206 protein-coding genes, 5 tRNA genes, 2 pseudogenes and 1 riboswitch (2 of these 214 running past the window's edge) are annotated in these 230,686 nt (G+C 65.8%); of the genes and pseudogenes, 145 read left to right on the top strand and 68 right to left on the bottom strand.

The genetic code is table 11. From position 1 onward, the window contains the following. The 9 genes from AC1DIP_RS07580 to AC1DIP_RS07540 form a co-directional block, all read left to right on the top strand. Window positions 1–378: the 3' portion of a F0F1 ATP synthase subunit B gene (locus AC1DIP_RS07580; protein WP_141160057.1), read on the top strand. The gene continues 174 nt to the left of window position 1, outside the view; only the last 378 of its 552 coding nucleotides appear in the window; the start codon falls outside the window, past its left edge; the stop codon is at window positions 376–378. After that, on the top strand, window positions 378–1,205 hold the full coding sequence (locus AC1DIP_RS07575; RefSeq protein WP_476211651.1) for a F0F1 ATP synthase subunit delta: 828 nt from the start codon (window positions 378–380) through the stop codon (window positions 1,203–1,205). Before AC1DIP_RS07580 ends, AC1DIP_RS07575 begins: the two co-directional genes overlap by 1 nt. A 78-nt stretch (window positions 1,206–1,283) precedes the next feature. Then, window positions 1,284–2,921 carry a F0F1 ATP synthase subunit alpha gene (gene atpA, locus AC1DIP_RS07570; protein WP_476211650.1) on the top strand — a complete coding sequence of 546 codons (1,638 nt, stop codon included), beginning with the start codon at window positions 1,284–1,286 and terminating at the stop codon, window positions 2,919–2,921. Between the two features lie 72 nt (window positions 2,922–2,993). After that, window positions 2,994–3,884: a F0F1 ATP synthase subunit gamma gene (locus AC1DIP_RS07565; RefSeq protein ID WP_477733375.1), complete on the top strand. Its 891-nt coding sequence runs from the start codon at window positions 2,994–2,996 to the stop codon at window positions 3,882–3,884. Between the two features lie 82 nt (window positions 3,885–3,966). Next, a complete protein-coding gene (atpD, locus tag AC1DIP_RS07560) occupies window positions 3,967–5,421 on the top strand; it encodes a F0F1 ATP synthase subunit beta (protein WP_476211649.1) in 1,455 nt (484 codons plus the stop codon). A gap of 1 nt (window position 5,422) precedes the next feature. After that, on the top strand, window positions 5,423–5,707 hold the full coding sequence (locus AC1DIP_RS07555) for a F0F1 ATP synthase subunit epsilon (protein ID WP_018760117.1): 285 nt from the start codon (window positions 5,423–5,425) through the stop codon (window positions 5,705–5,707). 10 nt (window positions 5,708–5,717) lie between these two features. Beyond that, window positions 5,718–6,149 carry a DUF2550 domain-containing protein gene (locus AC1DIP_RS07550; RefSeq protein WP_141160061.1) on the top strand — a complete coding sequence of 144 codons (432 nt, stop codon included), beginning with the start codon at window positions 5,718–5,720 and terminating at the stop codon, window positions 6,147–6,149. Window positions 6,150–6,154: 5 nt separating this feature from the next. Continuing rightward, window positions 6,155–7,483: an alpha/beta hydrolase-fold protein gene (locus AC1DIP_RS07545; RefSeq protein WP_476211648.1), complete on the top strand. Its 1,329-nt coding sequence runs from the start codon at window positions 6,155–6,157 to the stop codon at window positions 7,481–7,483. Between the two features lie 23 nt (window positions 7,484–7,506). Beyond that, window positions 7,507–10,080 carry a bifunctional lysylphosphatidylglycerol flippase/synthetase MprF gene (locus AC1DIP_RS07540; protein WP_477733388.1) on the top strand — a complete coding sequence of 858 codons (2,574 nt, stop codon included), beginning with the start codon at window positions 7,507–7,509 and terminating at the stop codon, window positions 10,078–10,080. Window positions 10,081–10,228: 148 nt separating this feature from the next. Here the strand turns inward: AC1DIP_RS07540 and AC1DIP_RS07535 are convergent, their stop codons facing one another. Together AC1DIP_RS07535 and nucS are read right to left on the bottom strand one after the other, a co-directional pair. Beyond that, the gene (locus AC1DIP_RS07535) at window positions 10,229–10,432 is read right to left on the bottom strand and encodes a cold-shock protein (RefSeq protein WP_011692441.1); all 204 of its coding nucleotides are present in this window, start codon (window positions 10,430–10,432) and stop codon (window positions 10,229–10,231) included. A gap of 241 nt (window positions 10,433–10,673) precedes the next feature. Continuing rightward, window positions 10,674–11,369: an endonuclease NucS gene (nucS, locus tag AC1DIP_RS07530; protein WP_477733374.1), complete on the bottom strand. Its 696-nt coding sequence runs from the start codon at window positions 11,367–11,369 to the stop codon at window positions 10,674–10,676. Between the two features lie 118 nt (window positions 11,370–11,487). Between nucS and AC1DIP_RS07525 the strand changes: the two genes are divergently transcribed. Beyond that, window positions 11,488–11,841 (top strand): ATP/GTP-binding protein, encoded by a 354-nt coding sequence (locus AC1DIP_RS07525; protein ID WP_477733373.1) that lies wholly within the window; start codon window positions 11,488–11,490, stop codon window positions 11,839–11,841. Between the two features lie 45 nt (window positions 11,842–11,886). Next, on the top strand, window positions 11,887–12,684 hold the full coding sequence (locus AC1DIP_RS07520; protein WP_477733372.1) for an alpha/beta hydrolase: 798 nt from the start codon (window positions 11,887–11,889) through the stop codon (window positions 12,682–12,684). A 10-nt stretch (window positions 12,685–12,694) separates the two neighbouring features. On the opposite strand, the gene AC1DIP_RS07515 is transcribed toward AC1DIP_RS07520, so the two are convergent. Continuing rightward, window positions 12,695–14,008: an AI-2E family transporter gene (locus AC1DIP_RS07515; protein ID WP_476211645.1), complete on the bottom strand. Its 1,314-nt coding sequence runs from the start codon at window positions 14,006–14,008 to the stop codon at window positions 12,695–12,697. Window positions 14,009–14,242: 234 nt separating this feature from the next. On the opposite strand from AC1DIP_RS07515, the gene AC1DIP_RS07510 reads away from it, so the two are divergent. From AC1DIP_RS07510 to AC1DIP_RS07495, 4 genes are read left to right on the top strand one after another with little or no spacing between them, the layout of a single operon-like run. Next, entirely contained in the window at window positions 14,243–15,913 is a 1,671-nt protein-coding gene (locus tag AC1DIP_RS07510; protein ID WP_476211905.1) for a DUF8094 domain-containing protein, read from the top strand. A gap of 51 nt (window positions 15,914–15,964) precedes the next feature. Then, window positions 15,965–16,969, top strand: a complete 1,005-nt coding sequence (locus tag AC1DIP_RS07505; protein WP_477733371.1) for a co-chaperone YbbN — start codon at window positions 15,965–15,967, stop codon at window positions 16,967–16,969. After that, window positions 16,969–18,066, top strand: coding sequence for an NADH:flavin oxidoreductase/NADH oxidase (locus AC1DIP_RS07500; RefSeq protein WP_477733370.1), 1,098 nt, complete (start codon window positions 16,969–16,971; stop codon window positions 18,064–18,066). The genes AC1DIP_RS07505 and AC1DIP_RS07500 overlap by 1 nt, the downstream gene beginning before the upstream one ends. Before the next feature lie 29 nt (window positions 18,067–18,095). Further along, a complete protein-coding gene (locus AC1DIP_RS07495) occupies window positions 18,096–18,374 on the top strand; it encodes a DUF3253 domain-containing protein (RefSeq protein ID WP_477733369.1) in 279 nt (92 codons plus the stop codon). Window positions 18,375–18,384: 10 nt separating this feature from the next. Here the strand turns inward: AC1DIP_RS07495 and AC1DIP_RS07490 are convergent, their stop codons facing one another. Next, window positions 18,385–20,262: a Na+/H+ antiporter gene (locus tag AC1DIP_RS07490; protein WP_477733368.1), complete on the bottom strand. Its 1,878-nt coding sequence runs from the start codon at window positions 20,260–20,262 to the stop codon at window positions 18,385–18,387. A gap of 51 nt (window positions 20,263–20,313) precedes the next feature. Here AC1DIP_RS07490 and AC1DIP_RS07485 point away from each other — a divergent pair, with 51 nt between their 5' ends. The 5 genes from AC1DIP_RS07485 (at window position 20,314) to AC1DIP_RS07465 (ending at window position 25,690) form a co-directional block, all read left to right on the top strand. Further along, on the top strand, window positions 20,314–21,108 hold the full coding sequence (locus AC1DIP_RS07485; RefSeq protein ID WP_477733367.1) for an ABC transporter ATP-binding protein: 795 nt from the start codon (window positions 20,314–20,316) through the stop codon (window positions 21,106–21,108). Further along, a complete protein-coding gene (locus AC1DIP_RS07480; protein ID WP_477733366.1) occupies window positions 21,090–22,661 on the top strand; it encodes a transporter in 1,572 nt (523 codons plus the stop codon). Before AC1DIP_RS07485 ends, AC1DIP_RS07480 begins: the two co-directional genes overlap by 19 nt. Before the next feature lie 21 nt (window positions 22,662–22,682). After that, entirely contained in the window at window positions 22,683–23,462 is a 780-nt protein-coding gene (gene nagB / locus AC1DIP_RS07475) for a glucosamine-6-phosphate deaminase (protein ID WP_477733365.1), read from the top strand. Between the two features lie 108 nt (window positions 23,463–23,570). Next, window positions 23,571–23,909: a DUF3039 domain-containing protein gene (locus AC1DIP_RS07470; RefSeq protein ID WP_477733364.1), complete on the top strand. Its 339-nt coding sequence runs from the start codon at window positions 23,571–23,573 to the stop codon at window positions 23,907–23,909. Next, a complete protein-coding gene (locus AC1DIP_RS07465) occupies window positions 23,909–25,690 on the top strand; it encodes a DEAD/DEAH box helicase (RefSeq protein WP_477733363.1) in 1,782 nt (593 codons plus the stop codon). Before AC1DIP_RS07470 ends, AC1DIP_RS07465 begins: the two co-directional genes overlap by 1 nt. A gap of 4 nt (window positions 25,691–25,694) precedes the next feature. Here the strand turns inward: AC1DIP_RS07465 and AC1DIP_RS07460 are convergent, their stop codons facing one another. Together AC1DIP_RS07460 and AC1DIP_RS07455 are read right to left on the bottom strand one after the other, a co-directional pair. After that, complete coding sequence (locus AC1DIP_RS07460; protein WP_477733362.1) at window positions 25,695–26,327, bottom strand: isochorismatase family protein; 633 nt, start codon at window positions 26,325–26,327, stop codon at window positions 25,695–25,697. Beyond that, window positions 26,327–27,655, bottom strand: coding sequence for a nicotinate phosphoribosyltransferase (locus AC1DIP_RS07455; RefSeq protein ID WP_477733361.1), 1,329 nt, complete (start codon window positions 27,653–27,655; stop codon window positions 26,327–26,329). The genes AC1DIP_RS07460 and AC1DIP_RS07455 overlap by 1 nt, the downstream gene beginning before the upstream one ends. 38 nt (window positions 27,656–27,693) lie before the next feature. Between AC1DIP_RS07455 and clpS the strand changes: the two genes are divergently transcribed. The 6 genes from clpS to rdgB all read left to right on the top strand — a co-directional run bounded on the left by clpS (window position 27,694) and on the right by rdgB (window position 32,035). Further along, window positions 27,694–28,077, top strand: a complete 384-nt coding sequence (clpS, locus tag AC1DIP_RS07450) for an ATP-dependent Clp protease adapter ClpS (protein ID WP_476211633.1) — start codon at window positions 27,694–27,696, stop codon at window positions 28,075–28,077. Beyond that, complete coding sequence (locus tag AC1DIP_RS07445; protein WP_476211632.1) at window positions 28,070–28,636, top strand: DUF2017 family protein; 567 nt, start codon at window positions 28,070–28,072, stop codon at window positions 28,634–28,636. Before clpS ends, AC1DIP_RS07445 begins: the two co-directional genes overlap by 8 nt. Window positions 28,637–28,740: 104 nt before the next feature. Then, a complete protein-coding gene (gene murI / locus AC1DIP_RS07440; RefSeq protein WP_477733360.1) occupies window positions 28,741–29,769 on the top strand; it encodes a glutamate racemase in 1,029 nt (342 codons plus the stop codon). Continuing rightward, window positions 29,766–30,563, top strand: coding sequence for an MBL fold metallo-hydrolase (locus AC1DIP_RS07435; RefSeq protein WP_477733359.1), 798 nt, complete (start codon window positions 29,766–29,768; stop codon window positions 30,561–30,563). The genes murI and AC1DIP_RS07435 overlap by 4 nt, the downstream gene beginning before the upstream one ends. A gap of 69 nt (window positions 30,564–30,632) precedes the next feature. Further along, window positions 30,633–31,391 carry a ribonuclease PH gene (gene rph / locus AC1DIP_RS07430; RefSeq protein WP_141181812.1) on the top strand — a complete coding sequence of 253 codons (759 nt, stop codon included), beginning with the start codon at window positions 30,633–30,635 and terminating at the stop codon, window positions 31,389–31,391. Then, on the top strand, window positions 31,388–32,035 hold the full coding sequence (rdgB, locus tag AC1DIP_RS07425; protein ID WP_476211629.1) for an RdgB/HAM1 family non-canonical purine NTP pyrophosphatase: 648 nt from the start codon (window positions 31,388–31,390) through the stop codon (window positions 32,033–32,035). Before rph ends, rdgB begins: the two co-directional genes overlap by 4 nt. Window positions 32,036–32,118: 83 nt before the next feature. Here rdgB and AC1DIP_RS07420 read toward each other — a convergent pair whose 3' ends face one another. After that, on the bottom strand, window positions 32,119–32,913 hold the full coding sequence (locus tag AC1DIP_RS07420) for a VTT domain-containing protein (RefSeq protein ID WP_477733358.1): 795 nt from the start codon (window positions 32,911–32,913) through the stop codon (window positions 32,119–32,121). A gap of 82 nt (window positions 32,914–32,995) precedes the next feature. Between AC1DIP_RS07420 and AC1DIP_RS07415 the strand changes: the two genes are divergently transcribed. Both AC1DIP_RS07415 and AC1DIP_RS07410 read left to right on the top strand, forming a co-directional pair. Beyond that, the gene (locus AC1DIP_RS07415; protein ID WP_477733357.1) at window positions 32,996–34,045 is read left to right on the top strand and encodes a 3'-5' exonuclease; all 1,050 of its coding nucleotides are present in this window, start codon (window positions 32,996–32,998) and stop codon (window positions 34,043–34,045) included. Window positions 34,046–34,124: 79 nt separating this feature from the next. Next, on the top strand, window positions 34,125–34,604 hold the full coding sequence (locus tag AC1DIP_RS07410; RefSeq protein ID WP_476211626.1) for a DUF4395 family protein: 480 nt from the start codon (window positions 34,125–34,127) through the stop codon (window positions 34,602–34,604). Here AC1DIP_RS07410 and AC1DIP_RS07405 read toward each other — a convergent pair. After that, window positions 34,585–35,670 (bottom strand): ADP-ribosylglycohydrolase family protein, encoded by a 1,086-nt coding sequence (locus AC1DIP_RS07405; protein WP_477733356.1) that lies wholly within the window; start codon window positions 35,668–35,670, stop codon window positions 34,585–34,587. The genes AC1DIP_RS07410 and AC1DIP_RS07405 overlap by 20 nt on opposite strands. A 201-nt stretch (window positions 35,671–35,871) precedes the next feature. Between AC1DIP_RS07405 and AC1DIP_RS07400 the strand changes: the two genes are divergently transcribed. The 4 genes from AC1DIP_RS07400 to AC1DIP_RS07385 all read left to right on the top strand — a co-directional run bounded on the left by AC1DIP_RS07400 (window position 35,872) and on the right by AC1DIP_RS07385 (window position 42,533). After that, a complete protein-coding gene (locus AC1DIP_RS07400) occupies window positions 35,872–36,795 on the top strand; it encodes an aquaporin (RefSeq protein WP_476211624.1) in 924 nt (307 codons plus the stop codon). A gap of 56 nt (window positions 36,796–36,851) precedes the next feature. Next, window positions 36,852–38,030 (top strand): exonuclease SbcCD subunit D C-terminal domain-containing protein, encoded by a 1,179-nt coding sequence (locus AC1DIP_RS07395; RefSeq protein ID WP_476211623.1) that lies wholly within the window; start codon window positions 36,852–36,854, stop codon window positions 38,028–38,030. Next, window positions 38,027–41,113: an AAA family ATPase gene (locus AC1DIP_RS07390; protein WP_477733355.1), complete on the top strand. Its 3,087-nt coding sequence runs from the start codon at window positions 38,027–38,029 to the stop codon at window positions 41,111–41,113. Before AC1DIP_RS07395 ends, AC1DIP_RS07390 begins: the two co-directional genes overlap by 4 nt. Before the next feature lie 94 nt (window positions 41,114–41,207). Beyond that, window positions 41,208–42,533: an MFS transporter gene (locus AC1DIP_RS07385; RefSeq protein WP_477733354.1), complete on the top strand. Its 1,326-nt coding sequence runs from the start codon at window positions 41,208–41,210 to the stop codon at window positions 42,531–42,533. Window positions 42,534–42,561: 28 nt separating this feature from the next. Here AC1DIP_RS07385 and AC1DIP_RS07380 read toward each other — a convergent pair whose 3' ends face one another. Beyond that, the gene (locus AC1DIP_RS07380) at window positions 42,562–43,296 is read right to left on the bottom strand and encodes a helix-turn-helix domain-containing protein (RefSeq protein ID WP_476211620.1); all 735 of its coding nucleotides are present in this window, start codon (window positions 43,294–43,296) and stop codon (window positions 42,562–42,564) included. A 221-nt stretch (window positions 43,297–43,517) separates the two neighbouring features. On the opposite strand from AC1DIP_RS07380, the gene AC1DIP_RS07375 reads away from it, so the two are divergent. Together AC1DIP_RS07375 and AC1DIP_RS07370 are read left to right on the top strand one after the other, a co-directional pair. After that, window positions 43,518–44,852: an MFS transporter gene (locus AC1DIP_RS07375; protein ID WP_476211619.1), complete on the top strand. Its 1,335-nt coding sequence runs from the start codon at window positions 43,518–43,520 to the stop codon at window positions 44,850–44,852. Between the two features lie 343 nt (window positions 44,853–45,195). Next, the gene (locus AC1DIP_RS07370; protein ID WP_477733353.1) at window positions 45,196–45,669 is read left to right on the top strand and encodes a hypothetical protein; all 474 of its coding nucleotides are present in this window, start codon (window positions 45,196–45,198) and stop codon (window positions 45,667–45,669) included. Between the two features lie 38 nt (window positions 45,670–45,707). Here the strand turns inward: AC1DIP_RS07370 and AC1DIP_RS07365 are convergent, their stop codons facing one another. Both AC1DIP_RS07365 and AC1DIP_RS07360 read right to left on the bottom strand, forming a co-directional pair. Further along, window positions 45,708–46,535 carry an alpha/beta fold hydrolase gene (locus tag AC1DIP_RS07365; protein ID WP_476211617.1) on the bottom strand — a complete coding sequence of 276 codons (828 nt, stop codon included), beginning with the start codon at window positions 46,533–46,535 and terminating at the stop codon, window positions 45,708–45,710. Window positions 46,536–46,616: 81 nt separating this feature from the next. Further along, window positions 46,617–48,014, bottom strand: a complete 1,398-nt coding sequence (locus tag AC1DIP_RS07360; RefSeq protein ID WP_477733352.1) for an amino acid permease — start codon at window positions 48,012–48,014, stop codon at window positions 46,617–46,619. 297 nt (window positions 48,015–48,311) lie between these two features. On the opposite strand from AC1DIP_RS07360, the gene AC1DIP_RS07355 reads away from it, so the two are divergent. From AC1DIP_RS07355 to AC1DIP_RS07335, 5 genes are read left to right on the top strand one after another with little or no spacing between them, the layout of a single operon-like run. Next, the gene (locus AC1DIP_RS07355; protein WP_477733351.1) at window positions 48,312–49,022 is read left to right on the top strand and encodes an NUDIX hydrolase; all 711 of its coding nucleotides are present in this window, start codon (window positions 48,312–48,314) and stop codon (window positions 49,020–49,022) included. Then, window positions 49,019–50,323: a quinolinate synthase NadA gene (nadA, locus tag AC1DIP_RS07350; protein WP_476211614.1), complete on the top strand. Its 1,305-nt coding sequence runs from the start codon at window positions 49,019–49,021 to the stop codon at window positions 50,321–50,323. The genes AC1DIP_RS07355 and nadA overlap by 4 nt, the downstream gene beginning before the upstream one ends. Beyond that, a complete protein-coding gene (locus AC1DIP_RS07345) occupies window positions 50,323–52,044 on the top strand; it encodes an L-aspartate oxidase (RefSeq protein WP_477733350.1) in 1,722 nt (573 codons plus the stop codon). The genes nadA and AC1DIP_RS07345 overlap by 1 nt, the downstream gene beginning before the upstream one ends. Beyond that, entirely contained in the window at window positions 52,037–52,954 is a 918-nt protein-coding gene (gene nadC / locus AC1DIP_RS07340; RefSeq protein WP_477733349.1) for a carboxylating nicotinate-nucleotide diphosphorylase, read from the top strand. The genes AC1DIP_RS07345 and nadC overlap by 8 nt, the downstream gene beginning before the upstream one ends. Window positions 52,955–52,961: 7 nt before the next feature. After that, on the top strand, window positions 52,962–54,128 hold the full coding sequence (locus AC1DIP_RS07335; RefSeq protein ID WP_477733348.1) for a cysteine desulfurase family protein: 1,167 nt from the start codon (window positions 52,962–52,964) through the stop codon (window positions 54,126–54,128). Between the two features lie 35 nt (window positions 54,129–54,163). On the opposite strand, the gene AC1DIP_RS07330 is transcribed toward AC1DIP_RS07335, so the two are convergent. Together AC1DIP_RS07330 and AC1DIP_RS07325 are read right to left on the bottom strand one after the other, a co-directional pair. Next, on the bottom strand, window positions 54,164–54,652 hold the full coding sequence (locus AC1DIP_RS07330) for a GtrA family protein (RefSeq protein WP_477733347.1): 489 nt from the start codon (window positions 54,650–54,652) through the stop codon (window positions 54,164–54,166). Between the two features lie 25 nt (window positions 54,653–54,677). Next, window positions 54,678–55,340 carry a DUF1684 domain-containing protein gene (locus AC1DIP_RS07325; RefSeq protein WP_476211609.1) on the bottom strand — a complete coding sequence of 221 codons (663 nt, stop codon included), beginning with the start codon at window positions 55,338–55,340 and terminating at the stop codon, window positions 54,678–54,680. Window positions 55,341–55,511: 171 nt separating this feature from the next. On the opposite strand from AC1DIP_RS07325, the gene AC1DIP_RS07320 reads away from it, so the two are divergent. Both AC1DIP_RS07320 and AC1DIP_RS07315 read left to right on the top strand, forming a co-directional pair. After that, the gene (locus AC1DIP_RS07320; RefSeq protein WP_477733346.1) at window positions 55,512–56,318 is read left to right on the top strand and encodes a hypothetical protein; all 807 of its coding nucleotides are present in this window, start codon (window positions 55,512–55,514) and stop codon (window positions 56,316–56,318) included. A gap of 70 nt (window positions 56,319–56,388) precedes the next feature. Further along, the gene (locus tag AC1DIP_RS07315) at window positions 56,389–57,195 is read left to right on the top strand and encodes a transglutaminase-like domain-containing protein (protein WP_477733345.1); all 807 of its coding nucleotides are present in this window, start codon (window positions 56,389–56,391) and stop codon (window positions 57,193–57,195) included. Here the strand turns inward: AC1DIP_RS07315 and AC1DIP_RS07310 are convergent. From AC1DIP_RS07310 to bcp, 8 genes are all read right to left on the bottom strand, one after another. Further along, on the bottom strand, window positions 57,192–57,653 hold the full coding sequence (locus tag AC1DIP_RS07310) for a MarR family transcriptional regulator (protein WP_476211606.1): 462 nt from the start codon (window positions 57,651–57,653) through the stop codon (window positions 57,192–57,194). The two genes, AC1DIP_RS07315 and AC1DIP_RS07310, sit on opposite strands and share 4 nt — an antisense overlap. Then, entirely contained in the window at window positions 57,653–58,762 is a 1,110-nt protein-coding gene (locus tag AC1DIP_RS07305; RefSeq protein WP_476211605.1) for a CE1758 family FMN-dependent luciferase-like monooxygenase, read from the bottom strand. Before AC1DIP_RS07305 ends, AC1DIP_RS07310 begins: the two co-directional genes overlap by 1 nt. 181 nt (window positions 58,763–58,943) lie before the next feature. After that, entirely contained in the window at window positions 58,944–62,177 is a 3,234-nt protein-coding gene (locus tag AC1DIP_RS07300; protein WP_477733344.1) for an efflux RND transporter permease subunit, read from the bottom strand. A gap of 69 nt (window positions 62,178–62,246) precedes the next feature. Beyond that, window positions 62,247–63,749 (bottom strand): malate:quinone oxidoreductase, encoded by a 1,503-nt coding sequence (locus tag AC1DIP_RS07295; protein WP_477733343.1) that lies wholly within the window; start codon window positions 63,747–63,749, stop codon window positions 62,247–62,249. Between the two features lie 79 nt (window positions 63,750–63,828). Continuing rightward, the gene (locus tag AC1DIP_RS07290) at window positions 63,829–65,496 is read right to left on the bottom strand and encodes an ABC transporter substrate-binding protein (RefSeq protein ID WP_477733342.1); all 1,668 of its coding nucleotides are present in this window, start codon (window positions 65,494–65,496) and stop codon (window positions 63,829–63,831) included. A gap of 163 nt (window positions 65,497–65,659) precedes the next feature. Further along, entirely contained in the window at window positions 65,660–66,364 is a 705-nt protein-coding gene (locus AC1DIP_RS07285; RefSeq protein WP_477733341.1) for a fasciclin domain-containing protein, read from the bottom strand. 233 nt (window positions 66,365–66,597) lie between these two features. Further along, window positions 66,598–66,679: transfer RNA gene (locus AC1DIP_RS07280), tRNA-Leu, on the bottom strand. Window positions 66,680–66,776: 97 nt separating this feature from the next. Further along, window positions 66,777–67,250, bottom strand: a complete 474-nt coding sequence (gene bcp, locus AC1DIP_RS07275; RefSeq protein ID WP_477733340.1) for a thioredoxin-dependent thiol peroxidase — start codon at window positions 67,248–67,250, stop codon at window positions 66,777–66,779. 96 nt (window positions 67,251–67,346) lie between these two features. On the opposite strand from bcp, the gene AC1DIP_RS07270 reads away from it, so the two are divergent. Next, window positions 67,347–67,805 (top strand): MarR family winged helix-turn-helix transcriptional regulator, encoded by a 459-nt coding sequence (locus AC1DIP_RS07270; RefSeq protein WP_477733387.1) that lies wholly within the window; start codon window positions 67,347–67,349, stop codon window positions 67,803–67,805. A 217-nt stretch (window positions 67,806–68,022) separates the two neighbouring features. On the opposite strand, the gene AC1DIP_RS07265 is transcribed toward AC1DIP_RS07270, so the two are convergent. From AC1DIP_RS07265 to AC1DIP_RS07255, 3 genes are all read right to left on the bottom strand, one after another. After that, window positions 68,023–68,098: transfer RNA gene (locus AC1DIP_RS07265), tRNA-Lys, on the bottom strand. A 114-nt stretch (window positions 68,099–68,212) separates the two neighbouring features. Further along, window positions 68,213–69,163 (bottom strand): PQQ-dependent sugar dehydrogenase, encoded by a 951-nt coding sequence (locus tag AC1DIP_RS07260; protein ID WP_477733339.1) that lies wholly within the window; start codon window positions 69,161–69,163, stop codon window positions 68,213–68,215. A gap of 202 nt (window positions 69,164–69,365) precedes the next feature. Next, a complete protein-coding gene (locus AC1DIP_RS07255) occupies window positions 69,366–70,475 on the bottom strand; it encodes a sunset domain-containing protein (protein WP_477733338.1) in 1,110 nt (369 codons plus the stop codon). 260 nt (window positions 70,476–70,735) lie between these two features. Here AC1DIP_RS07255 and ilvD point away from each other — a divergent pair, with 260 nt between their 5' ends. The 10 genes from ilvD to AC1DIP_RS07205 all read left to right on the top strand — a co-directional run bounded on the left by ilvD (window position 70,736) and on the right by AC1DIP_RS07205 (window position 85,798). Continuing rightward, entirely contained in the window at window positions 70,736–72,457 is a 1,722-nt protein-coding gene (gene ilvD, locus AC1DIP_RS07250) for a dihydroxy-acid dehydratase (protein ID WP_477733337.1), read from the top strand. A 373-nt stretch (window positions 72,458–72,830) separates the two neighbouring features. After that, window positions 72,831–74,738, top strand: coding sequence for an acetolactate synthase large subunit (locus AC1DIP_RS07245; RefSeq protein WP_477733336.1), 1,908 nt, complete (start codon window positions 72,831–72,833; stop codon window positions 74,736–74,738). Window positions 74,739–74,740: 2 nt separating this feature from the next. Then, window positions 74,741–75,253 (top strand): acetolactate synthase small subunit, encoded by a 513-nt coding sequence (ilvN, locus tag AC1DIP_RS07240; protein ID WP_141160110.1) that lies wholly within the window; start codon window positions 74,741–74,743, stop codon window positions 75,251–75,253. A gap of 84 nt (window positions 75,254–75,337) precedes the next feature. Continuing rightward, window positions 75,338–76,363, top strand: coding sequence for a ketol-acid reductoisomerase (gene ilvC, locus AC1DIP_RS07235; protein WP_477733335.1), 1,026 nt, complete (start codon window positions 75,338–75,340; stop codon window positions 76,361–76,363). A 124-nt stretch (window positions 76,364–76,487) separates the two neighbouring features. Further along, complete coding sequence (gene serA / locus AC1DIP_RS07230; protein WP_141181795.1) at window positions 76,488–78,077, top strand: phosphoglycerate dehydrogenase; 1,590 nt, start codon at window positions 76,488–76,490, stop codon at window positions 78,075–78,077. A gap of 216 nt (window positions 78,078–78,293) precedes the next feature. Next, complete coding sequence (locus tag AC1DIP_RS07225) at window positions 78,294–81,092, top strand: ABC transporter permease (RefSeq protein WP_477733334.1); 2,799 nt, start codon at window positions 78,294–78,296, stop codon at window positions 81,090–81,092. Then, window positions 81,089–81,844: an ABC transporter ATP-binding protein gene (locus AC1DIP_RS07220; RefSeq protein ID WP_141160114.1), complete on the top strand. Its 756-nt coding sequence runs from the start codon at window positions 81,089–81,091 to the stop codon at window positions 81,842–81,844. Before AC1DIP_RS07225 ends, AC1DIP_RS07220 begins: the two co-directional genes overlap by 4 nt. Before the next feature lie 36 nt (window positions 81,845–81,880). Beyond that, complete coding sequence (gene metG, locus AC1DIP_RS07215; protein ID WP_477733333.1) at window positions 81,881–83,437, top strand: methionine--tRNA ligase; 1,557 nt, start codon at window positions 81,881–81,883, stop codon at window positions 83,435–83,437. Window positions 83,438–83,529: 92 nt separating this feature from the next. After that, complete coding sequence (locus tag AC1DIP_RS07210) at window positions 83,530–84,582, top strand: 3-isopropylmalate dehydrogenase (protein WP_477733332.1); 1,053 nt, start codon at window positions 83,530–83,532, stop codon at window positions 84,580–84,582. 103 nt (window positions 84,583–84,685) lie between these two features. After that, the gene (locus tag AC1DIP_RS07205; RefSeq protein ID WP_477733331.1) at window positions 84,686–85,798 is read left to right on the top strand and encodes a branched-chain amino acid aminotransferase; all 1,113 of its coding nucleotides are present in this window, start codon (window positions 84,686–84,688) and stop codon (window positions 85,796–85,798) included. A 60-nt stretch (window positions 85,799–85,858) separates the two neighbouring features. Here the strand turns inward: AC1DIP_RS07205 and AC1DIP_RS07200 are convergent, their stop codons facing one another. Beyond that, the gene (locus AC1DIP_RS07200) at window positions 85,859–86,452 is read right to left on the bottom strand and encodes a hypothetical protein (protein ID WP_477733330.1); all 594 of its coding nucleotides are present in this window, start codon (window positions 86,450–86,452) and stop codon (window positions 85,859–85,861) included. 135 nt (window positions 86,453–86,587) lie between these two features. Between AC1DIP_RS07200 and AC1DIP_RS07195 the strand changes: the two genes are divergently transcribed. The 4 genes from AC1DIP_RS07195 to AC1DIP_RS07180 are packed head-to-tail and all read left to right on the top strand — an operon-like array spanning window position 86,588 to window position 90,507. Next, window positions 86,588–87,415, top strand: coding sequence for an MBL fold metallo-hydrolase (locus AC1DIP_RS07195; protein WP_477733329.1), 828 nt, complete (start codon window positions 86,588–86,590; stop codon window positions 87,413–87,415). 5 nt (window positions 87,416–87,420) lie between these two features. Beyond that, entirely contained in the window at window positions 87,421–88,197 is a 777-nt protein-coding gene (locus tag AC1DIP_RS07190) for a fumarylacetoacetate hydrolase family protein (protein ID WP_056335278.1), read from the top strand. A gap of 58 nt (window positions 88,198–88,255) precedes the next feature. Continuing rightward, the gene (gene gltX / locus AC1DIP_RS07185) at window positions 88,256–89,770 is read left to right on the top strand and encodes a glutamate--tRNA ligase (RefSeq protein ID WP_477733328.1); all 1,515 of its coding nucleotides are present in this window, start codon (window positions 88,256–88,258) and stop codon (window positions 89,768–89,770) included. Further along, window positions 89,770–90,507, top strand: a complete 738-nt coding sequence (locus AC1DIP_RS07180) for an HAD family hydrolase (protein WP_477733327.1) — start codon at window positions 89,770–89,772, stop codon at window positions 90,505–90,507. The genes gltX and AC1DIP_RS07180 overlap by 1 nt, the downstream gene beginning before the upstream one ends. Window positions 90,508–90,574: 67 nt before the next feature. Here the strand turns inward: AC1DIP_RS07180 and AC1DIP_RS07175 are convergent, their stop codons facing one another. Continuing rightward, entirely contained in the window at window positions 90,575–92,140 is a 1,566-nt protein-coding gene (locus tag AC1DIP_RS07175) for a hypothetical protein (RefSeq protein WP_477733326.1), read from the bottom strand. 302 nt (window positions 92,141–92,442) lie between these two features. Here AC1DIP_RS07175 and AC1DIP_RS07170 point away from each other — a divergent pair. The 4 genes from AC1DIP_RS07170 to AC1DIP_RS07155 all read left to right on the top strand — a co-directional run bounded on the left by AC1DIP_RS07170 (window position 92,443) and on the right by AC1DIP_RS07155 (window position 96,354). Beyond that, window positions 92,443–92,514: transfer RNA gene (locus tag AC1DIP_RS07170), tRNA-Gln, on the top strand. Window positions 92,515–92,642: 128 nt separating this feature from the next. Further along, window positions 92,643–92,718: transfer RNA gene (locus AC1DIP_RS07165), tRNA-Glu, on the top strand. Between the two features lie 253 nt (window positions 92,719–92,971). Then, entirely contained in the window at window positions 92,972–94,741 is a 1,770-nt protein-coding gene (locus AC1DIP_RS07160) for a dynamin family protein (RefSeq protein WP_477733325.1), read from the top strand. Continuing rightward, on the top strand, window positions 94,738–96,354 hold the full coding sequence (locus tag AC1DIP_RS07155; RefSeq protein ID WP_477733324.1) for a GTPase: 1,617 nt from the start codon (window positions 94,738–94,740) through the stop codon (window positions 96,352–96,354). The genes AC1DIP_RS07160 and AC1DIP_RS07155 overlap by 4 nt, the downstream gene beginning before the upstream one ends. A gap of 15 nt (window positions 96,355–96,369) precedes the next feature. Here AC1DIP_RS07155 and AC1DIP_RS07150 read toward each other — a convergent pair whose 3' ends face one another. Beyond that, the gene (locus AC1DIP_RS07150) at window positions 96,370–96,915 is read right to left on the bottom strand and encodes a DUF1697 domain-containing protein (protein ID WP_477733323.1); all 546 of its coding nucleotides are present in this window, start codon (window positions 96,913–96,915) and stop codon (window positions 96,370–96,372) included. Between the two features lie 43 nt (window positions 96,916–96,958). Further along, complete coding sequence (locus AC1DIP_RS07145; protein ID WP_009356552.1) at window positions 96,959–97,678, bottom strand: IclR family transcriptional regulator; 720 nt, start codon at window positions 97,676–97,678, stop codon at window positions 96,959–96,961. A 113-nt stretch (window positions 97,679–97,791) separates the two neighbouring features. Here AC1DIP_RS07145 and leuC point away from each other — a divergent pair, with 113 nt between their 5' ends. From leuC to AC1DIP_RS07115, 6 genes are all read left to right on the top strand, one after another. Continuing rightward, on the top strand, window positions 97,792–99,246 hold the full coding sequence (leuC, locus tag AC1DIP_RS07140) for a 3-isopropylmalate dehydratase large subunit (protein ID WP_477733322.1): 1,455 nt from the start codon (window positions 97,792–97,794) through the stop codon (window positions 99,244–99,246). Window positions 99,247–99,255: 9 nt separating this feature from the next. Beyond that, window positions 99,256–99,858 (top strand): 3-isopropylmalate dehydratase small subunit, encoded by a 603-nt coding sequence (leuD, locus tag AC1DIP_RS07135; protein ID WP_387556543.1) that lies wholly within the window; start codon window positions 99,256–99,258, stop codon window positions 99,856–99,858. Between the two features lie 147 nt (window positions 99,859–100,005). Next, the gene (gene murA, locus AC1DIP_RS07130; RefSeq protein ID WP_026265620.1) at window positions 100,006–101,331 is read left to right on the top strand and encodes a UDP-N-acetylglucosamine 1-carboxyvinyltransferase; all 1,326 of its coding nucleotides are present in this window, start codon (window positions 100,006–100,008) and stop codon (window positions 101,329–101,331) included. 9 nt (window positions 101,332–101,340) lie between these two features. Further along, window positions 101,341–102,111 (top strand): lysophospholipid acyltransferase family protein, encoded by a 771-nt coding sequence (locus tag AC1DIP_RS07125; protein WP_477733321.1) that lies wholly within the window; start codon window positions 101,341–101,343, stop codon window positions 102,109–102,111. Beyond that, the gene (locus tag AC1DIP_RS07120) at window positions 102,108–103,157 is read left to right on the top strand and encodes an NAD(P)H-dependent glycerol-3-phosphate dehydrogenase (protein WP_477733320.1); all 1,050 of its coding nucleotides are present in this window, start codon (window positions 102,108–102,110) and stop codon (window positions 103,155–103,157) included. Before AC1DIP_RS07125 ends, AC1DIP_RS07120 begins: the two co-directional genes overlap by 4 nt. A 2-nt stretch (window positions 103,158–103,159) precedes the next feature. Then, on the top strand, window positions 103,160–104,305 hold the full coding sequence (locus AC1DIP_RS07115; protein ID WP_477733319.1) for a D-alanine--D-alanine ligase family protein: 1,146 nt from the start codon (window positions 103,160–103,162) through the stop codon (window positions 104,303–104,305). Between the two features lie 235 nt (window positions 104,306–104,540). Here AC1DIP_RS07115 and AC1DIP_RS07110 read toward each other — a convergent pair whose 3' ends face one another. Then, window positions 104,541–105,044 (bottom strand): DUF3515 domain-containing protein, encoded by a 504-nt coding sequence (locus AC1DIP_RS07110; protein ID WP_477733318.1) that lies wholly within the window; start codon window positions 105,042–105,044, stop codon window positions 104,541–104,543. 69 nt (window positions 105,045–105,113) lie between these two features. Here AC1DIP_RS07110 and thiL point away from each other — a divergent pair, with 69 nt between their 5' ends. The 4 genes from thiL to rsmD are packed head-to-tail and all read left to right on the top strand — an operon-like array spanning window position 105,114 to window position 110,113. Further along, the gene (gene thiL, locus AC1DIP_RS07105) at window positions 105,114–106,160 is read left to right on the top strand and encodes a thiamine-phosphate kinase (protein WP_477733317.1); all 1,047 of its coding nucleotides are present in this window, start codon (window positions 105,114–105,116) and stop codon (window positions 106,158–106,160) included. Between the two features lie 22 nt (window positions 106,161–106,182). Continuing rightward, complete coding sequence (locus AC1DIP_RS07100) at window positions 106,183–107,169, top strand: DAK2 domain-containing protein (protein ID WP_141183379.1); 987 nt, start codon at window positions 106,183–106,185, stop codon at window positions 107,167–107,169. Continuing rightward, complete coding sequence (locus AC1DIP_RS07095; protein WP_477733316.1) at window positions 107,159–109,429, top strand: ATP-dependent DNA helicase RecG; 2,271 nt, start codon at window positions 107,159–107,161, stop codon at window positions 109,427–109,429. The genes AC1DIP_RS07100 and AC1DIP_RS07095 overlap by 11 nt, the downstream gene beginning before the upstream one ends. Window positions 109,430–109,468: 39 nt before the next feature. Next, the gene (gene rsmD, locus AC1DIP_RS07090) at window positions 109,469–110,113 is read left to right on the top strand and encodes a 16S rRNA (guanine(966)-N(2))-methyltransferase RsmD (RefSeq protein WP_476211578.1); all 645 of its coding nucleotides are present in this window, start codon (window positions 109,469–109,471) and stop codon (window positions 110,111–110,113) included. Here the strand turns inward: rsmD and AC1DIP_RS07085 are convergent. After that, window positions 110,110–110,904 (bottom strand): spermidine synthase, encoded by a 795-nt coding sequence (locus tag AC1DIP_RS07085; protein WP_477733315.1) that lies wholly within the window; start codon window positions 110,902–110,904, stop codon window positions 110,110–110,112. The two genes, rsmD and AC1DIP_RS07085, sit on opposite strands and share 4 nt — an antisense overlap. Further along, on the bottom strand, window positions 110,904–112,133 hold the full coding sequence (locus tag AC1DIP_RS07080) for an aminotransferase class I/II-fold pyridoxal phosphate-dependent enzyme (RefSeq protein WP_476211576.1): 1,230 nt from the start codon (window positions 112,131–112,133) through the stop codon (window positions 110,904–110,906). The genes AC1DIP_RS07085 and AC1DIP_RS07080 overlap by 1 nt, the downstream gene beginning before the upstream one ends. Before the next feature lie 43 nt (window positions 112,134–112,176). On the opposite strand from AC1DIP_RS07080, the gene coaD reads away from it, so the two are divergent. The 5 genes from coaD (at window position 112,177) to mutM (ending at window position 115,285) form a co-directional block, all read left to right on the top strand. Continuing rightward, window positions 112,177–112,677 (top strand): pantetheine-phosphate adenylyltransferase, encoded by a 501-nt coding sequence (gene coaD, locus AC1DIP_RS07075; RefSeq protein WP_476211575.1) that lies wholly within the window; start codon window positions 112,177–112,179, stop codon window positions 112,675–112,677. Between the two features lie 122 nt (window positions 112,678–112,799). After that, window positions 112,800–113,324: a YceD family protein gene (locus AC1DIP_RS07070; RefSeq protein ID WP_476211901.1), complete on the top strand. Its 525-nt coding sequence runs from the start codon at window positions 112,800–112,802 to the stop codon at window positions 113,322–113,324. Between the two features lie 36 nt (window positions 113,325–113,360). Further along, a complete protein-coding gene (rpmF, locus tag AC1DIP_RS07065; protein ID WP_009356569.1) occupies window positions 113,361–113,564 on the top strand; it encodes a 50S ribosomal protein L32 in 204 nt (67 codons plus the stop codon). Window positions 113,565–113,584: 20 nt separating this feature from the next. Continuing rightward, complete coding sequence (gene rnc, locus AC1DIP_RS07060; RefSeq protein WP_476211574.1) at window positions 113,585–114,313, top strand: ribonuclease III; 729 nt, start codon at window positions 113,585–113,587, stop codon at window positions 114,311–114,313. A gap of 6 nt (window positions 114,314–114,319) precedes the next feature. Then, window positions 114,320–115,285 (top strand): bifunctional DNA-formamidopyrimidine glycosylase/DNA-(apurinic or apyrimidinic site) lyase, encoded by a 966-nt coding sequence (gene mutM, locus AC1DIP_RS07055; RefSeq protein WP_476211573.1) that lies wholly within the window; start codon window positions 114,320–114,322, stop codon window positions 115,283–115,285. A gap of 33 nt (window positions 115,286–115,318) precedes the next feature. Here mutM and AC1DIP_RS07050 read toward each other — a convergent pair whose 3' ends face one another. The 3 genes from AC1DIP_RS07050 to AC1DIP_RS07040 are packed head-to-tail and all read right to left on the bottom strand — an operon-like array spanning window position 115,319 to window position 119,999. Further along, on the bottom strand, window positions 115,319–116,290 hold the full coding sequence (locus AC1DIP_RS07050; RefSeq protein ID WP_476211572.1) for an NAD-dependent epimerase/dehydratase family protein: 972 nt from the start codon (window positions 116,288–116,290) through the stop codon (window positions 115,319–115,321). After that, entirely contained in the window at window positions 116,287–118,953 is a 2,667-nt protein-coding gene (locus AC1DIP_RS07045) for an alpha/beta fold hydrolase (protein WP_477733314.1), read from the bottom strand. The genes AC1DIP_RS07050 and AC1DIP_RS07045 overlap by 4 nt, the downstream gene beginning before the upstream one ends. Further along, on the bottom strand, window positions 118,947–119,999 hold the full coding sequence (locus AC1DIP_RS07040) for a 3-oxoacyl-ACP synthase III (protein WP_476211900.1): 1,053 nt from the start codon (window positions 119,997–119,999) through the stop codon (window positions 118,947–118,949). The genes AC1DIP_RS07045 and AC1DIP_RS07040 overlap by 7 nt, the downstream gene beginning before the upstream one ends. 199 nt (window positions 120,000–120,198) lie before the next feature. On the opposite strand from AC1DIP_RS07040, the gene smc reads away from it, so the two are divergent. Next, complete coding sequence (gene smc, locus AC1DIP_RS07035) at window positions 120,199–123,786, top strand: chromosome segregation protein SMC (RefSeq protein WP_477733313.1); 3,588 nt, start codon at window positions 120,199–120,201, stop codon at window positions 123,784–123,786. Between the two features lie 62 nt (window positions 123,787–123,848). Next, window positions 123,849–125,054 (top strand): signal recognition particle-docking protein FtsY, encoded by a 1,206-nt coding sequence (ftsY, locus tag AC1DIP_RS07030; RefSeq protein ID WP_477733312.1) that lies wholly within the window; start codon window positions 123,849–123,851, stop codon window positions 125,052–125,054. 9 nt (window positions 125,055–125,063) lie between these two features. Here ftsY and AC1DIP_RS07025 read toward each other — a convergent pair whose 3' ends face one another. Beyond that, on the bottom strand, window positions 125,064–126,305 hold the full coding sequence (locus tag AC1DIP_RS07025; protein ID WP_477733311.1) for an MFS transporter: 1,242 nt from the start codon (window positions 126,303–126,305) through the stop codon (window positions 125,064–125,066). Window positions 126,306–126,531: 226 nt separating this feature from the next. On the opposite strand from AC1DIP_RS07025, the gene AC1DIP_RS07020 reads away from it, so the two are divergent. Beyond that, window positions 126,532–127,884 (top strand): ammonium transporter, encoded by a 1,353-nt coding sequence (locus tag AC1DIP_RS07020; protein ID WP_477733310.1) that lies wholly within the window; start codon window positions 126,532–126,534, stop codon window positions 127,882–127,884. Next, window positions 127,881–128,219 carry a P-II family nitrogen regulator gene (locus tag AC1DIP_RS07015; RefSeq protein WP_159631736.1) on the top strand — a complete coding sequence of 113 codons (339 nt, stop codon included), beginning with the start codon at window positions 127,881–127,883 and terminating at the stop codon, window positions 128,217–128,219. The genes AC1DIP_RS07020 and AC1DIP_RS07015 overlap by 4 nt, the downstream gene beginning before the upstream one ends. 94 nt (window positions 128,220–128,313) lie before the next feature. Here AC1DIP_RS07015 and AC1DIP_RS07010 read toward each other — a convergent pair whose 3' ends face one another. Next, a complete protein-coding gene (locus tag AC1DIP_RS07010; protein ID WP_476211566.1) occupies window positions 128,314–129,714 on the bottom strand; it encodes a glucose-6-phosphate dehydrogenase in 1,401 nt (466 codons plus the stop codon). A gap of 84 nt (window positions 129,715–129,798) precedes the next feature. On the opposite strand from AC1DIP_RS07010, the gene ffh reads away from it, so the two are divergent. Beyond that, a complete protein-coding gene (gene ffh, locus AC1DIP_RS07005; RefSeq protein ID WP_476211565.1) occupies window positions 129,799–131,382 on the top strand; it encodes a signal recognition particle protein in 1,584 nt (527 codons plus the stop codon). 103 nt (window positions 131,383–131,485) lie between these two features. Then, window positions 131,486–132,220: an alpha/beta fold hydrolase gene (locus tag AC1DIP_RS07000; RefSeq protein WP_477733309.1), complete on the top strand. Its 735-nt coding sequence runs from the start codon at window positions 131,486–131,488 to the stop codon at window positions 132,218–132,220. Here the strand turns inward: AC1DIP_RS07000 and thiC are convergent. Then, entirely contained in the window at window positions 132,217–134,043 is a 1,827-nt protein-coding gene (thiC, locus tag AC1DIP_RS06995; RefSeq protein WP_477733308.1) for a phosphomethylpyrimidine synthase ThiC, read from the bottom strand. The genes AC1DIP_RS07000 and thiC overlap by 4 nt on opposite strands. Continuing rightward, window positions 134,039–134,146, bottom strand: a riboswitch (TPP riboswitch). (Overlaps the previous gene by 5 nt.) A gap of 77 nt (window positions 134,147–134,223) precedes the next feature. Here thiC and AC1DIP_RS06990 point away from each other — a divergent pair. From AC1DIP_RS06990 to AC1DIP_RS06925, 14 genes and pseudogenes are all read left to right on the top strand, one after another. Further along, entirely contained in the window at window positions 134,224–135,306 is a 1,083-nt protein-coding gene (locus tag AC1DIP_RS06990; RefSeq protein WP_477733307.1) for an amidohydrolase family protein, read from the top strand. 98 nt (window positions 135,307–135,404) lie between these two features. Further along, a complete protein-coding gene (locus AC1DIP_RS06985; protein ID WP_141160153.1) occupies window positions 135,405–136,280 on the top strand; it encodes a VOC family protein in 876 nt (291 codons plus the stop codon). Between the two features lie 141 nt (window positions 136,281–136,421). Beyond that, a complete protein-coding gene (locus tag AC1DIP_RS06980; protein ID WP_476211560.1) occupies window positions 136,422–136,868 on the top strand; it encodes a hypothetical protein in 447 nt (148 codons plus the stop codon). A gap of 218 nt (window positions 136,869–137,086) precedes the next feature. After that, window positions 137,087–137,509, top strand: coding sequence for a 30S ribosomal protein S16 (rpsP, locus tag AC1DIP_RS06975; RefSeq protein WP_018768286.1), 423 nt, complete (start codon window positions 137,087–137,089; stop codon window positions 137,507–137,509). Between the two features lies 1 nt (window position 137,510). Beyond that, window positions 137,511–137,753, top strand: coding sequence for an RNA-binding protein (locus AC1DIP_RS06970; protein ID WP_013601399.1), 243 nt, complete (start codon window positions 137,511–137,513; stop codon window positions 137,751–137,753). Between the two features lie 115 nt (window positions 137,754–137,868). After that, on the top strand, window positions 137,869–138,414 hold the full coding sequence (gene rimM / locus AC1DIP_RS06965; protein ID WP_476211559.1) for a ribosome maturation factor RimM: 546 nt from the start codon (window positions 137,869–137,871) through the stop codon (window positions 138,412–138,414). Then, complete coding sequence (gene trmD, locus AC1DIP_RS06960) at window positions 138,415–139,227, top strand: tRNA (guanosine(37)-N1)-methyltransferase TrmD (RefSeq protein WP_476211558.1); 813 nt, start codon at window positions 138,415–138,417, stop codon at window positions 139,225–139,227. A 234-nt stretch (window positions 139,228–139,461) separates the two neighbouring features. Further along, window positions 139,462–139,821: a 50S ribosomal protein L19 gene (gene rplS / locus AC1DIP_RS06955; protein WP_476211557.1), complete on the top strand. Its 360-nt coding sequence runs from the start codon at window positions 139,462–139,464 to the stop codon at window positions 139,819–139,821. Between the two features lie 82 nt (window positions 139,822–139,903). Further along, the gene (gene lepB / locus AC1DIP_RS06950) at window positions 139,904–140,581 is read left to right on the top strand and encodes a signal peptidase I (RefSeq protein WP_476211556.1); all 678 of its coding nucleotides are present in this window, start codon (window positions 139,904–139,906) and stop codon (window positions 140,579–140,581) included. Then, window positions 140,582–141,412, top strand: coding sequence for a signal peptidase I (lepB, locus tag AC1DIP_RS06945; RefSeq protein WP_476211555.1), 831 nt, complete (start codon window positions 140,582–140,584; stop codon window positions 141,410–141,412). A 2-nt stretch (window positions 141,413–141,414) separates the two neighbouring features. Continuing rightward, window positions 141,415–142,200 (top strand): ribonuclease HII, encoded by a 786-nt coding sequence (locus AC1DIP_RS06940; protein ID WP_477733306.1) that lies wholly within the window; start codon window positions 141,415–141,417, stop codon window positions 142,198–142,200. A 47-nt stretch (window positions 142,201–142,247) separates the two neighbouring features. Continuing rightward, complete coding sequence (locus AC1DIP_RS06935; RefSeq protein WP_056335405.1) at window positions 142,248–142,574, top strand: DUF2469 domain-containing protein; 327 nt, start codon at window positions 142,248–142,250, stop codon at window positions 142,572–142,574. A gap of 108 nt (window positions 142,575–142,682) precedes the next feature. After that, the gene (locus AC1DIP_RS06930; RefSeq protein WP_477733305.1) at window positions 142,683–143,039 is read left to right on the top strand and encodes a YraN family protein; all 357 of its coding nucleotides are present in this window, start codon (window positions 142,683–142,685) and stop codon (window positions 143,037–143,039) included. After that, a pseudogene (locus AC1DIP_RS06925) lies at window positions 143,039–143,722 on the top strand (magnesium chelatase domain-containing protein); the annotation flags it as partial. The gene AC1DIP_RS06930 and the pseudogene AC1DIP_RS06925, both read left to right, overlap by 1 nt. A 733-nt stretch (window positions 143,723–144,455) precedes the next feature. Here the strand turns inward: AC1DIP_RS06925 and istB are convergent. The 7 genes from istB to AC1DIP_RS06890 all read right to left on the bottom strand — a co-directional run bounded on the left by istB (window position 144,456) and on the right by AC1DIP_RS06890 (window position 154,612). After that, complete coding sequence (gene istB / locus AC1DIP_RS06920) at window positions 144,456–145,244, bottom strand: IS21-like element helper ATPase IstB (RefSeq protein WP_223917527.1); 789 nt, start codon at window positions 145,242–145,244, stop codon at window positions 144,456–144,458. Beyond that, window positions 145,241–146,773: an IS21 family transposase gene (gene istA, locus AC1DIP_RS06915; protein ID WP_477733304.1), complete on the bottom strand. Its 1,533-nt coding sequence runs from the start codon at window positions 146,771–146,773 to the stop codon at window positions 145,241–145,243. The genes istB and istA overlap by 4 nt, the downstream gene beginning before the upstream one ends. Window positions 146,774–147,054: 281 nt before the next feature. Next, window positions 147,055–148,347 (bottom strand): M20 metallopeptidase family protein, encoded by a 1,293-nt coding sequence (locus AC1DIP_RS06910; RefSeq protein ID WP_477733303.1) that lies wholly within the window; start codon window positions 148,345–148,347, stop codon window positions 147,055–147,057. Between the two features lie 133 nt (window positions 148,348–148,480). Next, window positions 148,481–149,971, bottom strand: coding sequence for an aldehyde dehydrogenase family protein (locus AC1DIP_RS06905; protein ID WP_207604505.1), 1,491 nt, complete (start codon window positions 149,969–149,971; stop codon window positions 148,481–148,483). A gap of 203 nt (window positions 149,972–150,174) precedes the next feature. Continuing rightward, on the bottom strand, window positions 150,175–151,290 hold the full coding sequence (locus AC1DIP_RS06900; protein ID WP_166651676.1) for a Zn-dependent alcohol dehydrogenase: 1,116 nt from the start codon (window positions 151,288–151,290) through the stop codon (window positions 150,175–150,177). 155 nt (window positions 151,291–151,445) lie between these two features. Then, window positions 151,446–152,780 (bottom strand): aminotransferase family protein, encoded by a 1,335-nt coding sequence (locus AC1DIP_RS06895; protein WP_285247761.1) that lies wholly within the window; start codon window positions 152,778–152,780, stop codon window positions 151,446–151,448. A 308-nt stretch (window positions 152,781–153,088) separates the two neighbouring features. Beyond that, window positions 153,089–154,612, bottom strand: coding sequence for an APC family permease (locus AC1DIP_RS06890; protein ID WP_133830838.1), 1,524 nt, complete (start codon window positions 154,610–154,612; stop codon window positions 153,089–153,091). A 379-nt stretch (window positions 154,613–154,991) separates the two neighbouring features. Between AC1DIP_RS06890 and AC1DIP_RS06885 the strand changes: the two genes are divergently transcribed. The 11 genes and pseudogenes from AC1DIP_RS06885 (at window position 154,992) to AC1DIP_RS06835 (ending at window position 168,277) form a co-directional block, all read left to right on the top strand. After that, the gene (locus AC1DIP_RS06885) at window positions 154,992–156,365 is read left to right on the top strand and encodes an aldehyde dehydrogenase family protein (protein ID WP_133830837.1); all 1,374 of its coding nucleotides are present in this window, start codon (window positions 154,992–154,994) and stop codon (window positions 156,363–156,365) included. After that, the gene (locus AC1DIP_RS06880; protein WP_133830836.1) at window positions 156,355–158,061 is read left to right on the top strand and encodes a diflavin oxidoreductase; all 1,707 of its coding nucleotides are present in this window, start codon (window positions 156,355–156,357) and stop codon (window positions 158,059–158,061) included. Before AC1DIP_RS06885 ends, AC1DIP_RS06880 begins: the two co-directional genes overlap by 11 nt. Window positions 158,062–158,281: 220 nt before the next feature. Beyond that, window positions 158,282–159,727, top strand: coding sequence for a glutamine synthetase family protein (locus tag AC1DIP_RS06875; RefSeq protein WP_243835349.1), 1,446 nt, complete (start codon window positions 158,282–158,284; stop codon window positions 159,725–159,727). Between the two features lie 66 nt (window positions 159,728–159,793). Continuing rightward, a complete protein-coding gene (locus AC1DIP_RS06870) occupies window positions 159,794–160,567 on the top strand; it encodes an SDR family NAD(P)-dependent oxidoreductase (RefSeq protein WP_133830835.1) in 774 nt (257 codons plus the stop codon). Window position 160,568: 1 nt separating this feature from the next. Then, on the top strand, window positions 160,569–161,309 hold the full coding sequence (locus AC1DIP_RS06865; protein WP_133830834.1) for a gamma-glutamyl-gamma-aminobutyrate hydrolase family protein: 741 nt from the start codon (window positions 160,569–160,571) through the stop codon (window positions 161,307–161,309). Next, a complete protein-coding gene (locus AC1DIP_RS06860; protein WP_133830833.1) occupies window positions 161,306–162,499 on the top strand; it encodes a cytochrome P450 in 1,194 nt (397 codons plus the stop codon). The genes AC1DIP_RS06865 and AC1DIP_RS06860 overlap by 4 nt, the downstream gene beginning before the upstream one ends. A gap of 5 nt (window positions 162,500–162,504) precedes the next feature. Then, a complete protein-coding gene (locus AC1DIP_RS06855; protein WP_133830832.1) occupies window positions 162,505–162,741 on the top strand; it encodes a ferredoxin in 237 nt (78 codons plus the stop codon). Continuing rightward, entirely contained in the window at window positions 162,738–163,898 is a 1,161-nt protein-coding gene (locus AC1DIP_RS06850) for an NAD(P)/FAD-dependent oxidoreductase (RefSeq protein WP_242703047.1), read from the top strand. The genes AC1DIP_RS06855 and AC1DIP_RS06850 overlap by 4 nt, the downstream gene beginning before the upstream one ends. A 4-nt stretch (window positions 163,899–163,902) precedes the next feature. Next, complete coding sequence (locus AC1DIP_RS06845; protein WP_133830831.1) at window positions 163,903–165,687, top strand: helix-turn-helix domain-containing protein; 1,785 nt, start codon at window positions 163,903–163,905, stop codon at window positions 165,685–165,687. A gap of 207 nt (window positions 165,688–165,894) precedes the next feature. Next, complete coding sequence (locus AC1DIP_RS06840; protein ID WP_133830830.1) at window positions 165,895–166,659, top strand: type 1 glutamine amidotransferase; 765 nt, start codon at window positions 165,895–165,897, stop codon at window positions 166,657–166,659. 293 nt (window positions 166,660–166,952) lie between these two features. Next, window positions 166,953–168,277, top strand: a pseudogene (locus AC1DIP_RS06835) (ISL3 family transposase). Between the two features lie 132 nt (window positions 168,278–168,409). Here AC1DIP_RS06835 and AC1DIP_RS06830 read toward each other — a convergent pair. The 3 genes from AC1DIP_RS06830 to ald form a co-directional block, all read right to left on the bottom strand. Further along, entirely contained in the window at window positions 168,410–168,904 is a 495-nt protein-coding gene (locus AC1DIP_RS06830; RefSeq protein ID WP_242703048.1) for an HtaA domain-containing protein, read from the bottom strand. A 488-nt stretch (window positions 168,905–169,392) separates the two neighbouring features. Further along, window positions 169,393–169,650, bottom strand: a complete 258-nt coding sequence (locus AC1DIP_RS06825) for a hypothetical protein (protein WP_133830829.1) — start codon at window positions 169,648–169,650, stop codon at window positions 169,393–169,395. 66 nt (window positions 169,651–169,716) lie between these two features. Then, window positions 169,717–170,832, bottom strand: a complete 1,116-nt coding sequence (gene ald / locus AC1DIP_RS06820) for an alanine dehydrogenase (protein ID WP_166183130.1) — start codon at window positions 170,830–170,832, stop codon at window positions 169,717–169,719. Window positions 170,833–170,969: 137 nt separating this feature from the next. Between ald and AC1DIP_RS06815 the strand changes: the two genes are divergently transcribed. The 5 genes from AC1DIP_RS06815 to AC1DIP_RS06795 all read left to right on the top strand — a co-directional run bounded on the left by AC1DIP_RS06815 (window position 170,970) and on the right by AC1DIP_RS06795 (window position 176,200). Further along, window positions 170,970–171,452 (top strand): Lrp/AsnC family transcriptional regulator, encoded by a 483-nt coding sequence (locus AC1DIP_RS06815; protein WP_056387789.1) that lies wholly within the window; start codon window positions 170,970–170,972, stop codon window positions 171,450–171,452. Between the two features lie 202 nt (window positions 171,453–171,654). After that, entirely contained in the window at window positions 171,655–172,077 is a 423-nt protein-coding gene (locus AC1DIP_RS06810) for a PAS domain S-box protein (protein ID WP_205679365.1), read from the top strand. Window positions 172,078–172,114: 37 nt separating this feature from the next. Next, window positions 172,115–172,894, top strand: a complete 780-nt coding sequence (locus tag AC1DIP_RS06805; protein ID WP_133830826.1) for an MBL fold metallo-hydrolase — start codon at window positions 172,115–172,117, stop codon at window positions 172,892–172,894. 191 nt (window positions 172,895–173,085) lie between these two features. After that, window positions 173,086–173,811: a winged helix-turn-helix transcriptional regulator gene (locus AC1DIP_RS06800; protein WP_133830825.1), complete on the top strand. Its 726-nt coding sequence runs from the start codon at window positions 173,086–173,088 to the stop codon at window positions 173,809–173,811. Between the two features lie 232 nt (window positions 173,812–174,043). Continuing rightward, the gene (locus AC1DIP_RS06795) at window positions 174,044–176,200 is read left to right on the top strand and encodes an amylo-alpha-1,6-glucosidase (RefSeq protein WP_133830824.1); all 2,157 of its coding nucleotides are present in this window, start codon (window positions 174,044–174,046) and stop codon (window positions 176,198–176,200) included. 198 nt (window positions 176,201–176,398) lie between these two features. Here AC1DIP_RS06795 and AC1DIP_RS06790 read toward each other — a convergent pair whose 3' ends face one another. Next, window positions 176,399–176,794 (bottom strand): cupin domain-containing protein, encoded by a 396-nt coding sequence (locus tag AC1DIP_RS06790; RefSeq protein WP_133830823.1) that lies wholly within the window; start codon window positions 176,792–176,794, stop codon window positions 176,399–176,401. 285 nt (window positions 176,795–177,079) lie between these two features. Here AC1DIP_RS06790 and AC1DIP_RS06785 point away from each other — a divergent pair, with 285 nt between their 5' ends. The 9 genes from AC1DIP_RS06785 to AC1DIP_RS06745 all read left to right on the top strand — a co-directional run bounded on the left by AC1DIP_RS06785 (window position 177,080) and on the right by AC1DIP_RS06745 (window position 188,239). Continuing rightward, on the top strand, window positions 177,080–177,379 hold the full coding sequence (locus AC1DIP_RS06785; RefSeq protein WP_133830822.1) for a heavy-metal-associated domain-containing protein: 300 nt from the start codon (window positions 177,080–177,082) through the stop codon (window positions 177,377–177,379). A gap of 224 nt (window positions 177,380–177,603) precedes the next feature. Then, the gene (locus AC1DIP_RS06780) at window positions 177,604–179,037 is read left to right on the top strand and encodes an MFS transporter (protein WP_166183129.1); all 1,434 of its coding nucleotides are present in this window, start codon (window positions 177,604–177,606) and stop codon (window positions 179,035–179,037) included. A 656-nt stretch (window positions 179,038–179,693) separates the two neighbouring features. After that, a complete protein-coding gene (locus tag AC1DIP_RS06775) occupies window positions 179,694–180,011 on the top strand; it encodes a hypothetical protein (RefSeq protein WP_133830821.1) in 318 nt (105 codons plus the stop codon). 547 nt (window positions 180,012–180,558) lie between these two features. Continuing rightward, window positions 180,559–181,467, top strand: coding sequence for a TIGR02391 family protein (locus AC1DIP_RS06770; protein WP_477733302.1), 909 nt, complete (start codon window positions 180,559–180,561; stop codon window positions 181,465–181,467). A 6-nt stretch (window positions 181,468–181,473) separates the two neighbouring features. Continuing rightward, window positions 181,474–182,745: a hypothetical protein gene (locus AC1DIP_RS06765; protein WP_477733301.1), complete on the top strand. Its 1,272-nt coding sequence runs from the start codon at window positions 181,474–181,476 to the stop codon at window positions 182,743–182,745. Between the two features lie 31 nt (window positions 182,746–182,776). Next, complete coding sequence (locus AC1DIP_RS06760) at window positions 182,777–184,585, top strand: SIR2 family protein (RefSeq protein ID WP_477733300.1); 1,809 nt, start codon at window positions 182,777–182,779, stop codon at window positions 184,583–184,585. 461 nt (window positions 184,586–185,046) lie between these two features. After that, on the top strand, window positions 185,047–185,979 hold the full coding sequence (locus AC1DIP_RS06755) for a hypothetical protein (RefSeq protein WP_477733299.1): 933 nt from the start codon (window positions 185,047–185,049) through the stop codon (window positions 185,977–185,979). Between the two features lie 166 nt (window positions 185,980–186,145). Then, complete coding sequence (locus tag AC1DIP_RS06750; protein WP_477733298.1) at window positions 186,146–186,547, top strand: SHOCT domain-containing protein; 402 nt, start codon at window positions 186,146–186,148, stop codon at window positions 186,545–186,547. An 873-nt stretch (window positions 186,548–187,420) separates the two neighbouring features. Continuing rightward, complete coding sequence (locus AC1DIP_RS06745; protein ID WP_477733297.1) at window positions 187,421–188,239, top strand: nuclease-related domain-containing protein; 819 nt, start codon at window positions 187,421–187,423, stop codon at window positions 188,237–188,239. Window positions 188,240–188,672: 433 nt separating this feature from the next. Here AC1DIP_RS06745 and AC1DIP_RS06740 read toward each other — a convergent pair whose 3' ends face one another. Next, on the bottom strand, window positions 188,673–189,020 hold the full coding sequence (locus AC1DIP_RS06740) for a hypothetical protein (RefSeq protein WP_477733296.1): 348 nt from the start codon (window positions 189,018–189,020) through the stop codon (window positions 188,673–188,675). A 263-nt stretch (window positions 189,021–189,283) separates the two neighbouring features. Here AC1DIP_RS06740 and AC1DIP_RS06735 point away from each other — a divergent pair, with 263 nt between their 5' ends. Both AC1DIP_RS06735 and AC1DIP_RS06730 read left to right on the top strand, forming a co-directional pair. Beyond that, a complete protein-coding gene (locus AC1DIP_RS06735; protein ID WP_477733295.1) occupies window positions 189,284–192,352 on the top strand; it encodes a hypothetical protein in 3,069 nt (1,022 codons plus the stop codon). Between the two features lie 58 nt (window positions 192,353–192,410). Continuing rightward, complete coding sequence (locus AC1DIP_RS06730; RefSeq protein WP_477733294.1) at window positions 192,411–193,067, top strand: uracil-DNA glycosylase; 657 nt, start codon at window positions 192,411–192,413, stop codon at window positions 193,065–193,067. A 75-nt stretch (window positions 193,068–193,142) separates the two neighbouring features. On the opposite strand, the gene AC1DIP_RS06725 is transcribed toward AC1DIP_RS06730, so the two are convergent. Both AC1DIP_RS06725 and AC1DIP_RS06720 read right to left on the bottom strand, forming a co-directional pair. Beyond that, window positions 193,143–193,559 (bottom strand): hypothetical protein, encoded by a 417-nt coding sequence (locus AC1DIP_RS06725; protein WP_477733293.1) that lies wholly within the window; start codon window positions 193,557–193,559, stop codon window positions 193,143–193,145. After that, window positions 193,531–193,830 (bottom strand): DUF4193 domain-containing protein, encoded by a 300-nt coding sequence (locus AC1DIP_RS06720; protein ID WP_354258907.1) that lies wholly within the window; start codon window positions 193,828–193,830, stop codon window positions 193,531–193,533. The genes AC1DIP_RS06725 and AC1DIP_RS06720 overlap by 29 nt, the downstream gene beginning before the upstream one ends. Before the next feature lie 257 nt (window positions 193,831–194,087). Between AC1DIP_RS06720 and AC1DIP_RS06715 the strand changes: the two genes are divergently transcribed. After that, window positions 194,088–194,882 carry a DUF6994 family protein gene (locus tag AC1DIP_RS06715; protein WP_477733292.1) on the top strand — a complete coding sequence of 265 codons (795 nt, stop codon included), beginning with the start codon at window positions 194,088–194,090 and terminating at the stop codon, window positions 194,880–194,882. Between the two features lie 44 nt (window positions 194,883–194,926). Beyond that, the gene (locus tag AC1DIP_RS06710) at window positions 194,927–195,646 is read left to right on the top strand and encodes a DUF6308 family protein (protein WP_477733291.1); all 720 of its coding nucleotides are present in this window, start codon (window positions 194,927–194,929) and stop codon (window positions 195,644–195,646) included. 90 nt (window positions 195,647–195,736) lie between these two features. Here the strand turns inward: AC1DIP_RS06710 and AC1DIP_RS06705 are convergent, their stop codons facing one another. Then, window positions 195,737–196,948: a hypothetical protein gene (locus AC1DIP_RS06705; RefSeq protein WP_477733290.1), complete on the bottom strand. Its 1,212-nt coding sequence runs from the start codon at window positions 196,946–196,948 to the stop codon at window positions 195,737–195,739. A gap of 444 nt (window positions 196,949–197,392) precedes the next feature. On the opposite strand from AC1DIP_RS06705, the gene AC1DIP_RS06700 reads away from it, so the two are divergent. Then, window positions 197,393–200,056 carry a UvrD-helicase domain-containing protein gene (locus AC1DIP_RS06700; protein WP_477733289.1) on the top strand — a complete coding sequence of 888 codons (2,664 nt, stop codon included), beginning with the start codon at window positions 197,393–197,395 and terminating at the stop codon, window positions 200,054–200,056. 186 nt (window positions 200,057–200,242) lie between these two features. Beyond that, a complete protein-coding gene (locus AC1DIP_RS06695; protein WP_477733288.1) occupies window positions 200,243–202,012 on the top strand; it encodes a recombinase family protein in 1,770 nt (589 codons plus the stop codon). 10 nt (window positions 202,013–202,022) lie between these two features. Here the strand turns inward: AC1DIP_RS06695 and AC1DIP_RS06690 are convergent, their stop codons facing one another. The 3 genes from AC1DIP_RS06690 to AC1DIP_RS06680 all read right to left on the bottom strand — a co-directional run bounded on the left by AC1DIP_RS06690 (window position 202,023) and on the right by AC1DIP_RS06680 (window position 203,033). Further along, window positions 202,023–202,253: a hypothetical protein gene (locus AC1DIP_RS06690; RefSeq protein WP_142938820.1), complete on the bottom strand. Its 231-nt coding sequence runs from the start codon at window positions 202,251–202,253 to the stop codon at window positions 202,023–202,025. A gap of 137 nt (window positions 202,254–202,390) precedes the next feature. Then, a complete protein-coding gene (locus AC1DIP_RS06685; RefSeq protein ID WP_056387699.1) occupies window positions 202,391–202,678 on the bottom strand; it encodes a hypothetical protein in 288 nt (95 codons plus the stop codon). Window positions 202,679–202,697: 19 nt separating this feature from the next. Further along, the gene (locus AC1DIP_RS06680) at window positions 202,698–203,033 is read right to left on the bottom strand and encodes a hypothetical protein (protein ID WP_477733287.1); all 336 of its coding nucleotides are present in this window, start codon (window positions 203,031–203,033) and stop codon (window positions 202,698–202,700) included. A gap of 593 nt (window positions 203,034–203,626) precedes the next feature. Here AC1DIP_RS06680 and AC1DIP_RS06675 point away from each other — a divergent pair. Both AC1DIP_RS06675 and AC1DIP_RS06670 read left to right on the top strand, forming a co-directional pair. Beyond that, entirely contained in the window at window positions 203,627–204,208 is a 582-nt protein-coding gene (locus AC1DIP_RS06675) for a hypothetical protein (RefSeq protein ID WP_071416348.1), read from the top strand. 129 nt (window positions 204,209–204,337) lie between these two features. Further along, window positions 204,338–204,802, top strand: coding sequence for a hypothetical protein (locus AC1DIP_RS06670; RefSeq protein ID WP_477733286.1), 465 nt, complete (start codon window positions 204,338–204,340; stop codon window positions 204,800–204,802). Window positions 204,803–204,909: 107 nt separating this feature from the next. On the opposite strand, the gene AC1DIP_RS06665 is transcribed toward AC1DIP_RS06670, so the two are convergent. The 5 genes from AC1DIP_RS06665 to AC1DIP_RS06645 all read right to left on the bottom strand — a co-directional run bounded on the left by AC1DIP_RS06665 (window position 204,910) and on the right by AC1DIP_RS06645 (window position 214,974). Beyond that, window positions 204,910–205,422 carry a hypothetical protein gene (locus tag AC1DIP_RS06665; RefSeq protein WP_477733285.1) on the bottom strand — a complete coding sequence of 171 codons (513 nt, stop codon included), beginning with the start codon at window positions 205,420–205,422 and terminating at the stop codon, window positions 204,910–204,912. 77 nt (window positions 205,423–205,499) lie between these two features. Next, the gene (locus AC1DIP_RS06660) at window positions 205,500–209,078 is read right to left on the bottom strand and encodes a hypothetical protein (protein ID WP_477733284.1); all 3,579 of its coding nucleotides are present in this window, start codon (window positions 209,076–209,078) and stop codon (window positions 205,500–205,502) included. After that, complete coding sequence (locus AC1DIP_RS06655; RefSeq protein WP_477733283.1) at window positions 209,075–211,351, bottom strand: hypothetical protein; 2,277 nt, start codon at window positions 211,349–211,351, stop codon at window positions 209,075–209,077. Before AC1DIP_RS06655 ends, AC1DIP_RS06660 begins: the two co-directional genes overlap by 4 nt. A gap of 50 nt (window positions 211,352–211,401) precedes the next feature. Next, window positions 211,402–212,301, bottom strand: coding sequence for a hypothetical protein (locus tag AC1DIP_RS06650; RefSeq protein WP_190610340.1), 900 nt, complete (start codon window positions 212,299–212,301; stop codon window positions 211,402–211,404). Between the two features lie 252 nt (window positions 212,302–212,553). Next, window positions 212,554–214,974 carry a DNA topoisomerase gene (locus tag AC1DIP_RS06645; RefSeq protein ID WP_477733282.1) on the bottom strand — a complete coding sequence of 807 codons (2,421 nt, stop codon included), beginning with the start codon at window positions 214,972–214,974 and terminating at the stop codon, window positions 212,554–212,556. 237 nt (window positions 214,975–215,211) lie between these two features. On the opposite strand from AC1DIP_RS06645, the gene AC1DIP_RS06640 reads away from it, so the two are divergent. Continuing rightward, complete coding sequence (locus tag AC1DIP_RS06640) at window positions 215,212–215,703, top strand: hypothetical protein (protein ID WP_056387674.1); 492 nt, start codon at window positions 215,212–215,214, stop codon at window positions 215,701–215,703. A 7-nt stretch (window positions 215,704–215,710) separates the two neighbouring features. Here the strand turns inward: AC1DIP_RS06640 and AC1DIP_RS06635 are convergent, their stop codons facing one another. From AC1DIP_RS06635 to AC1DIP_RS06615, 5 genes are all read right to left on the bottom strand, one after another. After that, a complete protein-coding gene (locus AC1DIP_RS06635; RefSeq protein WP_056387671.1) occupies window positions 215,711–216,691 on the bottom strand; it encodes an Abi family protein in 981 nt (326 codons plus the stop codon). A 115-nt stretch (window positions 216,692–216,806) separates the two neighbouring features. After that, window positions 216,807–217,235, bottom strand: coding sequence for a helix-turn-helix domain-containing protein (locus tag AC1DIP_RS06630; protein ID WP_477733281.1), 429 nt, complete (start codon window positions 217,233–217,235; stop codon window positions 216,807–216,809). A gap of 109 nt (window positions 217,236–217,344) precedes the next feature. Then, on the bottom strand, window positions 217,345–217,992 hold the full coding sequence (locus tag AC1DIP_RS06625; protein ID WP_477733280.1) for a hypothetical protein: 648 nt from the start codon (window positions 217,990–217,992) through the stop codon (window positions 217,345–217,347). Further along, entirely contained in the window at window positions 217,989–219,026 is a 1,038-nt protein-coding gene (locus tag AC1DIP_RS06620) for a hypothetical protein (protein ID WP_477733279.1), read from the bottom strand. The genes AC1DIP_RS06625 and AC1DIP_RS06620 overlap by 4 nt, the downstream gene beginning before the upstream one ends. Then, window positions 219,023–219,433 carry a hypothetical protein gene (locus AC1DIP_RS06615; RefSeq protein WP_208294365.1) on the bottom strand — a complete coding sequence of 137 codons (411 nt, stop codon included), beginning with the start codon at window positions 219,431–219,433 and terminating at the stop codon, window positions 219,023–219,025. The genes AC1DIP_RS06620 and AC1DIP_RS06615 overlap by 4 nt, the downstream gene beginning before the upstream one ends. Window positions 219,434–219,664: 231 nt before the next feature. Between AC1DIP_RS06615 and AC1DIP_RS06610 the strand changes: the two genes are divergently transcribed. Both AC1DIP_RS06610 and AC1DIP_RS06605 read left to right on the top strand, forming a co-directional pair. Continuing rightward, entirely contained in the window at window positions 219,665–220,291 is a 627-nt protein-coding gene (locus tag AC1DIP_RS06610) for a LexA family protein (RefSeq protein WP_477733278.1), read from the top strand. A gap of 15 nt (window positions 220,292–220,306) precedes the next feature. Next, the gene (locus AC1DIP_RS06605) at window positions 220,307–221,611 is read left to right on the top strand and encodes a Y-family DNA polymerase (RefSeq protein WP_082581623.1); all 1,305 of its coding nucleotides are present in this window, start codon (window positions 220,307–220,309) and stop codon (window positions 221,609–221,611) included. A 70-nt stretch (window positions 221,612–221,681) separates the two neighbouring features. Here the strand turns inward: AC1DIP_RS06605 and AC1DIP_RS06600 are convergent, their stop codons facing one another. Continuing rightward, the gene (locus AC1DIP_RS06600; RefSeq protein WP_139126767.1) at window positions 221,682–221,966 is read right to left on the bottom strand and encodes a hypothetical protein; all 285 of its coding nucleotides are present in this window, start codon (window positions 221,964–221,966) and stop codon (window positions 221,682–221,684) included. Between the two features lie 109 nt (window positions 221,967–222,075). After that, a complete protein-coding gene (locus AC1DIP_RS06595; protein WP_477733277.1) occupies window positions 222,076–222,549 on the bottom strand; it encodes a hypothetical protein in 474 nt (157 codons plus the stop codon). Window positions 222,550–222,700: 151 nt separating this feature from the next. Here AC1DIP_RS06595 and AC1DIP_RS06590 point away from each other — a divergent pair, with 151 nt between their 5' ends. Then, on the top strand, window positions 222,701–222,844 hold the full coding sequence (locus tag AC1DIP_RS06590; protein ID WP_156400145.1) for a hypothetical protein: 144 nt from the start codon (window positions 222,701–222,703) through the stop codon (window positions 222,842–222,844). A gap of 1,038 nt (window positions 222,845–223,882) precedes the next feature. Next, the gene (locus tag AC1DIP_RS06585) at window positions 223,883–224,320 is read left to right on the top strand and encodes a hypothetical protein (RefSeq protein WP_056388145.1); all 438 of its coding nucleotides are present in this window, start codon (window positions 223,883–223,885) and stop codon (window positions 224,318–224,320) included. A gap of 186 nt (window positions 224,321–224,506) precedes the next feature. Here AC1DIP_RS06585 and AC1DIP_RS06580 read toward each other — a convergent pair whose 3' ends face one another. Then, window positions 224,507–225,340, bottom strand: coding sequence for a hypothetical protein (locus AC1DIP_RS06580; protein WP_477733276.1), 834 nt, complete (start codon window positions 225,338–225,340; stop codon window positions 224,507–224,509). A gap of 324 nt (window positions 225,341–225,664) precedes the next feature. On the opposite strand from AC1DIP_RS06580, the gene AC1DIP_RS06575 reads away from it, so the two are divergent. The 12 genes from AC1DIP_RS06575 to AC1DIP_RS06520 all read left to right on the top strand — a co-directional run. Beyond that, window positions 225,665–226,315, top strand: a complete 651-nt coding sequence (locus AC1DIP_RS06575) for a homing endonuclease associated repeat-containing protein (RefSeq protein ID WP_477733275.1) — start codon at window positions 225,665–225,667, stop codon at window positions 226,313–226,315. A 73-nt stretch (window positions 226,316–226,388) separates the two neighbouring features. Continuing rightward, entirely contained in the window at window positions 226,389–226,700 is a 312-nt protein-coding gene (locus tag AC1DIP_RS06570; protein ID WP_477733274.1) for a hypothetical protein, read from the top strand. A 531-nt stretch (window positions 226,701–227,231) separates the two neighbouring features. Next, the gene (locus AC1DIP_RS06565; RefSeq protein WP_142133551.1) at window positions 227,232–227,579 is read left to right on the top strand and encodes a hypothetical protein; all 348 of its coding nucleotides are present in this window, start codon (window positions 227,232–227,234) and stop codon (window positions 227,577–227,579) included. After that, the gene (locus tag AC1DIP_RS06560; protein ID WP_056387635.1) at window positions 227,579–227,818 is read left to right on the top strand and encodes a hypothetical protein; all 240 of its coding nucleotides are present in this window, start codon (window positions 227,579–227,581) and stop codon (window positions 227,816–227,818) included. The genes AC1DIP_RS06565 and AC1DIP_RS06560 overlap by 1 nt, the downstream gene beginning before the upstream one ends. 19 nt (window positions 227,819–227,837) lie before the next feature. After that, window positions 227,838–228,101, top strand: a complete 264-nt coding sequence (locus tag AC1DIP_RS06555; protein ID WP_354258985.1) for a hypothetical protein — start codon at window positions 227,838–227,840, stop codon at window positions 228,099–228,101. A gap of 232 nt (window positions 228,102–228,333) precedes the next feature. Next, the gene (locus AC1DIP_RS06550; RefSeq protein ID WP_056387630.1) at window positions 228,334–228,825 is read left to right on the top strand and encodes a single-stranded DNA-binding protein; all 492 of its coding nucleotides are present in this window, start codon (window positions 228,334–228,336) and stop codon (window positions 228,823–228,825) included. A 175-nt stretch (window positions 228,826–229,000) separates the two neighbouring features. Then, on the top strand, window positions 229,001–229,264 hold the full coding sequence (locus AC1DIP_RS06545) for a hypothetical protein (RefSeq protein ID WP_133830782.1): 264 nt from the start codon (window positions 229,001–229,003) through the stop codon (window positions 229,262–229,264). Continuing rightward, window positions 229,261–229,491, top strand: coding sequence for a hypothetical protein (locus tag AC1DIP_RS06540; protein ID WP_056387625.1), 231 nt, complete (start codon window positions 229,261–229,263; stop codon window positions 229,489–229,491). Before AC1DIP_RS06545 ends, AC1DIP_RS06540 begins: the two co-directional genes overlap by 4 nt. Window positions 229,492–229,709: 218 nt before the next feature. Beyond that, window positions 229,710–229,847, top strand: coding sequence for a hypothetical protein (locus AC1DIP_RS06535; RefSeq protein ID WP_156783993.1), 138 nt, complete (start codon window positions 229,710–229,712; stop codon window positions 229,845–229,847). Between the two features lie 27 nt (window positions 229,848–229,874). Next, window positions 229,875–230,288 (top strand): hypothetical protein, encoded by a 414-nt coding sequence (locus AC1DIP_RS06530; RefSeq protein WP_056387620.1) that lies wholly within the window; start codon window positions 229,875–229,877, stop codon window positions 230,286–230,288. Window positions 230,289–230,354: 66 nt separating this feature from the next. Then, window positions 230,355–230,500, top strand: a tRNA-OTHER gene (locus AC1DIP_RS06525). Between the two features lie 62 nt (window positions 230,501–230,562). After that, window positions 230,563–230,686, top strand: partial view of a hypothetical protein gene (locus tag AC1DIP_RS06520; protein WP_071416397.1) — the 5' portion only. Its footprint extends 185 nt past the window's final position; 124 of the gene's 309 nt are visible here — the first part of the coding sequence; it begins with the start codon at window positions 230,563–230,565; its stop codon lies beyond the right edge, outside the window.

Genomic DNA, 230,686 nt, shown 5'->3' with positions numbered 1-230,686 from the left:
GGCGGTATCGCCAAGGCTGAAAAGGCCCAGGCTGAGGCGTCTGCTGCACTCGAAGAGTACAAGCAGCAGCTGACCGACGCCCGCACCGAAGCCAACCGCATCCGTGAGGAAGCCCGCGCCGAAGGTGCCCAGATCCTCGCGGATCTCAAGGAGAAGGCAGCAGCAGAGTCTGCCCGCATCACCGCGCAGGCCCACGCACAGATCGAATCCGAGCGCCAGGCGGCCGTTGTGTCACTGCGCTCCGAGGTAGGCACCCTGGCCACCACCCTTGCCGGCCGCATCGTGGGCGAGTCCCTCGACGACGACGCACGCGCAGCACGGGTCGTGGACCGCTTCCTGGCAGATCTGGAGTCCCAGAACGCAGGTGCAGCTAAGTAATGGCAGGCGTATCGAGCGAATCGCTGGCAACAGCCCTTGCCGCGTTGGAAGCGAAGCTTCCCACGGCGTCGCTGCAGCTGGCAAAGGAACTCTTCGGAATTCTGGGAATGGTGGACAGCTCGGCTGGCTTGCGCCGTGCCCTGACTGACCCCTCCCGCAGCGGTGACGAAAAGTCGGCGCTGGTTCGGCAGTTGGTTGGCGGAAAAGTCTCCGCTGATGCTGCTGAGATCGCGGGCGGGCTGGCCAGTTCACGCTGGGCATCGGCGCGTGACATCGGCGATGCACTCGAGACTCTTGCCGCAACGGTGGTCATTTCCGTTGCTGAAAACAAGTCGGCCGTTTCTGCCTCCGGAATCACTGGCCTGGAAGAGTTGGAAAACGACCTGTTTTCCTTCAACCAGGCTGTTGCCTCCAACCACGAGGTACAACGTGCTCTGTCCGAACCGCAGGCATCGCGCGCAGCCAAGGCTGGCCTTGCCGAGAAGCTGGTACCAGGCGTCAGTGAGGAAGCCAAAGTCCTCATCACGCAGGCTGTCAGCGAGCCACGCGGGATCAAGCCGACCCGGCTTGTGGAACGGTTCGCCGAACTGGCGGCCAAGCGGCAGCAGCGCTGGATTGCAACGGTCAGCGTAACCCGGCCCTTGTCGCAGACGCAGCTGGCACGCCTCCAGGCGGGCCTGAATGCGCTGTACGGGCGGGAACTGAAGGTCAACATCAACGTTGACCCCTCGCTTATTGGCGGAATCCGCGTCCAGGTGGGTGACGAAGTGCTTGATGCTTCGGTTCTCTCCCGGCTGGGCGAACTGCAACGCCAGCTGGCCGGCTAACCGGACAAGCACAACCAAACTGATAGAAACCCCGGTCACCGTTTGCGGTGATCACAAACAGGAGAGCAGGGACTGCAGATGGCCGAATTGACCATCAACGCCGACGACGTCCGTAATGCGTTGAACGAGTTCGCGGCGTCCTACGAACCCGGAAACGCAGAGCGCGTAGAGGTTGGCCGTGTAACGACCGCAGGTGACGGCATCGCCCGTGTTGAGGGCCTTCCCTCGGTCATGGCGAACGAGCTTCTTCGCTTCGAAGACGGCACGCTGGGCCTGGCCCAGAACCTTGACGTCCGCGAGATCGGTGTCATTATCCTCGGTGACTTCCAGGGCATCGAGGAAGGCCAGGAAGTGCACCGCACCGGGCAGGTTTTGTCCGTTCCGGTTGGCGACGCCTTCCTCGGCCGCGTGGTTGACCCCTTGGGCCAGCCCATGGACGACCTGGGCGAGATCAAGGCTGAGACCACCCGTGCCCTGGAACTCCAGGCGCCCGGCGTGACCCAGCGCAAGTCGGTCCACGAACCGATGCAGACCGGCCTGAAGGCCATCGACGCGATGATCCCGATCGGCCGCGGCCAGCGCCAGCTGATCATCGGCGACCGCCAGACCGGCAAGTCCGCCATCGCGATCGACACCATCATCAACCAGAAGGCCAACTGGGCTTCGGGCGATGTCAGCAAGCAGGTCCGCTGCATCTACGTCGCCATTGGGCAGAAGGCGTCCACCATTGCCGCCATCCGCCAGACCCTCGAGGACAACGGCGCGCTGGAGTACACCACCATCGTGGCCTCTCCCGCGTCCGACCCCGCAGGCTTCAAGTACCTCGCACCGTACGCGGGCTCGGCCATCGGCCAGCACTGGATGTACGGCGGCAAGCACGTCCTGATCGTGTTTGATGACCTGTCCAAGCAGGCCGAGGCATACCGCGCCGTGTCGCTGCTGCTCCGCCGCCCGCCGGGACGCGAAGCCTACCCGGGCGACGTTTTCTACCTGCACTCCCGCCTGCTGGAGCGTTGTGCCAAGCTCTCCGACGAGCTCGGTGCCGGCTCCATGACGGGCCTGCCGCTGATCGAGACCAAGGCGAACGACGTGTCCGCCTACATCCCGACCAACGTCATCTCCATCACCGACGGCCAGATCTTCCTGCAGTCGGACCTCTTCAACGCCAACCAGCGCCCCGCAGTTGACGTGGGTGTCTCGGTGTCCCGCGTTGGCGGTGCCGCCCAGGTGAAGTCCATGAAGAAGGTCTCCGGTACCTTGAAGCTGGACCTCGCCCAGTACCGCGACATGCAGGCGTTCGCGATGTTCGCATCCGACCTGGACGCAGCATCCCGCCAGCAGCTGACCCGTGGCGCCCGCCTGATGGAACTGCTCAAGCAGGGCCAGTACTCGCCGTTCCCGGTCGAGGACCAGGTTGTCTCCATCTGGGCCGGTACCAATGGCTACCTGGATGACGTTCCCGTCGAGGACATCAGCCGCTTTGAGGCCGAGTTCCTGGAGCACCTGCGCCACAAGTCCTCGATCCTGACCACGCTGGCCCAGACCAACGTGCTGGACGATGACACCGTTGCCGCTCTGAAGTCCTCGATTGTGGACTTCAAGAAGGGCTTCTTCGGCGAGGGTGACAACCACCTGGTAGGCGCCGGCCACGAGGAGCATGACGCTATCTCCGAGGGCGAAGTCGACCAGGAAAAGATCGTCAAGCAGAAGCGCTAGTTCCGCATCGCCGGGTGTGCCGGGCCCCAGGGTCCGGCACACCCGGCTACGGAATGTTAGGAAAGGATAAGTATGGGAGCCCAGATCCGGGTCTACCGCCAGAAGATCAGCTCGACCACGTCGATGCGCAAGATCTTCAAGGCGATGGAACTGATCGCTACCTCGCGCATCGGGAAGGCCCGTGCGCGCGTAGCAGCTTCACTGCCTTACGCGAACGCGATTACGCGCGCCGTTTCTGCTGTCGCCAGCCAAAGCGAAATCGACCACCCGCTGACCACTGAGCCGGAGCAGATCCGCCGTGCCGCCGTCCTGGTAATCACCTCGGACCGCGGCCTGGCCGGATCCTACTCGGCCAGCGTGCTCAAGCAGGCGGAAGGTCTCTTCGAGCTGCTCCACGACGAAGGCAAGGAAGTCAAGACCTACCTCGTGGGCCGCAAGGCCCAGGCGTACTTCGAATTCCGGAACCGCGAGTACACGCGGGTCTGGACCGGAGGAACCGACGCTCCAGAGTTCGGCACCGCCCGTGAAATCGGCGAAGCGCTGCTGGCAGATTTCGCCACTGACTTCGAAGAGGGCGGCGTGGACGAAATCCACGTTGTCTACACCCGCTTCAAGTCCATGGTTACCCAGGAGCCGACGGTCATCCGCCTGCTCCCGCTGGAAGTAGTGGAAGAACAGGCTGCTTCCGAGTCGGAGCTCCTGCCGCTGTACGAGTTCGAGCCGGAAACCGAGCATGTCCTTGACGCCCTGCTGCCGCGCTACATCGAATCGCGGATCTTCGCAGCCATGCTTCAGGCAGCAGCTTCCGAGCTTGCGGCCCGCCAGCGGGCGATGAAGTCCGCAGGCGACAACGCAACGGACCTGATCAAGAAGTACACGCGCCTGCGCAACACGGCCCGCCAGGCCGAAATCACGCAGGAGCTCTCCGAGATTGTCGCAGGTGCCGACGCTCTCGCGTCGTAGCCTCCCGACCCTCGGTTCCGCGGAACCAGCACCACCACAGATAGACTTAACCCCACGCCATCTACTGAATGAAGTGAGAGAGATGACTGCCACTGCTACCGAACACGTAGCCGCAACGTCCGGTGCAACCGGCCGTATTGCGCGCGTAATCGGCCCGGTTGTCGACGTCGAATTCCCGGCTGACGCAATCCCGTCGATCTATAACGCCCTCACCACCGAGATCACTCTCAACGGTGAGACCAAGACCATCACCTTCGAAGTTGCGCTGCACCTCGGCGACAACCTCATCCGCGCCATCTCGCTGCAGGCAACTGACGGCCTGGTCCGCGGCACTGGCGTCGTTGACACCGGTGCCCCGATCTCCGTCCCCGTTGGCGACGGCGTCAAGGGCCACATCTTCAACGTGCTGGGCCAGCCCCTGGACGTTGCTGAGTCGGAACTGGAAGTCAGCGAACGCTGGCCCATCCACCGCAAGGCCCCCAGCTTCGCTTCGCTCGAAGGCTCCACCGAGATGCTCGAGACCGGCATCAAGGTCATCGACCTCCTCACCCCCTACATCAAGGGTGGAAAGATCGGCCTCTTCGGCGGCGCCGGCGTGGGCAAGACCGTTCTGATCCAGGAAATGATCACCCGTGTTGCCCGCAACTTCGGTGGTACTTCCGTGTTCGCCGGTGTTGGCGAGCGTACCCGTGAGGGCAACGACCTCTGGGTGGAAATGGAAGAGGCAGGCGTCCTGAAGGACACCGCCCTTGTCTTCGGCCAGATGGATGAGCCGCCGGGAACGCGCCTCCGCGTGGCCCTGTCCGCGCTGACCATGGCGGAGTACTTCCGCGATGTGCAGAACCAGGACGTGCTGCTCTTCATCGACAACATCTTCCGCTTCACCCAGGCGGGTTCCGAGGTTTCGACCCTGCTGGGCCGCATGCCTTCGGCCGTGGGCTACCAGCCCAACCTGGCCGACGAGATGGGCCTCCTGCAGGAGCGCATCACCTCCACCAAGGGCCACTCCATCACCTCGATGCAGGCCATCTACGTTCCCGCAGATGACTACACCGACCCGGCCCCGGCCACCACGTTCGCGCACCTGGATGCGACCACGGAACTTTCCCGTGAAATCGCCTCCCGTGGCCTGTACCCGGCCGTGGACCCGCTGACGTCCACGTCCCGCATCCTGGATCCCCAGTACATCGGCAAGGACCACTACAACACGGCTGTCCGTGTGAAGCAGATCCTGCAGAAGAACAAGGAACTCCAGGACATCATCGCCATCCTCGGTGTCGATGAACTCTCCGAAGAGGACAAGATCGTCGTGTCGCGTGCACGCCGCATCCAGCAGTTCCTGTCGCAGAACACCTACACCGCCAAGCAGTTCACCGGTGTCGAGGGCTCCACCGTTTCCATCAAGGACACCGTCGAAGGCTTCGCAGCCATCTGCGACGGCGAGCTGGACCACATCGCGGAGCAGGCGTTCTTCAACGTCGGCGGCCTCGATGACGTTGAGCGCCAGTGGGCCAAGATCCAGGAACAGACCAAGTAATATGGCTGAGCTTGAGGTTGAGATTGTCGCAGCGGACCACTTCGTGTGGTCCGGAGCGGCCAAGATGGTCAAGGCCCGCACCAGCGATGGTGAAATCGGAATCCTGCCCGGCCACTCGCCCCTGCTGGCGATCCTGGCCGAAGGTGAACTGGCAATCCAGCCGGTATCCGGAGACCGTATCGCCGTGGATGTGGACGGTGGATTCTTCTCCGTCGACAACAACCGTGTGGTGATCGTTGCTGACAACGCCCAGCTGGGCGGCTCGGCTACCGCTGGGATCCGCTAGCACGACCTTGATGGACGCACCGGGTATTTCGTTCATCGCACTGGCGATCGTTTTCGGATTGCTGATATTTGCACTGTGCCTTTCGGGGGTGCGCCGCTTCAACCTGCGGCGTGCCCTCGGCACGGTGGACGCCTCCATTTGCGTAGCTGGGAACAGCTGGCAGATGGGGGTTTGTCGTTATCAGGACAATGACCTTGAGTGGTTCAGGCTCATCTCCCTGAGCGTCCGGCCCAAATACACGTTCAAGCGCAGTTCCCTTGAGCTGCTGGGACGCCGGAAACCGACCGAAGCCGAGGCCGTCAAAGTCCAGCCGGACGTGGTGATCGTCGAACTCCGCTACGAGGGGCAGGACCTGCACTTCGCCATGAAGTTCGATGCCTACACGGGTCTCTCATCCTGGCTGGAAGCAGGCCCGGTCATCGGCGTGGGGACCTGGCGCTAGCCAACGTGGACTGGTTTTCAGACATCCGGCTTACGGACGGTCCACTCTATGGAACCGTCCTGGTATTGGGAGTTGGCGGCGCAGCCTACCTCCTGGTGCCGCCCTGGCGCGCCTCCGAAGACGCCGCCCTGCGCTTCAGGGCCTGGGCGATCCGTGTCTTTAGCGCAGTAGCCGCAGCGTTCGTGCTGGTGGCGACCATCCACTGGGTCATGATCAATGTGCTCACGGTCTTCCCGGAGGACATCCCTGACCCCGTCCTCCTTTGGTTCGTGCCAGGTGTTTCCGCTCTCATCCTGGGCATCCTGAGAGTGCCGCGGACCAGCTGGGTCCATTACGGAACCGGTTTCCTGGCTGCAATCCTGGTGGTGCTGCTCTCAACAATCCAGATCAACGCCTATTTTGGCCTGAACAGGACGGTCAGTGACCTGATGGGTACGGCACTGGCCCGCATCCCGGTACTTGAGCAGGATTTGATGCGGCACGCCGGGGAACCAGACGGCGCCCCGCTTCAAGGCTGGAAGCCGGAGGGGGAGTTGCCGGCCGGCGGTGAGCTGCGGAAGACCGCAATCCCCGGTCCGGCCTCCGGGATGACAACGCGCGATGCTTTTATCTACCTTCCGCCGGCATACTTTGCCGCCAACCGGCCGGCGCTTCCGGTACTGGTCCTGGTGGCCGGGCAGCCCGGCGGCCCGGCCGACTGGCTTACGGGCGGTGCAATCCGCGGCCACATGGATTCCTTCGCAGCCGCACACGGGGGAGTGGCCCCGGTGGTGGTCATCCCGGACCCCAACGGATCGCAGTCCGCCAACACCATGTGCATGGACAGCCGGATCGCCAACGCGGACACGTACCTGTCACAGGACGTCCCACGCTGGATCAGTTCCACCCTCGCAGTGGACACCAACCACCGCCACTGGGCCGTGGGCGGGTTCTCCTTCGGCGGCACGTGCGCCGTGCAGATGGGGACGCGGCATCCTGATATCTACGCCGACGTGCTGGCCTTTTCCAGTGAAGCCGAACCCGCCATCGCCAAGGAACGGCAGAAGACCATCGACGCAGCCTTCCCCGGAAACCCTGACGAATTCATCAAGCAGACTCCGCTGGAGATCATGAAACACCAACGCTTCGAGTCCAGCGGCATGTACCTCACTGCAGGCCAAAACGATCCGGAGTTCGTGGGGAACCTCCACACCCTGGCCGCAGCGGCCGAGAACGCAGGCTTCACCGTGCAGGCCCACGAAGTGGAACATACCGGCCACTCCTGGGACACCTCGTCCAAGCGCTTCGCTGACGCACTGCAGTTCCTCGGCAGCCAGTGGGGCCTGCAGTGGTGAGCACCCGGAAACCGGACCGCACGATGGTGCTGATGTGGGCCGCCGTCGGCCGTCCGGCAGCCCGGCAGGTTCTTGGCACGCTGAAAGCCATGCCCTTCACGCTGGGCGTGGTGGTGGCCTTCCTGGCAGCCGCCGCCTTGACCGGGAGCTTCCTGGACGGGCCGCCGGAGCGGCTGCTGGGGCTCGCCTCAGTCAGCGGGCCCGGCCTGCGCGACGGCAAATGGTGGTCACTGTTCACCAGCCTCTTCTTCGCCACGAATCCGCTGGCCTACCTCAGCGCGTCACTGATGATCGTGCTGCTGCTCGGACTCGCCGAGCGCAAGCTGGGCCGCCGCGCCGCCGTCGGACTCTTCTTTGGCGGCCAGTTTGTCGCCGTGACCATGTTCCTCCTGGTGACGCAGCTGGCCGTGTACGTTGGCGACGGCTGGCTGGACAAGATGGTGAATGACAGCCTGATCGGACCCTACGCCCCGGTGCTGACGGCGGGCCTGGCCGCCAGTGCCCGGATCACGCTGCTGTGGCAGCGCCGGCTCCGCACCGCGGTGCTGTCCATCTCGATCCTGCTGGTCCTCTACGTCGGGCACGCCGAAACGGTGATAGGCCTTATTGGTGCCCTCCTGGGCCTCCTGGCGGGCTGGTGGATCCAGGGTGACCAGGGCCGGCTGCACCGCCACCGGTCCACTGGCCGCGAGACCAGGAACCTGCTGGCCCTCACGGTTGCGGTCTTCGCCGTGGGCCCCATCCTGACAGGAATCACGCGCGCGCCCACCGGACCATTGGCCCTGCTGCGGGATGTTGTGCTCAGTCCGATGCCCACGCTCAGCCAACTGGTCTTCAACTGCGGTGCCACCGTTGACGCCTCGTGCCTGGAGACGGGAAGGGCAGGGTTTGCCGGGCCGTTCGGACTCGCCCTGGCCGTGGTGCCGGTGATCCTGTTGTTGATCTGCGCGGACGGCATGCGCAGGGGCCGGCGGCTGGCGCTCAGCATAGCCCTGGCCATCCAGCTGGCGGTCACGGCCCTGGCGGCCGTCTACCTTGCCCTGTTCGCCCTCGTCCCCTCACGGCTCCAGGGGACGCATGCGACCCCGCTGGCTTCGGCCTTTGCCCATGTGCTTCCCCTGGTGATTGTGCCCTTGCTGCTGGCCGTGGTCCTGTGGCTGAACCGCCGCCAGTTCCGCGTGCAGACGCGCCCGGGCGCCCGGCGCGCCCTCGGGGCCGTGGTCTGTGGAACGTGGCTCGTCCTGGCGGGCTCCTACACCGTGGCCTGGTTCTGGTCCGGCGGCCTGGCCCGCGACGGCGGCCTGCTGGGCCTCTTCGCAGAGCTGGCCCGGCAATACGTCCCGGTGCCCATCCCGCAGCACTTCCGCAGGGCGTTTCCGGAGCGGGACAGCGCCGAAGCCATCCTGTTTGCCTACTCGGGTCCCGTGTTCTGGCTGGTGGCGCTGGTGGCAGTGTGGTGGGTGCTCGTGGGCCGGCACCACGGGCTGAACTTCGGCCGGCAGGACAAGGACCGTGCCCGCCAACTGCTGCACAAGGGCGGCGGACCCCTGTCCTGGATGGCGTTGTGGGAGCCAAACACGTACTGGTTCAGCCCGGACGGTGCCGGGGCCGTTGCCTTCCAGCAGCACGGGACGGTGGCCCTGACCCTGGGCGGCGCGTTTGGTGAACGCAAGGCGGAGCAGAGGGTCACGGAGGGGTTCCTGGATTACTGCCGCAGCCAGGCTCTGATCCCGGCCCTGTATTCCTGCGATGACACGCTGTGGCCGGCACTCAAGGAACGGGGCTTCTCCCGCGTGGCGGTGGCCCAGGAGACCCGGCTGGCGCTGAACGAACTGGAGTTCAAGGGCAAGGAGTGGCAGAACGTCAGGACGGCCCTGAACCGTGCCACCAAACTGGGGGTGCACGCGGTGTGGGGCTCCTACCATTCCCTGCCCGCGGCACTGAGGTCGCGGCTGAACGAAGTGTCGGAAGAATGGGCGGCCGGCAAGTCCGTACCGGAAATGGGGTTCACCCTCGGGGGAGTGGACGAGCTCGATGACGAGGAAGTGCTCTGCTGCCTGGCTGTGGACGGCAACGGTGCGGTCCACGGGGTGACCAGTTGGCTTCCGGTGTACGACGGCGGCCGGCTGGTCAGCAGGACGCTGGACGTCATGCGCCGGGGCAGCGAAGGCTTCCCTGGAGTGATGGAATTCCTGATCGCCTCCGCAGTCCTGGAGCTGCGCGATTCCGTGGACATGATTTCGCTGTCCGGCTCGCCCCTGGCCAGCCGTCCGGAGGCACAGCCCGACCGGGGCGAGGAGCCGGAGCCCGGGGGGACCGGGGATGACGCCGGAGCGGAGGACGGGACCGCCACCGACGAAGGCGCGCAGAACCTGGTACGGATCCTGGACCTCGTGGGCCACGCGCTGGAGCCGGTCTACGGCTTCCGTTCCCTGGCAGCGTTCAAGTCCAGGTTCAAGCCGGAGTACCGGGCACTGTACCTGTACTACCAGGACCCGCTGCACCTGCCGGCGATTGGGCGGGCTCTGACCCGTGCCTACCTGCCGGGGCTTTCCCTGGCGCAGGGCGCCCGGCTGGTCCGGAAGCTGGTTACCTGAACGGTCCCGCCCCAGCGAATTTCCTGATGGCGCACAGCGATTAATTTGCATTACCTGTGCAAATTAATGATTAAACAAATGATCCCCGGCCAAATTTGCCGGGGATCATTTGTTGAAGCTGTCAGCCGCAATGTGCGGCCGGCTGCTGCTAGACCAGCGTCACGCCGGTTGCCTGGGGACCCTTGGCGCCCTGGCCGATTTCGAACTGAACGCGCTGGTTCTCGTCGAGGGTCTTGAAGCCGCCGGTCTGGATCTCGGAGTAGTGAACGAAGACATCGCCATCGGAGTCGTCCGGGGTGATGAAGCCGAAGCCCTTTTCAGCGTTGAACCACTTGACGGTTCCCTGTGCCATTTATTTCTCCTCATTGTGGAACTTTTTAAGACCGGCACACCGCGTGCCGGCCTTGGTCACTCCGCGAGAAGAATCCTGGTTTGCCTGTTCCGGTAAGGGCCGGCGCTGCAGGAGCTTCGCGCTCGCAACATGTCTTGCGAGCATGAAAAACACCTACACAAAGACTGAGACAAGAATTTCATGCCCGTTCCCGCAGGTCAACGGCCCGGCCAGTAAAAAGGAGAAAATTTGGGTAGAATTCCTAGAAGAGCCTGGAATCGCTGTCGTCCACCCCGCGCATGGCGTCATAGTCCAGGGTCACGCAGTCGATCCCGCGGTCGTTGGCCAGGACCTTTGCCTGCGGCTTGATCTGCTGCGCGGCAAAGATTCCGCGGACAGGTGCCAGCAGGGGGTCGCGGTTGAGCAGTTCCAGGTACCGGGTCAGCTGCTCCACGCCGTCGATGTCGCCGCGGCGCTTGAGCTCGATCGCCACCGTGGCGCCATCCGCGTCCCGGGCCAGGATGTCCACGGGGCCGATCGCCGTGAAGTATTCGCGCCTGATCAGGGAATAGCCCTGGCCCAGCGTTTCAATCTGGTCGGCCAGCAGCCGCTGCAGGTCCGCTTCCACGCCGTCCTTGATGAGCCCCGGGTCCACGCCGAGGTCGTGCGAGGACTCGCTGACCTTCTCGTGGATGTTGATGATGAGCAGGTCATCGGTCTTGGCCGACTGCACGGTCCACTGCTCCACCACGCCCAGTTCGAGGTCCACCTCGTCCGGGGACGAGACGCGCAGCGTTGCCGGCGGGCTCATCCAGTTCAGCGGCTTGTAGGAGCCGCCGTCGGAATGCACCAGCACGGAACCGTCCGCCTTCACCAGCAGGAGCCGGGTGGCCAGGGGGAGATGGGCCTTAAGCCGGCCAACGTAATCAACGGAGCAATGGGCTATGACGAGTCGCACGCCGTACAGACTATCGCGTGGACCACGCAGGCGGCGCCCGGAGGCGCACGGCCGGGCGGGGCGGCGGGGCACCTGCGGCGCGGCGTGGGCGGGGGATCCGCTGGGGCAGAATGGATACATGCCGCGTTCCAACCGTCCCCGCCGTCCCGCTTCCGGCAAGGGCCCCGTTTCCGGCCGCGGTGCAGGGCGGAAGGGGAATGCGGACGTTCCCGAGCTGGACCTTGAACGCGCACGCGCGGGCGTCGCCCGCCGGGAAAGCGCCCCCGACGGCGAGTGGATGGTCCGGACCATGACCGCCAAGAATGCCGAGAAGACCTACATTTGCCCGGAATGCTCCACTGCCGTCCTGCCCGGTGTTGCACACCTGGTGGTATGGAAGGACGACCACCTCTTTGGGGCGGCTGCGGGCCTGGCGGAGCGGCGGCACTGGCACACCAACTGCTGGATGACGCGAAGCTACCGCTACCGCTGACCCGCGCGCGGCGGGACGGCCTCCGCTGTCGCTAAGCTGGCAGGCATGACTTTTGATCCGGCGTCGTACCAGTTCACCCAAACCCAGGGGCCCGCACCCATTCGCGCCACCACCGTCCTGCCTGCCCGGCGCGAGAACATCGAGCTGCAGACCGAGGATGGCCACACCCTTGTGGGGGAGCTGGCGCTGCCGGAATCGGGCCCGGTCAAGGCCACGCTGATCACGCTCCACCCCTTGCCCACCCACGGCGGCTTCATGGATTCCCACGTGTACCGCAAGGCCTCCTACCGGCTGCCGGCGCTGGCGGGCATCGCTGTGCTGCGCTTCAACACCAGGGGCACCGCGTCGCCCCGCGGCACCAGCACCGGCACCTTCGAGGAAGGGGTGGGGGAGCGCTACGACGTGGAGGCCGCCGTCCGCTTCGCGGTCGAACGGGGCCTGCCCAACCGCTGGCTGGTGGGTTGGTCCTTCGGCACTGAACTGGCCCTGATGTACGGAGCAGTGGAGCCGGTAGCCGGACAGATCGAAGGCGCCGTCCTGCTCTCGCCCCCGCTGCACCGCGCCACGGACAAGCACCTGCAGCTCTGGGCGGAGTCCGGCAAGCCCCTCACCGTGCTGGTCCCCGAGCATGACGACTTCCTCCAGCCGGAGGAAGCCGCCGAACGCTTCCGCCTGGTGCCGCAGGCACGCGTGGAGGGTGTGGCCGGGGCCAAGCACCTTTGGGTGGGGGAGAAGTACGCGGCCCGGGTCCTGAACGACATCGTGGCCCAGGTGGTGCCGGGCCAGGCCGGATCAGGACTGCCCCACGAATGGGACGGACCGGTGGCGACCGCCGGCGCGTGAGGCCGCGGGCCTAGTGCTGGTCCTGCCGGACGATGTAGATCTCGCGGACCAGCAGCAGCACGGCGGCCGCGGTGGGGATGGCGATCAGGGCGCCGAGCACGCCCAGCAGGCTGCCGCCGGCAATCACGGAAATGACCGCCACGGCACCGGGGACCGCCACAGCCTTCTGCATGATGCGCGGTGAGATGAAGTACGCCTCGAACTGCAGGTAGGCGAAGTAGCAGACAGCGTAAATGGCCGCCACCTGCCAGCCCTCGGTGAGGGACACGAGGGTCACCACGATGCCCGCGATCATCCCGCCCACCAGGGGGATGAAAGCCAGCAGGACCACCACGAAAGCCAGGAGCAGGGCGAACGGAATGCCCACGATGGACATCACCACGAAGGCGAAGGTGGCATTGAGCAGGGCAACGCAGGCCTGGCCGATCACGTAGTTTCCCACCGACCGGGTGATCTCCTCGGACAGGGCGGCCACCCGCTTCCGCCGGGAGCGCGGGGCCAGGCGGTAGCCCCACTTCTTCATGGCCGGCAGCGCTGCCAGGAAGTAAAGGCTCAGTACCAGGACGATCAGGGCGCCGAAGAGGCTGTTGGCGACGGTGGATCCAAAGCCCAGCACCCCGCCGAAAATGCCACCCATCGCTGCGGGGTCGTTGACGAACTTGTTCAGTTCCTCGGTGATGCGGTCGCGCACGCCGAACTGGTCATCAAGGCTGCGGAAGAGGTCGGAATCCATGAAGTTGCGCACCCAGTCCGGCGCCTGCCGCACAATCTCGGAGACCTGTTCCACGATGGTGGGGATGAGGGTGGCGAAGAAACCGACGACGGCGCCCATCAGGACCGCCACGGAGACCAGGATTCCGGCAGGCCGGGGGATTTTCCGGCCTTCGAGCCAGCCCACCACCGGCTCCAGTCCCAGTGCTATGAACAGCGCAGCCACGATCCACAGCAGCAACTGCGTCGTGTGGGAACCGATCCAGTAAACCAACAGCGCCAGCCCCACGCCCACGGTGCCCATGAACCCCATGTACAGCGGGTGCTGCGGTGACATCCGGGGTCCGGGATGGCCGAACTGCGGCTCGTCCTCGCCGTCGTGGTCCGCCTCCGGAACCTGTCCGGTATATTCCGGCGGCATTTCGAAGCGGAGCCGGGGCTGGGCGCCGGGCAGCGGCTGCCGGAGCCGGCGGACCACTTGGCCAAGGGCTGCAGCGGCTGAGCCCCCACGGCGTGCGGCCATGCCCAGCGGAGGAACGGCGGCAGGGACAGGGCCCCTGGGATCCCCTGGATTTCCGGCTGCAGCCGAGGACGGGTCCGTCTTGTCAGTCAATGGTTTTGGGGGCCTGTTCCGTGCGTGGCACCGCCTGCGCGGGCCGGTGTGATGATCATCGCAAACACTATCAGCAGGCTTGCCACCGCGAGCCGAAGGCGCCTCCCGGGCGCCGGCGGTGCCGGGCGGACGAACGCTTAAAAGGGCTCCCTGGTAACAAAAAGGTTACTATTGAAGGTAAACCCCCGCTGATGATAGGTGTTTCCCTTGCGTTTAAAGACTGCAGCCGCACTTGTGCTGCTCGGCCTCCTGACACTTTTGGCCGGTATCGGCCAGAGAACCATCTGGGCTCCCTCCGAGACGTTTACGGCTTCCGCGCCGGCCGGCGCCACCGCGGCGCCGCTGACAGTGATCGACCAGAAGCTGCGCACCCTGCACGGCGGCACGGTCAAGATCAACATCCAGGGCGATGGAAACTTCCTGCTGGCCTCCGGCCGGCCGGACGACGTCAACGCCTGGGTGGGCAAGACAGCCCACAACACCATTAACGGGGTATCCGAGGACGAGAAGTCCCTCTCGGTTGAGCACGCCGACGGCGAGGGCACTGCCCCCAACCCCGCGGGCTCGGACCTTTGGGTATCGAGCGAGAACGCCAGCGGCGAGCTTGAGTACACCTGGACACCGCCCGCGGACGGCGACTGGAGCCTCCTCCTGGCCGCCGACGGCACCAAACCCGCGCCGGCCAACATCTCCATGACCTTCCCCAATGACACCTCCACCCCGTGGGCTGTTCCGCTGATGGTCATCGGCAGCATCCTGATCCTGGGCGGAATCGTCCTGGCGCTCCTGTCTGCCCGCCGGAAGGATGGCGAAGGCGGCGGCGACTCCGCTTTCGCCCGCCGTGCCCGGGCCCGGAAGGCGCAGGGCCAGGCCCCGTCGTCGTCCTCTTCCTCCAAGGTCACCATGGTGGCCGCCGGTGTGGCGGCAGCCGTGCTGGCAGGATCCGGCACCGCCGCCCAGGCGGCCAGCCCCAGCCCGCAGCCTTCGGGCAGTGCCTCATCGCCGGCCAAGGAGGCAGCCGGCTCGCCGGTCCTGCTGGACGCCCAGTTCCGCCGGATCCTGGAGCAGGTCTCCAGCGCCACCGACGCCGGTGACGCCGCCAAGGACGCCGCCAAGCTCACGGACCGGGTTGCCGGCCCCGAACTGGAAATCCGCACCCAGAACTACAAGATCCGCTCCCAGGTGGGTTCCTATGAGCCCCGCATGCCCGTCCGGTCCACCAAGCTTCTGACCACGGTGGTCACCAGCGGCCGTGACTGGCCGCGTTCGGTGTTGGCAGTGACCCAGGGCGACGGCAATGTTGTGCCGCAGATCCTGACGCTGGTCCAGCAGTCTCCGCGCGAGAACTACAAGCTCATGGAAACCACGCCCCTTCAGCCGGGCACCACGTTCCCCAGCATCAGCCGCGGGGGCACCGAAACCCTGGCCGCCTCGGACAAGTCCGGACTGCTTTACAGCGGCGAGGAAGCCATGTCGGGCCTCGCCGACAGGCTCACGTCGGCGGACTCGCCGTTCAAGGACAAGCTCACCGAGGGCGAATCCTCCCCGTACATCGCTGACACGCTGTCCTACCAGGCGGAGGTGGTCAAGGCCGGCGAGAACGGCAACTTCTCCTTCACCCACAAGGTGGTCCCCGAGAGCACCGTGGTCTTCCGGACGTCCGACGGCGGGGCCCTGGTCCTGGGCCGGATCAACTTCGGCTTCGAAGGCACCCCGAAGGCTGCCGGCGACAAACTCAGCATCGGTGACGACGCCGCAGCCCTGGCCGGCGGCAAGGAAACCACTACCGGCATGGTGTTGAACTTTGCCGAATCGATGGCCGTGTACGTTCCCCCGGCGGGATCGACCGACCCGATGAAGCTCGTTGCCGCCACCCGCGGCCTGGTCGGCGCCAGCTTCAAGTAGCGCCCGGCTGCAGTACCCCCGGCAGCGGCCGGAGTGGCTAGAGTGGGAAACATGAGTTCGCCAGCTTCCCGCCCAGTCCCTCCTGCCGCTGCCAACCTGCTTAACCTGCGCGGCGCCGTCGACCTTTCCGCGCTGAAGCGCCCCGCTGCCCCTGCCGGCCCTCCTGCCCAGGGAAACGCCCCGTCAGTGCCTGCCGCCCCGGCCCAAGGCGGCCAGCCGGGCGAACCGGCAGGCGGACCCGACCTCAAGGTCGACGTCACTGAAGCCAATTTCCAGCAGCTGGTGGAACTTTCCGCGCAGGTTCCGGTGGTCTTCGCCCTGTGGGCTCCCTACTCGCCGGAGTCCAGCAGGATGGTGGACACCCTCGACCGCGTCGTGGCCAGCTACGGCGGCAGCCTGGTCCTGGGTGCGGCCGATATCGAAGCCTTCCCGCAGCTTGCCCAGGCCTTCCAGGTGCAGGCCGTCCCCACCGCCGTCGCCGTCCTCAAAGGGCAGCCCGTGCCGCTTTTCCAGGGCGCAGCGGAGGAGCAGCAGGTGCGCAGCCTCTTTGACGAACTCCTCAAGGTGGCTGCCGCCAACGGGGTCACCGGCAGCCTCGACGCCGGCGGACCCGGCGAACAGGAACCTGCACCCCTGCCGCCGCTGCACCAGGCCGCCTACGACGCCATCGAGGCCGGCAACTATGCCGCCGCCGCCGAAGCCTACCGCCAGGCGCTCAAGGAAATGCCCTCCGACCACGAAGCCAAGGCCGGCCTGGCCCAGGTGGAGCTGATGGACCGGCTGCAGTCCGTGTCGGCCCAGGACAGTGAAGCGCTGCGTACGCTGGCTGCGGACGAGCCGGACAATCTGGAAGCCCAGCTTGGCGTGGCAGACCTGGACGTGGCCGGCGGCCATGTGGAGGACGCGCTGAACCGGCTGGTGGCCTTCATCGGCCGGAACTTTGGCCCGGAGCGTGAAACTGCACGCGTCCGGCTGCTGGAACTGTTCGAGGTGGTGGGCGCCGGCGACGGACGCGTCGCCAAGGCACGCCAGGCGCTGGCCCGGGTACTGTTCTAGTGCCGGCCCTGTTCCAGCCACTGGCGCTGAGGTCCCTGGAGCTGCAGCACCGGGGCTGGGTGTCGCCCATGTGCCAATACAGCTGCGATCCCGACGACGCCCCGGGGGTCCCCAACGACTGGCACCTGGTGCACCTGGGCGGCTTCGCCGTGGGCGGCGCCGCGATGATCCTCACGGAGGCCGCGGCGGTGAACGCCGAGGGCCGGATCAGCCCCCGGGACGCGGGCCTGTACAACGATGAGCAGGCGGCTGCCTGGCAGCGGATCATCTCCTTCGTCCACCGGAACGGTACCGCCGGTACCAAGATCGGTGTCCAGTTGGCGCACGCCGGCCGGAAGGCGTCCACGTACTGGCCGTTTTCCGGCAAACACGGCAGCGTCCCGGCCTCCGATGGCGGGTGGGACACGGTAGGCCCGTCCACCACATCCTTCGAGGGGTACGCTGCTCCCGCCGCCATGACCGTGGAGCAGATCCACGGCGTCATCGCCGATTTTGCCGCCGCCGCGGAACGGGCCGTGGCCGCCGGCTTTGACACCATGGAGATCCACGGGGCGCACGGGTACCTCCTGCACCAGTTCCAGAGCCCCCTGATCAACCAGCGCGACGATGAATGGGGCGGGGACGAGGCCGGCCGCAACCGTTTGATGCTGGCCGTTGTTGACGCTGTCCGCGCCGCGATTCCCGATTCCATGCCGCTGCTGCTCCGGATCTCGGCCACCGACTGGGCGCCGGGCGGGGTGGACCAGGAAGCCTCCGTCAGGCTGGCCCGCGAGGCGGCCTCGCACGGGGTGGACCTGGTGGATGTTTCCAGCGGCGGGGCGGTTGCCCACCAACAGATCAAGCCGGGCCTGGGCTACCAGACCGGATTCTCCGCCGCCATCCGCGGGGAGGCAGGAATCGCCACCGGCACCGTTGGCCTGGTGACCACTCCCGGACAGGCGGAGCATGCCGTTGCCACCGGGCAGGCCGATGGCGTCTTCATTGCCCGGGCCGCGCTGCGCGACCCCCACTGGTGGCTCCGGGCCGCGTTCGAACTGGGGCACGACTTGGCCTGGCCGCCCCAGTACGAGCGTGCCATCCCGCGGCGCACCTTCTGAGCCGCATCTTCTGATAACGGAGCCCATGCATGGCGCACGCCGGCGGGAACGACCCGCACAAACCGGTTGACCGGCAGTTGGAAGCGAAGATCCTGGAACTGCTGGCCGCCCGGGCGGCCACGTCCACCATCTGCCCGTCCGATGCTGCCAGGGCCGTGGGCGGCGAGGACTGGCGGCAGCTCATGGAACCGGCCAGGGACGCTGCGCGGCGCCTGGTCGACGCCGGCCAGGTCCACATCACCCAGGGCGGGTCCGTGGTGGATCCTGCCACCGCGAAGGGGCCGATCCGGATCCGCAAGGCGCCGTGAAGCCGGGCTGTCAGCCCAGCAGGTCATCGACGTAGCACCAGCGCCATTCTTCCCCGGGTTCGATGCTGCGCATGACGGGGTGGCCGGTTTCCTTGAAGTGGCGGCTGGCGTGCCGGCCCGCGGAGGAATCGCAGCAGCCGACGTGGCCGCAGGCAAGGCACATCCGCAGGTGCACCGGTGTGGTGCGCTCCCGTTCGCAGCCTGCACAGGCCGGGTTGTCGGGCAGCGGTGCGGGCATGGCCGCCGTCAGGTGGTCGCAGACGCCGCCCGGCTGGGACAGCCCCTCGCCGCCCCCGCCGGCGGCGGCTGAGTCCAGTTCATTGAGGGAAGCATCGAGCATGGACTCCTCAACGTCCAGCCGTTCCAGGACTTCGCTGAGGACTTCGTGGGCAAAGTCCCCGCCGCGCCGGAGTTCCAGGACCTTGTCCCGTTCCGCTTCCAGCATGGCCATCCGCAGCTGGGCGTAGCGCTGGCTGGGGGTCGCCGCCTCTGCCGCCGGCCGGCCCAGGCGCTCCCAGGCGGCCAGTCCCCGCTCCTGGGTCCGCCGCCGCAGCATGTCCATCACTTCGGGCGGATCGGTGTCGCGCCGGAGCTGCTCCAGCCGCTCCATTCCCGCAGCGGTGGCCAGCTGCATGAGGGACGCCTGGTTAAGCGCATCCTCGCGCCTGTCCGGCCCCGGCACGCCCAGGGCCCGCACCAGGGGCGGCAGCGTAAAGCCCTGGAGCACCAGGGTGCCGCCGACGACCACCATGGCGGCCAGCACCAGCACATTCCGGTGCTCCAGGTCACCGGGCAGCGTCAGGACGGCGGCAAGGGTAACCACCCCGCGCATGCCGGCCCAGGACACGATGGCCGGAAACTGCCAGGGCGGCGCGGGGTCCTTGCGCTGCACCGACGGAATCAGGCGCGGGAGGTACGTCGAGGGAAAGACCCAGAGCGGGCGCAGCACCAGCACGGCCAGCAGGATCACCGCGCAGCCAAGCCACACCCGGCCCGCCCCCAGCGAGTCGTCCTGGACGCTCTCGATGATGGTCCGCACCTGCAGCCCGATCAACAGGAATACGGCGTTCTCGAGCAGGAACTGGACGGTGTCCCAGTTGCTGCGGGCGCTTTGCCGCGCCGCGCCGTTGGGCATGGACGGCGCCTTGGTGCCCATCACCAGGCCGGTGACGACGACGGCGAGCACGCCCGATGCGTGGATGGCCTCGGCGGGGAGGAAGGCAACGAAGGGGGCCATCAGCGATGTTGAGGTGTTGATGGCCACGTTGCTGATCCGTTTCCGGATTTCGGTCAGGATGTAGGCGGCAGCAAGGCCCACCACCAGCCCGCCGCCGGCCGCCAGCACGAAGCCGCCGGCCACGTCCAGCGCGGACACGGAACCTGCGATGGCCGCCACGGCAGCCCGCAGGCACACCAGCGCCGTTGCGTCGTTGACCAGCGATTCGCCCTCGAGGATGTTGACGATCCTGCGGGGCATGCCGACCCGCCGCGCGATCGCGGTGGCTGCCACGGCGTCCGGGGGAGCCACCACCGCACCCAGCGCGATGGCGGCGGGCAGCGGGATTTCCGGGAACAGCCACCACACCACCGCCCCGACCCCCAGGGTGCCGAAGATGACGTAGCCCACGGACAGGAGCCCGATGGAGCGCCGGTTCGACGTGAAGTCAAAGAGCGATGTCCGGAACGCGGCGGCATAGAGCAGCGGGGGGAGCAGGCCCACCAGCACCAGTTCGGGGTTGAGCTCAACCGGCGGAATGAACGGCAGGAACGAACCTGCCACTCCGGCCAGGACCAAAAGCAGGGGAACGGGGAGATTGAGCTTCCGTCCCACCGCGCTCCCGGCACACACCACCGCAACGATCACCAGCAGGCCCAACGCGATGTCCATGACGCTAGTCTCCCACCCCCGCAGTGTCGGTCCGCGGACTAGGCTGGCACCATGACTGCTCCGATCCCTGAACAGCCGCCGGCTTCCGGCCCCGTACCGGCCCTTTCCATCCGCGGGCTGGCCAAGCGGTTTGGCGGGAAGATCGCGGTGGACGGGATCAGCCTGGACGTCCCGGCCGGTTCGTTCTTCGGCATCGTAGGCCCCAACGGTGCTGGCAAGACGACCACGCTGTCCATGGCCACCGGCCTGCTGCGGCCGGACTTCGGCACTGCAGTGGTACACGGCGTCGACGTCTGGCAGCACCCCCTCGAAGCGAAGCGGCTCATGGGAATCCTGCCCGACGGCGTCCGGCTCTTCGACCGGCTTACCGGCGAGCAGCTGATTACGTATGCCGGCCTGCTGCGCGGCATGGACAAGGCTGTGGTGGCAGCGCGGGTGGGGGAGCTGCTGGCCGCCATGGACCTCAGCCAGGACGCGGGCACGCTGGTGGTGGACTACTCGGCCGGTATGACCAAGAAAATTGCCCTGGCCTCCGCACTGATCCACGCCCCGCGGCTGCTGGTCCTGGACGAGCCCTTCGAAGCGGTCGACCCCGTGTCTGCGGCGAACATCCGTTCCATCCTGGACCGGTACGTGGACTCCGGCGGGACGGTCATCGTGTCCAGCCACGTGATGGACCTGGTCCAGCGGATGTGCGACCACGTCGCGGTGGTGGCCAAAGGCCGGCTGCTGGCAGCGGGCACCGTGGATGAGGTGCGTGCCGGCGCCTCGCTTGAGGACCGCTTCGTACAGCTGGTCGGCGGCCACAGCCACACGGAAGGGCTGGAATGGTTGCGCACCTTCTAAGGCTTAAGCTCACGCTGCTCCGGAACGGACTGCGCCGCAGCCCCTGGCAGCTGGTGGGCATGGCCATTGCCGGGCTCTATGCACTGGGGGTGGTGGCGACGCTGGTCATGGCCCTGGTCTTGCTGCGCACCGCGGGGCCGGTGACCGCACACACCGCGGTGGTCCTGGGCGGCTCCGCGGCAGTCCTGGGCTGGGCAGTAGTCCCGGTGGTGGCATCGGCCACGGACATGACCCTCGATCCGGCCCGCTTCACGACCTTTGCCATCCCCATGAAGCAGATGCTCGCCGGGCTGGCCCTCGGCGGCCTGATTGGCATCCCCGGCCTGGCCACCACGCTGGTGTCACTGGCCACCGTGGTGACCTGGTCCCGCGGCGCGCTTCCGGCGCTCGCAGCCCTCGCCGGCGCTTGCCTGGGCGTCATGACGTGCGTCGTGCTTGCCAAGGTGGTCACCACGGCAACAGCGAGCCTGGCCGCATCCAGGCGCTTCAAGGACATCAGCGCGCTCGCGTTCATGGTGCCGCTGGTCCTGTTGGGTCCCATCGTGGCGGGGGTTGGCCGCGGCATCTCCGGGTCCACCGGGTTCCTGCCGGACTTCGCCCGGGCCCTGTCCTGGACGCCGCTCGGGGCACCATGGTCGCTGGCCGGAGATATCGCGTCGGGCCGGGCCGCCGAGGCCGCGGTGAAGCTGGTGATGGCGGTGGCTGTCCTCGGTGCGCTGGCCTGGTGCTGGAAGCTGCTGCTTGAGCGGGCACTGGTCACCCCGCCCTACGCCGGCGCCGGGAAGCGGCGGGGCGGCAGGCTGGGGCTGTTCGGCGTGCTGCCGGCCACCCCTGCCGGCGCCGTCATGGCAAGGTCGCTGACCTACTGGTTCCGGGACCCCCGGTACTCGGGCTCGCTGGTGGTCATCCCACTTCTTCCGGTGGTGCTGGCATTCCAGGGGGCACAGACCGGCAGCTACGGCAGCCTGTCGTTCCTTGCCCCGGTGTCCGCCTTCATCCTGGCCTGGTCCATCTCCGCAGATGTCTCCTATGACAACACCGCCTTCGCGCTGCACCTGGCCACCGGCGTCCGGGGGGTGGCGGACCGGCTGGGCCGGGCACTGGCGTGCATGACCTTCGCGCTGCCCGTGGTGCTGGTGTTCTCGGTGGGGTATGCCGCCTTTGCCCGCAACTGGACGGGGCTGCCCGGCCAGCTGGGGTTCAGCCTGGGGATCCTCTTTACCGGCCTGGGGCTGTCCTCGGTGGTGTCGGCCCGGTACACGGTCACCGTTCCGTTGCCCGGGGACAGCCCTTTCAAGAAGCCCCCGGGCAATGTCGGGCAGACTTTGGCCGTGCAGTTCGTGGGGATGCTGGTCCTGATGGTCCTCGTCCTGCCGGAGGCGGCGCTGCTGGTGGCACAGGCGGCCACGGGCAATGTCCTGTTCGGCTGGCTCAACCTGGCGGTGGGAACCGTGGTGGGCCTGCTCCTTTTCCTGTCCGGCGTCCGGCTTGGCGGCAGGTGGCTCGATGCCCGCGGGCCCGAGCTCCTGGCGCAGGTCACTGTAAACCGCTGACAGTTCCAGGAAGGGAACAGCATGGAAGTCGTGATCCTCGGCGGCAGCCGGCACCTTGGAAGGCTCGCAGCCGACGCCGTTGAACAGCTGGTCCGCCGCAAGCCGGACGCGGTCCTTGGCCTGGCCACAGGTTCCTCGCCGCTGCCGGTGTACGAAGAACTGGCGGCCCGGCACCGGCTGGGCCTGGATCTCAGCCGGGCCTCGGCGTTCGCGCTGGATGAATATGTCGGCCTCCCCGCCGGCCATCCGGCGTCCTACAGCGAGGTGGTCCGCCGGGAGTTCACCAGCCGCGTGAACATCGCCCCGGAGAACGTCCACGTGCCGGACGGGACTGCCGCAGACATCCCTGCTGCCTGCAGCGCCTACGAAGAGGCCATCGCGGCTGCCGGGGGCATTGACCTGCAGTTGCTGGGCGTGGGCACCGACGGCCATATCGGGTTCAACGAACCGTGCTCGTCCTTCGCATCACGGACCCGGATCAAGAGCCTGATCGAACAGACACGCCGGGACAACGCCAGGTTCTTCGACAACCTCGGTGGTGTGCCGCACCACGTCATCACCCAGGGACTGGGCACCATCATGGCGGCGCGCCACGTGATCCTCCTCGCCACGGGCGCGCAGAAGGCCCAGGCCGTCCGCGATCTGGTGGAGGGGCCGGTGGCCGCCATCTGTCCCGCCTCGGTGCTGCAATTCCACCCGCACGCCACCATCCTGCTGGACGAGGCGGCCGCCTCGGCCCTGAAACTCGCAGATTTCTACCGCCATACGTATGAGAACAAGCCGGCCTGGCAGGGGCTGTAGCGCGGCCTGGGGTACACCGGCAGGCTGCAAAAAAGTACGACGACGGCCGGTTCCGGACCCCGGCGCGGGCGTGCCGCCGTCGAACGCCCGGCCGGCGGAAAGGCTAAGATGGATGGCATGACTAGCATGACGGACCCTCTCGAAAACGACCCGATGCGCGAGCTTTCCGGGGCTGGAACGTCCACGGCCACCATTGAGCGCGAGGAACTGCGCCAGGAAGTGGAGCCGGGCGACCGGGAGCGCTTTGCCCACTACGTGCGCAAGGAAAAGATCATGGAGTCCGCGATGACCGGGGAACCCGTCATCGCCCTGTGCGGGAAGGTCTGGACGCCGGGCCGGGACCCGCAGAAGTTCCCGGTCTGCCCGGAGTGCAAGGAAGTCTATGAGGGCCTCCGGCCGGGCAACGACGGCGGGAAGGGTCCGGGGGACTCGGGCAACAACAAGTAGTGACGGAGACGCTCTTTGGCGGCCCCACCCTGCCTCCGGCTTATCCGGAACGTGCAGCCTGGGGAACCGCCCCGAAACTCCGTGCCTGGCAGCAGGAAGCGCTTGACCTCTACCTGAAGAGCAGCCCCCGAGACTTCCTCGCCGTGGCGACCCCGGGTGCAGGCAAGACCACATTCGCGCTGCGGATCGCCTCCACCCTGATCGATTCCGGTGCCGTCAACCGGGTGACCATCGTTGCCCCCACGGACCACCTGAAGCGCCAGTGGGCGGATGCGGCAGCCAAGGTGGGGATCGCCATCGATCCCAACTTCAAGAATTCCGACGGACAGCACGGCCGCGGCTTCATCGGCGTTGCCGTCACTTATGCACAGGTGGCCAGCAAACCCCTGCTGCACCGCGCCAAGACCGAGGCTGCCCGGACCCTGGTGATCCTGGATGAGATCCACCACGGCGGCGAGGCGCTGTCCTGGGGCGATGGGCTGCGCGAGGCGTTCGACCCTGCGGTGCGCCGGCTGTCCCTGACCGGTACGCCGTTCCGCTCTGACACCTCGCCCATCCCGTTCGTGGAATACGCCGAGGACCGTGACGGCATCCGGCGCTCCAAGGCCGACTACACCTACGGCTACGGCAACGCCCTCCGGGACCACGTGGTGCGGCCCGTGATGTTCATGGCCTACTCCGGCCAGATGCGCTGGCGCACCAGTGCCGGCGAGGAAATGGCGGCCTCCCTGGGTGAGGCCGCCGTGACCAAGGACATCACCAGCCACGCGTGGCGGACCGCTTTGAACCCGGCGGGGGAGTGGATTCCCGCTGTCCTGGCCGGTGCGGACAAGCGGCTCAGCGAAGTCCGGCGTACCGTGCCGGACGCAGGTGGCCTGGTCATCGCCACGGACCACGAGGACGCCCGGGCCTACGCCGGGCAACTGAAGAGGATCACCGGCGAATCGCCCACCGTCATCCTGTCCGACGACGCCAAGGCGTCCAGCAAGATCGAGGACTTCTCGGCCGGCGACAAGCGCTGGATGGTGGCGGTCCGCATGGTGTCCGAAGGCGTTGACGTGCCCCGGCTGTCCGTGGGCGTCTATGCCACCTCAACATCCACACCGCTGTTCTTCGCCCAGGCCGTGGGGCGCTTCGTGCGTGCCCGCAAGAGGGGCGAAACGGCATCGGTCTTCCTGCCGTCCGTCCCGCAGCTGATGGCGCTGGCGAACTCCATGGAGATGGAACGGGACCACGCGCTGGACCGGCCCGAGAAGGAAGACGGCGACGGCCTCTTCAACCCTGAAGACTCGATGATGGACGAGGCCAACCGCGAGGAAAAGGCCTCTGACAGCCTCACCAAGGGCAAGTTCGAGGCCCTGGACTCCCAAGCGTCCTTCGACCGCGTGTTGTTCGACGGCGGCGAGTTCGGCACCGGCGGTGAAGTGGGGTCCGACGACGAGCTGGACTTCCTGGGCATCCCGGGCCTCCTGGACGCCGAGCAGGTGGGGACGCTGCTGCGCCAGCGCCAGCATGAGCAGTTGAACCGGAAGAACCGGAAGGGGCCGGCGGCAGCGGAAACCGTAATCCCCGCAGTACCGGACCACCGGATGCTGATGGACCTGCGCAACGAACTGGCCAAGAATGTGGCCGCCTGGTCTGCCAGGACCGGGACCCCGCACGGGGTGGTGCACACCAAGCTCCGCACCGTCTGCGGCGGACCTCCGGTGGCCCAGGCCAACGAGGAGCAGCTAAAGTCCCGGCTGCGCAAGCTCCAGGACTGGTTCGTGGGCCGCAAGTAGCGGCCTAGGCGACGTCCGCCCCGCCGAGTTCCATTTCTGCGACGGCGTCTTCCAGGTCCTCGGCGATGCCGGCGGTTAGCGACCGCACCACAGTGACGCCGTAACCGGCCTGGACGGCGTCGAGCGCTGTGGCCTTCACGCAGTAGTCGGTGGCGATGCCCACCACCACGACGTCCTCCACGTCGTGGCTTTGCAGCCAGTCGTCGAGGCCGATGGCGTCGTCGTCAGTTTCCAGCGCTGCCGCGGCGCCGGGCAGGCCGCCTGCCTGGCGTTCGCCGGTAGGAACGGCGTCTTCCGGAGCCAGCAGGCCCTCGAAGCCCGAGTAGGCAGCGGCGAACTGGCCTTTCCGGAAATAGGCGTCCACGTATTCGGTGTCCAGGTCCGGGTGGAGGTCGGCGCCGCGGGTGCCTGCCACGCAGTGCCGGGGCCAGCTGTCCCGGTAGTCGGGCGTATCGGAAAAGTGGCTGCCCGGATCGATGTGCCAGTCCTGGGTGGCCACCACATGGTCGAATTCGGTGTGATGGGCGTCCAGGTACTCGCTGATCGCACCGGCAACCGCGGCACCGCCGGGGACGGCGAGTGAGCCGCCCTCGCAGAAATCGTTCTGGACATCCACGATGATCAGCGCGCGGGACATCAGTGCTCCTCGTAAATGGTGGGAATCGCGGCCTCGCCGCGCTGCAGGCGGTTGACCACCGGGGGCAGCTCCGCCATGGTGTCTGCGTGCCGCTGCCGTGCGCGCAGGACGCCTTCGTGGCCGGTCCAGCCCGGGAGCAGTTCGCCGTTCTTCATGAACTGCTGCAGGAGCGGACGGTCGTTGCCGTCATCCTCCGGCCGGTGGCCCACGCCAACCACCTCGGCGGTGGCACGGCCACGTTCGTCCAGTTTCCGGAGGGCATATTTGCGGCCGCCCACGCTGGCCTTGTTCTTGGCCGCTTTGGCCACGGAGACAAAGTTGCCCTCGTCGTCGGCGCGGCTGACCAGCTTGTAGACCATGCTGGCGGTGGGGGCGCCGGAGCCGGTGACCAACGAGGTGCCCACGCCGTAGGAGTCCACGGGAGCCGACTGCAGGGCTGCGATGGCGTATTCGTCCAGGTCCGAGGTCACCACGATCTTGGTGTGCTCGTTGCCGAGGTCGTCCAGGAGCCGGCGCACCCACTGGGCCTGGGCCACCAGGTCGCCTGAGTCCAGCCGGACGCCGCCAAGGCCGGGCCCTGCCAGCTCGACGGCCGTGCGGACTGCCTTCTCGACGTCGTACGTATCCACCAGGAGGGACGTGCCGGCACCCAATGAGGCCAGCTGGGCTTCGAACGCCTCCCGTTCGGTATCGTGCAGCAGCGTGAAGGAATGTGCGGCGGTGCCCACCGTCTTCACGCCGTAGCGGATTCCCGCCTCCAGGTTCGAGGTGCTGTCAAAGCCGGCAATGATCGCCGCGCGCGCTGAGGCGGTGGCCGCTTCCTCATGCGTGCGCCGGGAGCCCATCTCGATGCAGGGCCGGCCGCCCGCGGCGGTGACCATCCGGGAGGCGGCGGAGGCGATGGCGGTGTCGTGATTGAGCACTGACAGCAGGTAGGTCTCCAGCATGCAGGCCTCGGCGAACGAGGCCTCCACCACGAGGATGGGGGAGTTGGGGAAGTACGCGTCGCCCTCGGCGTAGCCCCAGATGTCGCCGGCAAACCTGTAGTTGGCCAGGTACTCCAGGGTCTCCCGGTTGACCACCTTGGTCCGTTCCAGGAACTCCAGCTCCGCCTCGCCGAAACGGAAATTCGCGATGCCTTCAAGCAGGCGTCCGGTGCCGGCCACGATGCCGTAGCGCCGGCCGTCTGGCAGGCGCCGCGCGAACGCCTCGAACACGGACCTGCGGTGGGCCGCCCCGGAATGGAGCGACGCCTGCAGCATGGTCAGCTCGTAGTGGTCGGTATAGAAGGACGTGCGGGGATGGTCCCAGCCGGCTGAGGTGCTCACAAAAATCACTCTAGTGGCCAGCCACATAGAATGGACAGATGACCATAAGCGTTGCGCCCGGCCCTGATACACAGGAGGGCATCCGGACCGGCACAGCAGAGTCCACCGACTCCCTGACCGCGCCGGACATCCCCTGGAACCTGGTGATCTGGAACGATCCCGTCAATCTGATGAGCTACGTCAGCTACGTCTTCCAAAGCTACTTTGGCTATTCGGAAAGCAAATCCAACAAGCTCATGATGGAGGTCCACAAGAAGGGCCGGTCCATCGTTGCCTCCGGCAGCAAGGAACAGGTGGAGCGCCACGCCGTGGCCATGCACGGGTTTGGGCTTTGGGCAACGGTGGAAAAAGCCAGCGGCGGAACCGGTGGCAAGTCCGGCAGGTCCGGCGGTCCGGGCCAGGGTAAGGGGAAACGTGGCTAAGGCATTCAAATACGGGCTCAAGGGCATCACGGGGTTCCTGGAACCTGCCGAACGGGACCTGCTGCGCAGCCTCATCGATGACGTCATCTCCATGCTCCAGCCGGAGGACCGTTCCGGGCAGGACCCGCTGGCAGCCCTCATTGGCCTGGACATGGACGTTGCCGAGCCCACCGACCGCGCCGTCAGGCGGCTGCTGCCGAACGTGGCGAAGGACGACGGCGCCGCGTCCCTCGAGTTCCGCCAGCTCACCGAGCGTTCACTGCGGGAAACAAAGATCGGTGCGCTGCGCGCGGCGGCGCTGGACCTGGACAAAGACGAGATCGTGCTGACGCCCGAAGGGGCAAGGCACTGGTCCATGGCGTTGAACGACGTCCGCCTCGTGCTGGCGGAGCGGCTGGACATCAGGGATGAGGCCGACGCCGAGCACGTCCACCGCATGCAGGACTGGTCCCAGGCCGAGGACGTGGAGAGCTACCTGGCACTGGTCTACAACTTCACCACCTGGCTGCAGGAATCCCTGGTCCAGGCCATGCTGCAGTCCATGGAATCCCACCGGTGAGCCACGGCGGCCAGGGGGAGGCCGTCCCTGTGACACAGCAGACACGAGTCGCTGGACACAAGATGATGACTGACGCTTCCGGGACCACCTATCCTCGAATAACCATGACAACAGCCTCGAGCGCGGAACCGTCGGCGGAAATACAGCCCGCGGCCGCAAGCGACGTGCCGGCCGCCGCCCCGGAAGCCCGGCCCATCGGTGTCTTCGACTCCGGTGTTGGCGGACTCACCGTGGCCCGCTCCATCATCGACCAGCTTCCCAACGAATCAATCCTCTACGTGGGCGACACCGCCCACGGACCCTATGGGCCCCTGCCCATCGCCGAGGTGCGCGCTAACGCCCTGGGCGTGATGGACGAACTCGTGGACTCGGGAGTCAAGCTGCTCACCATCGCCTGCAACTCGGCGTCGGCCGCTGTCCTGCGGGACGCCCGTGAACGGTACACGGCCAGGTACGGCATCCCGGTCATCGAGGTGATCCAGCCCGCGGTCCGCCGCGCCGTCGCCGCCACCCGCACGGGAAAGGTGGGCGTGATCGGCACGTCCGCAACCATCGGGTCACGCGCCTACGAGGACACCTTCGCGGCAGCGCCCGACCTGGACATCACGTCCGTGGCGTGCCCGGAGTTCGTCAGCTACGTGGAAGCCGGCATCACCACCGGCCCGGCCCTGCTCGCCGTTGCCGAAGAATACCTGGCGCCGCTGAAGTCCGCCGGGGTGGACACCGTGGTGCTGGGCTGCACCCACTACCCGCTGCTGACGGGCGTCATCTCCTACGTTATGGGCGCCGACGTCACCCTGGTCTCCAGCGCCGAGGAGACCGCCAAGGACGTCTACCGTGCCCTTGCTACCCACAACCTGCAGCGCACCTCGGAGGCGCCGCCCGAGCACCACTTCGTAGCCACCGGTGACGCCGGACAGTTCGAGGCGCTCGCCCGCCGGTTCCTGGGCCCGGAAGTCCTCTCGGTCCGGCACGTGGACCACGTGGCCGCGCAGTACCCCACGGGGAGCCTGGCGCGCATTACTCCCGAGATGATCGCCGCCGCGCAGGGCGCACGCAACCGCCCCAGGATCTCCAACTTCGTGGGCGGCGGGTTCGCCGGGGCGCGCCGCGGTGGAGGGTCCGCCCAGTGAAGCTGACCATCGTGGGATGCACGGGATCATTCCCCGGACCCGGCTCCCCGGCGTCGTGCTACCTCCTGACCGCCACCGACGGCGAGCGGACCTGGAAGGTGGTGATGGACCTCGGCAGCGGAGCCCTGGGAGCCATCCAGCGCTACACCGATCTGGAGGACATCGACGCGATCTTCCTCACCCACCTCCACCCTGACCACTGCATGGACCTGTGCGGGCTGCATGTTGCCATCCGCTGGAAGCCCGGTGGCTGGGGCCGCGGCCGGATCCCCGTCTGGGGCCCCGCCGCCACGGCAGACCGGATGGCCACCGCCTACGGCCTGCCCCTGGATCCCGGCATGCACGAAGAGTTCGCCTTCACCAACTGGACGGAACGCGAACCCGTGACCGTGGGGCCGTTCACCATCACCCCCTTCGCCGTGAACCACCCCATCGAAGAGGCCTACGCCCTCCGCGTGGAAGTGGTGGAGCCCGGCAAGGACGGCGCTCCGGTGTCCCGCGTCCTGACCTATTCCGGGGATACCGATTCCTGTGCCGGACTCGAGGAAGCTGCCAAGGACGCCGACCTGTTCCTGTGCGAGGCGGCCTTCGAAGAGGGCCGCGACGACGGCATCAACGACGTCCACCTCACGGGCAAGCGTGCCGGCGAGGCGGCGGCGGCCGCCGGTGCGCGGCGCCTCCTGCTGACCCACATCCCGGTGTGGACGTCACAGACCACCGTGATGGCCGAAGCCCGCCCGGTGTTTCCCGGCGATGTTGCGGTTGCGGTGGCGGGCGTCCACTACACCATCTAGCGGCGCCCGATCCCAGGCCCTTGTTCCGCGGCGCCTGCCTGCCGCGCGGGCACTCGATAAGCTAAAGGCATGACATCTGAAGCAACAGCAGTGCCCGTAGTGCGCGCCGACGGCCGTGCCCCCGACCAGCTCCGGCCCATCAGCATCACCCGCGGATGGTCCAACCAGGCTGAGGGATCGGCGCTGATCGAATTCGGCAACACCAGGGTGCTGTGCACGGCATCGCTGACAGCCGGTGTGCCGCGCTGGCTCAAGGGGGAGGGCCGCGGCTGGGTCACGGCCGAATACGCCATGCTGCCGCGCGCCACCAACACCCGTTCGGACCGGGAATCCGTGAAGGGAAAGATTGGCGGCCGCACGCACGAGATCTCACGCCTGATCGGGCGGTCCCTGCGCTCCATCATCGACACCAAGGCCTTGGGCGAGAACACCATCGTCCTGGACTGTGACGTCCTCCAGGCCGACGGCGGCACCCGTACTGCAGCCATCACCGGCGCCTACGTAGCGCTTGCCGACGCCATCCGGTTCGCCCGCGACACCAAGCTCATCGCCAAGAACGCCCAGCCGCTCATCGACACGATTGCAGCAGTATCCGTGGGCATCATCGACGGCGTTCCCATGCTGGACCTGCCCTACGTGGAGGACGTCCGGGCCGAGACCGACATGAACGTGGTGGTCACCGGCTCGGGCAAGTTCGTTGAAGTGCAGGGAACGGCTGAGGGTGCCCCGTTCGACCGGGACGAGCTGAACCAGCTCCTGGACCTGGCCCTCCTGGGCACGGCCCAGCTGGCGGCCATCCAGCGCGAAACCCTGGCGGACACCCTGTGACCGGTGCGGCTCCCCGGCTGGTGCTGGCAACGCACAACAAAGGCAAACTTCGCGAACTCCGTGAACTGCTGCGCGGACAGGTACCGGGGCTCGACGTCGACACCCAGGTGGTGGACGCCGCCGCGGCGGGTGCCCCGGACGTCGTCGAGACCGGCGTGACGTTCGCCGAGAACTCCCTGCTGAAGGCGCGCGCGGTGGCCGGCGCCACCGGACTCGTGGCCATCGCCGACGACTCCGGGCTGGCCGTGGACGTCATGGGCGGGGCCCCCGGCATCTTCTCCGCACGCTGGGCAGGACGCCACGGTGACGACGCCGCCAACCTCGAACTGCTGCTGAAGCAGCTGTCCGACGTTCCCGACGAACACCGCGGTGCCGCGTTCGTGTGCGCCGCCGCCCTGGCCATGCCCGCGGACACGGAGGGCCCCGGGCGCGAGGTGGTGGAATACGGACAACTGGAGGGCATCCTGCTCCGTGAACCGCGGGGCGCCGGCGGCTTTGGCTACGACCCCGTCCTGCAGCCGGCGGGCCATGACCGCAGCTGCGCCGAGCTGTCCGCCGAGGAGAAGAACGCCATCAGCCACCGCGGCAAGGCCTTCCGGGCGCTGCTGCCGTCCATTGTGGCCGCACTCGAAGCGGCCGGCTAAAAGCCTGGGGCCGGACGGTTCCGCAAAAAGGTGCGCACCCTTCCGGGTGCGCACCTTTTTGCAGTGGTGGAAGTGGAGGGCCGCTACTCCGGCCGCTGGCCGTGGATGTTGCGGGGCGTCTTCTGCTCCGCTTCCGGCTCGTGTTCCTCGATGTACTCGTCGACGGTGTCGGTGCCGTAAGCCGCCGCCTGGCGGCGCGCGGACAGCCCGCGGAGGAGCTCGATGCCGATGGGAATCACCGAGACCAGCACGATGGCGATGAAGATAATGTCAAGGTTGTCGCGGACCCACGGCACCGTATCGCCCAGCAGGTAGCCGAGGAGCGTGACGCCAGCGCCCCACAGCGCCGCGCCGATGACGTTGTAAATGAAGAACTTTCGCTTGCTCATTTGCGCCACGCCGACGATCACGGGCACGAAGGTGCGGATGATGGGCACGAAACGGGCCAGGATCAGGGCCTTGCCGCCGTGCTTTTCGAAGAATGCGTGGGCGCTCTCGACATTTTCGCGCTTGAACAGCTTGGAGTTGGGCCTGTTGAAGATGGCGGGGCCGGCCTTGGATCCGATCAGGTAGCCGGCCTGGTTGCCAATGATCGCGGACACCACGATCAACGCGGCGAACGCGAAGATGTTGAACTTGATGGTGCCCGTGGCCACCAGCAGGCCCGCCGTGAACAGCATGGAATCGCCCGGCAGGAAGAAGCCCACCAGCAGGCCGGTCTCGGCGAAGATGATGCCGCACACCAGCAGGACCACCCAGGGGGCCAGCGCGGGATCGGCCAGGAAGACCTGGGGGTTCAGCCAATCGGGCAGGAAGGACGCCATTTTCGGCTGGACCGGTCCCGCACCGCCCAGCATGGACACAGCGAGCTCATTCATCACAGGGAAGTTCACCTTTCAAGGGTACTTGAAGGGCATGGGCTCCCCGGGGCTGGAGGCCCGCAGCGGTAAGGTAGGGGCCGTGGGTTTGGACTTTACGGCGATCGACTTCGAAACGGCCAACGGCTTCCGGGGCTCCCCGTGCTCCGTGGGACTGACGAAGGTGAGGGGCGGCAGGATCGTCGGGGAAGCCTCCTGGCTGATGCGCCCGCCTGCGGGATACGACACCTTCGACCACCACAACGTCAGGATCCACGGCATCACCCCGGCTGATGTCGCCGGTTCGCCGCGCTTTGGCGAGCTGTTTCCCGAAATAGGGGTGTTCATCGGCGACGACGTTCTCGTCGCGCACAACGCTGCCTTCGACCTCGGCGTGATCCGCTCGGCGCTGGAAGTCTCCGGCCTGCCGGGCCCGGCCTACGACTACGTCTGCACCGTCATGCTGTCCCGGCGCTGCTACTCGCTCGTGTCCAACTCCCTCCCGTTTGCCGCCGAGGAAGCGGGTGTTCCGCTGGTCAACCACCACGACGCCGCGGAAGATGCCCGTGCCTGCGCCGGGATCCTCATCGACATCGCCGCCCGCAACGGTGCCAACAGCATCGCCGAACTCTACCTGTCCCTGGGGCTGGCCATGCCGCGGCAGGAGGCCTTCGACCCCGCCACCGGTGACATCTCAAAGGCCAGCCTCACGGCGCTGGCAGGCAACTCCGGCAACGGTGCTGCCCTGGTCCGCCGGTTCCAGTCCGGCTGGCCGGAAGAAGGACTAAACCCCGAGCCCAACCTGGACGCCGAGCCCGGGCATCCGCTGTACGCCCAGACGGTGGTGTTCACCGGGCGGCTCTCCATCAACCGTCCGGACGCTAAACTTCGCTCGGCCAGGTGCGGCGCGCTGACCGAGAGCCGGGTCACCGCGCGGACCACTGTCCTGGTGGTGGGTGACGGGTTCGTGGCCTCGGACCTGCGCTCGGGCCGGCTCACGGGAAAGGCCCGCCGTGTCCTGGAGCTCCACGAGCGCGGGCAGGCCATCGAAGTGCTGTCCGAAGGCGAGTTCCTGCAGATGGTGGGCGGTGCCGAGGACGCCCAGGAAGTCCCTGTTGGCGCCTGGGCCGGCGCGCAGGCCGCCGGCGCCTGACCCATCCTGCGGCGGGGCCCGCGGTCATGCGGCGCAACAAAGCTTGGCTGCTCCGGCGGCTGCCTCCTACCCTTGCCGGATGGCCTCCTTGTTCGAATTCCCCAACCCCGTCAATGAGTACGCCGCCCGCACCACGGCAGCGCTCGTGGTGCTGCTCGCCGTCGTCACCGCTGTGGCGAATTCAGGCTGGGGGCTGGCAGCGATCGCCGCCGGATTCTGGCTGCGGCTGCTTTTTGGCCCGAGGATTTCACCCCTGGCGCTGCTTTCGGTCAAGGTGATCACGCCCCGGCTGGGAAAGGTGAAGCTGGTTTCCGGGCCGCCCAAGCGTTTCGCCCAGGGAATCGGCGCGGCAGTGTCCACCGGTGCCCTGCTCCTCTTCGCTGCCGGCGCGGCGCCGGCAGCCTGGACGCTCCTGGGCATCCTGGTGATAGCTGCCTCGCTGGAAGCCTTCGCGGGGTTCTGCCTGGGGTGCACCATTTTCGGGTTCCTGCAGCGCCGCGGCGTGATCCCGGAGGACGTTTGCGAGGCCTGCAACAACATCAGCCTTCGGCGGTCGTAACCTTCACCAACCGATCGGCCATTCCGCGGATGACCTCCGCCGCTTCCAGGGCTTCAAGCCAGGGGTCGGGCAGGCAGGCCTCCCCGTAAAGGGCTCCCAGGATGTTTCCGGCAAGCGCCCCCGTGGTGTCGCTGGCGCCGCTGTGGTTTACGGCCACCAGCATGGCGTCGCGGAAGTGCGCGGCGGGCTGCGCCTCCGCATCACCGGCCGGCGCGGTGGCGATGACGGCATAAAGCGCGACGGCGAGGGATTCTTCCGCTGTCCGGCCGCCGCCGAGCTCCTGTTGCAGTTCCTCGGGGCCGGCAACCGCTTTTTCCGCGAGCCGGAGGGCGGCCCCCAGGCGTTCCGGCAGCTCCGGGACCACGTCCGGGAGGGCGGCCGCGTGCGTGGTGATCCCGGCAGCGGCGTCCTGCAGTGCTTCCCCGGATACCAACCGGTGGATCAGGAGACTGAAGATGCCGGCACTCTGCCGTGCCGCTGGGTGTCCGTGCGTCAGGGCCGCGGCGTCGGCACTGAGCTTATAGACGGCGTCGGGCGTGATGTGCGGTACCAGCCCGAACGGTGCCGACCGCATCACGGTGCCGGTGCCTTTGGCGTTGGGGTTCACCGGACGCATGGCGGTTCCCATCTCACCAGTGGCCAGACCGCTGAGGCAATCCTTGTCGGGACGCCTGCGCTGCCTGAGCACCTCGTTGCTGTCGATCCAGCGCGGCTGGGGTGCCGGTGCGGACGGTCCTGCATCCCCGCCCTGGGCGGCAAGCCAGCGCAGGTAGGCAAGCCACAGGCACGCGTTCACGTCTGCGCCGACGCCCGAGTTGGCCCACTCGAGCGCCTCCACCAGCCCATCCACTGTGTACAGGGTCAGCTGCGTGTCATCAGAGAAATGGCCGGGCCCCGCCAGGTCCTCGAACCCGGTGAGGCCCTGCGCCCCGAACCGCTCCCGGATCCCGGCAATGGAATCGGACTGCACGGCGTAGCCCAGGGCATCGCCCAGGCCCCCGCCCAGCAGGGAACCGTGGATGCGGGACGGAAGGGCAGGGGCGGGCATACCGTGGTCAAAGCTCATGGGGTAAATTTACCGTCCCGGCCACGTGGTCCGGCGTTCCATGCGGGGCCGCTGCCCACCGCGGACAGCTGCTGTCCAGCAAACGCACAGCCTCGGCTGGGATACTGCTCGGGTTGCCCGGTGCCGGCACGGATGGCCGGCAGCAGCACCGGCCCCACAAAACAGCCGGAATTCCCGCCCCCCACAAGCAAAGGTCCCACCATGAGCACCCCCGTCCCAGCCCGCGACGCACTGCAGCCCGGCGGCACGGCTGCCGGACCGGCCGGCCTGCTGCCCCGCCTGGCGGCCGAGGCGTTTGGCAGCCTCTTCCTGGCGGTGGCCGGCCTGGGCGTGCCCCTGTTCAGCATTCCGCAGTCCAGCCCGGTCCCGTCCGCCCTGGCAGCCGGTCTTGCCATCACCGCGGCCATGCTGGCCTTCGGGCATATCTCCGGCGGCCACTTCAACCCCGCGATCACCCTGGGGCACCTCGTGGCCGGACGGATCCGCGCCGGGGCAGCCGCCGCCTACGCGGCCGCCCAGCTCGTCGGGGCGCTGGTGGGCGCCCTGGCCCTCTTCGGGATCCTGCGCACGCTGCCCAGCATCCCGGACAGCCGCACTGCATTCGATACCGTGGCCGCGGGCTTCGGTGAGCACTCCATCATCCAGGCGCCCCTCGCCGCCGTCGTCCTCCTCGAGCTGCTGGGTGCCGCCATCATCGTGGCTGTCTTCCTGGGAGCCACCGGCCGTGAAGGAGGCGCCCGCTCGGTGGCGCCCGTCGCCGTCGGCCTGTCGTTTGCCGCCCTGCTGCAGGTGGGCCAGTCGGTGGGCAACCTGCCGTTCAACCCCGCACGTGCCGTTGCTTCCGCCGTCTTCAGCTCCGGCTGGGCAGTGGAGCAGCTGTGGGTCTTCCTGGTGGCGCCGCTGGCCGGCGCTGCCATCGCGGGGCTGGTGTTCCGGATCGGCGCAGTGGCCCAGTCCCCGGCTCCCGCTGAGGAGGCAGGGGCTCCCGGCAACGACGACGACGTGGATGCCGACGCCGACGCCGAGGCTGCCCCTGTGAATGAGGGACTACCCGCCGAGGCGGCCCGCCACGGAAAGCCCGGCGTCAGCGAGGCCCAGGAGTTCTTCGACGGAAAAAGGTCCTGAGCCTCCTTTGCCGCGGCGTTTTCTTCACTGTCAGTGGCTGCCGATAACTTAGGATCATGCGGTTACTTCACACCTCGGACTGGCACCTGGGCCGTTCCTTCCACGGCGTTGGCATGCTCGACGCCCAGCGCTCCTTCGTGGACCAGTTGGTGGCGGCGGTGCAGCGGGAAAGCGTGGACATCGTCCTGATCGCAGGCGACGTCTACGACCGCGCACTTCCCGGCGTGGACGTTGTGCACCTCCTCGATGACGCACTGGTCCGGCTCACCGCCGCAGGCGCACAGGCAGTCCTCACCAGCGGCAACCACGATTCCGCCATCCGCCTGGGGTTCGCGTCCCGCTTGCTGGAACGCGGGGGAGTGCACCTTCGCACCAGGGTGGAGGACCTCGACCAGCCCCTGCTGATCCCGCTGGGAACGGACGCTGCGGGAAAAGACGCCACTTTGGCGCTGTACGGCATCCCATGGCTCGAACCCAGGATGGTCGCCGACCAGCTGGGCGTGGACACGGCAAGCCACTTCGAGGTTACCCGCGCCGCAACAGGCCTGGTCCGGGCGGACATTGCCCGGCGCGCCGCGTCCGCCACCGTCCATTCGGTGGTCCTGGCGCATACCTTCGCCAGCGGCGGCATCAGTTCGGACAGCGAGCGTGACCTCAGCATCGGCGGCGTGGGAGCGGTTCCCCTGGACCTCTTCGACGGTTTCAGCTACACCGCGCTGGGCCATCTGCACGGCCGGCAGAAGCTGTCCGAATCCGTCAGGTACTCCGGATCGCCACTGGCTTATTCCTTCTCCGAGGCCGCGCACCAAAAGGGTGCCTGGCTGGTGGATGTTGGTCCGGAAGGCGTGGAGTCGGTGGCGGAAGTCCTCTGGGAGGCGCCGCGTCCACTCGCCGTACTCCGCGGACCGCTGGAGGAGCTGCTGGCGGATCCGGGCCATGCGTGGGCGGAAGCCGCCTACTGCCAGGTCACCCTGACCGATGCCCAGCGTCCCGCCCGCGCCATGGAAAGGCTGCGCGCCAGGTTCCCGGAGACCCTGGTCCTGGCCTTCGACCCGCAGGGCGCCGCTGCCCCTGCCGAGGCAAGCTACAGCAGCAGGCTCGCCGGCGCACCGGATGACCTGGCTGTCTGCTGCGGGTTCCTGGACCACGTGCGGGGACGGGGCGCCGACCCCGCCGAAACGGCTGCGCTCGCGGCCGCGCTGGAAAACGTCAGGCTTTCGGAGGTATCGCGGTGAGGATCCACAAGCTGCGGATTTCCGCGTTCGGGCCCTTCGCCGGGACCGAGGACATCGACTTTGACCGCCTGAGCGCGCACGGACTGTTCCTGCTGAACGGTCCCACCGGTGCCGGCAAGACCAGCGTGCTGGATGCCATCTGCTTTGCGCTGTACGGCTCCGTCCCCGGTGCCCGGCAGGACGGGAAGCGGTTGCGCAGCGACCACGCGGAGCCGGGACAGGAACCCGCCGTCACGTGTGAGTTTTCCGCGCAGGGCCGCCGCTTCGAGGTGACCCGGTCCCCGGCGTGGGAGAAGCCGAGCGCCCGCGGGAAGAACGGCTTCACGGTCCAGCAGGCCAAGACGCTGCTTCGGGAGCGGGTGGGCTGTGCCTGGGTGGAGAAGTCCGCCCGCAACGATGAGGCGGGCGCGGAAATCATGGCCCTGCTGGGCATGGACCGTGAACAGTTCACCCGGGTGGTGATGCTGCCGCAGGGTGATTTCGCTGCCTTCCTGCGTTCAAAGGCTGCTGACCGGCTGGACCTGCTGCAGAAGCTCTTCGGCACGCAGAGGTTTGAAGCCCTGGAACAGGAACTGTCCCGGCAGGCTGCCGCCGCCAGGGAGGACGTGGCGGTCCTGTCCGGGCAACTCGACGTCCTTGCCTCGCGCGCCGAAACCGAGGCCGCCCCGCTGCACCTTCCCGAAGAGGGAGCGCCGCCAACCGACGAGATTCCCCGCCGCCTTGCCTGGCTGCAGGCCGCCGCCGCCCTGCGCCACGACGAGCTCGCGGGACAGGCCGCCGCCGCTGAGGAAGCCAGCCAGGGCCGCCGCGCGGAAGCTGAAACGGAGGCTGCCCGCCACGAACGGCACCGGAAACTCGCCGCAGCTGCCGCCCGGAAGAAGGCCCTCGAGGAGGGGGCAACATTGCAGGAGGAGCGTTCTTCCCGGCTGGCCAGGCACCGGCAGGCAGAGGTTCTCCAGGGGCAGCTGCAGGCGGTCGACGCTGCTGCCGGGAAGGTCCGTGGCGCCGCCGCGGCCGCCGAATCGGCCGTGACGCTGCTGCGCCTCGCCGCCGGGGACGGCGGTGAGTTGGCCCAGCTCGACGCCGGAACATCAGGGGGTCCGCAGTCCAATCCGGGTTCCCCGCAGGATGGCCCGGACAGCTTGCCCGGGGCGGTGGAGGAACTGGGCCGCCTGCGTTCGCTGCTGGCCGTCGTCGAGGCACGGTTGCCTGACGAAGAAAGGCTCAAGGAGCTGCGGGAGCGGCGCCACGGCTTAACGGGCCGACTGGATGGCCTGGAGCTCGCCGCGGAGACGCTGGGCCAGCGCACCGCGCAGCTGGTGGCGGAACGGGAACAGCTCTTGGCGGGCCTGGACCAGCTGGAGGCGCGCGCTGCGGAGGCTTCGTTGCGGCGCAAGGAGGCGGCCGCTGCGGCGGAGCTGCTGGACGTGGTCAGGCGGTACGGGGACGCAGCCAAGCGCAGGGATCTCGCCAAGAGCCGCCATAATGATTCCCGGGAGAACCTCCTGGAGGCGAAGCGCCGCTGGCTGGACCTGCGGGAAGAGCGGCTGGCGAACGCGGCATCCGAACTGGCTGCCGGGCTGGTTGCCGGGGAACCGTGCCCTGTCTGCGGAAGTGGAGAACATCCCGGCCCGGCAGATGAGGGAACCGGAGGGCCGTCCTTGGCCCAGGACGAGGAACAGGCCCACGGCGTGTACGAGGCCGCGGAGGCTTCACATGCCGGGGTTGCTGTTGATCTGGCCGAGAGCGAGCAGGCAGTGGCTGTCCTCGCGGGACAGGGCGGGACCACGCCGGTGGACGATGCGCGCTCGGGTGCAGCTGATGCACTCGCGGCGGCAGTGGATGCCGAGCAGGCGGCGGAGCAGCTGCAGGACAGGCGGCAGCGGCTGGAGGCTCTGGATGAGAGCCTCAGCCAGGCCCGGGCCACACTGTCCGAAACGGAAGCCGGGATGTCCCAGGCCACCGCGGGCCTTGCTGATCTGGCGGAACAGGTTGCAGCGCTGGACGCTGCGCTTTCAGGCCTGCGGGGGAGCCACCGCAGCCTGGCCAGCCGGTTGAGGGAACTTGAGGATGCGGTGGCGGTCCTGGACAAGGCGGTCGAAGCGCAGGTGCGCCTGGATAATGCGCGGCTGCACGCCGCCGAAGCGCAGGACGCCCTGGAACAGGCGCTGCCCGGTTCCGGATTTGCCACTGCTGACGAGGTCCGCAGCCAGCTCCTTGGTGCCGCTGACCTCGCCGGCCTTGAAGCCGCCATCCGTGCCGCCCAGGATGAAGCTGCCCGCGTAGCCGGGCTGTTCGAGTCAGACGACATCATGCTCGCACAGGAGGAAGCGGCAGGCGGCTTTATCGCGGACGAGGAACGGCTGGCCTCGCTGCGCAGGGACGCTTCGGCTGCCCAAAACCAGGCTCGGGAGGCCGATCTCGCTGCCGGCCTGGCCGGCCGCTGCGTGGAATCGTTGAAGGCGATCGCCGCGGACTATGAAGCGCTGGCCGGGTCCTCACGCGAGCCGGCGGAGCGGGCCCGGATGCTTGCCGGGTTGGCCGACGCCGCAGCCGGCCGGGGCGAGAACACGTACCGCATGAGCCTGAACAGTTACGTCCTGGCCGCGCGGCTGGAGCAGGTGGCCCTCGCCGCATCCGAACGCCTGGTGGCCATGAGCGACGGCCGGTACCTGCTCCAGCACACAGATGCCAAGGCCGCCCGCGGGGCAAAGTCGGGGCTGGGCCTGGAAGTGGTGGACCAGTGGACGGGCTTCCGCCGGGACACCTCCACGCTGTCCGGAGGCGAGTCCTTCATGGCCTCGCTCTCGCTGGCCCTGGGCCTTGCAGACGTGGTCCAGCAGGAATCCGGAGGCGTGGAAATCGAAACCCTGTTCGTGGACGAGGGCTTCGGCAGCCTGGACGACCAATCGCTGGAGCAGGTGATGGATGCGCTTGAAGGACTTCGCGACGGCGGGAGGGTGGTGGGACTGGTCAGCCATGTTGCCGAGATGAAGCAACGGATCAGCACCCAGCTTCAGGTGGTCAAGAACCGGAATGGCTCCACGCTGCGGATCTCCGAAAGCCTGGACGCAGTTCTCTGACCGTCCCCTGACCGGGGCCGATATACTTGTCGGTGTTACCGGGTTGCGCGCATCGGGAGGAGGGACGATGCGCACGTACTGAACGAGCCCAGAAGTGACACCACACGCCAACCCTTCACCCGCCGGTACCGTCCCTGTCCAGGCCTCCCCATGCCAGGAAAGCCCGGAAGCCCCGGAGACGCCAAAGCGCGGACGCTTTTCGCGCCTCCCGCACCTCGCCGGCGCAGGTTTCCTGCCCCTCGGCCTCTTTGCCCGGCTCCCTCTGGCCATGCTGGCCATGGGTACCCTCACCCTGGTCACTTCCTTCAGCGGCTCCTTTGCGGCCGGGGGCACGGCTGCAGGCGCCGTGGGCATCGGCTCCGCCCTGGGGGCACCGCTCTTGGGATCCCTTGCCGACCGGAAGGGACAGCGGCCGGTCCTTTTGCTGGCGGCAGTGCTCAATACAGTGGCCGTGCTTGCCCTGGTCCTTGCCGCCGGTACCGCTGCGGTCCTGGACGGGTTCGAGCCACAAGTGCTCGCAGCCGCCTTCGCGGCCGGTGCCACCTGCCCCCAGGTGGGACCCCTGGCCCGGGTCCGCTGGATGGCGCTCACTGCCACTGCGGGAGGTCCAACAGCACCGCCGCATGCTGCCGCCCGCGACCTCGACACGGCGCTGTCCTACGAGAGCACCGCGGACGAGGTGACTTTTGTCCTTGGACCGGCGCTGGTGGGAATCCTGGCCAGCTTCGTGGCGCCCTGGCTTCCGCTGGTCCTGGCGGCGGCCATGACCATCACGCTGGTGCCCGCCTTCGCCGTGCATCCCACGCACCGGTCCGTGCCGGCCCGCCGGGGCCCGGCAGGCGGCAAGCACGTGCCTGCCGGGAAGCTGCCGTGGGCTGTGGCCCTGCCCGTCCTCGCCATGGCCTGCATGGGCACCTTCTTCGGTTCCACCCAGGCCGCATTGAGCGCCTTCTCCGCCGGTCTTGCCGGACCGGAAATCGCGGGCCTGCTGTACGCCGTCATGGGCCTCAGTTCCGCGGCGGCCGCCCTGTCGGTTGCCTACTGGCCGCACCGGGCAGGCCTGGGGCTGCGCTGGGTGTCCTGCGCCGTCCTGATGGCGGGACTGGCGGTCCTGCTGCTGGTACCGTCGTCGCTGCCCATGATGGCGGTGGTCCTGTTGGTCCTTGGCCTCCCGGTGGGACCGGTCATGGTCACCGTCTTTGCCGTGGGCGGGAAGGTGGCGCCGGCCGGCAGGCTTGGCACGGTCATGACCGCCCTGGCCAGCGGCATCGTTGCCGGGACCGCCGTTGGCTCCTCCATAGGGGGACAACTGGCCCAACTCCACGGGGCTGCCGGCGCATTCCTTGTCCCGCTGTGCGCGGCGGTGGCGCTGGCGCTGCTTGGCGCGGGAACCGCCGTCGTGCTTCGCCGACGGACCTGACCCGTTGCCCCCGGCGCCTTCCGCGGCCTTACGCCAGCTGGCGCTCGATCCTGGCCGCACTCTCCGCGATGGCTGCGCCCACGGTTTCGGGATCGTGCGCGGACCGGATATAGACCACCGCCAGTGCGGCCGGACGACCCCCGGGCACGCGGATGGGTGCTGCCAGCGATGAGACGCCGGCGATCACTTCGTCATGGCTGGCCGAGTAGCCCTTCCGCCGTGCTGCCGCCGCTTCCGGACGGTAGGGCGTACCTGTCGCAAGCCTGTCCCACTCATCCTCCGAAAGGGCGGACTGGATGGCAATGCCGGGCGCGCCGGCGTTGATGGGGTGGCGGGTGCCAGGGTGCTGGGCGACGGTTGCCCCAGAGTGCCTGGGCTCGACCGTGACGAGGGTGATGCAGTCGTGGTGGTCCCAGACCGCAATGAACGCTGTCATGTCCAGTGAGTTTGCCAGCTGGGTGAGCTCCGGCAAGGCGGCGCTCTGCAGGTTGCGTGAGACTCCCCGGGCCAGGACGGCCAGGCCGGGCCCGGGCTGGACCCGCCCGGCGTCGTCGCGCACCAGCAGCGAATGGTCTTCAAGGGTCCGAAGGATCCGGTACGCCACCGAACGGTGCACGCCCATGGCGTCGGCCAGTTCCGCGATGGTCATCGGGCCGGGCGCGGCCGCCAGGATCTCAAGGGCGCGAATGCCGCGCGACAGAGTCTGGGAGGGCGAAGCCTGGGTGGCCGGCCCTGCCGGGGCTGCGGCTGCGGCGGGAGTCATGGAGTCCATCCTAGGTGCGTGGACAGGTCTGTTGTGTCCTTTATGGGAACTTCCAGTTCAAATATAGAACTCAATGGACAATTTGCCGTTCACCGCAAAAATCGACCACACCGTGTCGCGTATCACAGTTTCCGTAGTACCCTACTAACTAACTGACCGTTCTGTCGGTAATTCTGAAGGCGTACGGGCAGCCCCGCTGCCCGATAAACAATGGAGTTTCAATGACCACACCTTCCAAGGTGGATACATTCGCCGGTCCCAGCACACGGCGTGAGGAACGCAAGGTCCTCGCCGGAACCCTCGTCGGCACCACCATCGAATGGTACGACTTCTTCATCTTTGCCCAGCTGACCGCAACGCTGCTGTCACCGCTGTTCCTGGCACCGCTGAACGAGTCCAACCCGGGCCTGGCGCAGATCCTCTCCTTTGCCCTCATCGGCATCAGCTTCCTGTTCCGCCCCCTCGGCGCAGTGATTGCTGGACACCTCGGCGACCGCCTGGGGCGGAAGGCGATGCTGGTCTTCACCCTGGTAATGATGGGCGCGGCCACCGCACTCATCGGCATGCTGCCCACCTACGCGCAAATCGGAGCCTGGGCCCCGGTGCTGCTGATCCTGCTGCGGGTCATCCAGGGCTTCTCGGCCGGCGGTGAATGGGGCGGCGCTGCCCTGATGGCCGTCGAGCACGCACCGGTCAACCGGCGCGGACTCTTCGGCGCCTACCCGCAGATCGGCGTGCCCGTGGGCATGATCCTTGCCACCGGCCTCCTGTTCTTCCTCAACACCGGCATGTCCAAGGAAGACTTCGCGGCCTGGGGCTGGCGTGTGCCGTTCCTGCTGTCCATCGTCCTGATCGTGGTGGGGTACCTCATCCGCCGCGCCGTTGCCGAAAGCCCGGTCTTCCAGGAGATGGCCCAGCGGAAGGAGGAGAGCAAGGCACCCCTGGGTGAGCTGGTCAGGAACCACAAGCTCCCGGTCCTGTACTCCACGCTGATCTTTATCGGCAACAACGCGGCAGGTTACCTGCTGATTGCGTTCTTCATCTCCTACGCCACCAAGACCCTGAAGATGCCCACGCCGCAGATCCTCCTGGCCACCACGCTGGCGTCCTTTGGCTGGCTGATCTTCACCCTGGTGGGCGGCTGGCTGTCCGACCGCATTGGCCGCGTCAAGACGTTCCTGATCGGCTACGCCATAGTCTTCGCCTGGATGATCCCGATGTTTGCCCTGATCGATACCAAGGACATCATGCTCTACGGCGTCGCCCTGTTCGTCCTCACGATCGGCCTGGGCCTGTCCTACGGCCCCATGTCCGCCATGTACGCAGAGATGTTCCCTGCGCATGTCCGGTACTCCGGCATCTCCATCGGGTACGCCTTCGGCGCCATCCTGGGCGGTGCCTTCGCGGCGACCATCGCAGAATCCCTGCTCCAGTCCACTAAGTGGACCGGTTCGATCGGCATCTACATCATGGTCCTTTGCGTGATTTCCGCCGTCGGCGTGGTGCTGGCCAAGGAGACGAAGGGCCGCCCGCTCGGCGTCAGCAGCCACCACTGATCCCACCGGCACCCGCCAGGGTCAGAAAAGCTGGGGCAGGTCCCACCCGCCCCACCGTGGCCTCCACCAGTCGCGGAACCGCACCACCAGCAGCCCGGACCGCTCGGTCCGGGCTGCTGGTGCGTGCGGGGCAGTTCTGCCCATCGCCGTGATTGGCCGGTCCCCGGTAGCGTTGCCCCGGGGGCCGAACGCTGCGTGCCACACCGTGGGGCAGGATCAAACATGTGGGGGCAAGGTGGCGGGAGAAGCCAGCGGTTCAAAAACGCGGCGTGGACGCCGTCCATCCCGTTGGCGGCGTGCATGCACCCTCATGCCCGCCACGCTCGCCCGTAAGGTGGCGCCCGTGGTTGCGACCAGCCTTCTGGCGGCACTGGCGGCATGTGCGCCCGTGGACTCCCCGGCTGCGGGCCTGGATCTTGCTTCCGCGAAACAGTCCCTACTCAGTCAGCAGGACGAGCTGAAGTCGGTAGTGCCGCCGGACGAAGTGTCCACGTCTACGCGGACCGAAAAGTCCCGTGCGTTGTTTGAATGCGGGAACGGTGGCTACTACTGGCCGGGAACGATGGATGTGGTCCTTACCCCGGATGCCGACACCGCGTCCCTGCTGCCGAAGATTGAAGCCGAGTGGTCCGCGAAGCCTGGTTGGACGGTCCAGTCCGGGACGGGCATCAACGGAATCCCCGAACTGATAGTTTTCAGCGGGGAAGGGTACCGGCATTCAATCCAGTACGACCCGCAGCGGAACTCACTTTATGTGCTGTCCTCGTCCGCGTGCTTTCGGATGGAGGGAAGACCAGAACCGGGGGTTGACTACTGACGGACGGGAATGGAATCGATCCGCGCTGCCCAGGCGGCTCAGACGGCCAGGAACGAAATGGCGGCCTGTTTGAAGGCCCGGCTGGTAATGGCATTGGTGTGGTTCCGGCCGGGCAGCACCAGCTGCTCCGCCATGGACCCGGCGCTGCGGGCCAGTTCGGCAAGCCTGGGCAGGGTGTGGGCCCGCTCGTCCTTGTCGCCCACCACCAGCAGCATCGGAACGTGGGGGACCGCTTCGGCGGGGTCGTACGGTTCAGCCTTGATGGCCTCCACCAGCGACAGCAGCGCGAAGATGTTGTTGCTCGGCAGGAGCAGGGCCATCTTGAGCAGTTGGGCGGTGGATTCGTCACTGATGGGCGTACCGTCCGCCAGGTAGTCCTGGGCGGCCCGGAGGTCGAACGCGGCGAGCGGATCCGAATCGTTGGGTCCACCGAGCACCAGCCGGTGCACCAGCTCAGGCTGCGTGGCGGCAAACTCCCAGGCGAGCCGGGAGCCCAGCGAATAACCCACCACGTCGAGCCCGCTGGAAGGATCACCGTCGTGCAGGGGCCGCGCACCGGCGTCGAAAACTGCCTGGAGCAGGTCCGCCCTGATTTTGCTGGGGGAGTAGGAATCGCGGTCCTCCGGCGCGCCGCTGCGGCCGTGGCCCGGCAAATCGACGGTGATGATCCTCCGGCCGGCGTCAAGCAGGGCCGACACCCAGCCGGTGTCCTCCCAGTTGAGCTTGGAAGATGAGGAAAAGCCGTGGAGCAGCAGGACCGGCCGCAGTCCGGCGTCGGAGGCGGGTTCATGGACCGCGACGTACAGCTGCGGGTCGGTCCCTTCGACGGTATGCCCCTGCTGCTGTCCGGTGTGCCTGCCGCTCATGGTGTCAGTTCCCCAATCAGGTAGTGCGCCTGGGCGGGCCCGGCGCGTCGGTGCGTCTTCCTTTGAAAGGTACCCGCCCCTCTACCTGTTGGCCAACCGGTTACGGCCGGCCACGCGGGCCCCGGCGGCGCACGCCAGCGCAATGCCGGCGATCAGGGCGAAAGTGCTGAAGAGCTGGACGCGGCTGCCCTCGGCGCTGAAGCCGACCGCGAAAATGAGGCCCAGCAGGACCAGGCCCAGGATGGTCAGTCCGGGGAAGCCCTTCATCCGCAGGGGCAGGGGGGAGCCGTCCCGGTCTGCCCGCCGGCGCAGGATCAGCTGGGAGATCAGCGCGCTGCCCCACACCACCAGGCACGTGGATCCCACCAGCTGGAAGAGGGCAGGCAGGATCCGTTCCGGGAACAGCAGCTCCAGGACCGTGGCGATGAAGCCGAACGCCACGGAAACCGCTACGGCGAGCAGCGGCACGCCGGCACCGTTGAGCCGCGTGAGGACCCGGGGCGCCTCTCCCCGCTGCGAGAGCGAATACACCATGCGGGATGCGCCGTAGAGGTTCGCGTTCAGCGCCGAGAGGAGTGCGACGACGGCCACGAGGGTAATGGCGGTGGAGGCGCCCGGGATCCTGGCAGCGTCCAACACACCGGCGAAGGGCGAGGCGAGGCCCTTGGACGTGGCCGGCAGGACGGCGGCAATGACGAAGACGGAGCCGATGTAGAACACCAGGATGCGCCACACCACGGTCCGGATGGCTTTGCCGACGCTGCGCTCGGGGTCTTCGGTTTCGGCTGCGGCGACCGAGACGATTTCCGTGCCGCCGAAGGCGAAGATGACCACAAACAGGGCTGCGGCGACACCGCCCAGGCCTTGCGGGGCAAAATTTCCCGTGAGGTTTGCCGCGCCGGGGGAGTCGACGCCGGGCAGCAGGCCCAGGAGCAGGGCGGCGCCGATGGCGAGGAACAGGACAATGACGGCCACCTTGAGGATGGCGAACCAGAACTCGAACTCACCGAAATTCCTGACGCCGGCCAGGTTGATGCCGGTAAAGACCACCATGAAGAGCAGAGCCAGCGCCCAGACCGGCACCACGGGCCAGACGGAGAACAGCAGTCCGGCGGCGCCCAGGGCCTCGGCGGCGATAACCACCACCAGCTGCAGCCACCAGAGCCATCCGATGGTGGCACCGGCCGTCCGGCCGAGCGCCTTTTCCGCGTATACCGAGAAAGCTCCGCTGGTCGGGTTGGCAGCGGCCATCTCGCCCAGCGCCCACATCACCAGGATGATCAGTGTGCCGGCTACGAGGTAGGAGAGCAGCACCGCAGGTCCAGCTGCCTGGACGCCGGCGCCTGACCCCAGGAACAGCCCCGCGCCGATGGCGCTGCCCAGCCCCATCATGGTGAGCTGGCGCGGCTTCATGCTGTGGCCGGCTGTGGCGTTGGTGGGGATGGCGGCGGACGTGGTCCGGCCAGACTTCGTCGTCATGGGGGCAATGCACCTTCTGGGGCTGGTGGGTGGGGCGGCCCGCTGGGGGTCCGGGTCCTCGTGGGACCTTTTGAATTTACCGCCTCCGGAACGTGCCCGGAAACGCGGCAGGAAGGAGGGGAACGGATCGCAGGCAAAACCGCTTCATGGCCTGCCGCCCGCGGTGCCGGGCGTAGGCGGCAGAAATATTTCCATTTCGGGTGTGCCCGGCCGTAGAATTAGTTTTGGTCAAGATGACCATAACTAAGGATCGACCGCCCGAAGGTTGTCGAACGGGGACGGAAGGCGGTGAAGCGGGTGTACTACAGTTCGGCAAACGTTTCCGAGCGCCAGGCCGCCCCGCCGTCGCTGGCCATCTCCACGGTGATCTTCGCACTCCGGCCCAGCGAGTCCTCAGGCCGGCCCACGTTGTGGCTTCCCCTGGTGCGCCGCATCCGGGAGCCCTTCAAGGGACTGTGGGCCCTGCCGGGCGGACCCCTCAGCCACGACGAGTCCCTCCAAAGCGCCGCGGCCAGGAACCTGCAGGAGACCACCGGCCTCGCGCCCCGCTACCTGGAACAGCTGTATGCCTTCGGCGGCCTGCACCGCTCACCCACCCAGCGGGTGGTGTCCATTGTCTACTGGGCGCTGGTCCAGCCCACGGAAGCTGCGCTCGCCGATGAATCCGAAAATGTGAGGTGGTTCCGGGCCGACCGCCTGGGCGGGCTCGCCTTCGACCACAACGCCATTGTGGACTACGCCCTGGGACGGCTCCGGAACAAGCTGGCCTACGGCTCGGTGGCCTACCACCTGCTGGGCGAGTACTTCACGCTCGCCCAGGTCCGCGAAGTCTACGAAGCCGTCCTGGACCGCCAACTGGACCCGGCCAACTTCCGCCGGCAGCTCAAATCGACCCCGGAAATCGAAGAGACCGGGGAACACCTCCAGGGCGGCAAGCACCGCCCGCCACGCCTCTACCGCTACACCGGCCGGCCCGGCCTTGACCCAGACAACAGGAGCACACCATGAGCAGCGTCAACACGGCAATCCAGCTGATCACGCGCGAACAGGCCGAGAAGGGCGCCGCCGCCAAAGGCAGCACCTGCAGCCCGGCTCTGGCCAAGGGCCCGTGGGACTACGACCTGGCCGAGGCACTGGCCGGCGTTCCCGCCTACGGCCCGGGCGCCTCCAGTGCGGACCCGGCCCCTGCCGGCACCCCGCGCCAGGGCCAGTTGCCCGACGAGTACAAGCAGGCCAGTGACGCCGAACTCGGCGAACGGATCAGGGCAGCCAAGGCCACACTGGGGGAGCGTGCCGTCATCCTCGGCCACTTCTACCAGCGCGATGAGGTCATCCAGTACGCCGACTTCGTGGGTGACTCCTTCCAGCTCGCCAACGCCGCGCTGACGCGGCCGGACGCAGAGGCCATCATCTTCTGCGGCGTCCACTTCATGGCGGAGACGGCAGACATCCTCTCCACGCCGGAACAGGCAGTCATCCTGCCCAACCTGGCCGCCGGCTGCTCCATGGCCGACATGGCGGACGCGGATTCCGTGGAGGAGTGCTGGGAACAGCTCGAGGAGATCTTCGGCACCGAGCCCGACGCCGAGGGCCGGGTCCCGGTCATACCCGTCACCTACATGAACTCCTCCGCAGCACTGAAGGCGTTCTGCGGTGAACACGGCGGCATCGTCTGCACCTCCTCGAATGCAAAGACGGTCCTGGAGTGGGCATTCCAGCGGGGCCAGCGGGTCCTGTTCTTCCCCGACCAGCACCTGGGACGCAACACGGCCAAGGCCCTGGGTGTTCCCCTGGACCAGATGCCCATGTGGAACCCGCGCAAGGACCTGGGCGGCAACGACGAACAGGCGCTCCTGGACTCCCGCGTGATCCTCTGGCACGGGTTCTGCTCCGTCCACAAGCGCTTCAGCGTCGCCCAGATTGAAAAGGCCCGGGCGGACTTCCCCGGCGTGCAGGTCATCGTGCACCCCGAATGCCCCATGGAGGTGGTGGACGCCGCGGATTCCGCCGGCTCCACGGACTTCATCAAGAAGGCCATCGCCGCCGCCACCGAGCCCACCACATTCGCCATCGGCACCGAAATCAACATGGTCAACCGGCTTGCCGCCGAGTACCCGCAGCACACCATCTTCTGCCTGGACCCGGTGATTTGTCCTTGCTCCACCATGTACCGGATCCACCCCGGCTACCTCGCCTGGGTACTGGAGGAACTGGTGGCCGGCCGCGTGGTCAACCGCATCACGGTGGACCACAACGTGCAGGCCAACGCCAGGACGGCGCTCGAGCGCATGCTCGCCGCGAGGCCGTGATGACGCGCCGCCTGGCCGTCGTCGGAAGCGGTATCGCAGGGCTCTACGCCGCACTGCTTGCCACCGATGCCGGTGCGGACGTGGTGCTGCTGACCAAGGGCGCGCTGGACCAGAGCAACACCTGGTACGCGCAGGGCGGGATCTCCGCCGTCCTCACCGAACCTGCCCCGGGAGACACCGTCGACGCGCACATCGCCGACACCCTGCGCGCCGGGGGCGGGCACTGCAACGAGGCCGCAGTCCGGCTGATGTGCACTGAGGCGCGGCGGGATATCACCGGCCTGCAGCGCTACGGTGTCGCCTTCGATGCGGGCCACGCCGGGGCGGGAACGGCAGGGACCACGCACGACGTCGGCCCGGCCCTTGGGCTCGAAGCAGCCCACAGTGCCCCGCGGATCCTGCATGCAGGAGGAGACGCCACAGGTGCCCGCGTGGCCGGAGCGCTGATCCAGGCCGTCCTCTCCCGCAGGGACGGGGGACAGCTCACCATCATCACGCACGCCCTGGCCACCGCTTTGGTGACCCGGGACGGGAAGGTGACAGGCGTCGGATACCTTAAGGACGGCCGGCCAGCGCAGCTGGACGCGGATGCCGTCCTGCTCGCCACCGGGGGAGCAGGCCAGCTGTTTTCGCAAACCACCAACCCCGCCGTTGCCACCGCCGACGGACTGGCGCTCGCCGTCCGCGCCGGAGCGGCAGTGGCAGACCTTGAGTTCTTCCAGTTCCACCCCACCTGCCTGGTCAGCTCCGCCGCGGCCCACCCGGACCGGCTGGACGGGCCACTGCTGATCTCCGAAGCCGTCCGCGGCGAAGGGGCCATCCTGCTGGACTCCGGCGGACGCCGCTTCATGCGGGCCTACCACCCCGACGCCGAACTGGCGCCCCGCGACGTCGTCTCCCGCAGCATCGCCCTCCACCTGGCCAAGCTGGGCGATCCCACCGGCCACGTCTACCTTGACGCCCGCGGTATCGAGCAGGCCAAGGGCGCGGGCTTCCTCGGGCAAAGGTTCCCCACCCTCACCCGCAAAACCCTTGACGCCGGCATCGACTGGACCCGCGAACTGGTACCCGTCGCCCCCGCTGCGCACTACTGGATGGGTGGGGTACGCACCGACCTCTCCGCACGCACCACCGTTCCGGGCCTCTACGCCGCCGGCGAAGTTGCCTGCACGGGTGTCCAAGGGGCAAACCGGCTGGCCAGCAACTCCCTCCTCGAGGGACTCGTTTTCGGCCGCCGCGCTGTTGAAAGCTTCCTCTCCGGTGACCGGGGCTGGGACGCGTCCCGCGTCAGCGATGCTCCGCGTGCTGCCTCGGCCGCGGGCGGCCTCGGCTTGACGCACGCTTCCGCACCCCTGCCGCGAAACGCGAGTGCGCACGTCGCCGTCCCTGCTGGTTTTGAAGGGGCCGGCGAGCCGTTTTCCCGGGAGGCTCTACGCCGCCTCATGACCTCGCACGCCGGGGTGCTGCGCTCCGGGAAATTGTTGGCTGAGGCCGGCCGGACGCTCGAGTCCTGGGCCGCCGTCGTCCGTCCTGATGCCGTTGAGTCCGTTGCTGACCCTGTTGCCTGCGAGGACCGGAACCTCCTGTTGGCCGCACAGCTGTTGGTCAGCGCCGCCCTCCAGCGCGGTGAATCGCTGGGGGCGCATTACCGCAGCGATGAACCTGTCGAAACTGCCAACCTGACTTCACTCCGCCCGAAAGCGAGCCTGCTCCATGACTGAACCCGCTGTGATCGACCAGGCAGTGTCCCCGCGCCCCCTGCTGGACCTGACCCTCCCGCCCGCCCCCGTCAGGGACATCCTGGCGCGGGCCTTCGCCGAGGACGCCCCCTCCGGCGACATCACCTCGCAGCTGCTCATTCCCGCCGGCGCCCGCGCCACCGCCGTCCTGAACGCCCGCGTGCCGGGCGTCCTCAGCGGAGCCACCGTCTTCCGCGACGCCATGGAGCTGGTGGACCCTGCCACGCAGGTGGAGCTGCTGGTGGCGGACGGGGAAACGTTCGACGCCGGCACGCACCTCGCACGGGTCACCGGCTCCGCCCGCTCGGTGCTGCTGGCAGAACGCGTGGCGCTCAACCTGGTCCAGCGGATGTCCGCCATCGCCACGAAGACCGCCGAATTCGTGCGGCTCGCCGAAGGTACCCGGGCCCGCATCACGGATACGCGCAAGACCACCCCCGGCCTGCGCATCCTGGAACGGTTCGCGGTCCGTTGCGGCGGCGGTGCAAACCACCGGTACAGCCTCTCCGACGCCGTGCTGGCCAAGGACAACCACCTTGCCGTGATGACCGGCGGGGACCCGGCCAAGCTCACGGCCCTCCTCCTGGCCGCCAAGGCACAGCTGGGACACACCACCCACTTCGAAGTCGAAGTGGACCGCATGGACCAAATCGAACCCGTGCTGGCAGCGGGCGTGGACACCATCATGCTGGACAACTTCAGCATCGACGAGCTCAAGGCAGGGGTGGCCCTCGTGGCCGGCCGGGCCCGGGTGGAAGCCAGCGGAAACGTCAATACCGGCACGGTCGCGGCCATCGCGGCCACCGGGGTGGACGTCATCTCCGTGGGCGCCCTCACCCACTCCGTGGCCGCGCTGGATCTGGGCCTCGACGTCGAACTGGCCGCCGGGTGACCCTGCCATGATCTTCCTTGACGCCGCCGCCACCACCCCCGTCCGCCGTGAAGTACTGGACGCCATGTGGCCCTACCTCACCGGCGGCTTCGGTAACCCCTCCAGCCACCACACCCTCGGGGAAGCGGCGGCCGCGGCACTCGCGGGGGCGCGGAGGGCGGTGGCGGATGTCCTCGGCTGCCGGGCCGGCGACGTGGTGTTCACCTCCGGCGGCACCGAAGCGGACAACCTCGCCGTCAAAGGCATCGCCCTGGCCCGGCAGGCCGCAAACCCGCTGCTGGACCGGGTGGTGATCAGCGCCGTCGAACATCCCGCGGTGGAGGAATCCGCCCGGTACCTGGAACGCTTCCATGGCTTCGCTGTCGACGTGGTGCCTGTTGATTCAACCGGCCGCGTCACGCCCGACGCGCTTGCCGGGGCGCTTCGCCCGGAAACCGCGCTGGTGAGCATCATGTACGCCAACAACGAGGTGGGCACCAGCCAGCCCATCGCCGCGCTGGCGGACCTTGCCCACGCCCAGGGCATTCCGTTCCACACCGACGCCGTCCAGGCCGCCGGCTGGCTGCCGCTGGACACCCGCACGCTGGGCGTGGATGCGATGAGCATCTCGGGGCACAAGCTGGGCGCACCCAACGGCTGCGGACTGCTGTTTGTCCGGAGCCGTACGCGCCTTGAACCGGTCATCCACGGCGGCGGCCAGGAGCGGGGGCGCCGGTCCGGAACGGAAAACGTTGCGGGCGCGGTGGGGCTGGCCACGGCCCTCACGCTTGCCCGGGACCGCCAGGCGGGGGAACAGGCGAGGGTAGGCGGGCTGCGTGACCGTTTCATTGCCGCAGTTTTGGCAGGCGTGCCGGACGCCGTCCTCACCGGACACGCGTCGGAACGGCTGCCGTCAGTGGCGTCGTTTTGCTTCCCCGGTACCAGCGGCGAGTCGGTGCTCCTGGAGCTGGAACGGCGCGGTGTGGTCTGTTCCAGCGGCTCAGCGTGCGCTGCCGGCTCAGACGCGCCGTCGGCCGTGCTCACCGCCATGGGTATTCCGGCAGAGGTGGCCCAAACGGCGGTCCGTTTCAGTTTCGACGCGGCGGTGACGCAGGAGGACCTCGACGCCGCCGCGGCTGCCGTTCAGGCGGCTGTCGCCGGCGTCAGGAACCTGGGGGCGGGCCAGGGCCGGTAGCCGAACCTCCATCCGGAGCCACCTGGTCCGGTGCCCTAGCGGTGGCGCGCCCGGCGGAAGATCCAGTGCCGCAGCATGCTGAACCGCACCGCGGTGGCCAGGAAGCCGGAGAGCGTGGTGGCCACCAGTTCGTCACCGACGGTGGCGTCGGGATTAAGCCAGTGCAGCACTCCGAGGCTGCTGCCGGTGATCACCAAGGCCACGGCGATCACCACCAGGCCGTTCAGGTGGTCACGGTAACGGCGCTGCCCGCCGGCGATCTTGAACGTCAGCCGGCGGTTCAGGGCCGTGTTCAGCAGCGACGTGAGGACCAGCGCCACGGCGTTGGCCAGCTGGGCGCCGAGCCACGGCCGCATCAGCGCGTAGAGCCCCAGGGACGCCGCGGTGCAAATGACCCCGACGCCGGAAAAGCGCAGCAGCTGCCGGATGACCGGAAAGCGAAGCACGCCGCGGTAGTGTTTGGTGGCGGGAAAGCGCCGGGGCGCTGTTTCCGTGACGGCGGGTGCGGACAGGCCTTCGCTCACGCGGTATTACCGGTAACGGTCCGCATCAGTACAGCTCGCCGACGGGGATGTCCACTGCGAGCCGGTTGGATGGCCCGGGCAGCGGGCAGGCCCACGCCTCGTTGTAGGCGCAGGAGGGGTTGTAGGCGAAATTGAAGTCCAGGACGAACATGGCATCCGGCCCGGACCCCTGGACCCCGTGGTAGGCACCCTTGATGGTGTCCAGCAGGTAGCGTCCGGCGCCATAGCTGCCTCCCGGCTGGCCCGCCGTGGCATCGCGGAACGGAACGAAGATACCGCCGCCGTATCCGTGGATCTTCCACACCCCCAGCTGGCCCATTTCGGGAAGGTCGAAGGTGCCAAGCCGCACGAAGTTCACCACCCCGTCGGTTCCCGTGTCAACGCTCAGCTCCCGGCCCGCGCCTTCCTTGGTGAGCGGGACATGGAACCGGTAGATGGGGTCGTAGTCTGCGGTCTTCAGACCGGAAAAGCGGGCCTTGTCCGCTGCCGTCAGCGCCGAAGCCGGATGCGTGGCGAACATCAGGTCCCGCTGGTGGCGCCAGTAAGAGTGGGCCTCGGACGGGCTCTCGGCGGATATCCGGCGGACGTTGTCGTAGAGCGCAAAGGTCCGCAGCCGCCAGTCGGCGATGTCCAGGGCCGAAATGTCCGCGGGGTTCTCTTCGGCTGCGCCGTGCTGCTCTTGCGACATAGCCTCCAGCCTAGTCCCAGCCCGGGGTGGTAAATGTCCGACGGCGACACGGCCGGCCCGTGCCTCGGCCGGCGGCGGGCGGGCGGACCGGCCGGGGGATGGCGCCGGGGAGGCAGGAAACACCGCCACGGCAGGCGGGAGAGGGGGACGGACCCCGTTAGGCTGGGCCCCATGACAGGCGCGCCACTGAAGGCTGTTCTTTCCGGTATCTCCCTCATGGCTGCCGCGGTTCTGCTGGCAGCGTGTTCCGGGCCGCAGGCAGCAAGCCCGGGATGGACGGCCCAGCCGGGCCCTTCGGCGCCGGCAGCATCCGGAACAGCCACGGCCGGAACGGCACCGCCGGCTGCCGGCGCCACGGCAGCGGCCCCGGCAACCTCCGGCGAGCCGCAGGCGGTGCCCACCGCAACGTCATGGAAGACCTTCTCCGACCCCGCGAAAACCGTCAGCTTCGACCTCCCGGCGGACTGGATCGCCCAGTCCGTGGCAACGGAGGAGGGCATCCTTCCGGGCGGACTGAAGGTCGACGTGAAGAAGCCCGACGGGACCTTCATGGCTTCGCTCCGGACGGGACTGCCGCCGTCGTCCGTTGACTGCCCGGACAGCGGGCAGCATCCGTACACGGTGATCAGCAGCGTGCCCTTCGACCTGGCCACGCCGGGCGGGGAGGGAACCATCCCGCCGCGCATGGTTTACCGGGTGATCCAGGGCTACCGCTATTTCGGTTCCTACGGCATCACCAATGTGGTGGGTGGAACCGACGGGAAGGCGTGCGAGCTGCGCAACGTGGTGCGTGGGCCGGCCGGGAAGGGCGACTACTCATTTGGGGACCTCGTCGCCCTCAAAGCCTTCGCCCCGGACGAGAAGGTGGCCCCGGCAAAGGCGTTCGACACCCTGGGCCAGGCGGCCCAATACGTCAACGAGAGCCCTGACTTCGCCAACGTGCAGCGGATGCTAATGTCGCTGAAGGTCAAAAACTAGTCCCGCTGCCCGCGCCCACCAGTGCCGGGGCGCCCGACTTGCCTTCCACCCCCAACACCCCCGGAGATTCATGGAACGCTCTGTTTCCGCACGCCTGGCCTTCAGGACCATCGCCAACACCAAGGTGGCCATGGCCGTCGCCGTGGCCAGGAACAGCGGTTACTCATCCTTTGTGGAATCCCTGTCCGTGACGGCCGGGGGAGCGGAGGTACCGCTCACGGAAATTTCGGACCACCACGGGGGCCGGTTCCACTACATGGAGTTCGCCGAACCCGCCGAAGTCACGGTGGAATATTCGGCGACGGTGGCCGGCCGCGCCGTGCCCGAAGAGGCCGACCTGGCCGACCGCATCCGCTATGTTCGTCCCAGCCGCTATGCCGAGTCCGACCGGCTGCTGCCGACGGCGTACGCGGAATTCGGCGGAGTCCACGGGGCCGACCTGGTGCATGCGGTCCGCGACTGGGTCAACGGCGAACTGCGGTACATCAGCGGCTCCTCCCGTGGCACGGATGGCGCGGTGGAGACGCTCCTGAGCAGGCGGGGCGTCTGCCGGGACTTCGCACACCTGGCCATCGCCCTGCTGCGGTCCAAGGACATCCCGGCCCGCCTCGCGGCTGTCTACGCCCCCGGGCTGAATCCCATGGACTTCCACGCCGTGGCGGAAGCCTATGTGGAGGGCGCCTGGCACGTCATCGACCCCACGGGGCTTGCCCCGCGGGAGTCGATGCTGCGCATCACTTCCGGCCGTGACTCGTCGGACACGGCTTTCCTTTCCACGGTGGGCGGAAGCCTGGTCCTGAACCAGCTGCGCGTGACCGCGGTGGTGGAAGGGGACCTGCCGGCAGAGGACCCCGCCCGGCTCGTGCAGCTGGGCTAGCGCTTCCCCAGGGAACTGCGCAGCTTGTCGGTAAGCCGCCTGAGTTCCTTCTGCTCGGCCGCCGTCAGTGCCGGTCCCACCAGGGCCGAGATGTCGCGGACATGCTCGCGGCCGATTTCCTTCTGCAGTTCGCGGCCCTCGTCCGTCAGCTTGAGCAGCACGCCGCGGCCGTCCTCCGGCGCCGGCATCCGGGCCACGAGGCCGCGCTTCTCAAGCCGCTCCACCAGCCGGCTCAGGCTGGACTGGCTCAACAGGACGTTGTCGTTGAGCTCGTTGAGCCGAAGCCAGCCGGACGGGCAGCGGGAAAGCGTGAACAGGACGTCGTACTCGTTCACCGCAAGCTTCCGGAACGCGGGCCCGGACTGCAGCTTCCGCATCACGGCTACCTGCGCCCGGAACAGCGATTCCCAGGTCTCTGCCGCCAGCCGCACCGGAGATTCCGATCCTCCCGTGGCCATTACGCCACCGGGGTGGCGTTGCCGGCATCCTGCGACGCCAGCAGCGCGGCCACGCGGCCTGCGTGCGTGGGCGGTTCCGGAACGTGCGCGGGCTTCAGTGCTGCGTACTCCTTCCGCAGGACCGGCAGCACTTCCTCGCCGAACAGGTCCAGCTGCTCCAGGACGGTCTTCAGCGGCAGTCCCGCGTGGTCGATCAGGAACAGCTGCCGCTGGTAGTCACCGAAGTACTCGCGGAAAGTCAGGGTCTTCTCGATGACTTCCTGCGGGCTGCCCACGGTCAGCGGGGTCTGCGAGGTGAAGTCCTCCAGCGACGGGCCGTGGCCGTAGACCGGGGCGTTGTCGAAGTAGGGGCGGAATTCCTTCACCGCGTCCTGGGAGTTCCTGCGCATGAAGAACTGCCCGCCGAGTCCCACAATCGCCTGGTCGGCCTTGCCGTGGCCGTAGTGCTCGTACCGCTCCCGGTAGAGGCCGATCAGCTGCTGGTAGTGCTCCTTGGGCCAGAAGATGTTGTTGGCGAAGAAACCATCACCAAAGTAGGCGGCCACTTCGGCGATCTGCGGCGTGCGGATGGAACCGTGCCACACGAAGGGAGCCACGCCGTCCAGCGGGCGGGGGGTGGAGGTGAAGTTCTGCAGCGGCGTGCGGAACTTGCCGGACCAGTTCACGGTGTCCTCGTCCCACAGCTTGCGCAGGAGGCTGTAGTTCTCGATGGCCAGCTCCACGCCGTCCTGGATGTTCTTGCCAAACCACGGGTAGACCGGCGCGGTGTTGCCGCGGCCCAGGACCAGGTCGACGCGTCCGTCGGCCAGGTGCTGGAGCATGGCGAAGTCCTCGGCGATCTTCACCGGGTCATTGGTGGTGATCAGCGTGGTGGCCGTGGAGAGGATGATGCGTTCGGTCTGCGCGGCGATGTAGGCCAGCGTGGTGGTGGGGGAGGAGGAAAAGAAAGGCCGGTTGTGGTGCTCGCCGATGGCGTAGACATCCATGCCGATTTCCTCGACTTTTTTGGCGATCGCCACCGAGGCCTTGATGCGCTCGTGTTCGGAGGGGGTACGGCCTGTGGTGGGGTCCGTGGTGATGTCGCTGACGCTGAAAACACCGATCTGCATGACGTGCCTTTCCGTTCCTGGACTTGCTGGGCTTGGTTCCAGTGTAGACCAATTTAGATGCATTTGCATCTATCGCCTTCTGCAACACCGCGCCGCGCCGATTATTCCCCGGCAGGTTACACGCCCCGGACACAGCGATGCCCGCACCACAGGGTGGTGCGGGCATCGCGGGAACCGGGCTTTACTCGGCGCCGCCGGGGGCAGCCCGGCGGCCGCTGACCTTGGGGACCTGGCCTGTGGTCCAGTCCCTGAACTCGGCGTCGATGTCCGAACCGGGTCCGGCCTCCGGGCGGGCCTGCAGGTCGCGCAGCAGCGCCTTCTTCTCGCGCCGGCCTTCCACCAGCCGGTAGAGCACCGGGACCAGGACCAGCGTCAGGGCCGTGGAGGACACCAGGCCGCCAATCACCACCACCGCCAACGGCTGGGAAATGAACCCGCCGCCGCCCGTGAGGCCCAGCGCCATGGGGGTCAGGGCGAAGACCGTGGCAAGTGCCGTCATGAGGATGGGCCGGAGCCGCTGCCTGGCGCCGTTGGTGATCGCATCCGCCACAGTCATGCCGGGCCGGCCGTCACGGGGCTGCCGGTACTGGTTGATCAGGTCTATCAGCACGATCGCGTTGGTCACCACGATGCCCACCAGCATCAGCATGCCGATCAACGAGGGCAGTCCCAGCGGAACTCCGGTGAGCAGCAGCAGGGCCACGGCGCCGGTGGCGGCGAACGGAACCGAGACCAGCAGGATCAACGGCTGCACGAGGGACTTGAAGGTGGCCACCATGATCACGTACACGATGGCGATGGCCGCCAGCAGGGCCAGGCCAAGTTGCCGGAAGGATTCGGCCTGCTGGGTGGTGGCGCCCCCGATGGTGGCAGTGACCCCCGGCGGAAGCTGGACGTCAGCCAGGCGTTTTTGGACTTCGGTGTTCACTGCGCCGAGGTTGGAGCCCGACGGCGTGATGGACACCTTGGCGGTACGCTCGCCGTTGCTGGCGGTGATGGAGACGGGGACGTCCACCTGCTCCACGGCTGCGATGGTTCCCAGTGTGACCGGCCGTCCGGCCGCCGGAAGCGGGATGTTCCGGACGGCATCGATGCTGGTGAACTTGGTGCCCTGGCCAATGCGGACGGGGAAGTCATTGGTGTCGATCCGGACCGTGCCGGCCGGGATGGGGCTGATCGTGGAGGCCAGCACACCGGCCACCTGCTCCTCGTTCAGGCCGGCTGCCGCGGCCTTGGCCCGGTCCACCTTGACCTGCACCACGGGGTTGCTGGCGGCAAGGTTGCTGGCCACTTCGCTCGTTCCGGGCACCCCCGTCATAGCAGCAACCATGGTGTCGCTGGCCGACTGCAGGTCGGCGCTGGTGGCAGCCTTCAGCGTGATGTCAACGGTGGACGAGGTGCCGAAGCCACCCTGCTGGGTTCCCACGGAGATCTTTCCGGCGTCGGGGACCTTCGCCAGCTCCGAGCGAACGGTGTCCTGGAGCCGTTCCTGGTCGGCCTTTTCGTCAGTCACCACGGTGAATGTCGAGTTGGACGATCCGGTGGAGGTCAGTGCCGCGAAGCCTGCCTGGGCGTTGCCGGATGTCACCTGGACGTCTTTGATGCCGTCGATGCCGCGCAGCACCCCTTCGAGGCGGATGGCCGCCGCGCTGGTGTCGGCCAGGCTGGTCCCCGCCGGCAGCACCTGGCGCACGGTCAGGCTGTTTTGCCCCGAGTTCCCCAGGAGGTTGGTGGCAAGCAGCGGCGTCATGGCAGCGGTGGCACCGAGCACCAGGACAGCTGCCACCAGGGTGATGACCGGGTGTTTCTGCGTGGACCGGAGGATGGGAAGGTAGCCGCGCTGCAGCCTGCTGCGCTGTTCTGCGTCGTGGGCCCTCGCCTTGGCCTCGTCGGCGATGCGCCGCGCCTCCGGGGTGCCCGGAGCTGCGCCTCCGGCAACGCCCTTGGGATTCCGGAGGAACCAGTAAGCCAGCACCGGGACGATGGTGAGGGAGACCAGCAAGGACGCCAGCAGCGCCATGGTGACCGTCAGGGCGAAGGGCCGGAAAAGTTCGCCGGCCAGTTCGCCGACAAAAGCGATGGGCAGGAACACCGCCACCGTGGTCAGGGTCGAGGCGGTGATGGCCCCGGCAACTTCCTTGATGGCGGTGAGGATCGCCGTCGACTTTTCCTCGCCGTAACTGAGGTGCCGTTTGATGTTCTCAATGACCACGATCGAGTCGTCCACCACCCGCCCGATCGCGATGGTGAGGGCGCCCAGCGTCAGGATGTTCAGCGAGTAGCCGGTGGCTGACAGGCCGATGAAGGTGATGAGGAGGGACAACGGGATGGAAATGGCCGTGACCAGCGTGGACCGTGCCGACATCAGGAAGAGCAGGATGATGGCGACGGCGAACCCCAGTCCCAGGAGGCCTTCGGTGGTGAGGTCCTTGATGGACTTTTCGATGAACGGGGCCTGGTCGAACACGGGCGTGAACTTTGCGTTCGACCCCAGCTCGGCCTCCAGGTCGTTCAGCGAGTCCCGCACGGCGTGCGAGATCCCTACGGTGTCGCCCTCAGGTTTCTTGGTCACGGACACGGCGAGAGTCTCGGCGCCGTTGGTACGGGTGATGGAGGTTCGCTCGTCGTCCTTGAGGGAAACATCGGCAACGGAACCGATAGTCGCCCCGTTTTTGGCTCCGGCCAGCGGCAGGGCCTTGATGGCGTCGAGGGAATCCACTGGGCTGCCGATCTGCAGCGAGAGGGTCTTGCCCTGGTCCTGGAGTGTTCCGGCCGGAACCAGCGCGCCGTTGTTGGACAGGGCGTCGCGGATGGCGGTGACGCCTGCCCCCGCCGTCGCCATGGCGTCGGTGCGCGGGAGGATCTCGATGTGCTGGGAGGCGCCGCCCGTGACGTCGGCACTGCGGACGCCGTCGATCTTCTGCAGCCTGGGCACGCTGAGGCGCTGCAGGTCCGCGTTCAGTTCACTGAGCGGCTTGTCCGACGAGACGGCCAGGAAAACAATGGGAAAGTCGCTGATGCTGCCGGCGATGGCCTGCGGCTGGACGTCGCTGGGCAGCGTCCGTTTGGCGTTGGAGATGGCCCGGTCGATCTGGTTGCGCGCCCGGTCCAGGTTCGAACCGTAGGTGAACACCAGGGTGATCTGGGAGACGCCGGTCCGCGATGTGGAGGAGGTGGATTCCAGCCCCTCCACGCCGTTCAGCGCCTTCTCCAGCGGGCCGCTGACCTGCTTGTCCACCACTTCGGGGGACGCCCCCGGCATGGAGCTGAGCACCGTGATCTGCGGAAACTCAATCGAAGGGATGAGCTCCTGCTTCAGCGACGACATGGTGATCACGCCGAACACCGAGGCGAAGACGGTGATCAGCGCGATCAGGGCCCGGTTCGCCAGGGAAAGGTGCGCCAACCGGAACATGGGTGGTCTCCTGGGGGTCTAAGTGACTGGTACAAGCCCTGGGGGTGCCAGCCGCTGGCCCCGGCAGGGTCAGCGGCTGGCGGAAACGCTCTCCAGCTGGAGGGACTTGGCCGTTGCCCGTTCCAGCTCCGCGGCGAGGTCCGGACTCTCATCCAGCTTCACCCCGTAGCCGGGCATCATGTCCTTGAGCTTGGACTGCCAGCCCTTGAAGTTCTTGGGGAACGTCTTCTGGAGCAGCTCGATCATGATGGGGACAGCGGTGGACGCCCCCGGCGAAGCGCCCAGGAGCGCACCGATGGAGCCGTCGCGGCCGGCAATCACTTCAGTGCCGAACTGGAGGATGCCGCCCTTTTGCGGGTCTTTCTTGATGATCTGTACACGCTGGCCGGCGGTGATGAGTTCCCAGTCGCCGCCCTTTGCCTCCGGGTAGTACTCCCGCAGTGCCTCCACCTTCTGGTCGTGGCGCTTGACCACTTCCTTGACCAGGTACGCGGTGAGGTCCATGTTGTCCTTGGCGACGGCGAGCATCGGAATGATGTTGCCGGGGCGGATGGACAGGGGCAGGTCCAGGTACGAGCCGTTCTTCAGGAAGTTGGTGGAGAAGCCGGCGTACGGGCCGAACAGGAGCGAACGCTTGCCGTTGACGTAGCGTGTGTCCAGGTGCGGGACCGACATGGGAGGTGCGCCCACGGAGGCCTGGCCGTAGACCTTGGCGCTGTGCTGGGCGGCGATGGTTTCGTCCGTGCAGCGGAAGAACTGGCCGGAAACCGGGAATCCGCCATAGCCCTTGCTTTCCGGGATGCCGGAGGCCTGGAGCAGGTGCAGGGCACCGCCGCCGGCGCCCACGAAGACGAACTTGGCGTGGATCTTGCCATGTTCCCCTGACCGGGGGTGCTTCAGCGTCAGGTCCCAGCCGCCGTCGGATGCGCGGGAGATCCCCGTGACGTCGTGGCCGTAGTTGATCTCGACGCCGTTGTTCCCCAGGTAGGAGGTCAGCTCGCGGGTCAAGGCGCCAAAGTCGACGTCGGTGCCCTCGGCGGCGCGGGTGGCAGCAATGCGCTGCTTGGGGTCCCGGCCCTTGACGATCAGCGGAGCCCACTTGGCGATCTGGGCGTGGTCTTCGGAGTATTCCATGCTGCGGAACAGGGTGTGCGGCTTCAGTGCCTCATACCGGGTCTTCAGGAACCGTGCGTGATCCTCTCCGATCACGAAGCTCATGTGCGGCACGGTGTTGATGAAGCCCTTGGGGGACCCAATGAGGTTGTTGTCCACCAGGTGGGACCAGAACTGGCGGGACAGCTGGAACTGTTCGTTGATGAGCAGTGCCTTGTTCGGACTGACGGAGCCGTCCTTGGCTGCGGGGGAGTAGTTCAGTTCGCAGAGGGCGGCGTGGCCCGTTCCTGCGTTGTTCCACGGGTCCGAGCTTTCCAGGCCAGGCTGGTCCAGCCGCTCGAACAGAGAGATGGTCCAGTTCGGCTCCAACTGCTTGAGGAATGCCCCCAGCGTGGCGCTCATGATGCCGCCGCCTATCAGGACAACGTCGGCGTGTGGGGTCTTGGAAATGAAGGTCACGATCAGTCTCCGATTGCAGCGGCTCTGGCTCCCACAGAATATCCCCGCCCGGCCCTCATACTGAAATTGGCCCGGGCCGTCAAGGCTTTAGCTGCACCTTCGTGAAAACTTCATTTAAGACAGGCGACGCCGGGTAGCTGAGCACGCGGTCCGAGAGGGCAAGTGCGGAGATGGGGAAGGCGATGGGAACAGCCGGCACCGTCGCGGCAATCTGGGTGTTGATGGTGTGATAAAGGTCATCCCGCTCCTTCCCGTCAGGAAGCCCGCGTGCCCGGTTGATCTTCGAGAAGACCTGCGGATCCTGGTACCCGAACTCGCCGTTCTTCTCCCCGAAGAGTGGCCCGACGAAGTTGTCCGCGTCCGAATAGGAGCCGTTCCAGCCAAGGATGTGGAGGGCATGGTCGCCCGCAGACTGGACCTTCTGGAGGTAGCCGTCGGACCAGTCAACGGGAACTGGCCGGATGTTGAAGCCGACGGCGGTGAGCTGCCGGCTGAGTTCGGCGTATACCTTTTCGGGGGTGGGCAGGTACGGGCGGGTGACGTTGAGGGGGTAATAGAACTTGAGTTCCTCGCCGGCGTAGCCGGCCTCCTTCAGGTAATCCTTTGCCTTGGCAGGATCGTGCCCGAGTTCCGGCGCGTCGTTGTTGAATCCGCTGATCTTGGGCGGAACAAACTGTGTGGCCTTGGCGGTGTTGTCGATGAAGAACTTCCGGATCAACGTCTCCTTGTCGATCGCCAGCTCCACCGCCTGCCGGACCTTCTGGTTCTGGAGGATCGGGACGTCCTGGTTCATCCCCACGTACATCACCGAGAACGGGTCGCGCTGCACAATCTGCTTGCCGCGCTTGACCAGCTGGTCGAAGTTACCGACGGTCACGGCGTCGTAGCCATCAATCTTGCCGTCCAGCAGTGCCTGGAGGCGGGTCTGGGGGTGGTTGTAGGCCAGGAAGTTGATGGTGGCGATCTGGCCGCGGTCACCCCAGTAGGCCGGGTTGCTGGCCAGGGTGACGTTGTCGGTGCCCCAGGCAGCAAGGGTGAAGGGGCCCGTGCCCACGGGATTCGTGGCGAAGGCGGACATCGCCTGGCCACCCCGGTTCTGGTCCAGGACGTCCGCCTTGCCGGAGGCGAGGGCTGCGGGGGATGCGATGGCGAAGGCGGGCAGCGTCAGCGCCTGCAGGAACGCGGTGAAGCGCTGGGTGAGGTCGATCTGGACCGTGTCGGGGGCCAGCGCGGTGCAGCTCTTAAAGATCGACAGCCCGGGCTCGTCGGAGTGTGCCTTGAAAACGCCCTTGAAGGAACTGCCCGGTGCCTGCTTCCGCAGCTCGGCAGGGAAAGCAAACCAACGGTTGAAGTTGCTGCAGACCGCGTCGGCGTTGAAGGGGGTGCCGTCCTGGAATTTGACTCCGGTGCGGAGCTTGAAGGTGTAGGTGCGGCCCTCGTTGGATTCGTTCCATTCCGTTGCCAGCAGCGGAGTGGGCTTGCCGGTGGTCTGGTCAACCCCCACCAGGCCTTCGAGGATCTGCCGGGTGATGCGCTGGGACTCCACATCGTTGGACAGTGCCGGGTCCAGCCCCAGGGGCTGGGCCGCCGTGCCGAAATTGAAGGTGGCCTGGGGCTCCGCCGGCGGGGAACTGGGCGTGCCTGAGGAGGGGGAGGGGGACGGCAGCCCGGTGCACGACGTTACGCCCAGCGCCATGAGGACGGCGCCGGCCTTGATGACCGTCCGCCGCGATGTACTGCTGGGCACTCGTTTATCACCTCTGGATGCTGCCGGCTCCGCCGCATGCGGGCCGGAATCCAGTCTAGGGGACGGTGCTCGTGGCCGGCCCCAGGCAGGCCTGTGACGCGCCAGGGCCGGGCCCGCCGGTTGAGTGGCGGGCCCGGCCCTGTGTTGGGGGGCCTGGAGGGGCTCACTTGGGCATGAGGACCGAGTCGACCAGGTAGACGGTTGCATTCTTGGTCTTGACGCCGCCGCAGATCACGTTGGCGTTGTCCACCTTGAGGTTGTCGCCGCTGCCGGTGACCGTGACGGAGCCGCCCTCGACCGTGGCGTGCGTGCCGGCGATCTTATCAGGGGTGATCTGGCCGGGAACCACGTGGTAGGTGAGGATCTTGCTCAGCAGGGCATCGTCAGTCTTCAGGGTTTCAATGGTGGCCGGGTCGATCTTCTTGAAGGCGTCGTCCACCGGGGCGAAGACGGTGAATTCGCCGCCGTTGAGCGTGTCGACCAGGTTCACCTTGGGGTTCAGCTTCCCGGACACCGCGGCGGTGAGCGTGGTGAGGATGGGGTTGTTGGAAGCGGCGACGGCCACCGGATCCAGCGCCATTCCTTCCACCGAGCCTGCGCCGGTGGGTACCTGCTTGGCGTAGGCGGCGCAGCCGGGGCCAACCAGGTTTGCGGCCGGGTCCATGGCGCCCATCGAGGAGCCTGCGGACGGGGAAGCCATGCTGGAGCTGGACGGGGACGCCATGCTGGAGCTGGGGGCGGATGACATCGGCGCCGAGGACGCCGAAGACCCGGAGGTGCTGCCGGATCCGCCGCAGGCGGTGAGGCTGAGCAGAGCGGCCGCTGCAATGCCTGCGACGGTGAAAGTGGTGCGCTTGAAGGTCTGCATTGGGGTTCTCCTTGGATCGTTGGCCTGCCGCCATCGGACGGCGTGTCCGTGGCCTGCAGCCTGCTTCGGGGTGGGCACCTGCCCTTGGCTGGTGTCTCAATGGCTATTCGCCGGGTGGGCCGCGGCGGATGGGTGGATCCTTGGATTTTTTCTATTCGTGGCAGGAAAGGGAGGCAGCCAACGTCCGTTCTTAACGCAGGAATCCCCCGGCCGGAGCCGGGGGATTCCCAGTGTGCGCAAGGGGGGACTTGAACCCCCACGCCCGAAGGCACAGGAACCTAAATCCTGCGTGTCTGCCAATTTCACCACTCGCGCGCGGCTTTCCGGCCTGAACGCCAAGCGTTCGACGGCGGATGCCAGAGTCCATTGTAGCGTTGCGCCGGGCAGGTCCCCCCGGCAGGCCGCGGCCGGGTCAGCCGTCCAGGCTTAGGTCCCTCCTGAGCTTTGCCACGTGGCCGGTGGCCCGGACGTTGTATTGGGCCAGCGCCACGTTGCCGTCCGGGTCCACCACAACGGTGGAGCGGATGAGGCCTTCGTAGGTCTTGCCGTAGTTCTTCTTTTCGCCCCAGGCGCCGTAGGCCTCAGCCACGGCGTGGTCGGCGTCGGAGAGCAGCGGGAAGGTCAACGACTCATTAGCGGCGAACTTTGCCAGTTTTTCGACGGGGTCGGGGGAGACGCCCAGGACGTCGTAGCCGGCGGCCTGCAGGGAAGACAGGCTGTCCCGGAAATCGCAGGCCTCCTTGGTGCAGCCCGGGGTGGAGGCCGCCGGGTAGAAATAGACGATGGTGGAGCGGCCGGGGCGGGGAGCCAGGCTGACGTCCTGGCCGGTGGAATCCTGCAGGGTGAAAGCGGGGGCCTTGTCGCCGGTAACGAGTCTTTCAGCCATTGTTTTTCTCCTTGTTGCGGGCGGGACACAACAGCCTAGTAAGCAGGTGGAGCGAGTGCTAATCGGCATTTGGCTATACTTGCTGCTATGCCTGATATGGATCACTGGCCCACAGGGCGCCTTCTGTCCACTGCTGCGCGACTCGTTGAGCACTCCTGGAACGAAAAACTCGGCGCCATCGGCCTCACCCATGCCGGTGTTATCGCCATCGAGGTCCTTGCCGCGCAAGGGCCCATGACCCAGGCCCAGCTTGCCCAGTACGTCCGCGTACAGGCCCAGACCATGGGCAAGACCCTCAGCCGGCTTGAGTCCCACGGCCACATCGCCCGGGTGCGGAGCACCTCGGACCGCAGGAGCCACGTGGTATCGCTGACCGAGCAGGGCAAGGAGGCCGTTGCCCAGGCTGTGGAGATGGAACGCTCCGTCCTTGCGTCCGCCTCGATTGACCCTGAGTTGCTACGCCAGGAACTCAAGGCAGTAGTCCGGGAACTGGCCAGCCAGTTCTCTACCACTCCCAGCAACGCCGCCGCCCTGGTGGACAACGCCGCCAAGTAGTCGTGCGGCAGCCCGCGTAAGAAAAGCGCGGCACCGGCTTCCCGAAAGCCGGTGCCGCGCTTTTTTGTGCCCCCGCGCGCGCCGCCGTGACCATCGATTGCTCCGTAGTTGTCCTTTTGAGCCCTGAAAACGGCGGGTACGGAGCAATCGATGATGGGGGCGTAAAACAAAACAGCCCCCGGTCTGTGTTTCCACAAACCGGAGGCTATTTTCCCAGTGGTGCACCCCCCGGGACTTGAACCCGGAACCCATTGATTAAGAGTCAATTGCTCTGCCAATTGAGCTAGAGGTGCATCTTTTTTGCTTCCATCCCCGGGCTTTTTCTTTCCCGTTGATCTCCGCAACGACATGAAACTCTACACGAACTTTCGGTGCAAGTGAAATCGGCCCTCCCGAAGGTTCCTGGCTTACCGCGGGGGCCGCAAAACCAGCGCAAAATCAGGGTTTTCGCCGTTCGTGAGCAGCCACAAGCTCCCGCCGGGCGCCAGGATGACGTCCCGGATCCTGCCGTACTCTCCTGTGAAATAGGCCACAGGATTGCCGGCTTCAGTTCCCTTGAGTGGCACGGTCCAGAGTCGTTCGCCCCGGAGCGCACCCAAGTAGGCAATACCGCCGGCTATCTCCAGGCCGCTGGGCGAGGAATCGCGCGTGGAAGGCCAGACGACTTTCGCGTCCTGGAACCCGGCGCGGTGCGGGGCTCCGGTGACTTCCGGCCAACCGTAGTTGGCCCCCGGAAGGATCAGGTTGAGCTCGTCGTCCACGTCCGGGCCGAACTCGCTGGCCCACAACCTGCCCGCTTCGTCCCACGTGAGGCCCTGGACGTTCCGGTGGCCCAGGCTGTAAACCGCGTTTCCGAACGGGTTGCCGGGCGCAGGGCTGCCGTCCGCGCGGAGCCGGAGGATCTTGCCGCCAAGGGCCATGGGGTCCTGGGCCTGCTCGCGTCGCTGGGCATCTCCGGTGCCCACGTAGAGGAAACCGTCCGGGCCGAACCGGATCCTTCCCCCGTTGTGGGTGCCGGCCTTTGGAATCCCGGAAAACACGGTTTGGGGTTGCCCCAGTGACAGGGAACCGCCGGCGGCGGCGTCGACGGTGAGCCGGACCACCCGGTTGTCATCCTGCGTTGTCAGGTAGGCATAGAGGTAGTGGTCGGCGTCGAACTGCGGCGACAGCGCAAGCCCCAGCAGTCCTCCCTCGCTTGCCGGCGCCACGCCAGGCACCTTCCCGAGGGTCGTGGCCCGGCCATCGCGGACAGCCTTCAGGAGGGCGGTCCCGCGCTCGGAAATGACGGCGGTGCCGTCCGGAAGGAACACCGCCGCCCAGGGCGTATCCAACTGCAGTTCCAGCCGTTCCTGGACCATGGGTGCAGCGGGGGCAGGAGTTGTTGCGGCGGATTGCGTGGACGGGGGAGCAGGGCCGGCGACGGCGGCTCCCGGGGTACTCGCGGCGGTCTCAGGCCCCGTGCCCGGTGCGGACGGCCCCGGCGCGCCCGTGCAGCCGGCCAGCACCAGGCACGCGGACAGACAGGAAAGGCCCGCCGCTGTGCGGCAGGCCTTCACCCTGTCAGAGCCGTCTGCGCCGTGGAGCGCGGAAGCCAGCGGCCTCCGCGTGCGCGGCGGATTCGAACCAGACTTCCGCCCGGGTCTGCTCATAGTCCGGATGTCCTTCTTCGTAATACACCATTGCCGCGGCGTCGCCCTTGACCGTGTAGTCCGCAGGCCCACTTCCGTCGGGGCCAGGTGCGGCTGACCCTTCTCCGTATGGCTCATCGGCCGCCAGGTGCCCGGCCGGCTCGGCGGCTGCTGTGCCCTGTTCCTGGGCGAAGTCCTGTGCCGGCCCGGATGGCTGGTGGTGGTCCGCTCCGGTTTCCACCAGCGCAGAGGACTGGGCCCGTTCCAGGGTTTCGGCCTCGCCGGCATTCCCGGGGCCGCCGGCAGGTGCCTGCGCCGCCTGCTCGTGCCGGGTTCCCCGGGCAAGGTCGTCCGCCTCATGGTGGGGCGCCTGGCCGCCCAAGGCCGTGCCGGCGTCGTCCACGGCCTCCACGGCCGCCGTTTCTGCGCCGGGAAGCGTGGGGGCGTGTGCGGCCGTGTACTCGTCATGGTGGACGGGGCGGGCACCTTCCGCTGCCTGTCCGGACACCGCTTCGGTGCCGGCGCCCGCCGTCGACGGTTCTACCTGGTCAGCGGCCGCTGCACCGGAAAGTGACGTTCCGGACCGGGATGCGCCGGGGCCGGCTTCGGACCACTGGGTTTCCCATTCAGCCTGGTCTGCGGGCTGGTCCCCCTCCCGGCGGTCAGCAGGTGCACCGGTGCCGGCCGAGGCGTCTGCGTGGGCATCGCCGGAAGCCTCCGACGCGCCGGACGACACGTCCTGCCTGGGGGCGGCAACCGGAGCCGCGGCTGCGGAGGATTCCGCGGGTTCTTCCGCCGTAACGGGTGTTGCCGGTTCTGCGGCTCTCCCGAACCCGGCCGCTGTCGGGATGCCGGTAGTCCCCGCAGCAGCGGCCGAGGCTGCGGCGCTGCCCCCTTCCAGGGCTCCGTCGGCACGGGTACCGTCAGTCCTTGCGCCGGCTGCCGAACCTCCTGGAGCGCTGGAGGATTTGTTGCGTCTAAGCAGCCACCAGACGACGGCGACGATGACGACAATCAGGATGATCCAGAAAACAATGTCCATGGCAGGCCCTTCGATGCAGGTGGATGGGTGTCCTTTCCCCGACGCTACGTGGGGTGGTCACCGCTGTCCAGAGATGCCCCGGCGTGTGGGGGAGGGCCCGTTGTAAACGGGACGGGGGAGGCTTCCGCGCGCCATGGGACAGCTGTAAACCCCTTGCTGGGGATGCCTGTCCAGTATTTGGCGGTAATTTCAGGAGTTTTGCGAATCCCGGGGCGCCGGAGGGTCGTTCCAGCCACCAGTCGGGTCCTAGACTTTCCCCTATGACTGACGCCCAGACCACAGCCGGGAACAAACCGGACATCAAGCCCCGCAGCCGCGTCGTCACCGATGGCATCCACGCGGCCCCCGCCCGCGGCATGTTCCGGGCCGTCGGGATGGGTGATGACGACTTCGTGAAACCGCAGGTGGGAGTGGCCAGTTCCTGGAACGAAATCACCCCCTGCAACCTCTCCCTGAACCGGTTGGCCCAGGGTGCCAAGGAGGGTGTCCATGCGGGCGGCGGCTTCCCGATGCAGTTCGGCACCATTTCGGTGTCTGACGGGATCTCCATGGGCCACGAGGGCATGCACTTCTCCCTGGTCTCCCGCGAAGTCATCGCCGACTCCGTCGAGACCGTCATGCAGGCCGAGCGGATCGACGGCTCCGTCCTGCTGGCCGGCTGCGACAAGTCCCTGCCCGGCATGCTCATGGCAGCAGCCCGGCTGGACCTTGCCAGTGTGTTCCTCTACGCCGGGTCCATCATGCCCGGCTGGGTCAAGCTGGAGGACGGCTCGGAAAAGGAAGTCACCCTCATTGACGCTTTCGAGGCGGTGGGTGCCTGCGCCGCCGGCAAGATGAGCATGGAGGACCTCACCCGCATCGAAAAGGCCATCTGCCCCGGCGAAGGCGCCTGCGGCGGAATGTACACCGCCAACACCATGGCCTGCATCGGGGAGGCCCTGGGCATGTCCCTCCCCGGCTCCGCTGCACCGCCCTCGGCAGACCGCCGTCGTGACGAGTTCGCCCGCAAGTCCGGCGAAGCGGTGGTCAACCTGCTGCGGCTGGGCATCACGGCCCGGGACATCATGACCCGGGAGGCCTTCGAGAACGCCATCGCCGTCACCATGGCCTTTGGCGGCTCCACCAACGCCGTCCTGCACCTGCTGGCCATTGCCCGTGAGGCAGAGGTGGAACTGACCCTGGACGACTTCAACCGCATCGGCGACAGGATCCCGCACCTGGGCGACCTCAAGCCCTTCGGCCGCTACGTCATGACCGACGTCGACCGGATCGGCGGCGTGCCGGTGATCATGAAAGCACTGCTCGACGCCGGCCTGCTGCACGGGGACTGCCTCACCGTCACGGGCAAGACCGTGGCGGAGAACCTTGCGGCGATCAACCCGCCCGACGTCGACGGCAAGATCCTGCGCGCCCTGGACAACCCGATCCACAAGACCGGCGGCATCACCATCCTGCACGGCTCGATGGCTCCGGAAGGAGCCGTCGTGAAAAGTGCCGGCTTCGACGCCGACGTCTTCGAGGGCACCGCCAGAGTCTTCGAGCGCGAGCAGGGCGCTTTGGACGCCCTGGACAAGGGGGAGATCAAGGCCGGCGACGTCGTCGTCATCCGCTACGAAGGTCCCAAGGGTGGCCCCGGCATGCGCGAAATGCTCGCCATCACCGGCGCCATCAAGGGCGCGGGACTCGGCAAGGACGTCCTGCTCCTCACCGACGGGCGGTTCTCCGGGGGCACCACCGGCCTGTGCATTGGCCACGTGGCACCGGAAGCGGTCGACGGCGGCCCCATCGCGTTCGTGCAGGACGGCGACAGGATCCGGGTGGACATCGCCGCGCGCACCTTTGACCTGCTGGTTGACGACGCCGAACTCGAGGCCCGCAAGGTGGGCTGGGAGCCGCTGCCCGCCCGGTACACCAAGGGCGTGCTCGCCAAGTACGCCAAGCTTGTGCACAGCGCCAGCCAAGGCGCCTGGACCGGCGTGTGATCCCTTCCCCACGGATGCGGCGCGGCCGCCGCATCCGTGGGGCCCTCGGGATCCCGCTTATTAGGCCCTATCGTCGAGGCAGCGCAGGCTTTAGGGCTTGGTGGACTGGGATAGGATCAAAGGGTGGACAATGAAGTCCACATGGTGAGATAGGGTTGTTGCTCGTTGACACCCATCTGGCCAAGAGGGAAAACTAAACGCATGACTTTCGTTACCGGCATTGTCGTCGTCCTTACCAAGCGCGTGGCACATTAGCCCCTGGTAACGAACAGTCACGCGCAAACCCCTCACAAAGCCGCCAGGCCGAGGGGTTTTTTTATTCCCACCGTTCCAAAGCAATTCCAGAACCAGAAGATCCACAAGGAAGAGTCCGATGAGCAAAGGATCGCCCATCAGCCCCTCGCTGATGGCCACCAAGTCCGCTGGAGCCCCCAAGGCTCCGGAACGCGCCGACCGGACGGCTGACCATGCCGCCGTCGTCGCCGACCTTGCTGCCGTCTCTCCTGTCCTTGGGCCGAACAACGTCGTACCCCCGACGGTGATGACCGGCTCGCAAGCAATCGTCCGCTCGCTCGAAGAACTCGGCGTCGACGACATTTTCGGTTTGCCTGGTGGCGCGATCCTGCCCACCTACGACCCCCTGATGGCCTCCACCATGAACCACGTGCTGGTCCGTCACGAACAGGGAGCCGGCCACGCCGCGCAAGGCTACGCCATGGTCACCGGGCGGGTGGGCGTCTGCATCGCCACCTCGGGCCCCGGGGCCACCAACCTCGTTACCGCCATCATGGATGCCCACATGGACTCCGTGCCCCTGGTGGCCATCACCGGCCAGGTTTCCAGCGGCGTGATCGGCACCGACGCCTTCCAGGAAGCCGACATCGTGGGTATCACGATGCCCATCACCAAGCACTCCTTCCTGGTGACGGACCCCAACGACATCCCGCACGTCATGGCCGAGGCCTTCCACCTGGCCTCCACCGGCCGTCCCGGCCCCGTGCTGGTGGACGTCGCCAAGGATGCCCAGGTGGGCCAGATGACCTTCTCCTGGCCGCCGAAAATCGACCTGCCGGGCTACCGGCCGGTGACCCGCGGGCACAACAAGCAGGTCCGCGAAGCGGCCAAACTCATTGCCGCGTCCACCAAGCCTGTCCTGTACGTGGGCGGCGGCGTGGTCAAGGCGCACGCCTCGGCCGAGCTGCTCGCCCTCGCCGAAGCCACCGGCGCGCCGGTGGTGACCACCCTCATGGCCAAGGGCGCGTTCCCGGACTCCCACCCGCAGCACGTCGGCATGCCCGGCATGCACGGCACCGTCTCCGCTGTCACTGCCCTGCAGCAGTCCGACCTGCTGATCACGCTCGGTGCCCGCTTCGATGACCGCGTCACCGGCGTGCTGAAGACCTTCGCGCCCAACGCCAAGGTCATCCACGCCGATATCGATCCTGCGGAGATTTCCAAGAACCGCGCCGCCGACGTTCCCATCGTTGGCTCCGTCAAGGAGATCATCCCGGAGCTGACCGAGGCCGTGCGCGGCCAGTTCGATGCTTCCGGAACCCCGGACCTCACCACCTGGTGGGCCTTCCTGAACAACCTCAAGGAAACCTACCCGCTGGGCTGGACGGAACCGGACGACGGACTGATCGCTCCGCAGAAGGTCATCAAGCGGATCGGTGAGCTGACCGGCCCCGACGGCGTGTATGTGGCAGGCGTGGGCCAGCACCAGATGTGGGCCGCCCAGTTCATCAAGTACGAGCGCCCCCACGCTTGGCTGAACTCCGGCGGCGCCGGCACCATGGGATACGCCGTCCCGGCAGCCATGGGCGCCAAGGTAGGCAACCCGGACCGCGTCGTCTGGGCGATCGATGGCGACGGCTGCTTCCAGATGACCAACCAGGAACTGGCCACCTGCGCCATCAACAAGATCCCCATCAAGGTGGCTGTCATCAACAACTCCTCGCTGGGCATGGTGCGGCAGTGGCAAACCCTCTTCTACGAGGGCCGCTACTCGAACACCGACCTCAATACCGGCCACGACACGGTCCGCATCCCGGACTTCGTCAAGCTGGGGGAGGCCTATGGCTGCGCGTCGTTCCGTGTTGAACGCGAAGAAGACATCGATGCCACCATCCAGAAGGCCCTCGAAATCAACGACCGCTCCGTGGTCATCGACTTCGTGGTGAGCCCCAACTCCATGGTGTGGCCAATGGTGCCCGCCGGCGTGAGCAACGACCAGATCCAGGTTGCCCGCAACATGACCCCGGAATGGGAAGAGGAAGACTGAGCATGACCCGCCACACACTTTCCGTCCTGGTTGAGGACAAGCCCGGCGTCCTGACCCGCGTGGCCAGCCTCTTTGCCCGCCGCGCCTTCAACATCAACTCCCTGGCCGTTGGCCCCACCGAAGTGCCGGGCGTATCCCGCATGACGGTGGTGGTCGACGCCGACGGCGACCTCATCGAACAGGTCACCAAGCAGCTCAACAAGCTGGTGAACGTCATCAAGATCGTTGAGCTCACCCCCGAATCTTCCGTACAGCGCGACCACATCCTGGTCAAGGTACGTGCGGATGCCGCAACACGCCTGCAGGTAACCCAGGCCGCAGACCTGTTCCGTGCCTCAGTGGTCGACGTGTCCACCGACTCCGTCGTCATCGAGGCCACCGGCCACCCCGAAAAGCTCACAGCCCTGCTCTCAGTGCTGGAGCCCTTCGGCATCCGCGAAATTGTGCAGTCCGGCACCCTGGCCGTTGGACGGGGATCCCGCTCCATGAGTGACCGGGCGCTCCGCTCCGCCTAGGCATCGCCTCCAGGCGGCACCACGCGCCCGTAACCGCAGCACCGCAAGACCACTATCTACAACCACTCAAGAGGAGTTACGCAAGTGACTGAAATGTTCTACGACGATGACGCCGACCTGTCGATCATCCAGGGCCGCAAAGTTGCCATCGTTGGCTACGGTTCCCAGGGCCACGCCCACGCGCTCAACCTGCGCGATTCCGGCGTCGAGGTTGTCATCGCGCTGAAGGACGGCTCCAAGTCGACCGCCAAGGCCGAGGACGCAGGCTTCACGGTCAAGAACGTTGCCGACGCTGCCGAATGGGCCGACGTCATCATGATCCTGGCACCGGACCAGCACCAGCGCGCCATCTACAACGACTCCATCAAGGACAAGCTGAGCCCCGGCAAGGCCCTCGCCTTCGCCCACGGCTTCAACATCCGCTTCGGCTACATCCAGGCTCCGGAGGGCGTCGACGTCATCCTGATCGCCCCGAAGGCTCCCGGCCACACCGTGCGCCGCGAGTTCGAAGCCGGCCGTGGCATCCCGGACATCATCGCCGTGGAACAGGACGCGTCCGGCAACGCCTGGGAGCTGGCCAAGTCCTACGCCAAGGCCATCGGCGGCACCCGCGCCGGCGTCATCAAGACCACCTTCACCGAAGAGACCGAAACGGACCTGTTCGGCGAGCAGGCCGTTCTGTGCGGCGGTGTTTCCCAGCTGGTCCAGTACGGCTTCGAAACCCTCACCGAAGCCGGCTACCAGCCGCAGATCGCCTACTTCGAGGTGCTGCACGAGCTCAAGCTCATCGTCGACCTCATGTGGGAAGGCGGCATCGCCAAGCAGCGCTGGAGCGTCTCCGACACCGCAGAATACGGCGACTACGTCTCCGGCCCGCGCGTCATCACCCCCGAGGTGAAGGAAAACATGAAGGCCGTCCTGGCCGACATCCAGTCCGGTGCGTTTGCAAAGCGCTTCATCGAGGACCAGGACAACGGCGCCGTCGAGTTCAAGGAACTGCGCGCCAAGGCCGAGCAGCACCCCATCGAGGCCGTTGGCCGCGAGCTGCGCTCCCTGTTCTCCTGGCAGCAGCAGGACGTGGACTACGTGGAAGGCTCCGCGGCCCGCTAAGGCTGCCGCGCCACCGTTTTTACCCCAATGGTGAGGCCGGGTTCACACTTAACAATGTGAGCCCGGCCTTTCCGTCCGCCTAGACTTGTTTCCATCCCCAGGACTGCAACGCAGAGGATCAGCCGTGTCAAAACCCGTAGTACTGCTCGCCGAAGAACTTTCCCCCGCCACCGTCGAGGCCCTTGGCCCGGACTTTGAAATCCGCCAGACCGACGGCGCAGACCGTTCCCAGCTGCTCTCGGCGATCAGCGACGTAGACGCCATCCTGGTCCGCTCCGCCACCCAGGTGGACGCCGAAGCGATCGCCGCGGCAAAGAACCTGAAGGTCATCGCCCGCGCCGGCGTCGGCCTGGACAACGTGGACATCAAGGCCGCCACCCAGGCAGGCGTGATGGTGGTCAACGCCCCCACGTCCAACATCGTGTCCGCCGCCGAACTCACCGTGGGCCATATCCTCAGCCTGGCCCGCCACATCCCGCAGGCCAGCGCCGCCCTTAAGGACGGCGAGTGGAAGCGCTCCAAGTACACCGGCATCGAGCTGTTCGAAAAGAAGATCGGCATCATCGGCCTGGGCCGCATCGGCGCCCTCGTGGCAGCCCGCCTCAAGGGCTTCGACACCAAGATCCTTGCCTACGATCCCTACATCACCTCCGCCCGCGCCGCACAGCTCGGCGTGCAGCTGGTTACCCTGGACGAACTCCTCGCGCAGTCCGACTTCATCACCATCCACATGCCCAAGACCCCCGAGACCGTGGGCATGCTGGGCGCAGACGCGTTCAAGAAGATGAAGCCGACCGCCTACGTGGTCAACGTGGCCCGTGGCGGCCTCGTTGACGAGGAAGCGCTCTTTACGGCCCTGCAGGACGGCGAAATCGCCGGCGCCGGCGTGGACGTCTTCGCCAAGGAACCAAGCACGGACCTGCCGTTCTTCAAGCTCGACAACGTCGTGGTCACCCCCCACCTGGGCGCCTCCACGGACGAAGCGCAGGAAAAAGCCGGCGTCTCCGTTGCCAAGTCCGTCCGCCTGGCCCTCGCGGGCGAGCTTGTGCCGGACGCCGTCAACGTCGCCGGTGGCGTCATCGCCCCCGACGTCCGCCCGGGCATCCCGCTGATCGAGAAGCTGGGCCGCATCTTCACCGCCCTGACCCACGCCTCCCTGACCCAGTTCGACGTCGAAGTGGCCGGCGAAATCTCCTCGCTCGACGTCAAGGTGCTTGAACTCGCCGCGCTGAAGGGCATCTTCGCCGACGTCGTGACCGAGCAGGTCTCGTACGTCAACGCGCCCGTCATCGCCGAGCAGCGCGGCATCAACGTCCGCCTCATCACCACCCCCGACACCGAGTCCTACCGCAACGTCCTGACCCTGCGCGGCGCCCTCAGCGACGGCAGCCAGATCTCCGTGGCCGGCACCCTGACCGGCCCCAAGCAGATCGAGAAGCTGGTGGGCATCAACGGGTTCGAGGTGGAAATCCCCATCAGCGAGCACCTCGTGGTGGTTGCCTACACCGACCGCCCCGGCGTGATCGGAACCATCGGCCACATCCTGGGCATGAACAACATCAACATCGCCGGCATGCAGGTTGCGCGCTCCGATGAGGGCGGCAAGGTCCTCGCCCTGCTGACCATCGACAGCTCCGTTCCGCAGCAGGTACTGGACGCCATCAAGGCCGGCATCGGCGCCGAGATGGTCCGGGAAGTGGACCTGGAAGACTAACGCGACACACCGGCCGAAACGCCGTAGCCGCTCCTCCGACGGGGTACCTCCCGGCGGATCCACGTATGATTGGCCGGTCTGCTTACAATGGCTGGGTCCTTATTCAGGACCGTAGCCGGCAGGCCGGCCAATACCTTTTGCACATCCGTCCGTCATTGCCCACGCCTGCCCGGGGGACGGAAGTGCGCGCACGCAATCCAGGTTTCAGGGAGTTCCATGAACGCCGTCCAGAGGTTCATCAGAAGCAGGGTGCTGCTGTTGACCGCGGCCATCTTGATCGCAGCCATGTGCTTGTCGGTCGTCGTCCAAAGCCAGTCACAGGCTGCGCTCAACCGGACGGTCGATGAAAACTCGAGGGGGCTCTACGACATCCTGGTCCAGGCCAAGGCTCCCTCCGGCGCCCTTCTGCAGCCCGAAATCGCCAACGGCGCGGGCGGCATCGGCTTCGACCAGCTGGACTCCATCCGGAAGCTGTCCGGCACGTCCGTGGCCGCCCCCATCAGCCTGGTCTCGCGCGTCACCCAGAACCTGGAGACGCCCCGCCTCGACGCCATGGATTACCTGGGCTACAACGCCGGACTGGCCGGCACCGCCACGGCGGACCAGGCTGCCGGCGCCACCGCCCCGGACAAGTGGCCGGCCGCGGAATCCGTCCTGACCGATGCTGCCAAGAAGTACCGCCTCACCGCCAGCGCCGTGAGCTCCGACGGGAACTCCGAACAAACCCTGTTCAAGACCACGGCCGAGGGCACCCTGGGCAAGGCGAAGCTCGTGGAGGAGAAGGCTGCCGGCGGCAGCAGCATCCGCATCGCCGCGCCGGCAGGGGAGACGGGCATTAAGTTCCCCGCGCCCGCCGGCGGCTCCGAACACAACCTCTTCAACCTCTCCGTGGCACTCCCGATGGCCCCCGAGGTCACCGAATCCGTCGTGGCAGTCGACCCTGCCGCCGAACGGGCACTCCTCGGCTCCGCCGGTGACTTCCTGGCCCCGCTCGAGAAGGCGCCGCCGGCTGATGCCCGCGACGCCGGCGCCGTGGGCCGCTACCTCGAAGGTCTCTTCACCAGCGGCATCAGCATGGACCAGCTCAAGGAAGGACCCGACTTCCTGGGCGTCAAGCTCAAGTACTGGGCGCCCCTGATGACCCAGTACCAGCAGGCCAAGCGCAACGGCCAGCTGACCACCGGTTCGCAGGCGGTACCGCTGATCGTGCGCTCCGGCACGTCGCTGGATCTGAAGTACAACGTCAAGATCGAAGAAATCGACGACGCCGGCAAGGTCGTCAAGGACGTCGGAACCGTCTCGAAATCCCTGGGCAAGGATTACCTGCCGTTCGTTTCCAAGGACCCCTTCGTGTTGTCCTGGCCGGGTTCGACGGACCACTCCTCACTGCTGGGCGCTACCGGCAACTTCAACCCGGGCCTGTACACCCCGGCCAAGTGGAGCACCAATTTCGCAGGCGCACCCAAGTACACGGACGGCGACACCGCCTCCAATGGTGCCGTGGACAAGACGGCCGTGCCCGGGGATTGGGTCACCGTCAACCGGCTTCCCGACAAGGCGTCCAACGGCGCGCCGGTCGACCAGACCCAGCGTGACCCGGTTGACGAACGGTCCTACCGCGACAACCTGCCTACCGGCCAGCAGCAGTCTGCGCAGCCGCTGCCCATGGTCTACGGTACGTTCGACCCCGCCGCCGTGGAGGCAGCCTCCGGCGACGTCAACAAGCTGCCGCTGGGTGGGTACGACCCCACGCCGTTCACCCTGGCCAAGGACGCTTCCGGCAAGGACGTTCCGGCCGCGGAGCTGAAGCCGTCGCTCAGCGCCACGGGACTGGCCAGCCAGTCCGCCGGTGCCATCACGGACTTCTACGGACTCGCCGCCGCGCGGGGCTACAAGCAAAACGCCGCCGTCATCGACGCCGTCCGCGTCCGCGCCAAGGCGCCGGGCAGCTGGAAGGACGCCCAGCCCGAGGTGGAGAAGCTCGCCGCCGAGATCCGGGACATGGGCCTGGACGCCACCGTGGTGGCGGGTTCCGCCCGTGAGGACACCAGCATCTTCGTTCCCGGCTACTCCAAGGACGGCGCCGGAAAGGAATCAGCACTCGGCACCGTCAAGCAGTCCTGGGTCCGCCAGAACGCCGCAGAGGCCGTGGCAGGAGCGCTTTCCGGAACCAACATCACACTCCTTTTCCTGACGCTGTGCGGGGCGGCCCTCCTCACCGGTGCCTCGACAGTGAGCTACATCCGCAAACGCCGCAGCGAGGCCGGAACCCTGCGGGCCATGGGCTGGACCCAGCGCCGGATCCGAAGCTGGGTGCTCGAGGAATTCGGCGTCGGGGCCGTGCTGCTCGCTGCTGCTGGCATCGTGCTGAGCCTGCTGAGCTGGAGCCTGGCCACCGCACTGGTGTGCGCGGCCGTCCTGGTGCTCTACTGCGCTGCAGCGCTGTTCGCCGCCCGGCAGCTGCGCCACCGCGACGTGATCGACCAGGAACCGCAGCACGACGAACGCCTCATCCCCGTCGATTCACCGCTCACCTTCGCCAACCGGCAGCTGAGCACCAACAAGTTCAACACCTTGTCGCTCGCCGTTGCCGTTGGTGTCTTCGGCGCGGCAGTCGGCGGCCTGATTGCCCTGTTGATCGACATTCCCCGCGCCGCCGGTGCAAGCGCATTGAGCGGCCTGGCCGCCGCCAGCGTGACGCTCCCCAGCATCCTGCTGGCACTTGCCGGCGTCGCCGTGGGGCTGGTCCTGACCCTGGTGACCGGCCGGTTCGAGCTCAACGCCAAGCGCCAATACCTGGGCATCCTCCAGGCCATGGGCTGGAACCCGGACATGCTGCGCCAGGTGCGGTTGTTCGAGAACGCGCTGGTGGGAACCGTGGCCCTGCCGCTGGGCGTGCTGGGCGCCCTGGGCATCGGCCTGCTGCTGGCCCCCTACGCAGCCATCTGGGCTGCCGCAGCCGGGCTGGTGGCTGTAATTTGCTGGATACCGATTGCAACGAAAGTGGTCCAATGACAAACCCGACGAACGTCCAGCGCAGCCGCAGGAGCGGCTCCAACGAGGTCCCCCTGCAGACCCGGGCCAACACCATCGTCAAGTCGGCTGACCACGCCACCCCGCTGGAGATGCGCGACATCACCATCCGCTACGGCGGCGGCAAGGGCGGCGCCGAGGCCGTCAGCGTGGTGGAAGGTTTCGACCTGACCCTGCACGCCGGCGAGATGCACTGCGTTGCCGGCCGAAGCGGCTCCGGCAAGACCAGCATCCTGACCGTCGGCGCGGGCCTTACCCTGCCGACGTCTGGCCGCGTCTTCTGGGAAGGCGATTCCCTCGAAAGCATGGGCGACGATGAAATCGCCGACCGTCGTCGTGCCCTGATCGGTTACGTCGACCAGGGCGGTGCCCTGATCGATGGCATGAGCGCACTGGAAAACGTCCTCCTGCCCGCCGTTCCCGACGGCGAGGTGGACCAGCGCCGCGACATGGCCAAGGACCTGCTGGACCTGGTGGGCCTGGGCCGCCGCATGCGGCACCGTCCCGCCCAGCTCTCCGGCGGTGAACGGCAGCGCGTGGCCATTGCCCGTGCCCTGATCCTCGGCACCAGGGTCCTGGTGGTGGACGAGCCCACCGCCTCCCTGGACCGTGCCTCCGCCAACCGCATCATCAGCATCCTGAAGGACACCACCTCCGACGGCATCGCCGTCCTGGTGGCCTCGCACGACCATGAACTGGTCCGCCTGAGCGATACCCTGACAGAACTGATCTAGTCCGCCCACCCCGCACCGAAGGTAACCGTCCGCACCGTGACTGCTCCAGAGAAAACGCCGTTCTACATCACCACGGCCATCACCTACCCCAACGGCGTACCGCACATCGGGCACGCCTACGAGTACATTGCCACCGACGCCATGGCGCGCTTCAAGCGGCTGGACGGCTATGACGTGATGTTCCTGACCGGCACGGACGAGCACGGCATGAAGATTGCCCAAACCGCGGAGAAGGAAGGCATCACGCCCAAGGAACTGGTGGACCGGAACGCAGAGGTCTACAAGGCTGCGCACTCCGCCCTGGGCATCAGCTACGACCGCTTCATCCGCACCACCGACGAGGACCACTACGCGGCCTCGCAGGCCATCTGGAAGAAGATGGAAGCCAACGGCGACATCTACCTCGACAAGTACGAGGGCTGGTACTCCGTCCGGGACGAGGCCTTCTACGCCGAGGATGAGACGGTGCTGAAGGACGACGGCGTGCGCTACTCGAAAGAGACGGACACCGAAGTGACGTGGACGGCGGAGGAGAGCTACTTCTTCCGGCTCTCCGCCTACCAGGACAAGCTGCTGGCCCTCTATGAGTCCCACCCCGAGTTCGGTGCCCCGCAGTACCGGTTCAACGAGGTCATCAGCTTCGTCAAGCGCGGCCTGGAGGACCTGTCCATCAGCCGGACCACCTTCGACTGGGGCGTACCCGTCCCGGGCAACGACAAGCACGTCATGTACGTCTGGGTGGACGCACTGACCAACTACCTCACCGGCGTCGGCTACCCGGACGTGGACTCGGAGAAGTTCCGGAAGTACTGGCCCGCCGACGTCCACATCATCGGCAAGGACATCTCCCGGTTCCACGCCATCTACTGGCCCGCCTTCCTGATGAGCGCCGGGCTGGATCTGCCCAAGCGCGTGATGATCCACGGCTTCCTGCACAACAACGGGGTCAAGATGTCCAAGTCCCTGGGCAACGTGGTGGCGCCGGCGGACTTCGTGGCCCGCTACGGCCTGGACCAGGTGCGGTTCTTCTTCCTGCGCGAAGTTCCCTTCGGCGCGGACGGCAGCTACAACCACGAGGCCATCGTGGGCCGGATGAACGCGGACCTCGCGAACAACTTCGGCAACCTGGCCCAGCGCTCCCTGTCCATGGTGGCGAAGAACTGTGACGCCGCGGTACCCACCCCCGGGGCCTTCACGGCCGAAGACAACGCGATCCTCGCCCAGGCGAACGGTTTGCTGGAGACCGCCCGCGCCGCCTTCGAAAAGCAGGAGTTCAGCCGCGCCCTCGAGGCCATCTGGGGCGTGCTGCACCACACCAACGCCTACTTCGCCGAGCAGGCGCCCTGGGTGCTGCGGAAGACCGACGTCGAACGCATGAACACCGTGCTCTACGTGACGCTCGAGGTCCTGCGGATCGTGGCCATCCTGGCCCAGCCTGTCATGCCCGGCGCATCGGCCAAGCTCCTGGACGCGCTCGGCCAGCCCGAGGGCGACGCCCGGCAGTTCGCCGCGACCGCGACGCCGATCGTGCCGGCCACCGCACTGCCCGCTCCCACTCCTGTTTTCCCCAAGTTCGAGGAACCGGCGGAGTAGCGCCGCCGCCCGCCCTTGATGCGCGGATGCGCTTGTGTCCAAAAGCTGAGACGTTTTGACCACCATATGGATATCTTGGCTACCCTGAAAACATGAGCGCATCCTCCATCAACCTCGCAGTAATCCCCGGTGACGGCATTGGCCCCGAAGTCATTGCCGAGGCAGTCAAAGTCCTGGAAAAGGCTGTGGCGGCAGAGGGCGTGGAGCTCAACCAGACCCATTACAAGCTCGGTGCCGAGCACTGGCTTGCCACGGGCGAGACCCTGCCGGACGAGGTCCTCGCAGACCTGCGGACACGTGATGCCATCCTGTTCGGCGCTGTGGGCGCCGCCCCCGGCGACACCCGCATCCCGTCCGGCATCATCGAACGTGAGATGCTCCTTAAGCTCCGCTTCAGCCTGGACCACTACGTCAACCTGCGGCCCTCCCGGCTCTACGGAACCGTCGGCAGCCCGCTGGCCAACCCCGGCACCATCGACTTCGTCGTGGTCCGCGAAGGAACCGAAGGCCCGTACGTGGGCAACGGCGGCACGCTGCGGGCGGGAACCCCGCATGAGGTCGCCACCGAAGTGTCACTGAACACCGCCCACGGCGTGGAGCGCGTGGTCCGGGACGCGTTCCGCCGCGCCAGCCTGCGGGAGCGCAAGCACGTGACGCTGGTCCACAAGCACAACGTCCTGGTCTATGCCGGGCACCTGTGGAAGCGCACCGTCGAAGCCGTTGCCCAGGAATTCCCCGAAGTCACCCATGACTACCTGCACGTGGACGCCGCCACCATTTTCATGGTCACCGACCCGTCCCGTTTCGACGTCATCGTCACCGACAACCTGTTCGGCGACATCCTTACCGACCTCGCCGCGGCCATTACCGGCGGCATCGGCCTGGCAGCTTCCGGCAACATCAACATGGACCGCACCGCGCCGTCCATGTTTGAGCCGGTCCACGGGTCCGCGCCGGACATTGCCGGCCAGGGCAAGGCAGACCCCACCGCGGCCATCCTTTCCGCGTCCCTCCTGCTGGACCACCTGGGCTACACCGAAGCCGCCCGCAGGATCGAAGCCGCAGTGGTTGCCGACGTCGAAAAGCGCGACGGCACAGCACGCAGCACCAGCGCCGTGGGCGACGCCATCGCCGCCGGCCTGTAGCCCGCGCCGGGGCCGCCGGCATCGGGCGTAAGCTTTACTCGAATCACCAAATGCCGCCTTCCCGTTCAGCGCTGAACCCCGGGCGGCCGATCGTGGAGGAACCATGACTCAGACCGCCCATGGCGTCGAATTCACCCGGCAGCCCTCGGAGAACCCGAAGTCTGCCGAGGAGCGTGCAGCCATCCTGGCAAACCCGGGATTCGGCAACTACTTCACCGACCACACCGCCATCGTCGACTACAGCGTGGACGCGGACGGCAACGGCGGCTGGCACGACGCCCGGATCGAACCGTACGGTCCGATCGTGCTTGATCCCTCGGCTGCCGTGTTCCACTACGGCCAGGAGATCTTCGAAGGACTCAAGGCCTACCGGCACGCCGACGGCTCCGTCTGGACCTTCCGTCCCGAGGCCAACGCTGCGCGCCTGAACAAGTCGGCCCGCCGGCTTGCCCTGCCTGAACTGCCGGCCGAATACTTCCTCGGCGCCATCCGGGAACTGGTGGCCGTGGACAAGGAATGGGTGCCCGCCGGTGACGGCGAAGCCCTGTACCTGCGGCCCTTCATGATCGCCACCGAGGCCTTCCTGGGTGTCCGGGCCGCCCGTGAAGTGTCGTTCCGGGTGATCGCCTCGCCGGCCGGCAACTACTTCGGCGGCGAGCTCAAGCCGGTGTCCATCTGGATCTCGCGCCAGTACGCCCGTGCCGGCCGCGGCGGCACCGGCGATGCCAAGTGCGGCGGCAACTACGCGGCCTCGCTGATCGCCCAGCAGGAGGCGGAGGCCAACGGCTGCAAGCAGGTGCTGTTCCTGGACCAGGCCAACGACAACGCCGTGGAGGAACTGGGCGGCATGAATGTGTTCTTCGTCATGAAGGACGGCTCGCTGGCCACGCCTGCCCTCACCGGCACCATCCTCGAAGGCGTCACCCGGATGTCAGTGATCCAGGTGGCCAAGGACATGGGCCGCGAGGTGGCTGAGCGGAAGATCACCCTGGACGAATGGCGCGACGGCGTGGCCTCCGGGGACATCACCGAGGTCTTCGCCTGCGGCACCGCGGCCGTGATCACCCCCATCGGGGTCCTGAAGGACGCCACCGAGTTCATCGGGTCCGAGGACGCCAAAGCCGGCGAAGTCACCATGGCTATCCGCGGAAAGCTCCTGGGCATCCAGACCGGCGCCGAGCCGGATACCCACGGCTGGCTCACCCGCCTGGCATAGTTCCAGGCTTCAACGCACGACGGCGCCTGCCGGACTTTGGTCCGGCAGGCAGCAGGTTGGTCAGCGGCGGGCTGCCTTGCGCGCAGCGTTTTTCATGGCTTTGCGCGAGACCGGCTTGAGGGCCTTCCGGGCCGCCTCTTCCGCCAATGCCCTGTTGCGCCGGGCGTCGATGAGGTCGTTCCAGAGCGTGGTGGCGAAGACGCCGCCGTCCTGGGCGTAGACGTCATAGGGATAGCCGGCGTACACGGAGGGCGTGGTGCCGCCGGTGAACAGGTCCTTCCCGTTGGCCTTGGCCACGGCGTCGCCAACGGCCCAGGTGCGCGTCAGGTGGCTGGTGAGGTTCTCCTGCACGAACACGTTCGCATCGCCTGACCGGGAGGCCGCTTCCAGCAGCGTCTCCAGATCCGCCGCCAGCAGTGCCGAGCCGGCCTGGTCCGCGGGAGCGGAGGCATCGGCCAGTTCCGCGGCGATGCCACTGACGGCATCGGTCCAGTCCTGGGTTTCACGGAACTTTTTCCAGGTGGGGAACCAGACGATGCCACCCGTGGCGTGGTTGTGGACGTGCAGCAGCCCCGTGGCCTTTTCGGTGGCCGAATGGTCGTGGCCGTCGGTGTCCGCCTGGGCGAGAAGGTCTGCGAGGGATGCTGTGCTCATGGGTGGTATCCAGGCTTCCTGCTGAAGGTCGTGGTGCTGTCTTTGGTGCCAACCCGTGGCCCGTGCCGTTCTATTCCGCTGCCGCGGATGTGCGTGGGCTGGGGGAGGGCCGGCCGGTGATGCAAGGATGGGTCCGTGACTATCGATCCCGGCCCGGTCCTGCAGCGGAGCAGCGCGCTCACGCAATTCTTCCTTGCGCCCAATCCGGGACCCATGAGTTTGGACGGCACCAACTCCTATGTCCTGCGGGGGGCGCCGGACGCCTCCGCGGTGGTGGTGGATCCCGGACCGGAGGATGAAGCGCACCTTGCCGCACTGGCAGGCGCCGGCCCCGTGGAACTGATCCTGGTGACCCACCGGCATGCGGACCACACTGCCGGGTCCGCCCGCCTGCACGGGCTCACCGGCGCACCTGTCCGCGCCCTGGACCCCCGACATTGCCACGGCGGGGGAGGGCCCCTGGCGTCCGGGGAAGTGATCCGGGCCGCGGGGCTGGAGATATTGGTGGTGGCCACGCCGGGGCACACCTCCGACTCCACCTGCTTCCACTTGCCGGCGGATGGGCGGCACGGGTCGGTGCTCACGGGGGACACCATCCTGGGCCGGGGGACCACCGTGCTGGACTATCCCGACGGGATGTTGGGCGATTACCTCGCGTCCCTGGACCTGCTCGAGGCCCTGGGACCCGCCACGGTACTGCCTGCGCACGGCCCGGTGCTGCCGTCCCTGGAGTCTGCGGCCCGCGGCTACCGGGCGCACCGGGAGGAGCGGCTGGCGCAGATCCGTGCCGTGCTTGACCGGCTGGGCCGGGACGCGTCCGTAGGGGAGGTGGCTGACGCCGTCTATGCCGACGTCGGCCCTTCCGTCCGGCGTGCGGCCGAACTGTCCGTGGCCGCGCAGCTTTCCTACCTGCGCGGCGGCGGAAGCGGAGGGCGGGCGGCGCCTGCGGGGACGGTAGGGTAGGAGCCATGCGTATTGCCAGGTTTGTCGTCGATTCCGATCCCCTGTACGGCGTTGTGGAAGGTGAGCCAGGCAGTGAGGAAATCACTGTTATCCACGGCGACCCTTTCTTCAACGGTGTGGAGCGCACGTCCGTGCGCCACAAGCTGGAGGACGTCCGGCTGCTTGCACCCATCATTCCGCGCAGCAAGGTGATCGGCGTAGGCCGGAACTTCGTGGAGCACGCGCATGAGCTCGGCAATGAGGTGCCCGCCCAGCCGCTCCTGTTCCTGAAGCCCAACACCGCCGTCGTCGGTCCGAACGATCCCGTGGTGTTGCCGGAGTTCTCCGAGGAAGTCTCCTTCGAAGCTGAGCTGTGTGTGGTGATCGGCCGCATCTGCAAGGATGTGCCGGAAGACCGTGTGGACGATGTCATCTTTGGCTATACCTGCGGCAACGACCTCACTGCCCGCGACGTGCAGAAAACCGACCTGCAGTGGACCCGCGCCAAGGGCTTTGACACCTCCGCCCCGCTGGGTCCCTGGATCGAGACAGACCTGGACACCGAGGACCTGCAGATCCAGGGCCGGCTTAACGGTGAGGTGCGCCAGGACGGCAGCACCAGCCAGATGATCCGCGGCGTGCGGGAACTGGTCTCCGTGGTGTCGCAGGCGTTCACCCTGCTGCCCGGCGACGTGATCATGACCGGCACCCCGGCCGGCGTGGGGCTGGTCAAGGAGGGCGACCGCTTCGAGGTGGAAATCGAGGGCATCGGCCGGCTGTCCAACCCCATCGTCCGCCGCTAGCGCTCCACCCGCAGGGCGGGAAGCCGCGCCCTGCGGGGCGGGTAAAGTTGAAGCCACTATGAGTATCGCTTCTTCGTCACCTGCCGCCTCCATTCCGCCCGTCACCGCCGAAACGCCCGTCCGGGTCCGTTTCTGCCCGTCACCGACAGGCACCCCGCACGTGGGACTGGTCCGGACGGCCCTGTTCAACTGGGCCTACGCGCGCCACACCAAGGGCACGCTGGTTTTCCGGATCGAGGATACGGACGCGGCACGGGACAGCGAGGAAAGCTACCACCAGCTGCTCGACGCGCTGAAGTGGCTGGGCATCGACTGGGACGAGGGCGTGGAGGTGGGCGGCCCGCACGAGCCGTACCGGCAGTCCCAGCGCGGCGACATCTACCAGGACGTCATCAAACGGCTGCGCGAGGGCGGATTCATCTACGAGTCCTTCTCCACCCCGGAGGAGATCGAGGCCCGCCACCGCGCCGCCGGCAGGGACCCCAAGCTCGGCTATGACGGCTTCGACCGGCACCTGACGGAGGAGCAGCTGGCCCAGTACCGGGCGGAGGGGCGGCAGGCTGTGCTGCGCCTGCGCATGCCGGACGAGGACATTACGTTCACCGACCTGGTCCGCGGCGACATCACCTTCAAGGCAGGATCCGTCCCCGACTTCGCCGTCGTACGGGCCAACGGCGCACCGCTGTACACGCTGGTGAACCCGGTGGATGACGCGCTGATGGGCATCACGCACGTGCTCCGCGGCGAGGATCTGCTCAGCTCCACGCCGCGCCAGGTCGCCCTCTACCGCGCCCTCTACGCCATCGGCGTTGCCGAGTACATGCCGGAGTTCGGCCACCTGCCCTACGTCATGGGCCAGGGAAACAAGAAGCTCTCCAAGCGCGACCCCGAGTCCAGCCTGTTCCTGCACCGCGAGCGTGGCTTCATCCCGGAGGGACTGCTGAACTACCTGTCCCTGCTGGGCTGGTCCCTCAGCGCAGACGAGGACATCTTCACCGTGGAGCAGCTCGTTGAGCATTTCGACATCCATGACGTCCTGGGCAATCCTGCCCGCTTTGACCTGAAGAAGGCCGAAGCCATCAACGGGACCCACGTCCGGATGCTGGAACCCAAGGACTTCCGCGACCGCGTGGCACACTACCTGCGCGAAGCCGGCCTGGTGGGGGAGATCCTCACCGACCGGGAGGAAGAGATCCTCACCGAAGCGGCACCCTTGGTCCAGGAGCGCATCACGCTGCTGGGGGAAGCGCCCGAGATGCTGGCCTTCCTGTTCAAGGCGGACGACGCCGTCGACGTTGCCGACGACGCGCGCAAGGGCCTGCCCGCGAACCTTTCCGAGGTGCTCGATGCTGCCCTCGCCGCGCTGGAACCGCTGGCGGAGTGGACGGCGGAGAACATCCAGGCCGCGCTCAAGCAGGCCCTCGTGGAGGACATGGGCATTAAGCCGCGCCTCGCGTTCGGCCCGGTCCGCACCGCGGTCTCCGGCCGCCGCGTCTCGCCGCCGCTGTTCGAGTCCATGGTGATCCTGGGCAAGGAGTCATCCTTGCGTCGGCTCCGCGCCTTCCGCGGCTGATGGCCGCCCCCAGCCAGGCCCGCACCGGCGTGCTGCAGACGCCCTTCGGCGCTGTCCGCGGCGTCCTGTTCGACATCGACGACACCCTGGTGGACCTCGAATATTCGATGACCACCGCCTTGCGCGAGGTCAGTGAACACCTCCTTCCCGGCCTGGACCAGGCCGGGTGGGAGCGGTTCGGCCGCATCTTCACCCACGAAACCACCCATTACTACGACCGGTACCTGGCAGGTGAGCTGACGTTCAACGAACAGCGCCTGCTGCGCGGCCGGGCGGCGCTGGGGCACTTCGGTGTTGAACTGGCCGACGGCGAGGAATCCCACCGGTGGCTCAGCGCCTACGTGGAGAAGCAACCAGCGTACGTCAAGCCGTTTCCCGACGTGCTGCCCCTGCTGGATGTCCTGGACAGTGCGGGCATCCCCTACGGGGCAGTGAGCAACAACGTCCACGATTACCAGCGGGCCAAACTGGACGGCGCCGGGCTGGAACGGATCATCCACCTGGTTGGCACGGACACCCTTGGCGTGGCCAAACCGCACCCGGCAATGTACCTGGAAGGGGTCAGGCTGCTGGGCACGCCCGCTGCCGAGACACTATACGTGGGTGATAACCGGCTGCTGGATGCCGAAGGCTCGACGGCGGCCGGCCTGGTGGGCGTGTGGCTCAACCGCGGGGGCGAAGTCGTCGAGGATTTCGACGGCGGCATCGTCGCCTCCCTGGCCCAGCTGCTGCAATAACCTCCGCACGCAACAACCGCGGCCCTGTCCCGGGACCGCGGTTGTTGCCCCGGCAGTGCGTCCGCCGTCAGGCCGCGGCGGCTGGCCGCATGGAACGCCTGCGCAGGAGCAGGTAGGCCCCGACGGCGGCGGCCACCAGAAGTGCCACCAGCAGCAGCGCGACCACAGGACTGTCCAGCCACGACGACGGCGAGACAGCGGCCACTTTGGAATGCAGCTCCTGCGTGCCGGCCGCGATCCTGGAATTGCCGTCGGCCAGTTTGCCCGCACCGTCGGCCAGTTTGCCCGAGCCGTCATCAAGCTTGCCGTTGCCGTCGGCCAGCTGCCCGGTTCCGTCAGCGAGCCGGGCTGATCCCGCCTGCAGCTGCCCGGTACCGCGGCTCAGCGCCACGGTACCGTCCGAGAGCGCCTCGGTTCCGGCCAGCAGGCCCGGGTTCTCCGGGTCGCCGCCGCCGTTGATCCCCGCGCTGAGTTTGGTGGTGCCGTCCTGCAGGTTGTTCGCCGCGTAAATCAGGCCCGGGCTGTCCGGGTTCCCGGGGACGCCGTCCATTCCCACCCTGATCTTCGCCGTACCTTCCGCCAGCATGGACGTGCCCAGCACCACGCCGGGGTTCTGTGGGTCCGTGGCATTGAGCTTTTCCGCCAGGGTGGCGAAGCCCGCCTTCAACCGGCCCGCACCGTCGTTCAACTGGCCCGCCCCGGCGGCCAGGGTGCCGGTTCCGGCCTTGAGCTGCCCGGCACCGTCATTAAGCTTTGCTGCCCCCGCATCCAGCTGGCCCGCTCCCGCATACGCACGGCGGCCGCCGTCGGCCAGCTTTGCGATCTGGTCCTTGATCACCGCCAGGGGCACCAGGCCCTGGGGACCGTTCGCGGCCGCTTCAAGCTGGTCCAGGCCCTGGCTGAGCGCGGCGAGTCCGTCGCCCTTGGTGGGGTCGTTGCCCGCACCCGGGTAGCCCTTCAGCTGGGCTGTGCCGTTCTTCAGCGCCGCAGTCCCCGCGCTCAAGCTCGTGGCACCGGCGTCGAGCTGGCCCGCGCCGCCCGCGAGCTGGCCCGTGCCCGCTGCCAGCTGCCCCGCGCCGTCGGCCAGGTTGTTCGGCGCGTTTCCACCGGCTGTGGGAGTCAGCGCCGCTGAGAGGGCCACGGCGCCTGCCTGGAGCTTTCGGGCGCCGTCATCCACCTGGTACACGCCCGGAACAAGTTTGTTCAGGACATCGTTCTGCAGCTTCGTGGTGCCGGCATGCAGCTTGTCCACCCCGGGCGCGAGCTGGTCGCGGACTCCGGAGAAGATCTTTCCCGCTCCCGCCTGCAGGGCGGCGGCCCCGGTGTTCAGTTCAGCGCTGCCGTCCTTGACTTTGACGGAACCGTCTTTCACCTGGACAGCGCCTTTATTCGCTGCACCGGCCCCTGCGGCCAGCTGGCCTGAACCGTCCTTGAGCTGCGACGCTCCCGCGGCGGCCTGCTCGGCGCCGTCCATCAGCTGGGCGGCGCCGTTGGAGATCTGTCCGGTGAGGTAGGTGTAGAACGCAAGGAACAGGACGAGCAACAGGGACAACGCGATGATCGCGATGGACTGTGACCGGGGTCTGGGTTTTGCTGCGGCAATGGTTGCTGTGCGGGTTGTCAACGCTGACACTTCCTAACTTTCCGCCGGACGACGCTGCCCGGGGGCGAAACCGTGGCTGGTAGGGCGTTCCCGTTTTCCTCGTGGGTGACCCAACATGCGGGGCAGGGAGATTGTTACCGATGGGTAACTTACTCGAGGGTAACCATAGGACCGGAGGCTGGGCAAGGGTTTGTTCCAATCGGTCCACGCAGTGGTCCGGGGGCACCGCGGCACCCGATTTGTGCGAGCCGAAAGTCTCGGGTAAAGTAATTTCTCGTGCTGAGGCGCACGGAGCAGGGAAAAAGCCCTGAAAGCCGGCCCGAAAGTGCCATTGGGATATGGTGTAATTGGCAACACTACGGTTTCTGGTACCGTCATTCTAGGTTCGAGTCCTGGTATCCCAGCTCTGGTTTAGTGGCTGATTTCAGCCGCAGGACAGGCGGTTTCAACTCGGTTTTCCGATTTGAAACCACGGCAAGGTGTGTGAAATACTCACTGAGCTTGAGCAGCGGAAACGCTGCCGAAAGTACACGGCCCCATCGTATAGCGGCCTAGTACGCCGCCCTCTCACGGCGGTAACGCGGGTTCGAATCCCGCTGGGGTCACCATCGGAAATGGTCCCGGGCAGCAGCCCGGGGCCATTTTTGTTATCCCGACAACAGAGGCTGCCGGCCCGAACGCCGCATCACGTCCTGCCGTGTTTTTGGGAACGCCCCATCACGTCCTGCCGTGTTTTTGGGAACGCCCCATCACTTCCAGTCATGGGTACGGAAAGCTTCATGCCTGCCGCCGGGGTAGGTCCCGGCTTACCGACGCGCCGCGGCCGCTCTCCCCAAACGCCCCAACTGGCATGATGTTGCTGTGACCTCCCATGACGAGCACGGCCGCCCCTCCCAGCCATCACCGCACGCCATGGCCGCGGTGATGCTCCTGGAGGAAATCCGCGCCGGGCTGGACGGTGTCACGCTTCCGCTGGCCCTTCCGGGCGCCGACCAGGCCCGCCGCGACACCATTGCCGCGAGGGCCCAGTTGGACGACTACATCCTTCCGCGGTACCGCAGCCTGGATGCACCACTGCTTGCCGTCGTCGGCGGTTCCACGGGGGCGGGCAAATCCACGCTGGTGAATGGACTCGCAGGGCACCCCGTTACCCGCGCAGGCGCCATCCGCCCCACCACCCGCCAGCCCATCCTGCTGCACAACCCCGCTGAAGCAGCCTGGTTTGAAGGCCAGCGCGTCCTGCCGGGGCTGGCCCGCATCCGGGGAACGCTGGCGGCCGGTCCGTCACCTTCAAGCCGGCCCGGGGACCAGTCCGGGGCCGCAGACTCGCTGGTGCTGGTGGCCGATCCAGCAGTGCCCGCCGGCATCGCCCTCCTCGACGCTCCCGACGTCGACTCCATTTCGGACCACAACCGCCTGCTCGCGGGACAGCTGCTGGCAGCCGCGGACCTCTGGGTCTTCGTCACCACCGCCAACCGGTACGCCGACGCTGTCCCGTGGAAGCTCCTCCTGGATGCCGCTTCGAGGGACATTATGGTGGCCGTGGTGCTGGACCGGGTGCCGCAGGGCGCCGAAGCGGAGGTGAGCCAGGACCTCCGGGGCCTGCTGGACCGCGAAGGCCTGGCCGGAAGCCGCCTGTTCATCATCGCCGAAACAGTCCTGGATACTCAGGGGATGCTGCCTGCCGGTGCCGTGGTTGAGTTGCAGGAATGGCTGGAGTCGCTGGCCTCCGATGCCGCGGGCCGCGCCGACGTGGCCCGCCGCACCCTGAACGGGACGGTCCGCGCACTGGCCCAGCGGATCACGGACCTCGCAGGGGCCGTGCGTGAACAGGAGCGCGCGGCCGCGCGGCTCGAAGCCGACGCCGTGGCGGCGTATGAAAATGCGGCCGCCCGGATCCTGGAGGCAACCCGGGACGGAGCACTGCTGCGCGGCGAAGTCCTGGCACGCTGGCAGGACTTCGTGGGCACCGGCGAGTTCTTCCGGACCCTTGAGCAGAACGTGGGCCGGTTCAGGGACCGCCTCGGAGCGTTCTTCCGTGGCGAACCCGCGCCGGCGGTGCGGGTGGAAACGGCCATTGAGACCGGCCTGCAGGCGGTTATCGTCGACGAGGCTGCCAACGCTGCCGAGGACACCGACCGGCGGTGGCGCTCGGACCCGGCCGGCCGGCAACTGCTGGCCGCGGATGACCTGTCCGGGACTGCGCCCGGGTTCGCAGACCGGGCGGCCGCGGAGATCCGGGCCTGGCAGGAAGCATTGATGGAGCTGATCCGCACCGAGGGCCAGGGCAGACGCACGCAGGCGCGCTGGCTGTCGTTCGGCATCAACGGCCTTGGTGCCGCACTGATGATCGTGGTGTTTTCGATGACAGCGGGACTGACCGGTCTCGAGATCGGCGTGGCCGGCGGTACCGCCGTCGTAGGCCAGCGCCTGCTGGAAGCCGTTTTCGGCGAGGACGCCGTGCGGCGGATGGCGGACAAGGCCCGCGAGGACCTGGCCGCGCGCTGCGAGGGGCTGTTGCAGGACGAGCAGCAGAAATTCCTGCAGCGGCTGCCGGTCGGCCACCCGTCCCTGGCGCAGACGCTGGATGCCCAGGCCGGAGAGCTTGCGCGGTTGGCGGAGCGCGCGTGAGCCGGCACGGCGCGGCACGGGAGTCCTCGCGGCTGGACGGCCGGCTCCAGGGCCTCCAGGACGCCCGCGAACTGGGGGAGGGCGTGCTGCCGGACCAGGTGCTGCAGGAGGCGTTCGATGTCCTGGAGCGGGCAAGTTCGCGCCGCTCCCTCTCCGGTGACCACACCGTGGTTGGTTTCTTCGGCGCCACGGGAAGCGGCAAGTCGTCGCTCTTCAACGCCGTGAGCGGCGCGGAAATCGCGACGGCGGCCGCCCGCCGTCCCACCACGTCGGAACCGTTGGCAGGGGTCTGGGGAGCAACGGGCAGCGAAGCCCTCCTCGACTGGCTGGAGGTGGGCCACCGGCACCACGCCGCGCCCGTGGAGGGCTTCGCGGACGAACGGACCGGGCTGATCCTGCTGGACCTCCCCGACTTCGACTCCACCCGCGCCGCCAACCGCGAAATCGTGCAGCGCATGGTGGGCATGGTGGACGTCCTGGTCTGGGTGCTCGATCCGCAGAAGTATGCCGACGCGGCCGTCCACAACGGGTTCCTTGCACCCCTTGCGTCCCATGGGGCCGTCACGCTTGTGGTCCTGAACCAGGTGGACCGGCTGCCGGAGCACGATGTGCAGCCGGTCCTTGACTCGCTGCACGCGATCCTTGCCGGCGAAGGGCTGGGACAGGTCCGGGTGCTCCCTGCGTCCGCCGTGACCGGGGCCGGAATCGGTGAGGTGCGCGCAGCGATCCATAAGGTGGCAGTCCAGCGGCAGGCCCAGTCCCGGCGGCTGGAAGCGGACATCAGTAAAGCTGCGGAGGATCTTCGGCTGGCTTCCGGTGACGGTGACGCTGCAGGGACCCGCTCCGCGGCCAAGGCAAGGCTCGCTGACGAACTGGCCATTGCGGCCAACGTGCCTGCCGTGGTGCGGGCCGTGGGGCAGTCGTACCGCCTGGAGTCCGTGCGCCGTACGGGCTGGCCGGTAACCCGTTGGCTTTCCCGGTTCCGGGTTGACCCGCTGCGGCGGCTCAACCTGCGCAGCAGTGCTCCTGCCGGCCTGAACCGGACATCATTGCCGCCGGCCGGTGCGCCGGAGCGGGCACGCACCGACGCAGCGGTCAGGGAGTTCGCGGACTCCGCCAGCGCTGGAGCACCCGGCCCGTGGCGGGCAGCGATCCGGGGGGCGGCCAGGAACGGTCGGGAGCGCCTGCCCGATGCGCTGGACCAAGCCATTGCCGGAACGGACCTCGGTGCCAACCGCAAAGCGTGGTGGTGGGGCGCGTTCAACGTGGTGCAGTGGCTGGCGCTGCTGATTCTGCTGGGCGGGTTGGGCTGGCTGGGCGTCCTGGCTGGGCTCGGCTACCTTCAGCTGCCGGTGCCGGAGGTGCCCCGCGTGGAGGGATGGCCGGTGCCCACCCTGATGATTGCCTTCGGCTTGGTGTTGGGAATCGTCCTGGCGATCTCCGGGCGGTTCATTGCGGCCGGGGCCGCCCGGGCCAGGGCTGCCAGGGCGCGACGACGGCTCAACAGTGCCGTGGCAGCGGCGGCGCAGGAGCTGGTGGTGGAACCGGTGGAGGCGGAGGTTGCCCGGCTTGCGGCCTTCACCAAAGCGCTGAAGAAAGCCGGCCGGGCCTAGGGACTGCCGGCTGGCCTAGCCGGCTGCGAGGGCCTGTGCGGCGTCGCGGACCTTGACCAGGGTGCGCAGGTTCCGGGTGGTGGTCGCGGCCTTGAACTTTGCCTTGGAGCTGATCTTGCTGAACGGGCTGTCCAGTGTCCCGCCCGCGGGTGCCAGCCAGGCGAGGGCCTCAGGTGCCAACCGCTGCTGGTCATGGCCGTCCAGTCCTGAACCCGCCGCCTCCAGTTCGTCGAGGACGGCAGGGTCAGAGGAGAGGGTGATGTAGGTGTGGGTGGACTTGTCGTCCTCCGGATAGGGGCAGGCCTCCACGAGGTGGCCCACCCAGGCGGCGTCAAGCACCACTACCCATGCTTCGTAGCCGAAAGCTGCACGGAGGCATTTTTCGCACTCCCGCTTTACCGCTGCGGCGTCCAGGCTGCTGGACAGCACCACGTTGCCGCTCGCCAGCAGGGTCTTCGCGTCCTCGAAACCACAGGTCTTCAATGCGTCCCTGAGGTCCGCCATTTTGATATTGATTCCGCCAACGTTGATGCCGCGGAGGAATACTGCATAGCTGCCCATGGGCACAGCCTAGCGGCGCGGGCGGCCGGGGGAGGGGAAGGTCCTAGTCGTTGTTCTTCCGCAGCGCCTCGGTCAGGATGCGGCCGGCATTGCAGACAACTTCCGCGTGGAGGCGTCCCGGCTGCCGGGTCAGCCGCTCGATGGGGCCGGAAATGGAGACGGCGGCAATCACCCGGCCGGACGGGCCCCGCACCGGTGCCGAGACGGAGGCGACCCCCGGCTCGCGTTCGCCAAGGCTCTGTCCCCAGCCCCGCCGTCGTACTCCTGCCAGGACGGTGGGGGTGAAGCGCGCCGACTGCAAACCCTCCAGGAGCCGGTCGTGGTCTTCCCACGCCAGCAGGACCTGGGCGGCCGAACCGGCTTTCATGGACAGCTGGGTGCCGACCGGAATGGTGTCGCGCAGGCCGATGGGGCGCTCGGCGGAGGCGACGCAGACGCGCCAGTCACCCTGCCGGCGGAAGATCTGTGCGCTTTCGCCGGTGGCGTCACGCAACTGCATGAGCACGGGGCCGGCCGAGGCGATCAGGCGGTCCTCGCCGGCGGCGGAGGCGAGCTCGACCAGCCTGCTGCCGAGCACGAACCGGCCCTGGATGTCGCGGCTCACCAGCCGGTGGTGCACCAGCGCCAGGGCGAGGCGGTGGACGGTGGGCCGGGCCAGGCCGGTGGCGGCCACGAGCTGCGCCAGCGTGGTGGGGCCCGCCTCGAGGGCATCAAGCACCTGGGCCGCTTTATCAATGACACCGACTCCACTAGAATTGTCCATGTAATGATATTGCCGTCTCATTATCTGAGATGCAAATCTTTCGGGTGGCGCGGCGCGGAGGCCTCCTGATTCAGTTGAACTATTCAGCCAAACAGCAGTGAAGGGAGATGGCCATGGGAAAGACATTGGCCGAGAAAGTCTGGGACGCACACGTGGTGCGCAAAGGTGACGGCGATGGTGCCAACGCCCAGCCCGACCTTCTCTTCATCGACCTCCACCTGGTCCATGAAGTCACGTCCCCGCAGGCCTTTGAAGGCCTGCGCCTGGCCGGCCGCAAGCTGCGCCGGCCGGACCTGACCATCGCCACCGAAGACCACAACACCCCCACCCTGGATATCGACAAGCCCATTGCCGATCTCACCAGCCGCACCCAGATCCAGACCCTGCGCAACAACTGCGCGGAGTTCGGTGTCCGGCTGCACAGCCTGGGCGACGCCGAACAGGGCATCGTCCACGTGGTGGGTCCCCAGCTGGGCCTTACCCAGCCGGGCATGACCGTGGTCTGCGGCGACTCGCACACCTCCACCCACGGCGCGTTCGGTGCGCTGGCCATGGGCATCGGAACCTCCGAGGTGGAGCACGTCATGGCCACCCAGACGCTCTCGCTCAAGCCGTTCAAGACCATGGCCATCAACGTGGAGGGCACCCTGCGTCCCGGCGTGACCGCCAAGGACATTATCCTCGCCGTGATCGCGAAGATCGGCACCGGCGGCGGCCAGGGCTACGTGCTGGAATACCGCGGCTCCGCCATCCGGGCGCTGTCCATGGAAGCGCGGATGACCATCTGCAACATGTCCATCGAGGCCGGCGCCAGGGCCGGCATGGTGGCGCCGGACCAGACCACCTACGACTACATGATGGGCCGCCCGCACGCGCCGGAAGGCGCGGACTGGGACGCCGCCGTCGAGTACTGGAACACCCTGAAGACCGACGACGACGCCACCTTCGACGTCGAGGTGGACCTGGACGCCGACACGCTGGAGCCGTTCGTCACCTGGGGCACCAACCCGGGCCAGGGCGTGTCCCTGTCCCAGGCCGTTCCGTCCCCCGGGGACTTCGGCGACGAGAACGCCAAGGCCGCCGCCGAGCGTGCCCTGCAGTACATGGGCCTCGAAGCCGGCACGCCGATGAAGGACATCCGTGTCGACACCGTCTTCCTCGGTTCCTGCACCAACTCACGGATCGAGGACCTGCGCGCCGCCGCAGACATCATCCGCGGCCGTGAAAAGGACCCGCAGGTCCGCATGCTGGTGGTGCCCGGCTCGGCCCGCGTCCGGCTCGAAGCCGAGGCGGAGGGCCTGGACAAGGTCTTCAAGGACTTCGGTGCCGAATGGCGCTTCGCCGGCTGCTCCATGTGCCTGGGCATGAACCCGGACCAGCTGGAGCCGGGGGAGCGGTGCGCCTCCACGTCCAACCGCAACTTCGAAGGGCGCCAGGGCAAGGGCGGCCGCACCCACCTGGTGTCCCCGGTGGTGGCAGCGGCAACGGCCGTGCGCGGCACGCTCAGCTCGCCGTCGGACCTTGAACCGGCCCCCGAACCCGCAGCCATCCGCATCGACGCAGCCTAGGACGACACCATGGAAAAGTTCACCAAGCACACCGGCATTGGCGTCCCGCTGCGCCAGAGCAACGTCGACACCGACCAGATCATCCCCGCGGTGTACCTCAAGCGCATCACCCGGACCGGCTTCGAGGACGCCCTGTTCTCGGCGTGGCGGAAGGACTCCTCCTTCATCCTGAACCAGGAGCCGTACAGCGCGGGCTCGGTCCTGGTGGCCGGCCCGGATTTCGGAACCGGTTCCTCCCGCGAGCACGCCGTCTGGGCCCTGAAGGACTACGGCTTCAAGGCTGTGCTGTCGTCCCGCTTCGCCGATATCTTCCGCGGCAACTCGGGCAAGCAGGGGCTGCTCGCCGCCCAGGTGGCCCAGGACGACATCGAGCTGATCTGGAAGGAACTCGAGAACGCCCCCGGGACCGAGGTCACGGTGGACCTGGAGTCCAAGACCGTGGTGTGCGGCAACATCGTGGCACCCTTCGAGATTGACGACTACACCCGCTGGCGGCTCCTGGAAGGCCTGGACGACATCGGGCTGACCCTCCAGCACGAGGCCGACATCACCGCGTACGAGGCAACCCGCCCGGCCTTCAAGCCCAAGACCCTGCCGGCAAAGCTTTCCTAGCCACGGCAGCCATCCGGTGGCGGGGCTCCGGCCCCGCCACGCCCCGCCGCCGGTGCCCCCTTATTTCGGTTCGGTAACGCGACCTCCTATGCTTGGTTGGAGCCTTTGCAAGGTTTTGGGGGCTAGTGATCGTGAGGAAACCGGTATATGAGTAGTGTTCTGACAATCCGCGGCGGTGTCCCGCTTACAGGCCGCGTCAGCGTCCGTGGGGCAAAGAACCTTGTCCCCAAGGCAATGGTGGCGGCGCTGCTGGGCAATGAACCCTCGGTGTTGCGGAACGTGCCGGAAATCAAGGACGTGGAGGTTGTTACCTCCCTCCTGCAGCTGCATGGCGTGACGGTGGAGAAAGACCCCGTCAACGGCGACCTGACCCTTGACCCCAAGGCTGCCAAGACCGCGCCGAGCACCGCGATCGATGCCCACGCCGGCGACTCCCGCATTCCCATCCTCCTCTGCGGACCGTTGATCCACGCGATCGGCGAGGCCTTCATCCCGGACCTGGGCGGCTGCAAGATCGGCGACCGGCCCATCGACTACCACCTGGACGTCCTGCGGCAGTTCGGCGCCGTCGTGGAGAAGCGCCCGGGCGGCATCCACATTTCGGCCCCCAAAGGCCTGCACGGAGCCAAGATCTCCCTCCCGTACCCGTCCGTGGGTGCCACGGAACAGGTCCTGCTGAGCGCCACCCGCGCCGAGGGCATCACCGAACTCTCCGGTGCCGCCACCGAACCGGAGATCATCGACCTCATCGCCGTGCTCCAGAAGATGGGCGCCATCATCAGCGTCCAGACCGACCGCACCATCCGCATCGAGGGCGTCCGCGACCTCGGCGGATACAACCACCGGGCACTCTCGGACCGCAACGAGTCCGCATCCTGGGCGTCCGCTGCGCTGGTGACCCGCGGCGACATCTTCGTCGAGGGCGCCTCCCAGCGCGACATGATGACCTTCCTGAATACCTACCGCAAGGTGGGCGGCGGAATGGACATCGGCGAGGACGGCATCCGCTTCTACCACAAGGGCGGAAAGCTGAACCCGCTGGTCCTCGAAACGGACGTCCACCCCGGCTTCATGACCGACTGGCAGCAGCCGCTGGTGGTGGCCCTGACCCAGGCCGAAGGCGTGTCGATCGTCCACGAGACCGTGTACGAAAACCGCTTCGGCTTCACCGACGCCCTCATCCGCATGGGCGCCAGCATCCAGGTGCACCGGGAATGCCTGGGCAGCGTTCCATGCCGGTTCGGCCAGCGGAACTTCCTCCACTCGGCCGTCATCTCCGGACCTACCCAGCTCAAGGGAACCGACATCGACGTCCCCGACCTCCGCGGCGGCTTCAGCCACCTGATCGCAGCCCTGGCCGCCACGGGAACTTCGCGGGTCACCGGCATCGACATCATCAACCGCGGCTATGAGCGCTTTACCGAGAAGCTTGCCGGCCTCGGCGCCGATTTCGACATCACCACCACGAAGTAGAGCGGGACCGTGAAGGAATCTGCCAAGAGCAGGGCCACATTTGTGTTCATCGCCGGCGTCGTCCGGCCCCTGATGAACCTCATGATGTCCAAAACGTGGGAAGGCACGGAAAAACTTCCCGCCGGCGGCTTCATCGCCGCGCCCAACCACTGCACCGAAATCGACCCCCTGGTGGTGGGGCACATGCTCTACAACCAGAAACGGGCCCCCCACTTCCTGGCCAAGGCAGCACTGTTCAAGGTTCCCGGCCTGGGCCCGCTCCTGCGCGCCACCAAGCAGGTGCCGGTGGAGCGTTCGACGGCGGGCGCGAACCGGTCGCTGCAGGTGGCCCAGGAGATCGTGGCTGAGGGCGGCGCCATCATCATCTACCCCGAAGGCACGCTGACGCGCGATCCCGGGCTGTGGCCAATGAAGGGCCACACCGGTGCGGCGCGGCTGGCCCTCGAAGGGGGCATCCCCGTGGTGCCCATCGCCCACTGGGGGGCGCACGAGGTCTTCCCCCGGTACGGCAAGCGGTTCCACCTGTTCCCCCGGAAGCGTTCCCGGGTGGTCGTGGGCGATCCCGTGGACCTCAGCTCCTTCAAAGGCCGTCCGCTGGACAAGGCCACACTGGGCGAAGCCACCGAGCTGATCATGGACGCCATCACCGACCTCCTCGCCGGCCTGCGCGGAGAACAACCGCCGGCCGAGCGCTGGGACCCTGCCAAGCAGCAGCAGTCCAAGCACGGGCGGTTCGTTGACCGCGGGCAGCAGCCCGGCGCGGAGACGGAAGCCCAGTGACCGGTGACGGCAGGCCGGGTGCGGCCCGGACAGTGGCCGTCCTCGGCGCAGGATCCTGGGGGACGACGTTCGCGAAAGTCCTTGCCGACGCCGCCATTGCCACGGGCACCCCGCGTGCCATCAGGCTGTGGGGCAGGCGCGCCGAAGTGGTGGACGAGATCAACACCAGCCACCGCAACAGCGACTACCTCAAGGACATCGTCCTGCCGGAAAGCATCACCGCTTCCACTGAGGTCCGCGAGGTCCTGTCCGGGGCCGAACTCGTGGTGGTCGCCGTTCCGGCCCAGTCGCTCCGTTCGCAGCTGCGGGAATGGAAGGACATGATCGCCCCCGGAGCCGTCGTCGTCTCGCTCATGAAGGGCCTGGAGCTGGGGACTGACTCCCGGATGAGCGAAGTCATCAGCCAGGAACTCGGCCTGCCACCGGAACGCATCGCCGTGGTGTCCGGCCCCAACCTGGCCATGGAAATTGCCCGCGAGGAGCCCACGGCGTCAGTGGTGGCGTGCTCGGATTCAGCGACGGCGGGCTGGCTGGCCAGGACCTGCACGGCCCCATACTTCCGGCCCTACACCACGGCGGACGTCGTCGGCGTTGAAATTGGCGGCATCGTCAAGAACGTCATTGCCCTGGCCGTGGGCATCTGCGAGGGAAAGCAGATGGGGGACAACACCAAAGCCTCCGTCATTACCCGCGGCCTGGCCGAAACATCCCGCCTGGCCCTGGCACTGGGCGGCGAAGCCAAGACCATGGCCGGGCTTGCCGGACTCGGCGACCTCGTGGCCACGTGCTCCTCCGCGCTGTCCCGCAACCACACCGCAGGGCGGCTGCTGGGCCAGGGCCTGACGCTCGAGGAGGTGGGCCGAAAGATGACCCAGACCGCCGAAGGCATCAAATCCGGCCAGGCCGTCCATGAACTTGCCGGCAAGCTCGGCGTCGAAATGCCCATCACTGCCGCCGTCGTGGCGGTACTGGCAGGCAAGCTGTCCGTTGACCAACTCGGGCCGGTGCTGCTGTCCCGGGAACTGAAACCTGAAGGCGATTACTGACCATGTCCCAAGACACACCCACCACGGGTCAAACAGCCACCAGGAAACCGCGCGTCGCCGTGCTCTTCGGCGGCCGGTCCAGCGAGCACGCCGTCAGTTGCGTCACGGCCGCAGGCGTCCTGGGGGCCATCAACAAGGACAAGTACGAGGTCATTCCCATCGGAATCGCCAAGACCGGCCAATGGGTTCTCGCCCCCGCTGAAGCCGCAGAATGGTCCCTCGCGGCCTCGTCGCTTCCTGAGGTCGTTCCGTCGCCGGAAACCGTCACCCTGGCCGAGATCGGCGGGGAACACCAGCTGATCGTGGCCTCGCCCAACCAGGTCCCGCAGGAACTGGGCGCCGTTGACGTGGTCTTCCCGCTACTGCATGGCCCCTTTGGCGAGGACGGCACCATCCAGGGACTCCTTGAACTGTCCGACACCCGCTACGTCGGAGCCGGCGTGCTGGCGTCCGCCGTCGGCATGGACAAGCACTACATGAAGGTGGTCTTCGAAGCCGCCGGGCTGCACGTCGGGCCGTACGTGGCCGTGACGGACAGGCAGTGGCGCAAGGACCCCGAAGCTGTGCGGAAGCAGGTCGACCGGCTGGGCTTCCCCGTCTTCGTCAAACCGGCCCGCGCCGGTTCCTCGATGGGAATCTCCAAAGTCGACTCCCTTGAAGAGCTGGACGCGGCCATCGAGGAAGCCCGGCGGCACGACCTCAAGCTGGTGATCGAAGCCGGCATCGTGGGACGCGAAATCGAGTGCGCGGTCCTGGAAGGCCGGGGCACTGATGCGCCGCGTACATCCATGCCCGGCGAAATCTCCGTGGCCGGAGGTACGCACGAGTTCTATGACTTCAATGCCAAGTACGTCGAAGATGATGCAGCATCCCTCAGCTGCCCGGCCGACATGCCCGCGGAGGCCATCGCCCGCGTCCGCGAGCTGGCCGCTGCTGCGTTTGATGCCGTAGGCGCCGAAGGCCTCAGCCGCGTGGACTTCTTCTACACCCCGGACGGCGAGTTGATCATCAACGAGATCAACACCATGCCCGGCTTCACGCCCAAGAGCATGTACCCGCAGATGTGGGCAGCTTCCGGCCTGGGCTACGCCGACCTCATTGACGAACTGATCTACCTGGCACTGCACCGCAACACCGGCCTCCGCTGATCCCCACCGGCACCCTAACCTCGCTTCGCTTCGGCCAAGGAACCCTGCCGGCGTGGGCCCACCACCGGCGGCCTAGCCTCGCTTCGCTTCGGCCAGGCCTCGCTTCGCTTCGGCCAGGGAACCCTGCCGGCGTGGGCCCACCACCGGCGGCCTAGCCTCGCTTCGCTTCGGCCAGGGAACCCTGCCGGCGTGGGCCCACCACCGGCGGCTGTCCGGAGGTTGAGCCTGCCGAAACCTACTGGCTCTTGGGCAGGTTCTGCAGATCCTCCTGGCCCACGCAGTTCCGCGTTGACGGAATCTTGCCGGCAGCCGCCGCAAGGTCCGCGAGCACTGTCGCGGAGCTGATCTTGTCCGGATCCATCACGATTTCCGTGGCCGGTTCCCTGCCGTAGGTGGTCAGCGTCCACGCCGGATCACCTTCCTTGATCACCCAGTCAACCCCGTTAACGGTGACGCAGCGGTCGGTCGTCGGCCCCGGCACGTTGACGCCGCAGCGGAGGATGACCAGCGAGGGATCGCCCCAGGCCGCGGTGGCCTGGCTGTTGGTCTTCCGCAGCTTCGAATCGCCAATGGCATCGGGCAGGGCCACCATCATGGGCGCGCACGCCGGGTTGGCGGCGTCCTTCGCGGCGGTGACATCCACTGCGGGGGAGCAGGATGCCAGGGAAAGGACGGCAATAGCACCAACCACCGCCATCCTGGCGGCGCGGGCGGACAGGGGGAGCTGGGGATGGTGCATGGTTCCAGCCTATCGCCGCCGCCGCCCCCGTCCGGACACAATGTCGGCCGGGCGCGGTAGCGTAGTGGCGTGCCTGAAGACCTTCGAAACCGCGTAGACCACCAGCCCACCGTGGCCGGGCTTTCCGAAGCCGACCTGCTGGCCCGGATCTTTCCGCGCCTCCGGATGGAGGCCGGGCACAATGTAAGCACGTTGCTTGGGCCGGGGGACGACGCCGCCATTGTCGCGGCACCGGACGGGCGAACCGTCATCAGCATCGACACCCAGGTCCAGGACCAGGATTTCCGTATGCTGTGGCCCAGCGGCTACCGCACCACCGGGTTCGACGTCGGCTGGAAAGCAGCGGCGCAGAACCTTAGCGACATCAATGCCATGGGTGCCCGGGCCACCTCCATGGTGGTCAGCCTCACGCTCCCCGTCGACACCCCGGTCGCCTGGGTGGAGGACCTGGCGGACGGGCTGGCAGCCGGAATCCGGGAACTCGGGGCAGTCCACTGTTCCGTGACGGGCGGCGACCTCGGCCGTGGCCGGGAAATTTCCGTGACCGCCGCTGTCCTCGGAACCCTCGACGGCGCCCGGCCGGTGCTCCGCTCCGGTGCCCGGCCGGGGGACATCCTGGCGCTCGCGGGAACGGTTGGCCATGCGGCAGCGGGCCTTGCCCTCCTCGAATCGGGAATCGCCGCGGATATCCTGACGCCCGCGGAGCAGGCCTTCGTCGACCTGCAGTGCCGCCCGCGGCCGCCGCTGGAAGCCGGGCCTGCAGCCCGGGAGGCAGGAGCCACAGCCATGCTGGATGTATCGGACGGACTCCTGCGCGACGGAAAGCGGCTCGCCGCCGCGAGCGGTGTCGCCGTTACCCTCGATCCGTTACGGCTGACCCGGTTGGCCGAACTCCTGGGACCCGCCGCGGCGCGGCTGGGAGCGGATGCGGCGCCATGGGTGCTGGGCGGCGGTGAGGACCACGGGCTGCTGGCCACATTCCCTGCCGATGTTCAGCTGCCACCCGGATTCACTGCGATAGGCTCGATACATGCACTCGGCACCGACGAAGGCCCGGGTGTCCTGATAGCTGGCCGGGCCGCGGACACCGGGGGATGGGATCACTTTGCATACTAAGGTTGCCGCCAACGCGCTGGCCATGAAGAGGTGGCTGGGCAAGGCTGAAACTGCCCTGGGAAACCACAGCGACCGGCTCAACGCCATCAATATCTTTCCCGTGGCTGACGGGGATACCGGCACCAACCTCTACCTCACGGTCCGTGCTGCGGCGCGTTCGCTGGTGCTCGACCCTGACCAGCCTGCCCCGGTGGACGTCGGGGAAGTCCTCTCCATGGCCGGCCAGGCCGCCATGGAGGAGGCGCGGGGAAATTCCGGAACCTTGTTCTCGGTGTTCCTCTGTGCGGCAGCTGAGCCGCTCGCCGGTCATACCCGGTTGACGTCCACCCTGCTCTCGGCGGCCCTGAACCGCGCGCAGATCCGGGCGTGGTCTGCCCTGAGCGATCCCGTTCCCGGAACCATGCTTTCAGTCATGGAAGCGGCGGCACGTGCGGCCGCCGCCGTAGACGCCGGCCAGGACGGCGATGACAGCAACCACGCCCTGGGCCTTGCCCTGGACGCGGCGGTGGAGGGGGCGCTGGCCGCCGTGATCCACACCGAAGAACAGCTCGATGCGCTCCAGTCTGCCCATGTGGTGGATGCAGGTGGTGTGGGAATGCTGCTGATCCTTGACTGCCTCCGCTCCGCCGTCATGGGGGAGGAACTGCAGGGGGAGCTTCTCGACGGCCTCCATGGCTACGACGTCTCCGATCCCCACATCCACACGTCCATGCCGGCCGACGACGGCGTGGAAGTCATGTGCACCATCAGCCTGTCGCCGCTGAATGCCGCCACCCTGCGGCAGCGGCTCGACGAAATCGGCGAGTCAGTAATCATGAGCCAGGTGGGCAACGGGCCGGACGCCGATGGCAACTACCGGTGGCGGGTGCACGTGCACGTGCCGGACGCCGCCCCGGCCGTAGGGATTATCCGGTCCCTGGGAGAACCCTCCCAGATCAGCATCAGCGAACTGGCCCTGCCGCGGGATCCGGGTGCGGACGCGGTGAACACCGGCGGGCATGAACGCTGAACTGGAGCTGGCCCTGGAGCGGCGAATCGGGAAGCGCTCAGCGGCCGTCATTGAGAAACACCTCGGCATCACCACGGTTGAGGGCCTCCTGAACTACTACCCCCGCCGCTACATGAGCCGCGGCGAGTTGACCCCCATCGCTGAGCTTCCGCTGGATGAGGACGTGACCCTTATAGCCAGGGTCCTCTCCAGCAGCACCCGGCAGATGCAGGCACGGCGCGGGACCATCACCGACGTCATCGTCTCAGACGACGACGGGAAGCAGGGACTGCGCCTGGTCGGCGGGCGGGATTACACCGGCAAAGTTCCGGGCACCCTGAAAATCAGCTTCTTCAACGGGTTCAAGGCGAAAAACGAGCTCCTGCAGGGACGCCGCGCCTTGTTTTCGGGCCGGGTAACCAGTTTCAAGGGGAAGCTGGGCCTTACCAACCCCGACTTCCAGCTCCTGGACGAAGATCCGTTCAGCGACGCCGGCAAAGACCCGGAGAAACTTGCCGCCATGCCGATACCGGTCTATCCGGCCACGGCCAAGCTACCCAGCTGGAAGATCCAGAAAGTGATCGCCACGCTGCTCGAAACTTCCGACCTTGGCTCGCTGCCGGACCCGGTCCCGCCGGAGGTCGCAGCCAGGGAAGGCTTCCTCCCCGTCGCGGACGCCTACCGCCTCATCCACGTTCCCGAAACTGCCGGCGACTGGAAACGTGCCCGCGACCGGTTCCGTTACCAGGAAGCACTGGTGCTGCAGTCAGCCCTGGCCCGGCGCCGGGCCCAGCTTGCCGCGGAGGAAGCCACCGCCCGGCGTCCTGTGGGCGACGGGATCCTGGCCGCTTTCGACCATACGCTGCCGTTTACGCTCACGGCCGGCCAGGCTGCCGTCGGCAAGACCCTCGCGGCGGAACTGGCCCAGGACACGCCCATGAACCGGCTCCTGCAGGGCGAAGTGGGCTCCGGGAAGACCGTCGTGGCGTTGCGTGCCATGCTCCAGGTGGTGGACGCCGGCGGCCAGGCCGCGCTGCTTGCCCCCACCGAAGTGCTCGCAACCCAGCACTTCGACTCCATCCGCCGCACCCTGGGTCCGCTCTCCAGCGACGGCCTCCTGGGCGGCCTGGCCGGCGGCAACGGGCCTTCCGTCCAGGTCACGCTGCTCACCGGGTCCATGCCAACGGCGGCACGGAAGCAGGCCATGCTCGACGCCGCCTCCGGGACCGCAGGCATCGTTATCGGCACCCATGCGCTGCTCAGCGACAACGTCTCCTTCTATGACCTCGGCCTGATCGTGGTGGACGAACAGCACCGTTTCGGCGTGGAACAGCGCGATGCCCTGCGGGCCAAAGCCAGGAAGCCGCCGCACCTGCTGGTCATGACCGCCACGCCCATTCCCCGCACCGTGGCAATGACCGTCTTCGGCGACCTTGAAACCTCCACCCTGGATGAACTGCCCAAGGGACGGGCACCGATCAGCACCCACCTCGTGGGCCTTGCCGAGAATCCGGCGTGGGCGGCGCGGATCTGGGCACGCGCCCGGGAGGAAATTGACGCCGGCCACCAGGTGTACGTGGTCTGTCCCAAGATCGGGACGGACGACGATGGCGACTTCAGCCCCGGCGAGGCCGCACCGCCGGGCGTGGAGGCGGAGGAGGCCCGGGAACTTGCATCCGTCACCGCCGTCGTGGACCACCTGCTGGGCGAGCCCGCGCTGGCCGGGGTTCCGCTGGCTCCCCTCCACGGGCGCCAGGACCCGGAGCTGAAGACGGACACCATGGCCGGATTCACTGCCAACCGCATCAAGCTGCTCGTCTCCACCACCGTGATCGAAGTGGGGGTGGACGTGCACAACGCCACGCTGATGGTCATCCTGGACGCTGACAGGTTCGGAATTTCCCAGTTGCACCAGCTTCGCGGCCGTGTGGGCCGCGGCGGCCTGCCCGGGACCTGCCTGTTGGTAACCGCCCTTGAAGCGGGCCACCCCAGCAGGCGCCGGCTGGACGCTGTGGCTGCCACCACGGACGGGTTCGTCCTGTCGCAGGAGGACCTCAAGCTGCGGCGCGAGGGCGATATCCTTGGTGCTTCCCAGTCCGGCGGCCGCTCCACACTGAAGCTGCTTCGGGTCCTCGAACATGAGGACGTGATAGCCCGTGCCAGGGACGACGCGCAGGCAATCGTCGGCGGGGACCCGCTGCTGTCCGGCCACCCCGAGCTCGCCGGGGCCATCGAGAAGTACCTCAACCCCGAGAAGGAGGCGTTCCTTGAACGCGGTTAGCAACGACGGAGCAGGCGCGGCCGAACCGCGGTGGATGCCGTGACGCGGATCATCGCCGGCGCGGCCGGCGGCACACCGCTGGCGGCCGTCCCGGGATCGCTGACCCGGCCCACGACCGACCGGGTCAAGGAAGCGCTGTTTTCCCGACTGGATGCCTTTGACGTGATTGCCGGCGCCCGGGTGCTGGATCTCTACGCCGGCTCCGGTGCCCTGGGGGTGGAAAGCGGCAGCCGGGGTGCACAGTCGGTGGACCTCGTCGAGTCTGACGCCAAGGCCAGTGCCGTGTGCCAGCGCAACGCAGACCTCATCAATGGGGTGCTGGGCGGTAAAACCGTAACGGTCCACCGCTCCAAGGTGGAGCCGTTCCTTGACCGCGCCGCGGCGGCGGCCGCCTGGGACCTCGTGTTCCTGGACCCGCCGTATCCGCTGGAGGACGCCACGCTCGCCGCCGTGCTGCAGAAGCTCGCCGGCCATTTGGGGTCCGGGGCCGTGGTGGTGGTGGAACGCTCGTCACGCTCCCCTGAACCGGGGTGGCCGGACGGGATGACGCGCTTCGCCGAAAAGAAGTACGGGGAAACCAGGCTGTGGTTCGCGGAGCCGTTCGTTCCCGATGCGATCACCCCTGACGACCTTGCTGACGCCGCCAAGTCCACGGCCGGCCAACCTGCTTCCCCTGACGCTTAGGGCGGTCCCTGGGCGCAGAACGGATCCAGGTCCACTCCCGCCAGGACCCGGGCAGGGTGCGGGCCGCGCGCTTCCAGCTCGGCTGTCCACGATTCCGGCCAGGGGCCCTGGGTTCCGGCAAGGATAATGTTGCCCGGGTACCTTCCCTGGAACATGCCGGCCTCGGCAAAAGCGGCCACGTCCGCTATGGCACTGCGCATTGCAGCCACCTGGCTCCTACCAAGCGTGAGCGCCGGTTCGTCCCCGACATTGACGATCAGGAGCCCGTCCGGGCGGAGGCGGTCCCTGGCTTCACGGTAGAAACCGCTCGTGGCGATGTGGGCCGGCGCCTCCGGTCCGGAGAAGATGTCCAGGATCACGACGTCGAACGCCAGGCCGGGGTCCAGCGCACCGAGCGCTTCGCGGGCATCGCCGATGATGGTGGTCAGGTTCGTTCCTTCGGGCATGGGAAGGTGCCGCAGGACGAAGTCGAGCAGTTCGCGCTCCAGCTCAACCGCGTACTGCACTGACCCCGGACGGGTTGCCTGGATATACCGCGCCAGGGTCAACGCGCCCGCACCCAGGTGGAGCGCCGAGATGGGTTGTCCGGGCGGGGCCGCCAAATCCACGAGGTGCCCGATCCTGCGGAGGTATTCGTAGAAGATGTCTTCCGGCCGGTCGAGGTTGACGTGCGATTGTTCGGCTCCGCCGATGCTGAGCACGTAGCCGCCGTCGGTAAAGGCATCGGGCTCGATGGTGGCGTGCTGGCCGGTGGTGCGCAGGAAACGGCTGGCGGCCCCGTGGCTGGGCATCAGAGCCTGCCGCGCAGGGTAGCCAACCGCGCGGCAGCTTCCTCCAGGACGTCGTTCTTCTTGCAGAAGGCAAAGCGGAGCAGGCTGCGCGTCTGCTCGGCACCTTCCGGATGGCAGAAAACCGGAACGGGAATGGCTGCGACCCCCACCAGTTCCGGCAGTCGGCGGGCGAGGTCCAGGGCATCGGTGATGCCCAGCGGCGCCGTGTCCACGTTGACGAAGTAGGTGCCCTGCGGGCTGAAGACGTCAAAGCCGGCGGCCCGGAGCCCGGCGCTGAGAATGTCCCGTTTCTGCTCCAGGGCAGAAGCGATGCCCCTATAGAAATCATCGGGGAGGGCCAATCCCTTGGCGATCGCTGCCTGGAACGGCGTGCCCGAACTGTAGGTCAGGAACTGCTTTACCGTGCGGACGGCGGCCACCAGTTCCTCCGGCCCGCTCAGCCAGCCGATCTTCCAGCCGGTGAGGGAAAACGTCTTGCCGGCCGAGGAGAGGGTGATGGTCCGCCCAGCCGCGCCAGGAAGGGTGGCCACCGGTGTATGGACTACGCCGAAGGTCAGGTGCTCATACACTTCATCGGTGATGATGGTGCTGCCGTGCCGGCGTGCCAGGTCCACCACCCGCTGCAGGACCGCGGGCGGAAACACTGCGCCGGTGGGATTATGCGGGTTGTTCAGCAGCACCACCTTGGTCCGCTCGCTGAAGGCCGCCTCCAAGGCCGCCACGTCCGGCATGAAGTCCGGGGCAGCCAGGGGAACGGTCGTGTGGGTGGCCCCGGAAAGTCCGATGACCGCACCGTAGGAGTCGTAGAACGGCTCGAACGTCAGGACCTCGTCGCCCGGTCCGGCAAATGCCAGAAGGGCAGCGGCGATGCCTTCAGTGGCCCCGGTGGTGATGATGACTTCCGTCGCCGGATCCGGAGCCAGGCCGTAGAAGCGTTCCTGGTGCGCTGCTACCGCCTCGCGGAGCTCGGGGAGGCCCTTGCCCGGTGCGTACTGGTTGGCGCCGGACGCAATGGCCGCCCGGGCCGCTTCCCTGATTTCAACCGGACCGTCCTCGTCGGGGAAGCCTTGTCCCAGGTTGATGGCGCCTGTCCTGACGGCCAGGGTGGTCATCTCTTCGAAGATGGTCACTCCCAGGCCGCCGTCCGCCGCCAGGAGGTTTGCCCCGAGCGCGGTGCGCTGCCAGGGAGCAGGTGCCAGGGGTGTGGAAAGTTCCCGTGCTGGATGCATCCAGTCATGGTATCCCGGCCTTTCCATGGGGTAGGTTCGGAGCATGAGACGCGCTGTGTGCCCCGGATCCTTCGACCCCATCCACAACGGCCATCTCGAAGTGATCGCGCGGGCTGCCGGCCTGTTTGATGAGGTCATTGTGGCCATTTCCACCAACTACGCCAAGAAGTACAGGTTCACCCTGGATGAGCGGCTGGAAATGGCGCGCGAAACCCTGGCGTCGCTCAAGGGCATCGTGGTGGAACCCGTGGGGGAGGGGCTCCTGGCCGAGTACTGCCGCCAGCGGGGCGTTTCCGCCATCGTCAAGGGGCTCCGGTCGTCGTCGGACTTCGACTACGAGCTCCCCATGGCCACCATGAACCGGCAGTTGAGCGGCGTGGAAACGGTCTTCCTCCCGGCCGAGGCCAGCTACCTGCATTTGTCCTCCACCCTGATCAAAGAGGTGGCGTCCCTGGGCGGAAGCGTCTCGGACTACGTTCCCAGGTCAGTGCACCGGCGCATGGTGGCCGGCGAGCCTTCGCCGGATCAGCAGCAGAGGCGGTAGGCTGGATCGGTACTTCGGCGCTGCCTGCTGCCGGTTTGAGTCACCATGGCTCTTCAGGCTAAGATGGTACGTCGGTCATATGTTCAACAGGAGTTCTCATTAACAGAGATGCTGGTTCGCCCCTGGCGTTCGACGTCAAGGACCTCGGGCGCAGCCCGGGAAGCATGCGGACACTGAAGGAACATGTACCCGCACCGGGTGATCTTGGTGTGGCGCTCATTGGTGTTCAGGAAGGCTCGGATGTCGAGCTCGACCTGAGGCTGGAGGCCGTACACGAAGGAATTCTGGTATCTGGAACCGTCCTCGCCGAAGTAACCGGCGAGTGCGGCCGATGCCTGGATCCCCTTGCGTATGACCTTGAGGTCAATGTGCAAGAACTTTTCTTCTATGAGGGCACTGAGCTCTCGGACGGAGAAGAAGATGAAGAGCAACGTCGAGTCGAGCACGATGTAATCGATCTTGAACCGGTGTTGCGGGACGCGGTTGTCACCAATCTGCCGTTCCAGCCGGTGTGCCGGGAAGACTGCCAGGGCCTTTGCTCCGAATGCGGAGTTCGCCTGGAAGACGAGCCGGGGCACCACCACGAGGTCCTGGATCCTCGCTGGGCTGCCCTAGCTGATATGGCTAAGCCTGACCGGCAAAATTGATTTGTACGTGTTTGTCTAGAGAGAAATGAGTTAGCCGTGGCTGTTCCCAAGCGGAAAATGTCTCGCTCGAATACCCGCGCCCGCCGCTCGCAGTGGAAGGCGACCGCCCCCCACCTGGTGAAGACCGTTGAGAACGGTCAGGTCACCTACAGCCTGCCGCACCAGGCAAAGGTCGTTACCGACTCTGCTGGCACCGCGCTGTTCCTTGAGTACAAGGGCCGCAAGGTCGCTGACGTCTAATCGGCCCAACAGGCTGACTGATGTCTTCAACTGAAGAGCTTCTGAAGCGTCTCGGTGTCACTATTGACGCCGGGACGCTTCGTCTTGCGCTTACCCACCGCTCGTACGCTTACGAGAACGGCGGCATCCCCACCAACGAGCGGCTCGAATTCCTGGGCGACTCCATCCTGGGGTTCTCCGTGACCGATGCCCTGTACCGGGACAACCCGGACCTGCCCGAAGGCGAACTCGCCAAGCGCCGGTCCGCCGTCGTCAGCACCCGCGCCTTGGCCGGCATCGGCCGCACCCTGGGCATCGGCGAGTACATCTACCTGGGGCAGGGCGAGAAGCTCACCCATGGGAAAAACAAGGCGTCCATCCTCGCGGACACCATGGAGGCCCTGATCGGGGCCACCTACGTCTCCAACGACATCGAGACCGCGCGCCAACTCGTCATGCGGCTGATCGGTCCGCTGCTGAAGGACGCCGCTGTCCTGGGTGCCGGCACCGACTGGAAGACCAGCATCCAGGAGCTCGCGGCCAGCCGGCAGCTTGGCAGCATCCACTACGCAGTGGACGGGACCGGACCGGACCACGCCCGCACTTTCACCGCTGTCCTGAACATCGGCGGAAACGCCTACGGCAAGGGTTCCGGGCATTCCAAGAAGGAAGCGGAGCAGGAAGCGGCCGCGGACGCCTGGCGGGTGCTTTCCGGCGCCGAAACCCGGAATGCTGCCGGCACTTCCGCTGGTTCCGTCACCGCCAAGTAGCGTTCCGTGCCTGAACTGCCCGAAGTCGAAGTGGTGCGCCGCGGCCTGGTGAACTGGGTCCGCGGCAGGACCATCAGCGCTGTCGATGTCCTCGATCCCCGCTCCATCCGCCGCCATGCCCTGGGCGCCGGGGACTTCATCGGCAACCTCGAGGGCGCAACCGTCACTGACGTCGTGCGCCGCGGCAAATTCCTGTGGATGCCGCTGAGCGACACCGCGGCTGAACCGGGCAACCCGGAAACGGCGCCGGCGCCGGAAGTGGCACTCATGGCACACCTGGGGATGAGCGGCCAGCTCCTGATGCAGGACCCGGACGTCCCTGACGAAAAGCACCTCAAGGTCAGGCTTCGCCTCAGTCCCCGGGACGGGATGCCGGCCCAGCTGCGGTTCGTCGACCAGCGGATCTTCGGGGGCCTCTTCGTCACCGCTTTGGTCCCCACCGACGACGGCGGACCCGGCGGCCTCGCCGAATCACCCCTTCCGCTCATCGCCGCGGAAGCCGCCCATATTGCGCGGGACCCCCTGGACCCCGCCTTTTCGTTCGACCTCTTCTACCAGCGCCTCCGCAAGCGCAGGACGGGCCTGAAACGGGCGTTGCTGGACCAGGGCCTGGTGTCGGGCATCGGCAACATCTACGCCGACGAAGCCCTCTGGCGGGCCCGCCTGCATTTCGCCCGGGCCACCGACACCCTTCGCAGGAGCGAGGCCCAACGCGTCCTGGAGAGTGCCCGCGAAGTCATGCTCGATGCCCTGGCCGCCGGCGGAACCAGTTTCGACTCCCTCTACGTCAACGTCAACGGCGCGTCAGGCTACTTTGACCGGTCCCTGAACGCCTACGGACGCCAGGGTGAGCCTTGCAGGCGGTGCGCCGCAGCGGGCATCAGTTCCACCATCCGCCGGGACCAGTTCATGAACCGTTCGTCCCATACCTGCCCCGTGTGCCAGCCGCGGCCCCGCAACGGCCGCTGGTAGCATTCGCGCAGAACACCAGTCTTGGCCGGCAGGTCAGCGGGAACCGTAGTACTCTGCCAACCGTGCCAGGCCCTCGTCAATCGAGACAGCCGGCGTCCAGCCAAGGAGTTTTTGGGTCTCCCGCTGGTCGAACCAGTGGGCGGTGGACAGCTGTTCGGCAAGGAACCTGGTCATCGGGGGCTCGTCCTGCTTACCCAACCGGAGCCACGCCCTTTCCACCGCTGTTCCCGCGATCCGGGCAAACTTCCCTGGCACTGACCATGACGGCGCAGGTACGTCGCCGGCGGCGCAGATCCCGGCAATGAGTTCGCCCACCGGCCGGGGCTCGCCGTTGGTGACGACCAGGGCCCTCCCGTGGATGTGGCTGATGCGGTCCAGCGCGGCAACGATTGCTGCCGCCGCGTTGTCCACGTACGTGGTATCGATCAGCGCGGCACCCGCATCCAGCAGCGGCAACCGCTTCCGGGCAGCCCGGGCCAGGACCCGTTCCACCAGTTGGGTGTCGCCCGGCCCCCAGACGACGTGAGGCCGCACCGCGGCAACCCGGAAGTCCGGTGCGTCGGCGGCCAGGGCCAGCAGTTCAGCCTGCGCCTTGGTCCGCGAATAGTCGCCGTGGGCATGCACCGGGTCGGCCGGCTCCGCGCCAAGACCTGCGATGGCGGCGCCCGAATTGGCCACCGAAGGCGAAGAAACGAAGACCACGTCCCCGACCCCGGCTTCGCGGGCTGCCAGGAGCAGGCGCCGTGTCCCCCCTACGTTCACCTGGTCAAACTCGTCGGCGCGGCCGGTGAAGGAGACTTTGGCGGCAAGGTGGATGACGGCGTCCGCGCCCCGGACTGCGGCCGTGACGGCTGCATCATCGGTGAGGGAACCGCACCGGTCCGCCGCGCCGTCGACCCCCGAAGGACGCCGCTGGAAGGTGGTGACTTCGTGGCCCCTGCGTACCAGCAGGCCTGCCACCTCGCGCCCCAGCAGGCCGCTCGCGCCCGTGACCAGGACTTTCATGGCTTCCCCGGGCGGCCGCCGGCCAGGACGGTTGAAGCCCAGCGGGACAACCGCGACCTGTCGATCTTCGCGTTGTGGCGGATGTCGGTGGGCTGTGCAGGGACAACCAGGACTGCAGCCACGGAAACGCCTGCGGCAAGGGCCGCGCCGCGTACCTGCGCTGCCAGTCCAGGGGCGGCCGGGCCCGCTTTACGGGCCGGCGGCGAGGTTTCGACGACGGCGGCGATGGCCTGCGTGCCGGCCGGACCCACCCCGACCACGGCTGCCATGCTGACGCAGTCCAGGTTTTCGATGGCCTGCTCGGCCCCTACCGGCGTGACCACCGCGCCGGGCGCCGTGATGATGTGCGCCAGGCGGCCCTCCACCCAAAGGCGGCCGTCGGCGTCGAAATGGCCCACATCGCCGGTGCGGTGCCAGCCGGCCGGCCCCGCACTCGCCCGGTCAGTCAGCCAAAGCCGGTCATAGCCGCCCTTGACGTGCGGCGCGCTGACCAGGATTTCCCCGGTGACACCCGCTTCCGTGACCGGGTCTGGTCCCGGGACGGTACCGTCCCCCGCCAGTGGGATTACGGCTACGCGGGCGCCCTGGACCGGGCGCCCCACGCAGACGCCGTTGCCTGCCCCCGGCGTCGTCCCGGAGCCCGCGTCGGCCGTGGCGGCCTTGATCTGTTCAAGGCTGATGTCGGTGACGGGAAGGGCCTCGGTCATGCCGTAGGGGGTATGCAGCGAGGCGGCAGGCAGCAGGTGCTGCACCTCGTCAAGGAGCGGTCCGGGAACCGGAGCGCCGGCGGAGAGCAGCAGGTCGACCCGCTTGAGCGCGGCCGCGCCCTCCGGGGTGAGCCCTGCCTGCGTTGCGACGACATTGCGCAGGGCGGCGGGAGAGGCGAAGACCACCGTGGCGTCGATGGCCGCTGCCGCAGCAGCGAGCGCATGCGCGGTCAGGGTGCGTGGCGCGGTGACATCCATGGCCGGCGTCACGGACACGGTTCCCAGCGCGGGTCCCAGCAGCGCGAACGGTGCGAAGCCGGCCACGAGCCTGTCACCGGGCTCGATGCCGAAAGTTCCGGCTACGGTGTCCCGCATGGCGGCAAGCTGCCCGTGGGTGTACTGGACGCCCTTGGCGGGCCCGGTGGATCCGGACGTGAAAAGCACGGCTGCGGGGGAGTCCATCGCCGGGCTGAAGGCAGGAGCGGCGCCGGCGCCGGCTTGCCCCGCGCTTGTCCTGGCCAGGGCGGCCAGCGAGGTCTCCACGCCGAGCACCCGCCGCTGTACGGCCGGCAGGTCCCGTACGCTGATACGCCTGGCCGCCCATCCCAGTGCACGCGCAGCGGCCAGGGCCTTGTCGATCCCGATCAGGACATCAGGCGTCGCTCCCTTCACCGCCCGGCTCAGCCCCCTGGTACCCAGGCCGGCGTCAGCCACTACCACCACGGCGCCCAGCCGAAGGCAGGCATACAGGGCAACGGTCAGGTCCACGCCGGGCGGAACCATCAGGCTTACCCGGGTGCCCGGCCCGACACCCGCCCCCTCCAGCCCGGCGGCGAGGCGCCCCACGCTTTCCTCAAGCTGCCGCCAGGTGAGCGAACGTGCCTCCGTGCCGTCCGGAGCCATTTCGACGACGGCCCTCGCCCCGGCGGCTGGTCCGGCGGCATGTTCCCCAAGGAGCCCCCACAGGGGCGTGAAGCCATCACCGGCAGCCGGGGAGTCAACAGCAGCGGCGCTGTCCCCGCCCTGCGCGAGGCGGCCGGCCAGCCAGTCGAAGACGGGGGTGGCGATGTCCCGGTCCTCTGCCACCAGGTGTCCCGCACCCTCATACCGGTGCACGTCGGCGTGCGGAAGGCGGGTGAGCAGATCCTTCAGGTAGCGGTCGGAGAAGATCGGATCCCGCGGGCCCCACAGCATCAGGGCCGGCACGTCAAGGCCGCGCAGGCCTTCCGCCACGCCGGTGAGGGCAGCGAAGCTCGGGTGCGACCCGTCGACGGGTATGTCAGCGACGAAGTTGCCGACCCCTGCGCGGCGCGCGGGCCCCCGGTAGGGGGCCATGAAGGCATCCCGCACGTCGGCGGGCAGCGGCGGGTGTGCCAGCGAATGGGTCACCCGCAGGAAAGCGTCGGAGGTGGTGGTTCCCCACCGGTGCACTGCCGGGTGCAGGGCAAGGCGCAGCGCCGGCGGGATGGGTGAGCCCGCGGGCTGGTGCACGGCGGTGTTGGTCAGGACGACGCCCGCCAACTGGTCGGTATGGGCAAGCGCCCAGCCGAGGCTGGCCGCCCCGCCCCAGTCGTGGCCCACGGTGACCACCGGGCCTGCCAGGGACAGGGCTTCGGTCAGGTCGCCCAGGTCGTTGATGCGGTCCGCCAGGCGCCGGAAGGTACCCGTCCGCTCCGAAAAGCCCATGTCCAGCTGGTCCACGGCCACCACGCGCCACGGATGCGCGGGGTCGGACCCGGCAGCCAGCAGGCTCCGCCACAGATAGGACCAGGTGGGGTTGCCGTGCACGCACAGCAGCGTCCCCAGCGGAGCCAGGCCGCGGCGGGACAGTTCAGCCCCGTTGTCCAGCAGGTGCCAGCGCCGCACCGTGCCGGGTGCATCAATGCTTGACGTGGAGGGGACATCGATCTCGCGGGACCACTCGGCGTTGACGCCCGGCCAGGCCGCGATCACCAAACGATTTCCAGCATTGCGGTGTTCAGGCCGGAGCCGACGCCCATGCACAACACCCGGTCGCCGGTTCCGAGCGACTGCGCCTCGGCGGCAAGCGTCATGGGAAGCGACGCCGGTCCAACGTTGCCCCAGTGCGGGAACGTGATGGGCACCTTGTCCGGGTCCAGGTCGATGGCATCGATGATGGCGTGGGTGTAGGCGTTGCTGACCTGGTGGGTGACGTAGCGGTCCATGGCCGCCCAGTCCCATTCCGGCTGCGCTTCCTGCCATGCGTCAACCACCAGCTGGAGGCCGCCGTCGAGCAGGCCCTTGGTGTCGGTGTGCATGCCGTCGATGCCGCCCACGCACAGTTCGTGGTGCTCGGTACCGGCACGCATCACCCCGCCCACCACACGGTGCGCGCCGGGGTGCTGGTCCGCGGGGCCTAGGACGGCTGCGGCAGCGCCTGACCCCAGGGTCAGCGTCGCGAACTCCCGGTTGAAGTCATCCCGCGTGGTTTCGGGCCGCTGCAGTCGTGCCAGGGTTGCCTCCTGCGTCAGCTGGGCGTCCTCGCCGTTGACGATGACGGCGTATTTGATCTGGCCGGAGTCGATCATGTTGGCTGCCAGGGTCAGGGCATTGACGAATCCCAGGCAGGCGTTGGCAAGGTCAAAGTTCATGGCCGACGACGGCAGGCTGAGGCTGTGGTGGATCTTCACCGCCACGGAGGGCTCCAGGTTGCGCCGTGTCACCGACGTGTTAATCAGCAGGCCTACGTCGGACGCTGCGATGCCGGCCTCGGCCAGGGCTTTGGCGCCGGCTTCCACGGCAGCATCGTCGAACGATGTTCCGGCAGCCCACCAGCGCCGGTGCGTGATTCCCGCCACCCGCTCCAGGAGCCGCGGCGGAAACTTCAGGCGCTGCAGGGTCGATGCCAGCCGGCGGTCAAAGTCCGTGGAGCTCACAATCCTGGGCGCTTCGACGCTGCTGACCGAAAGCAGCGCGGTGTTGCTGTGGCGGAAGGTTGCATTACCTGCCAATTCAAGCCCCTCTTCGTTTTCGTCCCGCATTCCTGCGGTGACTGTACCCACATTCATGCAGGCTCAAGAGCTTAACTATGCCTTTGCACCGCCGGATCATGCATATCCACCCGTCGCGCCTGCGCCGGGTCCCCGGTGCTGCTGCGGGGAATTGTCTGTCCTGCGCAGTAGATTGTAGTGAGCCGGATCCAGCAAAGTGCCCTACCCGCTCCAGGAGACCAGAAAAGCCTTGCACCTCAAAAGCCTCACCGTCCGGGGGTTCAAGTCGTTTGCGTCTGCCACCACCTTCGACTTCGAACCCGGCGTCACCGCCGTCGTGGGTCCCAATGGATCCGGCAAGTCCAACGTGGTGGACGCCCTGGCCTGGGTCATGGGCGAACAAGGGGCCAAGACGCTGCGCGGCGGCAAGATGGAGGACGTCATCTTCGCCGGGACCTCCGGGCGGCCGCCGCTGGGGCGTGCCCACGTTTCACTGACCATCGACAACACTGATGGCGCACTCCCCATCGAGTACAGCGAAGTGACCATTTCCCGGACACTGTTCCGGACGGGCGGGTCCGAATACGCCATCAACGGCGCCGGTTGCCGGCTGCTGGACATCCAGGAACTGCTTTCGGACTCCGGGCTGGGCCGGGAAATGCACGTCATTGTGGGCCAGGGCCAGCTGGACCGCGTCCTGCACGCCACTCCCGAGGACCGCCGCGGCTTCATTGAGGAGGCGGCCGGGATCCTCAAGCACCGCCGGCGCAAGGAACGCACCGTCCGGAAGCTGGAGGCCATGCAGGCCAACCTGCAGCGCCTGACCGACCTGACCGGCGAAATCCGCCGGCAGCTCACCCCCCTGGGGAAACAGGCCGAGGTAGCCCGCCGCGCCCAGCGGGTCCAGTTCGACGTCCGGGATGCCCGCGCCCGCCTGCTCGCCGATGACCTGGTCCAGCTGCAGCAGGCACTCGATCAGGACGTGGCGGACGAAGCCCAACTCAAGGCGCGCCGGACCGCCGTCGAACAGGAACTCGACGCGGGGCGCAGGCAGCAGGCGGCGCTGGAGCAGCTGGCAGCCGAGGCCACGCCCCGGCTCAATGCCGCCCGGGACACCTGGTACCGGCTCTCCACCGCGCGGGAACGGCTGCGGTCGCTGGGCTCGTTGGCCGCCGAACGGAGCCGCCTGCTGGGTTCCGACGAGGCTCCGCCGACTTCCGGCCGGGACCCGGAACAGCTGGAGCGCCAGGCGGCAAGGGTCCGGCAGGAGCTGGCCGAACTCGAACAGGACATCCAGGGCAGGCGGAGCGCCCTTGACGCGGCCAGTGCCGCGAAGGCGGAGGCGGAGCGGGCCGCGCAGGCAGAAGACCAGCGGCTCACCGCCGAGCTCCGCGCCGCAGCCGATCGGCGGGAAGGCCTGGCGCGGCTGGCCGGGCAGGTTGCCGCCGCCAGGTCCCGGGTGGAGTCCGCCCAGGCGGAACTGGGACGCCTGCGCGAGTCCCTCGCGGCCGGAACGGAACGCCGCGCCAGCGCCCAGGCGGAGTTCACGGCGCTGGAGAACCAGGTGGCCGGCGTGGAGCAGGGGGAAGAATCCCTCGACGCCGATTATGAGGCCGCCAGCGATGTCCTGGACACCGTCCTCCAGGAGATCGCAGACCTCAAAGCCGCCGTCAACGAGGGCGTGCGCAAGCGGGACGCCCTCGCCGCGCGCCTCGACGCCCTGAAGCTGGGCCTTAACCGCAAGGACGGCGCCAGGCACGTGCTGGAGTCCGGGCTTCCCGGAGTCCAGGAAAGCCTCGCCGCCGCGATCACGGTCCAGGCCGGGTTCGAGCCGGCCATCGCCGCTGCCCTGGGGGAAGCGTCCGAGGCAGTGCTCGTCCGGGACAGGGAAGCGGCAGGAGCCGTGCTGAAGCGGCTCAAGGACGACGACGCCGGGCGGGCGTCCCTGCTCCTTGCCACGGCTGCGGCACTCCAGGGGGATGGCGCCGGGGACCTGGCCCTGCCCGACGGGGCGCGGTGGGCCGCTGACCTCGTAGACGGACCTGCGGAGCACGTTGCCCTGGTCCGGCACCTGCTGTTCCGGACCGCCGTCGTCACCGGCATTGACGCCGCGGCTGCCCTGGTTGCTTCTTCTCCGGCGCTGACGGCCGTCACCCGGGAGGGGGACGTCTTCACGGCGGTCTCCGCCACGGGCGGGTCTGCCAAGGCGCCGTCCCTCCTTGAGGTCCAGGCGGCAGTGGACGACGCCGGCCGCGGACTGGCGGCGGTCACCGCGGACCTTGAACGGAACAGGTTCGCCCTGGCCGCCGCAGAGGCCCGGCGCAAGGGGGCGCAGGAGGATGCGGACGCTGCCCTGGACAAGCTGCACGAATCCGACGCCCGCCTCGCGGCCGTGGCCGAACGGCTGGGCCACTTGAACTCTGTCCTGCGCAGTGCTGTTGGCGAGAGTGAGCGGCTGGCGGCATCCCTGTCCAGGGCCGAAGCCAACGTCGCGGCGGAGGAAGAGGCGCTCGCCGCCGTCGCTGCCCGCTTGGCCGCGGCGCAGGAAGCGCCGGTGGAAGAAGAACCCTCCACGGAGCAGCGCGACGCCTTGGCCCGCGCCGCCTCCGCCGCCCGCGCAGCCGAAGTGGAGGCGCGGTTGTCCCTGCGCAGCGCCGAAGAACAGCTGGTGGCCACCCGCAACCGCGTGGCGTCCCTGGAACGCGCCGCAGCCACCGAACGCCGCGCCCGCGAGGAAGCGGCCGAGCGTGCTCGGCGCCGCCGCCTCCAGGCCCGGCGCGCAGCGGCCGTATCCGCCGGCGTGGAACGGGCACTCGGGTACGTGGACGTCTCCGTCGACCTGGCCCGGCACGAACGGGACCTGGCCGAGGAGAACCGCGAGCTGCGTGACCGCGGCCTGCGGGACATCCGGGAAGCGAACGAGGCCCTGGCCCGTGAACTGGCCCAGCTCACCGACACCGTCCACCGGGACGAACTTGCCCGGACGCAGCAGCGTGCCCGGATCGAGGCGGTGGAAACCCGCTCCGTGGACGAGCTCGGCATCACCCCCGAAGCACTCGTCAACGAGTTCGGGCCGCAGGTGCCGGTGCCCGTTCCGGCGGAGGAATCCAAAGACAAGTGGGCAGCCCTCCGCGCCCCCGTTGATGCTGACGGGGAGGAAATCAGGGAAGGCAAGCCGTATGTCCGGCAGGAGCAGGAGAAGCGGCTGCGCAAAGCCGAGCGGGACCTGGCAAGCCTGGGAAAGGTCAACCCCCTCGCGCTTGAGGAATTCGCGGCACTTGAGGAGCGACACCAGTTCCTGAGCACCCAGCTCGAGGACCTGAAGGCAAGCCGGCGCGACCTGCTGGACATCATCAAGGAAGTGGACGACAGGGTCCAGCGGGTTTTCACCGAAGCATTCGAAGATACACAGGCCCAGTTCATCAGGGTTTTCGAGCGGCTCTTCCCGGGCGGCGAAGGCCGCCTGGTGCTGACCGACCCCGCAGACATGCTCACCACCGGCATCGAGGTGGAGGCCCGGCCTGCGGGCAAGAAGATCAAGCGCCTGTCCCTGCTCTCCGGCGGCGAACGTTCCCTGACTGCGGTGGCGCTGCTGGTGGCCATCTTCAAGGCCCGTCCTTCGCCGTTCTACGTCATGGACGAGGTGGAGGCGGCACTGGATGACACCAACCTGGGCCGGCTCATCACCATCTTCGAAGAACTCCGGGAATCCAGCCAGCTCATCGTCATCACGCACCAGAAGCGGACCATGGAAGTGGCGGACGCGCTGTACGGCGTCACCATGAGGGGCGACGGCGTCTCCACCGTCATCAGCCAGCGGCTCGGGGCCGAGGTATAGCGGCAGGTCAGGGGCGTGGAAGGGGCCGGAACCGGGCAGGGCGTTTGTGAGAAGCTAGGGGGGTGAATGACATCCTTCCCATTGTCCTGTCCATCCTTGCTGCGCTGGTGGTCATCGGCGGCCTGATTCCGGTCCTGCTCAAGACCCGGAGGAACATCACCCGCTACCCGGGCACCAGGGATGCCAACGACCCCGAAGTCCGCTCCGGTGGAAGCACTGCGGTGGCGGACCGCGACGGAACAATCGGGGCGACGGCGCCGGAGGGCACGGACCTTGAAGGGCTGGACACCACCACCGTTCCGGACAATGCGGCCGGGCTGGAAACCATCCCCGTCGAAACCCCGCTGCCCGTCGCCGGCCGCCTGGCCCGCCTGCGGGAGCGGCTGGCCCGCTCCAACAACGTCATGGGCAAGGGCCTGCTGGCGCTGCTGTCCAGCGACCGGATCGACGAGAGCGTCTGGGATGAAGTGGAGGAGACCCTTCTGCTCGCGGACCTGGGAACCGAACCCACCATGCAGCTGGTGGATGCCCTGCGGGAGCGCGTCAAGGTCCTGGGCACCCGTACTCCGGAACACGTCAAGACCATGCTCCGGGAAGAACTCATCAAGCTGGTGGACCCCGCCATGGACCGCAGCCTCAACGTCCAGCGGCACGCGGACAAGCCCGCCGTGATGATGGTGGTGGGCGTGAACGGCGTGGGCAAGACCACCACCGTGGGCAAGCTGGCCCGCGTGCTGGTCGCCGAGGACAAGGACGTCCTGCTCGGCGCCGCCGACACCTTCCGGGCCGCCGCCGCTGAGCAGCTGGCCACCTGGGGCCAGCGCGTGGGTGTGCCCACCGTGAAGTCCGACATCGACGGCGCGGACCCCGCCTCGGTTGCCTACGAAGCAGTCAAGGCCGGCATCGAGCAGGAAGTCGACGTGGTCATGATCGACACCGCCGGCCGCCTGCAGAACAAGGTGGGCCTGATGGACGAACTTGGCAAGGTCAAGCGCGTCGTTGAAAAGCTCGCCGAGGTGGATGAGGTCCTGCTGGTGCTCGATGCCACCACGGGCCAGAACGGGCTGAACCAGGCGCGGGTCTTCTCGGAGGTGGTCAACATCACCGGCATCGTCCTGACCAAGCTGGACGGAACCGCCAAGGGCGGCATCGTCGTCGCCATCCAGAAGACCCTGGGTGTTCCCGTCAAGCTCATCGGGCTTGGCGAAGGTGCCGACGACCTTGCCCCCTTCGATACCGAAGGCTTCGTTGACGCCCTGCTGAACTGACAGGGGCGCTTAGGAGCCGGCCGCGCGCAGCGTCTCGCGGGTGGGCAGCCAGCCTGCTGCAGCCAGGAGCATGATCCCCCCGGTCACGCCGAAAGCCCAGCCGAAGCCCAGCCCGTCCGCGAGCATGCCCGCCACCAGCGGACCAACAATTGCCCCGACGTCGGACGTCATCTGGTACACGGCCAGCACCTTGCCGCCGGAGCGCGCGTTGCCGATGACGTCGGCGACGGCGGCCTGCTGGGCGGGACCGAAAAGCCCGGACCCGACGCCGGCGAGCGTCGACGCCGCCAGGAACCATGGCAGGTCCGAGGTGATGCCGATGGCTGCCGTGGACAGGGCCGCCACCAGGAGGCCGGAGATCATCATCGGCTTGCGTCCCACCGAGTCCGTCAGCCGTCCGGAGAACACCAGGGCGGCGGCGTTGCCGGCAGCAAACACCGCCAGTGCCAGGCCGGCGGCCTGAGGACCCGCACCGAAGGCGGCGGCGGCGAACAACGGCACCGTTGCCATCCGCACGCCGAACGTGGCCCAGCCGTTCGCGAAGCTGGAGATAAGGGCGGACCGGTAGGTTCCGGCAGCCAGGGCCTCGCCAAACCGCATGTCAGGAGCACGGTGTTGTGGCTCGCCGCCTCCCCGGCGCTGGTGGCTCAACTGGGTCTGGACCACGAATGCGGCCACCAGCAGCGTAGCGGCGTAGGCAAGGAACGGAACCCTCAGGCCCAGTCCCGCCAGCAGCCCGCCCACGATCGGGCCGCACACGTTGCCGATCAGGAAGGCCGAGGCGTAGGCTCCGGACACCCTGCCCCGGCTCTGGGGCGGCGCCAGCCGGACCACCAGGGCCATTGATGCCACGGTGAACATCACGGATCCGGCCCCGCCCAGCCCGCGGAACAGCAGCAACTGCCAGTAGTCCTGGGCAAAGGCGCACGCCGCGGTGGACAGCGCCACGATCAGCAGCCCGGCAACATAGATGGGCCGTTCACCGCGTTTGCCGATCAGGGCACCGCCGGCAGGAGCGAAGGCCAGCCGCATGAAGGCGAAGATCGCCACAATGACCGCGGCTTCGGTGTTACCCACCCCGAAGGTTGTTGCGAACTGCGGCAATACGGGCGCAACAAGACCGAAGCCGAGCGCGATAAGGAACGCCGCAGCCAGCATCACCTTGATGTCGCGGGGGAGTTTCTCCCGCTGCGGCCGCAGCCGGGCCAAAAACCTCGAAGTGGCGCCGCTTGCGCGGGATGGTGCCGTCATGGTGCGGGAGTCCTAGCTTGAACGGGAACCGGGTGGCTCTGCGGGTGCGGAAACATAACCGTAACAAGGCGGATATGCACCATTTACTTCCTAGAGGTTGATGTAACAGGCCGGCAATCTAAATCCTCCGCGGTCGAAACACGCCGCCCACAAACTCATTACAGGACGCAAAAAGGCGTTGGCAGGCGGAGTACTCCGCAAGATTCGATGAGAGAGGACGTGCACCATGGAACTTACCGCAGGTCACGTTTGGGTCATGGTAGCGGCAGCCCTGGTGCTGTTCATGACACCCGGTCTGGCATTTTTCTACGGCGGCATGACCCGCGCCAAGGCAGCCCTGAACATGATGATGATGAGCTTCATCTCCATCGGCATGGTGGGCGTCGTCTGGGTGCTCTGGGGCGCCTCCATGAGCTCCGGGGAAGGGTTCATGGAAATCGTGGGCAACCCGTTCGCCACGTTCGGCCTTGAGGGAATCAACACCCCTGACGGCCTGATCAAGGTCGGCTACGCGGCCACCTTCGCCATCATCACCGTGGCACTGATCAGCGGCGCCATCGCCGACCGCGCCAAGTTCGGCGCCTGGTCGGTCTTCGTTCCCGTGTGGGTCACGCTGGTGTACTGCCCCCTTGCCTACATGGTGTGGGGCGGCGGCCTGTTTGGTCCCGAAGGCGCGATCGGCAAGGCCCTGGGGCCCGCCATCGACTTCGCCGGCGGCACCGTGGTCCACATCAACGCAGGTGTGGCGGCACTGATCCTGGTCCTGATCATCGGCAACCGCAGGGGCTTCGGCAAGGACCCCAACCACCGCCCGCACAACATCCCGTTCGTTATGCTCGGCGCGGCCATCCTGTGGTTCGGCTGGTTCGGCTTCAACGGCGGTGCGGCAACCACCGCCGAACAGGGCGGCCTGATCTGGATCAACACCCTCGCAGCCCCCGCGGCAGCCATGCTCGGCTGGCTGGTGACCGAGCGCATCCGCGACGGACACCCCACCTCCCTCGGTGCTGCTTCCGGCGTCGTGGCTGGCCTCGTGGCCATCACCCCCGCCTGCGCCAACGTCAGCCCCGTCGGTGCCCTCGGCCTCGGCGTGGTCGCCGGTGTGGCTTCCGCCCTTGCCGTCGGCCTGAAGTTCCGCTGGGGCTTCGATGACTCGCTGGACGTCGTCGGCGTCCACCTTGTCTCCGGCATCATCGGCACCGTGTCCCTGGGCTTCATCGCACTGCCCGCCGACGGTGTCGGCGGCGGCCTTTTCTACGGCGGCGGACTCACCCAGCTGTGGGCGCAGCTCGCGGCAGCCGGCATCGCCATTGCCTACTCGGCGGTCCTGACGTCGATCATTGCGCTGGCCATCCACAAGACCATGGGCTTCCGGGTTTCGCAGGAACAGGAAACGGTGGGTGTGGACCTCAGCCTGCACGCCGAAACCGCCTACGAGTTCGGCCTCAGCGGCCACGGTGGAAGCTTCCAGCCGCTGCACGACATGATCACCGGCAAGGGCCAGGGCGAGACGGTCCAGGCAGCACCGGGTGCGCAAAAGGCACAGCCGGCAACAGGTAAGGAAAGCGTGGGGGCATGAAACTGATCACTGCAATCGTCAGGCCGGAAAAGCTCGAAGCCATCCGGGAAGGGCTGGAAGCCTATGGGGTCCAGGGCCTGACCGTCAGCGCAGCCAGTGGCTACGGCCGGCAGCGCGGCTACACCGAGGTCTACCGCGGAGCGGAATACAACGTGGACCTCCTGCCCAAGATCCGAGTGGAAGTCCTGGCCACCGACGAGCAGGCGGATGACATCCTGGACGTGATCATTGCCAGTTCGAACACCGGCCGGGCCGGGGACGGCAAGGTCTGGACCATGGACGTCCACGAGGCAGTGCGGGTCCGGACCGGGGAACGCGGAGTGGCTGCCATCTAAGGCAGCACACCACGGTTCCCGCGGGGACAACTGAAGACTGATGCAGGACGGGTGGGAACCGAAAGGTTCCCACCCGTCCTGCCATCGTTGGGGCTCAGCCCTTTTGCCGGTTGGTGGGCCAGGACGCCGGGCCGGCCGACCCGGCGTCGTACTCCTCCAACGGGACGTTGTTTTGTTCCCACGCCCTCAGCACCGGCTCAACAATCCGCCAGCAGTCCTCGGCAGTGTCGCTCCGGACCGACAGCAGCGGGTCACCGGCCAGGACACCCTCCAGCACTTCACCGTAGGGCAGGAGGTCGGACGCGCTCAGTTCCGCTTCCAGGGTGACCCGCCCGAGGCTGAAGATGTTTCCTGGGCCGTTGACGTCGACGTCGAACTCCAGCGTGTCCGGGCCAAATCCGATCCGCAGCTGGTTGGGGGAGTCCACACCGGTAAAGCCCTGCGGGAGGTGGGGCACCGGGAGGAAAGTGACCACCGCTTCCTTCCGTTTGTCGCCCAGGGCCTTGCCGGAGCGCAGGATGAAGGGGACGCCCCGCCAGCGCCAGTTGTCGATTCCCACCTGGATCTCGGCCAGCGTTTCAGTTCTCCGCGCGGCATCCACCCCGTCCTCCCCGGCGTAATCGGGCACCTGCTTCCCGGCCACCGAACCAGCCGTGTAGCGGGCCCGCCGGGAGTCAGTGACGGGATCCTTGACGCTGCTGGCGCGGAGGACGGCGGAAACCGCATCGCGCAGATCGCGCTCGCCGATGGTGGCCGGAGGTTCGATCGCCATGATGGCCATGACCTGCAGGAGGTGGCTCTGGATCATGTCGCGGAGGGCGCCGGCACCGTCGTAGTAGCGCGCCCGGCCTTCCAGGGCCAGGTCTTCGTCGAAGAAAATCTCCACCTTTTCCACGTGCTGCCGGTTCCACACAGGTTCCAGGAAGTTGTTGGCGAACCGCAGGCCCAGGATGTTCAGGACCGTGGCTTTGCCCAGGAAATGGTCCACCCGGTGGATGTGGTCCTCCGGTACCAGGCGGGCCAGGGTCCGGTTCAGGGAACGTGCCGACTCCTCGCTGGAACCGAACGGCTTCTCCATGACCAGCCGCGTGCCTTCGGGAACCTCCCGGGGCTGGAGTGTCTCGCAGGCCAGCTGGCTGATCCGGGGCGGAAGGGCGAAGTAGACCGCCACCGGCCCCTGCAACCCGGCGAGCAGGGCGGCAAGGGCACCCTTCTCCGTCACATCCACCTGGTGGTACGCCGTCTCCTTCCGCATCGACTCCAGGGCCTCCTTCCCTGCATTACCTGCCGCACCGGCAGCAGCGGCGAAGGATGCCTCCACCCGCTCCTGCCACTGTTCCGGTGTCCACGAATCCGAGCCGGCACCCACCAGGGCCAGGCCTTCCGCACGGCCGGCCGCAACAAGGCGGGCCAGGCCAGGGAGGAGGAGCCTGCCGGTGAGGTCGCCCGAGGCGCCGAGGATGAGCAAGGTCTTCACAGTCGTTTGGCTCGTCATTTGGCCAGCATGCCATCTACCGTGCCTGACTTGATACCCTAGATAGTCGAGTCCCGATCATCTCCTGAAAGAAGTTCACGGCGCGTGTTCAATTCACTGTCTGACCGGTTGACAGCAACCTTCAAGAATCTCCGCGGCAAGGGCCGCCTGACGGAGGCCGATGTCGATGCCACCGTCCGGGAGATCCGCCGTGCCCTCCTGGACGCTGACGTCGCCGTTCCGGTGGTCCGCGAGTTCACCGGGCGCGTCCGCGAACGCGCACTGGGAGCTGAAGTCTCCGGCGCGCTGAACCCCAGCCAGCAGATCGTTAAGATCGTCAATGAGGAACTCGTGGAGATCCTCGGCGGTGAAACCCGGCGCATCCGGCTGGCAAAGAACGGCCCCACCGTCATCATGCTTGCGGGCCTCCAGGGCGCGGGCAAGACCACCCTGGCCGGCAAGCTGTCCAAGTGGCTGAAGGCCCAGGGCCACAGCCCCATGCTGGTGGCCTGCGACCTCCAGCGCCCCAACGCCGTCACCCAGCTCCAGGTGGTGGGCCAGCGCGCCAACGTGCCGGTCTTCGCCCCGCACCCGGGAGCCACCTCCACGGAGCTGGACCAGCCCGCCGGTGACCCGGTCGCCGTCGCCCGCGCCGGTGTGGAGGAAGCACGCCAGAAGCTGCACGACGTCGTGATCGTCGACACCGCCGGCCGCCTTGGCGTGGACGCCGGCATGATGGAGCAGGCCCGCCAGATCCGCCGCGCCATCGTCCCCAACGAAGTGCTGTTCGTGATCGACTCGATGATCGGCCAGGACGCCGTCAACACGGCGCTCGCGTTCGATGAAGGCGTGAACTTCACCGGCATCGTGCTGTCCAAGCTCGACGGCGATGCCCGCGGTGGTGCCGCACTGTCCGTTGCGTCGGTCACCGGCAAGCCGGTCATGTTCGCCTCCACCGGCGAAGGCCTGGACGACTTCGAGCTCTTCCACCCGGATCGGATGGCCTCGCGCATCCTGGACATGGGCGACATCCTCACGCTCATCGAACAGGCCGAAAAGGCCTGGGACAAGGACGAAGCTGCCCGGATGGCGAAGAAATTCGCCGACCAGGAGGACTTCACCCTCGAAGACTTCCTGGCCCAGATGCAGCAGATCCGCAACATGGGCTCCATGAAGAAGATGCTCATGATGATGCCGGGCGCGCAGAACATCCGGCAGCAGCTGGAACAGTTCGACGAGCGGGAAATCGACCGCGTAGAAGCGATCGTCCGGTCCATGACCCCGCACGAGCGCCTGGCGCCCAAGATCATCAACGGCTCGCGCCGGGCACGTATTGCCCGTGGCTCCGGTGTCCACGTGTCCGAGGTCAACGGCCTGCTGGAGCGCTTCGCCCAGGCCCAGAAGATGATGAAGAAGATGGCCCAGGGCGGCATGCCGGGGATGCCCGGAATGCCCGGCATGCCCGGAGCCGGGGGCGGCGCGCGGAAGAACGCAAAGAACGCACCGAAGAAGAAGGCAAAATCCGGCAACCCCGCCAAGGCGGCACAGGAGCGCAAGGAGGCGGAAGCCCGCCGTGCCAACGCCGCCAAGGCGCTTCCCACCGGTGCTGCGTTCGGCCAGCAGGGCGGCGACTTCGACCCGTCCTCGCTGAACCTTCCCAAGGGCTTCGACAAGTTCCTGGGCAAATAGGAGTTCCCCGGCATCAGGAAGCGCCAGGTGCCGTCTTGACCGCTCAAGACGACACCTGGCGCTTTTTCGTTGGGATGTCGGCAGCGTGGAATAGGGTTGGGACATGTTCAAGCAGAGGGTAGTTTTCGTGCACGGCGCCGGAAGTTTCGGTGCCGCCGCGTGGCCCCGCCAGCACGGCATGGCACTGTCCTATGACGCCCTGTTCCTCCGCCGGCACGGCTACGATGCCGTCGCGGAGCCGGTGGAATCTTCGTTCGCGGAAGACACCGCAATCATCCTGCGGTCCCTGGGGGACGACGGCCGCGGCGCTGCCGGCGGACACGTGGTGGCACACGCCCAGGGTGCCATCGCAGCCATGATGGCCGCCGTTGAACGCCCCGACCTGGTCTTTTCCCTGACCCTGGTGGAGCCCGCCTGCCTGTCCCTGACCGCGGAACTGCCGGCCACGGCCGCCCACATCAGCCTGATGCAGCCACTGTTCGACGTCCGCCACCAACTCAGCGATGACGACTTCCAGCGCGAGTTCGTGCGCAGGATCTACGCCACCGACCTCCAGCAGCCTGCCACCGCCGAGGAGAAACGGTCCGCGCGGCGGCTGCGGCTCCAGGAGCCTTCGTGGGAAGCGCCGCTGCACATTGTTCCGGGCGTCCCCACCCTGGTGCTCACCGGAGGGTGGGAGCCGCTTTATGAGGAAATTGCCGGGTACCTCCGGGAAACCGGTGCCCTGCACCGCGTTGCCGCGGGAGGGCACCGGCCCCAGGACTCCCTGGACGGGGACCGGGCCATCCGCCAGTTCATCAGTGGGGTCAGCAGGAGCCAGCCCGCCCGGGCGTCCTAGCCTTCGGCGGGGACCCGCAGCTCCGGCAGGTACACCTTGCCGCCGGCTGCCAGGAACTCCTCGCTCTTCTCCCGCATGCCGGAGGCCATGTCCGCCAGCGCAGCCTGCGCCTCCGCGGACCCGTATTCGTCCCGGATGTCCTGGCTGATCCGCATGGAGCAGAACTTCGGACCACACATGGAACAAAAGTGCGCCGTCTTGGCCGGTTCGGCCGGCAGCGTCTCATCGTGGAACGACTCCGCGGTCACGGGGTCCAAGGACAGCGCGAACTGGTCACGCCAGCGGAACTCGAACCTTGCCTTGGACAGGGCATCATCGCGCTCATGCGCCCCGGGGTGGCCCTTGGCCAGGTCTGCGGCGTGCGCTGCGATCTTGTAGGTGATCACCCCCGTTTTCACGTCGTCCTTGTTGGGCAGGCCCAGGTGTTCCTTCGGCGTGACGTAGCAAAGCATGGCAGTGCCGTACCGGGCGATTTCGGTGGCGCCAATGGCCGAGGTGATGTGGTCATACCCCGGCGCCACATCCGTCACCAGGGGCCCCAGGGTATAGAAGGGCGCACCCTTGCACAGTTCCTGCTGCCGCTCCACGTTCTCGCGGACCAGGTGGAAGGGAACGTGGCCTGGCCCTTCCACCATCACCTGCACGTCGTATTCCCAGGCCCGCTGCGTCAGTTCGGCGAGGGTGTCCAGTTCGGCGAACTGGGCGGCGTCGTTGGCGTCCGCCGTGGAGCCGGGGCGGAGGCCGTCGCCCAGCGAGAAGGCGACGTCGTATTTGGCGAAGATTTCGCAGAGCTCATCGAAGTGCGTGTACAGGAAGTTCTCCTGGTGGTGGGCCAGGCACCAGCCGGCCATGATCGAGCCGCCGCGCGAGACGATGCCGGTCACCCGGTTGGCCGTCAGCGGGACATACCGCAGCAGCACGCCGGCGTGGATGGTCATGTAGTCCACGCCCTGCTCGCACTGTTCGATCACGGTGTCGCGGAAGATCTCCCAAGTGAGGGCGTTGGCCTCGCCGTTGACCTTTTCCAGCGCCTGGTAGATCGGCACCGTCCCGATCGGCACGGGGGAGTTGCGGAGGATCCACTCCCGCGTGGTGTGGATGTCGTCGCCGGTGGAGAGGTCCATGACGGTGTCGGCGCCCCACTGGGTGGCCCACTGCAGCTTGTCCACTTCCTCGGCGATTGAACTCGTCACGGCGGAGTTGCCGATGTTCGCGTTGATCTTCACCAGGAAGGCCTTGCCGATGATCATGGGTTCGGATTCCGGATGGTTGATGTTGTTGGGAATGATGGCGCGGCCGGCAGCCACTTCGCTGCGCACCAACTCCACATCGCAGTTTTCGCGCAGGGCCACGAACCGCATTTCCTGCGTGACGATTCCCTGCCGGGCATAGTGCATCTGCGTCACCGTCCGGCCGTCGACGGCGCGGCGGGGCACCGGCTGCGCACCTTTCCACTCCGCGGAGGCGGCGCCGCGGCGCACGGCCGAGCGGCCGTCGTCGAGCAGGTTGCGCTCCCGGCCGCCGTAGGGCTCGGTGTCAGCCCGTGCCGCGATCCACTCGGAGCGGAAGGGCTGCAGGCCGCGGACGGGGTCGCTGCCGGGTCCGGCGGTCCGGTAGGTCCGGAAGGGTGCGTTCGGCTGGCCGTTGGGGGACGGCTCAAGGGCAATTTCGGTCACCGGTACCCGGATCCCGGACGCCTCATCCGCAACGTAGGCGAGTGAATGCGACTTCAGCGACTGGGTTACCGGCGGCACTGAAGCGTCGCCGGGCTCCCCGTCGGACGGTTGGAGGGCAGGGTTCAACTGGGTGTTTTGCGTACTCAAGGGAATACTCACTTCCTTCGCCGGCATTACCCGGACAGGTTCAACGGTCGCAGGCTGCGTCAGCCCGATCTCAGCCCCTGCAAGGGCACCCGTGTGGTCAGGAACGAAGCTACCACAGGCACCTGGAGCGCCCTTGTCATAATTCCGGTGCTAGCCTGACCGGGCATCGAAAGGAGCCCCATGGCAGACATCATCCACTTCCGAGGCCCCGTCCTCACTGCACCGGACAGGGTGCGGCACGGGCTCTGGTCCGTGGACGGCAGGCTTACGTTCAGCAGGCCGGCGGCTGCTCCGGACCGGATTTTGGACGGCTGGGTGCTCCCGGGCTTCGTGGACGCGCACTGCCACATTGGGCTGGGTGCCGCTGGTCCGGTCGAACCCGCGGCCGCCAGGGACCAGGCGCGCGCGGACCTCAACGCCGGAACCTTGCTGGTCCGGGACGCGGGTTCGCCGGCAGATACCCGCTGGATGCAGGGCGGCAGGGACTTCCCGGTGTTGATCCGGGCCGGGCGCCATATCGCCCGGACGCGCCGCTACCTGCGGGGGTTCGCCGAGGAAGTGGAGCCCGGGGGCCTCGTGGAGGCCGTCCGCAAGCAGGCGCGCGACGGCGACGGCTGGGTCAAGCTCGTGGGGGACTGGATTGACCGCGGCGCAGGCGACTTGTCGCCGTCGTTTCCTGCCGACGTCGTACGCGATGCCGTCCGGGCCGCACACGACGAAGGGGCCCGGGTGACAGCGCACTGCTTCGCCGAAGACACCCTGGACCAGGTGCTGGACGCAGGCATTGACTGCGTCGAGCACGCTACCGGGCTGCTGCCCCGCCACGTGCCCCGGTTCGTGGAGCAAGGTGTACCGATCGTGCCCACGCTCATCAATATCGCCACCTTCCCCGACATTGCTGCGCAGGCGGAGCCCAAGTTCCCGCGGTATGCCGCCCACATGCGCGCCCTCTGGGAACGCAGGATGGAGCGGGTGGCGGAAGCCCATGCCGCGGGGGTCCGCATTTTTGCCGGTACCGACGCCGGCAGCGTGATCCGGCACGGCAGGATCACGGACGAAATCCTGGCCCTGCACGGCGCCGGCCTGCCCATGGACGCGGCCCTCGACTCCGCCTGCTGGGCAGCACGAACGTGGCTGGGAGCGGACGGAGTGGAGGAAGGGGCCCGCGCCGACGTCGTCGTGTGCCGGGAAGACCCGCGGGCGGCGCGGGAGACCATTACGGCCCTGGAGCACGTGGTGCTGGGCGGGCGGATCATTCGCTGACAAACGGCTCACCGGGACTTGGAATAAATTGAAGCTTCAAGTAATTTTAAAGTGTGACAGGCCGCCAACGGGACGGCCGCCAATGCAAGGAGCCTTCAATGACCGCATCAGCCAGCAGCCAGGATCTTCTTCCTGCCGACCTCGCCATGGGCACCGTGATGCTCAAGGTGGGCGACATGAAGGTCATGACCGACTACTACCAGCGCGCACTGGGCCTTGAGGTGGTCGCCGAGCAGGATGGCGGGCTCTACCTTGGCCGCCTCGGCAGGCCGTTGGTCCACCTCGCGCCGGCTCCCGGACTGCACCTTCCCGGCAGGGGAGAGGCAGGCCTGTTCCACACCGCGCTGCTCTTCGAGGACCAGGCTTCCCTCGCCGCCACCGTCGCCACTGCAGCCCAGTACGAGCCGCGGGCCTTCACCGGCAGCGCCGACCATTTGGTCAGCGAAGCCTTCTACTTCACCGACCCCGAGGGCAACGGCATCGAACTGTACTGGGACCGTCCCCGCAGCAACTGGTCCTGGAACGGGACCGACGTGGTCATGGACAGCCTGGCGCTCCCGCCGCAGCGCTACCTCGAGCAGTACCTTACCGAGGAGTCCCTGGAGGGGCAGCGGCAAACAGCGGCCGGCGTGGGCCACGTCCACCTCCAGGTTGGCGATGTGCAGACCGCCCGGGACTTCTACGTGGGGACCCTCGGGTTCGAAAAGACCGCGGGCTGGCACGGGCAGGCATTGTTCGTTTCCGCGGGCCGCTACCACCACCACATGGCCATGAACGTCTGGAACAGCCGCGGCGCAGGTCCGCGCAAGGACACCCTTGGGCTGGGTGAGGTGCTGATCGAGGTTCCGTCGGGGGACGACGTCGGCGCCCTGACTGACCGCCTCAAGGTTGCCGGGGTGCCGGCTCACCACACGGGCTCGGAGCTTCGGTTCGAAGATCCGTGGCGCAACCGGATCCGCGTCGCCGTCCGCTGACCGCTGGGCCTCCCGCGCCACTTCGCGGGAGGCCGGTCCGGCGTGCAAGGGCGCCCCTGCAGCTACTAGGCTGATTCCGTACGGCCGGGCGGCAGGAAGTGTCCGGCGGGCAGCTCCGTCAACGGAAGAAGGACACCAGCCATGGGCTTCACCGAGATCTTTGTCGCCACCCATGACGCCGCGCTGAAACATGCCGGCCTCCTTGATGAAGGCCGCAGCGCCTCCGCGGCGGACACTGCTGCGGTGCGGATCGAGGGAATCACCGATTTTGAACTGGAACAGCTCGGCGATCTTGCCGGGACGGCCGTCCATGCCGGCGGAGCCGACTACGAGCTGACCATGGTGGACGTCGCAAGCGACTCCCTCCTCGCCGTCCCGCCGGCCATGGTCCGCGCCCTGGCGGACCTCCTCACCTACGAAACCGAAGGCGAGGGAAACGTCCTCGACGATGTTGCCGAGCAGTGGGCCGGCCAGGAGGACATGCCGTTCGCTGCCGCCCAGGCGCGGACCTACGTGCAGCAGCTCGCGGCGCTTGCCGCCGGAATCAACGATTCCGAGCGGACTGGACTCTACGTTTGGTCCGCCTGACCCTCCCGGCCGCGCCCGGGAAACCTTCGCGCAGTGTCACCGGCGCCCGCGCCAAGTCGAAATAACGGCGTTCATCTGGCACAATAAACAGGTACTCGATCTGCGTGGCCCCTCTCTCCGCGTCCGGATCCTGTCCTTCGAGCCCGCAAGTACGGCCCGCCCCACGGGTGCAGAAAGCCGGGTTCACCCCTTTTTCTGAAACAGGAGTGACCACAAAAGTGGCCGTAAAGATTCGCCTTAAGCGCTTCGGCAAGATGCGCGCCCCGTACTACCGCATCGTCGTCGCGGACTCACGCACCAAGCGTGATGGCCGCGCCATCGAGGAGATCGGCAAGTACCACCCCACCGAAGAGCCCTCGTTCATCGAGGTCAACTCCGAGCGTGCCCAGTACTGGCTCTCCGTCGGCGCCCAGCCGTCCGAGCAGGTTGCCGCGATCCTGAAGATCACCGGTGACTGGCAGAAGTTCAAGGGCCTGCCGGGCCAGGAAGGCACCCTCAAGACCAAGGTCGCGAAGGAAGCTTTCGTTGCTCCGGAGAAGGGCTCGGTCATCATCCCGGAAGCCATCACCAAGAAGGCCTCCAAGTCTGACGCTGCCGAGGCCCCGGCCGACGCCGAAGCTGAGACCACCGAGGCTGAGTAAATTGCTGGCAGAAGCGCTGGAGCACCTGGTCCGCGGAATCGTTGATTCCCCGGACGACGTCAAGGTCAGTTCAAAGAGCAACCGCCGCGGGGACACCCTCGAGGTGCGCGTTCACCAGGACGACCTCGGACGGGTGATCGGCCGCCAGGGCCGCACGGCACGCGCACTGCGCACCGTGGTGGCAGCACTGGCCGGCGGCGAACCGGTAAGGGTCGACGTCGTCGACACCGACCGCCGCCGCTGAGCGCTCGGCAATATTCAGTTTTGTTCCGGCCCCTCCACCACCAGGTGGAGGGGCCGGAGTTCTTTCCAAGCACATAGCTTCACTAGCACCACCACAACCCGGAACAGAGGAACAGATGCAGCTTCAGGTGGCACGGATTGGCAAGCCGCACGGCATTCGCGGGGAAGTCACCGTCCAGGTGCTGACCGACGCCCCGGAGGACAGGTTTGTCCCCGGAACGGAATTCGTGGTGGAGCCCGCAGCGTCCGGTCCGCTGACCTTGAGCAGCGCGCGCTGGAACAAGGACATCCTGCTGCTTGGCTTCGAGGAAGTGGCAGACCGCAACAGGGCCGAAACCCTTCGCGGTGCCAAGCTCTTCATCGAGACCGAAGAGCTGGAGGAAGACGACGACGAAGGCTGGTACGAGCACGAACTGGTCGGCCTGGAGGCCCGGGTGGGCCCGCAGGTGGTGGGCAAGGTGACAGCGCTGAACACCATGCCGGTCCAGGACCTCCTGGTGGTCACCACCCCGGCCGGCGAAGAGGTCCTCATCCCGTTCGTGGAGCAGATCGTCCCGGAAGTAAACCCCGGCGAAGGCTTCATTCTCCTTACCCCGCCGGACGGCCTCTTCGAACTGAACTCGGACGAAGCCGCCGCCCCGGAAACGGAAGGCCGGGACTAGATGCGGATCGACGTCGTCAGCATCTTCCCCGAATACCTTGCCCCGCTTGAACTCTCGCTGATTGGCAAGGCCCGCCAGGACGGCATCCTGGACCTGCATGTCCACGACCTGCGCAGCTTCACCACGGACAAGCACCGTTCCGTCGACGACACCCCGTACGGCGGGGGCGCCGGTATGGTCATGAAGCCCGAGCCCTGGGCGCAGGCTCTTGCCGCGGTGGCCGAAGGGCGCCCGGAAAAGGATCGCAAGCCCGTGTTGATTGTTCCGTCGCCCGCGGGGGAGCGGTTCACCCAGGCCCTCGCCTACGAGCTTGCCGAGGAACAGCACCTGGCATTTGCGTGCGGGCGGTACGAGGGCATCGATGAGAGGGTCATCGAATGGGCGCAGGAGCACTTCACCGTCCGGCCCGTGAGCCTGGGCGACTACGTGCTCAACGGCGGCGAAGTGGCCGTCCTGGCCATGGTGGAGGCCATCGGCCGCCTGCTGCCGGGCGTGGTGGGCAATCCCGAATCGCTGGTGGAGGAATCCCACTCCGACGGGCTCCTCGAGTATCCGGTCTACACCAAGCCCTCCGTGTGGCGGGACCGGGAGGTGCCCCCGGTGCTCCTCAGCGGCAACCACGGAAAGATCGCTCAGTGGCGCCGGCACGAACAATACCGCCGGACGGCGGAGCGCCGGCCGGACCTCCTTGAAGGGTTCGACGCCGGGAGCCTCCCACGCGCGGACCGCACCGAACTGAACAACCTGGGCTACGACGTCGTGGGCGGCAGGCTTGCCCGCCGCCCGGCCGAGCCGGCTGAACGCCGGGACTAACGCCGGCCGAATTGGCGTAACCCTGCCGCTGTGGCAAAATTAACCCTTGTGTCTGCTGGGTCCGCACCTGCCACAGGGGGTAGCGCGGCCAACAGCCTGACAACCGGCTCCCTCAACCCTTGAAGCGGCCGGGACTTTACTTCGGCGGTGAGCCCCCGGCCTGCTTTACAGCAGCCGGACTTGCCTGCCGTGACCTAAAGTGAATGACCTGTGGCGTTCACCAGGAGTGCAATCATGCATATTCTCGATTCCCTCGACGCAGCCTCGCTGCGCAACGATGTTCCCCAGTTCCGCGCGGGCGACACCCTCAAGGTGCACGTGAACATCATCGAAGGCAAGAACACCCGTGTCCAGGTCTTCCAGGGCTTCGTCCTGGGCCGCCAGGGTGACGGCGTTCGCGAAACCTTCACGGTCCGCAAGGTTTCCTTCGGTGTCGGCGTGGAGCGTACCTTCCCGGTGCACTCCCCGATCATCGAAAAGATCGAGGTTGTCACCAAGGGTGACGTCCGCCGCGCCAAGCTGTACTACATGCGTGCGCTGCGTGGCAAGGCCGCCAAGATCAAGGAAAAGCGCGACTTCAGCTCCGCAAAGTAAGTCCTTTCGGACTTACCGCCGACTGGAGCGCGGCCGTACCCGGCAAGCGCCGGAGCAATGCACCAGCGCCAGGATACGGACCATGCACCAGACAAAACGCCAGCCCCGCAAAATGGGCTGGCGTTTTGTCTTTCTGGCACTGCTCCTCGCCGTCGCCATCAGCGGCCTGGTCAGGTCCCTCTGGCTCGATGTCTACTTCATTCCCTCGGAGTCCATGGAGCCGCTCCTGGAAGGCGGCGACCGGATCCTTGTCTCGCGCACAGACTTCCAAACTGAACCCATCCGCCATGGCGACGTTGTCGTTTTCGACGGGCGCGGCAGCTTTGCGCCCCTGAACAGCGGCAAAGGCCCGCTGGTGGACGCCGCCGCCTCCGCCATGCAATGGCTTGGGCTGGCCGGCAGCGACACCACCTACGTCAAGCGAGTGATCGGCCTCCCCGGTGACACCGTGGTCTGCTGTGATGCCGGAGGGAAAGTCACGGTCAACGGGACGGCGCTGGATGAGCCTTATGTCTTCCCCGGGGATGCGCCGAGTACGCAGAAGTTCAACACGGTGGTTCCCGAGGGCAGGCTGTGGCTGATGGGGGACCACCGGTCCGTGTCCGCCGATTCACGCAGCCTGCTCGGTGCTCCCGGCGGTGGACTCGTTCCACTCGACCGGGTGATCGGCAGGCCGGTCCAGATCCTCTGGCCGCTTGATAGATTTGCCCCAGTAGCACGGCCGCCCGCACCGGGGCCCACAACAGAGAACGGACGGTAAATGCCCGAGAACCACGCGCGGAACCCTGAACCGCGCCATGACGGCGCTTCCGGGGAACCGGACGTTCCAGCCTCTTCTTCCGTGCCCGGCGAAGGCCCTGAGCCGGAAGCTCCCGCCAGCAGGCGCAACCGGTTGGGGTCCAAAGCCGCCGGCAAGCCCGCCGGGAATCCCTTCCTGGGCTGGCTGAAGGAAATTGCCACCGTGGTTGTCATCGCCGTAGTGCTGTCCTTCCTCATCAAGACCTTCCTTTTCCGCGCCTTCTTCATCCCGTCCGAATCCATGGTGAACACCCTGGACGTCGACGACAGGATCTTCGTCAACCTCCTGGTTCCCGAGCCCTTTGCCCTGAGCCGTGGCGACGTCGTCGTCTTCCGTGACACCAAAGGCTGGTTGCCGCCGGCCCCGGCCAAGTCCCAGGGCCCCTTCACCTGGGTCCAGGACGGCCTGACGTTCGTTGGGCTCCTGCCGGACAACTCTGAGCAGCACCTCGTCAAGCGGGTCATCGGACTGCCGGGGGACCACGTGGTCTGCTGCGACGCCGGCGGTAAACTGACCATTAACGGCACTGCCATCGACGAGACGTACATCAACCCCGCCGAAGTCCCGCAGGTCCGCAACTTCGATGTCACCGTCCCGGAGGGCAAGGTGTGGGTGATGGGTGATAACCGGAACCACTCCGCCGACTCCCGCGCGCACATGGAGACCGACGGCGGATTCGTCGACCTCAAGGACCTCGAGGGCAAGGCTGCCGTGATTGCATGGCCGCTGAACAGGATCAAGACCCTGGACAACTACCCTGACGTCTTCAAGAGCGTTCCGGCGGCCCACTGATCATGTCCTCCGCGGTACAGGCCTCCCCAGCCGCCTCAGGGCGCCCCGCCCGCAAGCCTGCCGCCAGGGGAACCAAGGCGCCAACGCTGCGGCATGAGCGCACCTTCAAAGCCCAGGGAATCCGGTTCCTGGCCGGCGTAGACGAGGTGGGCCGGGGAGCGCTTGCAGGACCTGTGAGCGTCGGAATCGCCGTCGTGGATCTTGAGCGCCAAAAGCCGCTGGCCGGTGTGCGCGACAGCAAGCTGCTGAGCCCGTCCGAGCGGGAACGGCTCGATCCCCTGGTGCGGCGCTGGAGCGTGGCCTCCGCGGTGGGACACGCCACCGCCGGAGAGATCGATTCGCTCGGCATCATCGCCGCCCTGAGGCTGGCCGGAACCCGTGCCTGGGGCAGCATCCTGGACGCGGGCGTTGTCCCGGAAGCTGTACTGCTGGATGGAAGCCACAACTGGCTCTCACCCGCGGAGCAACTGTCCCTGTTCGACCAGCCCGTCCTGGAGGCCGCCTGCGAGGCCCCGGTGCATACCAAGGTCAAGGCCGACATGCAGTGCCTCAGCGTGGCTGCCGCAAGCGTCATCGCCAAGGTGGAGCGGGACCGGATGATGCGCCACCTGCACACCGAATACCCGGAGTACGGCTGGGACATCAACAAGGGCTACGCCACAGCCGCCCACCGGTCAGTCCTCCGCGCAGCCGGGCCGACACCTTACCACCGGGTCAGCTGGCGGCTCCTGGGTGGGGAACTCCAGGAGGCCGCGGGTTCCTACGCGGACGCACCGGACGGGGACTGACACCATGTCCGGCGCCGGGGGCGCCGGACATGGTGCAAGATGGAAGCATGAGTGCCGAAGATCTTGAGAACTATGAAACCGACATGGAGCTTCAGCTCTACCGTGAGTACCGCGACGTCGTCGGCCTGTTCAGCTACGTTGTCGAGACCGAGCGGCGCTTCTACCTGGCCAACCATGTTGACCTCCAGGCCCGCAGCGCCGACGGCGAGGTCTACTTCGACCTGACCCTCCAGGACGCCTGGGTCTGGGATGTCTACCGTTCCGCCCGGTTCGTCAAGAGCGTCAGGGTCCTGACCTTCAAGGACGTCAACGTCGAGGAACTGCCCCGCAACGAGGAGCTCGCACTGCCCAAGGACGTAGACCTGGGAAACTAGGCAAAGGCTAAAGCCCGACTTCCCCTCCACACCGGCCCCTGTCCACATAGGACGGGGGCCTTCTGTTTTCCGCCTGCGTCCGCCGCCAGGCTGGTTGTGGAGGTGGACATGAGATCCAAAGACCTGTTGGGCCGGCGCGGCGAAGACCTCGCCGTGGGCTATCTTGAAGCGCTGGGCATGTTGGTGGTGGAGCGGAACTGGCGGTGCCCCGGGGGCGAAATCGACATCGTTGCCCTGGACGGTGATGCTCTGGTCATCGCAGAAGTCAAAACGCGCCGCTCCCTGGACTACGGCCACCCGTTCGAGGCGGTGGGCCCGGAAAAACTTGCACGGCTGCACCGGCTGGGTGCCGCATGGTGCCGCGACCGCGAGCTGCGGATGCCGCTGCGCCGCGTGGATGTTGTCGCGATCCTGGACGACGGCGGCGGGGAACCCCTGGTGGAGCACCTCAAGGGGGTGGGGTGATGGCGCTGGGCCGCACCTATTCGGTGGCGCTCGTGGGCCTGAACGGCTACATGGTTGAAGTTGAGGCGGACATCGGCCAGACACTCCCGGCATTTGTCATCCTGGGATTGCCGGATGCGTCGCTCAATGAAGCGAAGGAGCGCATCCGGTCAGCGGCAAAGAACTCCGGGATCCCGCTCAGCCGCCGGAAGATCACCGCCAACCTCATTCCGGCCTCGCTGCCCAAACGCGGATCCGGGTTCGACCTCGCCGTCACGATGGCCGTCCTGCGGGCCGCGAACGACATCAAGCCCACCGGGCACACCGTCTTCATCGCCGAGCTGGGGCTGGACGGCAGGCTCCGGCCGGTCAGGGGAATCCTGCCGGCCGTCATGGCCGCCGTGCAGGCCGGCTACCCCGAGGTCGTGGTGGCCCGCGCCAACCTGGCCGAAGCCTCCCTGGTCCCGGGCGCGACGGTACGCGGCTACCGCACGCTTGCCCGGCTCGCCCTCGACTTTGGCGCCGATCCGCAGGAACTTGCCCTGGACTTCGAACCTGACGATTGTGAGGAATCCAGCGACGGCACAGCCCTTCCCGGCCCGTGTCCGGACATGGCGGACGTCTCCGGCCAGGGCGACGCCCGCCGGGCCCTGGAGGTCGCGGCCGCGGGCGCCCACCACCTGCTGCTCACCGGGCCACCGGGTCTATGTCCTTAACCATGCATGCGTGAAGGCGCGAGCGGTGGCTGAATTGCAGTCAAAACGTGCTCGTGACTTTCATCGCGGATGCAGCGCCTGCACGAGCCCGGCCGAGCTGCTGCCCTCGCCTGGGCGGCGGTCTCCGGCAAGACGGTCAGATCTAGTGAGATGGGTCCTGATCAGTCACGGAGGGGTTCATTGGTCATATGAGGCAACGTTCTCGGACCCACCCCTATTGCTAACAGTGTCTGGTCTTCAGATGGTACTGAACTCCATCAGCCCTGGGCCTCGGCACATTCTTTCGCACGCCTGCATCGACCCCGCCAGGACGACCGGGCCAACGGTAAGAAGGATGGTAGGCATGAGTTAGCAGCTTGCGCCACGGGTGCCAGGGGTAAGGCGGAAGTGGTCCATGGGTGGGCTGTGCGCTCCAAAGGGGAGAACGTCTTCGCCCCCATGTGTCAGATTGCATTCCAGGACCCACTCGTGTCCTTGTCAGGAAGGAAAGAAGAGGACTCTATTGTGACAGGACCCGGATGGGGCGCTGACGTCACGTTGGGTGTACCAATCTGATAGTGGTTGAACTGCCATCCATTCGGGGCTTTGTCAATGGCCTTTGGTTTCTGCCCACGGGCGGCCAGTTAATCGGCCCGCTGGTGGCCAGTAAATCTGCCCGGTGATGGCCAACAGATCTGCCCACTGAGGGTTTTCGGTGGGATTGGCCATCGTCGAGGGTTTGTTAGTTCAGTTCGGTGACTCCTTTCCCGGCGAGGGCTTGAGTGAGTCGGATGGAGTCGCCGCTGGTTTGGCAGACGTGGGCGTGGTGCAGGAGCCGGTCCACGGTTGCCGTGGCGAGGGTTTTGGGCATCAGTTCATCGAAGCCGGCGGGGTGCAGGTTCGAGCTGATCGCGACGGAGCGTTTCTCGTAGGCGGCGTCCACGACCCGGTAGAGTCCTTCGGCGGCGTCGGTGGCCACCGGGAGAAGGCCGATGTCATCGATCACGACGAGTTCCGCGCGGAGGATTCTAGCCACGGCCCTGGTGACGCTGTCGTCGGTGCGGTGTGCGCGGATGAGGGCGCCGAGGTCTTCGAGTCTGAACCAGGCAACGCGCATCCCGGCTTCGACGGCTTGCTGGCCGAGGGCTTCGAGGAAGAACGTTTTCCCGGTGCCGGAGGGCCCGCAGACGACCAGGTTCTCGCGTCGGGTGATCCATTCCAGGGTGCGCAGGGCTTGCTGGGTGGGCGCCGGGATGGAGGAGACGGCGGGGTCCCAGACGTCGAAGGTCTTCCCGGTCGGGAAGCCTGCTGCTTTGCGCCGGGTGGCGAGCATGGACCGGGCCCGGCCTGCGGCTTCTTCGGTGAACAGTGCCTTGATGATCTCGGTTGGTTCCCAGCGCTGGGCGCGGGCGGTCGCGATCAGCTCCGGTGCCAGTGCCCGGGCGTGGGGCATCTTCAGTTGCCGCATCAGCGCTTCCAGTTCGGCCGGCAGGGCCGGGGCGGTGGTGTTCGTGGTGGTGACCGGGCTCATCGGCTCTGCTCCTTTGCGGGGGCGCTGGACGGCTCGGCGCCGAGGCCTGCCCAGGCGCTGGTGCCTTGGGTGAGGGACCTGGTTTCGTTAGCGGCGTGGGTGGTGGTGCGGCGGATGTTCGCGTTCAGGATGGAGGGCAGGTCGCCGTGGGCGAACCGGCCGTGCAGCGCGGCGTCTCCCAGGGCACGGTCCACGGACTCGGTCCCGGCGATCTTGGCCAGGGTCACGGCCTCGGCCATTTTCATGTTCATCCGGCCTGTTCCTGCAGCCGCGGCTTCCACGAGCCAGGTCTTGGCGCCGGCGCCGATGGCCAGGAACTCGGCTTCACCGGCGGTGCGTGCCTTCACGGCGTAGTCGCCCGGGGTTCTGGTACTGGTCCCTGGGAAGTGCTCCTCGATGACCGCGGGACTGCCGGGCCTTGCCCGGCCGTGGCGGGCGACTTCGACCGGGCCGGTCGGGCCGTGGTGGACGATGATGACCTGTTCGTCAGGGCCGGTGCCGTGGGAGCGGACGAACACCTTCGCGCCGAGCAAATGCGACGGCACCGAGTACTGGGCGTTCTCGAAGGAGACCATCGGGGTGTTCTCCGGGACTATACGGGCCAGCCCGAACGCGACCGTGTGCGCGGTCTCCGGGATCCGGTGCAGCCGGGCCGCTTCCTCCGCCAAAACCATTGCGGGTTTACGTCGGGTGGCCCGGTGTTCGCGGTTGTTGACCTCGTCCATGAACGCCTCGCAGGCGGCCTCCAGCTCGGCAAAGGAAGCGTAACCGGGCCTCAGGTTCGTGTCGGTGGGCACGAGGTCGGCTTTGGCCAGTTTCACCGACGCTTCGACTCCGCCTTTCGTTGCAGGGTCCGCGGGCTGGCAGGTCAGCACGGTGACCCCGTAGTGCCGGGCGAAGTCCAGGGTCTGCTGGTTCCGCACCGGAACCCCTGCGACATGGGCCGTTGTCACGGTTTTCTCGTTATCGGTCAGGACATACGTTGGTGCCCCGCCCAGGATCCGGAAGCACCGGTCGAGGGCTGCGAACACGCTCGGCGCGGTCCGGTCCCGCAACGGGATCACGATCCGGAACCTTGAGAACGCCAGCCAGGCAACGAACAGAATGGATTTTACGCCGCCGATCCGTGGCCCGTCGCCGAAGTCGTACTGCAGCCACATCCCAGGCTCGGTGATCCACGGCCGGTGCACACGGGTGTGTCCGAGCCGCCACGCGGCCTTGACCTGCGCGATCGCCCGGCGCGTAGACCGCTCGGACCCCTCATAGCCTAGGGCGAGCAGCTTTTCGTGGGCCTTGTCGGCGCGGATCCGGCCCTTGGACGCCTCTACCCATTCCTCGATCTTAGGCAGGTAAGCGTCCGTGACCCTGGGCCGGGGCGCCGGTTCTGCAATTGGCCGGCCGGCGTCCCGCGCGGCGACGTGCCTGGCTACAGTGTGGTGCGAGCAGCCCGTGAGCTCCGCGGTGGCGCGCAACGATCCGGTCAGATCATAGGCAGCAAGAATTTCCATGATTTCTCCGTCATGCTTCATACAGGGCCTCTTCCTGGGACGACATTTGGTGCGACTAGACACCGTCATCAAATCCCGGGGAGAGGCCCCCGCCGCTGAAGACGCGGCAGGAACAGTTGAGGAAGTGGGCAGATCTCATGGCCACCAGTGGGCAGTTCTACTGGCCGTCAGTGGGCAATTTCGTGGCCGCCTATGGGCAGTTTTTCATGGCCGCTTACAGGGCTTCGAGACCGGTCCTGCTAGGTCCGCTGCCTCAAGTGAGGCGTGGGCCGCTCCGGAAGCCCTCCGAGCTGCGCCCGGGGCTACCCCAGGACCTCCAACTCCTGGAGCTTTCCAAGCGCCACGCCCGCCATAAATTGTGTCTGGTCGACGAGGACACTGTCGTCAAACACTGCCCTGGGCGAGTGCATGGGGGCCCACTCCATGGGGTCGATATCTGGAGACCCAGCTCCGAGGTGCCCGTACGCTCCTGGGACCTCCACGAGGACACGGGAGAAATCGTCAGAGCCGGTCCTGGGGGACGGGCTGGGCACGAACCGGTGCTCTCCGAAGAACGTCCGTGCGGTCCTGCCCCAGAGTTCGGCGTCACTTTCGTGATTGACGGTGGCCGGCATAACCGGAGTGAACGTTGCCTCGGCTGTCAGTTGATGAGCAGTCGCCAGTTGCCGGATGAGATCCGGCAACTCCTGTGCGAGCCGCGCTTCGACACCGGGGCTGAAAGACCTGACGCTGGCCCTGAATTCCGCCGAATCAGGTATGACATTAGAGGCGGAACCGCCATGGAATTGGCCCACGGACAGTACCACGGGATCAAAAACGTTGAATCGCCGGGTGATGTACGTTTGGAGCGCGCCAAGCATTTCAGCAGCTACCTGTATGGGATCCAGAGCTTGGAAGGGGCGTGAACCGTGCCCGCCACGCCCGATAACCTTGACGGACAGATCTCCGAAGGCAGCCATGTAGGAGCCGGCACGGGTCGTGAACACGCCTGACGGGATGTCCGAAACGACATGCAAGGCGTAGGCAGCATCCGGTCGCCTGCCGGCTGCGTTAAGAACGCCTTCCTCCAGCATGATGCGGGCCCCCTCATGTCCTTCCTCCCCCGGTTGGAACATGAAGATGACGTCACCGGTCAGGCTGTCACGTACGGACGAAAGCAACCGGGCGGCACCAATCAGGCCCGCTGTATGCAGGTCATGACCGCAGGCATGCATCGCTCCATTAGTCGAGGCAAAGGGTATTCCCGTCTTTTCTGCCACAGGAAGGGCATCCATGTCACCTCTGAGCAGTACAGTGGGACGGCTCCCGACGGGGGCCTGGGTGGCCCCGCCGCGTAGTACCGCAACCACGGACGAGGCTGCTTTTCCCAGGCTTATTTCGAGGTCGAGTCCCTTGAGTGCCTCAAGGACCCGGGCCTGGGTGCGGGGCAGATACAGGCCGACTTCAGGATCGGCGTGCATTTCCCTACGGAAATCGACCAGGTCGCTTCCATAGGCCGGGATCGCCGCTGTGGCGTCCTCAAGGAAACTCAGCGGTGAAAACCGCACCGTATCTGTCGTTGAAGTATCTGTCATTGAAGGACTTTCTCGTCTCATGTTGCCAGGCTCTGGCCTGCTGCTTTCCCGAGAGGACGCGGACCCCCGTCTTAGCCACGCGTCACGTTCCCGGACTGTTTGTCGCAGGCCCCCACGGGGCCTGGCCTACGCTTGTTGGGGTCGGATATGGCGCCTAGAGCGGGGAATCCGTCCTGTCCACGCCAACCACGCGGTCGCCGGTGAAGAAGCGGACGCCATACTGCGGACCGTGGCCACCGATACCGCTGGTGCCCCAAAAGCTCTGGCGTGAACTGCCGGCGAGGTCGCTCATGAATGTGCCGTTGATGCGGACTTCACCGGCACGAATACGGGATCCCACTTCGATGGCCCTTGCTTCATTGGCACCGAATACGTAGGCATCCAGGCCGGTTGCGGGGCCGTTCGCATGGGCAAGTGCCTCCTCGACCGAATGCACCGGATGTACCGTTACCAGCGGCCCGAAAAGCTCTTCCGTGGCGGCCTCGGCGGCACATCCGACGATCATCCCCGGTGCCATGAACCAGCCGTCAAGACCCGGCAGCTCGCCGCCAGTGACGAGCTTTCCCCCCAGCTCGAGGAGCCGATTCACTGAGGCTTTCAAGCCATCACGCTGCCGCTGGAATGCCAGGGGACCCACTTGCGTCGACTCATCCAAGGCGTTTCCGACCCGAAGCTTACTGAGTTCAAACTTCATAGCTTCAACGAAACGGTCGTGAATCGACTCGTCAACCAGTACTTTGCCTGGCGCCTCACACCACTGGCCGTTGAGACGCGTCATGCCCTGCACAATGGACCGCGCCGCCGAGCTGACGTCGGCGTCATTCAGAATGATCACGGGATTGTTGGATCCGAGCTCCATCTGCATGACCGCCAGGTTGGACGCGGCAGCCTGCGCAACCGTCCGGCCTGCGGAATCGCCACCCGTAAATGAAAGAGCCTCGATCCTGGGGTCCGATGTCAGCAGTGCTCCTGTCTCCGAATTCCCATGAATCAGCTGAAACGCGGCGCCCGGGTATCCCAGTTCGGTCATGGCAGACACGATCGCCTCAGCGAAGAGCTGGCAACCGCTGGGGGCGTTCTCGGAGGGTTTGAGGATGACGGGGCAACCGGCCGCCATGGCTGCCGCCACCTTGCCGACCACGGTGAACGTTGGGGCATTCCAGGGGCCGACGATGAGGGCTGGGCCGAGGGGCTTGCGCAGGATGACCACAGACCTGGCATGGTCAAGGGTCTCCGATTCACCAAGCTGTTCCGCTTCAGCAATAGTTCCGCGGACTCTGTCACCCAGTGCACCGGCAATCAGGCGGGTGGTGCGGATAGGAACCCCGGTGTTGATGCTGTCCTGGAGGGCGACTTCTTCGCTCTTCGCATCGAGGGACGCGGCTACCTTCGTCAAGAGCTCAAGGCGGTCCGGGAGTTTGATGTCTTCAAGTTTCCCGGACCTGTGAAGGGTCGCTGCTGCCGCGAGTGCCCGCTCGACATCATCCTTTGCGGTCTTGCGCATCGGCTGCCGGGGTTCGCCAGTATTTGGGTTGGTAAGGTAGCGGCCGTTTTCCTCGAGCTGCAGCCATGTGCCATTGACAAAGGAGCGTTGCTCGACGAGGTCGGGGGCAATATCAGTCAGTTGGGCTAGTCCTTCAGTCATTTAAGGGTTGCTCCTCTGGTTTCGTTTGTGGGTTTTGTCGTCCATAACCAGTGACGGCAGGGGCTGGCCCCCGATGTTTGCTGTTCATGTTCGGAAGGCTGTGCAGCGGCCTAACGTTCGTTCCGGCCCGGCTGTGGCGCAAAGCAAGATCGCGATCACCGGTAACCAGGCCGACGCCGCAACGATCTACGCAGTTATCTGGATCACGATTGCCTGTTGGTCATGTTCAGCACGACGCGGATCGTCGACGCATCCGCCATCGCTTCGAATCCCTCGTTGATGCGGTCGAAGGGCAGCTCTTTGGTAACCATTCCATCGAGATCCAGCCGATTGTTCAGGTAGTGGTCGGTGAACATGTCGACATCGCTGAGGAACCTGTTCGCACCCATGTACGCGCCTTGGAGGTGTCGGTCGCCGTAGATGAGTGCATCTGCGGGGATACGCAGTTCGGACCCGGTGGGCATGAGACCGAGTATGCTGGCGGTTCCGTTCGGGCTCAGGAGCGAAAAGGCGAGTTCCGCTGTCTCACTGCGGCCGACCGCCTCGATTGCATGGCTAACACCCTGGGGAAGAAGTGACCGGACCTGGATGAGTGTTTCTGTCGGGTCAGGTGATGAGAGAACTGTGTCCGTGGCACCGAAGTTGCGGGCGAGCTCCAGCTTCGCGGGCACGGCGTCAATGGCAATGATCCGTCGAGCCCCAGCCAGCCTTGCACCCTGGATGGCGGCTATTCCGACGCCGCCGCAGCCGATTACGGCGACAGTATCCTCTGGCCCTACTTTTGCGCCGTGAATGACCGCGCCGACTCCTGTACTGATGCAGCAACCGAGAAGACATGCCACCTGGGGAGGCAGGTCAGAGCCGACCACTGCAACGGATGCCTCTTTCACCAGGAAGGCCTCCGCAAATGCGCCGATACCGCCGAGCGACTCGACGCTTGATCCATCATGTGAGATGAGTCTGGGCCGCTGCCGCTCACGCATCGAGTCGACCCGTTCGCACTGGGTCGGGCGCCCGCTGATGCAGTTGCGGCAAGCGCCACAGGACGGGGTTACGGTTGTTACGACGCGGTCTCCAGTCTTAATTCTTGTGACGCCGGAGCCGACGCGCTCGACAATGCCTACGACTTCATGTCCGAGGACCGCCGGCAGGGAGATATCCAGGGCCCCCTTCAGGTAGTGCAGATCGCTGTGGCAAAGGCCAACTCGCTCCGTCCGGATGAGGACCTCATGGTCCTCCGGATCATCCAGCAGCAGCTCGCGGATCTGGAGAGGTGTTCCGGGCTTTTCCAGTACGGCGGCAAGAATGGGTGTAGGCACTTGGCTTCCTTGAGGGTTTAGGCATTTGCAGATGGATCGCTTCGACCATCTTCGGCCCTGGCAGAGTTTCAAAAGTGTGTGGAGGGAACAGCCTTTACGGCCACTATGTGCAAGGTGACCAGCGTCGGCACATGGTGGAATGACAGGGATTAAAGTCAGCTTCCGCTTCCAACTCGGGATCCGCTCCGGCTGTCATCCACAGCGGCCCACCGCTCAACATGGTGTTCCATGGCGCGAAGGGCTTCCTCCAGCTTCGCCAGCAGTACCCGGGTCTCCTCTTCGCTGATCACCAAGGGCGGGGACAGGATCACCGCGTTGTTCAGCGGAGCAATGCCTGCCGGATAGACAATAAGCCCCTGGGCGAGGCATTCCTGCACGAAGGTGTTGGCCGCTCCGAGCGCAGGATCGGGCGCCTGCTTGCTTTCCTGGTCCGTAACGAACTCGAAGCCCCACAGCAGGCCCCGGCCACGGACATCGGCCATGCAGTGGTACCTGGCTGCCAGGGAGAGCAGTCCTTCTTTGAGCTGCTTCCCCCGCTGCCGGACGTTTGCAAGGACGTTCCGGCGTTCCATGAAGTCCAGGACCGCCAGGCAGGTGGCTGCCCCCAGGGGATTCCCCGAAAAGGTGTGCCCGAACGGAGCGACACCGCTGCCTTCCCTGAGCGCCTCGACAACATGGCCTCGGAGCAGGACGCCGGCAACAGGGGAATAACCGGCACTTAATCCTTTACCGATGAGAAGAAGGTCCGGGACGACGTTCTCGTAGGAACTCGCAAACCAATCTCCCGTCCGCCCGACGCCCGTGATGACCTCATCAATGATCAGCAGCACATTCAACCGGTCACAGATTTCGCGCAACCGGGAGAGGTAGCTAGCCGGAGGCGTCAGGACCCCGCCGGCGGCTCCAACGATCGGTTCCACGATCACTGCTGCGACCGTGCCAGGGTCCTCGTTCCGAATGGCATCTTCGAAGGCTTGCGCAGCCCGCAGCGCGTATGCTTCTTCGTTCTCGCCCGGCTGCGCGAAGCGATACGCGTAGGCCGGCGGGGCGAAGGAGAACGCATGCAACAACGGCCCGTAGTCGGGGCGGCGTGCTGCATGTCCCGACATTGACAGGGCTCCCATGGTCATGCCGTGATAGCTGATGTTCCGGCCGAGAACTTTGACTTTGCCCGGGAGCCCCCTTTCGCGCCAGTAGCTGACTGCTGTCCGGATGGCGAACTCGGACGCCTCTGATCCGCTGTTGACGAAGAATGCCCAGTCAAGGTCTCCCGGTGCCAGATCGGTGAGCCGCCTTGCCAAGGCCTCGGCGGGCACATTCGTGAACTGGGTTCGGTAAGTAAAGGCCACCCGGCATGACTGCGCCTTCATCGCCTCTGCAACTTCTTCTACGCCATGGCCGATGTTTGCAGTCATGGCCCCGCTGCACCCGTCCAGGTACTGCAGACCGGCTGAGTCATACAAGTAGACCCCCCGGCCATGGGTGACCACCGGGTATGTCTTATCAATGGTCTGCTTCAACAGAGCGCTCTCAGAAATGGAATACTCCTTTACTGTCCTGGCGAGCCTTCTGAGGCGTTTGTACCAGGGCTGATAGATGGTCGCTTGCCTCAGTGGAGGTCCGGCGGTGTTGCACAGGCCTCAGAAGATGCAGGCCGGGCCATCGAGTTGACCCCGTCAGGTATGACCAGAAGTGGGGTGATCAGAGATCAACGGGTTCGGCACTGCTGTGGTGACGTCGTTCTGGAGGTCACCACAGCAGTGCCTCGGGCCCGGCACGAGTCCGGAATCCCGGGGGGTTAGCTCTTGTTTTCCGCCGTAGCGCAGTTCTCGCTTTTGGCCGGTTCGTGCTCCTGGCTTGATACCGGGGGCAGAAGCGCGGCGTATGCTTCGGGCCGTTTTGAGCGCATCACCAGTGCGGTCACCAAACCGCCGACAAACAGGGCTCCCATGACCGTTAGCAGGATGCCTGCAGCCAGGTCACCGCCGACAAGAAGCCCAAAGTTCTGCACGACCAGGAAGACAATCGCGCCGAGACCGATCACAGCAAGAGCGGGAGCAAACAGCGTGGCCCACAGCTTTCCTGTTGCCTTTCTCCGGAAGAACACGAGCACCGAGAATGACGTGAGGGCCATCAGAACCACCACGCCGAGTGTTGCTGATCCCGAAAACCAGGTGTACGCCTGCGTCACCGGGTCTAGCCCGAGGAGCGCCTCGACCCCAAGCAGGGCAATTGCCACGACCGACACAGTCAACGAGGCCCTGGAAGGAGCCCGGTGTCGGGGATGGACCGTGCCAAGCCCGGAGGGGAGCACGCCCTGCGTTCCGAGGGTGAACAGGTAGCGCGTCAGCACGTTCTGGAACGTGAGAATGCAGGCGAAGAGGCTGCTGATCAGGAAGACTTGAAGGAGAGTTGCCAGGACAGGGGAGACGTACTTCGCGGCCAAACCGACCACGATGCTGGTGGGATCATTCGTAGCCACTTCAACGATGTTGCTGTCACCGATACCGGCCTGCATGGCCCATGCGGTGAACGTGTAGAAGATGCCGACAGCGAGGACGGCGATGTACGTTGCGCGCGGTATTGTGCGGTCGGGGTCACGCGCTTCGTTGCGGAAAACAGCGGTGGCCTCAAAACCAATGAATGAGAAGAAGGCAAACATGACGCCCAGCGGCGGGACACCTTCACCCAGACGGGCGGGGGACAGTGAGTCACCGCTCAAACCTTCCGCACCGCCGTGGACAACCACCCCGATGTTTACTGCCAACAGAACGACCGTTTCAATGACCAGGACCACACCCAGCACCTTGGCGGAGAGCTCGACGTCCCGGTACGCAAGAGCACCGCAGATCGCCATCAGCACCAGACTGCACAGCCACCAAGGCAGATCCGGGCCGCCCAGATCGTGAACAGTGGTCTGGGCCGCTGATCCCAAGTATGAACACAGCGCAAGAAACAGGAGCAGGTAAGTACCCAGTGCAAAGGTGGAAGCCCCTAGCCCCATGCCCCGGCCGAGGCCAGTCTGTATGTAGGAGTAAAAGGCCCCCGCATTTTTCACGAACGGCGTCATACGCGTGAAGCCAATCGCGAACAGAAACAGGATCGCCGTGGCGATGAGGAAGAACAGTGGACCGCCCGTGCTTTCCGAGGCAGATACCACCACAGGCCAGCCGGCCACGACAGCTGTCATCGGTGCGGCACCAGCCACAACCATGAACACGATTGATCCGACACCTAGCCCGCGGCCGAGTAACTTGTCGGGGGTCAGGAGTCCGTTGGGTCCGGCATCCACCGGCTCAAATTGAACATTATTAGTTGCCATTCGTCCCTCCCGGACGTTTGAAGCCTAGTCATTTCACGATGCTTTCGACAGGGCGAAAATGAGTAGCACCGCTGAAATCCAACTGCAGTCGTGGCCCCCTTGCCACGGCTGCTGTGAACTGGGTTACAGCCTAAAGTCGCTCCTTACACGCTGCTGTGTCAGCTCTGCACACTATCCCCACCGCTCATGGTCGCAATGCACAGTTTTGGCGCATGTCACCCCGGTGTGCAGGTTGCACATGCCTGACATCGATGTGGTGCCCGTCGCACTCGCTCCCTGGCCGGAGCCCGGGCATGCTCGATACCAACGGAGCTTCCCAGACTCCACATGGGACTAGGAATCTTTGACGAAATCCACTCTCCTGAAGGAGCACCCGAGTATGAGCAGCATTATTTCCGTTTACAACCCCGCTACAGAGGAACTGATTGGTGAAGTCCCTTCGTACGACTTGGCTGAGGTTGACGCGGCCGTCGAGCGTGCCCGGAAGGCGCAGAGCATTTGGGCGCGGAAGCCTATCGCCGAACGCCGTGACGCCCTCTGGGCCATCGCGGACGCTGTCATCGCGCACACCGACGAGCTGGCCTTGCTCGAATCAACCGACGTGGGCAAACCGCTGGCCGCCGCCCGGCAGGAAGTGCTCGGAGTAGCCGAATGCTTCAAGTACTACGCGGGCATTATCGACAAGATCCTCGGCGACACCATTCCCGTCGACGGTGGCATCAGCATGACCTTCCGTGAGCCGATGGGCGTCGTAGCCGTCATCTCCCCGTGGAACTTCCCTCTGCCGATCGCGTCATGGGGTATCGCACCTGCCCTCGCCTGCGGCAACGCCGTAATCGTTAAGCCTGCGGCCCTCACCCCGCTGTCCACTGTCCGTCTTGGCCAAATCGTGAACGAACTGGGCGTCGTCGGCGACGCGCTGCAGGTCCTCACCGGCTCTGGGGCACGCGTCGGTAACGCCCTTGCCGAACACCCCGGCGTTAACAAGGTCAGTTTCACCGGTTCCACCGAAACCGGCCGGTCGATTATCCAGGCAGCGTCCAAGACGATGAAACGGGTCACCCTCGAACTGGGTGGCAAGTCCGCCAGCATCGTCTACAACGACGTAGACCTTGCAAAGTGCGTCCAGGCGGCGCCTATGTCTGTCTTCGACAACACTGGTCAGGACTGCTGCGCCCGCAGCCGTTTTCTCGTTCAGCGGGGAGTCTTCGACGAGTTCGTTGAAGGGTTCATCGAAACGACCCGCGCCCTGAAGATCGGTAACCCGCTCGATGCCACAACAAATCTCGGCCCTCTGGTATCGGCCAGCCACCGCGAATCCGTGTCCAGCTTCCTCGGTGACGGACTGAACGTTGTCACCGCAGGCGAGGCACCGGAGGGTCCCGGCTTCTGGATGGCACCGCGGATCGTTATTGCGCCGGACCCCAAGAGCCGGGTGGCAACTGATGAGATCTTCGGCCCCATCGCCTCGGTCATCCCCTTTGACACCGAGGAAGAAGCCATCGCCCTGGCAAACAGCTCCATCTACGGGCTCAGCGGCTCCATCTGGACCAACGATGTAGGCCAGGCACTCAGGACAGCACGGGGAGTGGAGTCCGGGGCTCTGTCCGTCAACTCCAACTCTTCGATCCGGATGCAAACGCCCTTCGGCGGCTTCAAGCAGTCCGGCATCGGCCGCGGACTGGGCCAGGCAGCCATCGAGGCCTACACCGAACTCAAAACCGTCTTTGTAAGGACTGATCGTGACAACTGAGACAGGGGAACTGGTCCGCACCGACCAAGGCATCTCTTCCGAAGTTTCCGGTGCAACAGACAGTGCTGTGCAGACCCTGAGCGTGCTTTACGGCAGCCAGACCGGGAACGCAGAATTCCTGGCATCCAAGATCGTGGACAAGGCAAACGCCCAGGGCTATGCAGCCGAGCTGATGAGCCTGGACATGCTCACCCCCGAAGATGCGGCGCGCAAGGACCGGCTGCTGATCGTTACCGCCACACACGACAACGGCCACATGCCCGATAACGCGCAACCGTTTTGGGATCAACTTCAGAGCGCTGGCGCAGACCTCTTTGAGGATGTGCCCTTCGCGGTCCTTGCCATTGGCGACTCGATGTACGAAGACTTCTGCAAGGCCGGCATCGACCTTGACACACGTCTTGGCGAACTCGGCGGCAAGCGGATCCTTGACCGCCTTGACTGCGATGTCGACTATGACCTGACGTCGGGCAAGTGGATCAAGGGCATGCTTGAGACCTTCAAGACAGTTGTTCCCAAGAAGCCAGGCAAAACCCCGCAAGCCTCCTCCGCCCCGGGAACAACGCCCGCTGAGCAGCCCAAAACCACCCGCCGGGAACCTGATACGGCCACTGTCGTCGAGGCCCGACTCCTGAGCGCTCCGGAGTCTGAAAAAGAGGTCTGGCACTATGAGCTGGAGGTCAGCGGCGACGGCCGCAACTACCGGCCGGGTGACTCACTCGCCGTAATCCCGGCCAACTCCGGCGAGCTCGTCGATGACCTCCTCGCCTTTCTGGGCCTCGAGGGAAGCGAGGTGTTCGGTAACGACGGCAAGACAGTACGCGAGTCCCTCCAAAACGACTATGAGCTTCGGCTGCCTCATCTGGGCATCGTGGCCTGGCTGGTTGAAGATCTCGCGCCCGATCATCCCGTGCGGAACCTCGTCGAGTCCGGTGATCGCCTGGCGTTGGAGAATTGGCTGTGGGGACGGGACATGCTGGACGTCCTGCAGGAAACGAGATCAACAGATGTTGATCCGCACGAGTTCATCCCAATGCTGCGGCCTTTGCAGCACCGGTCTTACTCCATCGCATCCAGTCCACTTGCTGACGGTGACCGTGTCCACCTGACGGTCTCTTCCGTGCGGTACGAGGCTGCCGGGCGCCGGCATTCGGGCGCTTGCAGCGGTTTCCTCCAGTCCGCCGCGGAAACCAAGACGGCCATGAAAGTGTTCCCGCTGCCGGCCCACGAGTTCCACCTGCCCGACGACAGCTCAACTGATGTGATCATGATCGGCCCAGGCGTCGGAATTGCCCCGTTCCGCGGCTTCCTTCGTGAGCGCGAAGTCTCACAGGCCCGGGGACGGAACTGGCTGCTCTTCGGGGACCGTCACGAGAAGCCGTCCTGGCTCTATCAGGATGAAATGGAAGAACTGCAGACCAATGGAGTGCTGGACCGGCTCAGCCTGGCGTTTTCCCGGGATCAACAGGGCAAGGTCTACGTCCAGGACAGGATCCGCGAGGAAGGTGAAGACGTTTTTGCCTGGCTGTCGGGCGGTGCTTCGGTCTACGTGTGCGGCGGCAAACAGATAGCACCTGACGTTGACGAAGCCTTGCTGGCCGTGCTCATCAGCCACGGTGGAATGACGCCCGAATTGGCGCACGACTACCTGCAGTCCATGAAAGGCGAAGGACGTTACGTCAAGGACGTCTACTAAGCCTGCCTGCCCGCTCGGTTCCGGGGATTTTCGCACCCCTGGAACCGGGCAGGAACACAACAAAGCCTTGGCCTGAGTGCAGGGACGCGGTCTCAAATGTGACGTGGCTTACCGAATGCATGTAGCCGGCAATCATGATGTGCACTTTGCACATACGCCCGCGAGACCCCGCATTTAGTGTCTTTAGTAACCGATATCAATGAGGATAAAGAGGTACACAGTGAATCCGATCACACAGGTCCCGGAGGACCTCCAAGAACTCGAGGCAATCGACATGCAGGATAAAACCGCCGCAGGGTCAGCCCACGACGAACTGCAAAAGTTCGTCTCCGAAAACGACATCAAAACCTTCAAAGTGGGCGTCGTGGACCTGGACGGTGTGTGGCGCGGCAAGCGCATCCCCGCCCGGTACTTCCTGGAAAGTGTCGCTGAGCGCGGCACAAACATCTGCAACATCATCTTCGGCTGGGACATTCAGGATGAGATCATTTCTGATCTCAGCTACACGGGGTGGGACTCGGGCTACCCTGACGTGACCCTGCTGCCGGATCTCAACACCCTGAAGGTTGTTCCGGGGGAACCTGGGGTCGCATCCGTCATTTGCGATGCCTACGAAATGTCCGGCGAGCCGGCGGCGATCTGTCCCCGGAGCATTCTTAAGCGGGTTGTGAAGAAAGCCGAAGACCTCGGTTACTCGCCGGTCTGCGCCTACGAGTTCGAGTTTTACCTGTTCAAGGGGACTCCAACCGAGCTTGCCGCCAACGGCTGGCGTGACCTGACTCCCATCACGGCTGGCAGCCACACCTACAGCCTCGTCAGGGACACAGGCACCGAGTTCCTCATCGGCGAGATCCGCCGCCGCCTGTCTGAGCAGGGTATTTTCATCGAGGCCAGCAACAGCGAAAACGGCCCGGGCCAGTTCGAGATGAACATCCACTACTCGGATGCTCTCGCAGCCGCGGACAACGCCCTCCGGCTTAAGGCCACCGTCAAGGAGGTCGCAGCTGAAGCCGGCTACACGGCATCGTTCATGGCCAAGATCAACCCGGAGTGGGCCGGCTCCTCCGGGCACATGCACCAGAGTCTCTGGGATCCGGAATCCGGCAAGTCAGCTTTCGCCAATGCCGAGGAGCCCGGCGAGCTGAGCGCCGTCGGGTACAACTACCTGGCGGGCGTCGTCGAGACGGCGCCGGAGCTTACCGCCCTCTACCTGCCCACCATCAACTCCTATAAGCGGACCGAAGGCGGGCAATGGGCCGGATCCAGCGCCACCTGGGGCCTGGACAACCGTACGGTTGCCATCAGGTCCATCCCGTCAACGGGCAGTGCTGCGCGCATCGAAAACCGGGTACCTGGCGCTGACGCCAATCCTTACCTGGTCATCGCTGCCAGCATCGCCGCCGGCCTGCACGGCGTGGACACAAAGATGACCGCTCCCAAGCGGGTGGTAGGCAACGCATACGCCCTGGAGGAGGGACACCAGGTAAAGGAGCTCCCCGCAACACTCGGCCAGGCCATCGAACAGTTCGAGAAGAGCGAGGTCGCCAAGGAGTACTTCGGTGAAACCTTCGTCACGCACTACGTCCAGACGAGGCGCTGGGAGCTCCGCAAGCTTCAGACCAGTGTCACCGACTTCGAAATCGCACGTTACCTGGAACGAATCTAGCGCCCAGTGCAGCGCTGAGAAGCGTTCAATCCACCATTTTCCTTACCAAGAAAGAAGAAACACCCAATGACTACTCACCCCGGAAAGATCGCCGCAGTCACCGGAGCCGCGTCCGGAAACGGCCTTGCCATCGCAGAAAAGCTGCTCAAGGAGGGCGCTACCGTCGTAGCCCTCGACCGTGACGAGGCCGCGCTCGAGCGCCTGGTTGGCCAGCACCCGGAAATGGTTCCTGTTGTTATGGACGTCGCCGACGAGGCTTCGGTCGGCAGCGGCATGGCCGAGATCGATGCCAAGTTCGGCCGGCTCGACACCCTCGTCAACAACGCAGGCATCGTCAAGGGCAGCAACTTCGATGACCTCGGCGTTGCCGAATGGGACCAGGTCTTCGCCGTGAACTCCACAGGCCCGTTCCTGGTCAGCCAGGCTGCACGTCCGCTGCTGGAGAAGGGCGCCGCCGCCCGAGGCGACGATTCAACCAGCGCCATCGTCAACATCACATCAGTCGAGGCCCATATCGTCATCGCCAGCAGCGGGCACCCCCAGGTGCATTACAACGCTTCCAAGGGTGCACTCCTGATGTTCACGAAGGCTTTGGCCATCGAAACCGCGGCTTCCAAGATCCGCGTCAATGCTGTTGCCCCGGGCTTCATCGAGACCCCGTTCACCAAGTCCGTGCTGGAGAACCAAGAGGCCGTGAAGTTCCTCCTTGACCGTACGCCGCTCGGACGTATCGGCCGCCCGTCCGACGTTGCCAACGCCGTCGCGTTCCTGGCCAGCGACGAGGCCAGCTGGGTGACCGGTACCACCATCCACGTCGACGGTGGCTGGCTGGTTTACTGACATGAGGGCGCCCCTTATTGCCATTTCAGCGGCTCGGCAAACCGTCGATACCGCCTTCGGCCCGATGCCTTCAACAGTCCAGAACATGGCCTACGCCAACGGCGTCCTTGCCGCGGGCGGCCGTCCTGCCATTCTTCCGTCAACGGCAACAATCCCCGATGCGGCCCTTGAAGGGTTCGACGGGCTCATCCTCACCGGCGGCGGCGACATCAGCCCCCGACTGTATGGCGAGGACCCGATCGACACGGTCTATGACGTCTGCGATATCCGGGACGATTTCGAGATCGAGCTTTACAACGAGGCCATGCTTCGTGGCATACCGGTCCTGGCGACCTGCCGGGGAATGCAGCTTGTCAACGTCATTCGCGGCGGAACCCTGGTCCAGGAAGTAAGCCCGGACCGAGGGCACTGGCAGGACAACCCTTCGCACCAACCGTGGCACAGGGTGCAGCTGGAACCTGATTCCGAACTTGCCCGGATCGCTAAAGGCCTGAGCATCCCGGTGAACAGCTACCACCACCAGGGCCTGGGAAGGCTCGGGAAAGCCCTTCGCATTGTGGGACGGGAAGGCGATGTTATTGAGGCAATCGAAGCCGATGATGCCAGCCTGATCGGGGTGCAGTGGCATCCCGAACACATGGTCGATTATGACGAAGCCCAGAAGGCTCTCTTCGTGGATCTCGTGGAGAAGGCCGCGGCACACGCACAGTCAGAGCAACTACTTCAGGAGCAATTCTCATGAGCACAGAAACCGAGCGCGGGCTCAGCCACAACAAGTCAGACTTTGACTTCCACGGACGGGCACTCGACAACATTTTCGACGACTACCAGGACATGCTCGCCAACGGTCCTGTCGGTCACAGCGACAAGTATGGGGGCTTTTGGTACATCACCAAGAGCGAAGACATCTTCAATGCAGAGCAGGATCCTGACACTTTCGCTGTCGGTCCCTCCATGCTCCTCCCTGCCTTCGGCACCGATGTCCCCCTTATCCCGATTGACATCGATCCGCCGACCCACGCTGACTTCCGCAAGATCCTGCTGCCGATGTTCACTCCCATGAATGTTTCCAAGCTGGGCCCGGGAATGCGGGAGACCGCCCGGCAGCTCTGCCAGGAGGTCCTCGCGGCGGGCGACGTCGTTGATGTCTCGGCGAAGCTTGCCCGCCCGATGCCGACAATCATCTTTAGCCGCCTGGCCGGATATCCGGAGCAGGACTGGCCGATTTTCGACCGGTGGATCGATGAGATCATCTATGAGCGCACGGCCCATCCTGAAACGGCCTACGCGGCCGGACGCGAGCTCAACGATTACTTCGACCGCCTTCTCGACGAACGGGAAAAGGCCGGACCGGAAGCAGAGGCCAGCAACGATCTGATCACCCAGCTTCTGAAAGCGGAGGTGAAGGGACGGAAGCTCACGCGTGAAGAACTGCTGTCGTACTGCTACCTGCTCTTCCTGGCCGGGCTGGATACGACCGCCTGGGCAATCCGGTCCGCCCTTTGGTACCTTGCCGGCAACCCGCACGCCCAGCAGCAGTTGCGTGAAGACCCGGACCTGATCCCCACAGCTGCCGAGGAGTTCCTGCGGACGCTTTCTCCGGTCCAGGCCATGGCCCGCACAGCAAAAGCAGACACAGTTGTCCGTGGCCAGGAGATCAAGGCCGGGGAACGCGTCGTGCTCGTCTTCGGCGCGGGCAACCGGGACCCGGAGGTCTACGAAGAACCCAATGAAATCAAGATTGACCGTGAAGACAACCGCCATCTGGCCTTCGGCGGCGGTATCCACCGGTGCCTTGGATCGAACCTTGGCCGCGCCGAGATGGTTATTGCCATGGAGGAATTCCTGAAGGCTGTCCCTCACTTTGAACGGGCGAATGACGACGAGCCGTGGCACGGCGTCGGCCCGCTTACCCTCAAGATTGGAGCTTGATCACTATGGGAGAACTTTGGGTCGATGGAGGGCGTTGCCAGGGCCACGCCCGGTGCTGGGCGCTGGCACCCGAAACCTTCGAGATCGACGAGGAAGGCTATGCGCACGTCATTCCTGGCCGCGAAAACAGCGGCGACGAGCCGAACGTCCGCAAGGCCATCCGGAACTGCCCTGAACGGGCAATCCTTGAACGGGAATCGACCGAGGCCGGCGAAAAAGCCGCAGAGGTTTCGGCGTCGTGACACATCTGCCAGACCGGGTCGCGATTATTGGCGCTTCGGTTGCATCGGCGATGCTGATTGAACGCAGCCGTGAGCTTGGGTTTGCAGGCGAATTTATCGTCATAGATTCCGACCCGAATGCGCCTTACGACCGGCCCCCGCTGTCCAAGCAGTTTCTTTTAGGCACTGGTTCCGTCGAACCGGCCGAGTGGTGGCCGGAGGCTACGCCGATCCTCAACGCAAAGGCGATCGGGCTGCTCCCTGACAAGCGGACTGTTCTGCTGGACAAGCTCGGAGAAGTGGCGGCTGACGCGGTCGTCATCGCATCCGGAGCCGGTTCCATCAGACTGCCAAAAGAGCCGGCAGGCGTTCTCAGCCTGAGAACCGCCGAGGATGCCCTCGCCCTGCGCAATGCCGTGGATGCAGGGGCTGCCAGTGCGATCATCATCGGCGCCGGAACCATTGGTGCGGAGCTCGCCTCCACACTGGCCCAGCGTGGGCTTGCGGTCACCGTAGTGGATCTGGCTCCGCAACCAATGCAGCGCTTCTTTTCAGGACATCTGGGGGAAGAAGCAAAGGCATGGATGCACTCGGCCGGTGTTGTAACCCACTTTGGAGTTGCTGTGGAGTCCATTCAGAAAACCGATGCCGCATGGACAGTCCAGGTCAGCGGCCTGGACCTGCACGCCGACCTTGTTATCAGCGCTGTCGGCGCCCGGCCCAATACTGAATGGCTGACCTACAGCGACCTCGACATTTCCAACGGAGTCCGTTGCACTGCCGACGGGAAGGCGCTGCTGACCAGCGGTGAAATCGCTGACGGGATCTTCGCTATCGGAGACGTTTCGGCACGGCAGGCCGAGGACGGAACGTTTCGGCGGTTCGAGAGTTGGACTCAGGCGCAACGGCACGGTGCAGCCCTGGCTGAATACTTCGCCGGCTTCGAATCCATGGAACTGGAACAGGCTCCGTACGGATGGACGGAGCAGTTTGGTCGAAAGGTCCAGGTACACGGGATGCTTCCGCCGGAAGGCGAACTTGTGCAGGTCTACGCTGCCGAGGAACGCAACGCCGCCTTGTACCGGATCGGATCCGCGGAGGAGGAGGCGGCCTGGATTGGCGTCAACGCGCCAAGGCAGTTCAGTCGGGCCTCCATGGGCATGAGCCTCCTAAGCTGAAAAGATGAATACCCCTGCTGAGCCCGCGGCGCCGCAACCGAACGAGGTCCTGCCGGCTGACTATCGCCAAAAACTCCAAATAGCAGAGCTCCGGGCAGATACCCTGTCTGAGCTCACGCAGCTCATGATGGAAGGACCCGATCCGCTCGCGCTTGCTCAAAGGGCAGTGGACCTGGTTGCCAGGGCAACAAACTCAGCAGGGGTTTTCGTCTACCTGTGGGATGAACAGGAACAAGTTCTTGTTATGCGTGCAGGTACCGCTGGAGTGCAGAGCCAGCAAGTTGGAAGGGTCACCCTTCGCCTCGGCGAGGGGGTAACCGGCTGGGTGGGGCTTACCCGGCAGTCAGTTGTCCTTAACAAAAACATTCAGCAGGATCCGCGGTTCGTCAGCATCAGCGAACTGCAGGAAGAAGATTTCAACTCGATGCTGGTAGTCCCGATCGTGGCTCCGACCGGGACGCTCCTGGGTGTATTCAGCCTCTGGTCGTATGTCGAGGAAACCTTCACGTGGGAGTCAAAGCTGATTGCCGACGAGGTGGGCATGCTGCTTGCCAGCGGCCTGCTGCAGGCTGAGACTGTTGATGACTTGCGGCGTCAGTCTGCAGCAGCACATTTCCTTGTAGATTTCCCGATCAACTCCGCCACTTCGGTTCTGCAATGCGCTCAAGTGGCCGCCCAGTCGATCCTCAAGCACATGAGCTCCGACGGTTGCGTCATCGAATATTTCGGTCGTGGTCCAGCCACATCCCCGCCCACTGCCATCGCAATGGACAAGGGCGAGCGAAGCGGAACAGTGGTTCGAACCACTCACTCACGAACAGCAACCTCCGAATTTATCGAATCCAACTTCGCCGGACATGAGCGGATATCTGTTTCCTTCGGCCTGACGAGCACCCGGGGCATCGTCACCTGCTACCGTCCACGCCGCTATTCCGCCAGGGAACTTGACCGACTCAGCGCCATTTGCTCCCAACTGGCCGCCCTGTTTGAAGCAGTAGAACTGGAATCGGTAGGTTCCTCCCATGCTTCACGCCTGCTTCGAAGCGTCGGCACGAGCACATTCGCCCGCATTCTGGAGGAGTCAGGCTGGTCAAAGGGCCGCACACTGCCTGTCCTGGTACGGGTGAAACGGCTGAAATTCGACTCGGATGCGGTGTCCAGGCGCATTGCCCCCTACCTGCAGGAACTGGCCGGCCCACGGTCCCTCGTCTTCACGGAGGGACCCCTCAGCCTGCTCTTTATTGATACCCCCTCCGGTACGGGAGAGGAGATCAAGGCGAAGCTGGAGACAACTCTTTCTGAGCTCGACGAACACCGCGGCGTCTCAGCCTTCGCCGGCCTCGGTCCGGTGGCCCGCGATGTCGCTTCCCTGCAGCCTGCGCTTTCCGACGCCGAGACCGCACTGGCATGGACAGAACTGGTTGCCAGGACGTCCGGGAGACGGGTCACCTCTTTCAGCGAAATAGAACATCTGCAGGACGTGCCGCTCGTAGGGGAAGGGATGTCTGCGGAGATCAAGGACGTGCTCGCTGAACTCAGGTCCCTCATGCGCTACGACGCAGAAAATGGAACCCAGTTGGCCGAAACAGTTGCCATGCTGCTATCCAACAAGGGATCCATTGCGGACACGGTCTCCAAGTTGCACATCCACCGCAACACGCTCCGGCAACGCCTCCAGCGCGTAGAGCAGCTCATCGGTCATTCCTTCGAAGAATCCGGAGACTGGCTACCCACAGGCATTGCCGCACGGTTGGCGGTGCGGGAAGGCCAGCGCGCGGTTCTTCAGTGACGGCAACGGCCGCCCAAACTAAATTCCTGTTCAAGGACCGTCCCATGGTGTGAATAGTGTCGACCCCAGCCATCCGAAGCGCCAATGCCTCAGCTCTGCAAGCACACACATTCGGATCTCCATGTGCAAATGGCACTGCGGTCGCGGCGATGCCGTTCGCTACCTTGAAGTATTGGAAACTCCGATCGCCCGATAAGGAATTCGAGCATGACCTACCAGCCAGATCTTTCCCGAGGCGCCGGCACTTTGCAGGCCCTCGTCATACAGCCGGATCCCTATTGCCCGATCGACCGTCTCGGCCTGTGGCTGCACGATGAGGGTATAACCACCAGAATTGTCCAGCCATTTAATGACGACGTGATCCCGGAAATACTTCGGGAGGACGCCCTGGTGGTCCTGGGCGGTGACATGAGCTCGCTGGACGACCATGTCTATCACTGGCTTGCCCACATCCGCAGCCTTATGGCAGCTGCTGCCAGCCACAGGAAGCCCACACTTGGGATATGCCTCGGAGCTCAGCTGATGGCACAGACTTTCGGCGGTACGGTGACCAGGGGCGACCAGGGCCTCGAGGCGGGAGTCGTAGAGGTAGCATTACGGTCCGAGGCGGCCGGGGATCCCCTGATGGCCGGGTTACCGGGCCCTTTCTGCGCCGGGGCCATGCATGGGGACATGATCGACCACCTGCCACCTTCGGCGGTCTGGCTCGGGATGACCGCCCAATATCCGCATCAGGCTTTCCGGGTAGGCGAAATGTCGTGGGGAGTTCAGTTTCACCCTGAGCTGTCGCCGGCGGTCTACCGCCAGTGGCTATCCCTGGTCGACGAGAATGACGCGGTTGCCATGGAGCGGGCAGGGCATGGTATGCAGGCGTTCGAGAATCAAGACCAGATTGTGAGGGAGCATACTGAGGCAATGGCACGACGCTTCGCCCACCTGGTCCGAACGACCGCAACAGTGGCTTCCCAGTAGACCAAGTGGTGTGGCGGCGCTGCCGTTGCGGCTTGGACGTGTCCTGGACATCCGGCGCCGCGCCTCCTGCCCCCGGCACCAGTCATTCCAAGGGGGCGGGAACATGCCATATCCGTCGTGATCGGATGCGCCAGGTATGTGGCCCTTCGCAGATGAGCGTGGTTAGTGCTGGCTGAGACTGTCCCCGCCGGGCATTGGATGTTGTCGGTGCGGCGTGGTGCGGTGGGAATAAGGTCAGGGCCTCTTTGAATTGGTTGCGGCCAAGCAAACCAACACCCAAAAGAGACCCTGACATGAATAACTCTATGTCTTGTTCCGGTGGCCGCTGGTGCACGCGCGCCGGATGCGCTGCTCGGTGTCGAGGGCCTCCACATCAACTCCGTCACAGCAACCGCCAACGGCCTGGTTCTGCACGTCGAAACCGGTGAAACCCTCAGTGGCTGTCCGGGCTGCGGCGTCGTCGCGGTCGGGCACGGCCGCCGGCCGGTTCGTCTCCATGACACCCCGTGTTTCGGTCGTCCGGTGCGGCTGCTGTGGGCCAATCGCGTCTGGCGCTGCCCCGACCCGGACTGTCCGGGGGAACACCTTCACCGAGGAACACCCGTTGGCCGGGCCGCGGGCGAAACTCACCGCCCGGGCAGTGGCATGGGCGACCGACGCGCTGCAGCGTTTCGACACTTCCGTTTCAGCCCTGGCCCATCAGCTCGGCTTTTCCTGGCACACCGTCTGGGACGCCATCAAGGCAGAGGCCACCAGGCGCATCGGCATCACGGAACGGCTGGCCGGCGTGAACGCGCTCGGCGTCGACGAGCATGTCTGGTCACACACGGGCCCGCCGGGATCCGGCATGGTCACCGGGATCGTGGACCACACACGGGACGCCCGCGGCATAGTTCACGCCCGGTTGCTGAACCTCGTTCCAGGACGGTCCGGGAAGGCCTACGCCGACTGGCTCAAAGAGCGCGGTGCCGCCTTCACCACCGGCATCAAGACAGCGGCCCTGGATCCGTTCCGTGGCTACGCGAACGCAATCCGCGATGAATTGCCAGAAGCCATCACCGTCCTGGACGCGTTCCACGTCGTAAAACTCGGATCGGCCATGGTCGATGAGGTCCGCCGCCGCGTCCAGCAGGACACCCTCGGACACCGCGGCCGCAAGGGCGATCCGCTCTACGGCATCCGCCGGGCGCTGCAAGTCGGCGCCGAACACCTCACCGACAAACAAACCGCCCGGCTCGACGCGAAGCTCACCCTCGGGGACCCGCACCACGAGGTCACCCTGGCCTGGCAGTGCTACCAGAAGCTCCGCAACATCTACCACGCCAGACCCGAGCGAGGCAGGGAACTAATCAACGAAGTGATCGCTTCGTTCCCGTCCTGCCCGATCCCGGAAATCTCACGACTGGGCCGGACGCTCAAACAATGGAAGGCAGCGATCCTGGCCTACTTCGACACCAACGGCGCCTCCAATGGACCCACCGAAGCGATAAATGGCGTCATCGAAACCACCCGCAGAATCGCCCGTGGCTTCCGCAACTTCACTAACTACAGACTTAGATGCCTACTCGCCGCCGGCGGCCACCGCCCCTACCGGATCAAACAAACGAACCATGCCTAAACGCGAAGGGCCAGGTATGTTGAAGCGCCTACGTATCTTGAGCTCCTTGCAACAAACAAACGCACCCGTGTCTTCAGGTGTTTCCCAGCACCGGCCCCAAGCGGTGTCGAACAGGTTCCCTCAAAGACGACGTCACGGTACTTTCACGAAGGATGGTGCTCTCATGGTCAGCGGAGCCAGGGTCTCTCCGGCTGAGTAGCTGTCTGCGAAGACAGCCGCTCCTGCGCTGGTCAACGCTACCTGGACATTCGCCCACATGGTTACGCCGTCTTCCACCGACACCGCCGGCAAACGGAGATCGGCGAGCTGCACCGTCTCGTTTCCTTGCTCGATGGACAGGCATGCCCCGTCCGGCCCGACTTCTATTTTTGGGTTGCAAATTGCGACCGACATAAGCCCATGGTGGGCGAGGAAGCGCGCCTCCCCACCGAACTGGAGCACAAAGTGGTCACCGGCAGACTGGTCCAGGCTCTTGAACGGGAAATAGAACTGCCGGGTATTGGTCACGGCAGCACCGTCACGCAAGAGTATGCGTCCGTCATGCATGGACTGCACGTAGCGGACAAAGCTGTCTTTGACCGCCCATGCCATGCCGAGATCTGCTCTTTCAACAGTGAGTTCGGACATCAGGGTTCCTTTGTCGTTGCCAGGTTGCACAGGGCCGGTGGCGCTCCCCGCTCTCTGACACACCAGGTAGGGGAGGGGCTTGCGGCTGTTCATCTTCGACCATTTTCGTGGCGGTTCAGGTGATCGACATGTACTGCGGGCACATCATTCGCGCGGACCGTGTGCCTGGCGCCCATCGGAAAGGACGGTCGTTGAGGTTACGAGCCTGCTGGGGGAGCGCTGATGGGCGCGGCCCGTCAGGCCGGGTCTGAATTAGAGTGCCATATTCAGTCGTTCAGACGCGATGCACTCGTAGACGAGCCCGGGAGGAATCCGGTGGCAGAGCTCCAGGGTGTAGGACCAGGGGCCGTGCCAGGTGACAAGAACACCTGACGCTTCACTGTTGTCCCGTTGGGAACGCAGCCTGGTGATTGCTGCTGACAATTCATTATCACTGTGAAACCGTTCCCGATGCTGTACGTATCCAGCCGCCTTGGACTGCCCGCCCCTCATGATGCAGCCTCCCGCTGGAAGTCAGGGCAACGGCTGAACCTCTCGGTTTCCCACTTGTAGTCGACCCACACGTTGAAACCGTCTGCCCGGTGAAATAGCCGGCGGGGCTCAGCGCCGTCACTGTCGAGCCACAGGATTTGATCATCGTCGGTGACTGCATCGACAACTCCGCGCCGGATCTCCTCATCCTGAAGTTTAACAATGACCGGCTGGCCAATCAGCGGCTGCCACTTGGGTTGCAGGTGAAATGCCATTCGATGCTTTCCCTTCCTGTGAAGCGGGCCGTGTCTGCCTTCTATCGGGCAGACACGGCCGATGCCTTAAACCGTTACCAGGTCCTGCCAGTCGGCGAGGTCATGCCCGTGGGCATCGCTGACAGACTTGTGGGTGACCTTGCCTGCCGCCACGTTCAGACCGCCGGCGAGAGCGGGGAGCCGGTCGAAAGCACCCTTGACGCCGTAGTTGGCCAAAGCCACCGCGTAGCGGAGCGTGACGTTGGTCAGGGCGTAGGTGGAGGTGTTCGGGACAGCGCCGGGCATGTTGGCCACGCAGTAGAAGATCGTCTCGTGGACCTTGTACGTGGGTTCCTGGTGCGTGGTGGGGTGGGTATCTTCAAAGCAGCCGCCCTGGTCCACGGCGATGTCAACGAGCACCGAGCCGGGCTTCATCCGGGCCACGAGGTCGTTGGTGACGAGCTTGGGTGCCTTGGCGCCCGGGATCAGGACGGAGCCGATGACGAGATCAGCATCGATAACGGACTTTTCGATCTCGTATGAGTTGGACGCTACGGTCTTCAGGCGGCCCTGGTACTGGGCGTCCAGCTCGCGCAGCCGGTTGATGTTGATGTCCAGGATGGTGACGTCGGCGCCGAGGCCGAGCGCCATGGCCGCGGCGTTGGTGCCGGCGACGCCTGCACCGAGGACGACAACCTTGGCGGGACGGACGCCCGGAACGCCGCCGAGCAGCACACCCTTGCCCCCTGCCGGCGCCATGAGCGAGGTCGCACCGACCTGGACGGAGAGCCGGCCGGCCACTTCGGACATCGGGGCGAGCAGCGGCAGTGCCCGGCCTTCCTGAACGGTCTCGTACGCGATGGCGGTGACACCGGATTCGACAAGCGCCTGGGTCAGTGCGGGTTCCGCTGCAAGGTGCAGGTAGGTGAAAAGTAGCAGGCCCTCACGGAAGTGCCGGTATTCGGATGCCACGGGTTCCTTGACCTTCATCACCATGTCGGCCCGCGCCCAGGCCTCCTCTGCGGTCTCGACGATCTCGGCTCCGGCAAGGGCGTACTCCTGATCGCTGATGCCGGAACCGGCGCCGGCGCCGGTTTCCACGAGCACGTCGTGGCCGTTTGCTTTGAATTCGTGGACGCCGGCGGCAGTGATCGCGACGCGGAACTCGTTGTTCTTGATTTCCTTGGGGACGGAGATGATCATGACTCATGCTTTCTGAGGGGATTGATGCTTGTGGGCAAAAGAATGACAGAAAATGCGGAAACGTGAGCCCTGCTCGCAGGATCTGCGGCAGAATGGAAGCAGCTCATTAATTCCTGCATTGTGAGGAGCGTTACAGAGTGTCGGACTCGCAGAAACTGCAACAGGTGCCATTGGACGAAGTGGACCACAAGCTTCTTGGCCTGCTGTCCAATAATTCAAGGCGTACCAATCAGTCGTTGTCGGAGGCCCTCGGACTTGCGCCGTCAACCTGTCTTGCCCGCCTCAAGGCGCTCAAAGAGTCGGGGGTAATCAAGCGCTTCACCGTCGAAGTCGCACCCGAAGCAATGGGCCTGCCCCTCCAGGCCCTGGTCAGCGTGCGGCTTAGGCCTGGGGCCCGGCACCTGATGAATGCCTTCGGAAATGAGTTGCGGGACCTGCCCGAGATCAAGCAATTCTTCGTTCTTGGCGGTGCAGATGATTTCCTGATCCACATCACGGCCAGGAATACCGAGCACATCCGTCAATTCGTACTGGACCATCTGTCATCGAATCCTGCCGTCGCAGGCACCCAGACCAACCTCGTGTTCGAGCATGGCCACGGAACCGCCTTCGGACTCTAGGGATCTGGGACAAATGCCGCCGATGGCCCAAGCCAAAGGGCATCCCCGTTTTTCCCGACATCTGCGGCAGGCCCTGGTCGGCGAAACAGCAGGGACGCTGACTCCTTCCAGTCCATGTATTGCACTAGTGGGGGGGCGGCCCCACCTGCTGCAATGGCAATACGAGACGCGAAAGAGTCGCTCATCAGGGAAAGGAGTCGAAGTGTCATCCTCAGATGCACATAACCCCGACTTTCAGAAAATCTTCGAAAGTCTGCCGAACCAATACATCATCGTCACCCCCGACAGAACGATCGTCGCTGCCACTGACTCGTTCCTTGCATCTACGGGAAAGAGCCGCGAGGGAATCGTCGGCATGGACATCCTCGAGGCTTTTCCGGACAACCCGGACAACCCTGACGCCAAGGGAACAGAGATTCTGCGCAGCTCCATCGAGCGTGTTGTCGAAACCGGCAAGATCGATATTCTTCCGCCTGTTCGCTATGACATCGAGAACTCAGACGGGATTTTCGAGCCCCGGTGGTTCCAGCCCCTGAACGCTCCGGCTTTCGACGATGACGGCAAGCTCGTCTATGTCCTGCACGGGGCGGAAGACATCACGGCTCAAATGACGAGCAAGAGCTGAACCCCGGCCGCCACCGACCCGATAAAGGACTGAAATTATGGACGACGTCAAAGCAACCCTCATTGGAGGACCGACCCTGCTCCTCGAGATCGCCGGCTACCGGATGATCACTGACCCCACCTTCGATTCCCCCCAGGTCTACCACCACCCAATCGCCGGACCCGTCATCAAGAAGCTCGCCCCCAGCGCCACCCCCGAGGAGCTTGGCCACGTTGACCTGGCACTCGCCTCCCACGAGCACATCGACAACCTGGACGTGGCCGGCCGGGGTTTTCTGACGATGGTGCCGCTTGCCCTCACCACGACGGAGGCTGCGAAGAACTTCGGCCCCAACGTCCGCGGGACCAGCGACTACGAGACTCATACCGTTACGCTTCCCGATGGCAGGCAGATGAAAATCACGGCAGTGCCGGCGCATCATGGCCCGGAGGGCGTGTGGGACGCACTCGGGCCCGTTATTGGCTTTGTCCTCGAAGCAGAGGGCATGCCGACGATTTACATCAGCGGTGATAACTCCGAGCTGGATATCGTGCGCGAAATTGCGGATCGTTTTCCAGCCATTGATATCGCTGTGCTCTTCGTCGGCGGCGCAAAATTCGATGTGATCGCAGATGGCGCGTACATCACCCTCAGCAATGACCGGGCCCTGGAGGCGGCCAAGATCATGGGTGTCAAGAAGGTCGTTCCAGTGCACGAGGATTCGTGGGAACATTTCAGCCAGAATGCGGACCAGATCAGCAAGCTTTTCGCCGATGCCGGGCTCAGCGAACTCCTCATCGCCTTGAAACCGGGGGAGTCTGCAGACATCCGGCTCTAGCAAACGGACCGCAGAATCGAAGGTTGGACGGATATCGGCCAACCTTCGATTCTTGCTTAAAGGCAGAACCGGTGAAGGCCTGCGACGGACAGGCGGGCATCAACTTATGTGCGTGGCGCACACACAGCACCTCGAAGGGTCGGGAAGAATGGTGGCAGCACAACTCACGGATCGCTTGGAGCTCAGGGACGATGACGACCATTGCGGAGCAGTTCACCCGGGAACAAGACGACCTGGCGAAAACAGCAGGGCGCCCGAGTGCCGATTATTGGTCGATATCACAAGGGCTGCGGCTGCTGGGTGACCGCTGGTCCCTATTGATCGTGCGCGAACTCCTCTGCGGTGAAATGGGGTTCAACGATATGTCCCGGGCCCTGCCTGACCTTTCGCGGACACTGCTTTCCCAGCGGCTCAAGCGCCTGGTCCAGCTGGAGCTTGTCGTTCGCAACGATGAAACCGGCCCCCGCGGCTCACGACGCTACAGACTGACGCCGGTCGGCTACGCGCTGCGGCAGACCTTGGAGTCGCTGGGCCTCTGGGCGAGTCATTGGCATGCGCCCTTTGAGAATGACCTGCGGACAGGGCTTGGCACGCTGCTCGAACACATGGGCCGCAGCCTTGTGACAGATTCCCTGCCCAGGAAGTCGATTGTCCTGGGGTTCGAGTTCGACAACGTCAGGGGAGCTCCCCTTCATGGCTGGATCTGCACAGAGAACAGCAAGACAACCGCGAGCATCGGCCGCGCAGAACGTGTCCCGGATCTTCAGGTTCATGTCGCCCCGCGGGTGCTCTACGACCTCTGGTGGGGTCTGCGCCGCTGTGAGGAGGCGCGGCAGCTGGGCTCCATCGGGTTTGTTGGCCCGCAAGAGTGGGCTGCGGACTTCTCCGGCTGGTTCGCCCCTCGGGCAGCTTCCTAACGGTCAGCGCCCACCATACGGTGCCCCGCGGTTGACAGGCCCGCCGTTTCCCGGCTTCCTGCTATACAGGTACGTTGCACTGGGTCCTGTTTCTGGATGCCATGCAGGGATATGAAACAGGGTCTACACCCCTTAGCCGGGGGAGAGTAGGGTCAAGTAAACAGAGGTGCCGTCGCCCAAGCGTGTCTAAGAGACCACGTTGTGCCGGCGCTGCTTTCTTGGAGGAACCAGGATGGCTGGATGGAATGCTGACACGGCTGCCGGCCCAGTAGGGGCAGGGACCGTCACCCTGGTCGAGGAAACCTCGTTCTGCATTTCTTTGCCCAATGGCGACATTCATCCCGAGCACCCGCATGGCCTGTTCGTGCAGGACACCCGATTCCTGTCCCGCTGGAACCTGACAGTCAACAGTCATCCGCTTGAGTCCCTCGCTGCCGAGACGCGCGAGCCGTTCCGGGCCCTGTTTGCAGGTCGCGTTCCCCGTTCCGACGGATATGCCGACAGCCCGCTGATCGTGGAGCGCCTGCGGGAAGTCGGCGCGGGTATTCAGGAGCGACTTACCGTCCGCAATTATTCAACCAAACCCGTCGAATGCGCGATTTCCCTCGAGGTTGAAGCTGACTTCGCGGACCTTTTTGAAGTGAAGGAAGCCCGGATCCAGCGTGCGTGGGACGCAACCCGGTACGTGGATGGGGACCAGCTGACCATTTCCGGTGTCTGGCAAGGCATGCGAAAACGGGTCGTCATTCAGGCTCCGGGAGCAGAGGTGAAGCCGGAGGGGGTCACCTTTCTGGTATCTGTCCCACCGCAAGGGGACTGGAGCGCTGTCGTCAGTGCCCGGGTTGAGGTTGAAGGCTCTGGCCGGAGCGCCACCCTTGTCCACCCTGAGGGGGAGGAGTTGTCCCCCAGTGACCGGCGCCGCAAGGAATGGGTTGCCAGGATTCCCGTCGTTCGCATGGGTAACCGATCCATTGAGCGTACGTTACGGCGGAGCTACGACGACTTGGGTGCCCTCCGGATCGAGGATCCGGATCATCCCGAACGCGTTGTGGTGGCGGCAGGTGCGCCGTGGTTCATGACGCTCTTTGGCCGGGATTCCCTGTGGGCCTCGGAAATGGCGTTACCGGTGGATCCCTCACTGGCTTTGGGGACGCTGCAGACGCTGGCGGACCGGCAAGGAACCATCGTGGACCCGCTGACCGAGGAGGAGCCCGGCAAGATCCTGCACGAAGTAAGGCTTAGCCTCAATGCCGGTTTGGCCCTTGGAGGCAACTCAGCCTACTACGGGAGCGTCGACGCGACTCCGTTATTTGTGGATGTGCTCGGAGCCGTCAGCCGGTGGGGATTCGGAGCAGATATTATCGCCGGTTTGCTGCCCCACGCGGACCGCGCCCTGGAATGGATACGTCACTACGGGGACAAGGACGGCGACGGTTTCGTCGAATATGAACGGCTCAACGACCAGGGCCTGATAAACCAAGGCTGGAAAGACTCCTGGGACGGCATCAATTTTGCCGATGGAACACTTGCGGAGCCCCCGATCGCGCTCTGTGAAGTCCAGGCCTATGTCTATGCTGCGTATACCGCGCGTGCCTGGATGGCATACGACGCGGGCGACACGGCACGGGGAGATGATCTCGCCGATCGGGCGGCGGAACTGAAGCGGAGATTTAACGAGCAGTTCTGGATGCCGGACCGGGGGTACTATGCAATCGCACTCGACGGCAGGAAGCGACAGGTGGACGCGTGTGCTTCCAACATGGGCCACTGTCTGGTCTACGGACTCGTAGACGAGGACAAGGCTCCGCAGGTTGCCGAGCGGCTTATGTCTCCGGAGATGTTCAGCGGCTGGGGTATACGGACCTTGGCCAGCAACATGGGCGCATATAACCCGGCCAGCTATCACAACGGCTCGGTATGGCCCCACGACAATGCAATCATCGCTGCCGGTCTGTTGCGATACGGCTTCGTGGCGGAAGCACAGCGCATTACCACTGCGATATTGGAAGCCGCCGAATTCTCGGGCGGGCGCTTGCCCGAGCTCTTCTGCGGCTTCAGCCGTGATCAGTTCGCCGAACCCGTACCCTATCCAACGGCGTGTTCGCCCCAGGCTTGGGCAGCAACGGCCCCGATCCTCCTGGTGACGAACCTGATGCGGTACGACGTTCATGTCTCCCGTCGGGGACTGTGGATGGATCCTGTGCTTCCGGAAGCCTATGGTGATCTGCACATCACCAACGCACCTGTGGGTGGCGGCCGGATCACCATCGACATCGATAGGTCCGGCCCCTCTATTCAGGGCCTGCCTGAGTGGATGGAATTTCGACGCGGACATCGGCCATGGATTACGGAACTGGTCGAACAGGCAGACCGCCGACGACGGAAGTAGGCAGCCTGACTGTCGTCGACACCCTCGATGTTACAGCGCCGCCATCCCCTCTGGGACGAAGCCGGCGAACAGTTAGATGATGACTTCTGGCACGCCTCCCGTTAGGCGCGGCGACTTGCCCAACGGGAGACGTGGCATGATGAGCGCTATCTTCAGCGCTCATCGTGCCCGCACTTCACATGGCGCCTACGCGCCCGCTCAGTGCTCCGGCCAGTAGTCGTAGACGTCACTGGTCCCACGCATGAATTCGATAAAGACGCAGTCCCTGTCCCCGACGGTCCATGCTTCATGCTCCGGCGGCAGCATCATAAGATCTCCGGCTGAGAATTCCTCCTCGGATCCGGTACGCTGGCGCACCCCCAAACTGCCTTCCAGGATGTAGGCGACATGCGGCATGGGACACATATCCGTGTCGAGAATTCCGGTCTTGACCGCATCCTCCGTCACTGATGCTCCCACCGGGAAACGGACGAGAAGGGCGCTGGCCCCGTCAAGGGTCACCATCCTTTTCGTGATCCGCCCGATAGTAATGAGTTCGTACTTGTCCTCGTCGACAAAATTGGCCTTCTGCATACGTGTGAGGTCTACAGCCATAGTTCTTCCTCTGCTCCTTCGTCGTGTAAAGCGTCCGCAGTGACGCCTTGTTTCAATTCAGCGACCTGCTCTCTCTACCGGACAAGTACGAAAGCTGTACTGACCCCCATACCGCAGGCACGCATAAACGGCGCTCAAATCTACCCACGTTGCGCACTATACCCCCGGGGGGTATAGTGGATGCGTTGTCAGTGACAAGGCATGTCCCGGCCGGTGCCAACACCCGCTTTCACGGCCCGTCAACCCCAGCGCCCATTGATGCTCCATCAAGGAATGGAAACTGACATGTTTGAATCTGGAAACCGCACTGAGCTTCCCCTCGCCTCGAGTGCGGGATGCAGTTGCTGCACAGCCAACGTCTTTTCGCAGCCCACCTCCTCCGCTGCTGAGCTCACTCTCGAGGGCCTAACCTGCCGGCATTGTGCCCAGACAGTCGAGAAGGCCGTCCTGGTCCTTGAGGGAGTGGATTCTGTGGCTATTGAGCTCGTTCCTGGTGGCCTTTCCCGCCTCCTGATGGGCGGCAAAGCCGCCGCGGCTGCTGTACGCCAAGCCGTCATTGCCGCCGGTTACGTGGTTAGCGGCTAGTAATTCCCTGGAACTTCACGCCGCAAAAACGGCCCAGAAGTTGGCGCCCCCTCCCGAAACAGGAGGCATCGAAGCGCGCCCGCGGGCGAATGAATCCCTCCACAACTGGCCAGCGGGGTCCACCCGAACCCCAGCAGGCCGCGCAACCCCAAAAAACACCCGACTCGGGTACCCCCTGAACTTTCTGCGGGCTCTGCTGCCCGCCAATTTGTAGAGGACATGCTATGACCGGAAAAACAGGACAGCGGCGCGGATTGGTGCCGTTGCTGGTGATCGCGACCGCACAGCTGATGCTGGTGCTCGACGACTCCATCGTGAACATCGCGTTGCCTAGCATCCAGCAGGAACTCGGGGTGAACGCCGTGCATCTGCCCTGGATTGTGAATGCTTATAACCTCACGTTCGGGGCTCTGCTGCTCCTGGGCGGTCGGCTTGGCGATCTCTACGGACGGCGGCATGCATTGCAGGCCGGTCTCGCCCTCTTCGTCATCGCATCGCTGGCCGGGGGTCTTGGCCCCAACAGCGAGACCCTCATCGCCGCCCGAGCGGTTCAGGGGCTGGGAGCAGCACTGGTTGCGCCCAACGCCCTGGCCCTCATTGCGACAACCTTCTCCGAACGCAAGACCCGTGATGCAGCCCTGTCGCTGTACGGCGCGATGTCCGCTCTCGGAATTGTGGTGGGATTGCTTCTTGGTGGCGGCCTGACCGACACCCTCGGCTGGCGGTGGGTCTTTTTCATCAACGTACCCATCGGCATCCTCGTGCTCCTGGGCAGCCGGACCTTGGTGAGCGCAGGACGGCACGCCGGGAGTCTCGATGTCAGGGGCGCCGTATTGGGAACCAGCGGCATGGTCGCCCTGGTGTACGCAATTACCCGCTTTGGCGAGGAGGGTTTCGCTGACCCTCTGGGCCTTGGTCTGGTAGCCGCTGCAGCCCTGCTGCTGGCTGCCTTCATCGCCCTGCAATCCCGCAGCAGCACGCCGCTGGTCCCACTGGGGCTGTTCCGGGACCGTGGCCGCGCTGGCGCATACGCCTCCATGCTGCTGCTAGCCATTGGTCCCATGGGCAGCTTCTACGTGATCACCCTCTATCTCCAGCAGGTTCAGCATTACGGCCCTCTGCGGACCGGTGCCAGCTGGCTGCCGTTCGCGGCAGGGCTGGTGCTCGGGGCAGGGGCCGCGCCTAAGCTGCTGCTGAAGATGGCCACGCGCCTCATCGCAGCAGCGGGGGCACTGCTCAGTGCCGGGGCTGCCTTCTGGTTCTCCTTCATCCAGGTAAACACGAACTACTGGCTGCACCTGGCACCGGCCATGTTCATCCTCGCCCTTGGGTTCGGTCTCGGCATTATCGCCCTGACCCAGGCCGCCGTATATCACACGAAGGAAACCGAGGCCGGAATTGCCTCTGCGCTGCTGAACTCGGCCCAGCAAATCGGCGTTGCCCTCGGACTGGCCGTTTTGGCAGGCGTTGCTGCAACGGTCAGCAACAGCAGCCAGCATTCGGCCGTCACCGAGGCAGGCCAACTGGTCGCCGGATACGGCAGCGCACTTGCCGTCGCGGCTGGGCTGCTGGTGGCTGCAGGAATACTGGCTGCAGCTACCTTGCCTTCCCGAACCGCGGCACAGGCCAACGCCCCCGCTGCGGCCGGAATTCATTAGGCGGACCCGGACAGGGACTGTCTCCAGTGACGAGAAGGTACAGCATGCGCGCCCCTGTGCCTGGGCGCGCATGCTCGGCGACAGGTATCGTCCGCTCGAAAAGCGCAGCTAGAGCCTCGCCTAGATACCACCGGGTCACCGTTCAATAGCCGGCGGACCTCGCGAAACGCTTCGAAGCGGCGGTTGACCCGGGCTTCCCCGCCCCTGTGGGCAGTATTCCTGGCCGCTAACAACCCGGTGCTGCGCTTCAGGGGATCCTCCTCCGACTTTGTGTTCCGCCAGCCTAGCCCTGGTGTATCCCCATTCTGGAGGACATGCAACGGAATTTGTAGGTCTGCGGTACCCACGAGAACCCCAGAGCTGGTCGGACCGATCCTGGTTACCGTCCACCAATCAGCCAGAATTTCGATGTCAGCAGGGCGCGCACACATGGTCTTTACGCTTTCCTGCCACGCTTGCTGGTCCACCCATCGGTATGCTGAAAGGCGTCGATGACGTCCTGGTACGCCAGGTAAGTGACGTCCAAATCAATGTGATCATCATGGTCGGCCCGCAGGCGTTCCAGCCAGGCGGAGCCCGGCCGGGGGCATCCTGACCGTCTCAGATCGAGAGTCGTCACAGCCGAGTGACAGTCCCAAAACCAAGGAGAAGCATCCATGAACAAGAACGAGCTGGCCCAGTTGGGCCTCGACACGGATGGCCTTACGCCGGACGCCGACTACGTCCCGAACCCCTTCACCGCCGATGACGGTGTACACGTCGACCTCGTGTACCGCGCCTACCTGCAGCTCGAGCAGATCAACGCGCTGGGCGGCATCAACTTGCTCGGCGGCTCGCGCGAGCGGCTGGAGGAGATCTATGGCGGACTTGAGGATGGCATGGATCTGATGACGGCGGTGACGCGCTTTGGCGACGATGAGCAGCAGCATCGCGCCCAGCAGCTCATCGCGGCAGGGAAGATCAGCGGCTCCTGACAGGCCTCGACGGAACCCCGACAGCCCCGGCTGTCGGGGTTCTTTCTTTCGTCATGCAGACCGGACTGGCAAGAACCCTTGGATATGCCGAGGCCCGGCATGCGTCGCGCGGACATCAACTGAACCAGGCGAGGCCCACTCTTCCCCTGGACAGGGACCGCGGGAACCTCAGCATTTGGTTCCATAGCCGCTCATTATCCGTCCATGCCGCGGCTCCTGTCTCCCGGCGCGTCCATGCGCCTAAGCAGGAAGAAGTCCGACCCTGGTGTTCATGTGGTGTTCGCACCGTTCTGCCTGATAATGCAAGAATCGCAGCACCCTCGCTCACACCGTTATTCGCTTTCCTCCGGGGGTATGCCCTTAAATGACTATGTGTGAGAGCGGTGCCGGAAACTCGACCTCCACGAACAACACGTGCTCGAGTGCGGGACGCAGAGCCACCAGTTCGTGAAAGTCGGCGCAATTCCGGCAGACTTGTGGCAGGTGACCGATCCACGGCAATAGATGACTGTGGGGCGCGAACGCCACGACCGAATCAGGGGGAGACATGGACGTCCGGACGAACAGCGAGTACTTGGAGTTCCTGGCGAAGCGCCTCGACGAGTTCTCGAGGACGTTCGAGGAGTTCATGACGCACCATGTGGAGAACTCCGGCTTCGGGGCTATGGCCGTGGGGATCGCTCCAGCTGTCCTGCCGAAGGACAGCGCTGACAAGGCACGCGTCCGAGTTCTGACTGATGAGCTGAACCGCCTCGCCGGCGCGCTCATGGATCTCAGCAGCGTCACCAACGTCCGACTCGTAGTCCAGGGAGTCGGGGCGCTCGACCCCTTCGTGAACTGGCAGCGGATGCTCGAGCCGAAGCCGCTGCTCGACGCTCCTGTCCTCCGAGGCCTCTGCCTCCAGGCCGCAGGTCGACTGGAGGGTCTCAAGGCGAAGGCCGAGGCGCTCTCGTCGCCGACGATCGAGCCCTCGCTCTTGCACCCTCTGGTGTGGGCTGCGGCCCAGCGTCTCTGGAACGACGGCCACCTGCGGCAAGCAGTTGCGGCCTCCGCGGAAGCCGTTAGCGGCCAGATGAAGCAGCTCACCAGTCGGAACAACGCGAGCGACACATCTCTGTGGCAGCAGGCGTTCTCTATCGCCGACCCTCAGGAGGGTAAGCCCCGCCTGCGCTGGCCCGGCGACTCGGATGACCAGGACGTCAAGACCATGCAGGCCGGGCTGCTGAGCTTCGCCCCGGGTGTGAACATGGTGATCCGGAACCCGGCGACGCACGTCGCAGAGGACTTCACCGAGCAAGACGGCCTCGAACAACTAGCGACGCTGAGCGTTCTAGCCAAGTTCGTGGACCAGTGTGTCGTCGTGTCCGTCGAAGGCGCGACCGCCCCTGAGGCCGTGCAGCTGTCACCACAGCCTGGAGTCGAACCCAGCCAGGTTATGACCAGGGAAAACGGCTAGATCGGCATGGCTGCAAAAGACGACCTCTCCACGTCTGCGCGCGAGTTGCTGAAAAAGGTGAAGCTGCGCTACATGGAGTCGCGGGACTTCAACGGGCTGCATGTCAGCACCCCCCGAAACTCACGCGACGAGATCGAGACAGCGATAGAACTGGTAGTTGCCGGCCTGATCGAAGTCGTGGGTCCGAGCGACTACATGAACATCCACATCCGTCCCTGGCCTTCGCGAAGGACCGTCGCCGAGCAGATCGAAGAGCTTCATGGGCTCTCCGACGACGACTACGGGGTCTGCCTCTACCCCAAGGCGAGGGCGCTGAAGCGGTTGAAGCTGCCCAAGAAATTCGAAGATGCCCCGTTCGCCAGGGCTATGGCGCGTGGCCGGTCCACACTGGAGCTCGCTTTCTTCAGCCCGGACGTGCTTGAGGGCTACCGCAACGACGCCCGCTTCAGGTTCGGCATGAGCGACTTCGGCATCAACTTCTGGCTGTCCGACGAGGCATACGACAACAAGGACCAACCGAAGAAGGACAAAGTCGGGCTTATGCACCTCGGCTTCGCCTACGACATGCGCCAATACGACCCAGAGGTCCCGGATGCCCCGATCGTCCGACGCGTCGCGGCCTTCTACGGCGACTTGGACGACTTGACACCTGAGCACCAGCAGCGCTGGGCGAGCTTCCAGGTTGACGTGGAAGGGATCGACCCTCATCCCGTCTGGTACGGCTCACAGATGGGCCACTGGCCAGAAGGCATGGGACCGTTCGCCCGGCTCGCCCAGGAGCTCAAAGCCATCAGCGACCTGTTCGAGAACGTGTGGGGCGCGCGTATCTTCCGTTCGCACGAGCTGCCTGAGGACTTCGGGTGGATCCTCCGGGCCGACCAGCGGGAGTGGGACCACTTCATTCACTCGTTCGACAAGCTCCTGTCGGACAACATCGACGGCGCGGCACTCGACAAGGCCAAGGTTCCGCATGTGAACGAGAGAGGGGACCGTCTGGGCACCCTTGGTCGGCTTGAGCTGTTCATGACGATGAACCATGTGAAGGCGGATGCTGTGAAGTGGGCGCTGAAACCCCTACGCGCGATCCGTGCGGCGCGGCAGAAGCCCGCCCACGCCCTGCGCACCAACGTGACGGACCAAACCTTCATCCGCAAGCAGCGGGACCTTCTGCACGACGTCGATGAAGTCCTGATCAACATTCGCCAGTGGCTATCGAGCCACCCGCAGAACCGGGACTGGAAAGAGCCCTGGCCTGATGCCAAGGACTACCCGCTCTGAGACAAGAGCCGCTCTAGGTACTCTGAACAACATGACCTCACAGCCTTCCCGACGGATTGATCCGCGCATCAGCCTTGCCGTGTCCATGCATGATCAACCAGGCGTGTACGCCCTGCTCGTTGGGTCAGGGACATCGACCGGCGCGGGCATACCAACTGGCTGGGGTGTCATCAAAGACCTTGTGGCCAAGGCTGCGGCCGCTACTGACGATGGACTTCCCATGAACCCCAAGGATGCCGATATCGAAATGTGGTGGAGCAAGCACGGCGATGATGGCGAACTCGGCTACTCGAACCTGATGGAGAACCTTGGTTTGACGCCCGCCGCGCGAAGCGCATTATTGAGTGGGTATTTTGAACCATCCGAGGAAGAGCGGGCTGAAGGCATCAAGGTGCCGGGGAAGGCTCATCAGGCCATCGCGGAATTGGCCAGAAGGGGATCGGTCCGGGTAATCGTGACAACGAACTTCGACGGGCTGCTCGAACAGGCATTGGACGCGGCCAGCGTTGCTCATCAAGTCCTTGCCACCGATGCGGCAGTTGAGGCACGAAGGCCCTTGGTGCATGCTGGGTGTACCGTGGTGAAAATCCATGGCGATTATCGTTCGCTGAACCAGAAGAACACTTTGGGGGAGCTGAACCAGTACAGCCCAGTGATGCGCGAACTCCTGGAGGAGATATTCGACGACTTTGGTCTGGTCATTAACGGATGGTCAGCTGACTGGGATCACGCTTTGGTCGAGGCGTTGCAGGGCCGGCGGTCACGGAGGTATCCACTTTATTGGTCAACTTTGGGGCCCCTTGGAAGTGCTGCCTCGGCTCTAAAGGACCAGCATGGTGCCGGAGTCATCGGAGGCGTCACCGCTGATGAGTTCTTACCGGACTTGCTGCATCGTCTTGAATCCCTGGACTCCTTGTCCTCACCGCCGTTGACCGAGGAAATGGCAACCACCCGGCTTAAGAAGCTCCTCCCTTACCGGGAGTCATTCATTGAGATCCGCGACATCCTGGGCGAAGAGATCGACAGAATCCAGCAGGCGACCCAGCGTCACGGCTATCTCTTCCCGGACGGCAACCAAGAAGCCAAGGTGCTGGCCTACGAGCAATCATGCCTGGAACTACGCGAGGCAAGTCGGGTCCTGATCCGCTTGGTGGCGACGGCGGTGTTGTTGGATCGGGACCGGGTCCACACTGACCTTTGGGTATGGACCATCCAACGGCTGCTAAAAGCGCGGACCCAGGACGCAACTACCTATCATGCAAGCTGGGTAAAGCTCTCCCAGTACCCAGCCCTCCTGGTGCTTCGGGCGATAGCCATGATCGCCGTATCCCATGACAGGGAGGACGTATTCATTCGTGCGGCTACAGAGCCGACATGGCGGCACCCAAGCGTTGGGCAGGATATCCAGGCTCTTTTGGCGTTGCAGGATGAATACGTGATTGATCACGAGTTTGCAAAAGCACTGCCGCGGTGGGGTGGGACAGCCTGGCTGTACCCTGCAAGTGAACTCGTCTCTGCTGACTTGGATATCCTGCTGACAGACCTCATTGCTGATTCGTCTGAAGTCGAAACCGCTACTCGTCGCGCAGAGTACAGGATGGCCATGGCGCTTCAGTTCCTCATACCTGGTAACCCCAGACGGCCTTGCGGCGGCCGATACGCGGGAGAGAGGGCTTGGAATCACTCCACAAAGACCAACATCTGGGAGGAAGACTTCCGCCAGTACGGAGACCGCCAAGCATGGGGATGGACAGCAGCCACCGAGGGTGAAGCAGACACATTTGATGCAGGCCTAACGCAGCTCTCTGAAGCCCTCAAACAGTTCGATCGCTGGGGTTAACGCGTTCTGCTACGTCGTCGCAGATCCTACGCCGACGATGATCGACCGGTGCAAGTATGCCGGCCTGCCCGACCCACGACGGCCTCGGTTATTTCGGCTTCAACGAACGGTACAAGGCTTACATCGAGGTCATGAACTTTGACCGGCTCGTCAACGCGGCCACTGAACGGAACAGGGCATTCTTCGACAAACTGGGCTTGCCCTCTAGCTAGCGCGCTCGTTTTCGCATCGTCTCAGTCCGCGCAACTGATTTGGCCTTTGTCGCGGAGGTGCTCCCGGTGCAATGCAGAAGAAAATTCCCCAGGTGCCCATCGTGGAGGGATATGGTGCCAACCAGTTAGCCGAACGAGAAACCATCAGCTGGAACTGCGCAGGACCTGGCTTTTGTTCAAAGCTACGTTTTCGGGATGATGTCCGGCTTGTTCCTAGACTTGGGTGACGCTGTGGACGAGCATTGAATAATGAGCGCCGCCAAGACTGCCCCGGTCGATGACCAGACACGTGAAGTCGATGACCAGACACGTGAATCCGGAAAACTGCTGAAGCGAGTACCTGGGCGGGCGCGGCCCCAGAAGGAGGCGCTCCGGGAGTTCGAGAAGGCTGTGGCCGAGCTACGGCAGCGGTACCAGCCGGTGTTCTGGCCGCTCGTCGTCCCGGAAGCCAAGAACATGTTTCGCTGGCGCGTCCAGTTGGAGTGCGGATGTACGCACGAGGTCTACACGCACGGCGAGGACAATTATCCGGACGATCGCCGCTACCCCGACCTCATCAGTCAGCGCAGGCTTCCCTCCGGGGAGTTCTGGTGTACGACTGACCATGGGCCCGCTGCCAAGCCGTATCGTGACATCGTCGAGTGGGTCGACAGGAAGATCACGGAGTTCCCAGCTGATGCTGAGGAACCTGACTACGACTGGATGGACGCCGAGGACTGGGCGAAGATCCGGAAACCCACGCCACACTCGTCGGCGTTCTGGCGGGTCAGGCTCTCCTGCGGGCACTATGAGCAAGTCTGCACTGATGTGGATTGGAAGCCCGAGGACGGGCCCAAGCTGGTGTCCGAGGAGCGCATCGTGGAGATCCGCCGTGATTTCGAGGAAAGCTGGGCGGCAGTGGATAACCCTGGATGGCCTGAAAGGCGTTTCGAGCGAGACCACATCCGGAAGATGATCGATATGCGCTGGCCGCGCCCCGAGGCCGAGAGGGACTGCTTCACGTGTACGCATGTGCGGCGGATCACTGGCTATCAGCGGATCGGCTGGCTCGTTTCGAGGACGAGGCCGGCACCGCGCCCGTCTACGAACCTTGATCGGGAGAAGATCGAGGCTCGACTCGCCGCGGCGGAGGCTGAAGCCCGGCGGCTGCGCAAGCAACTCGACAACCCAGACAACGCTTGAGTCCACAACGAGGCGATCTTGACTTCGTATTTTGGGAGGGTCGCAAGAACTACACCCTCGATGGGAACGGGAAGCGGACCAAGGACGCCTATGCCGAGTTCAGCGTTCGGCAGTTCGTCGCGTTCAGGAGATGTTCTATGAGGATTCGTAGGGCTATCCTCGGCAGATGAACCAACATGCAGTACCGACCGAACCAGGCCAATACATATTTGCGTTCAGCCTCAGCCGAGGGTGGCTTCGGATAGCTGGGACGTGTGCAGTTGCTGCGGTGGTTATTGCCGTCGTGGCAAACGCAACCGAGCCGTTCCGAGCCCCCTTAGGAATCGCGCTAGGCGTCCTCGCGATAACCCTACTCATCGCATTTGCCATCAAAGGTTCATCACGACGGCAGACGCAGGAACCAGCGGCAGCCCAAGCCCGCACGGGCGGGCATCGGAGGTTGTTTGGCAAAATGCGGGGCAGAAGGTCCTTAGCGGCAGAACTGGCTCTCCTTGCAGAACTCCATGCGAAGGGTGCACTCTCTGACGAGGAATTCAGCGCCGCCAAGCTCCGTACCCTTGCGGACTGATATCCAGCGGTTGCTTCGTCAGTCTCATAGCGACTTCAGGGGTAACTTCGGCCAAGAATTTGCCCATTGTGCCCCGCAGCGAGGGAAAAAGAAGGCCCACCGATGGGGGACCGGCAGGCCTTCAGCACGCCACGCTACAGCAGCGCGCATGGAACATCGACTGGACTAAGGCGTCAAACGAAGGAGTGCCAAGTTGTTGTTCTTCTCGTTGTCTGGGGCATGGATAAGGGTTGTTTCCGGCGTTGGAAACGCCGCCCGCCGCACGGGATTAACGCGTCTGTTCGGCTGCTGCTATCCGCTTGGCCATGGGGCTGGGCTCGGTCGTAGTGTCCCGGACGCATTGAGAGGACATTGATACTCTGGGCAGAGGGGAAAGGGGGGAACAGAAATGGGTCTTAGAAGTCTTTTTCGGCGAAGAGGCGCAACCGCGGCACCCATAAGTCCAGTCGTGGCGGCGGAGCGAGTCCCAGGCGCGCCCATGTCACCTGAGCTCCAAGCGGAACTGCGGGAAGCGTGGGCAGAACTAACTGAGGCCGCCAAGGCATCGAAAGTGACAAACTTCCACGCCTGTACACGTACGGCCCGGCACTGGACCGAGGACCCGGCGGCAGTCAGGGCCATAGCGGCCACACTCCGTGAATTCCCGGATACAGACAGCCAGCAGACGACATAGTGACCTACGGGCGTTCGATCGTAGGTCACTACAGCTCACCGGAAGGCCGGCGGTCGACATTTCCACTCAGCTCCTGGGACGGTTTGCAGGGAATTGACATGCGGTGGGCGAGGATTGAGCCATGGTAAACGTATCCGCGGTTTAACCGCCGTGATCTACAAGCAGATTGGGTCCGTGTCGATGCTCCACCCTGTGTCCTCATGAAGAAGATGAGGCTCCGGTACGCCGGAGCGTGTCGGCTGTGCGGTGCATCTCTTCCGGCCGGGACGGAAGCGATCTACGAGAGCGAGACGAAGACCGTCCGATGCTTGGAGTGTGCCACCGAGACCCCGGAAACAACCCCCGACCTGGAACGACTTGGTGATAAGTCGTTGTCGGCTGTATCCGGAGTAGCTGGCTCGTCAGCCCGACGCGAGTATGAGCGTCGCAAAGCGAAAGACGAGGAAAAGCTCCGCGAGAAGTGGGGTCCATTCGGCGGCATCGCAGTCGTCCTCTCTGACGAACGCCAAAGCACGAAGTCCTGGGATCGAGGCGCGATTGGCGAGGAACGCCTCGGCGCTCGGCTGGATGCCTTGGCAGCCGATGGCCTGGCCGTCCTTCACGACCGACGCATTCCCGGCTCGAAAGCCAACATCGACCACATCGCCATCACTCGCAGTGGAATCTGGGTCATCGACGCCAAAAGGTACAAGGGACGGCCTGAACTGAAGATCGAGGGTGGCATCTTTCGCCCCCGCGTCGAGAAACTCCTCGTCGGCCGACGGGATTGCACGAAACTGGTCGATGGGGTGCTCAAACAGGTCGACGTCGTGCGAGACCTTATCGGGGATGTTCCGGTCACCGGGGCGCTGTGCTTTGTTGAAGCCGACTGGCCCTTGATCGGAGGCGCATTCTCGACCCATGGCATTCATGTACTCTGGCCGAAACGGCTGGCCAAAGTGCTTGTAGAAGAGCCCGCCGGCGACGTTGACGTGGCGAGGATGCGTGAGACGGTTGCCTCCCGGTTTAAGCCTGCTTGAGTCAGGTGCCCACGTTCCAGGCCGCTCGGAACCACACCGAGGGGACAGCTTACGGGAAGGAAGTCAGGCATCGATGGGTAGTGAATTTCAGTCCGGCCGCCTGCCCCGGCTCCCATGATGAAGCATCGGCCCCCTCGACGTCGGAGCATCTTCCGCTGTCGCCTTCTACGCCATGAGTTACGGTCTCCGAGTCGGTAGCACCAAGGTTCGCATGCTGTGTCGGTGCCGGACAGTATCTTTATGGCAATTGCTGACCACATTCGAAGCGTGCACTCGAGATCCAGGAGAACCTCCACATGACACCGATAATCGGCGACGGACATCGCGCCGCGCTGCACCAAATGAGCCGAGGCACTGCGAATGCCCTGAGCGGTGATGTTCACGGCTGGACTCCTGATGTGCATGGAGCCATATGAACGATCGCCGCATGCGCCTAGGGGATTTCTCTCAGCTCGCCCGGCAATGCCGTGAGAGCGGGTACGGATTCGCCGAGTTCCGGCAGCTGGAGAGGGTCCACCAGCTTGGTTGGCCGGATGATGTTCTGGAGCAATGGGTATTTGACCACGCCGAGAATGTCTCGTTCCTGAATGACTACGGGGAGCTCGATCTCGCTCAGATCGCTTGGCAGGTCGAAGTGTTGCCCGTCGACGATTTCATGGTGATGCCGACAGGACCGTCCGACCGAGGAGCCATAGAGGATTTCGCAGAGAATCCGGACCACTGGGTCGCCGTTCGCAGGTACGGCGTACACATGGGTGTGGGTCTCTGTTGGGAAGTCCACGGCACCTGGAAGCGGTGGCCGATCGTGCTGGACCGGGACCTAGTCAACCCGGGAGATTTCAGTCTTCAGCTTGTCGAAGGGCGCACCCGTGTGGGGCATCCTGCGCGGCCGTCGACTGTGTGGGAGTGTGGTGGCAGACCGGCATCTGGCATGGGTCGGCCGCCGACGAGCATGAGCGGCCAGACGACTGCCCTTGGAGTGGCGATGAATTCCCATCATGAGATGCCACGATGAAGTCCTCACCTATCCGGAAGCCCTCCACCATGACCTCGCCAGCCCAGCTCGCCACGATGATCCGCTTCTACCTCGAGACCCTTGGCGAGACCAACGCGCATCACCCGTTCGAGCAGCTGTGTCTCGGTCTGACCCGCCGTCGCATCGTCAGCAACGTCTTGCCTGCGACGGGCCCGGTCTCAGCCGGCGGCGACGGAGGACGTGACGCCGAGAGCTTCTGGAGCATGGTGGCCAAGGAGCTGCCGGACACGTCACTCTTCACCGCTCTTGCCACGGAGGATGCAGTCGTTCTCGCAGTAACTGCGCAGCGCGAGAACGTTCCGTCCAAGATCCGGTCTGATCTTGCGAAGATCTGCGGCAAGGGGGAGCCGGTCGACCGCGTCATTTATTTCACCGTGACGCCGGTCGATACGGCGAAGAGGCATGAGCTCCAGGCACACGCGCGCCAACAGCATTCGATTGGACTCCAGATCTGGGATGCGCAGGCGATCGCGAACGAGATCGCCAGTGCGGACCTGTTCTACCTCGCCGTCGATTTCCTCCATCTGCCATCCTCCCTCGCGCCCGTGCGCGAAGAGTCCCGTGATGAGCTCCCTGACTGGTATATCGAGGAACGCAATCGCTGGCGAACACCTTCAGACCGCTCGGGCTCGATGGGGGAGTTCGTCGACCTGCGGGAAGGCCTTCGGTTCTCCAGCCTTAATCCCGAAGCGCGCGCCGACCTGCCCGACTGGCTCGCTTCGGCGCGGGCACTGAGAGATGCAGCACATCGAAGAGACGATGTGCTCAACCGCATCGACTACGAAATCGTCCTCGCAACCGGGTTCGGGCTCAACACACTGAAGCCGGTCGACGGGATCCTCCGCGGCTACTTCGGGCGGCTATCCTCCCAATCATCCGACTCCGGCGTGCTGGTCGACGCCATCACCCTGCTGCGCCTCGTGCAGGCAACGTTGCCGCGAGGCGGGACCGCCATCACATCGGATGAAGCGGAAGCATGGACCGAGGACTTGGAGAGGGTGCTTGAAGCCGAGCTGCGTGCAGCGCCCGGGATGAATGCGAAGGCGGGCCTGCTGGCAGCCGGCGCGATCCTCGCTCTCGGTCCCCGGGGCTTCACGCCGGAGGAGCTCGACGAAGTCTCCGGCCCTGGTCCGTTGATGTCGGATATCCACCAGGAATTGAGCGCCGCCAAGCGGGAGGGACGCGGACTCCCGGCTGTGCCGTCCGACGCGGAGCTGCGCGACCTCGAAGCAGGCATGAGGCATTTGGTCGACCTCGTGGAGACCCTGCCGGAGGCTCCGATGGTACCCCTGGATGAGCTTATGTCGATCTTCGATTTCACCGCCCCTGCCCTGATCGACCACCCTGACTATCTCAAGGTGCGCCAAGCGCTGGACGATGTAACGATCGAGCGCTCGGGGCGGGCTTCGGCAGGAGATCGGGCACAAAGCCGCGCCATGGCTCTGCTCCAAGGAGGCCGGGCCTTGGACGCCCTTCGTGAGATTCATTCCGCGAAGTTCTGCTGGCTCAACGGTGACGCTGCGGAGGGCGCGGCCATCATGATGCTGCTCGCGTCGGCCGTATACAGCGACCTCGGACTTCCACTGGCCGCGAAGCAGTACGCGATGAGCGCGGTATCGGTCGCAAGAATGAGCGGCGGCCCCGATCTCGCCGGCCTCGTGGCCCGGGGCATCATCTTGACTGCGACGTACGAGCACCAGGCCGGCCAGTGGCTAACTGCCACCGAAACGTTCAAAATCGGGATCTGGGCACAGGCGCAACTGGCGGGTGATCCGTGGAGCTTCGAGCGCTATCCGTATTTCATGGACATGCTAATCGACCAGTGCCACGTCCTGCGGGCCGCGTCTTCGCTTCGCCCCGGGCTGTTACCTGCCATCGAACGCGTGGTCCAGTCCACCCAGCTCGACGAGCTCGTCGCTCCGATGCTGGCCTCGGTCGCACACATTGAGCCCCCCGGAGAGGATGAGACCGCAGACGCGGCGGACCGCGGGGGCCTTGGGCGGCCCTTCTCCGATGCAGGCCCGGTGCGCGAGTACAGCTGGGCCGCGCTCGGCAACGTATGGGTCGTGACCGCCCCGAACGAGCGGGCCCACGTGCTCGCGGCCGAGAGGTTCGTGGCGGCTGTGCAGATCACCCTCGCTGACCTCGCCGGCGAGGACCTGCTTCTCGTGCCAGGTGAGATCCGCGTCGAGGTCGAAGTCTCGGACCGGCCCGTGGAGCCCGGATCGGTGTTCACCGCGGAGTCGGAGCGCGACCGTGGCACAGTCGGGCATCGGGTGATCCTCTCCCGTTCGGGAGCCTTGGCACCCGAAGCGGACCAGCTCGAGGTCACCTCCGCGGCGCTCCAGACGATCGTCACCCAGTCGCTCCTCGGGCAGCCGGCATTCATCGCCGTGATGGAGCGGACCTTCGAACGCGGGCTTCCGCACATGCTGACCTGCGTGCGTCCCTACGACGACCTCGTCGACGTTCACAAAGACTCGTTCTACGACGGGATCAGCGGATTGTCAGGGGGTCTCATCGGAGCCGACAGGCCGCGGTCGCCAAAGCCCGCCACCGGACTGCGCAGGAAGCTTCCGGAACATGCATCGGCCTACGACCGTGCCGCGTCCATTGATGCGATCGCCGCACGATACGAGAAAATGCTGCCACCGGTGCGGCTGACGCTCCCGCGGCTTGCTGGGGACCCGGACTTCCTCAAACTTGTGACATCGCTGCGTGCCGAAGGGTGGAAGGACTGGCACCTTCTTCTCGCGGTCGTCAACATTGTGGTCAATGGACGCGCAGCGCAGCGCGGCCTGAACATGACAACCTCGATTACCAAGGCCGACGTCGAACGAGTCAGTTTGCTCACGCAGGAGGAGGAACGGGAGGAGGACCCGGAGCCGCCGCTGAAGATTTTCACCGAAGACAAGATGTGGTTTCACCTCTCGAACGCCGCGCTCACGACCGTACGTCGGTGGGGACTGGAGGTGCGCCTCAACCGTGTGGACCCACGATCGTTCCTCGGACTCCTGGGCGACCGCTTCAACTACTGGGACGACGACGTTGAACATGAGCCAATCTTCACGACGTAGCGATGACCACATCACACCGCACGACGGACCGGGACGGGACGACGGCTAGTATCCAAGGATGGTCAAACAGATGAGGGACGCGGCCTTCAAAGCTGAGCAGTTCGCCGGTGTGCACCTTGCACACGTCAGTGCCGTGAACCAGCTGGTCGAGTCCCTCCGGGAGCCTGAGCCTTCGACCGGCCGGGGGTGGGTGCCGTACGTCGCGCCTCTTCATGGGGGCTCGGAGGCCCGGATCCTGAGCATTTTGCGTGATCCCGGGCCGATGACCCACGAGACCATGGGCTCCGGAATGCTGTGCGTGGAGAACGACGACGATTCCGCAGCCCTCCAATGCCAACTGCTCGCCTCGGTGGACCTGACGCCTGCTGACCTGACCCCTTGGAACGCCTACCCGTGGTACCGCCACGATCAGTCCAGCGGTCTGAGGAGCCCGCAGATCACGGAAGGGCTGAACCCTTCGGCCCGGTTGATCGACTTGATGCCAAAGCTCGAAGTTGTACTTCTCCAAGGCGGCGAAGCGCAGACCCTGTGGAAGCGGTTCGCTCGCAAACACCCCCGTGTCGCTGCCCGGTATGCAGCAGTGGAAACCTACCACCCCGGCAGGACGGCACTCAGAGACCCTGATCCGACAGTTCGTGAAGCCCGTGCCAACCGCCGTTTCGAAGCTTTTCGCGAAGTTCGTCAGATTCTGGACCGCGGGCAGGATGCCCGCTAGGTCGGGTACATGTGCAGCCATTTATCCATGCCCTCCGCGAAGCCATCTGACTTGGGATACGGCAGAGCCAAGCCGCTAGTTGCGCTTTTCGGCCGGCCGGTACCTGTCACCAAAGGCGACCAAGGAGCTCTGGAGCAGCGTCATGCTGCCCAGTATGTCCACTGGCCGGGAACGGGTTTCTGCCGGCAGTGGGCTGACCATCCAGGCGGCGAACACGTTATGAGGAATCTTCAGGCTCATCGCCTGGTCAAAGAGGCGCAGCACAGGTTCGTGGAGGAGCCCATCTTTGAGCTGGAAGCCCGGGCAGAAGGTTCCCTCGCCGATGAATACCCGAACTGCCCGGCGCATGGCCTCCGGGTCGCCGAGGGATTGGAAATGCGTCTCCAGGTCTGCCGCTGTCGGCAGGGTGAATTCTTCGCGGATGCTGTTCCAGATATGCTCCGGGACAGCCGGCCAAAACCGCTCAGCCTTCACATTCGACGCAGTAAGCATGGCCGTCCTTCTCGCGGGCCTTCTGCGAACGGTGGCGGACCAGGAAGCAGGACCAGCAGGTGAACTCATCGTCAGCCTGCGGGATGACCTGGACGACCAGCTCTTCGGCAATGAACTCCCCGCCAGGGGTCAGGCCGTCCAGGGCGTCAGTCTCGTCGAGCTCCTGAACCACGGATTTCGCATCCGGGGCTTTGGCGGACTTCAGGGCCTCCAGGGAGTTTTCCTGGGATTCCTTGACGTCGGTGCGCAGTTCATCGTAATCGGTTGCCACGGAGGTGCATCTCTTCTCTGTTGATGGGGATTACCGATCCTGCAACGTACAGGACACGGGAAGAATTCCATAAAAAGCGGCTGCATGGGCACACAATCAGAACCCCAGGGAACATGGGCATTGCCGAGAGTCAGTCGGCCACTTGGGGTTTCAATATCAGGAAGTGACACCTAGTCTGGGACAGAGCCGATGGCCGCGACATTTGCGGACCCAACCACCGGTTCGTTCGTCTTATAACTCTGGTCTTTGGGGGAACCTTGAGTGATCCGGAATACCCGCAGCAGCAACAGCCGCGCGTCTTCGATACTTCGTTCGATTACATGACCGACGCCCCTCCAGGGACTGACCCGGACAGTGGCAGTCCGAATCTCCGGGCGGACCACGAGCTGTTGTGGACCAAGGAGCTGCGACCCGGCGTCGTCTTCGAACCGACCGCGCCGCCGAAGCGTGGGGACGGCTACCTCATCTTCACTGACCCCTCCGAGGCGAGGCATTGGTACGGCAGTGACGCCATCACGAGCTCATACAGCCCACCCCGGTCACGTACGGCGTCTCTGGCGAACGCCATCGCCTCGCTGAACGAGGACGAGCGGTCCCGCTACCTGAATCCGCCGTACACCATCGGCAGCGCGATGATCTGGCCCGTCAGGAAGAAGGACCGACCCACGATGAACCAGGCCCGGGGGTTCAGGTCGCTCATCGCCGACCGGATGGATCTGACCCTGGAGTGCATCCGGCGTCATTACGCAGGAGAACCGGAGAGCCCTCTGGCCGATGTCATCAACGCGTACGCGGACTTCTTTGCGCTCTTCGACGGGTTCAAGGAGTTTGTGGAGTTCTTCCACTTTCAAGACCTCGTGACACCCGACTACGAAGAGGTTCGGTTCTACCTGCCCTTCGACAACTTCAAGCGTTCCGGGATGCCGGCCACAAAAGACGAGTACGTGACGTACCGGGAGGCCACGCTGGAGTTCATCGCGGCGCGGAACCGTCGGATGGCCGCCTGGGTCATTGAGAACCACCCCGGGATTGAGGTTCGCCATACAGACTGACTACCCAGCGACGTCGCAGGGTCAGTCAGGGTCATACTCCGCGCATGGAAGCCATAGGGGGATTCGTGGAACTACCAGCCATCCTGAAAGAAGAGAACGTCGAAGCCGCAGCCGAACTGCTCCGGCGCTACTACCTTGAACCGTCCACAAAGACGGGGCTGCTCAGTACCGGCAGTTACTTTGATGAATGGGCGAACCGCGGCGACAACCCGGAGGTGAGGGACAGGATCACCGACAGCGACGCTGTCGCCGTGTCCATGCTCAGCGTCAAAGTGCCGGCCCAGGCCATCATCGGACTGCAGGAGGAGCTGTTGGCGGGGAAAATACAGGATCTCCTGGCTGATATACCCACCGACGTGAAGATGAGCGACCTCACGGTCGCGGAAGCGGAAGCCACTCTCGGGGAGGGCAGCCCCTCATGGCTGCTCTGGCAGGAGCTGAGACGCACACCCAAAACGCGCTGGGATGTCGGGGCCACCACAGCCAGCAAGATCATGGCGAGGAAGCGACCGCATCTCATCCCCATCTGGGACAAAGTAATTGGGGCAGTCGTGGGCAAAGACACCTCTGAAGGCCAATGGCTGAATTGGCACAACCTCTTCATGGAAGACCCCGACCTTGCTGGACGATTGGGGCGCATTCACAAGCTTTCTACGGTCCAGACACCCATTTCCGAACTGCGCATCATGGACGCCATCCTGTGGCGCTACGGCAAGGACCATGGCATCAAGGGCGGGCGAGCCAGTATACTCGGAATCACCTGAAGCCCGCCAGTGTCAGCGATGCCACGAGGAACCTGATCGCATAGCGGTCCAGCGCCCGCGCCAAGTTCGTAGCCGGCCAAGGTCTGCTGACTATAGAGCTCCATCGCCTTTCATCATTTGCTGCGCCAAACGAATCGGATCGTTGGGGTCCTGGGCCGACACAATTTCATTAAGCTTCGCTGTTAGGTATGCGAGAAGGTCGCGGTTCCACTCCAGTGGCGACCCGTCAAAGGAAATCGGTCGTTCTCTGCCCGCATTCTGAATGGCACAGACGACCAGACCGTACATCTCCTGTGTGGAGTCGAGGATGAAGTCCTTTAGGGCCGCGTGTTCGGATGCGCCCAGATCACCCTGCTGCTGGTGATGATTACTGTGTTGAAGCAAGCACAGGCTTTGTCCCGCGTATGAAATGTACTTCTCAATGAGCCATTGACCATCCAATTCGTCATTGGTCATGTAGGTCCTCAAGGAGTACCGGTAGAGCATGGGTTGAAGGTACTGCTCCATAAGCGGCCACAGCATCCGGGGGTTGTTGCCGTTTTCAAAGTACCTAAACGACAGCTCTTCCATGGCGGCATCAAAGGCTGGCAGAGACCGCGCATCCGCAAGGTCAGGTATTCGGACGGCAGGCCTTGAATCCTGGATATGTTTGGGCTCCGGGCGCAGCGGTATGTGGTCCGTTGACGTATTGTGCAGGCTGGGAGTCAGGGCTTTATCAATAATCCGAAGTAGCTCGGATATACCCTCCATCGCCTCGCCGTAGTGGTTTGGCGTGAGCCCTTCCAGCCAGACCGCGATGCGCATTCGATTGCCGTCACGGACCCGCAGCGAGGCAATGAAATTGTTCGACGGCCCTTGATAGTCGATATGGCTGAGCGCCGGAGCGGACGAGGCGGGCATCAATATGGAGCAGGCATCGAGTTCTCCAAGCTGAGCAAGTATGGGGCTCCCTTCGGCAGGGTCATCCGCCAAGAGGTCGCTTTCCTCGAAGAATCCGATTACACCGTCCTTCGTAATGATCCAGCCATCCCATCGCCGCTCTTCTGCCCCTTCCCCAGATATGTAGGTAGCAGGGAGCATTACTCGATCCCCGAGGAAGGACAGGTCGACTATCTCGAAGTAGCGGTCCGCTCCTTCCGCCATCGCTTTTACTTCGCGCTCCGCTGTTCCTGCCGGATACCCAGCATCGAATACGGCCCCGCCGGCCGCGCCGAATACCCGATCACACATCTCCTGGACGAGAGCTGCCCTGGCGAAGGGATCCTGGTCGTTCTTGAGTTGCTCCTCGTACTTGCTGATCAACCAGGCCGCTTCTGCTCTTCCAACTATCGGTTGGGGAATACCGGGGATCCTGCTGTTACGAGGCAAGTAGCCTACCTGTCCCATAGCGATAGCAATCGCAGGAGGCACACCCAGAGCCTCAAGTCGACGTCGGACATCATCGGCTGCGCCGTCCAAGATTCTCCCCATGGTCATATGATCTGACCCCAATGGTTCAACGACAACCCTAAGCCGAGAAACTCCCTGCCTTGACAGCGGCCGAAACCATGTCTGGTGGAGACGGGCCCGGCGGGAAGAGACCTGGTGCGAAGGATTACCCCCGTCCCGCTCGGTTTGGTCGTGTTGCCTGTAGGCTGCGGATCAGCACGAACCCGGTGAACGCACTCGACGACACACAATTCCTCGCTGATACCGTGGAAAGAGGGCAAATGGTCTCCTTTTGAACATGTGTGAGTCGGGGGAAGCATGACGGAGTGGAAGCCGGGTTGGTGGGCACGCGCGTTCAGAGGTGCCGGGTCATGGGTGCTGTCGATCCGTGAGGGCCGCCTGCGCGTCTGCGGAATCCCCCGGGAGGTGGACGCTGATGTCATCGACGTCCTCGGACTCGCAGTCGATGAAGGCTCAGGGCAGCTCATCGTCAGTCTTGTCCACGGGACGGAGACGGTGCTCAATGGGCTGTCTCGTCGCGCGGTGCGTGAGGTCGCCGCTGCGTACCTCTCCGAGCTCGATGAGCGACGGCATCTCGCCGCCCTGCTCTCAAAGGCTGAGGAGCAGGGCGAGGCGGCCAGCCTGTGGTGGTCCCGGGTCCGGGATGTGATGGACCGACTACGGTGGGCGGACCAGGACACGATCGCCGCGCTCGAGGGCTCCCGTCCGGACGTCGCTGTGTGGCTGGCTACCGACAGCGATCCGAGGCTCTCCGGGCTTCCCATGGGCAAACGTGAGGACCAGCGTGCCGCAGTCGACGCCTGCCGCACCACTGACTTGTCAAGGTGGGCTGCCCAGCGCAACGAGGCGTTCCTGGAGTGGGAGAAAGACGAGTTGGCGGACTTCTTCCGCAAGGTCGAGAAGTCGCCGTTGACGGAAGAGCAGACGAGGGCGACGGTCTGCTTTGACAACCGCGTGCGCGTGATCGCTGCCGCGGGCTCCGGAAAGACGTCGACGATGGTTGCACGCGCCGGGTATGCGATCCGGCGTGGTATCGCCCAGCCGACGGAGATCCTCGCCCTCGCATTCAACAAAAAGGCAGCCGGTGAGCTCTCGGAGCGGCTCGTCTCCCGCCTCGGCGATGACGGTGCGTCGGTAGCGTCGAGCACTTTTCACGCCTTCGGACTGCGAGTCGTCGGTGAAGCCACCGGTCGAAAACCTTCAGTCCCCGATGACATCACCAATGGCAACGGGATCGGGCGGCTCGCGGCGATCGTTGATGGGCTCCGTGACCGGGACCCGGCCTTCCGGCGTGACTGGGACCTTTTCCGGCTCGTGTTCGGCAGGCAACTGCCGGACGTCGGGGACGAAGACGAGCCTGAGACGTGGGACAGGAGCACAGGCATTAACGGGTTCGGCACTCTCGCAGGGGAGGTCGTTAAGAGCCAGGAAGAGGTGATGATCGCAAACTGGCTCTTCCTGAACGGCGTCCGATATGAATACGAGCGACCCTACGCGCACGACGTTGCGGACGCGCACCACCGTCAGTATCAGCCGGACTTCTACTATCCGGACATCGACGTCTGGCATGAGCACTGGGCACTCGGTTCAGACGGCAACCCGCCGCCACATTTTGACGGGTATGCCGAGAGTATGGCGTGGCGGCGTCAGACCCACACTCGATACAGCACAAGACTTATCGAGACAACCTCGGCAACCATCCGGGACGGGTCCGGGTTCGAGCACCTCGAACAGGAGCTCCGCCGACACGGAATCCAACTCGAGGAAGACCCCTACCGGGAGGCGGTAGGGGAGCCTCCGATCACCGAACCAGCCATGATGACGCTGATGCGGTCGTTCATGGCCCACGCGAAGGGCAACCGCCTCACCCCTGACGTGCTGACGCAGCGGGCCGGCCGAACCTTGCGGGCCAGGCTCTTCACACGCCTGTACGGCGTCATCCTCGCCGAATGGGACCGTCAGCTCCGAGCCGCGGGCCAGATCGATTTCGAGGACATGCTGAATCTCGCAACCGATCACGTCGAGTCGGGCCGGTGGACGAGTCCATACCGGCTCGTCATGGTCGACGAGATGCAGGACACCAGCGCCGCACGCGCGGCGCTGGTGAGGGCGCTGATGAAGACTCCTGGAAACTACCTGTACGCGGTCGGCGACGACTGGCAGTCGATCAACAGGTTCGCGGGCTCAGACCTCAGTGTGATGACCCGCTTCGATAATTGGTTCGGGACAGCGTCCACCATCTGGCTGGACCGCACCTTCCGGTCCCCGCAGTCCCTGTGCGATGTCGCCGGTGGGTTCGTGATGAAAAACCCCAATCAAATCTCCAAGAACGTCCGATCTTCAGCGCCGGAGGCTGTCGAGACCCTATGCGCCGTCAGTGTACGGGAGCGCAGCCACTACGGATCGGCCGTCCGGCAGCACCTGACAACCCTTGACTCAGAGCTCACTGAGCCAGCCACTGTGCTGCTGCTCGGCCGGTACTCCCGGTCCAAGGACGATGTCACCTCGGCGCTGGAAGCCAGATACGCCAACCTGACCATCGAGTTCAACACCGTGCACGCCTCGAAAGGAAAGGAGGCAGACTACGTCGTTGTGCTCGGCCTTGAGAGGAACGGATTCCCCAGCATTGTCGAGGATGATGCTCTCCTGCAACTGGCCATGTCCGCCCCTGACTCCTACCCACACGCAGAAGAACGACGCCTGTTCTATGTCGCACTGACCCGTGCCAAGCGCTCAGCGCTCCTGGTCACGCGCGCCGGTAGGGAATCAGCGTTCCTCCTCGAGCTGGTCGGAGATCGTGTCGTCAAGATCCGATCCGCGACAGGCGACGACATCACCCCAGTGGTCTGCCCGAAATGCAAGAAACACACGATGAAGGAACGCAAAGGGCGCTACGGCCGGTTCTTCGGCTGCGCCGGGTACCCGACCTGCAAAGGAACGATGAAACTCGCTGATAGTTAGGGACAAGAATGCCTTCCATGTTCCGAGGCGCAGGTTCTACGCTTCGCGATATTTTGGCCGACTGACGAGTCCACCCCACGTGGTCGGCCAAGCCGAGCCTTGCGGAATGCAGCACTTGCAGAGGCCATCATCACACCGATACGCAGACCACGTGGGTCACCACCCTTAAAAATGTATGCTTTACGGGTGCGAGCCGTTGCCTATATCCGCAGATCCAAAGATCCTACCGAGGGCAACGCGTCTCTCGTCGACCAGCGCGCCTGGATCATGGCGGAAAGCCGGAAGCACCACCACACAGTCGCCAAACAGGACATCTTCGAAGAAGTCGTCAGTGCCTACCGCGACCGGAACCGCCCCGAGCGCGACCGCCTCGAAGGCGTCCTCGCCGAAGGCGACGTCAAGGCGCTCTACGTCCGGGACCTTGACCGGCTGGCACGGCGGTTGATGGACACCGCCCGCATCGTCGACACCTGCAACCGCCACAACGTCACGATCTACACCCATGACCGCGTGTTCGCCCCTCGATCGCCCGACACCATCCTGCTGATCTCCGTCCTCGGCGGCCTGGCGGAGACCGAGGCGGCGACCACGAGCAAGCGGCTGAAGCGAACCGCCGAGAACATCCGCCAGAAGGGCGGCTGGAACGGCCCTGCGCCGTACGGCTGGATGCGGCCCGAGCAGCGCAACGCCGACGGCGTGAAGACGCTGAAGCTGCACCCGGAGGAGAGCAAGACCGTCCGCCGCATCGTCGAATGGCGGCTCGATGGACTCTCCGTCGCCGAGATCGTCCGGGAGCTCAACCAGCAGGGCCTGACCAACCGCGAGGGTCGGCCGTTCCAATACCGCGCCGTCGCCTCGCTACTGCGCCATCCGCTCCTGGCCGGATACAACTCGCTCACGGCCAAGGCAGATGGACGCGGCGGCGGCCCAGGTCCGGACTTCCGCGACACGCGCAAGATCGTCATCGACAAGGTTGGGCGTCCGGTCAAGAGTCATGAGGCGGTCTGCACTGAGGCCGAGTGGGAAACCCTGCGCCTGCTGATGAAGCCCCAACCGCTCAAGCGGACCCGGGCCCGCGCCGGAGGCCTTCCCCTGGTCGGCCTCGTCTACTGCGCCGGCTGCGGCACCAAGATGACCAGCAACAGGTCGATGGGTGAGTCGGGATCGTACGTGTGCAACGGACGGATGCGCGGCGCTGACTGCCCCGGCGTTGCAATCAACAGGGAAGCCCTGGAGCGCTTCATCCGCGACGTCGTCGCCGGATCGCTCGACAGCCCCGAGGTGATGGAGCTGCAGGCCGAGAGGCTGAACCAGGCCGCGGAAGGGAGCGCGAGCTCGGAGTTGTCCGAGCTCCACGAACAGGCTGATGCCCTGGGGGACTCCATCCTGATCCTGCGGGCCCAGATCAACACCGCACCGGCCAGCGCGATGTCGGCACTGCTGAACCGCATCGGTGAGGAGGAGGCCCTCAAGGGCCAGATCGAGATGCGGATCTCGGAGAAGACCGAGGGGCGACCGAGGGCGATCCCCGACATCAGCGGGGCCGAGTTCCTCGAGCTCTCCGAGACGGAGCAGAAGTCGATCATCAGGGCCTTCCTCCGCAAGGTCGTGGTCTACGCCGACGACGGAAAGCGCGGGTCGGTCAAGGGGATGTTCGGCTCCCAGGGCACGAACCTGAGCCGGATCGGCTTCTGGTATCTCGGCGAAGCTGACGACCAGGAGCCGCGCCGCGGGGGCGGGTACTCGCTCATGCCCTCGAACGGCAGCTACCAGTGCCTCAAGTGCGAAGAACCCCGGACGTTCCGCTACCGGAACAACCTGCGCCACCACATGAACTACGCGCACCCGCAGCCAGTGCCGTGTCCTGAGTGCGGCCAGGAATTCCCTTTGCCCGGGCTGCCCAGCCACCGCCGCAACAAGCACGGGGTCAAGGGCTCACGCCAGTCCTGGAGCTGACTCTCGGGGACTAGGCGGCCCGACGGCGACCCAAGCGCGCAGGCTTGGCAGCCTCAGCTGCCTCCGCCCGCCGGATGGCCACCGAGGCCGCCACGGCGGCTCCGGCCTTGATGGCCTCCACCGGGATCGGGCGGACGGCGATCGCGGCTGCAGCTGCCGCCGAGATCTGCACTGGCCTGCGCGGGGAGGCAGATGCAGACGAAGCCACACCGCGTTCAGCGGTGGTGACCTGTCCTGCCATGACTGCCTGCCTCAGATAGCTGTGCTTTGAATGCCTATCGGCACTCTATCAACTAATGAGTCAGAGGATCAATCGAATGGAATCTGATACGAGTCGAATCGTCACACTCGGGGATGAGTCGATGAAATGGAGCGGGCTCAGGCCGCGGCAGCCCCGGTGTCGCTGATCCCGGCCAGCAGCCACTGCTCGGACAAAGGGTCGCGGCGCAGCTCGAAGGTTCGCAGCGCCGAAGTGGACGTCAACCGGACCTGAACCTGCCAGTGTTCGACGCTGATCAGGTCGCCGCTGCCCACCGGTGCCCGCTTGGCGGTGTTCCACCAGTCGGCACGGGTGAACCAGTGCACAGGTTCCGCGGCCACGGCCCAGATCCTGCCGTCATGCCTGACGGCCAGGGGAACCCCCTTCGCCGTGAAGCGGACCTCCACTGGAGCGTCCAGAGGTTTGCTATTTGATGCTGTTGCTGCCACGGGTCCGCTCTCCAAGATTCCTGTTCATCATTTCTTCCCGGCGGGTAACCGCCGAACTCCACACCCAGGTCCGGTACGTCACCGGCCCGTCCTTCCATGTCACTTCGACCGCTTTCGCTGTCCAGGCGAAGACCTCGCCGTCCACCAGTTCTGCGCAGTTCGGGAACCGGATCCATGCCTTGACGGGGATTCCGGGATACCCGTTCTTGGCCGGGAAGTGTTCGAAGTCGAGCTCTTCCACGGTCAGCCCGATCGGGCCGGCCCGCCGCGCATACTGCGCTCGCAGTGCAGCGGCGAACTCTTCGGAGGACATAACACAACCTTAGAACACATATTCGAATAGGCGACCCACAAAGATGGCGGCTACGGCCGGCCGCCTCGCTCCCGGGAATCACCGTTGGTCCTGTTTTTCGATCCCCTGGGCACCAAGCTATAAAAGGGCTCCGACAACGTCCGGAACGGACTGATCCGGGTCCGCTGCCGGCTCGGCACAAAACGGCTCAGTGTCCGACAATGGGGACATGCCAGCTGCTTCTGCCCCCTGCACCGTCCACCACCTCTACTCCACACCCGGTCACCTCCTCCCCGCGTGCGGTGTAACCCCCGGCCCCGACGGGTCCGAGTGGCACACCGGACACGACGCCGGGGTCCTGCAGGCGTTCTCCGCGCAGGGATCCGCGTGCTGCTCTCTGTGTCTGGAGTTGTCCCTGTCATCTCCTGACTGACATGTGCAAGGTGGTACAGGTGGTACGTGGTCTGCCATACTGGTAGAGAAAACAGGTATACGAGTGGAAATCCTGCTCAGCCCCGGCTGAGCAGATCGTCCGTCCAGGCGGGCGTGGATAGTCCAGCTTCGGCTCCCGGGCATGGCCTGGGAACGGGGGCTCGGGGAAACAGTTCCGAACTGTGGAGCCGAGACGCTGGACCTTCCGAACACTCATTGCCTGGACACAGAGCCAGGACGACAGGACCGACCAGAAGGACGAGAAGACCATGGACATCACCAGGACCGCACACGTGACGCGGACGAAGCTGGCCGCGACCGCTGCAGCCCTGGCATGCGCCGCGCTCGTGCTCAGCGGCTGCAGCAGCTCCGGCGGGGACGGGCGGTACTTCGCCACCTCGGAAGGACAGAACGGCGACATCGTCGTCGTGGACGGTGACCAGATCACCTACTTCGACACCGCCAGCCGCCAGGACCTCGCCTGCCACTCCATCAACTCCGTCCTCGACGACCCGAAGGCGGCCGCGGCGAAGGGCGAGCTCAAGGACGCCTACACCGTCCGCGGCACCGGCAAGATCAACGAGTCCAAGTCCTCCGTGGACTGGACCGAGGCTGGCCGCAGCACCACCGAGACCGGCTCGATCAGCTTCGGCAAGGACAAGTCGACCATGGAGTTCGTCTTCTCCAACGGCGTCAACGACGTCGTGCTCGTGCCCGTCGACAGCGAGCAGGGCAAGGCCGTCAAGACCAAGTACTGCGGCTGAGGAGACTGACCCCTTGACTGCCCCGATCGACCTGCAGTACCGGAGCCCCGTGGACCACGCGTCCGCGGGGCTCTGCCTTTTCTCTCCCAGGACGCGCCCGTGCGCCAGACAGTATGCAGAAGGTCGGGCATGACGCTCATCGGACCGATCAGGTACTACAAGGGGCGGGTGGCGTATCCCAGTGACGGGCAGCTGCGCACGGCAAGAGCCACCTGGGATTTCGACGACATCCGCCGGCCGACGGACGATGTGGACTGCACGCACATCCAGCTGATCGAAGTCTCCGGCCGCAACGCGGGGGAGCGGCGGCAGCTCGAGGAGGAGAAACTCACACGCTTCTTCGACTACATCGGCACCCGGGCCGGCTTCCGGGTGCTCACCCACCAGAAGAAGCCGGACTCGGCCACTTCGGCCTTCGTCTCGCACGAGATCGTCTACGTCATCGAGTCCCGGCCGACCAGGGGGTACGCCAAGCTCACCCTGCGCTCGGAGCTGCCGCGCAGCGGGACCGCCGGTGCCGTCTCGGACATCTTCAGCGCCGAGGGAATCGACCGCATCTCGCGGATCTTCGACAAGGGCCCCCGGAGGGATTGAGGCCGGTGCTGCAGTACGACTGCCGCCCGACGGGAAAGGAAGACCCCGTGGACATCACGTCCACGGGGTCTTCTCGTGTCTGACTGGCTGGCAGTCCCGTATGAGCCCTACAGCCGTCCGCCCTTCAGGCGCAGCGCCCGGTACTCCTCGATCGTCTCCGGCGGCCGTCCGTACTTTGGCGCATGTGTCTCGACGAAATCGATCTCGGCCCAGGTGTCCCGGTGCCGGACCCGCGACCTGGCCAGCACGGCAAGCGCGGTTACTGAAACGACCACGTTGGCCAGCCACCACAAGATGGCGATGAGGACCGCCGCCTGGACCAGTCCCCGTTCAGAGGAGCCCGTCTGTGCTGCCAGGGCCGCCAGGGCCGTTGAACTACCCAAAGCCATGCACCCGAGCAGGAGCCCGGCCACCCAACCCTCCGTCGGCACCCGCCGGCGCGCCAGATCAGCGGGGCTGTCGCGATGGCGGACCAGCCGCAGCGCCTCGCGCAGGAAGAACACAGCAGCCAACGCGGCCAGGCAGTTCACCGCCAGCTCGCGCGCTCCCTCGAGCCACCAGCGCCCCGAGTGCCACCAGCCCAGCGGAAACTCGTCGCGCGCCTTGCCTCGCAGATTCATCCGTTCCATCCTTTCCCCCGTGGCAGGCAAAGGGCGGCGCACCCCTTGTCGGAGTGCGCCGCCCTCATCACCAACGATCAGTTCTTCGGGTCCTCAGCCGGCTTCCTCCGCGACACGGGACCGTCCGTGCGCTTCGGAGCCGGATCCGCCGTCCGCCGCGGCTGGGCCGGAGCCGGCTGCGACGGCTTCGGGGCCGGGGCCTTCGGAGCCTGAGCCGCCGGTGCCGATCGACGTCCGCTGCGTGGAGTCGGCTGGACACCCTGGCTGCCCTGAGTGCCTCCGGTAACCCGGCCACCGACACGGGGCTGGGTAGAAGCAGGAGCAGGAGCCGGGGCCTGCAGACGCTGACCGGACTGGCCCAGCGCCTGCGCCGGAGCGCCGGTGCGGGGCTGGATCGGAGCCCGGTGGGCACTGCCCTGGCCGGTCGGAGCCTGGACCGGAGCCTGCGAGCTGCGGCGCTGACTGCCGTTGGCCTGCGGGATACCGGGTCCCGCCTGCACAGCACGGGAGCCGGAACCCGCGTTGGCCTGCGGCTGCTGGCCTTCGGCGGCCCGCGTCGCCCGGGTGCCCGGAATCCCCGGGACCGCTGCGACGACGGGGTTCACCTGCGCGGGCCCGCCGGTACCAGCGGTGAAGCGCGGGCCCTGGCCCGAGGAGGCCGGAGCCGCCTGCTGTCCGGTGCCGAACTGCGTCGGTGCCGACTGGCCGGCGTCCGCCTTGCGGCCACCGCTGGTGTGCGCACCGCTATCGGTGCCGCCCGTGAGCCCGTCGCGCTTCTGGCCCTGACCCTGGCCATGGCCCTGCTGCCCGGTACCAGGAGCACCCTGCGCGCCGCCGAGCCCGAAGCTCGTCTGGCCGCCGGTGGCCTGGCCGCCCCGCGAGGAGGGACCCTGGCCGGTGCTGTAGCCGAGGTTCGACAGGCCGCCCTTGCCGCTCAAGGTCTGAGCAGTCTCCTTGTCGGAGCGGGAGCTCCCCGCCTTGCCGCCCGTGAGCTGCAGAGGACCGCCCTTGTCGCCCGGACCCTCGGGACCACCAGCGGACGGGCCGCGGCCGCCGCTGTCACCACCACCGCCGGGAACCGGACCGGGACCGGCGGGGCTGCCGCCGTCGGGGCCGGCTTCCGGACCGTCGTTCGGACCGGCGGCCAGGGCCAGTGCGCCCTTCCCGGCAGCAAGCGACTTCTGCTCACCGTTCAGGCCGCCGGCGTTGGTCGACGAGCCCTTGCCGCCACCGGAGGTGCCGCCGGGCTTCGTGGCCCCGCTGCCGCCGAGCTTGCCGCCGACGCCGGAGGCGAGCTTGTTACCCATGGCCATGCCCGCTCCGGCCCCGGCTCCCGCAGCCAGCGCGGGGAGCATGCTGCTCTTGTCCGGCTTCGGTGCGGTGTTGGTCTCGAGGAACTTGTCCACCAGCTTGGTGAACACCTCGTCCATCGCCTGCAGCACGACCTTGCGCACCCGCATGAGCGCCAAGGTGATGCCGATGATCAGCAGCGAGGAGATCAGGGTCAGGATGACCACGATGATCCCGCCGAGCATGCCTGAGCCCCACAGGCCGTCCTGGGACATCCAGGCCGACACCGGTCCGGAGATGATGTCCGGGATGGAGATCAGCAGCTCCGAGACGAACTGGTAGATGAACAGCGTCACCAGCACCTCGAGGATCAGTGCGACGGAGTAGACGATCACCTTGCTGATCGCGGCGATCGCGCCCAGCGTGGCGAACGGCACCGCGGCCACGAGGCTGAAGGTGCGCTTGACCGCGCCCACCAGCATGCCGATGGCGTACCAGAAGCCGAGCAGGACCATGCTGCCCAGGACGACGCCGGCGTTCTGCCAGTACATGAACTTCGCCGGGCCCGTGCCGACCTGGCTGACCGCCATGTGGTCCTCGCGGGTCAGGCCGCTGGTGACGTTGTTCGAGCTGTACATCGTCATCGAGTCGGGGCCGAAGCCGGTGTTCAGGTAGTTGTACGCCGACAGCGCCGACATGTTGCAGGAAACCGGGGCGTTGTCCGCCCAGACCGAGAACCCACAGCCGTGCTTGGTGCCCTGGGTCGAGAAGCTCGTCGTGTTCCCGCCCGGGTTCGAGGAGGTCAGGCCCTTGCCGCCGACCGCCAGCACCGGGTGGTTGGTCGGGATGTAGTCCGACTCGCCGTGCCCGCCGAAGTTGTCGCTGTCACCGTAGGACTTCTTGTCGATGAACCACTCCTTCTTCACGTCGCTGTTGACCGGCAGGTTGGTGATCGCGCTCTTGATGCCCGACTCGAAGTCCGACGCCGATGTAATTTGGCCCGAGATGTAGCTGTTGAGCATGCCGAAGGTCTCGCCCACGGCGTTGAAGTCACCCGCCGGGCTGCCCTCCATGCCGACCAGGCTGTTCTTCCAGGCCGTCTCGGCATTGGTCGCACCGGGGCCCACGCTGATGTCGCGGAAGGTCGAACCGTGCGCCTGCTTGTTGATCGCCAGTGCCGTCGTGCGCACCGACATCATCGCGTTGTTGCTGGCCTGGCCGTTGTCCCAGGCGATAACGGCCTCATCAGGAACGCCGAGGCGGTCGTTCATCATCCAGGCCTCGAAGTCCACGTACGTGGAGAGCACCACGCGGGTCGGGCCGGCGTGCTGGCCCAGCAGCGAGTCATCGAACTTGTCCAGGACGCCGGTGTACATCGAACCCATCAGCGGAAGGCCCACGCCAATGAAGACGACGCGCACGACGAGCTTCTTGATCGCCGAGCCGCGGTCCATCTTCTTGAACAGCACCAGGCCAATAATCAGGAACCCGATGAAGAGCGGGACCAGCGCCTCCCAGGCGATGGACTGCAGCAGGCCGTACCAGCTTGCGATCCAGTGCTGCAGGCCCGCCAGGACACCGCCGCCGGCCTGGCCACCGGTCATCCCGTCGGCGAGGTCCTGCTGGTGCGCGCTGTTCGTATTGCCGCCGGAGTCCGCGACGCCGGCGACCGCCTGGTAGAACCACATGAACGGGTTCAGCACCTTCAACAGCTGGATGATGAGATAGAACAGCGTGCCCACGGCCAGCGCCATCGCGTAGAGCAGCCAGATCGCGCCGCCGCCGATGAGCGACAGGATCTGTCCACCGATGCCCGAGGACATCGTGTCCAGGCCGAGGTCGGCGTTGGCCGCGCCGAAGTGGGCGTAGTCCACCATGCCGGAGTAGACGTTCTTTCCGCTGCCGCTGGCTGTCGCATTCAGCGTGTCGTACCCGATGGTCTGCGTGGAGCCCGTCGCCTCGGCGAAGAGCCAACCGACTACGTTGAAGAGGCTGAATTCGGAGTCGGCGTAGCCGAGCATGTCGCCGCCCGTCGCCGGGTCGGCGGTGATCGCCCGCCAGTCCTCGTTCATCCGATCCTCGGGCTTGTCCTTGCCTTCGGGAGAGTTCTCCTGACTGAAGTACGTCGAGGCATTCGACGCCAGCTGGTACAGCGAGTAATTGTCGCGGTCCTCGTCGTCGGCAGCGTGCGCCGATGGCGCGAACACCGTCATCAGCAGCGGCACAACCAGTGCCACGAGCAGCGACAGAGCCAGGACGCGCACCAGCCCGCCCCGGGCAGTCGCCGCGGCCCGGTCCCGCGCCGCGAGCGTGATGGTCCCGTTCATCTTTCCCTTCCTGTCTGTCGTGTCCGTGATGGCCGTCATGACTTACCCAGCTTCCGCGGGGCCGTCCCGGCCTTCCTCATGGCCTTCCTGCGGTCGGCCCGCCCCACCTGGTCCTCGGAGCGGTCCTCCTCGGACTCGACGCTCTGGCGGGCACTGGTGAGCTTCGCGCCGGGTGCCGGCTTGTCCTTCATCAGCTGGTCCATCCGGGCCGCCTCGTCGGCCTTGGCGGCCTCCAGACGAACCTGCCTGCGCTGGGCCTCGCGGAAGGGGTTGATCCCCAGCGCGAGGTCGAGGTGGAAGACCACGTTCGACACGTCCCGGCGCAGGTAGGTAAGGTTCTCGCCCTTGGTCGTGATGAGCTGGGCGAGGTCCGGCGGGATCTGCTGGTGCAGCTGCTTCTGGTACTCCGCCACCGTGCGGTCGCGCATCGGCCCGAAGAGCGTGTAGTCCGCGGCGTCGAACTTGTTGAAGTCCGAGTCCGCGAGCATCTTGTCCACGTCGTTGTAGCTGTAGACCACGCGGCCGCCGCGCTCGTGCATGTGGTCGAACTGGTCGCGCAGGTACTTCTTGACGCGGTCGTCAATCTGCTCGGTGCCGTGGATCACCACGGTGTCCCCGAGCCCGAGCTTGCCGACGGCGAAGCCGACGATGTTGACCAGCTGGGCCATGGCCACGCCCTTGCCGCGGCGCATCAGCCGCGAGAAGTCGTAGACCACGCGCCGGGCATCCCGGACCCCGTCCACGGCCGATGCCGTGTGGTTGTTGAACAGGTCGCCGTTCGTGCTGAGCATCGTGTTCGCGATGCCGCGCAGCACGTTGTACGCGCGCAGCTGGTCGGGGTCGGTCTTGCTTGAGTTCAGCAGGGCCTTGTGCGCGGTGTCGAGGTACGAGACGAACATCTGCAGCCGCGGCACCTGCTGGTGCGGGATGTTGACCACGCGCAGGCGGTGCCGCTGGTCTTTGGCGTTGTGCCGCCACATGCCCTGCTCGACGTAGAAGTCGGTCGCCGTGTCCTCCAGCGCGGAGCGGATGATCGAGCCGATTGCCCCGTCCGTGGTCTCGTAGAGCTGCTCAAACATCAGCTTGAGCTTCTCCATCTGCGCGGCGAAGACCGTCAGTTCGTCGTCCTCGTCGCCGAACAGCTCGAAGGGGTTGACGTCACCGCGGTTCAGGTCCACGCGCGAGGTCAGCCGCTCGAAGTTCGGGCCGAGCTTGTCCAGGTCCGCCCCGTCCAGCACGAGGTGGACCACCGAGCCGTTGCCGAGCATGCAGGCCTGCGAGATCTTCGAGCACCACATGTTCGACACACGCTGGCGGTCCAGGTACTCGCTCAGGGTCGCGTCTGCCACGACAACGTGGTGCTCGTACCGGTTCACGTCCATGAGTACGGCCGAGTTGTTGACGTCGCCGACCATGTAGCCGACGTACTCGCCGCCCCGGTCGTTCAGGCCGTTAGTCACCAGCGAGTACGAACCCGCGAGCTCGGTCGAGGTGAAGTGGAAGCCCTTGCCGCGCTTCTTCTCGTTGTTCTTGAACAGGCCCGAGAGTTCCTGGCGCTGCTCGCCGGCGTACGCCGCAGCCTTCAGCGTGCCGAAGCGGTCGATGTACAGCCGCGTGACGCGGTCGATCGAGTCGTCCAGCGTCTCCAGGTCCGGAGCCTTGAGAAACAGGCGGTTGTGCACCGACAGGTAGCTCGCGCCGTCCTGGATCTCGCCGATGGTGACCTCAAGGTCGGAGGAGATCTTGGCGGCCTTGCGCTTGGAAGAGGTCGTGCCGGTCTCCTCCTGCTCGTTCGCGTCAAGGCGGTCGAGCTTCTCCGACTGCTTGGTGAACGAATCCACCCACTTCTCGTCCATCCGGCGCACCTGCTCCAGGACGACCGCGGTGACGCGCTCGTCGAGCCCGTCCGGGATCCGGTCGATGCCCCAGAACGCGGCGAAGTTGTCGTGCGCGGCGTCGTCGTGGAAGAACGCGAGCACGCACGCCACGGAACCGTCGACCTCGAAGTAGTCGGAGCGGAAGACGTACTTCTCCCGAGGCTTGAGCGCCAGCAGGTGCGGATACGAGTCGAACCGCCCCTCCAGCTTCTTTATCTCCTGGCGGCGCTGCCACCAGTTCTTGTTCGGCTCGGCCACCTCGGCCGGCTCAGCGGCGACCGCCGGCGCGGTCACCTCGGACGGCTCCGCCGTCCCGCCCGTGGCGGGATCGCCGTCGAGAGCGGCCTCCAGTTCATCCACGCCCGGCACGGCCGTCGCGTCCCCGCCCCGGGGCTTCTTCCCCGGAATGCCCAGCTGCGCGCGGGCCTTCGTCATCAGCGCCATGTCACCCTTCGTCCTTCCTTTGTTCGTCCAGCTCGGCCCGGTCAGTTCAGTGAGGCCTTGAGAGAGTGCAGGTCGTCCTCGATGCCCTGGTAGAAGACCCGCAGCATGGGCTCGGTCTCCTCGCGGTCGAGGACCGTAGCCTCCTTGATCATCAGCGCGGACCCCTCGACCTCGGACTGCAGCACCATGTGCGCCCGGCGCAGAGCGTCAGCGCTCTTGCCCTTGAGCAGCAGGTACTGGTGGATCGAGGTGAACTTGCCACCGACGTGCTGCGTGAGGATGTCATACTGCTCGTTCTGCAGCTCGATCAGGTCAGGGTCGCGGACCGCGAGGGCGTGGTTGCGATGCTCGAGCGAGGCCACCTGGTGGTAGATCCGCTGCGGCTCCTTCGTGGTGACGAAGGCCCACTCGCAGTTCGTGTCGATCTTGCGCCAGAAGGCGTCGACCCGGTCCAGGATGCCGATGCGGTCCTCGTCGAAGAGCAGGTACGACGCTGAACCGACGACCAAGTAGACCTGCCCCTCACCGCCGTCGGAGAAGTGGATCCGGCCGTCCTCCTCGATGCCGTCGATACCGACGATCGAGTAGAAGTCGCTCGGGTCCGAGCTGCGGCGGGTGAAGACGTTGCGTGCCCGGGACGGGGCGTATGCCAGCAGGGCGGGCACGTTCATCGCCCGCAGCTCCTTGGTCTTGGTCATGCCGCCGAAGTAGACGATCAGTGCCAGGCCCCAGATGACGAAGAGCGTGATGAACACCGGACCCGAGCTCGCCACGAAGGTCTGCGTCACCGCCCACAGCAGCGCCAGCGCGCCCCCGCCGAAGAAGAACAGCTGCTTGATGGGGGAGGGCTTGGCCGCCCAGCCGCCCTTGCTGAGCGTGATCTCGTGGTCGAGGAACGACCTGTTGAGGCTCGTCGGCACCTTGTACGACATCTTCGCCATGAATCTCTCCCTGCTGCCACCACTGATTTGTCTGCGCCTGTCCGAATGCCCTCATAGATGAGGGATACATGACTACTCTACCTTAGATAGACCTATCGAATTGAGCGCGACTGACGCAAGAATGGCACCGCCCAGCGACTCGGACGTGCGATCCGATGCCGTCGGGCGGTACCGTGGCGTGCTGATTTACATGGACGGGCAGTCTATCGGACTGGCATCCGAATAATCATTCAGGAACGAGTCCGCGCAACCTCAGCCGAAGGAGGGGACGAGCTTCTTCTTGCCGCCCTCGTTCCTCCACTGAAGCTCGGCGTCGAACTTCTTTCCCTTGCTCGAGGTGAAGCCCGTACCCTTGATCGTCTTGCCCGCGGCCAGTGCCGCGAGCTGGTCGTCGGTGAAGGCAACCCCGCACCAGCTCTTCGGCGGGGAGTCCAGGGAGGCCTCGAAGTCAGGCACGATCTTCTTACCCTCACCCTTCTTCTCCTCCCGGAAGAAGACCTTGCACTGGAAGCGGTTGCCCTTCTTTGAGACGAAGTCGCTTGACTCGACGCCCTCGCCAACCATGAGGCGGTCGATCTCCTCGGGCGTAAAGGTGTAGTGGCACCAGGACGCCGGCGGCAGCGCGTTGCCGCTGGCGTCGCGCCGGCCGAAGCCGAGCTTTTGGAACCCGACGAACTTCCGGCCCTTGAAGGTGCCCTCGCCAAGCTCGCCGAAGACCTCATAGGCCTTGCCCGTGGTGCTCTTCGCCGAAAACTCGATCGTCTCCCCGGCCAGCAGCCGGGCGACCTCGTCGTCGGTGAAGCGGTGGCCGCCCCACTCACGCGCGAACACCACATCCTTGCCCGTCTTGGCCCAGGTGCCCTGCGCCCGCTCCTTCCGGGTGACGGCCTCCTCCTTGAGCCCCAGTGCGGAGCGCATCGTCGCGGCGTTCTTCTGCATGGTCGCGATGTCCTCGCGCACCCAGTCGGCCACGACCGCGAGGCGCTCCTCTGCGCTCGGGCCGGTGCCTACGGCAATCTCCTTCATATCGGCATAGACCTTCTCGGTCAGCGCCAGGTCGCCGATCCGGGTGCCCGGAAGCAGCCGCCAGCTCATGTCCCCGGCCTCGGCGAGGGTGAGCTTGCGGCCCTTCTCCAGCAGCAGCGGGTACTTCGTCTTCGTCGAGGTCACCTCGGAGTACGTCGAGGTCCGGGTGGCACCCGTGCCCACGTCGCGCTTCTCCAGCTGCTTCATCAGCCACTTCATGCTCGGGTGCTCGGGGCGCTTGTTCGCACCCTCGAAGACGAAGGGCTCAGCGTTGGTGCCCAGGCCCTTGGCCGACTCGTTCTCGTCGCCCTCGGCGGTGTCGTCGCCGGCGTCCGGATCGAACACCGCCTTCCAGCCCGCCGACATGGGCACGTTGGCGATGCCCACGAAGTCCGGATAGTCCTTGACGTGGCCCTTCTGCTGCTCGTAGACGTAGTCCTCGGCAATCATCGCCAGGTAGTTCTTGCCCAGGGTCTCGTAGATCAGGCGGCCGGCCTTGCCGAAACGCTGCTCGACGTCGTCCAGCGAGGACGGCACCTTCGGGCCGGGACGGTTCGCACCGTGCGCCCCCTGCGGCTTCACGTGGGCCTTGCGCGGCTCGCGGTGCGTCAGATGCTTGCGATCCACCCCGACCACGCCGGCGATCTTGTCCACCAGAGGCGCAAGCTCGTTGAACTGCTCAGGCGTGATCGTTTTGTCCTCGGTGCGCGGGTAGCTCACGACCTGGGCCTCGTACATGGACTGGTAGGTCGAGAGCACCAGCTGGGCCTTGATTCCCTTGCCGACCAGGATGGACGAGAGTGCGGCCAGGTCCAGCAGCTTCGGTGGCGGGGTCTGTTTCGTCGCCTTGCCGTCGAGCACGACGGGGGAGGGGTCGTACTGGTTCGGCACCTGGTCCTTCTGGTCGAACCGCGGCTCCTCCGGGTTCGTGTACATCACGTCGTTCTCGTCACGGAACCGGTTCTGGAAGAACGGCTTCTTGACGTAGTCGTTATACGCCTTCAGCTGGTCGCCGACGAGCTTGACCATCGCCGACTTCAGCCGGCCCTGGCGCAGCACCGTGTCCTGCCCGGACTGGCGGGCCATGTTCGTGGCGATGCGGGTGAACTGCATCGAGAGCAGGTCGAACTGTGAGCGGTAGCGCGCCTTGCGGTACTCGTCGAAGTCCAGGAGTGACGGAATGACCTTGCGCGCGGCGAAGGCCTTCTGCAGCGAGGCCGGAGCCTCATCAGTGAAGTACATGCGCGACCACTTGCCCGGCTTCAGCCCCAACTCGAGGAAGGCATTGACCGCGATCATGCCGCCCTCGCCCGTGGGGTCGACGTCGGTGGCGATCACGATCTCGTCGCACTTGCCCAGGGTCCGCTTCACGTCCGCGGCGACAGCGCTCGCGTTCTTGATCACCTCCAGGCTCCAGTCCAGCTGCTGAGGGTCCCAGGGCAGGTTGCCCAGGTCCCAGGTCCGGTACTTCCCGGCCACGTCCGGATCCGCCACCATCCGGTGCGGATCGACGAACTCGTACAGGTGCCCCCGGGCGTGGGCGATGACGAACTGCTCCCCGTTGTACGTGCCGTTCATGCCGCCGAGGGCTGCAGCGAAGTGCCGCGCCGCGCTCGGCTTCTCGGTGAGGATCCCGACAACCATCATGACTCCCTTTCGTCGGTGACTCATAAACCAGTCGACTCATAAATCAGTCACAAGTCTATCGATAGAATGAGTTGAATGGCGAGTCTAAGCGAGTCGCACAGCGAGTCGAATGGGAGCGGCGAGACCCGCGCCGGCACGCCGGTCAGAGAGGGCCTGGATCATTCACGGCGACCCCGGATCGAGGTAACGTCTATAGAGTCGCCACCCGCTCACGCCCGACCCAGGAGCACGAATCCCATGGCCCTCGACCACGCTTTCCTGCGCACACCACAGGACTTCAGCAGCATGCTCATCGAGATGCAGGAGGGCAGCTGGCCGCCGGACGAGGCGGACATCATCCGTATCGCCCAGGGGTGCTCGATGCTGATCGAGTGCATCGATGCCTGGGAGAGCGCCACGCACGGCAAGAACGTCTTCGACGTCGCCCGCGGAGAGATCTGCACGGCCGACGTACGGCGGCTCCTCGCCCAGGAGGTCTCACTGAGCTACGAGGGCGACGTCGCGGTGCTGCTGGTGCCGCCTGCGGACGAACGTGTGCGCGTGGAAATCCGTGCCGACGTCGACGAATACCAGGGCCTGCTGCGCCGTCCGGAGATGGTCCTGGATTGGGAGCAGGATGGTAAGCAGCACGAGCACTACATCTCACTCAAGCCCAAGGGCGCGCACTGGTACATGCTGTCGCAGCTGCGTGACGACATGAAGGAAGGCCGGCTCACCGTCCGGTCCTAGCTCCGCCTCAGCCGCGCCAGAGCTCGAGCGACTCCCAGCCCACAGGCGCGCCCATCGACTCGATGGTCAGGGCGTGTGAGACCGGGAATTGGCGAAGCAGAGCCGCCAGCCGACCGGACCAACCGGTGTCCGGGTCGATGGCGCGCAGCAGGTACGCGATTACGGCCAGGGCGTTGTACGTGCCGAAGACACCCTTGGCGGTCTGCTCATCGCGCAGGTGGTCCAGCACCGGCACCACTCCGACCTTCGGCCGCGACGGCGCGTTCTGGAGCTTGCGGTTGAACAGTCGGGCATGGTGGGCAGCGACGTTCCGCACGTAGTTCAGGCTGGCGAGCCAGCTGATCATGACCTTCTTCGTCGGCACGCCGAACTCACGGGCAATCTCCTCGGCATCCTGCTGGTGCATGCCGCGGTAAAGCACGCACAGGTGTCCCAGCTCAAGGATCTCCGTCAGCGCCCACACCGGCATCCTGTCGTCGTACTTCTGCCTGAAGTGCTCCACGAACTGCTCGTCGGAGCTGGCCCGCCGCTCGTTGACGCGCTGGAGCCAACGCACATGCGGGCTCGGCGCGGGATCCCGCACATCGGTGCTCTCGGCTGTGAAGGCCTCGGTGAAGCACTCCGGGTCCTCGTAGGCGAAAGGGGACCGGCGGCCGAGGACATAGCCGATCCGCATCCGCGCGGCGACCTCGATGCGTTCGACGCCGTCCATGACCAGCATGCGCAGCTGCCGGTCGAAGTCGATGATCTCCTCAGCGTGGCGCAACGTCGTGCCCGGCCGGTAGCCGCTGAGCACCCGGATGCGGGAGCGCCCGTCCTCGTCGGCGTAGCGCTCGGACTCGCGGAAGGGGTAGAGGTAGCCGGTGAGGCGGTAGTAGCCGACGGCACCCAGCAGCACGGCTGCCCGGTCCCCGACGTCGGCCCCGTGCCACGCCAGCCGGTCGATCTGCGCGTCGACCGACAGCCATGGCTTCGCGTACTCCGCCACGTTCCTCCCCCTGAAAAGAAAATCAGCCCGCGCCTTGCGGCAACGGGCTGATCGTGATGGCTATAAAGTAGCACGGATCGTCTGTCCATGCATCGCTGATGCTGTACGGCGCTGATCACCGTCCGGAGGTCGGCAGCGCGACGCCCAGACGAACCCGGTAGGCCTTCAGGACCTTGCCGAGCGTCTTCAGGTTCTCCGGATGGTCTACACCGGACTCCAGCTCCCTGATCCGGATCGGACGGACGCCGGCGACCTCGGCGACCTGCTTGTGGGAGGCCTTCCCCCGGAGCTTGACCAACAGGTCCGGCAGGTCCTCGTCAAGGTCCTCGAACATGCGGAACTTCTCGGCGGTCCCCATGCGGGTATGACCCAGGTGCCAGTGGCCACAGTGTCCACAGCTGTACCAGCTCGTCGAGGGATCCTCGCGGAGCCGGTCCGGAATCTCGCCCTCGCTGCGGTAGCGGCGCTTGAAGACCTTCTTCCCTTCGCGCATGGTCGTGCACTCGCGCGGGGCGTCCTCGGCCCGGGAGGCGGGGTTGGACATCCCCGCGCACCGGGGAGCGCAGTACAGCCCGAGCAGCACCGGGTCCTGGGGACGCAGCCCCAGACCCTTGCCACACCCCTTGCACCGCTGTCTCTTCGGGAACAGCACCTCAGCCACGCCCGGCCTCCTTCATTTCTGCGTTGCCGGACCGGTCGTCGCGGCCCTCCTCAGCCTTCTTCCTGGCGCGCCTCTCGCGCGCCGCCGCCCGGATCCGGGCGCGGTAAGCGGGGTCATCGCGGTACCGCTGCCGCTGCCGCTGCTTCTTGCGCTCGGCCCGCTGCGGGTCCGCGGCGATGTACCTGGCGCTGGCAGCAGCCTGGTCGGCCCGGAACTGCGGGTCCTGGCGGTACCGGCGGGAGTGGTCGCGCTTGCAGGGACGGCACACCCAGGTGCCGTCCTTGGCCCAGTAGCCGTTGTCGGCGTCCATCGTGTGCCCGCGGGCACAGGTACGGCTGCCCGGCCGGCGCAGCGGCTTGGCCCCCTTCTGCATGTGCCCGGGGTTGACGCAGGCACTGCGACCACAGGCCATCCGCAGGATCTCGTCCTGCGTCAGGGACCCGAGCCCGAGCTCCTGCTGCAGGGCCTCCCAGGCGTATCGGCGCGGCGTGACCGAGGACCGGCCGTTCGACAGGCCGAAGCGGCCCGAGGCGGTCCAGACCCAGCAGCCTGTGCCGTCGAGCCTGCCCGCCTCCTTATCGACCTTCTCCCAGAACCGCTCGGCGTAGGTCGCTGTACTCCTGTGCGTGGCGGTGCTCACCGGATCGGCCGCCCTTCCCGCTCGCGCTCGAGCTTCGCCTGCTTCTTCGTCGCCTCCCGCACCCGGTCCCGGACGAAGACCGCGTCCTTGTGCGTGATCGGAGCCTCGTGGACATTGTGCGAGCCGCGCAGGAAGTTGCTCGTGCGGTCCGCGATCGAGTACGCGAGTGCCTGCTCGATCGCCGCGCTGGTCTCCTTTACCTCACCCAGCTGCCCGTGCAGCGCGGCCAGGCCTTGGGTCTGCTCACGGCCCATCTGCTCCAGGGCTTCCATGCGCGCCGCGATGCTGCCCAGCAGCGGATCACGGGAGCGGAACAGCTGCGCCGCGCGCCGGGTGGCAGCATCGGTCGCCAGTCCAAGGTCGAGCTGGGCCAGCAGAAAGGCCGTGACCAGGCTTGCCTGGCTCAACCGCTCGGTGAACTCGCGGGCCGCCGTGTCGCCGACGCCGAGCTCACGGACGGCCGCTGAGCGCAGCTGCTCCCGCAGCGCGCCGACGATGGCCTCGGGCAGGGCCCGGACGGCAGGCTGGCTCTTCACGCCGTCGAGCCGGAAGCCGCTCTGTGGCAACGACTCGCTGCCCTCGTCCCCTCCGCCGGAGCCGCCCCTGGCCGCCGCAGACTGCACGGCCTCCTGATGGTCGGTGTGCTGGAGCGGGACGGGCGGGAGGAGGTTGGCATCTTCCGGCGGCGACACCGGGAGGGCCGCGGGGTGTGCTTCGGCGTCTGCGTCGTCGTGCACCTGCGGCATCGCTGCTGTGTCCACGACGACGGCGTCGCTCTGGGCCGGGGGAGTGGCGCTGCCTGCTCCCGAGCCTCCCCGCTGGCCGGCACCGGTGTCCCGGTCAAGGTTCTCGGCGCTCTGCTGCGGGGCCTCATCCTTCTCCGGCGTGTCCTGCTCCGGCTCCGCCGGCTGTGCCCGTTCCTGGGCCCGCTTCAGGCCCTCGCTCCCGCCGGTCCGGTACGCATCGAGGAAGGACGTGTCGACGTCCATCAGCTCGTCGGTGGACGGCATGATCTCGTTCAGCCCCTGGCTCACGTCAGCTCCCCGTTCTCCTCGTCCAGCAGATAGTTGTCGCCCCTGGTCAGCCCGAGCAGGGAATCGAAGCCCATGGTCACGACCCGCTCGAGGTTGGCGTTGTTCGTCGAAAGCGCCTTGAGCTCGTCGACGACCTGGTTGATGCGCGCGGTGAGCAGATCAGGGATGTCGAAGTCGAGATTCTCGCGCCGGATCTTCTCGGCGATCGCCTCGGCGTAGTACTCGTTGGCGGAGGGGTAGCCGCGCCGCTGCGCCCAGTACTCCGCCCGCTGCTTCTCGTCCGAGGACAGGCGGGTAAAGACCCGCTCCCTGCGGTCGCTGCCGTTCTGGTCGATGCTCGGTCCACCGGACCTGGTCGCAGCCCGCGCAGCGGGAGGCGCAGCCTTCGGCTCGTCGACGACGGTCATGTCTGGCCTCTCCTGTCATATTCGACTGATGTACGAGTCCATTCTAACGTCATTCGATTGTCTGTCACGAATGATTGGGCAATGACTTGTGACAGACCTTTGCGGAGAGGTCGGGCAGAGAGGTGGAGTCATCTGCGTCACCCGGTCAGCGCCTGATCGCGTGTCCCAGGCGGCCTCGGTTCCTCGACCCCAAGGCCGGGGCCGCTGAACGTTGGTTCGCACCTCCCGTTCGTGCGAAAAAGAGAAGGCCCCGACGCGCACGAAGCGCACCGGGGCCTTTATTCCTGCCTGCAGTCCCTGAGCCCAGGCCTGTCCGGTCCGCCCGGCATTTGCTCCACGTTGCGTGCCGTTCCCGCCCGGGCGTACGATTCCATCGAACATATGTTCGAAAAGGAAGTGGACATGCAGGCCTCGCAGCCAGAACCGTTGGCGCTCGACGAGCCGCTGATACTCCCGTTCGCGCCGGAAGCCGTCGCCTGCGGCTTCCCCAGCCCTGCAGAGGGATATTGGTCCGGGGACCTTGATCTTGTCCAGCACCTGGTCCGGGACCCAACATGTACATTTGTCTGGCGTGCAGCCGGCCATTCCATGACCGGAGCCGGAATCAATGACGGCGACCTGCTGCTCGTGGACCGGGGGATCGATCCCGTTCCGGGCAAGATCGTGATCGCCGTCGTTGACGGCGAATACACCGTCAAGCGGCTGGACGTCATCCAGGGACGTACCGTTCTCGTGGCAGAGAACCTTGACTATGCGGACATCGTTCTCCACGAACACACCGAGATGTCAGTCTGGGGCGTGGTCACATGGATTCTGTCTCCTGCGAAAACCAAACGTGGTGTCAGACCCCGCCTATAGTCTCCAGCCGTGGCAATGACGACTCTCACCCCAGCACCCGATCAAATCGCTCTCGTAGACTGCGTCTCCTTTTACGCCAACGCGGAGCGCGTCTTCGACCCCACGCTGCATGACCGGCCGACCCTTGTCCTCTCGAACAATGACGGCTGTGTGGTTGCCGCGTGCCCGCTGGTGAAGGAGCTCGATCCTGACATCATGGGCAAGCCGTGGTTCAAGATCCGCGGCTGGTGCCAGGCCAAGGGCGTCGAAGCCAGGTCATCGAACTATGAGCTCTATGGCTCGCTGAGTGCACGGGTTGCCACCATTCTGGGCCGCTTCAGTGCGTGGCAGGAAGTGTATTCGATCGACGAAAGCTGGCTGAAGCTGCGGGGCGCTCCTGAAGAACTCGAATCACGGGGACAGGAGATCCGACGGACTGTCCTCCAGCTGACCGGAATTCCTGTCCGCGTCGCGATCGGTCCCACGAAGACCCTCGCCAAGGTAGCGGCTCTCGGCATCAAGAAAAACCCCGCGTTCAATGGTGTTCTCGATCTCCGGCGGTTTTCGGAGGAGCAGCTTGACCGGATCCTTGACTCCCTCCATGTGACTGACCTCTGGGGCGTCGCCGGGCGTAACGGCAAGCGCCTGGCTGCGCTCGGCATCCACACGGCCAGAGAACTGCGCGACGCTGATGCCAAATGGCTCCGCAAACGGTTCTCCGTCGTCATGGAAAGAACCATCCTGGAGCTGCGCGGGCAAAAATGCATCGAGCTGGAGACCCAGCCGCCGGCTGCCAAGGACCAGCTGATCTATTCCAGGAGCTTCTCACGCAAGCTTACGGACCCTGACGAGATGCATCAGGTTCTGTCGATCTACGCCCAGCGGGTCTCAGCACGTCTTCGGGCCCAGGGGTCCGTCGCCGGCGTGCTCTCGGTGTGGGCTTCGACCGGCTGGGCCGACGAAGGAACCGTCCCGCATTCAGCCCACCGGGCTGTTCCGCTGGCCATGCCGACCGATGACCCGATCGCGCTTACGAAAGCTGCCAGTGTGATCCTGCCTGATCTGTTTCCGACCGCCGGTATCCGCTACGCCCGTGCAGGAGTTGTACTCACGGGACTGCGCGCGGGTGACGGCGTTCAGTTCCTACCTGTGTTCCAATCCGAATTCGAAGATCGGGGAGTAGGGAAGGTACTTGACGAAATCACGAGAAAGCTCGGCGCGCAGGCAGTGGGTGTGGGCCTGGGTGGCATGAAGACCCCGCCGGCGTGGGAGATGAAGCGCGCCATGCTCTCGAAGCGCTGCACGACCCACTGGGACGAGCTGCCGGTCGCTGTGGCATAGCGGGGTAAGGGAAGCGCAGGACCTCAACAGCACCCGCGCCGGCAGCAAACTCGAGCAGCGACCTGCCACATTAAAGCGCGGCTTCGAGTTCCTCCGAGGAATACCCGAACATGTAATCCTCATCCTTACCGTGTGAGGCCCAGATCTGAGCTGCATCGTAAACACTCAGCGCCTCGCTGTCGTCATCGTCATCGTCATCTAGACCGTAGCGACACTCCAGGCAGTACATCTCGGAGTAAACAAACTTTTTCACCAGGGGCGTCCCACAGTTGGGGCACGGGGGCGTTTCACCCTCGTAGACATCGATCTCGTCCCAGCTTTTTTCCTTCTTCGCAAGGAAATCAAAGATACCCAAAGGCCCTACCGTCCCAATACGTCCCGCCGAAGCCGTTTCTGATATGACATAAACCGCTGACGACAAGCACAACCGCAATTTTCGACACGGTCAGTATCGCATGCGCCTGTTAGGTACTACCTCCACGCGAGTAAGGCGATACCTGGACGAACTTTGTCTCGGTGCCGCCGGGACCGTAGTGCTGCACGCGCTGGTGCCCGCTGACATTATGCTCGGTCGGAGACTTTCTGCTGGCCTCCTCGCCGATGCCCTCGAAAGCCGCCTCCGTGAACTCAGGGATTTTCTCCCAGACCGCCGCGCTGACCTGCTTGAATGCTTCGGGCGACCTCAGTGTCAACAACGTGACCGCGCCAGCAGCCGCAAGAGCGCCAACGGCGAGACCTGTCTTGAAAGCCGGATGCTCCTTGATCCGCTGCCAGCGGGTCGGGCCCTGGCTCATATCCTGCTCGCAGGCTCCGGCGGCCTCAGGGTTGGGCACTTCAATGGGCTCAGACTGGACTGACTTGTCCTCGGGCTGCTGAAGACGTGATGGATTGAGCGGCTGCGCCCGATCGAACGGGCCTTCTTGATCATGACCGGGCACTCAGGCAGTCTATCCTTTACCGGCAATCCCAGTCTCGCTCCGGTCTTAGGCAGGCTACTCACTGCGCATGCTGTTACTTGACAACTTTCTCTTCTCCAACGGACAGAGGACGGCCGGGCAGGGCTCTATGCTCAGAGCTATGGAGGTTGAATTGACCATTGAAGATGCCCAGGGCGAAATGATGCGCGTCAGCGCGACGGGCCCCGACTATGGCACCACCCTGGCCGCGGCGAAGGCCAAAATCCCGGAAGGATCCCGGATGATCATCATTCGCGTTCCGGACCGTGAGGTGTAACCGTTTCAGTATGCTCCTCCGCCCGGATACCCTGCTGAACTCACCTGGCCCCTTCCCAGCAAGGTCCTGGTCCGGCCTGAAGCAAGCAGTCCGGCATCAGGAAGCACCAGCCATACAACCAAGACAGCGCCCGTCAAGGTTGGTCATTGCCAGGTCTGGCCACACCAGCAACGGCCCTCTTTGTGTTCCTGGATGACCAAGACCCGTTCCTCGCCGAGCAGAATGATGTCTTCGTAGCTGAGCATGCCTCCAGTGCAGCATCGGTTGCCGACTGCCGGTAGGGGAGTCCTGGCGTATGTGGAAAACCGCAGGGACGATCAAGCTCGTTCCGGTATGCCCAGCCGCCTCGATCCGGTGCCCTTCAACCTCCGTCCGAACCGGGCCTATCATGAGGGAGGGGGACACCTATTGGCCGCTTGTCGGGACAGGTCATGGCACCACACAACGCGAATAGGCGGGACAACCGCATCCCTGGAATTGCAACATTGCGCCCCGGGCACCGCATCAGGGAAATACGCCAGGACCTCCATGACCGACACCCTGCCCGGGCCCGCTACCAGGTCATTGCTGCTCATCATCCGTTAGCCGGCGGGGCACCCCTTGTGCCCCCGGCCTCGCATGAATATCAGATCCGTCTCTACGCGCGGTCCCGCAGCGGAGACGTAAGGGTGCGACTCGCCGCGGTTAGGGAGGCCATAGCAACCTCGCCATATGTCTGGGAGGACCTTACCGACGATGGTGTGCGGGAATGGGTTGAGCCTTCGATTGAAGACGATGTGCTGTTGGCGGCTGCACTGGTGTCTCTGGGAACTTTGAGCGCCGAGGAACGCCCTTATTTGGGCAAGTTCGTGGTCGAGGAGATCTACGAGATTCTGACAAGTGCAGAAGCGGCTTACTGGCACCGGGCCGTATCAGGCCGCCGCCGGCACTGACCGAATCAGCCTGGTTCCGAGATCCTAAGCTCTCAGAGCGGACCAAACGTCGTTCTTGAACCTATGAAGCATGGGCCTCTCGGCTGAACTCTGCAAGAATCACGGCATGGTCGACCGCACTGCGTCCGATGAGCACTACGTGCTTGACCTGTGCGATGGCGTCCTCGGCATGAGCAGCTGTCGCCAAGCGACGTTCGATTGGCTCCGCGGCGACCCGTCCCCTTTGCGACCCCTCGGCACCAAGCTACCCGTGGACGGCTTTTGGTCCGATCTCAAGCTCGTCGTCGAGTTCCAGGAGGAGCAGCATTCGAAGCCGTCGCCGTTCTTCGATCGGCGGCAGACCGTCTCTGGTGTCGGTCGCGGCGAGCAACGTCGCCTCTACGACGAACGCAAGCGCCTTCTTATCCCCGAACATGGATTGAAGCTCGTTGTGATCGAGAAGTCCGCGTTCATCGTCAAGTCGAAGCGGATCCGGCGCGACCCGACGAGGGACATTGCCGTGGTGCGCGCGCACCTCGGCAATGCGCAGCCAAAACGGCTCTAGTGCCGACGTCGCCATCGAAGTGCTGTGACGCGGACTCCGCTCTGGAATGCTGCCATCTGGGGCTTGCTATGACTTCGGCAGCCTTGTGAACAGGAAAAGAAGAACCGGTGCGAGTATGCACCGGTTCTTCTTTTTGATCGGTAGAAGCCAATCAACGGCAGGACGAAAACCCGCGATGGATGAGCCTCAGACCTTTGCGCTGGCCGTGCAGTCCACGAGTGCCGAGGTGAAGTCCTTCGACTTCCAGATCTTCTTGTCCTCGTCCTTCGGCAGGAAGTCCGAGATCGATCCGGTCCCTATTGGTGCGCCGCCGGCGAGGAAGCGCAGCGTCTCCTGCGAGAACCCTGCCTGGAAGACGACGCCCGCCAGGCAAGCGCCCGAGGCTGCGTAGGTCTTCTTCTGATCCTCGTTCAGCGCATAGGAGGAGAACGTCGAAACGAGCCCCGCGGTCAGCTGTGAGGAGGAGTTGATGCTCGCGCCCTGCGGCACCGGGAACTTCGGCGTAAGATCCGGCTGCCGGGCCTGGGGGAGCTCCTGTCCCTGCTTCGGCGGCACGTAGACCTGATCCTTGCCGTCCTTGCTGGTCGTGGCAAACGGGGCCGGGGTCGGCGGGATCACCGCGTCGACGCAAGCGTCGAACTTGTCGCGCAGCTCGGGGGAGAGCATGATCGCGGCGTCCATCGCGCTGACCTCGCGCAGGCCATTTGCCACCGCGGCGATGTCGTCGCTGCCCTTGCCCACGATGTAAGCCTGCGCGGCGTCCGAGAGCTTCTTGTCCTGGACGGCGCGGACCAGGCACGCGCCGCCGTCGGCGCTCTTGGCCCCGGTGCCCTGGAACACGAGCCGGTCCAGCGCCTTGCCGAGGTCCTCGCTTGTCACCTTCGCCGCGCTGGTGCTCGGGCTCGGCGATGGCTGCGCCGTCTCTGAACCGGCGGAGCATCCGGCGAGCAGGCTGCCCAGCACCGCCAGTGCGGCGGCGGACAATGCCGCCTTCCTCGTCATCGGGGTCTTCATCGCCATGGCCTCTCCTGTCGGGTCGATGTCTGCGCCGGATGGCACAGAGCCCGCATCCGACTGGTCTTCCAGTACATCTTATCCGATAGGTCAATCGAATGGTCTATCGGTTGATGCGCGAAAAGCGACACAAAAGACGGCTGACAGAAGGTCTGCGCCAGGCCCTGGCGATGCCTGGTATCGCCAGGGGGCAGCTGGGCTGGGAGGGATCAACGGAGTTGATCCGGACGGGTGCTCGACGCGTCCCGAGCGCGTCACCCGGTCCCTGGTGGGCCGGGTCGGGACGGCATGCCGCGCCCGGACGACGCCGACCCGAGAGAGGGACTGCCAATGACCCGGACGACTGTGCCGACGGACCTGATGCCGCGCTGCCAGATCGCGGACCCGCAGGTGCAGGAGCACCTGCCGTGCCAGCACCACGAGAGCGGCGGCGTCCAGTGCGAGAACCCCGATCCGCACACGGACGATCACTGGATCTCGGAGCACACAATTTCCCACGCGCTGGCCGGAAACGCCTACGCCTGCACGGCATTCGACCCCGCAGAGCCGGCCCGAGCCGTCCAAGGGCCTGTCCAGACCTACACCGAACAGCAGATGGTCGACGCGCTCCTGCGCTGCGCCGCGGACCGGGACAGCCTCCCGCGCAACGACTACATCCGCCGCAGACACGACGACGAACCATCCGCGCCGCTGCTGGAGCGCCGGTTCGGCTCCTGGAATGCAGCCCTGGAGAGAGCGGGCCTGAACACCACCGAGCAGCCGCTGCACTTCCAGGGCGCGACCACGAAGTGGACCGAGGAGATGATCCTCGACGCCCTGCGCGAGTGCTGGATCAAGACCGGCTCCATCGCCGTGCTCGCCTACGAGGCCTGGCGCACCGGCGGCACCGACGGCATTTGCCGGACCCATGTCCCGCCGGCGGCCACCATCCGGTTCCGGATGGGCAGCTGGTCGCGGGCCACGCTGCTCGCCGTGGGCTGAGCCGGCGGCCCTGGCGCGGGTGGCTGCCATCCCGCTCATCCCACTGACCGCACACAGACCGAAGGACTCCATCTTGACGATCGCCCGCTCCCTCCATGACGTCATCGACGACGCACCGCCGTCGGACGCCATCGCGCAGCAGATCCAACTGCAGGCCGCCGCTGCGCTCCTGCCCGAACAGGAGTGGTGCGGCGGCTGCACCCCCGGGAACGATCCGGTGCCCGACGTCGAGGGCGGCATCCCCGGCATGCCGCAGGACGTCGTCCTGCGCACGACGGAGCCGCTGCCGCTGCCCGCGGACTGGAAGGCCGTCTGGGGCCCGGCCCCGCTCTACGACATCGCCTACCTCGCCTGTGGGCACACCGTTGCCCGCCGGGCCTCCTGACCCGGGGCAGGGATGCAGCGACGCAGCGCAGCTGCGCCGGGGGACTCATCGACTGAACCACCGACCAGCGAAGGAGCGTCCCGCTCATGCCCATGACACCACTGCAGAGCTGGGCCCTCATCGTGCTGCTCGCCGTCTTTGTGCTCGGGCTCATCTGGCTCTACGCCGAGGCCGAGGCTGCGCTCCGGCGCAGACATACAGACAAGGCGGCAGCACAGCAGCCGCAGGCCGAGGAGGCAGACAGCTCGCTCGTTCCCATTCCTGTACCCACCGCCCGCCCGACCCTTCGTCTCATCCAGGGGCAGGGCCACCAGGGCTCCGCGAGGTCCCGTCGCGGTCCCGCCGGGGAATCTAAAGAGACCCCTTCCGGCCCCCCCTGGCCTCCTGCGGGGCTGGGTCAAGACTTCATGCGGCCCACTGCCGCACCACGAACAGCCCCGGGCCGTCGCGAGAAGCGCCGGACACACCGTTCCTGCCGCAGCCCGGCAACGAAGCCACGGCGGCCCGGGGTCAACAACCATTCACCTGCCTGTGCAGGCATCGAAAGCGAGAAGAACCATGGACCAGACCATCGCACCGCCCGTCATCAAGCACAGCGTCGCCGTCGACTTCGGCGTCATCGAGCTCACGGGCACCCTGCAGCACGCCGACGCCCAGCGCAGCCTCGTACTCCTGACCGACGAGGCCCCCGAGCGCATCTCGGTGAACCTCGAGGCATATGGCCTCGTAGCCGGCCCGGGGCGAGTGTTCATCAAGGACTGGTCGGAACACGCTGGCCTGGCCGAGCGCCTGCAGGAGGCGGGGCTCGTGCGCATCATGCGCTCCGTGACCGTCGGTCCGTTCGCCTCCACCGCCCACGAGGTCGAGGTCACGCTCTGATGGCCGCGGACACCCATGCGCTGAGCGTCCTGAAGCTGAGCACCGGCCACCTCGAGAAGATCGAGCAGCTCCAGGGACGGATGCTCGCCCTCGGCGAGGAACAGCTGGAGGTCGAGCGCCGCCAGCTCGAGGCCCAGGACACGCAGAACGTCCTCGCCTGGCTGCAGCTGCAGCAGGCCCAGGGGCATGCACCCGACCCGACGCTCGTGGACCTGGTCCGCCGGCGGCTGCGGATCTGAAGCAGACAGGAGAAACGCCATGGACAACATCATCGAGAGCACCGGAGTCCTCATCGCCACTCTTGCCTTCATGATCTGCCTCGCGTGGCTGGGCTGGTTGCTGTTCCGGAGACGGTTCCCGAACCGGGACGGGCAGATCGCGTACCTGGAGGAGGACTACCGGCGGGCCTGCGAGAGCGGAGACGTGGCCGCGGCCGATCAGATCGAGGCTGAACTCTGGGATCTGGGGGCAGCACCGGGCTGGCCTGGGGCCGGGCGTACCGGGTTCGATCAGCGCAGCTGATGCGGGACCCGTGATGCAAGGGCATCTGGGATCAACGCAGTTGATCCGGAAGGAGCACTGAGGAGCGCTCGATCAGCACAGCTGATCCGAGTCTTCATTCGAAAGATCATCGTCTGATCAGCACAGCTGATCCGGATGGGGGTCTGAGAGACAACCGAACACTTCAACTCACCATCGCGCGCGGAGCAGGGACACTGCCCGCGCGTTTCGTGCACAACGAGGAGAAACACTCATGTCGAACCCCCGCAACTCCGCCACTGTCATCGGCCGCCTGACCAAGGACCCGGTCGTCTTCAACAACCAGGACGGCTCCAAGAAGGTCGCGTTCACCCTGATGGCCGACCACAACTACACCGACAGCCATGGCAACCGCGGCGCTGACGCTGTGCCGGTCGAGGCTTTCGTGCGCGCGACCACCAACGGCATCGGCCCGTTCGCGAGCATCCACAAGGGTGACCTCGTAGCCGTGAACCTCAAGCTGCGCCAGGACCGCTACACCAAGAACGGTGTCGAGGTCTTCGAGCTCAAGGCAGTCGTCGAGGACATCACGTTCCTCGAGCCCCGCTCGGTGACCCAGGCCCGCGTGAACGAGCGCGTCGCTGCCGCCGAGGCGCAGAACCAGGCCCTGCAGACCCAGCCGGCTCCGGCTCCCGTCGCAGCCGCTGCCGCACCGCAGCCGGCCGTCGCCAGCGCCGTCCACAGCGAGGAGCTGCCCTTCTCCTGAGAAGCGCGCCCCGCACCCAGCACAACCCACAACTGAATAACAACCGAATAGGCGGCTCACGCACGCCGACAGTCCCCGTCCGAGGAGCCTCGCGCTGCTCGGACGGGGATCTGCTTTCGCTGGCCGCCGTCCTGCCCTGCCCCCAACGTCATCAGCCAAGAGAAGGAGTTCCGCCATGCAGATCGTCGCCGACGCGACCGTCGAGGCCACCGATCACGACCAGGCCCTGCACGCAGGGCTCACCGCCGTCGTCGGCTCGGTGATCACCGACCACCCCGGACCGGATGTCGAGGCCATGGTCGACGACGTCGTCACCGCCGTCATCCAGAAGCTGCGCCTTCACGCCAGCCAGGTCTTCGTCGCCGATCACGGCGGCACCCGCCCCGTGGAGCGCTTCCGCACCGTCACCGGGCGGATGGACCTGGAGGACCCGGAATGAGCCTGGTCCAGCAGCTCGAGCCCGCCGCCGAGGTTCAGCCGGCTGCCGGGCTTCCCGCGGCGGCGCGGATCCTCGCCGAGACGTATCCCCGGATCGTCGACTTCGACCCCAGTGGGATGACGATCGAAGAAGTGCACTACTTCCTCGGTGAGTCGGCTGCCGTCGCCTTCTTCCAGTTCCTGGTCCTCACCAAGCGGTGCAAGGCCGCCGTCGGGATCCGGCGCTGAGAGCTTCCGTGCAGAGCGGTTCGATCCCTCCGTGGCTCCGGCCCCACCAGCGCCCCGCGCGCCCTGCCCTGCCCTCCCGGCAGCAGCGGCGTGGCGGGGCGCTGTCTTTTCGTTCAGGTTTCGTTCGTGGCCTGTGTGGAGGGGATCGGCACAGCCGATCCGGATCTGACGACGAAGGACAACGTCCCCGTCCTGCCACACTTCACTGGAGGTCCGCCATGTCTGGTCTCAGCTGCCCCAACGATGGCGCGCCGATGGAGTCCGACGCCCCCGCCACGGCCCGCGAACGGGCCGGCCGGCGCGGTTGCGCCTGCACCCACACCTGCCCGGAGTGCGGCTACTCCGAGATCCGCTGATCACCACCCATCGACCGAGGAGGGGCCATGTCGACCTCCGTGCAGCACCGTCATCACCGCAACCACGACCACACCCTCACCGGCTTCCTGTCCGCCGTCGCAGCGGTCTTCCAGGAGCTGAACGCCGCCGACGACGCCGACGAGCTCGAGCGCCACGTCGGCTGGGTCTCGCACTCGTGCGAGCCGGACTACCAGGTGCTCGTCGAGCTGATCGGCCCCGCGCCGGGCCTCGCCCTGCAGCTGGTCATCGACCTGGACATCGACTCGACGGTCGCCTCCGCGCAGATCGTCGGCACGGCCGATGACGAGTCGTTCACGACGGACGTCGAGGTCGGAGTCCGGTTCCTGTCCCATCTCGTCGAGCACCACCTCGCGCCAGCGGCCAGGCCGTGCGACGGCTGCACGGCTCCGGACTCCCTGCGGGCACCGACCTGGAAGTGAGTGGCGAACGGCTCCTCGTCCCTTTCCTCACAACCCCTCGCCGGCTCCTTCCCGGAACCGGCCCACGGCGCTCTAGCTCAGCGGCAGAGCACTCGGCGTTCTGACTGCCCGCGGTTCGATTCCGCATCAATCCCTGGTCGGGCAGACCCAGGCTACAGGCCCGTTGCAGGGCGACGCACGAGAGGTCACGGGTTCGATCCCCGTGAGCGCCACAGACCCAGGGTCGTACAGGCCCGCGCGATCCATCAGCTGCACCAGCCAGGAGGGCAATGTCATGACCGACACGATCACCCCCGCCTTCCTCGACATCGTCAAAGACGGCGGTCCTGCGGTCCAGGAGGCTCTGTTGCGCTCGACCGAGCGCCACCGCATCCTCGGCGGCAAGAGCGCCCGGATGC

It is taken from the genome of Pseudarthrobacter sp. 05T312 (genome assembly GCF_056396685.1).
Note: the sequence above shows the minus strand (reverse complement) of the source record. Positions and strands in the feature narration are given on the sequence as shown.

Coding starts and splice junctions, on each gene's coding strand:
- AC1DIP_RS07100 (WP_141183379.1), top strand. CDS start 106,183: ATGAAGAGGTGGCTGGGCAAGGCTGAAACTGCCCTGGGAAACCACAGC.
- AC1DIP_RS07380 (WP_476211620.1), bottom strand. CDS start 43,296: ATGACTCCCGCCGCAGCCGCAGCCCCGGCAGGGCCGGCCACCCAGGCT.
- AC1DIP_RS07505 (WP_477733371.1), top strand. CDS start 15,965: ATGAGTTCGCCAGCTTCCCGCCCAGTCCCTCCTGCCGCTGCCAACCTG.
- rnc (WP_476211574.1), top strand. CDS start 113,585: ATGTCTTCAACTGAAGAGCTTCTGAAGCGTCTCGGTGTCACTATTGAC.
- AC1DIP_RS07270 (WP_477733387.1), top strand. CDS start 67,347: ATGGATCACTGGCCCACAGGGCGCCTTCTGTCCACTGCTGCGCGACTC.
- AC1DIP_RS07085 (WP_477733315.1), bottom strand. CDS start 110,904: ATGCCCAGCCACGGGGCCGCCAGCCGTTTCCTGCGCACCACCGGCCAG.
- AC1DIP_RS06855 (WP_133830832.1), top strand. CDS start 162,505: ATGGGAGAACTTTGGGTCGATGGAGGGCGTTGCCAGGGCCACGCCCGG.
- rph (WP_141181812.1), top strand. CDS start 30,633: ATGACATCTGAAGCAACAGCAGTGCCCGTAGTGCGCGCCGACGGCCGT.
- AC1DIP_RS06745 (WP_477733297.1), top strand. CDS start 187,421: ATGAAGAAGATGAGGCTCCGGTACGCCGGAGCGTGTCGGCTGTGCGGT.
- AC1DIP_RS06650 (WP_190610340.1), bottom strand. CDS start 212,301: ATGGCGAAGATGTCGTACAAGGTGCCGACGAGCCTCAACAGGTCGTTC.
- ald (WP_166183130.1), bottom strand. CDS start 170,832: ATGATCATCTCCGTCCCCAAGGAAATCAAGAACAACGAGTTCCGCGTC.
- AC1DIP_RS06585 (WP_056388145.1), top strand. CDS start 223,883: ATGGTCGACCGCACTGCGTCCGATGAGCACTACGTGCTTGACCTGTGC.
- AC1DIP_RS06980 (WP_476211560.1), top strand. CDS start 136,422: ATGGGCTTCACCGAGATCTTTGTCGCCACCCATGACGCCGCGCTGAAA.
- AC1DIP_RS07180 (WP_477733327.1), top strand. CDS start 89,770: ATGGCCGCCCCCAGCCAGGCCCGCACCGGCGTGCTGCAGACGCCCTTC.
- AC1DIP_RS07225 (WP_477733334.1), top strand. CDS start 78,294: ATGAACGCCGTCCAGAGGTTCATCAGAAGCAGGGTGCTGCTGTTGACC.
- AC1DIP_RS07495 (WP_477733369.1), top strand. CDS start 18,096: ATGGCGCACGCCGGCGGGAACGACCCGCACAAACCGGTTGACCGGCAG.
- AC1DIP_RS07010 (WP_476211566.1), bottom strand. CDS start 129,714: ATGACGAGCCAAACGACTGTGAAGACCTTGCTCATCCTCGGCGCCTCG.
- AC1DIP_RS06735 (WP_477733295.1), top strand. CDS start 189,284: ATGACCTCGCCAGCCCAGCTCGCCACGATGATCCGCTTCTACCTCGAG.
- AC1DIP_RS06665 (WP_477733285.1), bottom strand. CDS start 205,422: ATGAATCTGCGAGGCAAGGCGCGCGACGAGTTTCCGCTGGGCTGGTGG.
- AC1DIP_RS06700 (WP_477733289.1), top strand. CDS start 197,393: ATGACGGAGTGGAAGCCGGGTTGGTGGGCACGCGCGTTCAGAGGTGCC.
- murA (WP_026265620.1), top strand. CDS start 100,006: ATGAGTAGTGTTCTGACAATCCGCGGCGGTGTCCCGCTTACAGGCCGC.
- AC1DIP_RS06770 (WP_477733302.1), top strand. CDS start 180,559: ATGGACGTCCGGACGAACAGCGAGTACTTGGAGTTCCTGGCGAAGCGC.
- AC1DIP_RS06870 (WP_133830835.1), top strand. CDS start 159,794: ATGACTACTCACCCCGGAAAGATCGCCGCAGTCACCGGAGCCGCGTCC.
- AC1DIP_RS06645 (WP_477733282.1), bottom strand. CDS start 214,974: ATGATGGTTGTCGGGATCCTCACCGAGAAGCCGAGCGCGGCGCGGCAC.
- rimM (WP_476211559.1), top strand. CDS start 137,869: ATGCAGCTTCAGGTGGCACGGATTGGCAAGCCGCACGGCATTCGCGGG.
- AC1DIP_RS06940 (WP_477733306.1), top strand. CDS start 141,415: ATGTCCTCCGCGGTACAGGCCTCCCCAGCCGCCTCAGGGCGCCCCGCC.
- AC1DIP_RS07535 (WP_011692441.1), bottom strand. CDS start 10,432: ATGGCACAGGGAACCGTCAAGTGGTTCAACGCTGAAAAGGGCTTCGGC.
- ilvD (WP_477733337.1), top strand. CDS start 70,736: ATGACTGACGCCCAGACCACAGCCGGGAACAAACCGGACATCAAGCCC.
- AC1DIP_RS07490 (WP_477733368.1), bottom strand. CDS start 20,262: ATGGACATCGCGTTGGGCCTGCTGGTGATCGTTGCGGTGGTGTGTGCC.
- AC1DIP_RS07375 (WP_476211619.1), top strand. CDS start 43,518: ATGACCACACCTTCCAAGGTGGATACATTCGCCGGTCCCAGCACACGG.
- AC1DIP_RS07555 (WP_018760117.1), top strand. CDS start 5,423: ATGGCTGAGCTTGAGGTTGAGATTGTCGCAGCGGACCACTTCGTGTGG.
- AC1DIP_RS07150 (WP_477733323.1), bottom strand. CDS start 96,915: ATGGGCAGCTATGCAGTATTCCTCCGCGGCATCAACGTTGGCGGAATC.
- AC1DIP_RS06630 (WP_477733281.1), bottom strand. CDS start 217,235: ATGTCCAACCCCGCCTCCCGGGCCGAGGACGCCCCGCGCGAGTGCACG.
- AC1DIP_RS06575 (WP_477733275.1), top strand. CDS start 225,665: ATGACCCGGACGACTGTGCCGACGGACCTGATGCCGCGCTGCCAGATC.
- AC1DIP_RS07210 (WP_477733332.1), top strand. CDS start 83,530: ATGAGCGCATCCTCCATCAACCTCGCAGTAATCCCCGGTGACGGCATT.
- AC1DIP_RS06910 (WP_477733303.1), bottom strand. CDS start 148,347: ATGAGACGAGAAAGTCCTTCAATGACAGATACTTCAACGACAGATACG.
- AC1DIP_RS06755 (WP_477733299.1), top strand. CDS start 185,047: ATGAGCGCCGCCAAGACTGCCCCGGTCGATGACCAGACACGTGAAGTC.
- AC1DIP_RS07110 (WP_477733318.1), bottom strand. CDS start 105,044: ATGCACCATCCCCAGCTCCCCCTGTCCGCCCGCGCCGCCAGGATGGCG.
- AC1DIP_RS07315 (WP_477733345.1), top strand. CDS start 56,389: ATGGAACGCTCTGTTTCCGCACGCCTGGCCTTCAGGACCATCGCCAAC.
- AC1DIP_RS06930 (WP_477733305.1), top strand. CDS start 142,683: ATGAGATCCAAAGACCTGTTGGGCCGGCGCGGCGAAGACCTCGCCGTG.
- AC1DIP_RS07285 (WP_477733341.1), bottom strand. CDS start 66,364: ATGCAGACCTTCAAGCGCACCACTTTCACCGTCGCAGGCATTGCAGCG.
- AC1DIP_RS06580 (WP_477733276.1), bottom strand. CDS start 225,340: ATGGCGATGAAGACCCCGATGACGAGGAAGGCGGCATTGTCCGCCGCC.
- AC1DIP_RS06795 (WP_133830824.1), top strand. CDS start 174,044: ATGGCTGGATGGAATGCTGACACGGCTGCCGGCCCAGTAGGGGCAGGG.
- AC1DIP_RS07565 (WP_477733375.1), top strand. CDS start 2,994: ATGGGAGCCCAGATCCGGGTCTACCGCCAGAAGATCAGCTCGACCACG.
- leuC (WP_477733322.1), top strand. CDS start 97,792: ATGGGAAAGACATTGGCCGAGAAAGTCTGGGACGCACACGTGGTGCGC.
- AC1DIP_RS06530 (WP_056387620.1), top strand. CDS start 229,875: ATGTCGACCTCCGTGCAGCACCGTCATCACCGCAACCACGACCACACC.
- AC1DIP_RS06560 (WP_056387635.1), top strand. CDS start 227,579: ATGGCCGCGGACACCCATGCGCTGAGCGTCCTGAAGCTGAGCACCGGC.
- AC1DIP_RS06690 (WP_142938820.1), bottom strand. CDS start 202,253: ATGGCAGGACAGGTCACCACCGCTGAACGCGGTGTGGCTTCGTCTGCA.
- AC1DIP_RS07320 (WP_477733346.1), top strand. CDS start 55,512: ATGACAGGCGCGCCACTGAAGGCTGTTCTTTCCGGTATCTCCCTCATG.
- AC1DIP_RS07305 (WP_476211605.1), bottom strand. CDS start 58,762: ATGCAGATCGGTGTTTTCAGCGTCAGCGACATCACCACGGACCCCACC.
- istB (WP_223917527.1), bottom strand. CDS start 145,244: ATGAGCCCGGTCACCACCACGAACACCACCGCCCCGGCCCTGCCGGCC.
- AC1DIP_RS06800 (WP_133830825.1), top strand. CDS start 173,086: ATGACGACCATTGCGGAGCAGTTCACCCGGGAACAAGACGACCTGGCG.
- lepB (WP_476211555.1), top strand. CDS start 140,582: ATGCCCGAGAACCACGCGCGGAACCCTGAACCGCGCCATGACGGCGCT.
- AC1DIP_RS06555 (WP_354258985.1), top strand. CDS start 227,838: ATGGACAACATCATCGAGAGCACCGGAGTCCTCATCGCCACTCTTGCC.
- AC1DIP_RS06655 (WP_477733283.1), bottom strand. CDS start 211,351: ATGACGAAGGCCCGCGCGCAGCTGGGCATTCCGGGGAAGAAGCCCCGG.
- AC1DIP_RS07015 (WP_159631736.1), top strand. CDS start 127,881: ATGAAACTGATCACTGCAATCGTCAGGCCGGAAAAGCTCGAAGCCATC.
- AC1DIP_RS07480 (WP_477733366.1), top strand. CDS start 21,090: ATGGTTGCGCACCTTCTAAGGCTTAAGCTCACGCTGCTCCGGAACGGA.
- AC1DIP_RS07470 (WP_477733364.1), top strand. CDS start 23,571: ATGGATGGCATGACTAGCATGACGGACCCTCTCGAAAACGACCCGATG.
- AC1DIP_RS06775 (WP_133830821.1), top strand. CDS start 179,694: ATGAACAAGAACGAGCTGGCCCAGTTGGGCCTCGACACGGATGGCCTT.
- AC1DIP_RS07405 (WP_477733356.1), bottom strand. CDS start 35,670: ATGAGCTTTGACCACGGTATGCCCGCCCCTGCCCTTCCGTCCCGCATC.
- gltX (WP_477733328.1), top strand. CDS start 88,256: ATGAGTATCGCTTCTTCGTCACCTGCCGCCTCCATTCCGCCCGTCACC.
- AC1DIP_RS07310 (WP_476211606.1), bottom strand. CDS start 57,653: ATGGCCACGGGAGGATCGGAATCTCCGGTGCGGCTGGCGGCAGAGACC.
- AC1DIP_RS07395 (WP_476211623.1), top strand. CDS start 36,852: ATGCGGTTACTTCACACCTCGGACTGGCACCTGGGCCGTTCCTTCCAC.
- AC1DIP_RS07575 (WP_476211651.1), top strand. CDS start 378: ATGGCAGGCGTATCGAGCGAATCGCTGGCAACAGCCCTTGCCGCGTTG.
- AC1DIP_RS06730 (WP_477733294.1), top strand. CDS start 192,411: ATGGTCAAACAGATGAGGGACGCGGCCTTCAAAGCTGAGCAGTTCGCC.
- AC1DIP_RS07115 (WP_477733319.1), top strand. CDS start 103,160: ATGTCCCAAGACACACCCACCACGGGTCAAACAGCCACCAGGAAACCG.
- AC1DIP_RS06765 (WP_477733301.1), top strand. CDS start 181,474: ATGGCTGCAAAAGACGACCTCTCCACGTCTGCGCGCGAGTTGCTGAAA.
- AC1DIP_RS06935 (WP_056335405.1), top strand. CDS start 142,248: ATGAGTGCCGAAGATCTTGAGAACTATGAAACCGACATGGAGCTTCAG.
- lepB (WP_476211556.1), top strand. CDS start 139,904: ATGCACCAGACAAAACGCCAGCCCCGCAAAATGGGCTGGCGTTTTGTC.
- AC1DIP_RS06825 (WP_133830829.1), bottom strand. CDS start 169,650: ATGGCATTTCACCTGCAACCCAAGTGGCAGCCGCTGATTGGCCAGCCG.
- coaD (WP_476211575.1), top strand. CDS start 112,177: ATGAGACGCGCTGTGTGCCCCGGATCCTTCGACCCCATCCACAACGGC.
- AC1DIP_RS06725 (WP_477733293.1), bottom strand. CDS start 193,559: ATGCTTACTGCGTCGAATGTGAAGGCTGAGCGGTTTTGGCCGGCTGTC.
- leuD (WP_387556543.1), top strand. CDS start 99,256: ATGGAAAAGTTCACCAAGCACACCGGCATTGGCGTCCCGCTGCGCCAG.
- AC1DIP_RS07520 (WP_477733372.1), top strand. CDS start 11,887: ATGACTTTTGATCCGGCGTCGTACCAGTTCACCCAAACCCAGGGGCCC.
- AC1DIP_RS07460 (WP_477733362.1), bottom strand. CDS start 26,327: ATGTCCCGCGCGCTGATCATCGTGGATGTCCAGAACGATTTCTGCGAG.
- AC1DIP_RS07255 (WP_477733338.1), bottom strand. CDS start 70,475: ATGGACATTGTTTTCTGGATCATCCTGATTGTCGTCATCGTCGCCGTC.
- AC1DIP_RS06550 (WP_056387630.1), top strand. CDS start 228,334: ATGTCGAACCCCCGCAACTCCGCCACTGTCATCGGCCGCCTGACCAAG.
- AC1DIP_RS06865 (WP_133830834.1), top strand. CDS start 160,569: ATGAGGGCGCCCCTTATTGCCATTTCAGCGGCTCGGCAAACCGTCGAT.
- AC1DIP_RS07485 (WP_477733367.1), top strand. CDS start 20,314: ATGACTGCTCCGATCCCTGAACAGCCGCCGGCTTCCGGCCCCGTACCG.
- AC1DIP_RS06780 (WP_166183129.1), top strand. CDS start 177,604: ATGACCGGAAAAACAGGACAGCGGCGCGGATTGGTGCCGTTGCTGGTG.
- clpS (WP_476211633.1), top strand. CDS start 27,694: ATGACCATAAGCGTTGCGCCCGGCCCTGATACACAGGAGGGCATCCGG.
- nadC (WP_477733349.1), top strand. CDS start 52,037: ATGACTGAACCCGCTGTGATCGACCAGGCAGTGTCCCCGCGCCCCCTG.
- AC1DIP_RS06535 (WP_156783993.1), top strand. CDS start 229,710: ATGTCTGGTCTCAGCTGCCCCAACGATGGCGCGCCGATGGAGTCCGAC.
- AC1DIP_RS07300 (WP_477733344.1), bottom strand. CDS start 62,177: ATGTTCCGGTTGGCGCACCTTTCCCTGGCGAACCGGGCCCTGATCGCG.
- trmD (WP_476211558.1), top strand. CDS start 138,415: ATGCGGATCGACGTCGTCAGCATCTTCCCCGAATACCTTGCCCCGCTT.
- AC1DIP_RS06845 (WP_133830831.1), top strand. CDS start 163,903: ATGAATACCCCTGCTGAGCCCGCGGCGCCGCAACCGAACGAGGTCCTG.
- AC1DIP_RS07260 (WP_477733339.1), bottom strand. CDS start 69,163: ATGGTCCAGGAACGGCTGGAACTGCAGTTGGATACGCCCTGGGCGGCG.
- AC1DIP_RS07220 (WP_141160114.1), top strand. CDS start 81,089: ATGACAAACCCGACGAACGTCCAGCGCAGCCGCAGGAGCGGCTCCAAC.
- nadA (WP_476211614.1), top strand. CDS start 49,019: ATGAGCAGCGTCAACACGGCAATCCAGCTGATCACGCGCGAACAGGCC.
- AC1DIP_RS07325 (WP_476211609.1), bottom strand. CDS start 55,340: ATGTCGCAAGAGCAGCACGGCGCAGCCGAAGAGAACCCCGCGGACATT.
- AC1DIP_RS06830 (WP_242703048.1), bottom strand. CDS start 168,904: ATGTCCGAACTCACTGTTGAAAGAGCAGATCTCGGCATGGCATGGGCG.
- AC1DIP_RS07540 (WP_477733388.1), top strand. CDS start 7,507: ATGGTGCTGATGTGGGCCGCCGTCGGCCGTCCGGCAGCCCGGCAGGTT.
- AC1DIP_RS06985 (WP_141160153.1), top strand. CDS start 135,405: ATGACCGCATCAGCCAGCAGCCAGGATCTTCTTCCTGCCGACCTCGCC.
- AC1DIP_RS07550 (WP_141160061.1), top strand. CDS start 5,718: ATGGACGCACCGGGTATTTCGTTCATCGCACTGGCGATCGTTTTCGGA.
- AC1DIP_RS07000 (WP_477733309.1), top strand. CDS start 131,486: ATGTTCAAGCAGAGGGTAGTTTTCGTGCACGGCGCCGGAAGTTTCGGT.
- AC1DIP_RS07410 (WP_476211626.1), top strand. CDS start 34,125: ATGGCCTCCTTGTTCGAATTCCCCAACCCCGTCAATGAGTACGCCGCC.
- AC1DIP_RS06750 (WP_477733298.1), top strand. CDS start 186,146: ATGAACCAACATGCAGTACCGACCGAACCAGGCCAATACATATTTGCG.
- AC1DIP_RS06860 (WP_133830833.1), top strand. CDS start 161,306: ATGAGCACAGAAACCGAGCGCGGGCTCAGCCACAACAAGTCAGACTTT.
- AC1DIP_RS06605 (WP_082581623.1), top strand. CDS start 220,307: ATGACGACTCTCACCCCAGCACCCGATCAAATCGCTCTCGTAGACTGC.
- nagB (WP_477733365.1), top strand. CDS start 22,683: ATGGAAGTCGTGATCCTCGGCGGCAGCCGGCACCTTGGAAGGCTCGCA.
- AC1DIP_RS06670 (WP_477733286.1), top strand. CDS start 204,338: ATGACGCTCATCGGACCGATCAGGTACTACAAGGGGCGGGTGGCGTAT.
- AC1DIP_RS06890 (WP_133830838.1), bottom strand. CDS start 154,612: ATGGCAACTAATAATGTTCAATTTGAGCCGGTGGATGCCGGACCCAAC.
- AC1DIP_RS06680 (WP_477733287.1), bottom strand. CDS start 203,033: ATGTCCTCCGAAGAGTTCGCCGCTGCACTGCGAGCGCAGTATGCGCGG.
- AC1DIP_RS07335 (WP_477733348.1), top strand. CDS start 52,962: ATGATCTTCCTTGACGCCGCCGCCACCACCCCCGTCCGCCGTGAAGTA.
- AC1DIP_RS06905 (WP_207604505.1), bottom strand. CDS start 149,971: ATGACTGAAGGACTAGCCCAACTGACTGATATTGCCCCCGACCTCGTC.
- ilvN (WP_141160110.1), top strand. CDS start 74,741: ATGACCCGCCACACACTTTCCGTCCTGGTTGAGGACAAGCCCGGCGTC.
- AC1DIP_RS07205 (WP_477733331.1), top strand. CDS start 84,686: ATGACTCAGACCGCCCATGGCGTCGAATTCACCCGGCAGCCCTCGGAG.
- AC1DIP_RS06760 (WP_477733300.1), top strand. CDS start 182,777: ATGACCTCACAGCCTTCCCGACGGATTGATCCGCGCATCAGCCTTGCC.
- AC1DIP_RS06545 (WP_133830782.1), top strand. CDS start 229,001: ATGCAGATCGTCGCCGACGCGACCGTCGAGGCCACCGATCACGACCAG.
- AC1DIP_RS07200 (WP_477733330.1), bottom strand. CDS start 86,452: ATGAGCACAGCATCCCTCGCAGACCTTCTCGCCCAGGCGGACACCGAC.
- atpA (WP_476211650.1), top strand. CDS start 1,284: ATGGCCGAATTGACCATCAACGCCGACGACGTCCGTAATGCGTTGAAC.
- AC1DIP_RS07080 (WP_476211576.1), bottom strand. CDS start 112,133: ATGCATCCAGCACGGGAACTTTCCACACCCCTGGCACCTGCTCCCTGG.
- AC1DIP_RS06885 (WP_133830837.1), top strand. CDS start 154,992: ATGAGCAGCATTATTTCCGTTTACAACCCCGCTACAGAGGAACTGATT.
- AC1DIP_RS06990 (WP_477733307.1), top strand. CDS start 134,224: ATGGCAGACATCATCCACTTCCGAGGCCCCGTCCTCACTGCACCGGAC.
- AC1DIP_RS07245 (WP_477733336.1), top strand. CDS start 72,831: ATGAGCAAAGGATCGCCCATCAGCCCCTCGCTGATGGCCACCAAGTCC.
- AC1DIP_RS06660 (WP_477733284.1), bottom strand. CDS start 209,078: ATGACGGCCATCACGGACACGACAGACAGGAAGGGAAAGATGAACGGG.
- AC1DIP_RS07345 (WP_477733350.1), top strand. CDS start 50,323: ATGACGCGCCGCCTGGCCGTCGTCGGAAGCGGTATCGCAGGGCTCTAC.
- AC1DIP_RS06640 (WP_056387674.1), top strand. CDS start 215,212: ATGGCCCTCGACCACGCTTTCCTGCGCACACCACAGGACTTCAGCAGC.
- murI (WP_477733360.1), top strand. CDS start 28,741: ATGACAACAGCCTCGAGCGCGGAACCGTCGGCGGAAATACAGCCCGCG.
- AC1DIP_RS07095 (WP_477733316.1), top strand. CDS start 107,159: ATGAACGCTGAACTGGAGCTGGCCCTGGAGCGGCGAATCGGGAAGCGC.
- AC1DIP_RS06840 (WP_133830830.1), top strand. CDS start 165,895: ATGACCTACCAGCCAGATCTTTCCCGAGGCGCCGGCACTTTGCAGGCC.
- bcp (WP_477733340.1), bottom strand. CDS start 67,250: ATGGCTGAAAGACTCGTTACCGGCGACAAGGCCCCCGCTTTCACCCTG.
- AC1DIP_RS07400 (WP_476211624.1), top strand. CDS start 35,872: ATGAGCACCCCCGTCCCAGCCCGCGACGCACTGCAGCCCGGCGGCACG.
- AC1DIP_RS06805 (WP_133830826.1), top strand. CDS start 172,115: ATGGACGACGTCAAAGCAACCCTCATTGGAGGACCGACCCTGCTCCTC.
- AC1DIP_RS07525 (WP_477733373.1), top strand. CDS start 11,488: ATGCCGCGTTCCAACCGTCCCCGCCGTCCCGCTTCCGGCAAGGGCCCC.
- rplS (WP_476211557.1), top strand. CDS start 139,462: ATGCATATTCTCGATTCCCTCGACGCAGCCTCGCTGCGCAACGATGTT.
- AC1DIP_RS06710 (WP_477733291.1), top strand. CDS start 194,927: ATGGAAGCCATAGGGGGATTCGTGGAACTACCAGCCATCCTGAAAGAA.
- istA (WP_477733304.1), bottom strand. CDS start 146,773: ATGAAGCATGACGGAGAAATCATGGAAATTCTTGCTGCCTATGATCTG.
- AC1DIP_RS07190 (WP_056335278.1), top strand. CDS start 87,421: ATGCGTATTGCCAGGTTTGTCGTCGATTCCGATCCCCTGTACGGCGTT.
- AC1DIP_RS07420 (WP_477733358.1), bottom strand. CDS start 32,913: ATGAATGAGCTCGCTGTGTCCATGCTGGGCGGTGCGGGACCGGTCCAG.
- AC1DIP_RS06540 (WP_056387625.1), top strand. CDS start 229,261: ATGAGCCTGGTCCAGCAGCTCGAGCCCGCCGCCGAGGTTCAGCCGGCT.
- AC1DIP_RS07050 (WP_476211572.1), bottom strand. CDS start 116,290: ATGAAAGTCCTGGTCACGGGCGCGAGCGGCCTGCTGGGGCGCGAGGTG.
- AC1DIP_RS06615 (WP_208294365.1), bottom strand. CDS start 219,433: ATGACCGTCGTCGACGAGCCGAAGGCTGCGCCTCCCGCTGCGCGGGCT.
- AC1DIP_RS07040 (WP_476211900.1), bottom strand. CDS start 119,999: ATGCGGGACGAAAACGAAGAGGGGCTTGAATTGGCAGGTAATGCAACC.
- AC1DIP_RS07020 (WP_477733310.1), top strand. CDS start 126,532: ATGGAACTTACCGCAGGTCACGTTTGGGTCATGGTAGCGGCAGCCCTG.
- atpD (WP_476211649.1), top strand. CDS start 3,967: ATGACTGCCACTGCTACCGAACACGTAGCCGCAACGTCCGGTGCAACC.
- AC1DIP_RS07145 (WP_009356552.1), bottom strand. CDS start 97,678: ATGGACAATTCTAGTGGAGTCGGTGTCATTGATAAAGCGGCCCAGGTG.
- AC1DIP_RS07365 (WP_476211617.1), bottom strand. CDS start 46,535: ATGAGCGGCAGGCACACCGGACAGCAGCAGGGGCATACCGTCGAAGGG.
- AC1DIP_RS06790 (WP_133830823.1), bottom strand. CDS start 176,794: ATGGCTGTAGACCTCACACGTATGCAGAAGGCCAATTTTGTCGACGAG.
- AC1DIP_RS07025 (WP_477733311.1), bottom strand. CDS start 126,305: ATGACGGCACCATCCCGCGCAAGCGGCGCCACTTCGAGGTTTTTGGCC.
- AC1DIP_RS06785 (WP_133830822.1), top strand. CDS start 177,080: ATGTTTGAATCTGGAAACCGCACTGAGCTTCCCCTCGCCTCGAGTGCG.
- AC1DIP_RS07360 (WP_477733352.1), bottom strand. CDS start 48,014: ATGACGACGAAGTCTGGCCGGACCACGTCCGCCGCCATCCCCACCAAC.